Below are 230221 nucleotides of genomic sequence, written 5' to 3' on the forward strand. Positions count from 1 at the left end.
CAGGCACGGGCCGAAGCCGCCACCGGTGCATCGGCGGCGGCCGTCGACGACGATTCGTGCGCGTCGCAATGACGACGGCCCCGCTCGATGGCTCGATGCGGGGCCGTTGTTCACGTTGTTCAGGGTGTCGCCGCGCCCGGTGGTTCGGGCGGCGTGCTGCCGAATCGCCGGGGGAAATCTGAGCGACGGCCCGGGCCGCGATGGCGGGCGACCGCTCGATTTTCCGCGATCTACCCCATAACTTCGCTCAATAAGCCGACATCTCGGCGCAAGGATCGTACTTCGACGGCGAGCAGACGACCGAATACTTCGCGCTTTCGCGCATCAGCGCTTCGCCTTCGTGCAGTGCGATCTTGATTTCAGGATGACGCTCGTACGCGAGGAATGCCGAGCAGACGACTGCGGACAGCACGACGAGCGAGAACACGAATTTTTCGAGGGAATGGAAACGTTCGGGCATGGTTCGACCTTTCTTCTGGCCGCCGATTATATCTCGAATTAAGGGTTTTCCCTATATCCAGACCCGAATACGGATGATGGGTGCGACGAAGGGACGCGTGCCCGTAGCGCCCTTCGTCCCGTCATTGCCGCGCGGTCGCCGCGCTCGCGGAACTCCCTGGCCACGCCTTGCCGATCCGGTCGATCAGCGACTTGGCGGCGCCCGTCGCGATCGCCGCATCGACGCCCGAGGTTTGCCACGAACCGTCGGCGGCCTGCACGAACGTCAGGTTCGCGCGCGACGGCGCGTAATCGGTATTGCGCCACGTGACCACGACGTCGCAGGCATACGTGCGTTCGCCGGCCTTTCTGCAGTCGCCGTCGGGCTTCGCCGAGATCACGTCGGCCGACACCGGCAGCGGCTGGCCGAACAGCGCATTGAGGCCGCCGTGGTTTTCCGCTTCGAGCGCGCGGCGCACCGCGGCGTCGACGTCGGCGGCGCTCGGGCCATCGCGGAGCAGGTGGCAGGCGGCCAGCAGCGTGGCGCCGCAGCCGAGCATCAGGAGCGTGGGAAACTTCATCGGGGTCCGTGAGTCGAGGTCCGTCGGGGGCATGCGGCGCCGCGCGCGAGCGCATCGCCGAGCCGGTACGCCGCGTAGTCTGCAACGTCCGCGCATCGGGCACGGTGTCGATTTGTAACCAATTGCGCCGGTCGGGATGCCGACCGGCGTCGACGACAACGGCGGTCGCGCCCGGCGTCGGCACGATGGCCGCGATGGTCGGCCTGCGGCACGAGTTGTGACGACGCGGCGTTCGGGCGCCCGATCGCGCACGAACGCGCGCGCCGCGGGCACGGTCTGCACGGATCGCGGCGATCGGCTACAGTGGGCCTCTTTTCGGCGCGCCCCGCCCGCCTCTCGATGCGTTCGTCGCGTCCATGTCGCCGCGGCAAGGATGCGCGGCGGCCGGCCGGAGCGCGATTCTCAACGTTGACGAGCGAAACGCCATGCCCGATCTGTCCGCCTTCCCGATCACGAAAAAATGGCCGGCCCGGCACCCGGACCGCCTCCAGCTGTACTCGCTGCCCACGCCGAACGGCGTCAAGGTGTCGATCATGCTCGAGGAAACCGACCTGCCGTACGAGCCGCATCTCGTGCGCTTCGACACGAACGACCAGTTGTCGCCCGAGTTCCTGTCGCTGAACCCGAACAACAAGATTCCGGCGATCATCGATCCGAACGGCCCCGACGGCCGGCCGCTGGCGCTGTTCGAGTCCGGCGCGATCCTGCTCTATCTCGCCGACAAGACCGGCCAGCTGATCCCGAAGGACGCAGCGGGCCGCTACGAGACGATCCAGTGGGTGATGTTCCAGATGGGCGGCATCGGGCCGATGTTCGGCCAGGTCGGCTTCTTCCACAAATTCGCCGGCCGCGACTACGACGACAAGCGTCCGCGCGACCGTTACGTCGCCGAGTCCAAGCGCCTGCTCGGCGTACTCGACGCGCATCTCGCGAACCGCACGTGGATGATGGGCGATACGTACACGATCGCCGACATCGCGATCTTCCCGTGGGTGCGGAACCTGGTCGGTTTCTACGAGGCGGGCGACCTGGTCGGCTTCGGCGAATTCCGCCACGTCGCGCGCGCGCTCGACGCATTCGTCGCGCGGCCGGCCGTCGCGCGCGGGCTCAATATCCCGGCACGCGACTGACGCGCGGCACGGGCCGGCGCCGGCGGGAACCGCTGGCTGCCGGCTATTGCGCCTGCTGCCGCGTGCGGCGGGTGTTTGCGTGGCGGTTCGTGCATGGGTCGCGGTCGGTCATACACCTGCATACCTGCGCATCCGAGCACCTGCCGCCGCGTCGTATTCGGCCCCCGCTTTCCGACCGCTATTGCCCGTCGGACCCCGAATTTCCCTCCCCGAGTCCCGCCAGCAGCTTTTCCAGCAACGCCGCCAGCTGCGCCTGCTCCGCGTCCGACAACGCGGCGAGCATCGCGCGCTGGTTGTCGACGTGCGCGCCCACCGCTTCGTCGATCAGCGCACGGCCGGCGTCGGTCAGCGCGACGAGCGTGCCGCGGCCGTCGGCCGGATTCGGCCGGCGTTCGACCCAGCCGGCCTTCTGCAGGCGATCGATGCGCGCGGTCATGCCGCCCGACGACATCATCAACGCGTCGTACAGCGCCGTCGGCGTCAGCGCGAACGGCGCGCCGCTGCGCCGCAGCGTCGCCAGCACGTCGAATTCGCCCGGCAGAAGGCCGTAGCGCGCAAACAGCGGATTCAGCCCGTCGCGCGCGATCACGAGCGCGGCTTCCTGCAGCCGCCCCATCACCAGCATCGACGTTGCATCCAGATCCGGACGCTCGGCGCGCCATTGCGCGAGCGCATGCGCGGCTCGATCCATTAACCCTCCTCGGCTCGGCGGTTATCTTGACGTCGAGATAAATTGCCATTTATCTTGATGTCGAGACACTTTACCTGAAAACGCATCGCGCGCCGACGCACGCGCAGTGCACCACGCTCGAGGGCCGTTCGATGAATCGTTTCACTTCCCCCGGATGGCGGCTGGCCGCCATCGTCCTGGTCGGGCTGAACCTGCGCCCGGCGCTGGCCGCGATCGGCCCGTTGCTCGACATGATCCAGCGGGCGACCGGCATCGCCGACGGCGCGGCGAGCCTGTTGACCACGATCCCGATCCTGCTGATGGGCGCGGGCGCGCTCGGCGCGCGGTCGTTGCAGCGGGCCGTGGGCTGCGCGGCCGGCGTGTGGCTCGGCGTCGTGCTGATCGCGCTCGCATGCGCGTCGCGCATCGGCGCGCAGCACGCGTGGCTGCTGCTGGCGAGCGCGGGTTGCGCGGGGCTCGGCATCGCGATGGTGCAGGCGTTGCTGCCCGCGTTCGTGAAGACGCATTTCCCGACCCGGATCGGCGGCGCGATGGGCATCTATTCGACGTCGATCATGGGAGGCGCGGTGCTGGCGAGCGTGGTGGCGCCGCTCGCCGCCGCGCGCTGGGATTGGCCGATGGCGCTCGCGGGCTGGGCGCTGCCGGCCGCGGTTGCCGCGCTCGTTTGGCCGCTCGCCAGCCGTGGCGGCGACGTTCGCGGCGCCGCCACGGGTTTGCCGCACGCCGCGCAGTTGCAGCCGTCGCGCTCGCCGCGCGCGTGGCGGCTCGCGCTGTTCTTCGGGATCGCGACGGGCGCGTATACGCTCGTGCTCGCGTGGCTGCCGCCGTACTACATGCGGCTCGGCTGGTCGCCGACGGCAGCCGGCAGTCTGCTCGGCGGCGTGACGCTTGCGGAAGTCGTCGCGGGGCTCGCGGTGTCGGCGACGATCGATCGGTTGCCCGATCGGCGTCCGGCGCTGTACGCGGCGATCGCGGCGCTGCTCGCGGGGCTGCTCGTGATGCTCGCCGCGCCGCTCACGCTGGCGCTGCCGGCCGCGCTGCTGCTCGGCGCGGGCATCGGCGCGCTGTTTCCGCTGTCGCTGATCGTGACCGTCGACCATGCGCCGACGCCGGCCGACGCGGCAGCGCTGACCGGCTTCGTGCAGGGGATCGGCTATCTGATCGCCGCGCTGTTTCCGTTCGCGGCCGGCGTCGTGCGCGAGCATCTGGCCGATCTGTCGCCCGCGTGGGTCGCGATGGCGTGCCTTTGCGTCGTGCTGTTCGCGCTCGCGGCCGGTTTTGCGCCGCAGGTCGCGCGGCGCGTCGCGCGTGCGTGATGCGCGTCAGGCGCTCGCTTGCCGCGCCGTTCCTGCACCGCGGCGGCGCCACTGTGATGCAGCGCGGCGTGCGAAGCTCAATTGAGCGGTTCGCAAAACGACACCCGGTCGCGCAATTCGCGGCCGGCGGCTACCGGGTCCTGCCCGGCCGGCAACGTGACCGACACCGACGTGCGCTGGGTCGCACTCCGCGGCTTGAGCCCTGGCCAATGCGTCTCCTTCCAGGTCGCGATCCAGTCGAGCTCGCCGCGCCGCGCACCGGGCACGAAGCGCAGCCGCAGCGTCCCGTCGAAGTCCTCGCTGCAATGCGGCGCATGCTTGTACTCGCGCTCCGAGAAACACGCACGAATCGTCTTACTGCAGCTGAACGGCAGCGTCGCGATCCGTGGCTGGCTCGCATGCGCGCCGTTCGGCAGCAACTCGACGAAGTCCGCGTCTTGCCAGCTACCGCCGCCGCCCGAATACATCTCGGACCAACCGGCGAGCACCGCGACCGCGACGCGATCGCCGCCGAGCGGATACAGCGCCGGATAGATATCGAGCGGCGGCGCGGTGCCGTCGCCGAGTTCGCGCTCGGCCGGCGCGTAATCGGAGAAATCCCAGCGCTGCAGCACCTTCCAGCCTGCCGCGTAGGCGAGCTTCAGCAATTGCGGGCCCGGCAGGATCGCGTAGTAGTCGGCCGGCCCGTCGCCTTTGATGCGATACAGCGACGGCTTCGCATCGGCATCGGCGTCGCACTTCGCCGAAACGAGCGCGCATAGGTTGCGCTGCCAGTCACGATCGGGCGCCGCGGTTTTCGCGACTTCGACGAACGGCACCGCACGGGCTTCGTCCGACGGCGCAGCGGCAAGCACGGGCGCGGCGGCGATTACGGTGACGAGCGCGGCTGCAAGCTCGGTCGCAAAACGTACGACGCGCGGCCGGATTCGGATGCTCATGTCAGGTTGTCCCGTGGCCGGCCGGTCGCGACGCCCGCCCCGCGCGTTGCCGCGCGGCGGCTCACCGCGTGCTCGCATAGAGCGTCGAGTCGGCGAATCCGTGCGCGTCGAGCACGCGGCCGATCAGGATCAGCGCGGTGCGCTCGATGGCCGTGCGGTCGACCTTCGCGACGATGTCGGCCAGCGTGCCGGTCACGCGCTCCTCGTCGGGCCAGCTCGCGCGATAGATCACCGCGACCGGGCAATCGGGCCCGTAGTGCGGCAGCACTTCGTCGACGATGCGCGCGAGGTGACGCACGCCCAGATGGATCGCGAGCGTCGCGCGATGCGCGGCGAGCGCGCCGAGCGCTTCGCCTTCCGGCATCGTCGTCTTGCCCGCGAAGCGCGTGAGGATCACCGTCTGCGCGACGCCGGGCAGCGTCAGCTCGACGCCGAGCGTCGCCGCGCACGCGGCCGTGGCCGTCACGCCCGGCACGATTTGATACGGGATCCCGAGCGCGTCGAGCCGGCGGATCTGCTCGCCGATCGCGCCGTACAACGACGGATCGCCCGAATGCACGCGCGCGACGTCCTGCCCTTTCGCATGCGCGTCGGCGAGCAATGCGACGATCGCGTCGAGATCGAGGTCGGCGGTATTGACGACCTGCTCCGCGCGATGGCCGTCGAGCACGGCGGGCGGCACGAGCGAGCCTGCGTACAGGATCACCGGGCACGTGCGCACGAGGCGCTGGCCCTTCACCGTGATCAGCTCCGGGTCGCCGGGGCCCGCGCCGATGAAATACACCGTCATCGAAAATTCTCCGTCAATTCATTGAGTGGCCGCGCGCGGCCGGATCGAGTGCGTCGAGCAGCGCGGCGGCCGAGTCGAAGGTGCGATCGGCGGCGGGCAGCGGCGGACGTTCGAGCATCACGACGGGCAGCCGGCGCTCGCGGGCGACGTCGAGCTTCGCCTCGGTCGCGGCGCCGCCGCTGTTCTTGCTGACGACGACGTCGATCCCGGCGAGCGCGAACAGCGCGCGTTCGCCTTCGAGCGTGTACGGCCCGCGCGCGGCGACGATCTGCGCGCGCGCATTGCCCGGATGCGGATCGAGACAGCGCACCACCCAGAACTGGTGCGGCGGGATCGCGTCGAGGTGCGCGAGCGGCTCGCGGCCGAGCGTGAACAGCGGCCGCCGAAACGGCGCGAGCGCCGCCTCGATGCCGGCCCAGTCGCCGACCATGCGCCAGTCGTCGCCCGGCTGGGGCGTCCACGGTGCGCGGCGCAGCGCCCACAGCGGCACGTGCGCGTCGCGCGCGGCGGCGGCCGCGTTCGCGCTGATTTGCGCGGCATACGGATGCGTCGCGTCGATCACGAGCCCGATGCCGGCATCGCGCAGATACGCGGCGAGCCCGGCCGCGCCGCCGAAGCCGCCGACCCGCACCGCGCAGCGCAGATCGTCGGGCACCTTGCCGAGGCCCGCGAGGCTGTACACGTGTCGCGGGCCGAGGGCGCGCGCGATCTTCAACGCGTCGCCGGTGCCGCCGAGCAGCAGGATGCGCGCGCTCATCGCGCACTCCCGACGAAGCGCCCTTGCCGGTCGATCGCGAACATCTCGACCGCGACCGAGGCTGGCACGATGTCGCGCGCGACGCGCAGCGCATGTGCGCAGACGATGTCGCCGAGCGGCACGCCGTCGGCGAGCGCGAGCTTCAGCGCTTCCTGGCTCGTGTTGGCCGCGCGCATCGCGGCCTGCAGCGCGTCGCTCGCGCCGGCGTCGGCCGCCCACTGCGCGAGCAGCGGCAGGTCGATGCTCGAATGGCGGCTGTGCAGGTCGAGATGGCCGGCCGCGAGCTTGCTGAGCTTGCCGAAACCGCCGCACATCGACACGCGCGCGAGCGGCGCCCGGCGCAGATGCTTGAGCACCGCGCCCGCGAAATCGCCCATCTCGATCAGCGCGATGTCGGGCAGCCCGTAGTGCGCGCGCATCGCGTCCTCGCTCGCGTTGCCGGTGCACGCGGCGATGTGCGCGATGCCGTTCGCGCGCGCGACGTCGATGCCCTGATGGATCGATGCGATGTACGCCGCACAGGAGAACGGCCGCACGATGCCGGTCGTGCCGAGGATCGACAGGCCGCCGACGATGCCGAGCCGCGGGTTCATCGTCTTCAGTGCGAGCGCCTCGCCGCCCTCGACGCCGATCGTCACGTCGAATCCGCCCGTATAGCCGTGCTCGGCCGCGAGCGCGTCGAGGTGCGTCGTCATCATCTGGCGCGGCACCGGGTTGATCGCCGGCTCGCCGATCGGCAGCGTGAGCCCCGCGCGCGTCACCGTGCCGACGCCCGGCCCCGCATGGAAGCGCACGCCCGGCGCGGCCGACAGCGCGACGCGCGCAAACACCAGCGCGCCGTGCGTGACGTCGGGATCGTCGCCGGCGTCCTTGATCGTGCCGGCTTCGGCGCCGGCCGCCGTGGTCCGGCAGAATTCGAGCCGCATCATCACGCGCTGGCCCTTCGGCAACACGATCTCGACCGCATCGTCGGCACGGCCGCCGAGCAGCAGGCGCGCGGCCGCGAGCGACGTCGCGGTGGCGCAGCTGCCGGTCGTGTAGCCGAACCGCAGCGGCGCCGGCTGTTCGGGCGTTTCGTCGCGCATCATGCAGCGCCCGCGTCGGGCTTGCGCACGTCGTACAGCGTGACCGGCAGCGGCTGCCGCCACGTGTCGAAGCGGCCGAGCGGCTCGGCATGCGCGAGCGACACGCGCATGAGCGAGCCGCCGTGTGCGTCGCGCCACGCGGCGAGCGCGAGCTCGCCCTGCAGCGTCACCGCGTTCGCGACGAGCCGCCCGCCCGGCTTCAGCGCGGCCCAGCACGCGTCGAGCACGCCGGCCCCAGTCGCGCCGCCGCCGATGAAGATCGCGTCGGGCGGCGCCAGCCCCATGAGCGCAGCGGGCGCGCGCCCGGCGACGAGTTGCAGGCCCGGCACGCCGAGCGCGTCGCGGTTGTGTTCGATGTAACGCTGCCGTTCCGCGTGCGACTCGATCGCGATGGCGTGACACGACGGATGCGCCCGCATCCATTCGATGCCGATCGAGCCGCTGCCCGCGCCCACGTCCCACAGCAGCTCGCCCGGCGCGGGCGCGAGACGCCCGAGCGTCAGCGCGCGCATGTCGCGCTTGGTGAGCTGGCCGTCGTGCCGGTATGCGTCGTCGGGCAGGCCCGGCGTGAGCGCGCGGCGCGGCGCATCGGCGCCGGCCACGCAGTCGAGCGCGACGAGATTGAGCGCCGCGGTTTCGTCGATCCGCCAGTCGTGCGCGAGGCCGTCGATGCGCCGCTCCAGCGGGCCGCCGAGGTGCTCGAACACGCTGATGCGGGTCGGCCCGAAGCCGCGCGCCGTCAGTTCGGCGGCGACCGTGGCCGGTGTGCGGCCGTCCGCGCTCAACACGAACAGGCGCCGGCCCGGCAGCAGGTGGCGCGCGAGTGTCGCGAGCGGCCGGCCGACGAGCGACACGGCGCCGACGTCCTGCAACGCCCAGCCGAGGCGCGCGGCCGCAAGCGACAGCGACGACGGCGCGGGCAGCACGCGCCATTCGTCGGCGCCCAGCTCACGCGCGAGCGTCGCGCCGACGCCGAACAGCATCGGGTCGCCGCTCGCGAGCACGCAGACGGGCGCGCCGCGCGTCGCGAGCAGGCCCGACAGATCGAACGGCGACGGCCACGCTTCGCGGGCGGCCGTCAGCCGCGCCGGCAGCATGTCGAGGTGCCGCCGCGCGCCGATGATCCGCGTCGCGTCGAGCAGCGCGCGCCGCGCGCTGCGCCCGAGCCCCGCGTAGCCGTCGTCGCCGATGCCCACTACCGTCAGCCACGCCGTCATCCATCCTTCCCCATCGTCCGGTTCCATCGAGTCGCCGCGCGCGGCGCACACGCGCGCGCCGGTGCGGCGATCCGCATTGCGAAAGACGGCATGGTAGCGTGTTCCACCGCGCGTTTCCATCCGCCGGCCGCGGCGCCGCGCAGCGTTTTCGCGTCGGCTCATGCCGCCGTTCGGCGGTCGCGAAGCGGCGGTGAAATCGGGTATCCTACGGCCGTTCGTTCGCCGGTGCCCTTCGGGGCCGAAGAGGGAACACAGGGCGCGCCGCGCCGCTGTGGCTGCCCCCGCAACTGTAGACAGCGAGCCGCGCTCCGCCACATGCCACTGGTTTCACCGGGAAGGCCGGGAGCCGGCGCCGACCTGTCAGCCAGGAGACCTGCCGGCCAGAAAGTGCGTGCGTGCCAGTCGGCGTCGGGCGGGGTGTACCGATGCGTTGGCCGCGGCGCCACACTGCCCGCTATCCCGTTGAGTTCCGCCCCCGATTCGAATCCTGCGTTGCCCGTCGTGCGCCCGTCGGCGTGCCCGGGGCTCATGCGCGTCGTCGCGGCCGCAGACGGCGGCCTGTGCCGGATCAAGCTGCCCGGCGGCCGGCTCGCGGCCGCGCAGGCACGCGCGATCGCCGACGCCGCGCGAAGGTACGGCTCCGGCCTGATCGACGCGACCAACCGCGCGAACCTGCAACTGCGCGGCATTCGCGACGGCGCGGCCGCGCCGCTCGCCGGCGCCCTGCTCGACGCGGGCCTCGGCCCGAACTCGGCCGCGTACTCCGGTGCGCGCTCCGGCGCGGATGCGGTCGGTGCAAGCGACGCCGACGACGCCCGCGCCGCGCTCGCCGCGAGCGACGACGTGCGCAACCTGCTGCTGAGCCCGCTCGCCGGGCTCGATCGCGCCGCGCTCGTCGACAGCCGCGCGCTCGCGCGCCCGCTGCTCGACATGCTGACGCACGAGCCGCGCCGCGGTGAGCTGTCGCCGAAATTCTCGATCCAGCTGGACGGCGGCGAAGCGGTCGCGGCGCTCGATCATCCGCACGACATCTGGCTCGCCGCATGGCGGCGCGACGACGGCGCGCCGCGCATCGCCGCGGGCCTCGCCGGCTGTCCGCCGGTCGCGCCCGGCGACCGGCCCGCATCGTTCGACGTCGCGCCGCACCAGGCCGTCGAACTGGTGCGCGCGTTGCTGCTCGCGTTCCTCGATCTGGCACCGGCCGGCGTCACGCGCATGCGGGTGCTGCTCGCCGACGGCGGCGAACGCGCGCTGGTCGCGCGCGCGCAGCACTACGCGCCGTTCCCGCTCGCGGCCGATCCGGCGCTCGCCGGCTGGCGGCGTCCACCGGCCGACGCCGCGCTGCGCTTCGGCGCACGGCCGACGCGCGACGCCGATCGCTGCAGCGCCGGCGCGCAGTTCGTGCTCGGCCGGCTCGATGCCGCGCTGCTGGAGCGGCTCGCCGCGCTGGCCGACGCCGACGGCGACGGCACGCTGTCGATGACGCCGTGGCAAGGCGTCTTCGTGCACGGCGTGCGCGTCGCCCGCGCGCACGCCGTGCTGGCCACGCTCGCGGCGCTGGGCCTCGTCTGCACACCGCTCGACCCGCTCGCGACGCTGGTCGCGTGCACCGGCAGCGCGGGCTGCGCGAAGGCGCGCGCGGATACCAAACGTGATGCGCTCGCGCTCGCCGCACGCGTCGGCCGGCCGCTCGACGTGCATCTGAGCGGCTGCGAGCGCCATTGCGCGCTGCCGCATCCCGCGGCCTACACGCTGATCGCGGTGGCGCCCGCACGCTACGACCTTTACCGGCGCGATACGACCGTGGGCCCCGGCGCCCCGCTCGCGCGCCATCTGACGATTGACCAGGCCGCGGCCCGACTGACGGGCGCGCGGCACAGCCAGGACACCACCGATGCTTGACTACATTCGCGACGGGCAGGAGATCTACCGCCAGTCGTTCGCGACGATCCGCGCCGAGGCCGATCTGACGCGGATTCCGCCCGATCTCGAGAAACTCGCGGTGCGCGTGATCCACGCGTGCGGGATGATCGACATCGTGTACGACCTGCGTTTTTCCGCGGGCGCGGGCCACGCGGGCCGCAGCGCGCTCGCGGCCGGCGCGCCGATCCTGTGCGACGCGAAAATGGTCGCCGAAGGCATCACGCGCGCGCGGCTGCCGGCCGGCAATCGCGTGATCTGCACGCTCGGCGAGCCGGAAGTGCCCGCGCTCGCACGCGAGCTCGGCAACACGCGCTCGGCCGCGGCGCTCGAATTGTGGCGCCCGCATCTGGCCGGCAGCGTGGTCGTGATCGGCAACGCGCCGACCGCGCTGTTTCATCTGCTCGACATGCTCGACGCCGGCGCGCCGCGCCCGGCGCTGATCCTCGGCTTTCCGGTCGGCTTCATCGGCGCGGCCGAATCGAAGGCGCTGCTCGACGCCGACAGCCGCGGCGTGCCGTACGTCGCGCTGCTCGGCCGGCGCGGCGGCAGCGCGATGGCCGCGGCCGCCGTCAACGCGCTGGCCACGGAGGCCGAATGACGGCCGCGCGCGGACGGCTGTTCGGCGTCGGCGTCGGCCCCGGCGACCCGGAACTGATGACCATCAAGGCGTTGCGGGTGCTGCAGGCCGCGCCGGTGGTCGCGTATTTCGTCGCGAAGGGCAAGAAAGGCAACGCGTACGGGATCGTCGAAGCCCACCTGCTCGACACGCAGACGCAGCTGCCGCTCGTCTATCCGGTGACGACCGAGGCGTTGCCGCCGCCGCTCTGCTACGAGACCGTGATCGCCGACTTCTACGACACGGCCGCCGCGATCGTCGCGTCGCATCTCGACGCGGGGCGCGACGTCGCGGTGATCTGCGAAGGCGATCCGTTCTTCTACGGGTCGTACATGTACCTGCACGATCGCCTCGCGCCGCGCTACGACACCGAAGTGATTCCCGGCGTGTGCGCGATGCTCGGCGGCACGGCCGTGCTCGGCCAGCCGCTCGTGTATCGCAACCAGAGCCTGTCGGTGCTGTCCGGCGTGCTGCCCGAGCACGAACTGCGCACGCGGCTCGCGCAGGCCGACGCGGCCGTCGTGATGAAGCTCGGCCGCAACTTCGACAAGGTGCGGCGCGTGCTCGACGAACTCGGCCTCGCGAAGCGTGCGCTGTACGTCGAGCGCGCGACGATGGCCACGCAGCGGATCGTGCCGCTCGACGACGTCGATCCGATGGCGTCGCCGTATTTCTCGCTGCTCGTCGTGCCGGGGGAAAAATGGCAAGGATGACGACTCCGCCCGCGATCGTGATCCTCGGCGCGGGCGCGCTCGACACCGCGCGGCGCATCCAGGCGCGTTATCCGGGCGCGCGCGTGCACGGGCTCGCGTCGCGCGTCGACGCGGACGTGCCGTTCGACGAGCTCGGCGCGCAGCTGCGCGAACTCTATGCGCGCGGCGCGCCGATCGTCGCGCTGTGCGCGGCGGGCATCGTGATCCGCTGCATCGCGCCCGCGCTCGCCGACAAGGGCGTCGAGCCACCGGTGCTCGCGGTCGCGGAAGACGGATCGGCCGTCGTGCCGTTGCTCGGCGGGCTGACCGGCGTCAACGCGATCGCACGCGAAATCGCGGACGCCCTCGGCGTCGCGCCGGCGATCACGACGAGCGGCGAGTTGCGCTTCGGCGCGTGCGTGCTCAATCCGCCGGACGGCTACGCGCTCGCCGATCTGCAGCAAGGCAAGCGCTTCGTGTCCGACCTGCTCGCCGGGGCCGCCACGCGCATCGACGGCGCGGCGCCGTGGCTCGACGACGTCGCGCTGCCGCGCGACGCCGCCGCCGCGCATGCGATCCGCGTGACGGCGGATGCGTGGCGCGGCGCACGCGACGAACTGGTGATTCATCCGCGCAGCGTGGTGGTCGGCGTCGATGCGCAGGGCGCGCGGGCCGACGCTGCGGTGTCGTGCGGCGAGCAAGCCGATCCGTTGCTCGCGCAGCGCATCGGCGCGTTGCTCGATGCGCACGGCCTCGCGCGGCAGGCGCTGGCGGCACTCGTCGCGCCCGCGACGTTGCTCGGCGATGCGCGGCTCGACGCGGCGGCGCACGCACTCGGCGTGCCGCTGCGTTTCGCCGATGTCGAAGCCAGTATCGATGCCGATGCCGCCGCGCTGCTCGGCCGCACCTTGCGCGTCGCTCACACGCTGCGCGGCGCGTCCGGCGGCCTCGCGTGCGCCGTGGCGGCGCAGCCGGTCGATCCCGCCACGCTCGGTCGCGCGCGCGGCCGGCTGACGGTCCTCGGGCTCGGCCCGGGCGACGCCGCCTGGCTCACGCCGGCCGCGCGCGCGGCGCTGGCGGACGCCACCGACATCCTCGGCTACACGACCTACGTGACGATGGCCGGGCCGTTCCGGGTGGACCAGCGCGTGCACGGCACCGACAATCGCGAGGAAATGCAGCGCGCGCGCCATGCGTTCGAACTGGCGGCCGAGGGCCGGCGCGTCGCGGTCGTGTCGTCGGGCGACCCCGGCGTGTTCGCGATGGCCGCGGCCGTGCTCGAAGCGCTCGACGAAGCACGCGACCCGCAATGGGCGGCCGTCGAGCTGCGCATCGAACCCGGCGTGTCGGCGTCGCTCGCGACCGCCGCGCAGGCCGGCGCGCCGCTCGGCCACGACTTCTGCGCGATCTCGCTGTCGGACAACCTGAAGCCGTGGGAGGTGATCGAGACGCGCCTGCGGCACGCGGCGCAAGCCGATCTGGTGATGGCGTTCTACAACCCGATCTCGCGTGCGCGGCCGTGGCAGCTCGATCGCGCGCTCGACGCGGTGCGCGCGCATCGCGCCGCCGATACGGTCGTCGTGCTCGGGCGCGACATCGGCCGGCCCGGCGCGACGCTCGTGACGACGACGCTCGGCGCGCTGCGCAGCGATCAGGTGGACATGCGCACGATGGTGATCGTCGGCTCGTCGACGACCCGGCGATTCGCGATCGGCGACGGACGCGAGTGGGTGTATACGCCGCGCTGGTATCGCTGAGCGCTGCGTCGGTTGCGGCGATCGCGGCGATCGCCGCGCATCGCGGGCCCCCGGCCCGCGCGCTCAGCCCTGCGGGATCGTGTCCGGGCGCACGTACGCGAGCATGTGCGGCACGTAGTCGGCCTTGCCGAGATCGACGCCGTGATGGCGCAGGATCGCGTACGCCGCAACTGCATGAAAGTAGAACTGCGGCAGCGCCCAGTCGCGCGCGTACTGCTCGCCCGTCATGTCGAACGCGGTGCCGTTCGGCAGTTGCAGCGAGATCGGCCGTGTCGCGCCGCCATCGAGCGCGTCGGGCGCGAGCTCGCCGAGAAACGCGATCGTGCCGGCGACGATGCCCTGCGCATCGCTCAGCGTGCCCGGTTGCGCGTCCGCCTGCCAGCCGGCTTCGCGCAACGCGAGCAGCGCGTCGGGCAGCGCTTCGCCGCGCAGCCGGTACACCGGCTCCATCGCCTGAAAGCACGAGAAGCGCACCTGCGCGGCGAGCGGATACATGTCGGGCGCGAGCTTCAGCGTCAGCAGCGCATCGCCCGCGTCGCCCGCGGCCCGCCGCTGCGCGAGCGCCTTGTCGAGCCACGCGGATTGCGCGCGCAGCATCTGGGTGAAGGTGGGAACGAGCAGTTGGGTCAGTGACATCCAGGTCCTCCTATCGGTCGTTCATGCCGCGACCTCGGCGTCGCGGCGAATCGGTCGCCTGCTGCGGCCGCCGCTTCGGCACGCGCGACGTCACGGCTTGCCGTGGCGCGCGACGAAGCGGTCGAGCTGCGACGCGAAGGCGTTCGCATCGCGCGCGCTGAACGGCGCGGGGCCGCCCGTATCGATGCCCGCGCTGCGCAGCTGTTCCATCATCGCGCGCGTCGACAGGCGCTCGTCGATGTTCTCGCGGCTGAACCAGTTGCCGCGCGGGTCGAGCGGATGCGCGCCCTTGTCGAGCAAGGCGGCGGCGAGCGGAATGTCGGCCGTCACGACCAGATCGCCCGGCTGCGCGAGCTCGACGATGCGCGCGTCGGCCTCGTCGAAACCGGCCGGCACCTGCAGCGCCTTGATATGCGGCGACGGCGGCGTGCGCAGGAACTGGTTCGCGACCAGCGTCACGCAGATCCCGGTGCGGCGCGCGACGCGAAACAGCATGTCCTTGATGACGGCGGGACACGCGTCGGCGTCGACGAAGATTTGCATGGCTGGCGTTCCGGTGAGCTGAAACGGCGATCATAGCGCAGCGCCGCCGCTCGGCAGCACTCACCGCAGGCGCGCTCAGCCGCCCGCCTGCGCATGCAGCGTCGCCGCGGCCAGCCACTGCGCGCCCCACGCGTCGGCGAGCCGTCTGCCCTGCCCGATCGCGACCGCCGCGCGATCGAAGTCGACGAACACGACATGATCGGCGGCAGCCGGTCGCGGCGGCGTTTCGCGCGTGCGCCCGTCGGACAGCACCCACAGCCAGCGTTGCTTGCCGGGGGCGCGGCGCGCGTCGCGGGCCAGCAGTTGCGACGCGGCCGCGATGCCGTCCGCGAGCGGCGTGCCGCCGCCGCCGTCCACCGGCTCGAGCCAGCGCGCATTCCACCAGCGCGGCACGGCCGGCCCGAAGCGCCGCGCGACGCCGTTGCCGCCGAAGCAGATCAGCGCGGTTTCCATGCGGCGGCGCGCCGCGTCGTCGAAGTACGCGACGATCAGCCCTTTCGCGAGCGCGAGGCGCTCGTGCGACAGCATCGACGCCGAGCAGTCGAGCACGAAGCAATGCAGCGCAAGCGGCGTGCCCGCCCGTTTGCGGAACCGCAGATGCGCGGCATGCAGCGGCTCGCCACGCTTCGCGGCGAGCGTCGCCGGCCAGGCGAGCGCCGTGCCGGCAGGGGCCGCGCCGGGCACGCGCGCGGCGGCGCCCGGCTGCCATCGAGGACCGCGAACGACGTTCGCGGCGGCGGCGTCTCGATGGCTCAGCGTTTTTTTAGCGGCAGCGGCACCACGCCCTTCACGTCGTGCAATCCGGCCGGCTCGGGCGGCAGATAGCCCCAGTCGCCATCGGGCGACGGCGCAGCGCCGCCCGCCGCGTGCGCGCCCCCGCGCTCGTCGCGCCGCGAATGCGGGTCCGGCGGCGCACGGCCGTCGCGTGCGCCGTCGTCGCGCGACGGCGATGCATCCGGCGCGCGCGGCGCATCCGCATGACGCCGGTGGCGCAGCACCGCGTCGGCCACGCGTTCGACGTGCGACACCGTCACCGCGGCGGCCTGTTCGAGCGCCGCGAGTGCGCGCGCGGCGCGCAGCATCACGAGGTCCGCGCGCAGCCCGTCGACGGCCGCGTCGATGCACAGCGCGCTCACGCGCGCGTGCACCGCGTCGTCGAAATCCAGCGCGGCGAGCCGTTGCCGCGCCGCGCGAATGCGCTCGCCGAGCGCGCGCTGCGCATCCGCGTGGTGCGCCCGGAACGCGTCGGGGTCGCCGTCGAACGCGAGCCGCGCCTTCACGATCTGCGCGCGCTGCGCGGCGTCGAAACAGTTCTCGAGCTCGACCATCAGCCCGAAGCGATCGAGCAGCTGCGGGCGCAGCTCGCCTTCCTCGGGATTCATCGTGCCGACCAGCACGAAGCGCGCGTCGTGCGCGTGCGACACGCCATCGCGCTCGACCACGTTCACGCCGCTCGCGGCGACGTCGAGCAGCGTATCGACGAGCCCGTCGGCCAGCAGGTTGACCTCGTCGACGTACAGCACGCCGCGATGCGCGCGCGCGAGCAGGCCGGGCCGAAAGCGCACGCCGTTCTCGGCGAGCGCGTGCGCGAGATCGAGCGTGCCGGTCACCTGCTCGTCGCTGGCCGACAGCGGCAGCGTGACGAATTCGCCTTCCGGCAGCAATTCCGCGAGCGCGCGTGCGGCGGTCGACTTCGCGGTGCCGCGCGGCCCGCTGACGAGCACGCCGCCGAGCGCCGGGTCGATCGCCGCGAGCAGCAGCGCCTGCTGCAGCGGCTCTTGCGCGACCAGCGCCGCGAACGGGAACACCGCGCGCGTGCGCTGCATGGTCGGATCGGTCATGGTTGCCTGCCTTCCTGAAGTTGTTCGCTGTCGAGCCAGACCGCTTCGATCCGCTCGCGATAATCGCCCGGCTGCTGCCACAGCCCGCGCTGCATCGCTTCGACGAAGCGTTCGCAGATCCCGTGCAGCGCGTGCGGGTTGTGCCGCTGGAGGAACGCGCGGGTGTCGTCGTCGAACAGGTACGCGTCGGCGACGAGCGCGTACTGGTGGTCCGACAGCACGCGCGCGGTCGCGTCATAGCCGTACAGATAGTCGACGGTCGCGGCCATCTCGGCCGCGCCCTTGTAGCCGTGGCGCTTCACGCCGTCGAGCCACTTCGGATTGACCACGCGCGAGCGGATCACGCGCGCGATTTCCTCGCGCAGCGTGCGCATCGTCGGCGCGGCCGGGTTCGCGTGGTCGCCGTGGTAGACGCTCGGCTGCTGCCCGGACAGGTGCCGCACGGCCGCCGTCATCCCGCCCTGGAACTGGTAGTAGTCGTTCGAATCGAGGATGTCGTGCTCGCGGCTGTCCTGGTTCTGCACGACCGCGTCGATCGTCGCGAGACGCTCGCCGAACACGTCGGACGCGGCGTCCCCCGCGCTGTTCTGAGCGTACGCATGGCCGCCCCAGCGGCGATACGCGTCGGCGAGATCGGCGTCGCTCTGCCAGCCGCGCCGGTCGATCAGGTCCTGCAGCCCGGCGCCGTAGCTGCCCGGCCGCGCGCCGAACACGCGCCAGCCGGCGCGGCGCCGCGCTTCGTCCGGCGCGACGCCGCGCGCGATCCAGCTCGCCCGCTCGCGCTCGATGCGCGCCCGCACGGGGTTCAGCGCTTCCGGCTCGTCGAGCGCGGCCACCGCCTGCACGGCCGCATCGAACAGATGCATCAGGTTCGGGAACGCGTCGCGGAAGAAGCCCGACACGCGCAGCGTCACGTCGATGCGCGGCCGGTCGAAGATCTCGATCGGCAGGATCTCGAAATCGGTCACGCGATGGCTGCCGTGCGCCCACTTCGGCCGCACGCCGAGCAGCGCGAACGCCTGCGCGATGTCGTCGCCGCCGGTGCGCATCGTCGCGGTGCCCCATACCGACAGCCCGACCGCGCGCGGATAGTCGCCGTGGTCCTGCAGATGACGCTCGATCAGCTGCTGCGCGGATTTCAGGCCGAGCGACCAGGCGGCCTGCGTCGGCACCGCGCGCGTGTCGACCGAATAGAAGTTGCGGCCGGTGGGCAGCACGTCGGGACGGCCGCGCGACGGCGAACCGCTCGGCCCCGGCGGCACGAAGCGGCCGTCGAGCCCGCGCAGCAGCTGGCGCAGTTCCTCGCCGCCGCACGCGTCGAGCGCGGGCAGCAGCGTCGCGCGCACGCGTTCGAGCACCGCGCGCGCGTGCGGCCAGTCGCCGGGCGGCGCTGTGGCGGTGCCGGCGCCGGCGTCGCCGTCGGCCGGCGCAGCGCCTTCGCCCGCGCACACGTCGTCGAGCCACTGCTGCGCGAGCCGTTCCAGCCGCTCGCGCGTATCGCCCGCATGGCGCCACGGCGCCGCGTCGAGCGCCTGCAGCACGGCCGGGCGCGGGCCGGTCCACGGCGCGGCCCAGTCGGCCGCGAGCGGATCGAAAGCGTCGCCGAGCGACAGATCGCGCGCGAGCGCGCCGATCAACCCGGCGCGTTCGCCGCGGCCGTCGCCGACCGGAAAGCGCGCGAGCGCGAGCAAGGTGTCGCGCCGCTGGCGAGCGGCCGGCGACACGCCGAACACGTGCAGCCCGTCGCGGATCTGCGCTTCCTTCAATTCGCACAGCCACGCGTCGACGCGCGTGAGCAGCGCATCCTCGTCGCCCGCATCGCGCGGCGGCGACACGCTCAACTCGTCGTGCAGCCGATGCTCGGCGATCGTCGCGAGGATCGTCTTGCGCAGCAGCTTCGCGCGCCGCGCGTCGACCATCAGCGCTTCGTAGTATTCGTCGACCTGCCGTTCGAGGTCCTGCAGCGGCCCGTAGTTTTCCGCGCGCGTGAGCGGCGGCATCAGGTGATCGACGATCACGGCCTGCGCGCGGCGCTTCGCCTGACTGCCCTCGCCCGGATCGTTGACGATGAACGGATACAGGTGCGGCAGCGGCCCGAGCGTCAGGTCGGGCCAGCATGCGTCGGACAGCGCGACGCTCTTGCCCGGCAGCCATTCGAGGTTGCCGTGCTTGCCGAGATGGATGACCGCGTCGATGCGGAACGCATCGCGCAGCCAGAAGTAGAACGCGAGGTACGCATGCGGCGGCACGAGCTCCGCATCGTGGTAGCTCGCATAGTCGTTGTCGTCGCGCGAGCGCGACGGCTGGATGCCGACGAACACGTTGCCCGCGCGCCAGCCGGCGATCGTGAAGCGCCCGTGGCGCAGCGTCGGGTCCGCTTCCGGCTCGCCCCAGCGCGCGTTCAGCGCGTCGCGCACCGCCGCCGGCAGCCGCGCGAACTGCGCCCGGTAGTCGGCCAGCGCGAAGCTCTGGAACGCCGGGCGCAGCGCGTGCACGGCCGGCTCGTTGGTCACGCCCGCGGTGAGCCGCGCGATCAGCGCATCGCCGTCGGCCGGCAGGTCGGCCACCGTGTAGCCGGCGTCGCGCAGCGCCGCGAGCACGCGCAGCGCGGACGCCGGCGTATCGAGCCCGACGCCGTTGCCGATGCGGCCTTCGCTTTGCGGATAGTTCGCGAGGATCAGCGCGATGCGCTTGTCGGCGTTGTCGAGCGTGCGCAGCCGGCACCAGCCGCGCGCGAGCGCCGCGACGAACGCGATCCGCTCCGCGTCCGGCTGGTAGCGCACGACGTCGACCTGGGTGTGCGGGCAGCGATACGCGAGCCCCTTGAAGCTGACCGCGCGCGTGACGATGCGCCCGTCCACTTCCGGCAGCGCGATGTGCATCGCGATGTCGCGCGCATGCAGCCCCTGGTTGTCGGCGAGCCACGCATCGCGGTTGCCGCCCGACAGGATCACCTGCAGCACCGGCGCGTCGCCGGCCAGCACGTCGGGCTCGGGCGCGTCGATCGCGCCGGCCGCGAACGCGGTGGTGTTCAGCACGAGCGCGACGCGATGCGCGTCGCACAGGCGCGTGATGACCTCGCGGCTCAGCGCGTCCTTCAGCGACGTCACGGCGATCGGCAGCGGGTTGAGGCCTTCGCGCACCAGTGCGTCGGCCAGCGCGTCGAACACCGCCGTGTTCGCGGCCTGCCAGTGCGCGCGATAGAACAGGATCGCGACCACCGGCGCGCCGGGCGTCCAGCGCGCGCGCCAGTCGTCGACGCTCGCCGGGTCGCGCGCCGGGTGGTACAGCGCGGCGGCCGGCAGCGGACGCGGCGGCGCCGGCTCCGCACCGAAGCCGAGCGTATGGAACGCGATGCTGCGCAGCAGCGCGTCGGCGTTGTGCAAGCCGCCTTCGCGCAGATAGCGCCACCACAGCCGGCACAGCGCCGGCGCGACCGTGCTCTTCGCGACGAGGTTCGGATCTTCCTGCAGGTCGCCCGAGAACATCGCGAGCTGCTGCCCGCGCTTCGACGCGAGCGACACGGCCTGTTCGATCCCGTACGGCCAGTACGCCTCGCCGCCCAGATGATCGATCACGACCGTTTTCGCATGACGCAGCACGTCGTCGACGTAGAAATCGACCGACGCCGGCTGGCGCAGGAACGTGACGTTCGCGAGCCGCACGCTTGGGAAACCGGCCGGCAGCGTCGGCACGACGCCGGCCAGCAGCGACAGCGTCGTGTCGGCCGAACTGAGGATCACGATGTCGGCCGGCTGCTGGTCGATCCGGACGACGCCCTGCGTATCGTCGACGAAGCCGCCCGGCGTGGTGCGCAGCAGGTGCATCGCGTTACGCCTGCTGCAGTTCGGCCGCGCAGGCGGCATCGAACGCGCGCTGCAGCGCGGCCGCGTCGAGCGACTCGCCGATCAGCACGAAGCGGCTCGCGCGCGGCTCGCCGTCCTGCCAGCGCCGGTCGAAATAACTGTCGAAGCGGCGCCCGACGCCCTGGATCACGAGACGCATCGGCGCGTCCGGCAGCGCCGCGAAGCCTTTCGCGCGGTAGATCGTGTGGGCTTCGACCACGCGCTGGAGCGCGGCGATCGTCGCTTCGCGCGTGCCGGCGTCGCCCGCCACCACCACCGAATCGAAATCGTCGTGATGGTGATCGTGATCGCCGTCGTCGGCCGAGCCGTGATGGTCGTGGCGCAGATGGATGGTGTCCTCCGACGCCGCTTCGAGCCCGACCAGCAGCGACAGATCGAGCTCGCCGCGCGTCGCGCGCACGATCTTCACCTGCGGCGGGATCTCGTCGCGGATCGCGGCCTCGATGTCGGCGAACTGCGCGTCGGCGACGAGGTCGGCCTTGTTCACGATCACCAGATCGGCCGACGACAGCTGGTCGGCGAACAGCTCGTGCAGCGGCGATTCGTGGTCGAGGTTCGGATCGGCGCGGCGCTGCGCGTCGACGGCCTGCGGATTCTCGGCGAACTGGCCGCTGGCTGCGGCCGGCCCGTCGACGACGGTCACCACCGCGTCGACCGTGAAGCTGTTGCGGATGGTCGGCCAGTTGAACGCCTGCACGAGCGGCTTCGGCAGCGCGAGCCCGGACGTCTCGATCAGCACGTGGTCGATGTCGGCGCGGCGCTCGACGAGCGCCTCCATCACCGGATAGAACTCCTCCTGCACGGTGCAGCACAGGCAGCCGTTCGCGAGCTCGTACAGCTGGCCGGCCGCTTCGCCGGGCGTGCCGGCTGGGTCGTCGCAGCCGATGCCGCAGCCCTTGAGGATTTCGCCGTCGATGCCGAGCTCGCCGAACTCGTTGACGATCACCGCGATGCGGCGGCCCGCGGCGTGCTGCAGGATGTGGCGCATCAGCGTGGTCTTGCCGCTGCCGAGAAAGCCCGTGACGATCGTGACGGGCAGCTTGCGTAGGGTCATGGTGAGTCCTGTATCGGAAAGAGAGTCAGGCGGACAGCGTCACGTCGATTTCGTCGTAGCGTTTGAGGCGGTAGATCGCGGCCGACACGACCCAGCACGCGACGAACAGGCCGATCACGACGTAGCCGAGCATCCCGAAGTGCGAGGCGACGAGCGTCGCGAAGTCCCACACCGGGCCTTGCAGCGCGAGCTTGTCGGCGAGCAGCGCGAGCACCTCGATGCCGCCGATCAGCGCGGCGACCAGCACCGACACGAACGTGATCGTCATGTTGTAGTAGATCTTGCGGATCGGCCGCACGTAGGCCCAGCGGTACGCGCCCATCATCAGGATGCCGTCGGTGGTGTCGACGAGCGTCATGCCGGCGGTGAACAGCACCGGCAGCGCCATCACCGACCAGAACGACAGGCCGCCCTGCACCTGCGTGGCCGAAATGCCGAACAGCGCGATCTCGGTCGCCGTATCGAAGCCGAAGCCGAACAGGAAGCCGACCGGATACAGATGCCAGCTGCGCGACACGATCCGGAACAACGGCCGGAACAGCCGGGCCAGCACGCCGCGCTGGTTCATCAGCAGGTCGAGATCGGCATCGACGATCGCGTCGCCGCGGCGCGCCGCGCGAAAGGTCCGGTACACCGAAATCAGGATCAGCAGGTTCGCGGCCGCGAGCACCAGCAGGAAGAAGGCCGACACGCTGGTGCTGATCACGCCGCCCCAGGTCTTCATGCTCTCGAAGCGCGCGAGCGACGCGGCCGTCAGCGCGACGGCCACCGACATCACGATCACCACCGTCGAATGGCCGAGCGAGAAGAACAGGCCCGCGCCGAGCGGGCTGCGGCCTTCCTGCATCAGCTTGCGCGTGACGTTGTCGATCGCGGCGATATGGTCGGCGTCGACTGCGTGGCGCAGCCCGAACACGTACGCGAGCAGCGCGGTGCCGAGCAGCACGGGCTGGTCGCGAAACGCGACGAACGCCCAGATCCACGCGCCGACGTTGAACGCGACGAGAAGCGAATAGATCGCGGCGATTTTGCCGCGCAACCCGGACGGGCTGTCGTTGAACAGGCGGAAGAACGAGTCGAGCATGATGCTCCCTTGCGAACGGTCGACATGATGAATGCCAACACGGCTGCCGCCTGCCCTGCCCGCGCGGCCCGCCGCTCGCCGCGCCCGGCCGCGCGCACGCGTGCGACGCTCCGATCGATGACGGAAGTGGAAAACGCTCGGGCGTCGGGCGTGCTGCGGCCGTGGACGATGCGCCGCCTCCCCGCGGCGCTGAACCCCACGTTCTGGCCGGTATCCGGGCTGACGAACACGCCGCTTCGCCTTCCCGGATGCGCGGCATCCAGTGGCGGTCGTCCGCATGCGCTGGGCATGCGGCGAAGCGGCGCTGCAACGCGCTGGGCGCGTGCGTTCGCTTACCGTTGCGGGGGCAGCACAGGTTGGCTCGTCTGCGGTGCAGGCAGGCTCCCTGTTTCCCGTTTAACTGCGCGCGCCGGAGCAGCGCGCGCGAGCACCAAAACGCGTGCGAGTGTAGGCGGCGGTGCCGGCAGCGTCAAGGCAAAACCGGCCATCGCGGGGCCGCCGCCGGGCGCCGCGACCGCACACGGCGGCCCGCCGCGCGCGGCCGCGGGGGCAGGCATGGCCGGTTCGCGCGGGCCGGGCGCTGTGCTATCGTATGCGCCGCGTTCGGTGCTCGCGTGCGCATTGCGCGCATGCAGTTAAACGGGAAACAGGAGGCGGAGCTTCGCCTGGCCTGTGCTGTCCCCGCAACGGTACGCCGCCCGCGCGCCGCGGTTGCTCCGCGCGCGCCCAGGCCGCCCTCGATGCCACTGCCCCAGCGGGCGGGAAGGCTGCGGCCCGGCAAGCGGCCAGCCCGGATACCGGCCGACGCAAGGGGCGAGCGCGCTGCTCGCCGAACGCCCGGTCCGCGAGGGACGGACCGGAGCGCCGTCTGCCCGCGCCCACGCGCTTCGCCCGATCCGCCCATGCACTGCCTGTCTGCCGGCCCCCGTGCCGCTCGCCGTTTCGTTTCCCCTGCCATGCCGCGGTGCGTGCCGTGGCGCGCCCGATGAGCCGCGCGTGGCTCGTCGGCGCGGGCCCCGGTGACGCCGATCTGCTGACGCTGAAGGCCGTGCGTGCGATCGCCGCGGCCGACGTGCTGCTCGTCGACGATCTCGTGAACCCGGACGTCCTGCGCCATGCGCGCGCGGATGCCCGCATCGAGCACGTCGGCAAGCGCGGCGGCCATGCGTCGACGCCGCAGCACGAGATCGTCGCGGCGATGCTCGCGCATCTGCGCGCGGGCCGCAGCGTCGCGCGCCTCAAGGGCGGCGATCCGTTCGTGTTTGGCCGCGGCGGCGAGGAGCTGCTCGCGCTCGGCGCGGCCGGCTTCCCGGTCGAGGTCGTGAACGGCATCACGGCCGGCATCGCGGCGCCGGCCGCGCTCGGGATTCCGGTCACGCATCGCGGCGACGCGCAGGGCGTGATCTTCGTCACCGGTCACGGCGCGGGCGCCGACGAACCCGACTGGCGCGCGCTGGCCGCGACGCGGATGACGCTCGTCATCTACATGGGGATTCGCCGGCTCGCCGCGATCGTCGCCGCGCTTGGCGCGGGCGGGCTGCCCGGCGACACGCCGTGCGCGGCCATCGAGAACGCGACGCGCGACGCGCAGCGGCACGTGCTCGCGACGCTCGAGACGGTCGTCGAACGCGTGAACGCGGCCGGCATCGGCTCGCCGGCGATCGTCGTGATCGGGCGCGTGGCCGCGCTCGCCGCCGATCCGGCGGTGCGCGCCGCACTCGGCAGCGGCGCATGATGCGCGTCGCGCTCGGCGTCGGCTTTCGCGCGCACGTGACGGCCGCGCAGCTCGACGCGGCGATCCGCGCGGCGCTCGCGCGCCATCCGGGCGCGGAGCCGGCCGTCGTCGCGACGCTCGCCGACAAGGCGCGCGCGCGGCCGCTGCGCACGCTGTGCGCGCGACGCGGCTGGCCGCTCGTCGGGTTCGACGCGGCCGCGCTCAAGAGTTGCACGGCGCCGCCGTTGAGCGCCCCGTCGCCCGCCGCGCTCGCGCGCTTCGGCGTGGCGGGCGTCGCCGAGCCGTGCGCGCGCCTCGCCGCGCCCGACGGCCGGCTGCTCGGCCCCAAATTGATCCGGGACGGCGTGACGGTCGCGCTCGCCGGCCCGCTCTGAACCGTTTGTTTCGCTTTCCACAGGACGACTCCCGATGAAGACCGATGCCGAATCCCATCAGCGGATGACCGAGCGCCGCCGCGCCGGCCACGAGAAGAAGCAGGCCGCGGCCACCCGCGAAAAGGGTCTGCTGATCGTCAACACCGGCAACGGCAAGGGCAAGAGCACGGCCGCGTTCGGCATGGCCGTGCGCGTGCTCGGCCATGGCATGCGGCTCGGCGTCGTGCAGTTCATCAAGGGCGCGCTGCATACGTCCGAGCGCGATTTCCTCGGCGCGGTCGCGCAGTGCGACTTCGTGACGATGGGCGACGGCTATACGTGGAACACGCAGAACCGCGACGCCGACATCGCGACCGCACGCAAGGGCTGGGACGCGGCGCGCCGGATGATCGAAAGCGGCGAGTACCGGATGGTGATCCTCGACGAGCTGAACACCGTGCTCAAGTACGAGTACCTGCCGCTCGACGAAGTGCTCGCGACGCTCACCGGCCGGCCGGAAGCCGTGCACGTCGTCGTGACCGGGCGGCACGCGCCCGACGCGCTGATCGATGCGGCCGACCTCGTCACCGAAATGCGGCTCGTCAAGCATCCGTACAAGGAGCAAGGCGTGAAGGCGCAGCCCGGCGTGGAGTTCTGACCGATGCGTGCGTGTCCCGCGCTGTTCGTCAGCGCACCGGCGTCCGGCCAGGGCAAGACGTCGGTGACGGCCGGCCTCGCGCGGCTGCACCGGCGGCTCGGCCGGCGCGTGCGCGTGTTCAAGACCGGGCCGGATTTCCTCGATCCGATGCTGCTCGAACGCGCGAGCGGCGCGCCCGTGTACGCACTCGATCTCGGGATGGTCGGCGAGGCCGGCTGTCGCGCGCTGCTCGCCGACGCGGCGCGCGACGCGGACCTGATCCTGATCGAAGGCGTGATGGGCCTGTTCGACGGCACGCCGAGCAGCGCGGACCTGGCCGCTGCGTTCGGCGTGCCGGTCGTCGCGGTGATTTCGGCGAAGGCGATGGCGCAGACGTTCGCCGCGATCGCGTTCGGGCTCGCGCGGTTCCGGCCGGGCGTGCCGTTTTACGGCGTGCTGGCGAATCGCGTCGGCTCGCCGCGGCATGCGCAACTGCTGCGGCAGGCGCTACCGGACGACCTGCGCTGGCTCGGGCACGTGCCGGCCGACGCGGCGATCGCGTTGCCCGAACGGCATCTCGGCCTGCACCAGCCGGCCGACATCGACGATCTCGACGCGCGGCTCGAGCGCGCCGCCGACGCGCTCGCGCAGACCGCGCTCGCCGAATTGCCGCCGGCCGTCGCGTTCGCAGCGCCCGAAGTGGCACCCGAAGCAGCCGCGCTGCCGCGCTCGCTGGCCGGCACGCGGATCGCGGTCGCGCGCGACGCGGCGTTCTCGTTCATCTACCCGGCCAATCTCGCGCTGCTCGACGCGCTCGGCGCGCAAGTGCGGTTCTTTTCGCCGCTGGCCGACGAACCGGTGCCCGACGCGTGCGACGCGCTGTTCCTGCCGGGCGGCTATCCGGAGCTGCACGCGGCGACGCTCGCCGCGAATGCGGTGAGCGCGCGCACGATCCGCGCGCACGCGGCGGCCGGGCGGCCGATCGTCGCGGAATGCGGCGGGATGCTGTACCTGTGCGAGTCGCTGACCGACGCGCAGGGCGCGACGACGCCGATGGTCGGGCTGCTGCCGGGCCATGCGACGATGCAGCGCCGCTTCGCCGCGCTCGGCATGCAGACGCTCGCGACGCGCTGGGGCCCGATGCGCGGCCATACGTTCCATTACTCGCGGCTCGATACGCCGCTCGCGGCGGCGGCGACGGCGGCACGCTGCGACGGCGCGAGCGGCAGCGGCGAAGCCGTGTATCGCGCGGGGCCGGTCGTCGCGACCTACATGCACATGTACTGGCCGTCGAACCCGGATGCGGCCGCGGCGTTGTTTCGCGGCGAGGCGTTCGATCAGGTTGAGCAGGCCGATCGAGCGAGCGGAGAGACGCCGGAAGTCGTGCCGGAATAGCGGGCTGCGTCGCGAGACCTCGCCTTCCCCGCCAGCGTCCCGTCACACCAGAAACGCCTCGGCCAGCTTGACCCAGTACGACGCGCCGATCGGCAGCGCCGCGTCGTTGAAGTCGTATCCGGGGTTGTGCACCATGCAGCCGCCTTCCCCGTCGCCGTTGCCGATGATCAGGTAGCAGCCCGGCCGCTGCTCGAGCAGGAATGCGAAATCCTCGCTGCCGGTGAGCGGCACCATCCCGTCGATCAGGTTCGCTGCGCCGGCCCATGCATGCGCGACGTCGCGTGCGAACGCGGTCATCCGCGCATCGTTGACGAGCACCGGGTAGCGGCGCTGGTAATCGATCGTCGCGGTCGCGCCGAACACGGCCGCCTGCGCATGAACGACTTCCTTGATGCGCGTCTCCAACAGATCGCGCACGTCGGGCTTCAACGCGCGCACCGACAGGCGCATCTGCGCATGCTCGGGAATCACGTTCGGCGCGTCGCCCGCGTGGATCGCGCCGACCGTGACGATCGCCATGTCGAGCGGCGACACGTTGCGTGACACGATGGTCTGCAGCGCGATCACGATCTGCGCGCACACGACGACCGGGTCGATCGCCTTGTGCGGCACCGCGCCGTGGCCGCCGCGGCCGTGGACGTCGACGATCACGGTGTCCGACGACGCCATGAACGGCCCGGCCAGGAAGCCGAGCTTGCCGGTCGGGAAGCCCGGCATGTTGTGCATCGCGAAGATCGCATCGCACGGGAATTGCTCGAACAGCCCGTCGTCGAGCATTTTCTTCGCGCCGCCGAGCCCTTCCTCGGCCGGCTGGAAGATCAGGTTCAGCGTGCCGGAAAACCGCCGCTCGCGCGCCAGATGCTTCGCGGCGGCGAGCAGCATCGCCGTGTGACCGTCGTGGCCGCATGCGTGCATCTTGCCGGGGATCGTGCTCCGATACGGCAGGCCGGTCGACTCGTGGATCGGCAGCGCGTCCATGTCGGCGCGCAGGCCGAGGCGCTGCGTGCCGTCGCCCACCTTCAGCTGCGCGACGACGCCCGTGCCGCCGAGCCCGCGCCGGACCGTATAGCCCCACCCTTGCAACTGCTCGGCGACGAGATCGCTGGTCGCGAATTCCTCGAAGCCGAGTTCAGGATGCGCATGGATGCGGTGTCGAATGTCGATCATTTTGTCGGCGAGGCCTGCGGGGATCACGCTGTGGGTCATGGGGGCGGCTCCTGGGTCGGGTTCGGAAGGGTCAGTCAAGGATAGTCCGGCTCACGGCAACCGAATAGCGAGTAAGTGGTCGCGGCGGCAACCTGGAGTTGCCGGTTGAGTTGGGGTGCCGAGCATGGCGGCAGCGCGTTTGCGAGGCCGTACCGGCGCGGGGAGCGGGAGGCGTGGTGCCCGCGGCTGTGTGTCAGTCTCCGGCATGTAGAGGCGCGGCGAGCACGGTTGGGCGTTGCTTCGATATCTATCGATATCAAGGACTTCCGGGGCATTTGTTCACTTTTCAACCGCCGTACATCTTTTGTGTACGCCAGGGTTCAAGTGAACGCACAACCCGGCGTGGTTACGCTGCTACCCGGCGAATTCGGCGGCGACGCCGACGGACATCTCGACGCCTTCCGCGGCGCGTTTCTCGCGGAACCGGCGACGCCGCCGGCATGACACGCGGCACGGGCTCCGCGCCCATGCCGCGCAGCACCTCAACGCCCCGACATCATTGCTGAACGACGCGCATCGACTTCGGTCGCGAAAAATCGAGGTCTTCGCCGTTCCAGGCTTTCGCCTTCTTCAACTCCCAGTTCTGCGTCAAGCCGGTGAAGGTCGCGACGCGGTTGAACGCGAGGTCGTCCGTATCCGACAGCATCACCGCGATCCCCGCGGCCGCTTCAACCTGGACTTCGTTTGCATAAATCCAGGACGGCAGCGCACGCCCCGACCGCTGCCCCGCCGGCAGGCAATACTTCGCGCCCGACGTCAGGCTGACGATACAGCCGAGCGGCGTCGTATCGCGCACGACGCGCATCGAATGCGGCCTTGAAAAATCGAGCACCTGTCCGTTGACGGCCTTCACCTGCTTGAGACCGCCGTTCTCGACCGTGCCGACGAACGTCGCGATCCGGTTGTAGGACAGGTTGTCCCAATCCGACAGCATCACCGCGGTGCCCAGTGCGGCATCGACGAACACGTCGTGCGCATAGATCCACGACGGCAATGCATAACCGGAGCGCTGCCCCACCGGCAGGCAATATCTCGCGGCGGTCTGCAGGCTGACGATGCAGCCCGCCGGCTGCTCGGCCGACAGGAAGCGCGCTTCCGGATAGACCGACTTGATCCAGTCCACGTACTTCGATACGCGCGCGCCGGTCGAATAGTTGTCGCCGCCGCCATTGGTCGTCGCGATGATGACCGGCTTGCCATCGCGAATCTGCCACCAGGCCGACCCGCTATCGCCCGACGCAGTGCGCGTCCAGAACGGGGACGGCCCGGCAGAGCGATAGCTCGCGCCGATTCCGTAGCCGAGCTCGAAGATGCTGTCGATCCGGCTGCGCCCGTACAGCCGTCGCTCGCCGTTCGCCGGCCAGTACGAACCGCTGCCCTTCGCGCCGACGCCCCAGCTTCCATAGCCGACGAAAATGACGTCGCGGTCTTTCTCGTGAGGATCGTCGTTCAGGATCGGCCGCTCGACCGGCTTGCCGAGCACGTCCGCTATCGGGTGGAGCGTCGGCAGCTTCAGGATCGCGATATCGGTCGACGCGCCGCCCATTCCCGCCGGCTTGTTGATCCGCTGCGGCGGCACGTACGCCGTGCCCCGGCCCGATGCGACTACGCGGCGATCGAGCGTCGTGAAGCGCTTGGTTACGGCTGTCTCGGTGCCTTGATAGCCGGCGCAATGCGCGGCAGTCAGCACGTAGGTCCATCCCCCGTTGTCGCCAAGCCATGTCGCGGTGCAGCCACCGACCTCTCCGACGGCGAGCCACGGCGTCTCATAACTGAACGCGCGCAGTTGGTCGTTGTGCGTCTTGATGCTGTTCGCCAGGTCTGCGCTATCGCCGCCGTAATACTTGAAGGTCGCTTCGTCGATCCGCAAAGCGTGCGCCGCCGAAGACGCCACCAATGCCGCCAGGCCTGCGCTCACGATTATCTTTTTCACGTTTTCTCTCCGATGGATTTATTGCCCGGAAAATGCAGATTTATTCATATTGCTTCGATCGCGACAGGTTGCGGCCGGGCGCCAGCCATATCGCCGACCAGAGCGTATCGCGATGAGAGAAAAGGTTCGGTTATAACTGGGCAGGCCGTTGGATCGAGGCGACGAATTCGCAAATTCGAACTCGTCCCATTGACCGAATTTATACAAATCGCGGCATCTAAAATGGAGATGCGATTAATTATTTCGCGTTTCTCATATTGTTTGTTCGCAAAACCATAGCTGGCTGAGTCAGCGATTTTCCAGATAGAACTTTCGCATTCCGGCGAAACACGGGAATCACCGCAGTCGGCATCGAACGAATTGCCGGCATGCCGACGCGCGTGCGCACAGACGCCCTATTCCGGCGATGTCCGCGCGAGCTTCCACATTCGCCGGCAACCTCGCGACACCCGTGCGCTCGCGCCGCTGTCGCGCCGCCCCGATCACGGCAACCGGAACGTATCGAAGAACGTATCGCGCTCCATCACGGTCAACGCCGCGCGCTTGTGCGGAAAGTCGAACTCCTTCAGCGTCCGGAACCCGAGCCGGTGCATGTATGCGATATGCCGCACGTGATCGACGCGCGGCTCGCCGACGAGCCGTTGCGTGCGCGGCTCGTCGACGAACATGTAGTGCAGCACGCCGCTCCACCACGCATGCAGCTTGCCCGCGCTCTGGAAGCGCGAGTCGCCGATCAGCAGATGCAGCCCGCGATCGTAGTCGTGCGCGTCGTAGAACGGCGCAAGGCGGTCCTCCTTCGCCCAGTAGAACTCGAAATAGCCGAACGGCGTGTCGTCGAAATAGCCGATCATCGGGTGCATGTGCGGATCGGCGAGCCGTTCCGCGAGATAGGCCGCGTGCTCGTCGAGCGTGCCGCGCTGGTCCCAGAAATGCGCGACGCGATCAAGGTTCATCCAGTCGCTGAACAGGCGCGCGTGCGTCGCGACGTCGACGGTGCGCAGGCTGAACGTCATGCCGACCTGCGGCATGTAGCGCGCGTAGATCTCGCCGGCCGGCGACGGCGGCCGCACCGGATGCCGGTGGCCGTTGGTGATCGCGTAGCGCAGCGGCATCCCGCCCGACGCCGGCGCCTTCAGCCACGGCTGGGGGTTCTGCCAGAACGTCGCGCGCGACGCGGTGAGCCGCAGCCGCTCGCCCGCGCGCTGCGCGTCGTCGATCACGCCTTCGCGCACCGCGCGCGCGACGTACGCGGCGACGGCGGCCGGGTCAGCCGCGCCGAGCGGCACCGAGACGGTGGCCGCGTCGTGCTGCGTGTCGGTGTTGAACAGCGCGACGAATTCCGCGAGCAGCGCGGCCGGCGCATCGTCGGGGCGCCACGCGTGCAGCATGCGTTCGGCGACGGGCGTCGCCTGCGGCGCGCCGTCGAGCGCGGCGGCCACGTCGCCTTCGACGCTATCGCGCGGGTCGGCCGGTTTCGTCAGCGTGTGTGCCATCACAGTGCTCCCGCGTCGTGGCGATCGGCGACGATGTGCAGCCCGCGCTCGAGTGCCGGAAACAGGCTGCGCTGGAAGTTGTTCCAGCGCAGTTCGAGGATCGTGTCGTCCGGCGCGATCGGCGTGTCGAGCACGTCGCAGATCACCTCGCCGGAATCGATGCCGTTGTCGACGTAGTGGAACGACGCGCCCGTCATCGTCACGGGCGTGACGCGCGAGGTCGCGCCGCTCGCCCAGTCGACCCGCTCGCCGCGCGCGCCGTGCAGCGCGTCGAGCGTCGCCCACGCGCCGCGCCGCTGGTACGGCGACCCGTCGGCCGTGATGCCCGGATGGATGTTCGCGATGCGCCGGTGAAAGCGCGCGCCGGGACGCACGAGCTCGTCGAGTATCACGAGCAGCCCGTCGAGCACGACGACGTCGGCGTCGAGTTCGAGCAGGCGCTCGAGCAGGCGGCGCTCGAACGCCTGCTTGCCCGCCGCGCGCTCGCGCGCATCGCGCGGCAGCCGCCGGTACGTTGACGCGATCGTGCAGAACAGTTCGTCGACCGGCCGACCCTGCACGGTGAGCCCCTCCGGCAGGATCCACGGGCGGCCCGGCGTGCGCGCGAAGCCGTAGTCGGCGAGCTTCGCTTGGTCGGCCGGCGAGCCTGCGTCGTCGTCGACGATCACGGCCTGCAGCGTATAGCGCTCGCCGAGCGGCGAAGCGTTGAGCCGCTCGACGAGGAATTCGAGCGGCGCCTTCATGTAGCGCGTGCCGCCGCGGTACGCGACCGGCTGGCCGGCGCGATCGGCCGCGCCGTTGCGCAGCGACTGGATGTAGACGAGATTCTTCTTTCGCATGGAGGCGTCGGGAAAAAGCGGACGACGGCGCCGCGGCGCACGCGCCGGCTCGAAGGCCGGGCTGCACGCCGCGGCGCGCGCCGTCACCAGTTGTATTTCGCGGTGGCGATCACGGTGCGATCGGTGCCGAAGATGCAGACGCTGGTCGACTGGCAACCGCTGATGTAGTGGCGGTTGAACAGGTTCGTGCCGTTCACGGCGAAGCGCCAGTTGCGCGTGTCGTAATGCACGCCCGCGTCGTACAGCGTGTAGCTCGCGACGGTCAGCGAGTTGTCGGCCGCGCCGGCCGCCGCGCTCTGGTAACGCACGCCGCCGCCCAGGCCGAAGCCCGCGAGCGGCCCCGTGTGCCAGGTCCAGTCGGCCCACAGCGACGCCATCTGGCGCGGCCGCGGGATGTCGACCGGCCAGTTGTTCAGCGACGCGTCGTTGGCCTGCACGTTCTTCACGTCCTGATAGACGTACGACGCGATCAGCGACAGGTTGCGCGTGAGCTTGCCGGTCGCGTTCAGCTCGATGCCGCGCGAGCGCACTTCGCCGGTCTGGATCGACGTCGTGCCGGCCGGGTCGAGGTTGGTCGGCGTCGGCGTCAACACGTTGGTCTGGTTGATCTGGTAGATCGCCGCGCTCAGCATCAGGTTCTTGCCGGGCGGCTGCCAGCGCAGCCCGGCCTCGATCTGCTTGCCGCGGGTCGGCTGCGGCAGGCCGCCGCCGTACAGGTTCACGCCGATCAGCGGGTTGAACGAGGTCGCGTAGCTGACGTACGGCGACAGCCCGTAGTCGCCCTGGTACGTGAGGCCCACGCGGCCGGTGAATGCGGTGACGTCGGCCTTCGACTGCGTGCCGCCCGCGCGGTCGTCCATCCGCTGATTGACCCAGTCCTCGCGGCCGCCGAGCGTCAGCGTCCAGCGGTTCCACTTGATCTGGTCCTGCGCGTACAGACCGAACGTGTTCATCGTCGTGTACGTGTTGGTGCGGTACGTCGTGTTCGGCGGCGAAAACACCGACAGCGTGACCGGCGTGTAGACCGGGTTGTAGAGGTTCAGCGTCGGCGCGGCGGCCAGCCATTCGCTGTCGGTCGCGGTCTGCCGGTTGTACTGGAAGCCGAGCAGCAGCGTGTGCTCGAACGGCCCGGTGCCGAAGCGGCCCTGCAGGTTGTTGTCGATGTCGAAGCGGCTGTAGTTGGTCTGGAACACGCCGGCCCAGCGGTTGATGTCGGTGAGGCTGCCGTCCGCGAAGCCCGCGCCGAACACCGAGCCGTTGTCGAGCGACAGGTGCATCCAGCGCACGTTCTGGCGGAACGTCCACATCGAATTCAGGTTGCGCTCGAACTGATAGCCGAGCGACCACTGCTTCTTGCGGTAGTAGTTGAAGTTCGGGTCGCCGCCGTAGACGTCCTTGTCGAGCTGCCCGTTCGGGTTCGGCAACACGGTGCCCTGCGCGGGCAGGAAGTTCGACGAGATGTCGCCCCAGTCCTGCAGGTAGGTGGCCGACAGCGTCAGCGACGTGTCGGCGTCCGGGCGCCAGCGGAACGACGGCGCGAGCGCGACGCGCTGGTCGTTGTTCGGCCCCGTCAACGCGTTGCCGTCGCGCGCGACGCCGACGAAGCGGTACGCATACTTGCCGTCCGCATCGAGCTTGTCGCCGACGTCGATCATGAACTGCTTGCGCGCATAGTTGCCGAACTGCACGCCGGCTTCGCGCACGCGCTCGCCGTCGGCCGTCTTGGTCTGCACGTCGATGATCGCGCCGGGGTCGCCCGCGCCGTACAGCACCGACGTCGGCCCGCGCAGCACGGTGATGCTGTCGATCATGTACGGATCGACGCGCCAGCTCGACAGGTTCAGCGTGTTCGGCACCTGCAGCCCGTTCACGAACGCGGTCGGCGTGAAGCCGCGCAGCGCCGCGTACCAGTCGGAGCGGTTGTCCGAGCCGTACGACGAGAAGCCCGGCACGTAGCGCAGCGCGGCGTTCACGTCGGTCGCGCCGGTCATCTCGATCTGCTGCGCGGTGACGACGTTGATCGTCTGCGGGATCTCGTCGAGCGCCGTGTCGGTCTTGGTGCCGGTGCGGCTGCGCTTCGCGACGAGCCCGACCGTGCCGTCGCCGGCCGCGCTCGCTTTGACGGTGATCGCCGGCAGCGTGCCGGCGGCGCTTCCGGCCGCGGTGCCTACCGCCGTGCCTACCGCGGTGCCTACCGCCGTGCCCTTCGGCGCAGCGACCGGCGTAGCGGCCGATCCACCGTCCTGCACGCCGTTCTGCGCGCCTGCAGCGGCTGGCGTCTGCGCGAACGCGTGCCCCGCCGCCATCCCGAACGCGACGCTCGCTGCCGCTGCGATCGCACGCAAACGCGTGCCTGTTGCCCACTCCATGTTGCTCTGCTCCCGTTTATTCATGCGGTCATCGACCGCACCTTTGTCAAAGAGCGCAAGCCATCCGGCCCGCGCTCGCCCCGTCTTGATGTCGTTGTTCGTGTCGCGGCAGGCCCGCGTCGTCGTCGCGGGCGAGCGACGCCGCCTCCTCGAGCGACCTGCAGATCTCGTCCGCGCGGCGCGCCAGCACCGACAGCAGCGTGTCCGACAGCCCGTGGCTGTCCTCGCAGCAGCCTTGCAGGTAGATGCGCGGCGTGAAGTGCTCGGGCGTCGCGAGCCGGTAGTCGCGCGCGACCTCGCCGCGCGCGAGCGCATCGCCGAGATACGGCGCAAGCCCGTCGAGCAGCGCCGTATGCGTGTCGCGCCGGTAGCCGGTCGCGAGCACGAGCGCATCGAAGCGCTCGACGCGCGTGCTGCCGTTCATCCGGTCGCGCAGCGTCAGCTCGATGCGGCCGTCGGCGCCGCGCAGCGCGGCCTCGATCGCGCGGTTCGCCAGCAGCGCATGGCGTGGCGTGCCGTCGATGCGCTGCAGGTACAGCATTTCGTAGATCTGCTCGATCAGCGGCCGGTCGACCACCGCGTAGTTGGTGTCGCGATAGCGTTCGAGCAGCGCGCGTCGTGCGTCGTGCGGCTGCGCATAGACGACGTCGGTGAACTCGGGGCTGAAGATCTCGTTGACGAACGGGCTGTCGTCGGCCGGCTTCAATGCGCCCGCGCGCATCACGAGGCTCGCGTCGACGTGCGGGAAACGGCGCGCGAGATCGACGAACACCTCGGCCGCGCTCTGCCCCGCGCCGATCACCGCGACGCGGCGGCGCGCGCCGTCCGGCGCCGCGACGAGGCGCTCGATGTCGGCGAGATACGACGACGAATGGATCACGCGATCGCGGCCGAGCGCGGCGAACGCCTCGGGCACCGCCGGCGTGCCGCCGACGCCGACCGACAGCGCGCGCGTGACGCGCTGGCGCTCGCGGCCGGCCGCGTCGCACGACAGCACGCGCAGCGCGTCGACGCGCGCGCCGTCGCCGTGCACGGGCTCGATCGCGGTGACGGTCTCGCCGTAGTGCACGTGCCGGCCGAACGCGTCGGCGACCCAGCTGAGGTAGTCGTGGAATTCGACGCGGGTCGGATAGAAGTTCTTCAGGTTCACGAATTCGTTGAGCCGGCCGCGTTCGAACAAGTAGTTGATGAACGTGTAGCGGCTCGTCGGATCGCGCATCGTGACGAGATCCTTCAGAAACGAGATCTGCATCCGGCAGTCGTCGAGCAGCATGCCGCGGTGCCAGCCGAACGCGGGCTGGCGCTCGACGAAGCACTGCGCGAGCGGGCGCGCGCCGTCGCCGCGTTCCGCGATACGCACCGCCAGCGCGAGGTTAGACGGCCCGAAGCCGACGCCGATCAGGTCGAATACGGTTTCTCTCTGCATGTCTCTCAGCTCCCTTGTCGGTAGAACCGGCCCGTCGACGATGACGGCCGGCGAACAACGTGTTGCGCCGCGCGCGCGGGCACGGCGGCTGCACGACGCGGATGTCGGCGCGTCTCGCGCACGGCGCGGCGGCCGGGCGGAAACGCGACGCGACGGGTATCGAATCGCGCGAAGCGGTTCGCACGCACTTCAGCCGGCATCGCGCGCCTCCTGCGCCGTTTCGGCCGTCGCGTCGAGCCGCGCGCCGAGCGCGGCGAGCGTCGGTGCGGCGAACACGTCGGCGACCGTCAGCGCGTGACCGGCGCCGCACGCCGCATCGACGAAACGCACGACGTCGAACGAGGTCGCGCCGGCGGCGAACAGCTCGGCATCGGGCGGCGGCGCGGCGCACGCAAACGTGTCGGACCACAGCGCGGCCAGTGCGGCGATGGCGTGGCGCGCTTGCGGCGCCGTGTCGACCACGCGCGCACGCGCGGCCGTCGACGCCGCGAACCGCGCGTCCGGCACACCGAGCCGCGCTTCGGGCGCGACGGCGAAACGCGCGAGCTCGTCGTGATAGACGTCGACGAGCGCAGCGACGAACGCAGCGTCGAGCAGTTCGTCCGCATACGAGAACGCGGCGCTCACGCGGCCGTCCGGATGCTCGACGACGTCCAGCTCGAGCGTGAACACCACGCGATGGCGCACGTCGTCGAATTCGGTGAGCGTCAGGCCGGCCCAGTCGCGCGTCGCGGCGCCGCTCGGCCGCAGGTAGTTGAACATCACCTGGAACAGCGGATTGGCCTCGGCGGCGCGCGGCGCGTGCAGCGCGGCGACGACGTCAGCGAACGGCACGTCCGCATGCGCATACGCGGCGAGCGCGGTGTCGCGCAGCTGCGCGAGCACGTCGGCGCGGCTCGCCGTCGCGTCGAGCCGCGTGCGCACGACCACCGCGTTGATGAACAGGCCGAGCGCATCGTGCGCCGCGTCGCCCGCCAGCTCGCGCGTCGACGCGAGCACGCCGACCGGCTGGTCGGCCGCGCCCGTCACGCGGAACAGCGCGGTGTTGAGCGCCGCGTGCAGCAGCATCGGCAACGTCGCACGCGCGGCCGTTGCGGCGTCGCGCGCCGCCCGGATCGTCGTCGGGTCGAATTCGATCGCGATGCGCGCGGCCCGCCATTGCGGAACGGCCGGCGCATCCGCACGCTGCGGCAGCACGCGCGGCGGCAGATCGGCGAGCGCGTCGCGCCAGTACGCGACGCGCGCTGCCGCGCACGGCGGCGGGAGCACGAGCGACGTGCGCGGCAGCGGCGTCGTGGCGGGTGCCGATGCCGATGCGGTTGCGCCGCGCACGTGTTCGACATAGCGCGCCCGCACGGCGTCGAGCCACAACTCGATCGATTCGCCATCCGACACGATGTGATGGATCACCACCGACAGCACATGATCGTGCGTGCCGAGCCGCACGACGCGCGCGCGCCACAGCGGCGCATCGGCTTCGAGGTCGAACGGCGTGAGCGCGTCGGCGGCCGTCAGCTGCGCCGCGCGCTCGAGCGCGTCGGGCTGCGTAGCGACGTCGACGAGCGGTAACGTGACCGGCGTAACCGGTGCGACGCGCTGGCCCGGCAGCATGCCGGCGCGCGCGACGAGCCGCGTGCGCAGCGCGGGATGCGCGGCGGCAGCCGCCGCAAACGCCGCGCGCAACGCGTCGACGTCGAGCGGCCCGCGCACGCGCAGCGCGAGCGGAATGTTGTAGGCGGCGTTGTCCGGCTGCGCGCGCCACAGGAACCACAGCGCGAGCTGCGCGGGCGACAGCGGCCACACGCCGTCGGCGTCGGGCTTCACCGCGGCGGCGGCGTGCGACGCGCTGCGGGCGTGCGCCGCACGCGGCGCATCGGCGAGCTGCGCCGCATATTGCGCGAGCACCGGCGCCTCGAACAGCGCGCGCACCGGCACGTCGCGGCCGAGCCGTTCGGCCACGCGCGTCGCCACGCGCACCGCGGCGAGCGAATGGCCGCCAAGCTCGAAGAAGTGGTCGCCGCGGCCGACGCGCTCGACGTTCAGCACGTCGCGCCAGATCGCCGCGAGCGCGGCTTCGTCGCCATCATGCGGCGCCTCGTATGCGCGCTCGACGCGCACCGGCGCGGGCAGCCGCGCGCGATCGACCTTGCTGTTCGCGTTGCGCGGCAGCGCGTCCAGCACGATCAGTTGCGCGGGCACCATGTAGTCGGGCAGCGTGCGGCGCAGATGCGCATCGAGCGTCGCCGCGTCGACGGGCTGTGTATCCGCCCGTGCATCGGCGCTCAACTCGACGTAGGCGACGAGCTGCGCATGCGCGCCCTGCCCGTGCACGACCGCGCACGCTTCGCGCACCGCATCGTGCGCGGCCAGTTGCGCCTCGATTTCGCCGAGCTCGATGCGCAGCCCGCGCAGCTTCACCTGATGATCGACGCGGCCGATGAAGTCGAACACGCCGTCCGCGCGACGCCGCACCAGATCTCCGGTGCGATACAGCCGCGCGCCGGGCGCGCCGTACGGATCGGGCACGAAGCGCTCGGCCGTCAACGCCGGACGATCGAGATAGCCGCGCGCGACGCCGATCCCCTCGCCGCCCAGATACAGCTCGCCGATCACGCCGACCGGCAGCGGCCGCAACCGTGCGTCGAGCACGTGCGCGGTGCGCGCGCCGACCAGCGTGCCGATCGGCAGATAGGCCGCATCGCCGAGCTTCGCGAGATCGTCGCCGGGCGCGAACATCCACAGCGTCGGCGTGATCACGGTTTCGGTCGGGCCGTAGCCGTTCACCACGCGCACGTTCGGCATCGCGCGGCGCAGCATCGTGAATGCTTCGCGCGACGTCGCCTCGCCGCCGACGGTCAACGAGCGCAGCGTCGGCGGCGCGCCGTGCGCGAGCGTCCATTCGGCGAGCTGCGCGGCGCAGCCCGGCGGCACGTAGGTCATCGTCACGCCGTCGCGCGCCATCATCGCGCAGGTCTGCGCGGGCGGCCACAGCACGTCGGCGGTGATCGACACCACGGCGCCCGACAGGTATTGCGAAAACCAGCCTTCGTGCGCGCCGTCGAAGTTGACCGACTGGAACAGCAGGAACACGTCGCTTTCGCGCACGCCGTAGCGTTCGGCGATCGCGACGCAATGGCGCGCGAACGCCGCGTGATCGACGATCACGCCCTTCGGCGTGCCGGTCGAGCCCGACGTATAGATCACGTAGGCCGCATGACCGGGCAGCACGTCGGGCAGTTCGACGTGCTGGGCTTCGTCGAGCGCATCGACTTCATCCGCATGCCAGATGCGCAACCCGGACAGCGCGGGCAGCGACGCGGCGCTCGCGCGGTCGGTCAGCACGTGCGCGATGCCCGCGTCGCCGACGATCTGCGCGAGCCGTTCGCGCGGGTGCGCGGGATCGAGCGGCACGAACGCCGCGCCCGACTTCAGCACCGCGATGAGCGCGACCAGCAGATCGACCGAGCGCTGCAGCGCGACGCCCACGCGCATCTCGGGCCGCACGCCGGCCGCGACCAGGTTGCGCGCGATGCGCGCGGCGCGCGCGTCGACCTCGCCGCGCGTCAGCGCGCGCTCGATATCGGCGACGCCGCGTGCGTCGGGCCGCTTGCGCGCATGCGCGGCGATGCGCGCGTGCACCGGCACGAACGGCTCGGCGTCGGCCGCGCCGGCCGGCGCATTCCATGCGAACAGTTGCGCGAGCTCGTCGGCCGGCAGCCAGTCGAGCTCGCCGATCGGCGCGGCAGGCTGCGCGAGCGCGGCGTCGAGCAGCGTGACGAAGCGCGCGGCGAGCCGCGCGATCGCGGCGGCGTCGAACAGGTCCAGCGCATAGATGAACGCGGCGTCGAAGGCGCCGTCGGGCGTCGCTTCGACGGCGAGCGTCAGGTCGAATTTCGCGGACGGCGTGCCGGACGGCAGCCATGCGGCCGACGCCGCGCCGAGCGCGGGCGGCGCGCGGCGCTCGCCGTAGGCGGCCATCACCTGGAACAGCGGATGATGGCTCGCGCTGCGCGGCACGCCGAGCGCGTCGACGACCTGCTCGAACGGCACGTCCTGATGCATCTGCGCATCGACGAGCGCGCGCTGCGTGCGCGCGACCAGCGACGCGAAATCGCCGTGCGCCGGCACGTCGACGTCGATCGCGAGCGTGTTGACGAAGAAGCCGATCAGGCCGGCCGTCTCCGCGCGTTCGCGGTTCGCGGCCGGCACGCCGATGCAGATCCGCGCGTCGCCGGTCGCCCGCGCGAGCAGCGCGTCGAGCGCCGCGAGCAGCACCGCGAACGGCGTCGCGCCCGCGTCGGCCGCGAACGCCCGCAGCCGCGCACCGATGCGCGCATCGAGCGAAAACCCGTGACGTGCGCCGCGCGCGCTGCGGCGCGCCGGCCGCGCGGCCGCACCGGGCAGCGTGAGCACGCCGCGTTGCGGATCGAGCCGCGCGCGCCAGAACGCGAGCTGGCGCTCGCGCTCGCCGGCATCGAGCCAGCGGCGCTGCCACAGCGCATAGTCCGCGTACTGGATCGGCAGCGGCGCGAGCGACACCGCTTCGCCCGACGCGTAGGCACGGTAGAACGCCGCCAGCTCGAACAGCAGCACGTCCGACGACCAGCCGTCGGACACGATGTGGTGAACCGTCAACGCGAGCCAGTGATGCGTCGCATCGAAGCGGATCAGATGCACGCGCACGAGCGGCGGCGTGCCGAGGTCGAACGGCTCGGCTTCGTCGGCCGTCGCGATGCGCTCGGCCTGCGCGCGCCGCTGCGCGGCCGGCAGCGCCTCGAGATCGGTGTCGCGCCACGGGCAGCGCAGCGGCGCGTGGATCGTCTGCGCGACGCCGTCTTGCGTTTCGTCGAAAGTGGTGCGCAGCGCTTCGTGGCGCGCGATCAGCGCATCGCAGGCGAGCCGCAGCGCATGCGCATCCAGCGGCCCGTCGAGCGCGAGCCGCTCGGTGATGTGATACGCGTGCGGCGCATCGATCAGCCGCGCGTGCAGCCACAGCCGCGTCTGCGCGAACGATGCCGGGACGCGATCGTCGCGCGGCGTGCGCGGCGGGATCGGCAGCCTGCGGAAATCGATCCCCGCGGCGCCGAGCTTGTCGATGAACACCGCGCGCTGCGCGTCGGGCAATTGCGCGAAGCGCGCAGCGAGTGCGAGCCAGTCGGGTTGAGCGTTCGTCATCCGTCGTCCTTAGCGGGTTTCCAGTTCGCCGAGCAGCGCGTCGATCGCGCTCGCGGCGTCGGTGTCGCGATGGGCCGCGCACGCCGCGTCGATCGCCGCCGCGCAGCGGGCCAGCGTGCGTGCGTCGAACAGCGTGCGCAGCGGCAGCGCGAGGCCCCAGTGCAAGTTGGCCTGCGCATGCGCCTGCGTCGCGAGCAGCGAATGGCCGCCGAGCTGGAAGAAATCGTCGTCGCGGCCGATCGCGTCGACGTGCAGCACGCGCTGCCAGATCGCCGCGAGCGCGCGCTCGGTGTCGGTCGCGAGCGCGACGGCCACCGCCGCCTCGCGCTGCGGCGCCGGCAACGCATGGCGGTCGCACTTGCCGTTCGGCGTGACCGGCAGCGCATCGAGCTCGATCAGCTGCGACGGCACCATGTACGCCGGCAATTGCGCGCACAGCGCGTCGAGCAGCGCCGCACGGTCGAGCGGCCCCGCGTCGCCGCGCGCGACGTAGCCGATCAGCTGCTCGTCGCGCACGATCACGACCGCGTCGTGCACGCCGGGCGCCGCGCGCAGCAGCACCTCGATTTCGCCGGGCTCGATGCGCTGGCCGCGCAGCTTCACCTGCGTATCGACGCGCCCGAGATAATCGAGCGCGCCGTCCGGGCGGCGGCGCGCGAGGTCGCCGGTGCGGTACATGCGCGCGCCCAGCACGAACGGATCGGGGACGAAGCGCTCCGCGGTCAGGCCCGGGCGGCCGAGATAGCCGCGCGCGAGGCCCGCGCCGGCCAGATACAGCTCGCCGGTCGCGCCGGCCGGCAGCGGCTGCCACGCCGCATCGAGCACGTGCAGCTGCAGGTTCGCGATCGGATGGCCGATCGGCACCGCGGGCGCGCGCGCGTCGTCGGCGCGGCAGGTCCAGTGCGACACGTCGATCGCGGCTTCCGTCGGCCCGTACAGGTTCACGAGCGTGGCGTCCGGCAGCAGCCGCGCGACCTTCGCGACCAGCTCCGGCGCGAGCGCCTCGCCGCTCGCGACGATCAGGCGCACGCTGTCGCATTGCGCGGCGGCGCCGAAATCGTCGAGATACGCGGCGAACGCGGCCAGCATCGACGGCACGAAATGCAGCACCGTCACGCCGTGCGCGTGGATCGCGGCCGCCAGCCGCGCCGGATCGCGGTGCTCGCCCGGCGCCGCGATCGCGAGCGTCGCGCCGGTCGCGAGCGGCCACACGAACTCCCACACCGAGACGTCGAAACCGAACGGCGTCTTGTGCAGCACGACGTCGTCGCGCGTGAGCCGGTACGCGTCCTGCATCCACGCGATGCGGTTCGCCAGCGCGCCGTGCGTGTTGCCGGCGCCCTTCGGCTTGCCGGTCGAGCCGGATGTGTAGATCAGGTAGGCGAGCTGCGCGTCGTCGACGACGGCGGGCGCATCGGCATCGTGCGCATCGTCCATTCCGTCGGCGAGCAGCTCGGCGACCGTGAGCAGTTGGGCCGCCGCACCGTTGCCGAGCGCCGCTTCGACCTGGGCGCGCAGCTGCGGCTGCGTGATGACGACCGCGGGCCGCGCGTCGCGCAGCAGGTATGCGATGCGCTCGGCCGGATAGTCGGGGTCGACCGGCAGGTAGGCGGCGCCGGCCTTCAGCACACCGACCAGCGCCATGACCATGTCGAACGAGCGCTCGACGCACAGCGCGACCGCCGTATCGCGCCGCACGCCGCGCCGGCGCAGCGCGGCGGCCACGCGCGACGTGCGCAGGTCCAACTCGCGGTAGCTCATGCGCTGCACGCCGTCGACCGGATGCGCGTATTCGAGCGCGATCGCATCGGGCGTCGCGCGCGCGGCCGCCGAGAACTGCAGATGCAGCGGCTGCCGCTGTGCGTCGGGCCAGCTGCGCGCGGTCTGCTGCGCGCGCGCGAGCGCGGTGGATGCCGCGTCGTCGGCGATCGACAGCGTGCCGAGCAGCGCATCCGGCGTGCGGGCCAGCGCGTCGAGCGCGCACGCGAACGCGCGGTGCCAGGCGTCGACGTCGGCGGCGTCGAGGCGTGCGGCGTCATAGCCGTAGTCGATCGTCAGCTCGGCGCCGCTTTCGATCACGAGCGTCAACGCGAAATCGGTCGCTTCGATGCTGCGCACGTCGCTCAAGCGCAGCGCGCGCGGATCGGCGTCGTCGCCCGCAGCGTCGACCGGATAGTTCTCGAACACGACGAGGGTGTCGAACAGTGCGCCGCCGGCGCCGCGCGCCCAGCGCTGGATGTCCGCGAGCGGCGTATGCGCATGCTCGGCCGCTGCCGCGTTGTCGCGCTGCAATGCGCGCAGCCAGTCCGCCGCGCGCTGCTGCGGCGCGGGCGCGGTGATCACCGGCAGCGTGTTGATGAACAGGCCGAGCACGGCGTCGACGTCCGGCAGCGCATCGGGGCGGCCGGCGACGGTCGCGCCGAACGCGACGGCCGGCTGATGCGTCATGCGCTGCAGCGCGAGCGCCCACGCGCCCTGCACCAGCGTGTTGACGGTCAGCTGCAGCGCACGCGCCGCTTGCGTGACGCGCGCCGTCGCGTCGGCGGCGATCGTCGCGCGCCGCGTCGTCATCCGCGCCGCCGCGCGGTCGGCCGTGCGCGCGGCGATCAGCGTCGGCGCATCGAGGCGCGCGAGCCGCCCGGTCCAGAAGCGCTCGTCCGCGCCGCGCTCGCGGGTGCCGAGCCACGCGATGAAGTCGCGATAGCGCAGCGCCGGGCGGCCCTCGAACGGCGACACCGCGTCGGGATCGCGGTAGTCGCGCAGTACCTCGGCAAGCAGGCGCGCGGTGCTCCAGCCGTCGAGCAGCACGTGATGACGCGTCCACACCACGCGCCACGCGTCGTCCGTCACGCGGATCAGCGTGACGCGCATCAGCGGCGGCTGGCGCCAGTCGAAGCCGCGCGCGCGGTCGGCGGCCATCCATGCGTCGAAATCCGCGTCGAGCGTCGCGCCGCGCGCGCGCCAGTCGAGCTGTTCGATCGGCATCCGCGCATCGCGATGCACGCATTGCAGCGGCGCGGCCTCGTCGGGTATCACGCTGGTGCGCAGGATGTCGTGGCGCGCGAGCGCCGCATCGAACGCGGCCGCGAAGCGCTCGGCGTCGAGCGCGGTCGCGCGCGCGACGAGCTGGTTCACGTAGCTCGCATGACCGGGCGCGTACAGCGCATGGAACAGCATGCCCTGCTGCATCGGCGACAGCGGATACACGTCGTCGATCGTGCGCCAGTCGAGCGCGGCGCGCTCGATCGCGGCCTGCGTGAGGCCGGCCGCCTGCGCGAGCGGGAAGTCGCCCGGCGTCGCACCGCCGCCGCGCCGAGCGACCCGCGACGCGCACGCGTCGACGAGCTCGCGCAGCGCGCGCGCAAAGCGTTCGGCGAGCGCATCGACGGTCGCGCGCTCGAACTGCGGCGCGCCGTACACCCAGTGCAGCTTCAGCGTGCGCGCGCCGTCGCGGTCGGTGTCGAGGTACGCGTGAATCGCCAGCGTATTGCCGAGCGGCCCGTGCGGGTCGCGTTCGATGCCGGCGCCGCCGAAGCGCGGCACCAGCAGCGCGTCGCGCGGCGCGTCGAACTGGCCGAGATAGTTGAACGTGACGCGCGGGCGCGGCACCGCCGCCAGCGCCGCGCGCGTCGCCGCGTCGCCGTAGTGCGCGAGCACGCCGAAGCCGAGCCCCTTGTGCGGCACCGCGCGCAGCGTATCCTTGACCGCGCACAGCGTCGCGCACGCGTCGGCCTCGACCGGTAGCGTGACCGGATAGTGGCTCGTCAGCCAGCCGATCGTGCGGCTCGCGTCGGCGTCGTCGAACAGCGCCTCGCGGCCGTGCCCTTCGAGCTCGATGCGGCACGCCGCGGCGCGGCCCGCGCCGGTCAGCGCGCTGGCGAGCGCCGCCGCCAGCAGCTCGATCGTCTGCGTGCGATAGGCCGCGTGCGCATCGGTGAGCGCGGCGCGCGTCAGCGCGGCGTCGATCGTCTGCACGACGACGGCCGCATCGGCGTTGGTCGCCGGCGCATCGGGACGATCGGGCGCGAACGCGTCGCCGTGCGCCATGCCGGCCCAGTACGCGACTTCGGCGGCGAACGGCGCGTCCGGCCCGAGCGCGGCACGCGCGAGCCGCGCGGCCCATGCATCGGCGCGCAGCCCCGGCGGCGACAGTCGCGCCGGCATGCGTTCGCAGGCGGCGCAATAGGCGGCGTCCAGATCGTCGATCAGGATGCGCCACGACACGCCGTCGACGATCGCGTGGTGAATCGCCAGATACAGCCGCGTCTCGCCGTCCGGCAGCCGCGCCGCGCACGCGCAGGCGAGCGGGCCGCGGCCGAGGTCGAGCCGGCGCTGCAATGCGTCGAAGCGCGCGAGCGCATCGGCTTCGTCGCGCGCGGCGACCTCGGCGAACGGCAACGCGTCGTACGGCTGCGCGGCGTCGTGCGCGCGCCAGCTGCCGTCGGCGCCGCGCGTGAAGCGCTGGCGGAACGCAGCGTGATGGGCGAGCACCGCGGCAAACGCGCGCGCGAACGCATCGGCGTCGAATGGGCCGCGCACGTCGAACGCGACCGACTGGTTCCAGTGGCCCGGATGCGGCACGTCGAGCGCGAAGAAGCGTTGCTGCGCGGGCGTCAGCAGCCCGGGGGCCGACGCGGACGCGGCGGCCTGGACCGGCACCGGCGTTGCGGCCGGCGTGACGCCGACCGCCTCGGTCTTCGCGACGCGCGCGAGCCCGGCGATGGTCGGCGCATCGAACAGCTGCTTCGGCGTGAAGCGCACGCCGAGCTTGCGCGCGCGGGCGATGACCTGCAACACGAGGATCGAGTCGCCGCCGAGTTCGAAGAAGTTGTCGTCGCGCGCGACCTGCGGCGCCTTCAGCACCGCTTGCCACACCTGCGCGAGCGCCGTTTCGACCGGCCCCTGCGGCGCGTCGCCACCGGCCGCGGCCACCGGCGCCGCGGCGAGCGCGCGCAGCGCCACGCGATCGATCTTGCCGTTCGCGGTGACGGGCAGACGCGCGAGCGCGACGATCTGCGCGGGCACCATGTAATCGGGCAGCGTCGCGCCGAGCGTCGCGCGCACCGCGGCCTCGTCGAACGCGGCGCCGTCGCGCAGCACGACGAAGCTCGCGAGCCGCATGCGGCCGTCGTGCTCGATCGCCAGCGTTTCCGCCTGCGCGATCGGGCCGGCCGCGCGCAGCGCCGCGCTCACCTCGCCCGGTTCGACGCGATAGCCGCGAATCTTCACCTGATCGTCGATCCGGCCGACGAACGCGAGCCGACCGTCCGCGCGCAGGCGCACGCGGTCGCCGGTGCGATACAGGCGCGCACCGGGCGTGAACGGATCGGGCACGAAGCGCTCGGCCGTCTGCGCCGGCCGGTTCAGATAGCCGCGCGCAACGCCGGGGCCGCCCAGATACAGCTCGCCGGTCGCGCCGGGCGGCACGCACGCGCCGAACGCATCGAGCACCAGCGCGCGCACATTCGGCAGCGGGGTGCCGAGCGGCACGCCGCTCGCCACGTCGCGCGCGTCGGCGGCGATCGACACGGTGTCGCATGCGATCGCGCCGACGGTCGCCTCGGTCGGCCCGTAATGATTGATCACGCGGCATGCCGGCGCGAGCGCGGACACGCGCGCGACCAGCGCCCACGTGAGCATTTCGCCGCCGGTCACGAGCGCGTGGCGCGGCAGCACGTCGGCCGGCACGCGCGCGTCGAGCAGCGCCTGCAGATGGCTCGGCACGATCTTCAGCACGCCGACGTCGCGGCCGCGCATTTCCTGCGCGAACAGGTCCGGATCGAACGCGCAGGCGGCCGGCAGCAGATGCAGCGTGCGGCCCGCGCACAGCGCGCCGAACAACGTCGTGTGGCCGAGGTCGGCGGCGACGGTCGAGACCATCGCGAACGACGCGTCCGGTGCGAACGCGAGCTCGTCGAGCATGCCCTGCACGTAGTCGGCGAGCGCGCCGTGCGTGACGACGACGCCCTTCGGCGTGCCGGTCGAGCCCGACGTATAGATCAGATAAGCGCCCTGTTCCGGGTGCGGCGCGACACGCACGCCGCCCGCGTGCGCGAGCTGCGCATCCTGGGCGAGCGCATCGACGTCGAGCGGCTGCGCGGCCGTGTCGTGCGGCCATGCGGCGGCGGCGGCGGCAGTAGCGGCATCGGCGACGAGCGCCCAGCGCGCGCCGCAGTCGGCGGCCGCGGCGACGATGCGCGCGGCAGGCTGCGCCGGATCGAGCAGCACGGCCAGCGCGCCGGCCTTCAGCGCGCCGAGCAGCGCCGCGACGAAGCGAGCCGAGCGTTCGATGCAGACGATCACCGGCGCTTCGGCGCGCACGCCGCGCAGCGCGAGCGCATGGGCGATGCGGTTCGACGCGTCGTCGAGTTCGGCGAAGGTCAGCGACGCCGATGCATCGGCGAGCGCGACGCGATGCGGATACGCGGCCGCCTGCCGCGCGAACGCGGCGACCACATCGGCATGCTCGACGCGCAGCGCACGGCCGTCGCGCGGCTGGCGCGACGCGGGCGCCGCATCGCACGGCAGCTCGGCCGTGACGGTCTGCGGGTCGTGCGCGGCGCACGCGACGAGCGCGGCATAGCTGTCGAGCCACGCGCGCGCGGTGTCTGCGTCGATGCAGTCGGTCGCATAGGCGGCGACGAGCGCGATGCCGCTCGCGTCGTCGGTGAAGTCGAGCGCGAAGTCGAAGCGCGCGGCGAGATCCGGCCCCGGCGTCGCGACGGCGGTCGCGCCCGGCAATACGCTGTCGTGCCGCGCGTCGAACTGCTGGGCGAACTTCACGCGCAGCCATTCGTCGCCGCGCCGCACCGGCGGCTTCACCGCATCGACGACGCGCTCGAACGGCACGTCCTGGTGCGCGACCGCGTCGAGCGCGGCCGCGCGCGTCGCCTCGACGAGCGCGCGGAACGGCTGCGTCGGCGCGACCCGCACGCGCAGCGCGACGGTGTTCAGGAACAGGCCGAGCAAGCGGCGCGTTTCCTCGCGCTGACGATGCGCGACCGGCACCGCGACGACCACGTCGGTCTCGCCCGTCAGGCGCGCGAGCCATGCGTCGAACGCGGCCAGCAGCACGGTGAACACGGTGGCCTGCGCATCGCGCGCGAGCCGGCGCAGGTCGGCCGCGACCGCGTCAGGCAGGCGCACGGACACGCGCGCGCCGTGCTGCGTGCGCGTCGCGGGCGGCTGGCGGTCGGTCGGCAACGCGAGCGGGCCCGGCACGTCGCGCAGCGCCGCGCGCCAGTACGCGAGCTGGCGCTCGCCTTCGCCGCCGGCCAGCATGTCGCGCTGCCAGTCCGCGTAGTCCGCATACTGGATCGGCAGCGCCGGCAACGACGGCTCGCGGCGCTGCGCGTACGCGCAATACGCGGCCGCCAGCTCGTCGAACGCGCAGCGCGAGCTCCAGCCGTCGGTGATCGCGTGATGCGCGGTCAGCAACAGGCGGTGACGCGCGTCGTCGAGCACGACCAGCGTCGCGCGCAGCAGCGGCCCGCGCGACAGATCGAACGGCGCGCCCGCATCGCGTTCGGCCACGCGCGCGGCCTGCGCATCGCGGGCGGCGGGCGGCAGCTCGCGCAGGTCCACCGTCGCGATCGGCACCGGCAGCGCGGCATGGATGCGCTGCATCACGATGCCGTCGCCGTCGTCGACGAGCGTGGTGCGCCATGCGTCGTGCCGGCCGATCACATGATCGAGCGCGCGTTGCAGCGCCTCACGGTCGAGCGCGCCGTCGATGGTCCAGTGTGCGGCGATGTGATAGGCGGCGCCCGCGTCGCGCGTCTGTGCGAGCACCCAGAAGCGCTGCTGCGCGAGCGACGCCGCGCGATCGACGTACGGCGCAGCCGATGAATCTGCATCGGCATCGGCGCGCGCGCCGCGCACGGCAATCGCGGCGAGCGGCGCGCCGGTTTCGCGTTCCGCGCGATCGACCTGGGCGGCAAGCTCGGCCAGCAGCGGATCGGCGAACAGCGCGTCGAGCCGCAGGTTCACGCGCCATTGCGTGCGGATCGCGGCCTGCAGCTGCATCGCGGCGAGCGAATCCGCGCCGAGCGCGAAAAAGCGCGCGTCGCGCGACGGCGGCGCATCGAGGCCGAGCAGCGTCTGCCAGCACGCGGCGAGATGCGCCTCGGTGGCCGTGCGCGCCGGCTCGCCGGCGGGCTGGTCCGCGCGCTGCGCGGCGGCGATCCGTTCGCGCAGCGCGGCGCGATCGAGCTTGCCGTTCAGCGTGTACGGCAGCGCGTCGCAGCGCACGAACCGGTGCGGCTGCCACGCGGCCGGCAGCTGGGCGCCGACGTGCGCTTTCAATGCGGCATCGTCCGCATCGTCCGCGGCAGCGCGCAACGCGACGCATGCGATCAGCCGCGTCGACCCGTTGACGGCTTCGGCGATCACGGCTGCATCGGCGACTGCCGCGTGCGTGCGCAGACACGCGGCGATCTCCGCCGGCTCCACGCGCACGCCGCGCACCTGCACCTGATCGTCGACGCGGCCGAGATAGTCGAACGCGCCGTCGGCGCGCCGGCGCGCGAGGTCGCCGGTGCGATAGACGCGCGCGCCCGGCGCGCCGTGCGCGTCGGGCACGAAGCGCTCGGCCGTCAGCGCCGCGCGGCCGTGATAGCCGCGCGCGATGCATGCGCCGCCGAGCAGTAGCTCGCCGGCGCGGCCGGGCTCGCCATTAGCGTAGGCATCGGCGTCGCCATCCGCGTCGTCGATGCGCGCGATGCGCGGGCCGATCGCACGGCCGATCGGCAGCGCCGCGTAGGCATCGTCGGCGTCCAGCGCGGGCGTTTCACCGGGCTCGACCGGCCACAGCATCGGCGAGATCACGGCCTCGGTCGGGCCGTAGCCGTTGACGAGGCGCACGGACGGGAACGTGCGGCGCACGGTGTCGAACGCCTGCTGCGGCAGCGCTTCGCCGCCGAACGCGAGCACGCGCAACGCCGGCGGCACGCCGTCGCGCGCGGCGACGCTCGCGAACTCGCGCAGGTACGCGGGCGGAAACGCGGCCACGCTGACCGATTCGCGCACCATCAGCGCATGCGCGGCGTCCGGCGCGAACGGCTGTGCCGGTGCGATCGTCACGCTGGCGCCGACCGCGAGCGGCGCGAGCCAGCATTCGTGCGCCGCATCGAAATTCACCGACGCGAAATGCAGCAGCCGGTCGTCGGCTTCGATCGGCAGCGCGCCGGCCAGCGCGTCGCAATGCGCGGCGAGCGGCCCGTGCTCGACGACGACCGCCTTCGGCGTGCCGGTCGAGCCCGACGTGTAGATCATGTAGGCGGCCGCGCGCGGATGCACGGGCGCATCTTCCTCGTCGAACGCGGATGCGTCGGCGGCTGAGCCTGCCGCCGATGCGACGTCGAACGTGTGTTCGAACGGCGCGCCGAGCGCCGCGCGCCCGGCCGCATCGACGACGCCGTGACGCAGTTGCGCATCGCGCACGATCCAGTCCAGCCGCGCGGCCGGATGGCGCGGATCGAGCGGCACGAACACGCCGCCCGCCTTCAGCACGGCCAGCAGCGCGACGAACAGCTCGCACGAGCGCTCGACGCAGACGCCGACGCGCACCTCCGCGCCGACCCCGGCCGCGCGCAGCCGGCGCGCAAGCAGCGAGGCCTGAGCGTCGAGCGCGCGCCGCGACAGGCGCAGCTCGTTCTGGAAAGGCGCGGCAAGCGCGGGTGCGTCGGGCGCGAGGCGCGCCAGGTCGCGGATTCGGTGGTGCAGCGCAGTCGGGAAACTCGTCATGTGCGTGAAGTCCTTCGGTCCGGCCGCTTCGGCCAAGTCTCGGGGCCGCTTCGGGCGGCTTCACTGGTGTGACGAACGGCGCGGCCGATTTTTTACCGTTTTGCGCATGACGGCCGCGCGCAGGCCGCGCGTGGCGAGTTCGCACGCGCTGCTAAATGCCTGCGCTGCTAAATATTTGCGGCGCCCGTTCGTCTATCAGGGAGAGACGCCGCGACCGCGCGGTTGCCGCAGCGCTGCCGTTCGCGCCGGCTCTGCCGGTTGCGCGCGTTTCACCAGTTGTTCTCGCCTGCCCTTCATTAACCGACGTTGCCGATGACAGCCGCCCACGAGCCCTCTTCCCCGCCGTCCCTCGACGCCTCCCCCGGCCGCCCCGCCGCGCGCCTGATCCTCGCGCTGCTGCGCGAAAGCCGCGCCTCGCTCGCGCTCGCGCTCGCCGCCTGCGTGCTCAACGGCGTCGCGAGCGTGCTGCTCGTCGCGGCGTTGAACCGCGCGCTCGCGCAGCCGGGCGCGGCCGATGCGGCGCTCGCGTGGCGCTTCGCGCTGTGCGCGGTGATCGCGCTCGTCACGCGGATCGTGTCGGGCACGCTGTTCGCCCGGCTGTCGCAGGACACGATGGCGCGGCTGCGCGTGCATCTCGCGCGGCGCGTCGGCGCGGCCGAGCTGCGCGACATCGAGCGGATCGGCGCGGCGCCCGTGCAGTCGGTGCTCACCGACGACGCGACCAACGTGTCGATGCTGTTCTTCGCGTTGCCGAACCTGGTGATGCACGGCTCGATCGTGTTCGGCTGCCTCGGCTATCTGGCGTGGCTGTCGTGGCCCGTGTGCGTGCTCGCGCTCGCCGCGATCGTCGCCGGCTCGCTCGGCTATCACACCGGCGATCGCCGCGCGATCGCGTCGCTCGAGGCGGCCGGCCGCGCGCAGGACCGGCTGTTCGGCCATCTCGGCTCGCTGTTCTCCGGCGCGAAGGAGCTGAAGCTGCACGATGCGCGCGCGCGCCAGTTCGTCGACGGCCAGCTCGGCACGGCGATCGGCGAGGTGCGCGACCATCGCCGTCGCGCGTTCAGCGCGTATGCGGTCGGCGTCGGCTGGATCATCTTCCTGTTCTACGTGTTCCTCGGCGCCGCCGCGTTCTGGCCGCAGCTCGGCGTGCACGCCGACGCGTCCACGGCCGCCGGCTACGTCGTCGTGTTCCTGTTCATGCTGGTGCCGCTCGACGGGCTGTTGAACAACCTGCCGACCGTCAATGCCGCGCGCGTGTCGCTCGCGCGCATCGAAGCCGTGATGGCCGAATTCGGCGCGCTGCGCACGGTGCCGCCCGCCAGCGACGCGCCCGACGTGCCGCCGGCCGGCGCCGTCACGCTGCGCGGCGTCACGCACGCGTATTTCCACGAACGCGACGAGCGGATGTTCCGGATCGGCCCGATCGACCTGACGATCCGGCCCGGCGAGCTGGTGTTCATCGTCGGCGGCAACGGCAGCGGCAAGACCACGCTCGCGAAGGTGCTGACCGGCCTCTACGAACCCGAGGAAGGCACGATCGAGGTCGACGGCCGGCCGATCGGCTGGCGCGAGCGCGCCGCGTACCGGCAGCGCTTCAGCGCGGTGTTCAACGACTTCCATCTGTTCGACGCGCTGCTCGGCATCGTCGATCCGGACGACCCGGCGCGCGCGCAGGCCGATGCGCGCGCGAACGCGCTGATCGCGAAGCTCGCGCTCGATCACAAGGTGAAGGTCGTCGACGGCGCGTTCTCGAATCGCGCGCTGTCGACCGGGCAGCGCAAGCGGCTCGCGCTCGTCGTCGCGTATCTGGAGGACCGGCCGTTCTACCTGTTCGACGAATGGGCGGCCGACCAGGACCCGTCGTTCAAGGCCGTGTTCTACGAGCAATTGCTGCCCGAGCTGCGCGCGCGCGGCAAGGCCGTGATCGTCATCACGCACGACGACCGCTATTTCGATCTCGCCGACCGGCTGCTGAAGCTCGACAACGGGCAGATCGTCAGCGATACGGCGCCCGCGCGAGCGCGTGACGGGGAGAACGCGCTGAGTGCGTGATCGTCGGGGCACGCCGGCCTGCATCGTCGTGTTGGTCGCGCCGGCGGTCTCGATGATCGACGGCGAGCGGGCAGCGATTGCGTCGATGGGCTTGCGGGCGCAGCGCGATCGCGGCGACCGGCTGCTGCTGCGGGCAAGATGTGGCCGGATGTGCGTCGCGGTTGCTGTGTACTGGCGTTGGGTTCGATTCGCTGTTGGGCGCATGCGTTGCACGGAGACGTTGCGCAGGCTATGCCGTGCATGGCGGAAGGCGCTGTGTCGCTCGGCAACCGAACCAGCGCGGGTTCGCCCCGCTGTTACGAGCGCGCCCGCCATCGGAAAGTCTTTCGAGCGCGCGTAGGTGGTAGCGTGCATCACGGACGACCCGGTGCCGCCCGTCCCCGAAACGCGAAACGTGCGGCCCGCTTACCGACCCACTCACGTGAACGCGCCGGGACGAACGCACAACGAACCCTCGCACACCATGCCCTTCTGAACCGCGCTACCCGGCTGTCCGACGTGAATTACCGCCGCACGCGTCAGCGCACGGCCGGCAGTTTCAGCATCGTGTCGGTCATCACGTCGGCGAGCTTGAGCGCCGACATCGGGCCGCCGAAGCCCCATATGTTGCGTTCGACGAGCGCGATCCGGTGCTCGCGCAGCGCGGGCACGAACCGCCACACCGGCGAATCGAGCTTCGCCGCAAGCGGTACGTCCGGCCCGCTCGCGGTGACGAACAGCACGGCGAGATCGCGTTGTTTCAGCAGATCGGCAGACGTCACGTACAGCGTGCCCTCGCGCGTCGGCGTGTTCGGCCACGGCGCAAGCCCCATCGCACGCGCGAGGCCCGCCGACGTGCTGTTGCCCGTATAGGCCCAGTAACGGTCCGGCAGCCCGAGATCCTGCAGCAGCGCGATGCGCTCGCCACCGCGCCCGGCCGCGGCAACCCGCGCCGCGTTGCGGGCAATACCTGTGTCGAGTTGCGCTTCGACCGCTTGCGCGCGCGCGCCGCGGCCCGTGACCGCGCCGATCGTGCGGAAGATCTCGCGCATCCAGTCGAGTTGCGTGATCGGTAAACTGCGTGGCACGCCACGCTCCGACACGTTCGGGCTGAACTGGAACAGGATCGTCGGCGCGATCCGGTCGAGCGCGTCGAAGATCGGCGCATGCCGAAAGCCGACGCCGAGGATCAGATCGGGCTGCACGGCGGCGATCGCTTCGAGCCCGGGCTCCTGCCGCGAGCCGACGTCGGTCACGTGGGCGAGCCGGTCGCTGGCGTAGCCGAGCCAGCCCGGATAGAACGCCGTATCGGCCATGCCGACCGGCACGATGTCCAGCGCGATCGCGCTTTCCGCGAACATGAAGTCGAGCGCGACCACGCGCTGCGCGCGCAGCGGCATCGTCGCGCTCGCCTGCGACACGACCGGGTTGCCGGCGAGCGAGCGGCCGGCCTGCAAGGCCGTGGCCGTAGCCATACCCGCGCCACGCCCGGCCGCGCGTGCATCGCTCGCGAGCGCATCGCGCGGCGCCGCGCACGCGGCGGCGGCGAGCGCAGCCAGCATCCCGAGCGAACGACGGCGGCCGGCGTGCATCAGCGGCTCAGGTCCTGCTCGGCCAGCGCCGCATCGTCCATCGTCAAGAGCAGCGGGCAGCTTGCACACAGTCGGGTCTCTCCAGGAATTTCATAGCGCAGACAGCACACGCGGCGCGCGCGAAACGGCGTCGGCAGCAGCGCCGAGCGCGGCACGGCGTCGCGCACGGGCATGCGCAGCGGATTCGGTTCGCCGCCCACGCACGACGCGCCGAACAGCCAGCACGCATCGCGCACGGGATCGGCGACGCACGGCAGCGTCCGGTACATGCCGAACAGATGATCGAGCAGGTTGCCCGCGTTGCTCCACAGCACGCGCGGCGTGACGCGCCCGATCTCGGCGAGCAGCTCGATCACCGCATGCAGATGCGCGCGCAGCCCGGCGTAACGCGGCGCGGGCGCGTCGCACGGCGCGCCGAGCGCATCGGGCGCGAAGTACAGCGCGCCCGGCATCCCGTCGTCGAGCGCGACGAAGGTGCGGCGCGGCGCCATGTCGAGCGGCCGGCCGAGCGTCAGCGCGGCGACCACGGCCGCGGGCGCCGCGCGCCCGAAGTAGTACTTGCTCCATTGCGAGATCAGCGCACGCGCATGCCGCGCGGGGTCGCCGCCGTAGTGACGGACCATCGCGTCGAGCAGCGCGTCGCGATGATCGGCCAGCGCCTCGACCGGCACGACGACCCGGCCCGGTGCGTGCGTCTCGTGCGGGCGGCCGAGCCACACGACGTCGAGATGCGCGCCGAGCGCTTCGGGCGCGAACGCGGAAAACCGCGTGGCGCCGGTGTCGGCGGTGCAGCCGGGCGCCGCCGTCATCGCGCCGCGCGCCGCGCGCGGCGCCCCTCGACGATCAGCAGCCCGAGCAGATACGGCGCGCCGATCAGGGCGGTCAGCACGCCGGCCGGCACTTCGCGCGGCGCGACGAGCGTGCGCGCCGCGAGATCGGCCGCGCCGAGCAGCACGGCGCCGCAGGCGGCCGCGACGTACAGCCGCGTGCGATGCCGGCGCACGCCGAGCATCGTCGCGACGTGCGGCGCCATCAGGCCGACGAAGCCGACCGGTCCCACCGCCGCGACGGCCGCGCCCGCGGCGAGCGTCGCGATGGTCAGCGCGAGCGGGCGCAGCGCGGCGACCGGCAGGCCGAGCGCGGCCGCCTGATCGTCGCCGAGCGCGAGCATGTCGAGCGGCCGCGCGAGCCACGCGAACACCGGCACCGCGAGCGCACACCACGGCAGCAGCATCGCGACCTCGCCCCAGCTGCGGCCGTAGGTGCCGCCGACCAGCCACACGACGAAGCGCGCGGGCTGCACGCTTTCCTGCGTGATCAGCCACTGCGCGAGCGTGGTCCACAGTGCGCCGATCGCGATGCCGGTCAGCGCGACCGCGAGCGGTGCATAGCGATGCCGATGATTCAGCGCGAGCGTGATCGCGAGCGACAGCGCCCCGCCCGTCAACGCCGCCGCGGCGAGCGTCAGCTGCCCGGCGAGCGGCCACGTCGACAACGCGAACAGCGTGACGAGCCCCGCGCCCTGCGTGACGCCGAGCACTTCGGGGCCGGCGAGCGGATTGCGCACGACGCTCTGCATCGCGACGCCGCTCGCGGCCAGCAGCGCGCCCGCGAACAGCGCGCACAGCAGGCGCGGCATGCGCAGGTCGATCAGCATGCGTGCGACCGGATCGTGGCCCGCGAGCGCGGCCCACCAGCGCGCGGGCGTCACCCATTCGGGGCCGGCCGACACGCCGGCGAACACGATCGCCACGACGACTGCGGCGGCGGCCGCGAACAGCGCGCCGCGCAGCGGCCAGCCGAGCCGCTCGAACCGTTCCAGCCGGCCGACCAGCCGCGTCGCGCCGCCGCCGGCCGCGCGCTCGGGCTGCGCATGCAGCACACCCGACCACGCGGCGCCGCGCCGGATCATCGCGAGCATCAGCGGCGTGCCGACCAGCGCGATCGCGACGCCGGTCGACAGGGTCGCGTCGAGCCCGGCGGCGAGCACCGCGCTGTCGGTGCCGAGCACCAGCGCGCCGCCGGCGAGCGCCGACAGCGGCACGAGCACGCCGAGCCGCGCCGCGCGCGCGCCGCGCACCTGACGCAGCAGGTTCGGCGCGACGAGCCCGACGTACGACAGCGGGCCGGCGATGCTGACGGCCACGCTCGTGAACGCGACGGCGACGACCGTCGCGGCGAGCCGCGTCGCGTCGACGCGCACGCCGGCCGCGGCCGCCGCGTCGTCGCCGAGCGCGAGCGGGTTCAGCGGCCGGATCACGAACGGCAGTGCGACGAGCGGCGCGACGAGCCAGCGAACGGCCAACGCGAGGCCGCTCGCGCCCGGCTGATACAGGCTGCCGTTCGCCCACAGCGCGGCGCCGGCAATGTTCTGCTCGAAGAATGCGAGCACGAGCGTCGACAGCGCGGCGAACAGCAGCATGCAGACGCTGCCCGCGAGCACCAGCCGCAGCGGCGTCGCGCGCCAGCCGCCGGCCGCGGCGATCGCGCACGCGGCGGCGAGCAGCCCGCACGCGAACAGCAGCGGCACCGACGCGACGCCGGCCAGCGCCGGCACCAGCATCGCGGCGAGCAGGCCGAGCTGTGCGCCGCCCGTCACGCCGAGCAGATCGGGCGACGCGAGCGGATTGCGCGTGAGCGACTGAAACAGCGCGCCGGCGATGCCGAGGCTGCCGCCCGCGACGACGGCCGCCGCGACGCGCGGCAGGTTCAGCTCGAACAGGAACACGTGCGCGAGCAACGCGTCGTCGCTGCCGGGCGCCGCGCTCCACCATGCGCGCAGGTCGGGCGCGACGCGCAGCACCGCGAGCGCGCCGATCAGCGCGAGCAGCGCAAGCGCGAGCGCCGCGGCGCGGCCGCCGGACGCCGCGTCAGGCGCGCACGCACCGCGCCGCTTGCGTATTGCCAGCGTGGTCATGCGGCGAGGTCCGGATCGGCCGCGCGATCGAACGCGTGCGTCGCGCCGGAGACCGAAGGTCCGTACGCCGGCACGCACATCGGCGCGCCGGTTTGCGGATGCGCGAGCTTCAGCATGTCGACGCCGAATGCCGCGCGCAGCCGCTCGGGCTCCAGCATCGCATCCGGCGAGCCGTGCGCGACGACGCGGCCGGCGCGCATCAGCACGATGTCGTCGCTGTACGCGGCCGCCTGGTTCAGGTCGTGCAGCACCCACACGATCGTCAGCCCGCGCGCGCGGTTCAGCGCGCGCAGCGCGTCGAGGATGTCGAGCTGGTGATGGATGTCGAGATAGGTCGTCGGCTCGTCGAGCAGCACGATCGGCGCCTGTTGCGCGAGCGCCATCGCGATCCACGCACGCTGCCGCTCGCCGCCCGACAACGCGCCGACGTCGCGCCCGGCGTCGCCCGCGAGGCCGCTCGTGTCGAGCGCCTCGTCGATCACCGCGTGATCGGCGCGCGACAGGCCGCGCAGGAAGCCGCCGTACGCATAGCGTCCGTACGCGACCAGCTCGCGCACCGTCAGCCCCGACGGGATCTGGTTGAACTGCGCGAGCATCGTCAGCTCGCGCGCGAGCGCGCGGCGGCGAAACGACGCGAGCGGCCTGCCGTTCACGTCGACGTGGCCCGCACGCGCGGGCTGCAGGCCCGCGAGCGTGCGCAGCAGCGTGCTCTTGCCGCAGCCGTTCGGGCCGCACAGCGCGGTCACGCGGCCGGCCGCGATCGACAGGTCGAGCCCGTCGATCACGACCTGGTCGCGATAGCCCACCGTCAGTCCGCGCGCGGCGAGCGCGGCGGCACTACGCGTCATCGGTCCTCCGTGCGGCTGCCGGCGCGGCGCGGTAGCTCTGCGCCATCGCGACCACCACCTTGCGCGGCCCCTCGAACGGGTCGCGCGCATGCGCGCTCAGCATGTTGTCGAGCATCAGCACGTCGCCGGTGCGCCACGGGAACACGATGCGCTGGCGCTCGAGCACGCCGCGGATCTGCGCGAGCGCGTCGGCCTCGAGCGGCGTGCCGTCGCCGTAGTAGACGTTGCGCGGCACGTTGTCGAGGCCGACCGCATCGACGAGCGCGTCCTGCATGTCGTCGTCGAGCGCGGACAGGTGAAACAGGTTCGCCTGGTTGAACCACACGCGCTCGCCGGTGCGCGGATGGCGCGCGACGGCCTGGCAACGCTCGCGCGTGCGCAGCAGCAGTTCGCCGTCGTCGCCGGTGCGCCAGGCGCATTCGATTCCGCGCGCCGCGCACATGCGCTCGACCGCGGCCGGATCGTCGGTGCCGAACGACTGCTGCCACGGCAGGTCGAGCCCCTGGCCGAAGTTGCGCACGTACAGCAGCTCGCGCTGCTCGAAACGTGCGACCAGCGCCGGGTCGAGCGCGCGATACACGGCGCGGCTGTCAGCGATCGGCGTCGCACCGCCCTGCTGCGCCGCGAGCGCACAGTGAAACCAGATCCGCAACGGCCACTCGCGCGTGTACGACTGCTCGTTGTGCAGCGGGATCGCGCGGTGCGGCGGGTATTCGGTCGACGTGTACACCGCGCCTTCGACCTGGCTGCGCGGCGTCGACGCATATTCGTAACCGATCAGCGGATCGCCGAACGATGCCGCGAAGCGCTGGAACGCGTCGATCGACGGCACGCGAAAGCCCGTGAACAGCACACCGCCCGCCCGTTCGAGCGTGTCGGCCGCGATCGCATGCGCGAGCGGCGCGAGCGCGTCGATCGACATCCCGTCGGCGCTGCGCGGCGACACGACGGTGGGCAGTCCCGGCTCGATACGCAGATCGTCGAGCGTCGGCAACGAAAGCAGGGTCATGCAACGTCCTCTTCAGGTAGCGCGCCGCCAGCGGCGCGGCGCGTCACGACGCGCGGGAAGCGGGCTCGCCGTCCATCGCGCGGCGCAGGCTCGCCGGGCGCATGTCGGTCCACACGGCGTCGATGTGCGCGAGGCAGTCGGCCTTCGGGCCGCGCACGCCGACCTCGCGCCAGCCGGCCGGCACCGCCCGGAACGTCGGCCAGATCGAATACTGTTCTTCGTCGTTGATGACGACCGTGTAGACGAGGTCGTCGGTGTCCGCGGAAGGCGTCGTGGCTTGCGTCATGATCGAGAAAAACGGGAGACGGTTGAGGGATGCGAAGCGGCGGAATGTCGATTCAGCCGCTCCTGTATTGAAGACGTTTGGCCGGCGCGATTTTTTACCGGCGCCGCGCGCGGCCGCCGAGAAACACCGGACATTCGACGCCGCGATGGCACGCATCGAGACATTCGGCGCAGTGCCGCTCGGCGTCGCGCACCATGAAGTGCACGAGCGTCTGCGACACGTTCAGCGCGCGCGCCGCGGTCTGCAGCGTCTCCTCGCGCAGCCGCACCATCTCGAACGCCGCGCGGCTGCGCGCGGGCAGATCGTCGAGCGCGGCGCACACGCGGCGCAGCGCGTCGCGCGTCATCAGCGCGGCCTCGGGCGTCGGCTCCGGCGACGGCACGTCGAAGCCGTCGTCCTCGTCCGTGTGATGGATGCTCTCGAAACTCTGCCGGCGCAGCGCGTCGATCGACGCATTGCGCACCATCCGCGTCACGTACGCGACCGGCTGGCGCACCGCGTCCTGGTTCGGAAACTCGACGAGCTTGACGAACACGTCGTGCACGACGTCCTCGGCGCGGCTCGCGCAGCCGACGAAGCCGCGCGCGACGTTCACCAGCATCGCGCGATGCGCGACCAGCACGTCGAGCAGCGCGCCGTGCGCGTGCGGCGCGCCGCGGCCCGCGCGCACGGCCGCGCGCGGCGCAAGATCGGGACAACTGCCGAGGAACGCATTCGCCGTTGCCGCCGCCGGCCGTTCGAGCACTTGCGCCATTGCCATCGATCCGCTCCATCAGTTTCGAGATGGGGCAATTTAACGTAAACGCAAATCATTCTCAATCCGATTAACGGAAAGCCCTTCGATTTTGTCGGGATTTGTCTGATCAAAGTGCGGCGGGGGCCGGCCGGTGCTGCGTCGTGCCGCCGGCCGGCGGGCGGATCACGCGGCGGCGTGGGCGCCTTCGGCCGGCGTCCAGCCGCCGCCGAGCGCGCGATACAGCGCGATCGCGTTCGCGAGGCGCAGCTCCTTGAGCCGGATCAGCGCCTGGCCCGACTCGTAGGTGCTGCGCTGCGCGTCGAGCAGCTCGAGGTAGGTCGCGACGCCGGCCGCATAGCGACGCTCGGCGAGTTTCAGCCGGGCGCCGTCGGCCGCGTAGACGTCCTGCTGCGCCGCGAGCTGGCGATCGATCCAGCCGCGTGCGGCGAACGCGTCGGCCACTTCGCGGAACGCCGTCTGCACGGTCTTCTCGTATTCGGCGACGGCGATGTACTTGCGCGCGTCGGCCACGTCGAGATTGGCGCGATTGCGCCCGCCCGCGAAGATCGGCAGCGTGATGCGCGGCGCAAACGACCAGACGCTGGTACCCGCCGCGAACAGGCTCGAGAACGCGTCGCTGACCGAGCCGTAGTCGGTCGTCAGCGCAATGCGCGGGAAGAATGCCGCGCGCGCCGCGCCGATCTGCGCGTTCGCGGCCTGCAGACGCGACTCGGCCTGACGGACGTCGGGCCGCCGCTCGAGCAACGCGCTCGGCGCGCCGGGCGCGACCGGCGCGATGGTGAGCGCGTCGAGCGTCGCGCCGTCGGCCGGCGCCTCGCGCGCGAAATCGCCGGCGAGCAGCTGCAGCGCGCGCACCGCTTGCGCATGCTCGCGCTGCAGCGCGGCCTGCGACGCACGCGCGGACGCCACCAGCATCTCGGCCGAGCGCAGCTCGATCGCATCGCTCGTGCCGGCCGCGTAGCGGCGCCGCGTGAGCGCGGCGATGCGTTCGCGCGCGTCGAGCGTGCGCTGCGCCAGCGCCAGTTGCTCCTGCAACGATCGTTGCGCGACATACGCGCCGGCGACTTCGGCGATCACGCCGATGCGCACCGTGCGCTGCGCATACGCCGTCGCGAAATAGTCGGCGAGCGCGGCGTCCGACAGGCTGCGCACGCGGCCGAACAGGTCCAGCTCGTAGGCGCTGATGCCGACGCCCGCCCGATACAGCCCGCTCACCGCGCTCTGGCGCACCACCGGGTCGTACTGGCGGGTGCGGTCGTAGGCGAGGTTCGCATCGAGCGACGGCAGCTGGTCCGCGCGCTGCACGCCGTACAGCGCGCGCGCTTCGTCGAGCCGGCCGGCCGCGATCCGCAGGTCGCGATTGTTCGCGAGCGCAGCGTCGATCCACGCCTGCAGCGTGGGGTCGGTGAAGTACGCGCGCCAGTCGTCGAGCAGCGCGGCATCGACCGATGCCGATGCCGATGCAGCGGGCGTGCCACCCTCCCCGCCCTGCCCGCCGTCCGGCGCTGCGTAGCTGGCCGGCAGGGGCGCGGCCGGCCGTTCGTAGTGCGGCGCGAGCGAGCAGCCCGCGAGTGCGAGCGCCGCGGCCAGCGCGAGCGGAACGCGGCCCGCCATGCGGCGATTGAGCGCGACCATCAATGCGAACCCTCCATCGTCGTCGGCTGCGACGCGCCGCGCCGGCGCGGGCCGACGTCGAACACGCGGCCGACCATCACGAAAAACAGCGGCACGAGAAACACCGCGAGCACCGTGGCCGTGATCACGCCGCCGAGCACGCCGGTGCCGATCGCCATTTGCGCGCCGGACGCCGCGCCCGACGCGAACGCGAGCGGCAGCACGCCGACGCCGAACGCGAGCGACGTCATCACGATCGGCCGCAGCCGCAGGCGGGCGGCCTCGCGCGCGGCGTCGATCAGCGGCATGCGCTGCGCGACCAGATCCTTCGCGACTTCGACGATCAGGATCGCGTTCTTCGCCGACAAGCCGATCGTCGCGATCAGCCCGACCTTGAAGTAGATGTCGTTCGGCATCGCGCGCAACGTGACGCCGAGCACCGCGCCGATCACGCCGAGCGGAACGACCAGCATCACCGCGAACGGAATCGACCAGCTCTCGTACAGCGCCGCGAGCGCGAGGAACACCACCAGCACCGACAGCGCGAACAGCATCGGCGCCTGCGCGCCCGACAGCCGCTCCTCGAACGACTGTCCCGACCACGCGTGGCCGATTCCCGCCGGCAGCGTCGCGGCGAGCCGCTCGAGCGCGGCCATCGCTTCGCCGCTGCTGTGTCCCGGCGCGGCCGAGCCGTTGATCGTGAACGACGGGAAGCCGTTGTAGCGCGTGAGCTGGGGCGGCCCGAGCGTCCAGTGCAGCGTCGTGAACGCCGCGAGCGGCACCATCTCGCCGCGCGCGTTGCGCACGCGCAGCTTCTTCACGTCGTCGGGATCGACGCGATGCCGGCCGTCGGCCTGCACGATCACGCGGCGCACCTGCGTGCCGTGCATGAAGTCGCCGATGTAGTCGGAGCCGAACATCACCGCGAGCGTCGTGTTGATCTCGTCCATCGACACGCCGAGCGCCGACGCCTTCGCGCGGTCGATGTCGAGCTTCAGTTGCGGCGCGTCCTGCATGCCGGCGAACATCACGTCGGTCAGCGCAGGGTCGCGGCCGGCCGCCGCGAGCAACTGCTCGCGCGCGGCGCTGAACGCCGCGTAGTCGAGCCCGCCGCGGTTCTGCAGGCGGAAGTCGAAGCCGCTCGTCGAGCCGAGATCGGGCAAGGCCGGCGCGTTCATCGCGAACACCGTCGTGTTCGGCGTGCCCGCGAAGCGCGCGTTGATGCGCGCGACGATCGCCTGCACGTGATCGCGCGCGGCCTTGCGCGCGCGCCAGTCCTTCAGCGACACGAAGATCATCCCGCCGTTCGGCCCTTCGCCGTACAGGTTGAAGCCACCGAGCGCGAACGTGTACGCGGCCGGCTCCTCGCGGCGCAGGTACGCGTCGACCTCGCGCACGCTGCGCATCGTCTCGGCGAGCGGCGTGCCCTGCGGCCGGATCACCATCACCATGAAGTTGCCCTGATCCTCGTCGGGCAGGAACGCGCTCGGCAGTTGCGTGAGCATCAGCACCGCGGCCGCGGTCAGCGCGCCGTACACGACGAGCCAGCGCAGCGGCCTGGCGAGCATCGTGCCGACGCGCGTCGCATAGCGCTGCGTCGCGCGCGCGACGAAGCGGTTGAACGCGCCGAAGAAGCCGCGCTTGTCGTGATGGCCGCCGTCCACCGGCTTGAGCAGCGTCGCGCACAGCGCGGGCGTCAGCGACAGCGCGAGAAACGCCGAGAAGGCGATCGACACCGCGAGCGCGAGCGCGAACTGCCTGTAGATGTTGCCCACCGCGCCGCCGAAGAACGCCATCGGCACGAACACCGAGGTCAGCACCACCGTGATGCCGACGATCGCGCCGCTGATCTGCTGCATCGCCTTGACGGTCGCTTCGTACGGCTCGAGCCGCTCCTCGACCATCAGCCGCTCGACGTTCTCGACGACGACGATCGCATCGTCGACGAGGATGCCGATCGCGAGCACCATCCCGAACATCGTCAGCACGTTGATCGAGAAGCCGAGCGCCTGCATCACGCCGAACGTGCCCGCGAGCGCGACCGGCACGACGAGCGTCGGGATCAGCGTCGCGCGCAGGTTCTGCATGAACAGGAACATCACGAGGAACACCAGCACGCCGGCCTCGATCAGCGTCGTGACGACCTTGTTCATCGACACGCGCACGAACGACGACGTCTCGTACGGGATCTGGTACTTCACGCCCGGCGGGAAGTACGCGGACAGCTCGTCCATCGCCGCGCGCACGCGCCGCTCGGTCGCGACCGCGTTCGAGCCGGGCGCGAGCTTGATCCCCATGCCGGTCGCGACCTTGCCGTTCACGTACGACGGATAGTTGTAGTCGTTGCCGCCGAACTCGACGCGCGCGACGTCGCGCAGATAGAGCGCGGAGCCGTCCGGCTGCGTGCGCAGCGCGATCGCGCCGAAATCGGCTGGCGTCTTCAGCGGCGCGTCGGCGAACACCGTCGCGGCGATCGGCGCGCTGTCCGGCACCGCGCTGCGGCCGATGTCGCCGATCGTCACGCGCGCGTTGTGCGCACGCACGGCCGACGCGATGTCCGACGCGGTGACGCCATGTCCGGCCAGCTTGTCCGGGTCCGGCCAGATCCGCATCGCGTATTCGGCGCCCCAGAACTGCACGCGGCCGACGCCGTCGACGCGGCGCAGCGCCTGCACGACGTTCGCCGACGCGTATTCGCCGAGCTGCACGTCGGTCATGCGGCCGTCGTCCGACGTCAGCGACACGACCAGCTGGATGTTGTCCGCTGCCTTCTCGACCTGGATGCCGGCGCGCCGCACCGGTTCGGGCAGCCGCGCGTCGACCGTCTTCAGCCGGTTCTGCACTTCGACGGCCGCGAGATCGGCGTTCACGCCCTGCTTGAAGGTCAGATAGAGCGATGCGCTCCCGGCGCTGCTGCTCGCCGACGTGTACAACAGCCCCGGCGCGCCGTTCATCTCGCGCTCGATCAGCGCGGTCACCGATTCCTCGACGACCTGCGCGGACGCGCCCGGGTAAGACGCATAGATGCTGACGACGGGCGGCGCGATGTCGGGATACTGCGCGACCGGCAGCGCACGAATCGCGAAGCCGCCGCCGAGCAGGATGAACAGCGCGATCACCCATGCGAACACGGGGCGATCGATGAAGAAACGTGCCATGGTGTATGAACCGGTCAGGTTTGGCGGGCGGGCCCGGCCGCTGCGGCCTTCGCCGGCGGTGCCTGCTCGACGGGCTTCACGACGGTGTCGGGCGCGAACTGCGCGGCGTCGTCGACGATCACGCGCTCGCCGCCCGCGAGGCCGCGCGTGATGCGCCAGTCGCGGCCGCTCATCCGGTCGGCGACGACTTCGACGTCGCGCACCTTGCCGTTCGGCCCGACCACGCGCACCGACGTGCGCTCGGCCGTGCGCAGCAACGCATCGCGCGGCACCAGGATCGCGCGCTGATCGACGGCCGCGTCGAGCGAGATCCGCACGTACGCGCCCGGCAGCAGCTCGCGCTCCGGGTTCGGAAACAGCGCGCGCATCGCGACCGTGTCGGTGGTCGGATCGACCGCGAGATCGCTGAACAGCAGCCTGCCCTTGAGCGGATACGCGCTGCCGTCGGCGCGCACCAGCGTGACCGTGACGTCGTGCTGCGCGATGCCGGTCGCCCGCCCGCTCTTCACCGCGCGGCGCAGCGCCTCGACGTCGGCCGCCGGCTGCGAGAAATTCACGTAGATCGGGTCGAGCTGCTCGACGGTCGTGAGCGGCGTCGCCTGATCCTGGCCGACGAGCGCGCCTTCGGTCACGAGCGCGCGCCGCGCGCGGCCGGCGATCGGCGCAGTGACCGTCGCGTAGTCGAGCTGAAGCTGTGCGCGGGCGAGCTCGGCCTTCGCGGACACGACCTCGGCCCTCGCCTGCGTATCGGCGGCGACGGCCTCGGTGAGGTCGCGCTCGCTGACCGCGCGGTCGCGCACCAGGTCGTCGTAGCGGCGGCGTTTGTCGGTGGCGGCGAGCGCGGCGGCCTGCGCCTTCGCGAGCGCGCCCTGCGCGGCATCGCGCGCCGCCATCAGCGGCGCGGAATCGATGCGGAACAGCACCGCGCCCTGCTTCACTTCCTGCCCTTCGTCGTACGTGCGCGCGGTCACGATCCCCGCGACCCGCGCGCGCACTTCCGCCTGCCGATACGCGTCGAGCCGCCCGGGCAATTCGACCGTCATCGGCACCGCGGTCGGGCGCACCGTCACGACGGTCGCGCTTCGCACGGCCGGCGGCGCGGTATCCGGCCCGCCCTTGCCACATCCGCCCGCGACCAGCATGGCCGCAAGCGCGAGCATCGCGAGCGCGCCGCGCCGCGTGCCGAAACCCGTGTTGTTCATCTGTGACCTCGGATCGTTCGCCGCCGATAGAAAATGCGGCAGCTCAGGGTGGCCGATTATAATCAGTCACGACTGATTAAATATGCACGTTGTCGAACGATTGGCCTACTGTCTCAATAAAACGACAGCGAACTGTAAGGAAATTCACGCCATGGCCCGCAAGACCCGGGAAGAATCGCTCGCCATCAAGCACCGGATTCTCGACGCCGCCGAGCTCGTGCTGCTCGAACAGGGCGTCGCGCAGACCGCGATGGCCGACCTCGCCGAAGCGGCCGGGATGTCGCGCGGCGCCGTATACGGGCATTACCGCAACAAGATGGAAGTCTGTCTGGCGCTGTGCGACCGCGCGTTCGCGCGCACGTCGGAAGGCTTCGAGGCCGCGGACGGCCTGCCCGCGTTCGCGACGCTGCGGCGCGCCGCGTCGCACTATCTGCGGCAATGCGGCGAGCCGGGCTCGATGCAGCGCGTGCTGGTGATTCTCTATACGAAGTGCGAACAGAGCGAAGAAAACGGCGCGCTGCTGCGCCGGCGCACGCTGCTCGAGCTGCAGATCCTGCGGATCACGAAAGCGCTGCTGCGCCGCGCGATCGCGGGCGGCGAGCTGGCCGCCGATCTCGACGTGCATCTGGCGGCCGTCTATCTGGTGTCGTTGCTCGAAGGCGTGTTCGCGTCGATGATCTGGACCGACCGCCTGCGCGGCACCCGCTGGAACGACGCCGAAGCCATGCTCGACGCCGGTTTCGACGCCGTCGAGTCATCCGGGGCGCTGCGCGTGCGCACGCAAAAATTGCCTGCCGCGCGGAAAGCCGCGCAATAAATGCTGAATTAACCCCAATTTCCGCACTGCGAAACGAATGGGCCGACCCTCTTTAAAATTTTCAACGTTTCGCGGAACATCGGTAGACTGACGCGGTCATCATTGCTTAGCGTCTTCGTGATAATCGGGTTCGACCCGGCCGTTCACGCCGCCGTTCGAAGCGGGCGCGCCCGCAAGTTGGGTCGAACGGCAACGACACGGGCCCCACGCGGGGCCTGTTTTGTTGCACGCCCGTCGCCCGCCCCGCGCCTGCGCGGCGCCTTTCGCGCGACGGCTCCTGCCCACACCTCTTTGAACCGCTTTCCTGGATGTGGACACCTTTGGTCAAGCCTGCTGCAACCCCTGATGCCTTCGCGCCCGGCCGTGCGCAGCGCCTCGTGCGCGCGCTGGTGCCGGCCGCCGTGCTCGGCGCCCTCGCCGCGTTCGGTCTCGCCGCCGCATTGCCGGCGGTTTCGCAACTGCCCGGCGCCGTCGATTCGGGCACGGCCGTGCTGCCGCAGCGCGTGCTGTCCGACACGCCGTTTCCCACCGCCCAGCATTTCGTGACGAGCGAGCTGGCACACACGATCGGCGAGCGCCACGCGTTCGCCGAGCGCAGCGCGCAGCCCGGCCTGTTCGCGTCGCTCAGCGCGCACCGCAACGACATGCTCGGCTATCCGAACCTGTTCCAGTACGCCGAGCCCGACCGGAGCCACGGGATGCGCGCGGGCGACATCGAGCTCACGCTGTCCGACACGCTCGATCGGCTCGACGTGCCGCCCGAGGTGCGCATCCAGCTCGGCGATCTCGTCACCGGCAAGGTGGCGATGCGTGCGAGTGCGCAGCGCGGCGACTACTACCGGATCGCGTACGACACCAACAACGGCACGCCGCACCTCACCGCGGTCGAGCTGCGCGTCGCGGGCCGCAAGTTCGGCGCGATCTGGTTCCACGCGCCGGGCGCCGAGCATGGCGCGTACTACACGCTCGACGGCGCGCCGCTCGAAGCCGCCGCGTTCACGATGCCGGTCAAGTGGACGCGCATCAGTTCGTTCTTCGGCGAACGCGTGCATCCGCTGTCGCAGGCGATGGCGTTCCACACCGGCGTCGATCTCGCGGCGCCGACCGGCACGCCGGTCGATGCAGCGGCCGATGGCGTCGTGTCGTTCGTGGGCACCGATCCGGGCGGCTACGGCCATTACGTGATCGTCGATCACGCCGACGGCTATTCGACCTACTACGCGCATTTGTCTGCGTACGCGCGCGGGCTGAAGGTCGGCGAGACGGTGAAGCAGGGTCAGCGCATCGGCTCGGTCGGGATGACCGGCGCGGCGACCGGCCCGCACCTGCACTTCGAGGTGCGCATCGCGAACGACCCGGTCGATCCGCTCGTCACGCTCGCCAGCGCGCAAACCGAGCTGTCCGACATGCAACGCACCGCGTTCCGTCAGGAAGCCGCGCAGTGGCGGTTCCGCCTCGCGTCGATCGGCACGACGCCGTTTGCGTTCGCGCAAGGCGACGGCCCGCTGTGGGGCGACTTCGCGGTCGGGCCGTCGACGCTGCGTTCGGTGTTCGATACGCATTACGGCGCGTCGTAACGTTCGGTCGGGTGTGTGGCCGGGGCGGTGACGTGCGTGGGTAACCGCAGGATCGCGATATCGGTCGACGCCGCGCCACTCCCGGCGTTTGGTTGATCCGCTGTGGCGAAACGTAGCCGGTGCCCGCGCTGCGCAGCACCGACGCGCGCCGCCGCGTGGCGTCATCGAACCTCATACCGCAAGCAAGCGCGCATCACGCACCGCACGCGGCACACCCGTCATCGCGCGGGTTCGGTCCGGTCGGGCGTCGTGCGTGCGATCTGCTGCGCACGCTCGCGGCGCGACAGCAGCCAGCGCGCTGCGCCGTCGAGCGACGTGCACAGCACGAGGTACAGCACCGCGACGAACAGGAAGATCGGCGCCGGATACACCATCAACCGGTTGTTCACCTGCGTCGCGACGAACGACAGTTCCGGCACGCCGACGATGTACGCGAGCGACGTGTCCTTCACGAGCGCAACCCACTGGTTCACGAACGACGGCGTCATGATCCGGATCGCCTGTGGCAGCAGCACGTGGCGCACCGTCTGCCAGCGCGTGAGCCCGAGCGACAAGCCCGCTTGACGCTGCCCCTCGCCCGCCGCGACGATGCCCGCGTGCACCGCGTGCGCGAGATAGGCGCCGCCGATCAGCGCGAGCGCGCAGACGACGGTCGCGAGCCCCGGCACGTCCATGTGCAGCAGCATCGGCATCAGGAAGTACGTCCAGAAGATCAGCATCAGCACCGGAATCGCGCGGAAAAAACCGATGAACGCGAGCAGCAGGACGCGCAGCGGCCCGCGCGCGAGCGCCATCCCCACACCGAGCGCGACGCCGAGCAGCGCGGACGCGACGGCCGATGCCATCGCCAGCACGAGCGACAACGCGGCGCCGCCGAGCGGGCCGTCCGGGAAGGCGCCGACGAGCAGATACGGCAGGTTGTCGAGCAACAGCGAAAGGTCCATCGTCACCGCCCTGCGCCGAGCCGGTCGCGCCATTGCGTGGCCGCGTACGCGGCGGCCTCGATCGCGGCCACCGCGGCGACATACAGCACGGTCGCGATGCCGAATGCGGCGAAGGTTTTGAACGTCTCCGTCTCGACCTGCCGCGACGCATAGGACAGCTCGGCGACCCCGATCGCCATCGCGAGCGACGAATTCTTGACGAGATTCATGTACTGGCCGAACAGCGGCGGCAGCGCAATACGCACGGCTTGCGGCAGCACCACGTAGCGCAGCGACTGCATCGGCGTGAGGCCGAGCGCCGCAGCGGCATCGTGCTGCGCACGCCGCACGCCGCGCAGGCCGGCTTCGCATTCCTCGGCGACGAACGCGGCCGTGTAGGCGCTCAGCCCGACCCAGCCCGCGACGAATTCGAACGACGGCCAGGCGAGCGTGAGCGGGCCGATGTCGAGCCGGTGGCGCGCATTCAGCCACGCGATCCACGTATCGGGCAGCAGCGACGCGACGCCGAAATACCAGAACAGCAGCTGCACGAGCAGCGGCGTATTGCGCAACGCCACGACATAGCCGGCCGCGAGCATGCGCGGCGCCGCCCCGCGCGCGTGACGCATCACGGCGAGCAGCAAGCCGCCGACGCTCGCCGCGAGCGCCGACGCAGCCGCCAGGCCGAGCGTGACCAGAAAGCCCTGCCACAGCCAGGACAGATATTTGGGAGCCAACCCGAACATGAGATGGTGCGATCGCGGCGGGCGCGATCGGGTAAGTGACACGGGAAACGCCGCGATCCGTCGCACCGCGACGGGCGCCGGGCAACGTGCGGCGGGCGATCTCGACGCGCGGCGCGAACGACTCAGGTGCGATCGCCGATGCGGAAGATGCGCGTGAGCGGCGTCCTGGTCGTCGGGCCAAACCACGCGTCGTAGATCTGCGCGGCGCGACCGTTCGCCTCGAGCCCCTTCAGCGTGTCGTTCACGAAACCGAGCAGGCGCGCTTCGCCCTTCGGCACACCGACGCCCATGTAGTCGTTCGAGATCGTGAACGCGGGGATCTCGTAGTTCTGCTTGTCGGGCACGTTCGCGAGCAGGCCGATCAGCTTCGGGCCGTCCTGCGTGATCGCCTGCACGTTGCCCGCGCGCAGCGCCGCGAATGCGAACGGCGTGTCGTCGTACGCGACGATCGTCGCGCCGGGGAACTTGTCGCGCAGCGTGATTTCGTTGGTCGTGCCCTTGTCCGCGCCGACGCGCAAGCCATTCAGCTGGTCGGCCGATTTCAGCACGCCCTTCTTCGCGAGAAACTGCTGGCCCGACGAGAAGTACGGAATGCTGAAGTCGACCTGCTTCGCGCGCTCGTCGGTGATCGTGAAGTTCGCGAGCACCAGGTCGACCTTGCCCGAGGTCAGGAACGGAATGCGGTTGGCCGGATTGGTCGGCTGCAGTTGCAGCTTCACGCCGAGCTTGTCGGCGAGCGCCTTCGCGTAGTCGACGTCGAGGCCGACGATGTGGTGGCTTTTCGCATCGACGAAGCCGAACGGCGGGTTGCTGTCGAACGTCGCGACGCGCAGCACGCCGGCTTTTTTGATGTCGTCGAGGCGGTCTGCATGCGCGAGCGTGCCCGCCGTGACGAGCGCGGCTCCGACGAGCCAGGTAGCGAGAGTGTGGAATTTCATGAGCGCAGCCTGCATTGTTATGAGGGCCGCCGCGGATCGCGCGGCGGCCCGGTTCGAGGAACATCGCAACGCGGTGTATCGTCGCGAAGCCGCTAACGTATCAGCGCATGCGGCGGATTCGAACCAACAAATGATGCTTTGCTCTGCGGGTTTCGTGATGACGCGCGAGCGCGGTCATTCGTCGCCGGCATCCCCGCCATCCCCGCCATCCCCGCTGCCGTCGGCCGACGCCGCGCACAGGAACTCGCCGTCGCCGCCGTCCTGCAGATAATCGAGCGAGCGGTCCATGGAGAGGAACGACAGCGTACCCGCTGCCCCGAGCGCGAACAGCGTGCGGCGGTCAGGCGCGAAGATCGCCTGCCCGGCGCCGCCCGCCACCGGAAACTCGCCCACGGTGCGACGCGTCGCCGTCTTGATCACGCGCAGCGGCTTGCCGTCGAAGCCGGCGACGGCGATCAGCGAGCCGTCGCCGCTGCCGTCGAAGCTGTGCATCGACGTGTCGCACACCGGATAAGCGCTGCGTACGGCAAGCGTCGACGCGTCCCGCCATTGCGCCGACGACGCGTTGTAGAACCACACGCCGGCACCGTTCGCGCCCGGCTTCGCTTCGATGAAATCCGCATCGACCGGATAGGTTTGCACCGGCGCATTCGTCGCCGTGTCGAAGGCGACGATGGCACTCTTCTCGAACGCATACGCATACAGCCGCTTGCCGTCGGGCGACAGCCACATCGACAGCGCGCGGCCGAACTCGACGCCCGACGCATCGTGATCGCCGAGCCGCAGCGTCGCCACGACCTGCGGCCAGTGCACGAGGCTGACGACCGAAATCGTGTCGTCGACGCTGTTCAGCACGTACAGCCTGTCGTTCGATGCGGACGCCACGATCGCGCGCGGGAACCGGCCGAGCGTCACGCCGTCGACGATCGCGCCGCTGTTCAGGTCGATGCGCACGAGCCCGTTCTCGCGCATCGACGCGACGTACGCATAGCGTTCGTCGGGGCTCACATAGACGCCGCTCGCGCCGCGGCCGCGGCACATGTTGCCGGGGCAGCCGTCGAGCCCGGTCGCGAACGGTTCGCCCGCGATCGTGCGCACGACCGCCTGGCGCTGCGCATCGACCACGACGAGCGTGTTGCGGTCGATGTCGGTCACGTACAGCCGCTTGCCCGACGCGCCCAGCACCATCGCATACGGCCACTTGCCGACCGGCACGACGGTGCCTGCGGCGCGCTCGGCCGACACGGGCGCGGGCCGATGCTGCTCGTCGTCGCGGATCTGCGCGGCGATCGCGGCCGCCTGCTGTTGCGCCTGCCGCTTCGCGGCGTCGTGCGCGAGCGCGCGATCGGTCGCGACGCGCCAGCTTTGCAGCTCGTCGCTGCCCGCGCGCTGCGCCGCCATCACCATCGCGGCGCTGCCGAGCACCGCGACCACGAGCGGCACGGCGACGCGCGCCGCACGCGTGCCGCCATACATCAGCCAGCCGGCGACGAAGCCGACGATCACGCCGCCGAGATGCGCGGCCTGGTCGATGCCGGAAATCACGAAGCCCGAGCCGAGGTTGAGCACGATGACCTGCGCGACCGCGGCGAGATTGATCGGCACCTGCGCGTCGGCTCCGGCCTCGCGCCGGCGTCGCAGCACCAGCGCCGCGGCGGCGCCGGCCAGCCCCATCAGCGCGCCCGACGCGCCGACGCTCACCACCGGCTGGATGCCGCTCGTCTGCAGCACGACGCCGAAGGCGAAACTGCTGCCGCCGACTTCGTGATAGCCGTGCCACAGCGCGCTGAGCAGCGAGCCGCCGAGCGCGGACAACAGATACGCGACGCCGAACCGCAGCGTCCCGCCCACGCGTTCGAGCACCGTGCCGAGCACGATCAGCATGTACATGTTGAGTGCGACGTGCATCCAGCTGCCGTGCAGGAATGCGCTGGTCAGCAGCCGCCACGGCTGCCCGGTGAGCGTGTACGGCGCGAAGTTCGCGCCCCAGTCGAGCAGCAGCGGATTCGACAGCTCGCCGTACGAGGCGGCGCGCCACATCAGCACGAATATCGCGATATTGACGACGGCCAGCACGATCGTCAGCCACGGCCTGGATGTTGGTTGTTCTCTCATGGGATCTTGGTATGGGTTGTCGCGCGTGAGCCGCGCGCGCGCCATTATATTTGGTGTCCCTGACACTGCCGGCCGCGTGACGGAGCGGGAACAAAAAGACGCCCGCTGCAGGCAGCGGGCGCGAATCCCAGTCAAGGAGGTGTCACACGAACTACGCGCCCAGCATAAGCGCTGGCGCCGAGCGCGGACAACGAAGCGATTTCGATAACGATATCGCGCGATGCGCGATGCGCTTACGCGCGGCGACCAGCGACGCGAACCGGCCATGAACAAAAAACGGCGCGCCACGTACATCGCGGCGCGCCGTTCCGTGGCGTCATGCCGGCCGCACCGGCGGCCGCGCCGTTGCACCGATCACGGCTCGTGACGCAGATAGCCCTCCTTGCTCGGGTCGCGCATGCGCCACGACACGATCAGCGAGATCGCGCACAGCGCGGTCACGTACCAGTAGAAGGTCTCCTCGCTGCCGATCGACTTGAACCACAGCGCGACGTATTCGGCCGAGCCGCCGAAGATCGCGTTCGCGACCGCATACGACAGGCCGACGCCCATCGCGCGCACTTCCGGCGGGAACATCTCGGCCTTGATCAGGCCGCTGATCGACGTGTAGAAGCTGACGATCGCGAGCGCGACCGTGATCAGCACGAACGCGGCCGTCGGGCTCGACACCGTCTTGAGCGCGTGCATCAGCGGCACCGTGCCGAGCACCGACAGCGTGCCGAACAGGATCATCGACGTGCGCCGGCCGATCCGGTCGGACAGCGCGCCGAACACCGGCTGCATCAGCATGTAGACGAGCAGCGCGACGGTCATCACGTTGCTGGCCGTCTTCGCGTGCATGCCGGCCGTGTTCACCAGATACTTCTGCATGTACGTGGTGAACGTGTAGAAGATCAGCGAGCCGCCGGCCGTGAAGCCGACCACCGTGAAGAACGCGCCCTTGTGCTGCCACACGCCGCGAATCGTGCCCGCGTCCTTCTTGTCGCGCGACGCGCTGGTCGACGTCTCGTCGAGCGACTTGCGCAGATACAGCGAGATCAGCGCCGCCGCCGCGCCGCACACGAACGGAATGCGCCAGCCCCACGCCTTCAGCTCGTCGCCCGACAGCGCCTGCTGCAGGATCACGAGCACCAGCAGCGCGCACAGCTGGCCGCCGATCAGCGTCACGTACTGGAACGACGCGAAGAAACCGCGCCGCCCTTGCAGCGCGACCTCGCTCATGTAGGTCGCGCTCGTGCCGTACTCGCCACCGACCGACAGCCCCTGAAACAGCCGCGCGACCAGCAGCAGCGCGGGCGCGAGCGCGCCGATCTGCGCGTAGGTCGGCAGCACCGCGATCACCAGCGAGCCGCCGCACATCATCAGCACCGAGATCATCATCGCCGCGCGGCGGCCGTGACGGTCGGCGATGCGGCCGAACAGCCAGCCGCCGATCGGACGCATCAGGAAGCCGGCCGCGAACACGCCTGCCGTGTTCAGCAACTGGGTGGTCGTGTTGCCGCTGGGGAAGAACGCCGGCGCGAAATACAGCGCGCAGAACGAGTAGATGTAGAAGTCGAACCACTCGACGAGGTTGCCCGACGAGGCGCCGACGATGGCGAACACGCGCCGCCGGGTGTCTTGCGCGGACAGCGCAGCTTGGTCGCTCTGGACGTCCATGGGTTGGTCTGTTTCCTTTTAGTGCTTTGCTGGGGCGAGACGGCCGCAACCGCCGCGTGGGGGGTCGCACGTGGCACCGGTTCCGGCGCACGGCGCTACGGGAGTTTAGCCAAATGTAAAGTAGCAGTCTCTCCGGGTTCATCCCGATGTAGAAAAATCTTCTCCTGCCGAGCGTTCGTCATATGAAAACGCCAGCCGCAAGGCTGGCGTCGGATGCAAACCATTCGCTCGACCGGTCAGATACGCGTCAAACACGCACCTCAGGCGGCACGTATCGGCATTCGTAGCGCTTGCGCACGGTGCCTGCCTCGTCGACGCTTTCCAGGTACACGTCGAACTGCCAGAGGCGCGCCATGTGCTTGAGCACCTCGTCGCTGTCGTTCGACAGATGCCGGTTGTCGGTCATGAAGTGGCGCAGCGTGAGGCTGCGGTCGCCGCGCGTGTTGACGGCCCACACCTGGATGTTCGGTTCGCGGTGATGGATGTCGTACTGCCGCGACAGCGCCTGGCGCACGTACTGGTAGCCGGATTCGTCGTGGATCGCCGACACTTCGAGCGAATCGCGCATGTCGTCGTCGAGCACCGAGAACAGCCGCATCTCGCGGATCAGGTTCGGCGACAGATACTGCGCGATGAAGCTCTCGTCCTTGAAATTGCGCATCGCGTAGTGCATCGCCGGCAACCACGGCGTGCCCGCGATTTCCGGAAACCACTTGTAGTCCTCTTCCGTCGGCGCTTCGCAGATGCGGCGGATGTCGCTCATCATCGAGAAGCCGAGCGCATACGGGTTGATCCCGCTGTAGTACGGCTTCGTGACCGGCGGCTGATAGACGACGTTGCTGTGCGAATGCAGGAACTCCATCATGAAGCCGTCTTCAAGCTTGCCCTGGTTGTACAGCGTGTTCAGCAGCGTGTAATGCCAGAACGTGGCCCAGCCTTCGTTCATCACCTGCGTCTGCCGCTGCGGGTAGAAGTACTGGCCGATCTTGCGCACGATGCGGATCACCTCACGCTCCCACGGCTCGAGCAGCGGCGCGTTCTTTTCCGCGAAATACAGCAGGTTCTCCTGCGGCTCCGGCGGATAGCGGCCTTCCTGCTCCTCGGCCAGTTCGGGCTTCTTGCCCGGCAGCGTGCGCCACAGCTCGTTGACCTGCGACTGCAGATACGCCTCGCGCTCGCGCCGCAGCGCCGCTTCCTTCGACAGCGACGGCTTCTGCGGCCGCTTGTAGCGGTCGACGCCGTAGTTCATCAGCGCGTGACACGAATCGAGCAGCTCCTCGACGCGATCGAGGCCATAGCGCTCCTCGCATTCGGCGACGTAGTTCTTCGCGTACACGAGATAGTCGATGATCGCGTGCGCGTCGGTCCACAGCCGGAACAGGTAGTTGCCCTTGAAGAACGAGTTGTGGCCGTAGGCCGCATGCGCGATCACCAGCGCCTGCATCGTCATCGTGTTCTCTTCCATCAGATACGCGATGCAAGGGTTCGAGTTGATGACGATCTCGTAGGCGAGGCCCATCTGGCCGCGCCGATAGCTCTTCTCGGTGGCGAGGAAATGCTTGCCGAACGACCAGTGTCGGTAGTTGACGGGCATCCCGACCGACGCATACGCGTCCATCATCTGCTCGGCGCTGATCAGTTCGAGCTGGATCGGATAGATGTCGAGCTCGTACTGCTCGGCGACCTGCGCGATGTGCGTGTCGTATTCCTCGAGCAGCTCGAACGTCCAGTCGGACGGGCACGGCAGCGGCTTGCGTTCGGCAACGTTCATACGCGCTTCCTTCTGCCCGGCAGCGGGCAAGTCGGCGGCCGGCGCAGCGGGCCCGGCCTGGCCGCTTTGCTGCGATGCGGCGGGGCCGGCCGTGTCGTCGCCGGAAGGGCGCGGCGCATAGCCGCGCGATTCGTTGTGCAGATGGCGCGTTGTCATGACATTTCCACCTGCTTTTCGAACAACTCGCGAAATACCGGGTAGATGTCGGCAGCCGATTCGACTTTCTTCATCGCGAGATGCGGTTGCGACAGCGCCAGTTGCGCATACTCCAGCCACAGATTCTGCTCTTCCGGAGCGACCTGGATGTAGGCGAAATAACGCGTCTTGGTGAGGATATCCTCTTCGAGGATTTTGCGACACTTCGGCGAATCGTCGGTCCAGTTGTCGCCGTCCGACGCCTGCGCGCCGTAGATGTTCCACTCGGTCGGCGAGTAGCGCTCGTCCATTACCTTGCGCATCAGCTCGAGCGCGCTCGACACCACGGTGCCGCCGCTTTCCGTCGAATGGAAGAAGGTGTCCTCGTCGACTTCCTCGGCGCGCGTGTGGTGACGAATGAACACGACCTCGATGCGTTCGTAGTTGCGCTTCAGGAACAGGTACAACAGGATGAAGAAGCGCTTCGCGAGATCCTTGCGCTGTTCGTCCATCGAGCCCGACACGTCCATCAGGCAGAACATCACGGCCTGGCTCGACGGCTGCGGCTGCTTGACGCGATTCACGTAGCGCAGGTCGAACGGATCGATGAACGGAATCCGCCAGATGCGCCCTTTCAGATGATGGATCTCGGCTTCGAGCGTCGCGATTTCCGCACGGCGATCTTCCGGATCGTTCTTCAGCGCCTCGAGCTGCGCTTCGAGCTCGCGCAGCTCGTTCACGAGCGGCGAACCGAGCGCGATGCGCCGGCCGAGCGCGCTTCTGAGCGAGCGCACGACGTCGATGTTGTTCGGCGTGCCTTCCGCCGCCCAGCCCGCGCGCACGTTCTTCCAGCTCGGCACCGTGAGCAGGTGCGTCTTCACGAGGCGCGGCAGTTCGAGATCGTCGAAGAAGTACTGCATGAATTCGTCGCGCGACAACTCGAACACGAAGTCGTCCTGCCCTTCGCCGTCGTTGCTCGCCTGACTGCCGCCGCCGCCCGAGCCGCCCTGCGGGCGCGGAATCTTGTCGCCGCGCACGTAGTCCTCGTTGCCGGGGTGCACGTATTCACGACGGCCGCCCGGCCCGTGCCGGAAGGTCGGCTCCGCGATGTCCTTGCGCGGAATCGTGATGCTTTGCGTGCTCTGGATATCCTTGATGCTACGATCGCGCACCGCGTCCGACACGGCACGACGAATGTAGTTCTTGACGCGACGCAGAAAGCGTTCGCGGTTGGCGATGCTCTTGTTCTTGCCGGCCAGCCTGCGGTCGATGATTTGATGAAGCACTCCCGGTCTCCCGCTCGAAAGTCGATATGCCGGGACGCTCGCCGCACATGCCGTCTGCCGTCATGCGGGCGGCGCCTCTGAAGGTGCCCGCGCGGACCCTCCGCACGGGCACGGTACCGCGCGCGTCATGACGACTTGCGCACGCGCAGGTACCAGTCGCAAAGCAGCCTCACCTGCTTCGGCGTATAGCCCTTCGCGACCATCCGGTTCACAAAGTCCTCATGCTTGCGTTGCTCCTCCGCCGAGCCCTTCGCGTTGAACGAAATGACCGGCAACAGTTCCTCGGTATTCGAGAACATCTTCTTCTCGATCACGACCCGCAACTTCTCGTAGCTCGTCCACACCGGGTTCTTGCCGGCGTTCGCGGCCCGCGCGCGCAACACGAAGTTCACGATCTCGTTGCGGAAATCCTTCGGGTTGCTGATGCCGGCCGGCTTCTCGATCTTCTCCAGTTCGGCGTTCAGCGCGGCGCGGTCGAAGCTCTCGCCCGTGTCGTGATCGCGGAACTCCTGATCCTGGATCCAGAAATCCGCATACGTGACGTAGCGGTCGAAGATGTTCTGCCCGTATTCCGAATACGATTCGAGGTACGCCGTCTGGATTTCCTTGCCGATGAACTCCGCATAACGCGACGCCAACACGTCCTTCACGAACGACAGATACTTCTGCTCCGTTTCCGGTGGGAACTGCTCGCGTTCGATCTGCTGTTCGAGCACGTACATCAGATGCACCGGGTTCGCGGCGACTTCGCTCGTGTCGAAGTTGAACACGCGCGACAGGATCTTGAACGCGAAGCGCGTCGATACGCCCGTCATCCCTTCGTCCACGCCCGCGTAGTCGCGATACTCCTGGTACGACTTCGCCTTGGGATCGGTGTCCTTCAGGTTCTCGCCGTCGTACACCTGCATCTTCGAAAAGAGGCTCGAATTCTCCGGCTCGTGCAGCCGCGACAGCACCGCGAACTGCGACATCATCTTCAGCGTGCCGGGCGCGCACACTGCTTCGGCCAGCGACGAATTGCGGATCAGCTTCTCGTAGATCTTGATCTCTTCCGACACGCGCAGGCAATACGGCACCTTCACGACGAAGATCCGGTCGAGCAGCGCCTCGTTGTTGCGGTTGTTGCGGAACGCCTTCCACTCCGACTCGTTCGAGTGCGCGAGAATCACGCCGTCGAACGGAATCGCGCCGAAACCTTCGGTGCCCTTGAAGTTGCCTTCCTGCGTCGCGGTGAGCAGCGGGTGCAGCACCTTGATCGGCGCCTTGAACATTTCGACGAATTCGAGCAGCCCCTGGTTCGCCAGGCACAGGCCGCCCGAGTAGCTGTACGCATCGGCGTCGTCCTGCGCGTACTGCTCGAGCTTGCGGATGTCGACCTTGCCGACGAGCGACGAGATGTCCTGATTGTTCTCGTCGCCGGGCTCCGTCTTCGCGATGCCGATCTGCCGCAGGATCGACGGGTAGCGACGCACCACGCGGAACTGACGGATGTCGCCGTTGTATTCGTGCAGGCGCTTCACGGCCCACGGGCTGAGGATGCTCTTCAGATAGCGGCGCGGAATGCCGTATTGCTCTTCGAGGATCGGGCCGTCTTCGTCGTAGTCGAACAGCCCGAGCGGCGATTCGTTGACGGGCGAGCCCTTCAGCGAATAGAACGGCACGCGTTCCATCAACTGCTTGAGACGCTCGGCGATCGACGACTTGCCGCCGCCGACCGGCCCGAGCAGGTAGAGGATCTGCTTCTTCTCTTCAAGCCCTTGCGCAGCGTGGCGGAAGTACGCAACCACCTGCTCGATCACTTCCTCCATTCCGTAAAACTCACGGAAGGCGGGATAGACCTTGATAACCTTGTTCGCGAAGATCCGCGACAGGCGCGGGTCGTTGCGGGTATCGATTTGCTCGGGTTCCCCGATTGCAGCCAGCATGCGTTCGCCTGCCGTGGCGTACGCTGACGGATCGTTCTTGCAGAGCGCGAGGTACTCCTCCAGCGAGAATTCTTCCTCTCGCGTTTTTTCGAAGCGGTTCGCGAAGCTGCTGTAAATATCCATGCTACCTCCCTCGCGTGAGTCGTAAGACTTGCCTGCCTTCCTATGACTGCGCAGAAGCAAGCGCGTTCGAATTCATCCTAAACCCTTTCTTATTTTTTTTCACGACATCTTCGTATGAAGTTCGTCATTCTCGACAACACCGGTTGGACAATGCATTTCGTCGCTTTACAATCGATCTCCCGAGCCGCATAAACTGCATCCGCCGCGTCTCGCCGAGCAGCGGAACGTCTCGTGCGTCGGATGGCTTCTCCGTCGTCGTCGCGCCGTTCACACTCCCCTTCACGCCCCCTTCTTCATAGACGTTCGAGCAGACGTTTGCGACGACACGTCGCGCCCACCGTTACAAATTTTTTTCGCATCGTCAGGAGATACCCGTAGCGCGGATGCACATCGCGCGTCGACGCGTGAATGTTCACGGACGGTGTCACATTCGACCGGCCGCACGAACGACGACGCCCGCATGCGCGGGCGTCCGTGTGACTTCGTCAAATGGGGATTGATGCAGACGGCAGGCGCGCGCATGCGCGTATCAGAACGTCTCCCAATCGTCGGCGCCGGCCGTTGTCGCAGCCGGTGACGGCGCGCTCGCTGCGGCCGCCGGCTTGCGCGCCGGTGCCGTGCGCTTCGGTGCGGCGTCACGCTCGTTGCGCGTGGCAGGCGCGGCGGTCGGCCCAGCGGGCACGGAAGGTGCGGCTGCCGCGGCCGGCTGCGCAGCGGGCGCAGGCTTCGCGCGCGGCGCCTGACGCGTGGCGCCGGCTGCGACCGACGGTCGCGCCGCGTCGTCGTCGAGCCGGAACACCGCTGCCGTTTCGCGCAGGCGCGCCGCCTGTTCGTCGAGCGATTGCGCGGCGGCCGCCGCTTCCTCGACGAGCGCCGCGTTCTGTTGCGTGACTTCGTCCATCTGCGCGACCGCGCGAGCAACTTGATCGATGCCGCTGCTCTGCTCTTCGGACGCCGCGGCGATCTCGCCCATGATGTCCGTCACGCGCTGCACCGCGGCGATCACGTCGTGCATCGTGCGGCCGGCTTCGTCGACCAGTTGCGAGCCCGTGTGGATACGCTCCACCGACGCGTCGATCAGCGCCTTGATCTCCTTGGCCGCGCTCGACGAGCGCTGCGCGAGGCTGCGCACCTCGCCCGCGACGACCGCAAAGCCGCGCCCTTCCTCGCCGGCGCGCGCCGCTTCGACGGCCGCGTTCAGCGCCAGGATGTTGGTTTGAAACGCGATGCCTTCGATGATCGCGATGATGTCCGCGATCTTCGCCGAGCTGTCGTTGATTTCGCCCATCGTGCCGACCACCTGGCCGACCACCGTATTGCCCTTGTTGGCGATCTCCGATGCGTTCGCAGCCAGCGCGCTCGCCTGCCGTGCATTGTCCGCGTTCTGTTTCACGGTGCCGGTCAGCTGCTCCATGCTCGATGCAGTTTCCTGCAGCGCGGACGCCTGCTCCTCCGTACGCGACGACAGGTCGATGTTGCCGGCGGCAATTTCCCGCGCGGCCGTCGCGATCGACTCGCTGCCGCCGCGCACCGTGCGCACGGTGTCGACGAGCCCGCGCTGCATCTTCGCGAGACCGTTCAGCAGTTGCCCCATTTCGTCACGCCGCTGCACGACGATCGCACGGCGCAGGTCGCCTGCGGCGATCGCGTCGAAATGACCGAGCGCCTCCGCGAGCGGGCGGCCGATCGCGCGGGTCAGCGTCAGCCACGACAGCACCGCGGCGACGAAGCCGGCGAGCAGCGCGACGACGGACACTACGCGCAACGTTTCGTACACCGATTCCGCGTGATCGAAGCCGCGCTGAGCGTCGGAGAACTGAAAATTGCGCAACGCCTCGCTCGCGGTCGTGAGGTCGTTGTACTTCACCTGGAGTTGCTTGGCGCCTTCGCCGAGCCGGTCACGGTCGCCGGCCGTGACGAGCGCGCCGAACGCGTCGCAGTTGCGCTGCAGCGCCTGTCGCTTTGCGGCGACGTCCTGCGCGATGCGGTCTTCCTCCGGGCCGCGCGGCAGATCGAGGTACTTCTTCCACCACGCGTCGGACTGCGCGCGCATCTCGCGGCTGCGCTCGACCGCCGTGGCCGAATCGGGCGTGCCCACCAGCAGCGCGGCGCGATCGAGCGCCAGCCGCTCGCGCGCCGCGTAGGTGTCCGCGACGGCCACGTCGACCGCGCTCGGCATCTGGTTCGTGAACAGCTCGCGCATCGAGTCGTTCGCCGTGCTCATCCCGTAGAGGCCGAGCACCCCGATCACCGCCAGCAGCACCGCGAGAAACGCCATCGTCAAGCCGATGCGCGCCCGTATCGTCAGGTTTGCGATCACCATCATTGTTCCTGTCTTGCGTCGTCATGGACGGGCCTGGCCCGTTTCGAAACACTGTTTCGCTCCGATACATTTACGACCATTCGACGCACAACTTGATGGTATTGCTATCAATTTTCTCAGCAATCCTGTCATTCATTACGTATGAATGAATGAAGGGGACGCAACACGGCAGCGTGTCGCGCGACGCGCGCGCGCTGCAATCGACGGCGACGGGTGTTGGAGGATGACCGGCCGCCGGCTCGTGCCGGCGGCGGAAGCCGCGCGATCCGGCGTTATCAGGCCAGTTCGGCGAGGGTGGGAATCGAAGGCTGCGCGCCCGCGCGCGTGACCGAGACGGCCGCGGCGCGCTGCGCAAAACGGATCGAGGCGTCGACGCCGTCGCCGGCCGCGAGCCGGGCCGCGAAGCCGCCGATGAAGGTGTCGCCGGCGGCGGTCGTGTCGAGCGCCTGCACGACGGGCGCCGGATAGTGGCGCGCCGCGCCGTCGGCGCTGAGCGCCAGCACGCCGCGCGCGCCGAGCGTGATCAGCACGTTGCGTGCGCCGGCCGCCTGCAGCGCGCGCGCGGCAGCTTCCGCGTCGGCCGGATCGCGCACCGGCAGGCCGGTCAGCGCGGCGGCCTCGACCTCGTTCGGAATCAGATAGTCGACCAGCGGCAGCCAGCCGTCGGGCAGCGGCGCGACGGCCGGCGCCGGGTTCAGCACCACCGTGCGCCCGAGGCGCCGCCCGGCCGACAGCGCCGCGAATACCGCGTCCGGCGGCGTCTCGAGCTGGCAGATCAGCACGTCGGCCGCGGCGATCGCGGCCTCGTGCTGCGCGACCGTTGCGGGCGTGACTTCGCCGTTGCCGCCCGCGACGATCACGATCGTGTTCTGGCTCGCATCGTCGACGACGATCAGCGCGACGCCCGTCGATGCGGACGCGCTCGTCGCGACCCGCGAGCAATCGATGCCTTCCGCCTCGAGGCCCGCGCGCAGCGCTGCGCCGTGCGCGTCCGCGCCGACACAGCCGATCATCGCGACCTGCGCGCCCAGGCGCGCGGCGGCGACGGCCTGGTTGCCGCCCTTGCCGCCCGCTGCCTGCGCATACGCGCGGCCGGCCAGCGTTTCGCCCGGCAACGGCAGCCGCGGCGCACGTACGACGAGATCCATGTTGAGGCTGCCGACCACCGTCACGCGGCCTGCACCGGCGTTGGGCGCCGTCATGCGCGCGTACCGGGCATGGCCGGCTCCCGATAGACCGACGTCGATTCGCGCAGCACGAGCCGCGGCGACACGACGCGGCGGCGGCTCGGCGCGGCCGTCGAGCCGCCGCCGATCCGCTCGATCAGCGTCTGCGCGGCCATTTCGCCGAGCGCCCGCACCGACTGCCCGACCGTCGACAGCGCCGGATAGGTGTAGCGGGAAAACTCGATGTCGTCGAAGCCGATGATCGAGCATTCGTCCGGCACGCGGATGCCGCGCTCGGCCGCCGCGCGCAGCGCGCCGACGCCCATCAGGTCGTTGCCGGCGAAAATCGCGCTCGGCTGCACCGTCTCGAACAGCCGCGCCGCCGCGTGATAGCCGCCGAGGCACGAAAAATCGCTTTCGGCGATCGCGCCCGGCACGATGTCGATGCCGCGCTCGGCCATCGCGCGGATGAAGCCGTGCACGCGCATCGCGCTGACGGCCGTGTCGGTCGGGCCGGTGATGCAGCCGATCTTCGCGTGGCCGAGCTCGAGCAGATGCCGCGTGGCCAGATACGCGCCGCGCTCGTGGTCGATCTGCACGAGGTCGGCTGGCAGCCCCTCGATGTTGCGATCGACGACGACGAGCGGCGCTTGCGAATCGGCGAGCGTCTGCGCGAGCACGGCGTCCTCGCCGGCCGATGCGACGATCAGCCCGTCGATGCGCTTTTCCTGCAGCACGCGCAGGTAGTTGCGCTGCTTCACCGGATCGTCGTCCGAGTTGCAGAAGAACACGCAATAGCCGTTCGCCGCGCATTGATCCTCGATGCCGCGTGCAAGCTCCGCGAAATACGGATTCGTGCTGTTCGGCACGACGAGGCCGATGGTCGCCGTCGCGCGCGCCTTCAGCGAGCGCGCTACGGCCGACGGCACGTAGTTCAGCTCGCGAATCGCGCCTTCGACCTTCGCGCGCACATCCGCGGACACCGGCCGCGAATTGTTCACTACGTGCGAGACGGTCGTAAACGACACGCCCGCCATGGCCGCTACATCCTTGATCGTCGCCATATCCCGTTTCTCTTTGGTCTGCGTTCCATGTTGTTCTACCGTGCGCGCGAGCGCCGGCTGCGATACGTGTCGAGCACGACGGCCACCACGATCACCGCCCCCGTGATGATCCGTTTGGTGGGCTCGTTCGCGCCGATCTGCGCAAGCCCCGCCGCCAGCACGGAGATGATCAAAACGCCGAAGAACGTGCTGATCACCGAGCCGCGCCCGCCCATCAGGCTCGTGCCGCCGATCACGACGGCCGCGATCACCTGCAGCTCGAGGCCCACGCCCGCGTTCGGGTCCGCCGCTTCGAGCCGCGAAATCTGGAACAGCGACGCGAGCCCGGCAAGCGCGCCCATCAATGCGAATACGAGGATTTTATACGGCCGCGGGTTAACCCCTGCCAGCCGCACGGCTTCTTCGTTCGTGCCGATTCCGACCAGATAGCGTCCGAACACGGTGCGTGTCAGCACGAACTGCGCGGCGATCATCACCGCGACCGCGATCAGGAACGCCGGCGAAATGCCGAGCGCGATCGGGTTCGACAGGAAATCGAATGCGTCGCCAATATACGCGGTGCGCGAATTCGTCAGCTGGTACGCGAGCCCGCGCGCGCCTTCCAGCACGCCGAGCGACACGATGAACGACGGAATCCGCCAGCCGACCGTCACCGCGCCCGTCAGCGAGCCGGTCACGGTGGCGACCGCGATGCCGCTCAGCGCGGCGGGCAACGGCGCCCACTGCCATTTCAGCGCGGCCACGCTGACCATCGACGCGGCCAGCGCCAGGACGGAGCCGACCGACAGGTCGATGCCGGCGATGATCAGCACGAACGTCATGCCGACCGACATCACGACGAGATCGGGGATCTGGTTCGCGATCGTGCTGAACGTGTCGTAGGTCAGGAAGTGCGAGCTCAGCGCCGAAAACAGCGCGACCATCGCGACGAGCGCACCGGCGAGCCCGAGGTAGTTCGAGACGCCGAGCCGTGTGCCGGACAGCGTGCGCGCGCGGCGCCCGGTCAGGTCCTGCTGTGCGCCTGCGTCGCTCGGAGATACGGGAGGCTGGGTCATGAGTGTGGTCCTGTGGTCGAAACCGCGGAAGCCGCGCGCGGCGCCGCTCCCGCATCCGGATGCTGCGTGCCGTCCGGCAACGCGTCGCGGCCGAAGCCGGCGAACGCGGCGGCCAGCAGCGCATCCTGAGTCCAGTTGCCGCGTTCGAACACGGCGGTCATGCGGCCGGCCGACATCACGCCGATCCGGTCGCAGATCAGCATCAGCTCGCGCAGGTCGCTCGATACGACCACCAGCGCGCGGCCGTCGCGCGCCAGCGCGCCCATCAGCGTGTAGATCTCGAACTTCGCGCCGACGTCGATGCCGCGCGTCGGCTCGTCGAACAGCAGCACGCCCATGTCACGTGCGAGCCAGCGGCCGATCACGACCTTCTGCTGGTTGCCGCCCGACAGTTCGCCGACTGGCTGCGCCGCGCCGTGCGTGCGGATCCGCAACGCGTCGATCTGCTGCTCGGCGAGCGCCGTTTCGCGCGCCGTATCGACGACGCCGCCGCGCGCGAGCCGATCGAGCTGGCCGAGCGACACGTTGGAGGCGACCGATTGCGTGAGCAGCAGCCCTTCGCCCTTGCGGTCCTCGGTGATCAGCGCGATGCCGTGCGCGACCGCGTCGACCGGCGACTGGATGCGCACCGGCTGCGGCGGTTCGCCGACCGCGATCATGCCCGTATCGGGCGTGTCCGCGCCGTAGATCAGCCGCAGCAATTCGGTGCGCCCCGCGCCGATCAGCCCGGAGATGCCGAAGATGTCGCCGGCGCGCACTTCGAGCGACACGTCCTGCACGGCCGTGCCGCGCGTCATGCCCGACACGACGAGGCGCGGCGCGCCGATCCGGCGCGCGCCGAGATCGATGTGCTCGCCGAGCTCGCGGCCAACCATCAGCGTGACGAGCCCGTCGGCGCTGATCGCGGCCATGTCGCCGACGTGCACGAGCCGGCCATCGCGCAGCACCGCGACCCGCTCGGCAACGCGCGCGAGCTCCTCGAGCCGGTGCGAGATATAGACGATCGCGACGCCGCGCGCCTTCAAGCGGTCGATCTGCTCGAACAGCAGTTCGACCTCGCGCGCGGTCAGCATCGCGGTCGGCTCGTCGAGGATCAGCACGCGACAGTCGCCGATCAGGTTGCGCGCGATCTCGACCATCTGTTGATGGCCGATGCCGAGCGCGCCGACCGGCGTATCGGGATCGATCGCGTCGAGCCCGACCTGCGCCATCGCGGCCCGCGCATCGGCGCGCAGCCGCGCGCGGTCGATGATGCCGAAGCGCCGCGGCAGCCGGTTCAGAAACAGGTTCTCGGCGACCGTCAGCGTCGGCAGCAGGTTCAGCTCCTGCATCACCATGCGCACGCCGAGCGCCTCGGCCTGCGTGCGGCTGGCCGGCGCATACGCGTCGCCGCCGAGCTGCATCGTGCCGGTCGTCGGCTCGACCAGCCCGCCGATGATCTTCGACAGCGTGCTCTTGCCCGCGCCGTTCTCGCCGGTCAGCGCGAGCGCCTGGCCCGCCGCGAGCGTCAGCGTGACGTCGGCGAGCACCGGTTCGGCGTAGGTCTTGCCCACGCCGGATACGGCGAGCACGGGGACGACTGGACGGGAAGGTTGGAAGGTCGGTTCCATCGCGATCCTGGTTGCGGCCGCGCGCCCGCGGCGTGCGGTTATGACGCTCACAAGTGCATGGGTATGCCGTGGCCGTGATCGCGCTCACTCCAGATAACGGCCGCCGCCCGGAATTCTTGAGGGACGGCGGCCGTCATCGGTGCGGCGTCACGTGGTCACTCGGTCACTTGGTGACGAGGTCGACCGGCGTCTCGACCACGCCGGACAGCTCAGACTGCTTGCGATGCTCGGCGATGGCCTTCAGCGCCGTGTCGATGCCGAACACCGCCTGCTTCGCCGCGTACTGGTCGGCGGTCGCGAGCACGCGGCCGTCCTTCAGCATCGGCTTGATCGCGTTGATGTTGTCGTAGCCGACCACCAGCACCTTGCCCTGCTTGCCCGCCGCCCGCACCGCCGACACGGCGCCGATCGCCATGTTGTCGTTGCCGCACAGGAGCGCGCGCAGGTTCGGGTATTCGTTGAGCATCGCGGACGCGACCGCGTTGCCCTTGTCGATCTCCCATTCGCCCGACTGCACCGACACGACCTTCATGCCGCCCGCCTTCATCGCATCCTGGAAGCCGGCCGTGCGCTGCTGCGCGTTGGTGGTCGTCGACACGCCTTCGACGATGCCGACCTGGTCGCCCGCCTTGAGCCTCTTCGCGAGGTAGTCGCCGACCTTGCGCGCGCCCTTGCGGTTGTCGGGGCCGACGAACGGCACGTTCAGGTTCTTCGACTTCAGCACGTCGGGATCGAGCCGGTTGTCGATGTTCACGACGACGATGCCCGCGTCGACCGCCTTCTTCACCACCGGCACGAGCGCCTTCGAATCGGCCGGCGCGAGCACGATCGCGTCGACCTTCGACACGATCATCTGCTCGACGATGCGGATCTGGTTGGCGGTGTCGGTCTCGTCCTTGATGCCGTTCGTGATCAGGTCGAACTGGCCGGCGTTGTGCTTCTGGTATTCCTTCGCGCCGTTTTCCATCGTCAGGAAGAACTCGTTGGCGAGCGACTTCATCACCAGCGCGACCTTCGGCTTGGCCGCAGACTGCGCATACGCGGCCGGGGTGGCGGCGACCGCGACGGCGGCGAGCGCGGCGGTCAGGAAGCGACGGCGAAACAGGACCTTCATACTCATCTCCTGGCGATCGGCCCGGCGGGCCGGATTGTTTTGTTTGGCTGTTGTTTTAATGCAAGCAAACGTTTGCGCTACATGAACCGGACATTGGCCATCGATGCTGCTTGTCGGTATCACGAAATGGAAACGGGGCAGACGGCCGACTGCCTGGCGCGCGCTGTCGTCGACGCGCCACCGCCGGCGGGAAGCCGGCGGAGTGACGGCTATGCTGTACCGTTTCGGTTCGGCGCGCAACCCGGGCGATCGCTATTTAAGGGTTTGTTCTGAGCGGGCTGGGGTGCGTTACGCCGCGATGGCTGGTTATGCTGCGGCGGTACGTTGCGGCAGGACTTGCCGGCGCGGTGTTTCCAGATGTGGCGGATGCGCCCCCTCCAGCCGAGGCGATGCGCTTCAGACCGTCGCGTGAATCGCGGCAGCGCACCGTCAGCCGCGCCCGGCCGGCCGGACCACGCGATGCCGCGTCGTCGCGCGGCCGTAGGGAGCGACAGGCAGGCGAGCGCCTGCCGCCCTTCACTTCGCCGCCAGTTACACCGCCTCGCGCAACTGCGCCGCGATCTCGGCTTCGTTCAACTGCGGCGCGAACATCTCGATCAGGCGGTACGCATAGGCGCGCAGGAACGCGCCTTTGCGCAGCCCGACGCGGGTCGTGCTCGCCTCGAACAGGTGCTGCGTGTCGAGCGCGACGAGCCCCGTGTCGCGCTGCGGATCGAACGCCATCGCCGCGACCACGCCGATCCCCATCCCGAGCTCGACGTAAGTCTTGATGACGTCAGCATCGATCGCGGTCAGCACGACGTCGGGCACCGCGCCGGCCTGCGCGAACGCCTGGTCGATGTGCGAGCGGCCGGTGAAATCCTGGTCGTAGGTGATGATCGGATATTCGGCGATCTCGTCGAGCGTCAGATGCTCGCGTCCGACGAGCGGATGCCCTTTGGGCACGACGACCGTGTGGTGCCACGAATAGCACGGGAACGTGACGATGTCCGGATAGCGGTCGAGCGCCTCGGTCGAGATGCCGAGATCGGCTTCGCCGTTCAGGATCATCTGCGCGATCTGCTGCGGGCTACCCTGGCGCAGCGCGAGATGCACCTTCGGGAACACTTCGGTGAACTGGCGGATCACCTTCGGCAGCGCGTAGCGCGCCTGCGTGTGCGTCGTCGCGACGACGAGGTGGCCGCTGTCCTGATCGGCGAACTGGCGCGCGACGCGCCGCAGGTTCTCGGCGTCGAGCAGCATCCGCTCGATCAGCTGGTGCACGGCCTTGCCCGGCTCGGTGAGGCCGGTGAGCCGCTTGCCGCGCCGGATGAAGATGTCGACGCCCAGCTCGTCCTCGAGATCCTTGATCTGCTTCGACACGCCCGACTGCGACGTGTACAGCACGTTCGCGACTTCGGTCAGGTTCATGTTCTGGCGCACGGCCTCGCGCACGAAGCGCAATTGCTGAAAATTCATGGGTATGCCTCTTGGGCTGTCGTTGTTCGAAGATCGATCGGGAGCGGTATCCGCCCTCTTCTCATGACCGGGTTCGGGCGTCAGTGTGCGGGAAAGACCCGCAGCGCGCGCGGCACGGCCGTCGCGCCGTCGCCGACCTGCAGCGCGAGCGCACGCCACGCGTCGCGATCGAGCTCGGCTTCCAGCGCCCCGCCCGTGCGCGCCTCCAGCTCGACGCGCACCGAGCCGCCGAGCGGAATCACGCGGCGCACGTCCACCGCGATGCCGTCGCGATGGCCGCCGCCCACCGGCCACAGCTGCAGGTCGTGCGGCCGCACGTAGGCGTGTGCGGGGCCCGCGAAATCGGCGTCGACCGCGATCGACGCCGCCGCGCCATCGGCGACGAAACCGCGCGCGGCGACCGTGCCCGGCAGCCGGTTCGCCGCGCCGAGGAATTCGTAGACGAACGCGCTTTGCGGATGGTCGTAGACGTCCTGCGGGCTGCCGACCTGCTCGACGTGACCGCGGTTCAGCACGACGATGCGATCGGCCACCTCGAGCGCCTCCTCCTGGTCGTGCGTGACGAAGATCGTCGAGATGTGCAGGTCGTCGTGCAGGCGCCGCAGCCAGCTGCGCAGTTCCTTGCGCACCTTCGCGTCGAGCGCGCCGAACGGCTCGTCGAGCAGCAGCACCTTCGGCTCCACCGCGAGCGCGCGAGCCAGCGCGATGCGCTGGCGCTGGCCGCCCGACAGTTCGGACGGATAGCGCTGCGCGAGCCAGTCGAGCTGCACGAGCTTCAGCAGCTCGTGCACCTTGTCGCGAATCACCGTTTCCGACGGGCGTTCGCGGCGCGGCTTCACGCGCAGGCCGAAGGCAACGTTCTCGAACACGGTCATGTGGCGGAACAGCGCGTAATGCTGGAACACGAAGCCGACCTGGCGATCGCGCGCGCCGACCGACGCGACGTCGAGGCCCTGCAGCAGGACCTGGCCGGCGTCCGCGTGCTCGAGGCCCGCGATCACGCGCAGCAGCGTGGTCTTGCCGCAGCCGGACGGCCCGAGCAGCGCGACGAGCTCGCCCGGCGGGAAATCGAGCGACACGTTGTCGAGCGCGGTGAAATCGCCGAAGCGCTTCTGAAGATGACGGACGGTGATACCCATTCTGTTTGCCTCTTTACGATTTCGACGAAACGGCCGCGACGGGGCCGGCATGAGCGGGAACGTCGTCGCGTGCCCCGGCCAGTTCGGCGGCGAGGTGACGCTCGGCGAGCAGCTTCAGCGCGAGCGTGACGAGCGCGAGCAGCGCAAGCACCGACGCCACCGCGAACGCCGCCGCGAAGTTGTATTCGTTGTACAGGATCTCGACGTGCAGCGGCATCGTGTCGGTCACGCCGCGGATGTGGCCGGACACGACCGACACCGCGCCGAACTCGCCCATCGCGCGCGCATTGCAGAGGATCACGCCGTACAGCAGACCCCACTTCACGTTCGGCAACGTCACGCGCCGGAAGATCTGCCAGCCCGACGCGCCGAGCACGCGCGCGGCTTCCTCCTCGTCGCTGCCCTGCGCCTGCATCAGCGGGATCAGCTCGCGCGCGACGAACGGGAAGGTGACGAAGATCGTCGCGAGCACGATGCCCGGCACCGCGAAGATGATCTGCACGTCGTGGTCCTGCAGCCACGGCCCGAGCCAGCCCTGCGCACCGAACAACAGCACGTAGACGAGCCCGGAGATCACCGGCGACACGGAGAACGGCAGGTCGATCAGCGTGGTCAGCAACGCCTTGCCGCGGAACTCGAACTTCGCGATCGCCCACGACGCGCACACGCCGAACACGAGATTGAGCGGTACCGCGATCACGGCGACCGTCAGCGTCAGCCTGATCGCCGACCACGCGTCCGGATCTGCGAGCGATTCGAGATAGAAGCCGACGCCCTTGCGCAGCGCCTCGAAGAACACCGCAGCGAGCGGCACGACGAGGAAGAACGCGAGGAACGCGAGCGCGACGCCGATCAGCAGCCAGCGCACGGCGCGCGGCTCGGTCACGGGATCGAGCCGCGTCGCCGCGCGGGCGTGCGCGGCGGCATGGTTGTTCGACACGATGCTGGACTGGCGGCTCATTGCGCACCTCCCGCGGCGCTCGCGGCCACCGCGACGGGCGCGCTCGCGCCCCGGCTCGTGCGGCGCTGCAGATACCACTGCAGCGTGTTGATCAGCAGCAGCATCAGGAACGACACGACCAGCATCACGACCGCCAGCGCGGTCGCGCCCGCGTAGTCGTACTGCTCGAGCTTCGTGATGATCAGCAGCGACGTGATCTCGGACTTCATCGGCACGTTGCCGGCGATGAAGATCACCGACCCGTACTCGCCGAGCGCGCGCGCGAACGCGAGCGCGAAGCCGGTGAGCAGCGCGGGCAGCACGGCCGGCAGCACGACGCGGCGGAACGTGAGCCAGCGCGACGCGCCGAGGCATGCGGCGGCCTCCTCCTGCTCGCGCTCGAAATCCTCGAGCACGGGCTGCACGGTGCGCACGACGAACGGCAGCCCGATGAACGTCAACGCGACCAGCACGCCGGCCGGCGTGAACGCGATCTTGATGCCGAGCGGCGCGAGATACTGGCCGACCCAGCCGTTAGTCGCGTAGACGGCCGCGAGCGAGATGCCCGCGACGGACGTCGGCAGCGCGAACGGCAGGTCGACGATCGCATCGACGACGCGCTTGAACGGGAACGTGTAGCGCACCAGCACCCACGCGACGAGAAAGCCGAACACGGCGTTGATCAACGCGCCGCCGAGTGCGGCCGAAAACGTCAGCCGGTACGACGCGAGCACGCGCGGCGACGTGACGGCCGCGACGAACTGGTCCCACGACAAGGTCGCGGTCTTGAGAAATGTGGCGGCGAGCGGAATCAGCACCACGAGGCTCAAATACGCCACCGTGATGCCGAGCGTCACGCCGAAACCGGGCAGCGCGCTCGGCTTGCGAAAGATGTACGTCGTCATCGGATGCTCTTGCTGGGTCGATGCTGCTCATGGGCCCGACGCATATGCCGGCGCTCGGAATCGCGCGCCGGCCCGTCGGGTATGCGGCGCGCTGTCGTGGCGCGCCGCTGTCGTTATCGTATGCTGCGTGTCGTTACTGCGTGGCGTTATTGCGGCTTGTAGATCGAATCGAACACGCCGCCGTCCGCGAAATGCGTCTTCTGCGCATTCGTCCAGCCGCCGAACGTGTCGTCCACCGTGTACAGCTTGAGCTTCGGGAACTGCTTCGTCAGCTCCGCCGGCACGTTCTTCGAGCGCGGCCGGTAGTAGTTGCGCGCGGCGATCTCCTGGCCCTGCGGGCTGTACAGGAAATTCAGGTAGGCCTCGGCCAGCTTGCGCGTGCCCTTCTTGTCGACCACCTTGTCGACCACCGCGACGGGCGGCTCGGCGAGGATGCTCACCGACGGCACCACGATCTCGAACTTGTCGGTGCCGAATTCCTTGATCGACAGGAACGCCTCGTTCTCCCACGCGATCAGCACGTCGCCAATGCCGCGCTGCACGAAGCTCGTCGTCGCGCCGCGCGCGCCGGAGTCGAGCACGCCTGCATTCTTGTAGAGCTTCGTCACGAACTCCTTCGCGCTCTGCTCGCTGCCGCCCGGCTTGTGCACCGCGTACGCCCACGCGGCCAGATAGTTCCAGCGCGCGCCGCCCGAGGTCTTCGGGTTCGGCGTGACGATCGAAATGCCGGGCCTGGTCAGATCGTCCCAGTCCTTGATGCCCTTCGGGTTGCCCTTGCGCACCAGGAACACGATCGTCGACGTGTACGGCGATGCGTTGTCCGGCAGGCGCTTCTGCCAGTCCTTCGCGACGAGCCCCTTGTTCGCGAGCGCATCGATGTCGTATGCCAGCGCGAGCGTGACCACGTCGGCCTGCAGCCCGTCGAGCACCGAGCGCGCCTGCGCGCCCGAGCCGCCGTGCGACTGCTTGAAGTTGACCGTCTCGCCCGTCTTCGCCTTCCATTCCTTGCCGAACGCCTGGTTGTAGTCCTGGTACAGCTCGCGCGTCGGGTCGTAGGACACGTTCAGGAACGTCGTGTCGGCCCATGCGTGCGAGGCGACGCCGAGCGCCGCCGCCGCGCCCAACGCCAGTGTTGCGATCAGGCGCCCCGCTGCGCCGCCCAGCCCCGTATTGCGCTTCGCCATCATTGGTTCTCCAGTGTCGTCGGTGTTGCGATGTCGGGCCAGTCTAACGAACGGGTTACATTATTAAAAATAATCGTTCTTCATTTTTTAATACTCAAAAGTGCTAACGCAGACTGGGCGGACGGTTGCGGCGGATGAACCGGCGTCGGGACGTCGCAAAACGACGGCGGAACCGGCGCGATCGCATCGAACCTCAAGTAACACTTGAAATTCGCGAAGTACTGTATAAAAATACAGCTCACTGTCTATCCATACAGTTGAGCCATGACCAAACTCACCGCACGTCAGCAGCAAGTGTTCGACTTGATCCGCCGCGCGATCGAGCGCTCGGGTTTCCCGCCCACGCGCGCCGAGATCGCCGCCGAACTGGGCTTCAGCTCGCCGAATGCAGCCGAGGAGCACCTGCGCGCGCTGGCGCGCAAGGGCGTGATCGAGCTGGCGGCAGGCGCCTCGCGCGGCATCCGCCTGCTCGGCATCGACGACATGCCGCACCAGTTCACGTTGCCGCACGCCGGGCTGATGCAGTTGTCGCTGCCGCTCGTCGGCCGCGTCGCTGCCGGTAGCCCGATCCTTGCGCAGGAACACATCTCGCAGCATTACGCGTGCGATCCGGCGCTCTTCACGAGCAAGCCCGACTATCTGTTGAAGGTGCGCGGCCTGTCGATGCGCGACGCCGGCATTCTCGACGGCGACCTCCTCGCGGTGCAAAAGCGCACCGAAGCGAAGGACGGCCAGATCATCGTCGCGCGGCTGGGCGACGACGTCACCGTCAAGCGCCTGATGCGCCGTCCCGGCGGCATCGAGCTGATCGCGGAGAACCCGGATTACGAAAACATCTTCGTCAAAGCCGGCAGCGCGGAATTTGCGCTGGAAGGCATCGCCGTCGGGCTGATCCGCTCGGGCGAACTCTGACAATCGGTCTCGCTGAGGAGAACACCATGGAACGCCTGTCCCGTCTGCTGCCTTTCCGTCAATTCGGCCGCCTGCGTCACCTGCGCGGCCGCACGCCCTGCGCGCCGCTGTCCGCTGCGGCGCCCGCAGTGAGCGAAGAAGTCGCAGTCGAACGGCAGGCGTCGCTGCTGCCGTCGGCGCTGCCCGCATTCGCGCGGGTCTCGCTGAATGCCGGCCTGAATCATGCGGAACCGGCGCGCCGCGCACCGGTGCGCGTCTATCACGGCCGCTCGCGCCTGATCATGGTGGGGACGATCGACGCCGTCTGCCGGATGATCGACCGTTGCATCGCCGAGGAACGATCGGCAGCGCACCACGGTCTCTGAGGGCGGAACCCATCCGTACCGGAGGCATCGTGACTGGATCTGCGGGCCGCGTCCGGCGGCTCAAGCCGCTACTGATCGCCGTGCTGATCGTCGCCGTACTGGCGGCGATCGGTTACGCATATGCGTCGCCATACGTGGCACTCGGCCGGCTCAAATCGGCAATCGATGCGCGCGATGCGCAGGCGGTCAGCGAGTACGTCGATTTTCCGTCGCTGCGCATCAGTCTGAAGCAGCAGGTCACGGAAGAATTGATGCGCCGGATCGACGCGGTGAAGAAGAACAATCCGTTCGCGGTGCTGGGCGCGTTGATCGGGTCTGCGTTGATCGGCCCGCTGGTCGACGCGTACGCGACGCCGGAAGGTGTTGCAGCGTTGATGAGCGGCATCCCGCCGCGCGGTAGTCCCGGCGAACGGCCTCCCGAATGGGCCGGCTCGCCGTCGAGGTCGCCGTCAGGCACCGCGCCAGCCAGCGCGCCGGCTGTGCCACCGTCGAGCGCCGGCAGTCCAGCGAGCGTGCCGGCAGCCGCCAGCGGCGCCACCTCGGTCCCGGTGCCAGCTCCCGCCCCAGCCGGCGCGAGCGATCCCGGTCGGACACAGCAAACGAGCGCGGGCTACCGCAATATCGACGAGTTCGTCGTGACGTACCAGCGCAGCGCCGACGGCACACGCTACGCGGCGATTTTCCACCGCTTCGGCCTGTTTACGTGGAAGCTCGCGGCAATCGACCTGCACGGCTGAGCGCGCGTTGCCGGTAGGCGGTGCCGCGGATGCGGCACACGGCACGCGCTCATCGCGAAGCCAGCGAGCTGGTCATGCGGCAAACGCGTGCATCCTCGTGCCATTAGCCCACTATTTACCGCTCGCGATAGCCGCCTCGCGCTCGCGTGCGATTTCGGCCTTCTGCTCCTGGGCCGACGAACATGCGACGAGGATGCTGCAGTTCACGCGATCGAGCAGTAGCGTGTTGCCGGCCCCCATCCACCATCTAGACAATCCGCTACGACAGCGATGGCCGACGACGACGAGGTCGGCGCCGATCTCGGTTGCGAGGTTCGCGATTTCGTCGATCGGGTAGCCGAACGCAAAATGACCTTCGGCCTGCACGCCGCGCTCGCGCAGCCAGTTCACCCCTTCCTGCAGGATCTCGCGCGCGGTTTCTTCGAAGCGGCCGCACGCGACATCGGTCAGCAGTCCCGCGCTCTGCGCGATGCTCGAGCGCATGTCGACGACCGACAGCAAATGCGTTTCCGCCTTCAGGTCGAGCGCGAGATTCGCGCCGCACCGCAGTGCCTTGCGTCCCTCGAGCGTGCCGTCGTAGCAAAGCAGAATCTTGTTGTAGCTAGCCATGAAACCTCCCGGTCGCGACTACGTGCGCTATGCAATCATCATGGTGCGCCGCAATCCAACGCGCAAGGGATGGAAAACGCTGATTCGCCGCACCACGCGCGTCGGCAATGATGCAGCGCACGATTCGTGTGCGCCTTCGACGCAAACCGCAGGCCCGCGCTGAAGCGGCGCGGTCGATGCACTAGAATGGGTCGTCCATGCCGTCAGCGCGGGCACGCGAGCCATGTCCGTGTGACCGGCGACAGTCCGAGCCGTTCGCATGCGGCGCGTGGCATCCGCCGAGCCGGCCGGCGCGGCGGCGCCCGTTCACAACGACACCCTGCCCATGTCCGTTGCACCGATCGATTTCCGGAACGTCGAAAAACGCTATGGCGACCGACTCGTCGTCAACGACCTGTCCTTCCACGTCGAGGCCGGCGAATGCTACGGGCTGCTCGGCCCGAACGGCGCCGGCAAGACCACCACACTGAAAATGCTGCTCGGCCTCGTCTATCCGGACGCGGGCGCCATTTCGCTCTGCGGCGAGCCGGTCCCGTCGCGCGCCCGCCATGCGCGCCGGCGCGTCGGCGTCGTGCCGCAATTCGACAATCTCGATCCGGACTTCACGGTCCGCGAGAACCTGCTCGTGTTCAGCCGCTATTTCGGGATCTCCGCGCCGGCCGCGCGCGCACTCGTGCCGCCGCTGCTCGAATTCGCGAAGCTGGAGAACAAGGCGGACGCGCGCGTCGGCGAGTTGTCGGGCGGCATGAAGCGGCGCCTGACGCTCGCGCGGGCGCTCGTGAACGATCCCGACGTGCTGGTGCTCGACGAGCCGACGACCGGCCTCGATCCGCAGGCGCGGCACCTGATGTGGGAGCGCTTGCGCTCGCTGCTCGCGCGCGGCAAGACGATCCTGATCACGACGCACTTCATGGAAGAAGCCGAGCGCCTGTGCGATCGGCTGTGCGTGATCGAGGAAGGCCGCAAGATCGCCGAAGGCGCGCCGCACACGCTGATCGAGTCGGAGATCGGGTGCGACGTGATCGAGATCTACGGGCCGGATCCGGTCGCGCTGCGCGACGAGGTGGCGTCGTTCGCCGAGCGCACCGAGATCAGCGGCGAAACGCTGTTCTGCTACGTGAGCGACCCCGAACCGCTCGCCGCGCGACTCAAAGGCCGTGCGGGATTGCGCTATCTGCACCGTCCGGCCAATCTGGAAGACGTGTTCCTGCGGCTCACGGGCCGCGAAATGCAGGACTGACCGACCATGGACGTTCGCAACTATTCCGCCTCCGCATCGTCCGCCCCGCCGCGCGAAACGCGCTTCGCGATCGCGCTGCCCGCGAATGCGACCAACTGGATCGCGGTGTGGCGGCGCAATTATCTGGTGTGGCGAAAGCTCGCGCTCGCGTCGCTGTTCGGCAATCTCGCCGATCCGATGATCTACCTGTTCGGGCTGGGATTCGGGCTGGGGCTGATGCTCGGGCACGTCGACGGCGTGTCGTATATCGCGTTCCTCGCGGCCGGCACGGTCGGTTCGAGCGTGATGATGTCCGCGAGCTTCGAGTCGATGTATTCGGGCTTCTCGCGCATGCACGTGCAGCGCACGTGGGAAGCGATCATGCACACGCCGCTCGCGCTCGGCGACATCGTGCTCGGGGAGATCGTCTGGGGCGCGAGCAAGGCGCTGTTGTCGGGCGCCGCGATCATGCTGGTCGCCGGCCTGCTCGGCTATGCGCGGTTTCCGTCGATGCTCGCGGCGCTGCCGGTGATCGCGCTCGCCGGCCTCGCGTTCGCGAGCACCGCGATGATCGTCACCGCGCTCGCGCCGTCCTACGACTTCTTCATGTTCTACCAGACGCTCGTGCTGACGCCGATGCTGCTGCTGTCCGGCGTGTTCTTCCCGATCACGCAGTTGCCGCCGCTCGCGCAGCACGCCGCGCATCTGCTGCCGCTCGCGAACGCGGTCGAACTGATCCGGCCCGCGATGCTCGGCCGGCCGGCAACCGACGTCGGGCTGCACGTCGCGGTGCTCGCCGCCTATGCGCTCAGCGGCTTCGTGGTGTCGGCGTGGCTGTTCCGGCGGCGGATGATGCGCTGACGCGCACGCGCATACCGCGCCGGCCGGTGTGCCGAGCCGACGACGACGTCACTCGTCGTCGTCGCTCCACGGAATTTCGACGTCGGTCAGGAACGCGACGGTCGCCAGCGGGCCGCCTTCCTGACGACCGAGCTTGCCGTCCGCGCGATGCCACTCGACGCGGAACTGCGTGCCGGGATCGTCGGCGATCAGATAGACCGCGCGCAATTCCTCCGCGTCGGCCTCGGCTACCGGACCGTCGAACGACACCAGCATCTTTTGCGGCCACAGCCCGTTGACCGGGTCGTAGATGCGATCGCCGTGCGGAATCTCGATGCTCGCTTCGACGCCGATCGTGGCGGACGCTTCGATGATCATCGTGCCGAGCGCGTTCAGCACGGCCGTGGCGCGTGCGGAATTGGCCTGGCGGATCGCGAGATCGCCGCGCGTCAGCGCCTTTTCGAGTCGAGGATGAATCTTCGGTTGGGTCATGCGTTTTCCTGTTTGCTTCTTGTAAAGGGCACCGCACGCGTGTAGCGGCGGCGCCGGGTGAATACGAGGCGCGGGCGGCGCGCCGGCCGGCCGGTCACCGGGCACGCGCACACGGCCGGCTCGCTGGTCCGCATGGGCGGCTGTCGCGCGCGGCTACTGCGGTGACAGCGGCGGCAGCAGCGAGCATCCGCCAATACGGCGCCGGCCGCCGGTCAGAACCCGAACGCGATCGCGAGCAGCCCGCTCACGACCCCGAACACGACGACGAGCACCGAGACGATCGCCAGCATGTACGGCTTGAAAGAGCGCGCGAGCATCGCGAGCGACGGCACGCTGATCGGCGGCAGCGTCATCAGCAGCGCGGCGGCCGGGCCGACGCCCATGCCGAGCGACAGCATCGCCTGGATGATCGGCACCTCGCCGGCGGTCGGGATCACGAACAGCGTACCGGCGACCGCGAACGCGACGATCCAGCCGAGATGGTTGCCGATGTCCGGACCGATGTGCGGGAACAGCCACGCGCGCGCCGCGCCGAGCAGCAGCACGAGCACGATGTATTCGGGCACGAGCCGCACGGCCATGCGCGCGAGCAGCTTCACCCAGCGGACGAACGGATTGCCCGCGGCGGCCTGCTCGGCCGCCAGCGCGGCGAGCTGCGCGTCGTCGATGCTGCGATCCTCGGGGCGCGCGATGCGGTTCAGCAGATAGCCGATCCCGAACACCATCGCGACGCCGAGCACGAGACGCAGCGCGCTCCATTGCCAGCCGAGCACGAAGCCCATGAACACCAGCGCGGCCGGATTGAGCACCGTGTTGCCGAGCCAGAACGCGACCGCACCGCCCGGCGATGCATGCCGCGCGCGCAGGCCCGCGACGACCGGCGCCGCGCAGCAGGTGCACATCATGCCCGGCAGCGACAGCAGGCCGCCCGCGGCGACGCTGCCGAAGCCGCTGCGACCGAGCACGCGCGCGACCCAGTGCGCGGGCAACAGCGCCTGCACGGCCGAACCGAGCAGCAGGCCCAGCACCATCGCCTGCCAGATCGCCTTGCCGTACGCCCATGCGTAGTCGAGCGCCGCCTTCAGCGACGGTTCGGGCGCGCTCGCCGACGTGCCCATCAGGATCGAGTTGCCGATCGAGTGATGCTCGGCGGCGACGAACGCCTTGTTGTAGTACGGGAACCATTTCACGTAGAACAGGCCCGCGACTGCGATCAGCAGGAAGGTCATCCAGCCGAGCGCCGGACTGGGTTGGGAGCGTGTGGTCGTCATCGTGTGGGAGTCGTTGCGTTGTTGTGGGTATTGGTATTGGTGTCGGCACGCGCCGCCGCATCGCCCGCGGGCGATGCCGGCAGGCCGGCCTGCGCGAGCGCATCGAGCAGCGCGCGCGCCTGATCGCGCGCGTCGGCTGCGTTCGGCCGGAACGTGAAAGTCAGCACGCGGTTCGGTCTGTCGTACGACGAACGATAGGTGCGCGCATAGGCAGGATCGTAATGCCGGTCGATCAGCGCGCGGAACAGGTCGGCGCGCGCATCGGCGTCGATCAGCGCGCTCCAGTGCGCGACTTCTTCGCGGCTGTGCAGCCCGATCAGCCGCGCGAGTTGCGCCTTGAACGCGTCGCGGTCGTCGAACAGATGCGCATAGTCGTCGAGCAGGAACGCGATGCGCTCGTCGTGCGCGGCCTCGACCTGCACCCACGGCCCCGCACGGAACGCATCGAGCAAGGCGAGCGGCAGTTGCACCAGCCCGATCTTGCGGCTTTCGGACTCGACGAACACCGGCCACGCGGGGTCGAAACGTTCGAGCGTCCCGACCAGCCCCGAGTCGAACGCCTTCTGCGTCGGCTGCGGCACGCCCGGCAGCGCGCCGAGCAGCGAGCCGCGATGACGGGCGAGCGCCTCGAGATCGAGCGTCTGCGCCCCTTCTGCGCGCAGCGCGTTCAGCAGCCGCGTCTTGCCGCAACCCGTATGACCGACGAGCGTGATATAGCGAAACTGCGCGGGCAGCGTATCGAGCGTCGCGCACACCGAGCGCCGGTATGCCTTGTAGCCGCCGTCGAGCTGGCGCGCCTGCCAGCCGATCAGGTTGAACCAGGCCGTCATCGAACCCGAGCGCTTGCCGCCGCGCCAGCAATAGATCAGCGGCCGCCAGTTGCGCGGACGGTCGGCGAAGGTGGTATCGAGATGCCGCGCGATGTTGCGCGCGACCATCGCCGCGCCGACCCGCGTCGCTTCGTACGGCGACACCTGACGGTACATCGTGCCGACGATCACGCGCTCCTCGTTACTGAGTACGGGCGCGTTCAGCGCGCCGGGGATGTGGTCCTCGGCGAACTCGAGCGGCGTGCGCACGTCGATGATCTCGTCGAACTCGCCGGCGCGATCGAGGGTGACAATCAGGTTCTTCAATTTGGCGTCGAACAGGGGCGATGCGGCTCGGCGAGCCGCACGGGCACGGAAGGCGGATTCGCAATTATCTCACGGCCGGGCGTCGCCGGCGGCGCGCGGTCGGCGTGGCGCTCATCGCGTCGAGCAGGTGATCGCGAAAAGCGCGCACGGGCGCCACAACGAGAAACCGGCGCGGCGCGCCTTGAAGGCGGCGAGCGCGCCGGGCAGGAACTCGCTCGAGAATCCCTCCGGGCACACAGTCTTCAACACGCTGCCATACAGCACTTCCAGCGCGCCGATTTCCTTCATCGCGTGCTCGACCTCCAACAGGCAGCCGTGCGAAGTGCAGCAGCCGCTCGCCGCCCGGCAACCAGCTCGCGCCTGGACTGTACCTGATGGGCTGGCGCCGTTCGGTCTTGCCGCACAGCCGAGCGCGCGCATCCGGCTCGGGATGCGCTGACCACGCTGCGCCATGAAGCGACCTCGCAGCATCGATAGCGATGCCGCGCGTTGATCGAGGCCGCTTACGGCGCCGGGTTCGGCTGCAATTCGTGCAGCGCGTCGATTTCGGCGAGGATCTCGTCGGACAGCTTCACGTCGATGCTGCCGATGTTCTCCTTCAGCTGCTCGAGCGACGTCGCGCCGATCAGGTTGCTGCGCACGAACGGTCGGCTGTTGACGAACGCGAGCGCGAGCTGCGCGGGCGACAACCGGTGGCGCTGCGCGAGTGCGACGTAGCGCGAGGTCGCGGCAACGGTGTGCGGCTTGCTGTAACGCTGAAAGCGCTCGAACAGCGTGATGCGCGCACCGGCCGGCCGCGCGCCGTTCTCGTATTTGCCCGACAGCCAGCCGAACGCGAGCGGCGAATACGCGAGCAGACCGACGCCGTCACGATGGGCGAACTCCGACAGGCCATTCTCGAACGTGCGGTTCAGCAGGCTGTACGGATTCTGGATGCTCGCGATGCGCGGCAACCCGAGCCGCTCGGCCGCGCGCAGGAACTGCGCGACGCCCCACGGCGTTTCGTTCGATACGCCGATCGCGCGGACCTTGCCGGCCTTCACGAACCCCGCGAGCACGCCGAGCGTTTCCTCGATCGGCACCGTGTAGGCATCGTCGATCCACGGATACGCGCTACGGCCGAACGTCGTCGTGCTGCGATCGGGCCAGTGCAGCTGGTACAGGTCGACATAGTCGGTCTGCAGACGCTTCAGGCTGCCATCGAGCGCCTCGGTCAGATTCTTGCGGTCGAACTGATTGCCTTCGCCGCGAATGTGACGCGGGTTGTGCGGCTGTCGCGCCGGGCCGGCGATTTTCGTCGCGAGCACGATGCGTGCGCGCTGCGCACGATGTTGCGCGAGCCAGGTGCCGATGTACTGCTCGGTGCGGCCCTGCGTGTCGGCCTTCGGCGGCACCGGGTACATCTCCGCGGTATCGATCAGCGTCACGCCCTGCGCGAGCGCGTAATCGATCTGCTCGTGCGCGTCGCGCTCCGAATTCTGCTCGCCCCAAGTCATCGTGCCCAGGCCGATCAGGCTGACCTCGATGCCGGAATCGCCGAGTGTGCGGTATTCCATGGTGCTCCCGTCGCGTCAGTGGAAAGCAGGAACGCTATCACATCGGCGCGCGCCGTTCAGATGGGCCGTGCGTACGCTTACGGACCGCCTGCTGCCCCGGGCGCCGCACGTTGCCGCAGGCGATCCCGGTACCCGCACCCGCCACGTCGTCCGTTGCATCCACATCCGGGCGTGGCCGCGCCGCCCTGTCTGCGTTACACTCACGGCCCGCTGTCTCAAAATCATTCGCTGTCCACGATGTTGTCGCGCCAACGCCTCGCCGCCGCCTGTCTCGCCGCTTCCCTGCTCGCCACTCCGTTCGCCGCGTTCGGCAAGACGCACAACGAATCGCTGCTTCAGCAGGCGATCGATTTCGTCACGCAGCTGCTGCCCGCCCCCACCCATGCAGCGCCCGCCACGCAGGTCGTCGAATCGGCGTTCTCGCCCGATGGCGGCGCCGAGGCGCTGGTGCTGAAGGCGATCGGCGCAGCACGCACTTCCATCCGCGTGGCCGCCTATTCGTTCACGTCGCCGCCGATCACGCGCGCGCTGCTCGCCGCGAAGCGGCGCGGCGTCAACGTCGCGGTGGTCGTGGACGACAAGGGCAACCGCGCGAAAAGCAGCCAGCAGGCATTGAACCTGCTCGTCAACGCGGGCATCCCGACACGCACGATCGATGTGTACGCGATCCACCACGACAAGTACCTCGTGATCGACGCCGAGCATGTCGAGACGGGCTCGTTCAATTACAGCGCGTCGGCCGCCAGCCGTAATTCGGAGAACGTCGTCGTGGTGTGGAACAACCCGCAGCTCGCGTCGCGCTACCTCGCGCATTGGCAGAGCCGCTTCGACCAGGGCACGCCGTATCGCTCATCGTATTGACGCGCCGCACCGGCGCGATCGCCGTGGCCGTTCACGCACGCCGCAGTCGGCAAGCACCGCGACGTCGTCCATGATCCGCGTGGACGGCGCGCGCATCAACCTGGCCGAATGGCCAGCCCCGCACGCACGACGCTAGCGCAGCCGGTACGAACGAGCGACGTCAGTGGATCTCGGCAGAAGAGTGTCCACCGCTCTGCGCCGTCGCGACACATCGCCCGGGATGCGCGTGCGCGTCGCTCGCGGAAGGCTTGGGCACGTCGCGCGCACCGCCCGGCAGCGCGCCGACGATACAGCCCGCACTGAAGGCCAGCGTGTTCTGGACCATCGGATAGAGCAGATACAGCGCAAACGCGAGATACCCTACATACAGGAAACGGACCATGGGGCGATAGCGGAACGATTGATCTCGCCCCTGTTTACGGCCTCGCAGCGGGCGGCTTGAGCGCCCAGCCCGTTCTGGCGGCGCGATGGAGAATGCGCGATACTGATTCACAGTCGCTCGTCGGCGCGCCTTCGGCAGCAACCGCCGCCCGCCTGCTACGTCGTGTCCGCGCGAGGCGACATTCGTTCGATGACCGGCTGCCCATGCCGGCACCCGAGACAAAGACCCATGCAGATTGCTTCCAAACCGGCCGACGAGACGGCCCGGCTCGCCACACTCCATTCATTGTCGATTCTCGACACGCCGCCCGAAGAACGCTTCGACCGCATCACGCGCCTCGCGCGCCGGCTGTTCGACGTGCCGATCGCTGTCGTGAGCCTCGTCGATGAGGACCGCCAGTGGTTCAAGAGTCATCCGGGGCTCGACGCCACGCAGACTTCGCGCGACGTGTCGTTCTGCGCGCATGCGCTGCTCGCGGACGACACGATGGTCGTCAAGGACGCGCTCAACGACGATCGTTTCCACGACAACCCGCTCGTCACCGGCCAGCCCGGCATTCGCTTCTACGCAGGCCGTCCGCTTGCCGCGCCGAACGGCGCGCCGGTCGGCACGCTGTGCCTGATCGATACGCGGCCGCGTGAGCTGTGCGCCGACGAGCTCGCGCTGCTCGGCGATCTCGCCCACATGACCGAACGCGAAATCGCGGCGCTCCATCTCGCGACCACCGACGAGCTGACGCAACTGACAAACCGGCGCGGCTTCGAGATTCTCGCGCGTCAGGTGCTCGGCCTGTGCGAGCGCACGGGCCGGCAAGCGGCACTGCTGTTCTTCGACCTGAACGGTTTCAAGGCGATCAACGATCGCTGCGGCCATGCGGAAGGCGACCGTGCACTGAAGGCGTTCGCGCAGACGCTCACCGGCACGCTGCGCGACAGCGACGTGATCGCCCGGCTCGGCGGCGACGAGTTCGTCGTGCTGTTGAGCGCGATCGACCCGGCCGACGTCGGCGAGCCGATCGAACGCGTGAAGCAGGCGCTCGAGCGGCGCAACGCGGACGACGCGCGCGGTTACGCGATCCGCTTCAGCGTCGGCCACGTCGCTTACGATCCCGCCCGTCATCGCACGGTGGCCGACCTGCTCGATTCGGCCGACCGGCGCATGTACGAGGACAAGCGGCGCGGCAAGGCCACCGGCGGCTGAGCGCCGGCACGCCGCTGCCGATGCCGATGCCGATGCCGCGGCGGCGCGCGGCCGGGGCTGCGGCGTTCAGCCCGCTGCGTCGGCCCCGCGGGGCCTGCCTGCTGCGGTCAGCTGCCGCAAGGCGGCGCGCTGGCCATTGCCTCGGCGATCTGCGCGGGCGTCAGATCGCGCTGGTGGGTCGCGATCGACCAGCGATGACCGAACGGATCCTCGACCTGACCGTAGCGATCGCCCCAGAACATGTCGGCCGCCGGAACCCGGAGGGTCGCGCCGGCCGCGACGGCCTGCTCGATGGCCGCATCCACGTTCGGCACGAACAGATGCAGACTGACCGGCGTGCCCTTCAGCGCCTTCGGCCCGACCGCGCCGTGCTCGGGCATTTCATCCACGAGCATCAGCGCCGAATCGCCGATCGCGAGACACGCGTGCGCGAGCCGGCCGTCGGGCAGCATCAGGCGGAACCGTTCGGTGGCGTTGAACGCGCGCGTGTAGAACTCGATCGCGGCAGTTGCGCCGGCGCAGATCAGGTGCGGCGTCAGCGTGCGCATCCCTTCCGGAATCGGTTTGACGGACGTGGCCATGGGTGTCGCTCCTTCAGTGAGTTGTCGTATCGGAAACGGGACGGACGCGCGATGCATCCGCCGCCGATGACACGACGAACGGGCTCGACTGAAATCGACATCGGTTCGGAAATTTTTTTGCGTCGTGCCGGACCGGCACCAACGTACGCGGGCAGCGAGCGCGGTGCGGCGCCAACGGCGCGCTGGAGACCGGCGGCATCGCGTTTGCCGCCGCGGCGGGATGGGTCGTCGTGCGCCACGGCACGGCGCAGCGCGGGCGCGCGCCGCAGTTGCCGTCAGATTTGCGGAAGGTCGCGCAGCGTGCGCGACTCGTTCGTCGCGTCGATGTCGAGCTCGATCCCTTCGGATGCGTCGCGGTACAGCACGCGTTTCAACCTCGGCCCGACGGCCGTTGCGTCCGCTTCGTCGAACACGGCCAACACGTCGGCGCCGGCGGCGAGCGCGCGGGCGACCTCCGCGACCGTCGCCTCGCTGGGCGCTGCGGCCCACGAGCGGTCCGTTGGGTTGACGGCCGCCCAGCGCACGTGTGTCACCCGCGCGCTGCGCACATCGATTCGGACACCATTCACCGCGAACATCGACATCGACCTCTCCTTCGAAACGGTTGCGACCGGCCGCGCGCGCGGCTTCGGCCGACGCGATTTTCGATGATACATTGAGACGCTTTGCAACCGTCAACAGACCATCGTGCACCGGAGAAACACATGACCGACGCCTGGGGAACCTTCCCGGCCAGAATGGGCGACCATCAGGCTTTCATCAGCTTCAATCACGCGTTCGCGGAAATCGCCGAGACCGACCCGCGCACGTCGCTGCTCAGCGTGCGCGTCGCGCTCGCGCATCCGACGCCCGACGGCCTGCCCGGCAGCGACGAATTCGCCGAACTCACGCGCGTCGAGACGCTGCTGGACGCCGCGGTGACTGGGCGCAACGGCGTGCAGGTCGGCCGCATCACCGTCGACAACAACCAGGATTTCCTGTTTTACGTGTCGTTCGACGAAGACACCGCGGCCGGGATCGTCGACGCGCTGGCCGACCAGACGGCCTACGCACTTCAATACGCATACCACGAGGATCCGGACAAGGAGACCTACTGGCGCACGCTCTACCCGACCGACGACGACTGGCAATTGATGCGCGACATGCGCGGGCTCGACGCCCTGCTGCAAAAAGGCGACGTCGGCGACGTGAGCCGGCGCGTGGCGCACTGGGCCTACTTCCCCGATCCGAGCGACGCGCACCAGTTCGCCGACTGGGCCGAATCGAAGGGCTATCTGGTCGAATCGGTCGCGCCGACCGAGGACGGCAAATCGGCCGTGCGCTTCGCGCACGAAGGGACGATGGCGCTGGCCGACATCACGCGCCATACGCTCGAGATCAACCGCGAGGTGCGCGCGCTCGGCGGCAACTACGACGGTTGGGAAACGAGCGTCGAACAGGCGGGTTGAGCGGGCCGGCCTGCAAAAAGTCCCCGCTCCTGCACGAGCGAGCGGGGAAACGTTGACCGGGCCGGGGAGAACGGTCAACCCGTCGGATTGTGATCGTGGCGCGCGCAACCGTCTGTGCGACAACTCACCCTTGCAACCGGCAAGCGCCAGTGTCGATCGCGCTCGTCGACAACGACGCTTGCACCCTTCGTCGGCGAATTCCGTTGTTTCCCTCCGCGCGGCACGCGCCGCGTCCGCGATGTGCCGGCGCGTCCGGATGCGCGCTGCACCGCGTGAATCTTGTGTGAATTTCGCTCGTGGGAATAAATTCCGGACGCACGGTGCCGTTATTCTCGGAATGATCGCGAACGCGTCGACGAGCGCGGCGCGGCGGCGATCGCGCGTTAGCTGCTCGTGTGACCTCTGTCGCCGCATTCCGCTGCGGACGGAGGCCGCCGCACTGCGACGGTCGAGCCACAGAAATCACCGCAATACGATGCAAACCATGACACTCGCTCAGGCACAACACGACGGCGTCGACGTCTGGATCGTTCCGTTGCCCGGACACGCCGCCTACGCCTATACGCACCTCAAGCGGGTATTCGGATCCGACGACTCGCGACATCGCGTCGTGACCATCGACCTGCGTCGGCTGCTCGCGTGCGCGGACCGCGACACGACCGATTACGTGCTGCCGTCCGTTCAGGACTGGCCGCCCGGCAAGGCGGCCGGCATTCGCGAATTTCTCGACCCGGACAAGGCGCGGATTCCGGACATGCCGTTCATCACGTTCCGCGAGACGAGGCCGCGGACGCTGCTCGGCATCCCGGGCCTGTCGAAGACCGGCGTTGCGTCGTTCCGGAACGGGCAGCATCGCGCGCGCTATCTGGCGCACGCGGGCGCGACGCGCGTGCCGGTGGAGGTGCATGAGACGGAAGCGGATTTGCTCGCGCGCTATTGCGGTATGTGACGTTCGATCGGGTCGGTAGTGGCGGCCGGTTCGATCTCGACGTCCTGGAGCACGGCACGACGACGTTGTGCCGTTGGCCTCAGTCGGTCGTGACCGATCTGCGCGGGACCGACAGACTGATGCCGAAGCCCCGCGACGGTAAAGGCTCCGCGACGCTCGTGCCGCCAAGCCGTCGCACGCGATCGCGAATGCCGGCGAGCCCCGACGAGTGAACCGCAGCCGGCGGGCGCTCGGTTGACGGGGCCGGCTCGCCGTCGTCCTCGATCGACAGGTCGCATTGCGATTCCGTGCAACGGAATGCGATCCGGACTTCGGTCGGATTCCATGCGTGCCGCGCAATGTTCGTGAGCGCCTCCTGGACGATGCGGAACAACGCCGTCGACGCGGCGTCCGTGAATCTCACATCGCAACGCTCTGTGTGGAACAGCACCCGCAAGCCGGAGCGTTGCCGAAAGTCGTCCACCAGCCACTCGAGCGCGGGAAGCAGGCCGAGATCGTCCAGGATCGCCGGCCGCAAGCCGGCCGACAAGCGCCGCACCGACAGGATCGCGCGGTCGAGCGCGGCGCGCATGCTGTCGGCGAGCTGGGCCGCTTGGGCACTCGGCGTCGCGTCATCCTGCGTCACGAGCCTGTTCAGGCCCATCTTCAGCGCCGTCAGTTGTTGGCCGAGGTCGTCGTGCAGTTCTCGCGAGATCCGCTTCTTTTCTTCCTCGCGGGCCGTCTCGATACGCGACGCGAGTTCGCTTGCGTACTCCAGTTGCTTCAGGCGATTACGCTCGGTCATGTCGCGCGTGACTTTCGCGAAGCCCAGCAATTTGCCGGCCGGACCGTAGACCGCCGTAATCACGACGTTGGCCCAGAAACGCGATCCGTCTTTGTGCAGCCGCCAGCCCTCGTCCTCCACCCGGCCCTGTGCGGCCGCGGTCGCCAGTTCCCTCTCCGGCTTGCGCGCCGCGATGTCTTCCGCCGGATAGAAACGCGACACGTGGTGGCCGATGATCTCCGCCGGTTCGAAACCTTTGAGCCGCTTCGCACCGGCGTTCCAGCTGGTGATGTGACCGTCCGGGTCGAGCATGAAAACGGCATCCTCGACCGCGTCCATCAGCAAACGCAAGCGCTCTTCGCTCTGACGCAGTCTCTCTTCATTGCTGCGGCGCTCGGTCAGGTCGCGCGTGACTTTCGCGAAGCCGACCAGCATGCCCTCGCGGTCTCGCAGCGGCGTAATGACGACGTTGGCCCAGAACCTCGAACCATCGCGGCGTATGCGCCACCCTTCGTCCTCCCAGCGTCCGAGCGTGACGGCGCGAGCGAGTTCTTCCGCCGGATAGCCGCGCTGTTGCGCGTCGGATGGGTAAAAGACCGAGAAGTGCTGGCCGATGATCTCGTCGGCGCGATAGCCTTTGATACGCTCCGCGCCGGCGTTCCAGCTGGCGACATGCCCGGTCGGGTCCAGCAGAAAAATCGCATAGTCGCGGATTGCGTCGACCAGCGAGCGGTAGCGCTCCTCCGCTGAAACCATGGCGATCGCCTCGCTCGGGTGCCCGCCGTTCGGTCCGTTTTCGGCATATTCCAAGGCGCTCGTCCCTCCATAAACCTCGTGTCGGATATCGACAGAATAAACCGCGGTGGAATTGGCGGTGATATTGCGGCGGCTAATTCATGCTGAAAATGGGGGCGCCAAAAGTGATCGTGCTGCTTCCCCGTTTGTGTCCATCAGAAAAAAACGCTGATTTGACACCTTCAGCCACCGACTGATCCAAGTCAACACCGGCATACTGATTTAGCATCAAATTAGTTAACAAAACAAATAACCTTGAACCAGACCGTAGGTACCGGGCTCGGCTATGCGATGGGCCGCTTGCGATGCCCGCGGCCGACTGACATGATCGACTCGCAAGCGCACCTTAGGCGCATGTGCGTGCAGCGAAATCTGCTAGTCGCAATGGAAATACTAAATCAAACAAGAAACGAGGAAGACCATGAAACATATTGGCCCTGTGCTGCTTGTCGTTGCAGCTCTCGCGGGATGTAATTCGAAGCAGGACAACACTCATTCGGCAACCACAACGGCGGCACCTGCCGCGGCCAGTGACACTGCCCCGGCCTCTCAGGTTTCTCCGACGCAAACGACCACCACTGCCCCGCCCGCGCCTCGGCATAATTACGCCATCAATCAGGACGGGACTTATGGTTACGAGCCGGGCCTAAGCGAAGATGATATTCGTGCCGGAAAGACGGCCAAGCCTTTGGTCATGATGCGATACGTCGGCCTTCGCGACGGCACGTACATCCTGCTGTTGATCGACGAAGATAATCCGAATTTCTCGACGCGCGTCGCGTGTCAAGCGCCCTGTGAATTCGCAAAATCGCAGACTATGGCCGGAGATATGGTGGTAAAGACGGAAACCATACGTGTTGCGCCGGGATCCCTGTTGAATGGAATGGTGGAAGATGCCGTAGCCGGGCAACTGATTCCGTTCGGCCAGAGAGCGCCAAGTCAGACCGTGAGCCAGGCTCCGGTCGGTGCAGCATCGTCATCGCAAGTGCCGCAACCACCGACCACGACCACACCCGCCACCGACGCTCAGCATGACTCTGCCAACGGCCCCGTCCAGCAAACGAGCTTCGACTGCAGCAAGGCGAAGTCGATTCCAGAGTTTCTGATTTGTCACGATCCGGATTTGGCGGCAGCTGACCGCGATCTCGCCGACACGTACCGTCAGGCCAAGGAGGCCGCGGTAGACAAAACGGCGTTCAATAATAGAACGAGGCGGCAATGGAACTTTCGAGAAAAAAATTGCCGCGATAAAGACTGCCTGATGTCCTGGTATGCATATCAGAAGCGCGTGCTATCCAAGATTGCCCAGACCGGTGACGCGGCCGTTCAAGACAACTAGGACGGCGACCGCCGCGGGTCAAACTCCGCTCGATGAGGGGCGCTGTCTGGCTTCGCCGCGGGTCCCAGGCCCGGTTCGGTTCGTTTGCGTCGGCTGACGCGCGCGGCTTCAACGGCGTGACGAGAAGCGACTGCTCGGCCGCGAGCCGTTTCCGGCAGCGCACCGCTGCCGCGCGACGGACTCGGCACTGGGAGCCGGCGCACGTATTCGTGACCCGGCAAAGGCGGACCCGGTGCGTTGCGGGATCGGCATGCGTCCGGCGACGACCGCCCGCCCCTGCGACTTCACATAGCTCGTAAAGCGTTACCGCGCGCAATTCCCAATTCGGGAATGCCAAAACAAAAACGGCACTGTCCTGAAGGACAGTGCCGTTTTCAACAACTTGATACCGCTAGGAATTCTTTGGGGTGGCTGATGGGACTCGAACCCACGACAACAGGAATCACAATCCTGGACTCTACCAACTGAGCTACAGCCACCACTGATACTGCTTTGCGTCTTCGCTGTTTCGTTTCGTGTTCAGCAGCGAAGAACAAGATTATACGAACACTTTTCCATCTTGCAAAGCATTTTTTTCAAAATTTTCGATAGCGTCGTTCAGATGCGTGCGCGCCTCGTCGAACACGCTCAGATCGCCGCGCGCGAGCTTCTTGTTGTCCGACAGCACGCGCCGCCAGCCACGTGCGCCCGCGACACCGCGATACAGCCCGAGCGCGTGCCGGACGATCGCGCCGAGATAGGTGCCGCGCTTCAACTCCGCCGCGCAATATTCGATCAGCTTCGCCTCGGCCTCTTCGCGCGTCGGCGCCGGCGCAGTCGATCCGCAAAAGCGCGCATCGACGCCCGCGAGCACGTACGGGTTGTGATACGCCTCGCGGCCGAGCATCACGCCGTCAACGTGCTCGAGATGCTCCGCCACCTCGTCGAGCGTCTTGATCCCGCCGTTGATCACGATCTCCAGCGCCGGGAAATCGCGCTTCAGCCGATACGCATAGTCGTACTTGAGCGGCGGGATCTCGCGGTTCTCCTTCGGCGACAGCCCTTTCAGGATCGCATTGCGGGCATGCACGATGAACGTGTCGCAGCCTGCCTGCGCAACCGTGCCGACGAAGTCGCGCACAAATGCATAGTCCTCCACTGCGTCGACCCCGATCCGGTGCTTGACCGTCACGGGCACCGACACCGCATCGCGCATCGCCTTCACGCAGTCGGCGACGAGTTGCGGCTCGTTCATCAGGCACGCACCGAATGCGCCGCGCTGCACGCGCTCGGACGGGCACCCGCAATTCAGGTTGATCTCGTCGTAGCCCCACTGCTCGCCGAGCTTCGCGGCGCGGGCGAGATCGTCCGGTTCGCTGCCGCCGAGTTGCAGCGCGACCGGCGATTCGTTCGGCGTGAACGCGAGATGCCGCTGCGCGTCGCCGAACAGCAGCGCGCCCGTCGTGATCATTTCCGTATACAGCCACGTGTCGCGCGTCAGCGTGCGATGGAACGAGCGGCAATGACGATCGGTCCAGTCGAGCATGGGCGCCACGGAAACGCGGCGGGGAGGAAGCGTAGACGGTGCGGACATGGAATTCGGGGCAGCAAGCAGCGCGAGAGGCAACCCGTGATTTTACCGCAACGCGGGCCGCACGGCCGCGCCGGCCACCGTAACGAGGCTACGCGGCCGCGCCGCCGCCCAGTTCGACGTCCACCGCGCGCCGCGCCTCGTCGAGCACGCGCTCGATCACACGTCGTTCGGTCAGCAGCATCCCGTCGACTTTCACGAGCCGCCAGTCGATCCGCACGACGGCGTCCTGCAGCACGCGGTAGTGCGCGTGCTCGCCGTCCCACACCTGCTCGGTCTTCACCTCGATCTCATAGCCTCGGTACGGCTCGCTGAAATCGCCGAGATCGCTGCCCGTCGGTTCCATCGCTGGCTCCGTCGCGCCACGGCGCCTGGCCGCCGCGGCGGCCGGCGACGCGCGCTCAATCGTATTCGTTGGACAAAACGGATCGGCCGTCGGCGGTCAGATCGACGCGCCCGGCTGCCGCCTGGTAGATCAGCCCTTCGTTCAGCAACGCATACACCACGTCGTCAAACGCGGCGGGCACCGGCCGGCTGTCGCCGAACTGGTCGATCCACTTCAGCGCCTCGATGGCTTCGGGAGAAAGGATGGGGGTCATGCGTTGGCCTCCGGCATCGATGTCGCTCCATCCTAGCACTTCGTCCGGACGGCGAATACCGAGGCAAACGCGGGCTGAACCCGCCGCCCACCGCCGCGCGGACGGGCAACCGCCCCACCCGCACGCCGGCACGGCAAACCGGCTCAGAGGCGCGCGATCGACACCTCGGTCGACTTGACGAGCGCAACGACTTCCGCGCCGACCTTCAGTTCGAGTTCGTCGACCGAGCGCGTGGTGATCACCGACGTGACGATGCCGAACGGCGTCTCGACGTCGACTTCCGACACCACCGGCCCGCGGATGATCTCCTTCACCTTGCCTTTGAACTGGTTACGTACGTTGATTGCAGTGATGCTCATCGGGTAATCGCTCCGAATGGAAAGTCCAGGGACGGGCGGCCTCAGCCGCCCGCGTTTAAACGGCCCAGCGAATCTGCGCGGCCGGTCGTACGTAATCGTCGTCGCGTGCCGCGTGCGGATCGGCACCGCCCGGCCCGCCGGCGAGCACGCGTTGCAGCACGCGGTCCTCGAGCGCCGCGAACGCCGCCGACGCGCGCGCACGCGGCCGCTCGAGCGGCACGGGCTGATCGAGCGCGACGCGCCCCTGCTCGATCAGCAGGATCCGGTCGCCGAGCGCGACGGCTTCCTGCACGTCGTGCGTGACGAGCAGCGCGGTGAACCGGTGCTCGCGCCACAAGCGCTCGATCAGCGCATGCATTTCGATGCGGGTGAGCGCGTCGAGCGCGCCGAGCGGCTCGTCGAGCAGCAGCAACTGCGGCCGGTGCACGAGCGCACGGGCCAGCGCGACGCGTTGCCGCTGGCCGCCCGACAGCTGGGCCGGCCAGTCGTTCGCGCGCTCCAGCAGTCCGACTTCGTCGAGCACCGCACGCGCCCGCTCGCGCGCCTCTCGGCCGCGGCCGAGGCCAAGCATCACGTTCTGCAGCACGGTCTTCCACGGCAGCAGGCGCGCGTCCTGGTACATGATCCGCGTGTCGAGCGCGCCGCCGCCGTCGCCGTGCGTCGCGAGCGTGCCGCTGCTCGGCGCGTCGAGCCCCGCGACGAGACGCAGCAGCGTCGATTTCCCGCAGCCGCTGCGACCGACGATCGCCACGAAGCTGCCGCGCGCGATGCCGAGTTCGACGTCATCGAGCACGGTGCGCGCACCGAACCGCTTGCTGACGCCCGACAGCGTCACCGCATCGTCCCGTGACGGATTGCCCGCGCGGCGCGGCGCGATCGGGACCACCGATGCGCGGCCGTCCCGCTCGGCGAGCGCCGCGTCGCGCGCGTCATCGTCGGTCACGCGCGCGTGTGCCAGCTCGGCCTCGAGGTCTGCGCCGGCGAGCGCGCCGTAGGCCGCCGCCGAAGTCGTCGCATTCATGCCTTTGCTCCGGGTTGATAAGCGGGGTGCCAGCGCAGCGTCACGCGCTCGATCCATTTCGCGAGCACGTCGGCCAGCTTGCCGAGCACCGCGTACAGCAGGATGCCGACCACCACCACATCGGTTTGCAGGAATTCGCGCGCGTTCATCGTCATGTAGCCGATGCCCGATTGCGCGGAGATCGTTTCCGCGACGATCAGCATCACCCACATCAGCCCGAGCGCGAAGCGCACGCCCACGAGGATCGACGGCAATGCGCCGGGCAGGATCACGTCGCGATACAGCGCGAAGCCGCGCACGCCGTAGCTCTTCGCCATCTCGATCAGGTTCGCGTCGACCGAGCGGATCCCGTGATACGTGTTGATGTAGATCGGGAAGAACACGCCGAGCGCGACGAGGAACAGCTTCGCCTTCTCGTCGATGCCGAACCACAGGATCACGAGCGGAATCATCGCGAGCGCCGGGATGTTGCGGATCATCTGGATCGTCGAATCGAGCGCGACCTCCGCCGCCTTCGACAGACCGGTCGCGAGGCCGAGCGCCAGGCCGACGCCGCCGCCGATCGCGAAGCCGAACAGCGCGCGCCACGTGCTGACCTTGACGTTCGCCCACATTTCGCCCGACGTCACGAGCGACCATGCGGCGCGCACCACCGCCACCGGTTCGGGCAGCACGCGGGTCGACAGCCAGCCGGCGCGCGCGCCGATCTCCCACCCGGCCAACAGCGCGAGCGGCACGAGCCACGGCGCGACGCCGCACCACACGCGGGCGGCGACGGCGGCGGTCACGGAGGTTTTCGTTGTCATCGCCAGCCTCCTTCGTTCAACTTTGGCTCGCCTTCGGCAGATAGTTGTTGCCGACGATCTCGCCGAACGGCCCCGACAGCGGACCGGACGCCCGCTTCGCGCCGCTGCTCTTGATCAGCGGGAACACGAGTTCCGCGAAACGGTACGACTCCTCGAGATGCGGATAGCCGGACAGGATGAACGTCTCGATGCCGAGATCCGCGTATTCGCGCATGCGTTCCGCGACCTGCTGCGGATTGCCGACGAGCGCCGTTCCCGCGCCGCCGCGCACGAGGCCGACGCCGGCCCACAGGTTCGGATACACCTCGAGCGTGTCGCGGCCGCCGCGCTTGCCGCCGTGCAGCGCAGCCATCCGGCGTTGCCCTTCCGAATCCATGTTCGCGAACACCTGCTGCGCGCGGGCGATCGTCTCGTCGTCGAGACGGCTGATCAGGCGCTCCGCGTCGCGCCACGCTTCGTCCTCGGTCTCGCGCACGATCACGTGCAGGCGGATGCCGAACTTGATCTTGCGGCCGCGCGCGTCGGCGCGGGCGCGGATGTCGGCGATCTTCTTCGCGACGGCCTCGGGTGGTTCGCCCCAGGTGAGATAGGTGTCGATGTGGTCGGCTGCGATCGCATGCGCGGCCGGCGACGAGCCACCGAACCACAGCGGCGGATGCGGCCGTTGCACGGGCGGATACAGCGCCTTGCCGCCCTTCGACTGCAGATGCTTGCCGATATAGTCGAAGCCGCCGTTGTCGTGGGACGCGGTGAGCAGCCCACGCCAGATGTTCAGGAAGTCGTCGGTGATTTCGTAGCGCGTGTCGTGATCGGCGAACAGGCCGTCGCCTTCGAGCTCGGCGGAGTCGCCGCCCGTCACGACGTTGATCAGCAGCCGGCCGCCCGACAGCCGGTCGAACGTCGCGGCCATCCGCGCCGACAGCCCCGGCGACGCGATGCCGGGACGGATCGCGACGAGGAACTTCAGACGCTGCGTCGCCGGGATCAGGCTCGACGCGACGACCCACGCATCCTCGCAGGAACGGCCCGTGGGCAGCAGCACGCCTTCGTAGCCGAGCGTATCGGCGGCGACGGCGATCTGCTTGAAATAGTCGTAGTCCGCTGCGCGCGCGCCTTCGGTCGTGCCGAGGTATCGGCTGTCGCCGTGCGTGGGAATAAACCAGAAAACGTTCATCTGCTGCTCCTGCTTGACTGTTCGTGCCGGAATTCGGACAAAAGGCGCCCCTGCATGCATCGCGATTACGCGGCGCATGCATGGTGTGCATTCAAATCGGGATGGCTCGCCGGCCTGATCGTGCCGCTCGCGAGAGCGCCACTGCACGGCTGATTCCGGGAAATCAGTCTATGGATCGCTACAGGGCTTAGGAACGATTTTTTTGAGCTTAGGTTTTCCGCTTTCGTGATTAGCACGACGCTGCAGCGAATATCGCGTCGACCGGCCCCTATAATGACGGATCTCTCCGAACAACTTCGCGCGCCCGGCTTGCGTCGTGCACGCCTGCAATGCACTCATCGATGCAGAAACTGATCCTGCCGTTCCTGTCCGGCTTCCTGGCCGCCCTGTTCTTCCGCGAAGCGACGCTCGCGCTGCTGCATACGGCCGATCTGATCGCCGCCGCCGGCTTCTCGACGCAACCGTTCGCGCCGCTCGGTATTCCTGAATTCGTCGCGAACGCGCTGATCAGCGCGTGCTGTGCGGTGCCGATGGCGTGGCTGCTGCGCGTGTCGCCGGATCGCGAAGCACCGTGGGTCGGCGCACTGGTATTCGGCGGCATCGTGTTGACCGCGGCGCGCGTGTTCGCGATCGATCCGCTGCGCGGCATCTGGCCGTCGGGCAACATGATGCCCGTGCTCGCAGCCGGTTTCGCGACCAACGCGGTGTGGGGATTCGGCGCGCTCGTGTTCATGCGCGCGTTCATGTCGGACGACGCCGGCGACGAGTAAGCGCGCCCGTCCGCAGCGCGGACGGCGTTGCGGCCGAACCGCTATCCGCAAAGCAAAGAGGCCGCGTGCATCTGCACGCGGCCTCTTTTGTTTTTGAAGCGATCCCGTGACGCTCGCGATCAGTCCTCGAGGTCGCGCAGCGGATGGGTGTCGGCGGTCCACGGGCTGTCGAACATCGCGACGACGTCCGCGCGATCGAGCGCGTCGATCGACTTGAAGCGCCACGCCGGCTGGTGGTCCTTGTCGACGATCAAGGCCCTGACGCCTTCGATCACGTCGCCGTGCGCGAACGTGGAGCGCGTGAGGTCGAGGTCGCGCCGTAGGCAATCGGCCATCGTCGCATCGCGCGCGCGCTCGACGACCTCGAGCGACACGGCCATCGACAGCGGCGACAACTGGCTGCGCATCGCATCGGCGGCCTGCGCGACCCATCCGTCGACGGCCGCGCCGTCGCGCGCCGCGTCGAGCGACGCGAGGATCGCGCCGAGGTCGGGCTGCGCGAAATGGCGGTCGATGCCGGCGCGCGCGGCGGCGAGCGCCGACGTATCGGGCGTCGGCACGACGCGGTGCGCGGCGGCCGCGTCGATCACGCATTGCACTGCGTGCGCGCCGCTGTCGAGGCGCGCGCTGCGCAGCGTATCGAGCAGCGCAGGCAGCGCCGCATCGGGCAGATAGACGTCGGCGAGCTGCGCGTACAACGCGCCGGCCGCATCGAGCGTCGCGCCCGTCACCGCGAGGTAGCGGCCGATCGCGCCGGGCGTGCGCGCGAGAAACCAGCTCATGCCGACGTCCGGGAACAGGCCGATGCGCGTCTCGGGCATCGCCATCCCGGTCGAATCGGTCACGACCCGCAGGCCGCCGGTATGGCGCGCGGCCTGCGAGATGCCCATGCCGCCGCCCATCACGACGCCGTGCATCAGCGCGATATACGGTTTCGGATACGTGAAGATCGTATGGTTGAGCGTGTATTCGTCGATGAAGAACGTGTCGATCGCATCGCGCTCGCCGCGTTGCCATGCGTCGTGGAAGAAGCGCACGTCGCCGCCCGCGCAAAATGCGCGCGGATGCGGGCTGTGCACGACGACGGCGACCACGTCGGGATCGGCGCGCCACGCGTCGAGCGCCTGCTGCATCAGACGGATCATCCCGACCGACAGCGCATTGAGCGCCTTCGGGCGGTTCAGTTCGAGATAGCCGATGCGGTTCGCGACGTACGTGCGCACATCGGGCTGAGGCGTGTCCGCGCCAGCGGGCCCGGAACGGGAAGTGGAATCGGTCATGTGAGTCATCCGGCGTATCGCGGGCGCACGCTCAGTGCGCCTGCATCTTCGAGAACAGGTTCAGTACCACGACGCCCGAGACGATCAGCCCGAGGCCGATCACCGCCGGTACGTCGGGCACCTGGCGATACAGCAGCATCGCGACGAGCGTGATCAGCACGATGCCGGCGCCGGACCACACCGCGTAGATGATGCCGACGGGCATCGTGCGCAACGTGAGCGACAGGCAGTAGAACGCGATCCCGTAGCCGGCGACGACCAGCGCCGACGGCCAGAAGCGCGTGAAGCCGTCGGCCGCGCGCAGCGCGGATGTGCCGACCACTTCCGCGACGATCGCGATCGCGAGCCATGCGTAACCGGGCAGTTGCATCGGTCAGCTCCTTTCGAGTGCCAGCACCGCATAGTCGTGTCCGAGTTCGGCGCACAGCGCTTCGACGACGAACTCGTGATCCGCGCGCTGCGGCAACCCCGATGCGGTGATCGAGCCGATCACGCCGGCCCCGGCGACGGTCAGCGGAAACGAGCCGCCGTGCGGCGAATATTCGGAGATCGGCAGCCCGTGCTTGTCCGCGAGCGTTGCGCCGGCCTGCTGCATGCGCAGGCCGATCGCATACGAACTGCGGCGAAAATGCGCGACCACGGCGCGCTTGCGGCGCACCCAGTCCGCGTTGTCGGGCGTCGCGCCCGCAAGCGCCGCAAAGAACAGCGGCTGACCGAAGGTCGCGATGTCGATCGCGATCGCATGGCCGCGTGCCGTCGCGAGCGCATGCATGCGGTTGCCGAGCGACCATGCGCGCGCGGGGTCGAATTGGGGAAACACGAGCGCCTGTTCCTGCGCGCCGATCGATTGCAGATCGTGAGCGATGTCCATGAATCCGTCGAGGCAGTAGTGAGGGTTGCAACGGCGACGATGCGAGATGCGCACAGCCGCGCTGCGGCATGAATGACACGAGCAAACCGAGCGATTCTAGCGCACGCGCCCGAACCTCCGCCCTGCGCGGCCCGCGATGGGCCGTGCAGCACGATTGTCAGAAAGTGCTTGCATGCATTTCGGGAAGTCCATATAATTCAATTCTTCGACGGACGCGGGGTGGAGCAGTCTGGCAGCTCGTCGGGCTCATAACCCGAAGGTCGTAGGTTCAAATCCTACCCCCGCAACCAACGTCCCGATTGATGCAAAAAGCCCGGCTCTGCGCCGGGCTTTTTGTTTTTCCGCGTCCGGTTTCTTGCATTGCTCGTCGCGCGCCGCGCACACGCGCCGGCGTTCGAGAATGCGCGGCCCCGGTGATACACTCGCATCACCTCGTCCCTTCCACTCGACATGAAATTCTGCTCCGTCTGCGGCCACGAAGTCATCGCGCGCATTCCTCAGGGTGACAACCGCGAGCGCTTCGTTTGCGATCACTGCGGCACGATCCATTACCAGAATCCGCGCAACGTGGTCGGCACGGTGCCGGTCTGGGGCGATCAGGTGCTGCTGTGCCGCCGCGCGATCGAACCGCGCTACGGGTTCTGGACGCTGCCCGCGGGCTTCATGGAAATGGGCGAGACGACGGCCGAGGCCGCCGCACGCGAAACGCTCGAGGAAGCCGGCGCGCGCGTCGAGATACAGAACCTGTTCACGCTGCTCAACGTGCCGCACGTGCATCAGGTCCACCTGTTCTATCTGGCGCGGCTCATCGATCCCGACTACGAGGCCGGCGAGGAAAGCCTCGAAGTGAAGCTGTTCGACGAAGCCGACATCCCGTGGGACGAGATCGCGTTCCCGACCGTCAGCCAGACGCTGCGTTTCTTCTTCGCCGATCGCGCCGCCGGCGACTACGGCGTGCATACCGGCGATATCTTCCGCTCGCTGCGCACCGGCTGAGCCCGCGCCCCATGGTCCCCTGGCTCGACCCGGACGATCCGTTTCCGCCCGTCGAACGCGCGCTCGGGCCCGCGACCGGCGCGCCGGGGCTGCTCGCCGCGAGCGCCGACCTGCTGCCGTCGCGGCTGATCGACGCTTACCTGCGCGGCATCTTCCCGTGGTACTCGGACGGCCAGCCGGTGCTGTGGTGGAGCCCCGATCCGCGGATGATTCTCGCGCCGGCGGAATTCAAGGTGTCGCCGTCGCTGCGCAAGACGCTCAAGCGCGTGCTGCGCGACGCCGCATGGGAAGTGCGCGTCGATCACGATTTTGCCGGCGTGATGCGCGCCTGCGCGCAGGCGCCGCGCCGCGGTCAGCGCGGCACGTGGATCACCGCGGAGATCATCGACGCGTACACGTCGCTCCACCGCTCGGGCAACGCGCACAGCATCGAGACGTGGCACGACGGCCGGCGGGTGGGCGGCCTCTACGGCGTCGCGTTCGGACGGATGTTCTTCGGCGAATCGATGTACGCGGATGCCACCGACGCATCGAAAATCGCGCTGGCGACGCTGGTCGCGCACCTTCGCGACCAGGGGCTGGAAATGATAGACTGCCAGCAGAATACGTCGCATCTAGCGTCGCTCGGCGGCCGCGAGATCGCACGCAAGGCCTTTGTCGCTCACGTGCGCCGCGCGGTGGCCGAACCGCCGATTCCGTGGCAGTTCGACAAGCGCGCGCTCGCCGCGCTGACGGGCCCCGCCGGAGCGGCGGCCCCTCGTGGGATCGAGCGCTAGCGCGGCACTCCTTCCCTGCATCGAGAGCTGCCCATGACTCACCCGACTGAGCTGCCGCTTTCACCGCTTTCGGCGTTGCAATTCTATGCAACGGCGCCTTATCCGTGCAGCTATCTGGACGGTCGCATCGCGCGCTCGCAAGTCGCGACGCCGAGCCACCTGATCAACTCCGACATCTATACCGAACTCGTGAAGGCCGGCTTTCGCCGCTCGGGCGTGTTCACCTATCGGCCGTACTGCGACGGCTGTCGCGCGTGCGTGCCGGTGCGCGTGCCGGTGCGCGCGTTCACGCCGTCGCGCACGCAGCGCCGGATGTGGAAGCGCCACCGCGCACTGGTGGCGACGGTCTCGCCGCTGCACTACGACGAAGAGCACTACGCGCTCTACATGCGCTACCAGTCGGCGCGTCATGCGGGCGGCGGCATGGACCGCGACAGCCGCGACCAGTACGAGCAGTTCCTGCTGCAAAGCCGGATCAACTCGCGGCTCGTCGAATTCCGCGACCTCGACGCGTCGGGCGGCGAGCCCGGCAAGCTGCGCATGGTCAGCATGATCGACATCCTCGGCGACGGGCTGTCGTCGGTCTACACGTTCTTCGAGCCGGACGACGCGCACACGAGCTACGGCACCTACAACATCCTGTGGCAGATCGAGCAGGCGCGAAGCCTCGGGCTGCCGTACGTGTATCTCGGCTACTGGATCCGCGAAAGCCCGAAGATGGCGTACAAGGCGAACTTCCATCCGCTCGAAGGCTTGCTCGACGGACGCTGGAAGACGCTCGATCCGGCCCGCGTCGACCTGCCGCCCGTCGACGCCGCGCTCGCCCGCGCGCCGCTGCCGGGCGGGCATTCCGGCGCAGGCTGAGGACGGCGCGCGCTCGCGCGCCTTCACTCTCCCCTTTGCCCGCGCACCGCGCCGCGCCGCCGCGCAACGGAGACGCCTACGAAGCGAAGCGCGCCCTTGCCGCGCAACTCCCGGTAAAATAGCGGGTTGTCATCCATTTCGGCCGTCCGCCCAATTCCCGTGTTCAGTTCCCTCTACCCGCTGGCCCGCGCATCCCTGTTCAAGATGGATGCGGAAGACGCTCATCACCTCACGCTGCGCGCGCTCGGCGCGGCCGGCCGCACGGGCCTCGCGTGCGCGCTGTCGGCCCGCGTGCCCGATGCGCCGCGCACCGTGATGGGGCTCACGTTCCGCAACCCGGTCGGCCTCGCGGCGGGCCTCGACAAGGACGGCGCGGCCATCGACGGCCTCGCCGCGCTCGGCTTCGGCTTCATCGAGGTCGGCACGGTCACGCCGCGGCCGCAGCCGGGCAATCCGCGCCCGCGCATGTTCCGGCTGCCGCAGGCCGACGCGCTGATCAACCGGATGGGCTTCAACAACCACGGCGTCGACCAGTTCGTGAAGAACGTCCAGGCGGCCCGCTATCGCGGCGTGCTGGGTCTGAACATCGGCAAGAACGCCGACACGCCGATCGAGCGCGCGGCCGACGACTACCTGTACTGCCTCGAACGCGTGTATCCGTTCGCGAGCTACGTGACGATCAACATCTCGTCGCCGAACACGAAGAACCTGCGCCAGCTGCAAGGCGCCGGCGAGCTCGACGCGCTGCTCGCCGCGCTGAAGGACAAGCAGCAGCGGCTGGCCGACCTGCACGGCAAGCTGGTGCCGCTCGCGCTGAAGATCGCCCCCGATCTCGACGACGAGCAGGTCAAGGAAATCGCCGACACGCTGCTGCGCCACAAGATCGAAGCGGTCATCGCCACCAACACGACGCTGTCGCGCGCAGCCGTGCAAGGGCTGCCGCACGCGGACGAAGCCGGCGGGCTGTCGGGCCGGCCGGTCTTCGACGCCTCGAACGAAGTGATCCGCAAGCTGCACGCCGAACTCGGCAGCGCGGTGCCGATCATCGGCGTCGGCGGCATCTTCTCCGGCGACGACGCCCGCACGAAGCTCGCCGCCGGCGCGTCGCTGGTCCAGCTGTATACCGGCTTCATCTATCGCGGCCCGGCGCTCGTCGCCGAATGCGTGAAGGCAATCGCCGCCGAGCGCGCCGCGTAATATAGCCATAATCAAACGATATTTAGTAGCCGATTGCATTCTTGCTATGATCGGCGTCACTGTCCGAATCACGCCCGCTGGGGCAAGGAAGCTCACACGATGAAAATTTCGCTGCTGAAGAAGCTGCTGGTCGCCGGCCTGGTCGGCACGTCGTTCGCTGCTGCCACCGCGCACGCGGCCGACCTCCTCGACGAGGTCAAGCAACGCGGCACGCTGCGCGTCGGCCTCGAAGGCACGTTCCCCCCGTTCAACTCGAAGAGCCCGCAGGGCGAGCTCGTCGGCTTCGACGTCGACATCGCGAAGGCCGTCGCCGCGAAGCTCGGCGTGAAGGCCGAGTTCGTGACGACCGAATGGAGCGGGATCATCGCGGGCCTGCAGGCTGGCAAGTTCGACGTGATCGCCAACCAGGTTGGCATCACCGACAAGCGCAAGGAAACGCTCGACTTCTCGCCGGCATATACGTACTCGTCCGCGCAGCTGATCCAGCGCAAGGACGACACGCGCCAGTTCAAGTCGCTCGAGGATCTGAAGGGCAAGAAGCTCGGCGTCGCGCTCGGCACGAACTACATGGACATGGCGAAGTCGGTGCCCGGCATCGACGTGAAGACGTACCCGGGCGCGCCCGAGTATCTGCGCGACCTGGCGGCCGGCCGTCTCGACGCGGCGCTGAACGACCGTCTGATGCTCGCGTATCTGACGAAGAACTCGCAGCTGCCGCTGCGCCCGGGCGCGAACGTCGGCTCGGCGAACCCGTCGGGCATCCCGTTCAAGAAGGGCAACCCGAAGTTCCAGAAGGCGATCGACGACGCGATGACGCAACTCGAAGCCGACGGCACGTTCACGAAGATCTCGGACAAGTGGTTCGGCATCGACGTGACGAAGCCCGTCAAGTAAGCACGCCTCTGTTTCCCGCCTGACGGCGGGCTGGAATGGGCGGCATCCGAAACGATGCCGCCCTTTGTTTTATTCGTCCGGTTTATGATTGCGCTTTCGCGCACGCACTCGATTCGCCATCCATGTCGACAACGTCCCTGCTCGTCCAATCGCTGCCGGTGCTCGCCCAGGGCGCCGTGCTGACCGTCAAGTTCGCCGTGCTGTCGATGGTGTTCGGCCTGCTCGGCGCGGTCGTGCTCGCGATGATGGGCATCCGGCAAAGCGAAGCGCTCGAAGGCTTCGAACGGATCTGGGTCAACGCGCTCGCATGGCTCGCTCGCGGCTACGTGAGCCTGATGCGCGGCACGCCGCTGCTCGTGCAGATCTTCGTCATCTATTACGGGCTGCCGAGCCTCGGCATCTCGCTCGATCCGACGCCGGCCGGCGTCATCGCGCTGTCGGCGAACGTCGCGGCGTACATGTCGGAAAGCATGCGCGGCGCCATCAACGGGATCGCGCGCGGCCAGTGGCTGGCCGCCTACAGCCTCGGGCTGTCGTGGTCGCAGACGCTGCGCTACGTGATCGGTCCGCAGGCGCTGCGCATCGCGGTGCCGAGCCTGTCGAACAGCCTGATCAGCCTGATCAAGGACACGTCGCTCGTGTCGGTGATCACCGTCACCGAACTCCTGCGCAGCGCGCAGGAAGTGATCGCGGCGACCTATCAGCCGCTGCCGTTGTATCTGGCCGCCGCGGCCGTGTACTGGGTGCTGTGCCAGATCCTCGAATGGGTCCAGCGCTGGTACGAGAAGCGCCTGTCGCTGCCCGGCCGGCACTGAACGCCGCGCTGCGCTTCGCGGCCGGCGCGGCCAGCCTGCTCTCTCCCTACTCGCCCGAATAGCGCACGCCGAGCGCCGCGCGTGCCGCATCGGTCATCGCGATCATCTGCCGCGAATGGTCGTGCGTCATGATCGGGCTCTCGAGCGCGCCCGCGCGCAGCAATTCGCAGAAATGCGCGGTTTCGTAATTGAGGCCGCCGCCTTCGACCGGCGCATCGAGTTCGACGGTACGGCCGTCCGCGTAGCGGATCGTCGCGCGCGCCGGGTTCCACCACTTCTCGTGAATCGTCACGTGCCCGCCGGCCGCCGCCAGCAACGCGTCGCCGCGCCCCATCACGTCCAGCCCGCAAAAGAGCTGCGCGATGCCGCCGTTCGCGTGGCGGCTGTTCAGGCTCGCGAATACGTCGACACCGGTCGCACCGACGCGGCCGAGCGTCTGCACGTCGCGCACCGCGCCGAGCCAGTCGACCGCGAGAAACGCTTCGTAGATGCCGATGTCCAGCAACGCGCCGCCTGCGCGGTCGAGCCGATAGACGGAATGCTCGGCCGGCACCGTCGATGACGCGCAGCCCGCGCGCACGAGCCGGATCTCGCCGATCGGATCGTCATCGAGATGCGCGCGCAATCGTCGGTACAACGGAAAGAACGGCGGCTTCATCGCCTCCATGAAAAGCCGCCCCGCCACGCGTGCCGCGTCGAGCACGGCATCGAGCTGCGCTGCGTTCAGCGTCGCGGGTTTTTCGCACAGCACGGCCTTGCCGGCCGCGAGCGCGGCCTGCGCGTACTGCGCATGGCTGTCGTGGAGTGTCGCGATGTAGACGGCGTCGATATCGCTTGCCAGCAGTGCATCGAGGCTCGCGGCCGGCGTGCCGCCGCAGCTGTTGCAGAACGCGATGGCGGCGTCGGCGCGGCGCGCCCACACACCGCTGAGTACGGCGCCGGGCACGTGCGAGAGGCTTTGCGCGAAACGGTGGGCGATGCTGCCTGCGCCGACGATGCCGAAGCGCACCGGGCGGTCGTTCAAGTCGTTCATCGGAATCTTCCGTGGCGGTCGTATGACGGTGGCCGGCGCACTGCCGGCCGGCCGTCATGATACGCGCACCGGCTCGCCGATGAACGACCCGTGCAGCGTCACGCCCGCACCGGCACGTCGACGGAGAAGTCGCGCGAGATCTCGTCGGCGCTGAAGTCGATCAGCGCGAGCGAGGCGGACTCGGCCTCGCGCGGATCGCGTCGTTCGATCGCGTCGACGACGCGCGCATGGGCCTTCACCGCGATGTCGTGCGCACCTTCCTTCTGCACGACGCGCGGATTCACGAGCCGCACCGCGCCTCGCACGATCGCCGCCATCTGCTGGAAGAACTGGTTGCCGCTCGCCTGGACGATGCGCGTATGCAGCAGCTCGTCCGCGGTGTCGTAGTTCGGGTCGCCCGGCTGCAGCACCTTGAACGCCTCGAATGCCTCGCGAATCCCGGCGATGTCGACCGCCGTCGCGCGCACGGCCGCCTGGGCGGTGGCGCGCGGCTCGATCAGCATGCGGAATTCGATCACGTCGCGCATGAACTGCGGGTCGGGCTTCGCACGAAACCGCCAGCTCACGACGTCTTCATCGATCATCCGCCAATCGCGCATCGGCCGAACCCGCGTGCCGACTTTGGGACGCACGTCGAGCATGTCGCGCGCCAGCAACATCGACAATGCTTCGCGCATGACCGTGCGGCTGACGTCGAACTCTTTCGACAACACATCCTGCGGCGGCAAAATGCCGCCGTACTTGTCCTCGACGATACCCGCGACAAGTCCATCCATCACTTTAGCGACCAGTGACCGGTCTTTGCCCTGCTCCATGACACCTCCCCGTGCGTCTATTTGCGAATAACTGCTCCGCAGTTCCGCCGGCCCTGGTTACGACTGTTCTTATGATCTATAAGTTGATGAGTTCGGAGATATTTCGCTATCTGGTAAACACCTGACAGGGTTATCCCTCTTTTATATGGAGTGATTTATAAGGCCTCAAAAAAAGCCCGGGAAGCGCTCTGCGCTTGCCGGGCGGGCCATTGAACAATATTTAAACATGCAGTCCGTTACGACTCGTGACGCAACTACGGACTGCTTCTCATTCAGAAAAGATTAAGCGGGATAAATAATCGTTTCAACGCCGTTTTCCGTGCCGAGCAGGCACAGGTTCGCGCCGCGCTCGGCAAACAGACCGACCGTCACGACGCCCGGCCACGCGTTGACCTTCGCCTCGAATGCGCGCGGCTCCGCGATCTGCAGCCCTTTGACGTCGATGATCTCGTTGCCGTTGTCGGTGATGTACGGCGCGCCGTCCTTCGTCACGCGCAGCACCGGCACCCCGCCGAGCGCGGCGACGCGCCGGCCGATCGCCGTGCGCGCCATCGGCACGACTTCGATCGGCAGCGGGAAGGCGCCGAGCACCGGCACGCGCTTGCTGCCGTCGGCGATGCAGACGAACGTATCGGCCACCGACGCGACGATCTTCTCGCGCGTCAGCGCACCGCCGCCGCCCTTGATCATCGCGCCGCTCGCGTCGATCTCGTCGGCGCCGTCGACGTACACCTGCAGCGCGTCGATCTCGTTCAGATCGAACACCTTGATGCCGTGCGATTTGAGCCGCTCGGTCGTCGCGACGGAGCTCGATACGGCGCCGCGATAGCGCGACTTGACGGCCGCGAGCGCATCGATGAAGCAGTTGGCGGTCGAGCCGGTGCCGACGCCGATCACCGCGCCTTCGGGCACGTTCTGGATCACATAATCGGCGGCCGCCTGGCCGACCAGGCGTTTGAGTTCGTCTTGAGTCATGGTGGAAATGCTGCGAGATGGCGAAAAGGCGCCAGTTTACCGGACTCGGACCACGGCCCACGCTTTTTCGGCACGGGAGGTGCCGGCGATCAAGGTGCGCCGGGCGCCGTCGCGTCGCCGCCAGCCGGCGTGCCGGGGAAATACTTGTCGAGCAGCGCCTGCGCGATCGCGTCGGTGCCGGCATCCGGATTGCCGTCATAGTCGGACGGCCGGAAGTGCATCTGAAACGCCGCGAACACGCGCCGCGAGCGCTCATCGAGCACGCCATCGGTCGGGACGTCGTAACCGTAGCGCGCGAGCTTCAACTGCAGCTCGCGCACGTCGACGAGTGCATGCGGATCGCGCGTACCGAGCCGCGCGGCGACGGTCGCATCGTCGGGCCACGCGCCGACGCCGGCCTGCGCGAGCGCATGCCACGGAAAGAGCGGGCCCGGATCGATCTTGCGCTGCGGCGCGATGTCGCTGTGGCCGACCACACGCGTCGGCGGGATGCCGTAGCGCGCGACGATGTCCTTCGAGAGCCGGATCAGCGCATCGACCTGCTCCGGCGTGTACGGTTGCCAGCTGCGGTGCTGCGGATCGAGCGGCCCGCGGTTCACGTTCTCGATGCCGATCGACACCGCATTGAGCTCGGTCGTGCCCTGCCATGCGCTGACGCCCGCATGCCACGCGCGTTTCGATTCCGGAACGAGCTGGTACACGACGGGCTCACCGCGTTCGATGCGCGGTTGCGGCGGCACCACGTAGTGCACGCTGACCGAGTCGCCCGTCAGCGTGCGCAACGCTCGCACTTCGTCGCTTTCGGTGTAATGCATCACGAGGAAGCGGATGCGCGAATCGGCGCCGCGCGCGTGCAGGCTCGTGTCCGCGTAGTAACTGCCGCGCTCGACGAGCGACGGCGTCGCGCAACCGGCCAGCATGCCGGCGATCGCGCACGACGCACCGATGCGCAACAGGAACCTGGTTCGCAGTGCGTCGAGCACGCGCCGCGCGCGATCGCGGCACGCGTGGTTCGGGTGAAGCGGCTTGCCCATACGCAACGCCCGGCGCGTCAGCCCTTCATGCGCCGCTGCCGTACCGCTTCGTACAGGCATACGCCGCTCGCGACCGACACGTTCAGGCTTTCGACACTGCCGGCCATCGGGATGCTCATCACGTCGTCGCACGTGTCGCGCGTGAGCCGGCGCATGCCTTCGCCTTCCGCGCCCATCACGATCGCCACGGGGCCGTCGAGCTTCGTGTCGTACAGCGTGCCCGACGCTTCGTCGGCGGTGCCGATGATCCACACGCCCGCGTCCTTCAGCTCGCGCAGCGCGCGGGCGAGGTTGGTGACGGTGATGTACGGCACGGTGTCGGCCGCGCCGCTCGCGACCTTCGCGGCCGTCGCGTTCAGGCCGACGGCGCGGTCACGCGGCGCGATCACCGCATGGGCGCCCGCCGCGTCGGCGACGCGCAGGCACGCGCCGAGGTTGTGCGGATCGGTGACGCCGTCGAGCACCAGCAGCAGCGCCGGGCCCTGGATGCCGTCGAGCAGCTCGGACAGGTTCTGCGCGAGCGGAACGTCCTCGACGCGCGCGACGACGCCTTGATGGCGCTCGGTATGCGCGAGCCCCCACAGACGCGTTTCGTCGGCCGCGATCAGCCGCACGCCCGCTTCCTTCGCGGCGTGCAGGAACTCCTGCATGCGGCGATCGCGGCGCGTCTGGTCGTACAACACCTCCGCAACCGTCGACGCATCGTGCCGCATACGTGCGGTCACCGCATGGAAACCGTAAAGAACCTTCAGACGTGACATGACTGGAACAACCTTCGATCAAACGTGCGGCCGCGCAACGCGCGCGGCCGCGACCATGGAAAAGGAAAGCGCCGCGTGGCCGGCCGGCGGCCGGTGCAACGCGGCGTCTGTCGATACGGCGAGGGCGGCGCCGGCGCCGCCCCGTACGCTCAATACTTCTTGCGTGGGTGCGCCTTCTTGGCGGGCGTCTTCGCCGCCGCACCGCCCTTCTTCTTTGCGGCGCGCGCGGCACGTGCCTCCTTCACCGCGGCAGTCGGCGCGCTCGCCGCCTGCTTGCGGCGCGGCGCGGCTTCGTCCGCGGCCGGCAGCATGCGCAAGCGCGGGCCGCCGCGATCGCTGCCGTTGGCATTGGCGTTGCCATTGCCGCCCGCAGCGGGCGCCTGCGGCGCCGGACGCGGCGCCTTCACCGGCGTGTCGCGCACGAGGCGGAAGTCGATCTTGCGCGCGTCGAGATCGACGCGGCTCACCTGCACGCGCACGCGATCCGACAAGCGATAGCGGATGCCCGTGCGCTCGCCGCGCAGTTCGTTCTTGATCTCGTCGTACTGGAAATAGTCCGAGCCGAGCTCCGTGACGTGCACGAGCCCTTCGATGAACAGCGTGTCGAGCTGCACGAAGATGCCGAACGACGTGACGCCGTTCACCATCCCGCCGTACTCCTCGCCGAGCTTGTCGCGCATGAAGTAGCACTTGAGCCACGCTTCGACGTCGCGCGATGCTTCGTCGGCGCGTCGCTCGTTCGCCGAGCAGTGCAGGCCGAGCTCTTCCCAGATCGCCGTGTTCGGGCGCGAGCGGCCGCGCGTTTCGTCGTCGGCCTGCTGCATTGCGCGCGCGCGGGGCGACAGCGCGGTGTTCAGCTCGAAGCCTTCCGGCGCCTTCGGCGTGTACTTCTTGCCCGACAGGATCGCGTAGATCGCGCGGTGCGTGAGCAGATCGGGATAGCGGCGAATCGGGCTCGTGAAGTGCGCGTACGCCTCGTAGGCGAGACCGAAGTGGCCGATGTTGTCCGGGCTGTACACGGCCTGCTGCATCGAGCGCAGCAGCATCGGCTGCAGCATCTGCGCGTCGGGCCGGTCGCGGATCTGCGCCATCAGCGCCGCATAGTCGCTCGCGTGCGGCTTCTCGCCGCCGCCGAGCGTCAGGCCCATGCCGCGCAGGAACGCGCGCAGGTTCTCGAGCTTCTCGGGCGTCGGGCCCGCATGGACGCGGTACAGGCCCGCATGCTTGTTGCGCTTCAGGAAATCGGCCGCGCAGACGTTCGCGGCCAGCATGCATTCCTCGATCAGTTTGTGCGCGTCGTTGCGCTGGCGCGGCACGATCTGCTCGATCTTGCCCTGCGAATTGCAGACGATGTACGTCTCGGTCGTGTCGAAGTCGATCGCGCCGCGCTTCTGACGCGCGGCGAACAGCGCCTTGTACACGCCGTACAGATCCTGCAGGTGCGGCAGGAGATCCGCGCGGCGCGCGGCTTCCGGCCCCTTCGTGTTCGACAGCACGGCAGCGACTTCGGTGTACGTGAGCCGCGCGGCCGAGTGGATGACGGCCGGATAGAACTGGTACGCCTTGATCTCGCCGCGCGCGGTGATCACCATGTCGCACGCGAGCACGCAGCGGTCGACCTGCGGATTCAGCGAGCACAGGCCGTTCGACAGCTTCTCCGGCAGCATCGGAATCACGCGGCGCGGGAAGTACACCGACGTGCTGCGCTCCAGCGCGTCGGCGTCGAGGCCGTTGCCGGGCTGCACGTAGTGCGAAACGTCGGCAATCGCGACGATCAGCCGGAAGCCGTCGCCGCGGCCGACCTTGGTGGGCTCGCAGTAGACGGCATCGTCGAAGTCGCGGGCGTCCTCGCCGTCGATCGTCACGAGCGGCACGTCGCGCAAATCGACGCGGAAGCGCAGATCGGCCGGCCGTACCTTGTCCGGCAGCGCGGCGGCTTCGTCGAGCGCCGGCTGGCTGAATTCGTGCGGCACGCCGTACTTGCGCACCGCGATCTCGATTTCCATGCCCGGATCGTCGATGTCGCCGAGCACTTCGACGACGCGGCCGAGCGGCTGCGAATGGCGGCTCGGGAAGTCGGTCAGCTCGACGACGACCACCTGCCCGACCTTCGCCTTCTTCACGTTCTGCGTGATCAGGATGTCGTGACCGATGCGCTTGTCTTCCGGTGCGACGATCAGCGCGCCGTTCTCGTTGAGCAGCCGGCCGATCACGCGCTTGTTCGCGCGCTCGGTCACTTCGACGACGTGACCTTCCGGGCGGCCACGGCGATCGTAGCCGACGATGCGCGCGAGCACGCGATCGTTGTGCATCACCTTCTGCATTTCGCCGTTGGGCAGGAACAGGTCGTCCTGACCGTCGTCGCGGATCACGAAGCCGTAGCCGTCGCGATGCCCCTGCACGCGGCCGGCGACGAAGTTCGATGGGTGGGTGAGCTGATAGTGCCCGCGCTTGTCGAGGCGGATCTGGCCGTCGCGTTCCATCGCGGCGACACGCCGGAAGAACCCCTCGCGCTCCTGGCGCTTGATCGACAGCGCCTCGGCGATGTCGTTGGCGGCCAGCGGCGCGTCGCTCGTGCGCAGCACGCCCAGAATTTCTTCACGGCTCGGAATGGGGTACGGGTATTTGCTCAAGGGCTTGTCGATGGTTGTTCTCGTTGCGTTGACTGATGGTGCACGGCATCAACATAGAAGTGTCCGTCAGACAGTTCTATAGTGACGGCGGCGAGTCATTCTATCACCCGCCCGTGTCGCGAAATGACCCGAATGCCGCATGCATGCGCCGCCGCGCGCCGTTCACGGTGCATCGCAAAAAAGTGTTGACACGAATAATTGGGGCGCTATAATTTCGCTTCTTTGCAGCAAGCAGCTACTGCAAACGTGCCCAGGTGGCGGAATTGGTAGACGCACTAGGTTCAGGTCCTAGCGGTGGCAACATCGTGGAGGTTCGAGTCCTCTCCTGGGCACCATCTGTTTTCGAAAAGGTCGGCTTCTAGCCGGCCTTTTTTATTTTCCGCGCGCGGTTCGATGAGATCGCCAGGTGCACTCGTTCAGCGGCGTGATGCGCGGCAACCTCACCCTGCACCATCGTGAAATCGCATCCGGAAAATATTATCGTTCGCAGCCTCAAATTCTGTTGACAGATCTCCCAGACACGCTAGAATAGCGGTCTTCGCATCGCAACAAGCGAAACGTGCCCAGGTGGCGGAATTGGTAGACGCACTAGGTTCAGGTCCTAGCGGTGGCAACATCGTGGAGGTTCGAGTCCTCTCCTGGGCACCATCTGTTTTCGAAAAGGTCGGCTTCTAGCCGGCCTTTTTTATTTTCCGCGCGCGATTCGATGGGCTCGCCAAGTGCACGGGCTGGGGGAAGCCACGCGCATGCGGCGCGATTCATCCAGCGGCGTGATGCGCGGCAACTTCACCCTGCACCGCCGTGAAATTTCATCCGAAAAATATTATCGTTCGCGACCTCAAATTCTGTTGACAGATCTCTCAGACACGCTAGAATAGCGGTCTTCGCATCGCAGCAAGCGAAACGTGCCCAGGTGGCGGAATTGGTAGACGCACTAGGTTCAGGTCCTAGCGGTGGCAACATCGTGGAGGTTCGAGTCCTCTCCTGGGCACCATCTGTTTTCGAAAAGGTCGGCTTCTAGCCGGCCTTTTTTCATTTCTGCTCCCTGAACCACGATTCCCGATCGCGCCGACACGACGCGACCAGCCGCCCGGCATGCGTCGCATCCGCGCGGTAACGCGCCGGCAACCGCCCTCTCCCGCATGCCCCCACTCTCGTCACCAAGAAAAACCGGGATTTCCCTAGGCTGACATGACGCCGTCCACGCGGTTAAATAAATCAACATGATTTATTTAATGCGCCGACACCGGTGCGACATGGAAGGAGACGCGATGAGAAGCCCGCACATCGGTCAGGGCAGCAACTCGGCCAACGTGCGCCGTTACAACGAGCGCCTGTTGCTGAAGACGCTGCGCCGCGCGGGCAGCGCGTCGAAAGCCGATCTCGCCCGACTCGCGAACATGACCGGCACGGCCGTCGGCAGCATCATCGCGTCGCTCGCCGATGCGAAGCTGATCGAATTCGCCGGGCGCACCGAAGGCCAGCGCGGCCAGCCGGCGTCGCTGATCCGTCTCGATCCGCGCGGCGCGTTCGGCATCGGCGTCCATCTCGACCGCATGCGCATCGAGACGGCGCTCGTCAATTTCGCCGGCGACGTACTCGGCCGCCGTTCGCACGACACCCTGCTGCCGCCGCCCGCCGAAGTCATCGAGATCGTGCGCCACGACATCGACGCGATGCAGGCTCTGCTGCCCGCGCACGAACGCGCGCGGCTCGCGGGCGTCGGCGTCGCCCAGCCGTACAACCTCGGCGCGTGGATGCGCGAGCTCGGCCTGGCGCCCGACACGTTCCGCGCGTGGGAAGACGTCGACTTCGCCAGCGACCTCGGGCGCACGGTGTCGCTGCCCGTGTTCGGCGAGAACGACGGCAACGCGGCCGCCATCGCCGAACTGTTCTACGGGTACGGCCGCCAGTGCGACGACTTCGTCTATCTGTTCATCGGCCCGGCGATCGGCGGCGGCATCGCGATCGACGGCGACTGCCTGCGCGGCGTGACGGGCAATGCCGGCGACATCGCCGTGATCCCCGTGCTGCCGAGCCGGCTCGCCTCCGCGCCGCCGCCACGCGGGCCGTGGGACATCCTGCTCGCGCGCGCGTCGCTGCATGCGCTGGTGCGCCATCTGCGCCATCACGGCGAGACGGTCGAAAGCCGCGCCGACCTCGAGGCGTGCATCGCCCGCGGCCTGCCGGCGGTGACCGAATGGATCGACGACTGCGTCGATGCGCTCGCACCGGCACTGCGTGCGGTGCTGTGCGTCGTCGATGCGCCGGTGGTCGTGCTCGACGCCGATACCGACGCGGGCCTGCTCGACGCGTTGACCAGCCGCCTGCGCGCTGCGCTCGTCGCCACCGCTCCGGAAGCGCGCGGCACGCCGACGCTCGTGCGCGGCACGTTCGGCGCCGACGCCGGCGCGATCGGCGCCGCGACGCTGCCGATGTACTTCAACTTCTCCCCGCGGGCCGGCATCCTCAGGGGCGCCCGCATCGAATCGCAGGAGGTCAACCATGTCGCGATCTGAGTCGCCGCGGCCGCTGCTCGAAATGCGCGGAATCAGCAAGACGTTCCCGGCCGTGCGCGCGCTCGACAATGTCAGCCTGACCGTCTATCCGGGCGAGATCCACTCGCTGATGGGCGAGAACGGCGCGGGCAAGTCGACGCTGATGAAAATCCTCTCGGGCGCGTATCGTGCCGACGCCGGCGGCGAAATCCTGATCGACGGCCAGCGCATCGACGTCGACGGCCCGCTCGCCGCGCGCGATGCCGGCGTCGCGGTGATCTATCAGGAGCTGTGCCTCGCGCCGAACCTCACCGTCGCGGAGAACATCTACGTCGGGCGCGAGCTGCGCCGCGGCAACCGGCGCTGGGGCACCATCGACCGCGCGGCGATGGCGCGCGGCTGCCAGGACGTGCTGGCGCGCCTCGGCGCGCCGTTCGGGCCGGACACGCTGGTCGGCACGCTGTCGATCGCCGAGCAGCAACTCGTCGAGATCGCGCGCGCCGTGCATACCCGCGCGCGCATTCTGGTGATGGACGAACCGACGACGCCGCTGTCGTCGCGCGAAACGGAACATCTGTTCGGCCTGATCCGCCAGCTGCGCGAGGAAGGCCTCGCGATCATCTACATCAGCCACCGAATGGCCGAGATCTACGAGCTGTCCGACCGCGTGTCGGTGCTGCGCGACGGCACCTACGTCGGCACGCTCGAGCGCGCGGCGCTGTCGGCCGACCGGCTCGTCGCGATGATGGTGGGCCGCGACATCTCCGGCTTCTACAAGAAGGAACACGCGCCGTACGACCCCGGCCACCTGCTGCTGTCGGTGCGCGACATCGCCGACGACGAGCGCGTGCGCGGCTGCAGCCTCGACCTGCACGCGGGCGAAGTGCTCGGCATCGCCGGGCTGGTCGGCGCGGGCCGCACCGAACTCGCGCGGCTGATCTTCGGCGCGGAGCCGCGCACGCGCGGCGAGGTGAAGCTCGGCGAGCGCACGTTCGGCGCACATTCGCCGCGCGATGCGATCGACGCCGGCCTCGTCTATCTGACCGAAGACCGCAAGCGCCAGGGCCTGTTCCTCGACATGAGCGTGCGCGACAACATCAACATCTCGGTGTGCAACCGCGACGCGCGGCTCGGCACGCTCGATCTCGCGCGCGGCGCCGAGCGCGCGCGCGACGCGATCGCGTCGCTGTCGATCCGCGTGCCGCACGCGAACGTGAACGTCGGCGCGCTGTCGGGCGGCAATCAGCAGAAGGTGCTGCTGTCGCGACTGCTCGAGACCAAGCCGCGCGTGCTGATCCTCGACGAACCGACGCGCGGCGTCGACATCGGCGCCAAGTCCGAGATCTACCGGATCATCAACGAACTGGCCCGCGCGGGCATCGGCGTGATCGTGATCTCGAGCGAGCTGCCGGAGATCATCGGCGTCGCCGACCGCGTGCTCGTGATGCGCGAAGGCGAAATCGCCGGCGAACTCGGCGGCCACACGCACACGCCGATCACGCAGGAAGCGATCATCGCGCTCGCGACCGGCTCGCAGGCCGAACTCGCCGACGCGCACTGACCGCGGCCCTCACTCACTCCTTCATCCAAGGTACCGACATGATCAACCAGCCCAAGCAACGGAACCTCGCTTCCGCGGCGGCCCAACCGGTCGCCACCCGCACGCCGCTGTTGCGCGGCGCCGATCATCGCGCACGCATGCAGTCGCTGCTGCGCACGGCAGGGATGCTGCCCGTGCTGCTGGTGCTGTGCATCGGCTTCGGCTTCCTGACCGACGGCTTCTTCACGCTGCAGAACCTGTCGATCGTCACGCAGCAGGCGTCGATCAACATCGTGCTGGCCGCCGGCATGACGTTCGTGATCCTGACGGGCGGCATCGACCTGTCGGTCGGCTCGGTGCTCGCCGCGTCGGCGGTCGCCGCGCTGCTCGCGTCGACGATCCCCGGCTGGGGCTGGCTCGGCGTGCCGATCGCGCTCGCCGTCGGCCTCGCGTTCGGCGCGATCAACGGCGGCCTGATCTCGTTCCTGCGCCTGCCGCCGTTCATCGTCACGCTCGGCGCGATGACGGCCGTGCGCGGCGTCGCGCGCCTGATCGGCAACGACACGACCATCTTCAACCCGCAACTGCCGTTCGCGTTCATCGGCAACGGCACGCTCCTCGGCGTGCCCTGGCTCGTCGTGATCGCCTGCGCGGTGATCGCGCTGTCGTGGTTCATCCTGCGCCGCACCGTGCTCGGGATGCGGATCTACTCGGTCGGCGGCAACCCGGAAGCCGCGCGGCTGTCGGGCATCAACGTGCGCGCGATCCAGCTGTTCGTCTATGCGGCGTCGGGGCTGCTCGCCGGGCTCGGCGCGGTGATGTCGGCCGCCCGGCTCTACGCGGCCAACGGCCTGCAGCTCGGCCAGTCGTACGAGCTCGACGCGATCGCCGCGGTGATCCTCGGCGGCACGAGCTTCGTCGGCGGCGTCGGTTCGATCGTCGGCACGCTGATCGGCGCGCTGATCATCGCGGTGCTGACCAACGGCCTCGTGCTGCTGGGCGTATCGGACATCTGGCAGTACATCATCAAGGGGCTCGTGATCATCGGCGCCGTCGCGCTCGACCGCTATCGCCAGCGCGACTCGGCCCGCACCTGAGCCGCCCTTCCCGTTCAACCATCGGGGCGCAGGCAGGTCCTCCTGCGCCCAACCGCCAACGGACCTTCGGAGACACAACGACATGTTCAAGCACCAAGCCGCCCTGACCGCCGTCGCCTGCGCGCTCGCATTCGGCACCGCCGCCGCCCACGCGGCCGACAAGCCGCTGAAATCGATCGGCGTCACGGTCGGATCGCTCGGCAACCCGTACTTCGTCACGATCGTCAAGGGCGCCGAAGCGCGCGCGAAGCAGATCAATCCGAACGCGAAAGTCACCGCGGTGTCGGCCGACTACGATCTGAACAAGCAGTTCACGCAGATCGACAACTTCATCTCCGCGCACGTCGACATGATCCTACTGAACGCGACCGATCCGAAGGCGATCGAGCCGGCGGTGAAGAAGGCGCAGGCAGCCGGCATCACGGTGGTCGCCGTCGACGTCGCGGCCGCCGGCGCGAACGCGACCGTGCAGACCAACAACGTGAAGGCCGGCGAACTCGCGTGCGACTACCTCGCGAAGAAGCTCAACGGCAAGGGCAACGTGATCATCGAGAACGGCCCGCAGGTGTCGGCCGTGATCGACCGCGTGAACGGCTGCAAGGCCGTGCTCGCGAAGAACTCGGGCATCAAGCTGCTGTCGAGCGACCAGGACGGCAAGGGCTCGCGCGAAGGCGGGATGAACGCGATGCAAGGCTACCTGACGCGCTTTCCGAAGCTCGACGGCGTGTTCACGATCAACGATCCGCAGGCGATCGGCAGCGATCTCGCGGCGAAGCAACTGAACCGCCCGAACATCGTGATCACGTCGGTCGACGGCGCGCCCGACATCGAGGTCGCACTGAAGTCGAACACGCTCGTGCAGGCGTCGTCGAGCCAGGACCCGTGGGCGATGGCGCAACAGGCGGTGAACGTCGGCTACGGCATCATGAACGGTCAGAAGCCGGCCAACCCGATGATCCTGATCGAGCCGACGCTCGTCACGCGCGACAACGTGAAAGGCTACAAGGGCTGGACCAGCCCGCGCTGATCGCGGCGTACGTGCTCGCGTGCGGTGTCGGACGGGGCGTGTGGGCTGAGGGCGGATGCGGGTGGTCGCGGGGCACGAGTCGCACTGGCCGCATTCATTGGCGGCCCCGCGCCGTGGATCGCACGAGCGGCACGGGTGGCACGAGCGGCACGGGTGGCACGAGCGGCGCTGGCGGCACGGATTGCATTAGCCGCCGCCCGTCACGCCGCATGCAGCGCGACCGCCCGCCGCGCTTCGCGTCGACGCCGCCGGCGCGAGCGTCCCGCTTGCCCGTTACATATCCCGCTCAACGCACCACCCGCCCCCATCACCCGCCACTCGCCCCGTCGCGACCGCGCGCCTGCAGCAATTGCAGGCTCTCATCCACGCTCAGTTCCGACATCGCGTCGTCGCGCAGCGTATCGTCGGCCGCCCGGCGCAGCGCATTGAGCGCATGCGCCTTGAGCCGCACGATCGCGAGCCGCAGCCCGCGCGCCGCACACTCGGCCGCGAACGTGCGCAACGACTCGATCGTCGTGCCGTCCACGTCGGGCGTTTCCTCGAGGCTCAGCATCACGGTGTGCGCATCGGGTGCGTCCTTCATCAGCGCGCGCACGCGGTTGAGCATCCGGTCCGCGTTCGCGAAGAACAGCTGCGCCTCGGGCCGCACGATCAGCACGCCGGGCACCGGCTTCGCATCGGCATGATTCGCGACGTCGACGAAATCGTGCCCGTCGCGCAGCCGGCCGAGCACGCTGACGTTCGGCTCCGACAGCTTGCGCAGCGTCAGCAGCAGGTTCACGCCGATCGCCACGAGCAGCCCGTGCAGCACGCCGAGCACGAGCACGGCCAGCAGCGCCGCGATCACGACGAGCCGGTCGCGGTGCCATACCCAATACGGCCGGAATATCGACGGATGCAGCGAGTGGCTGACCGCGAAGATCACGATCGCCGCGAGCACGGGCTCCGGCGTGCGCGCGAGCTGCGGCAGCAGAAGCCCCACGATCAGCGCGACCACCGCCGCGGCCCACAGCCCCGCGAAGCGGGACTGCGCGCCGGCGGCCTCGTTCGCGGCCGTCGCCGAATAGCCGGCGCCGACCGGCATCCCGTGCAGCAGCCCCGAGACGAGGTTCGCGCAGCCGATCGCGACCAGGTCGCGATTCGCGGACACGCTGTCGCCGTGCTTCAGCGCGAAGTTGCGAATCGATCCGTACGACTCCGCGTACAGGATCAGCATCAGCGCGAATGCGAGCTCGACCGTCTGCATCCACGCATTGCGGTCGAGCCGCGGCAGCCCGAATTCGATATGCCGGAAATCGATGTGTCCGACCACCGCGATCCCGTAGCGCTGCCAGTCGACCAGATAGCCGGCGACGATCGACAGCACGATCACGACGAGCGTCGCCGGCACGCGCGAGCGGCGCCCGAGCGCAAACAGCAGCGCGAGCGCGGCCGCGCCGAGCGCGACGCTTGCGAGGTTCGCCTGCGGCGCGCCCCTGACGAGTTCGAGCACGACGTGCGGCGCATCGCCGTGCCGCACGGAAACCGCGAGGATCTTCGGCAGTTGCTTGATGACGATCGTCAGCGCGAGCCCGAACGTGAACCCGCGCAGAACCGGCCGAGCGACGAAATCGGACATGCCGCCGAGCCGCGCCGCGCCCGACAGGATGAACAGCACGCCGGTCACCGTCACGAGTGCGGCCGCCAGCGCGAGTTGAGCGGCCAGCGCGAGCCCCGACTCGCTCAGCACGGTCGCGGCGAGCACGGCGGCCGACGACGACGTCGACGACACGATCGCAAAGCGGCTGCTGCCGGTCAGCGCATAGATGACGAGCCCCGACAGCAGCGCGATGAGGCCTGCCTGCGGCGGCAGGTTCGCAAGGCCGGCATATGCGACGGCCTCGGGGATCAGCAGACCGGCGATCGACAGGCCGGCCAGCGCGTCGAGGCCAACGCGCCGCGGCGGCGAAGGCGCGGCCGCATCGAGTGCGGCGAAATGCTCGGCGCGCTGCGGGCCGGCTTCCGGGCGAGTCTGGGTGGTCGTCATCGAGCCTTCTTCATCGAACGTCGGATCGCCTGCGCCGGTCACGGCTTGACCGCGATCACGCCGGACCAGCCCGGCAGATAGCGCGCGTCCTGATCGTGGGCGCGGCGCAGCGACAGGTCGAGCGCCTTGTCGAAATTCTTGCGGATCTGGTCGAGGCTCACGTGCTGGCGCAGGTAGTCGGCCCACAGGAATTCGCTGAACGGCGTCGCGTCCTTCGCGTAGCCGCCCGCGGTGCGCAGCTCGCCCGCGAGGCTGCGATACGGGTCGTCCTCGAGCCCGGTCAGCGCCTGCGGCAGATGCGCGTATTCGCGCCGCGCACCGTCCGGGCCGAACGGATGCACCCACTGGTTGTGCTCCATGATCCGCCAGAAAATCGTGTCGTCGAGCCACGACAGATCCTTCAGCAGCATGGCGTTCACGCGAGTCTCGCCCTCCTCGATCAATGCGAGGCCGAGATGGTGATGATCGGTGATGTAATGCAGGCCGCCCGGGCCGAGCACCGCGGGAAACCAGTGCGATTCGATCGCGGCCTGGCGCGCGCGCTTGCCGAGCGTCTTCCAGTGCTTGCGCTTCGCCTTCACTTCGCGATAGCCGACCGTCATCTGCGTCGGACGCAGCGCGTCGAGCCGGACGGGAATCAGATGAACGTCGTTGCCGAGTGCCATGGTCGTACCCCATGTTGCGAATGTCGGCAACGATACTCCTGATCGGGCAAGCCGTTAATACGTCGCGACCTCGATACGCGTACGCTTGACGATCTCTGACAACCGGCGGCGCTAGGTGCGCAGGTCGTCGCGCTCCAGACGATGCCGCACGTAAGGCATGCCGTCATCGACGACGCCCACGCGGCGCATCCCGAGCTTGCGCGCGACGTTCAGCGAACCGGTGTTGGCCGCCGCGATGTCGGCGATCACACGCGGCAGCCGCACGGTGTCGAATGCGTGCCGCACGACAGCCGCCGCGGCCTCGCTCGCGATGCCGCACCCCCACGCAGTGTGCACGAGGCGCCAGCCGATTTCGACGTCGCGCGCGCCGCCCGCGTAGTCGGGAATCAGCAGCACCCAGCCGATGAACCGGTCGGGCGCGGCCTTCTCGAAGATCGACCAGTAGCCGAGGCCGGCCGGATAGTCGCGCGTGATCCGGTGCGTGACGAAGCGGCGATGCTCGGCGGGGTCGTGCCACGGGCCGGCGATGTACCGCGTCACTTCCGGATCGCGATCCATCTCGATGCACGCGTCGAGATCGGCGAGCACGCGCGGGCGCAGCCACAAGCGCTCGGTCTGCAGCACCGGCAACGCGGGATCGGGGGATTCGGCCATCTGGATTCCTGCTTCGGGGACGATGCGCATCGCGCGTGACGTGATCGATACAAAAAGCCTGCCGCAATGATACAGACGGCTGACGCGTCGCTCGGCCAGCATCGCCTCCGTTGCACGCAATGGATCATTTCATAGGGATTATTCCCGATTCGCCCGTATCGCGCGGCGCGACGGCCTACACTCGATCCATGCCCGCCGCACTGCGCGCCTGCCGGCCGGCAACCGTACGAGCCGGCAGGCAGGCAAGCCAACGAGGAGAACCCACGACATGAGCTGGACTCGCGAGCAACGCAACGTCACGATCGCCGCCTACCTCGGCTGGACGCTCGACGCGTTCGATTTCTTCCTGATGGTGTTCGTGCTGAAGGACATCGCGGCCGAATTCGCAACGACGATCCCCGCCGTCGCGTTCGCGCTCACGCTCACGCTCGCGATGCGCCCGCTCGGCGCGCTGATCTTCGGCCGCCTCGCCGATCGCTTCGGCCGCCGCCCGACGCTGATGGTGAACATCGCGTGTTATTCGCTGCTCGAGCTGGCGTCGGGTTTCGCGCCGAGCCTGACCGCGCTGCTGGCATTGCGCGCGCTGTTCGGCGTCGCGATGGGCGGCGAATGGGGCGTCGGCTCGGCGCTGACGATGGAAACCGTGCCGACGCATGCGCGCGGCATCGTGTCGGGCCTGCTGCAGGCCGGCTACCCGAGCGGCTATCTGCTCGCTTCGGTCGTGTTCGGGCTGTTCTACCAGTACATCGGCTGGCGCGGCATGTTCATGGTCGGCGTGCTGCCTGCGCTGCTCGTGCTGTACGTGCGCGCGCACGTACCGGAGTCGCCCGCGTGGAAGCAGATGGAGAAACGGACGCGGCCGAGCCTCGCCGCCACGTTTCGGCACAACTGGAAGCTCGCGATCTACGCGATCGTCCTGATGACCGCATTCAACTTCTTCTCGCACGGCACGCAGGACCTGTATCCGACGTTTCTGCGCGAACAGCATCACTTCGATCCGCATACCGTGTCGTGGATCACGATCGTGCTGAACCTCGGCGCGATCGTCGGCGGCCTGTCGTTCGGCGCGATCTCGGAGCGGATCGGCCGCCGCCGCGCGATCTTCATCGCGGCGCTGATCGCACTGCCCGTGCTGCCGCTGTGGGCATTCTCGAGCGGCCCGCTCGCACTGGCGGCCGGCGCGTTCCTAATGCAGATATCGGTACAGGGCGCGTGGGGCGTGATCCCCGTGCATCTGAACGAAATCTCCCCCGACGAGATCCGCGCGACCTTCCCCGGTTTCGTCTACCAGCTCGGCAATCTGCTCGCGTCCGGCAACGCGACGATGCAGGCGTCGCTCGCCGTGTCGCACGGCAACGACTATGCGTTTGCGCTCGCGCTCGTGGCCGGCATCGTGGCCGTCGCGATCGCCGTGCTGATCGTGTTCAGCCGCGAGCGGCGCGGCATCGACATGACGCAATCGGTCAATACACGTACCGGCGCCGGCTGAACCCGCACGTTGCCGCGCCGCACCATCGGATGCGCCGCGCGGGGCGTGGCTTGCGTCCGACGTATCCCGCATCTGCACATCGAACTAGAGGAATTTGCCGAGACTCCGCACTTGCCCGGCCTGCCTCCGTCTTTTTATCTTAATAAAAACAGCCGTTTGAATCAGACGAACGAATCAGCTGTTCGCGGCCGGGCGACCGGCATTGGGAGGCGGGACATGGCAGTAACTCAGGAGGGGCGGCCGTCGACGGGACGGCCGTCGGGGACGCGACCGTCCGGCACTCGGCAGAGCGGCGGCACGAAGGTGCGCATCCTCGATGCAGCCGAGGATCTGTTCATCGAGCACGGCTTCGAAGCGATGTCGATGCGGCAGATCACGTCGCGTGCGGCGGTGAACCTTGCCGCGGTCAATTACCACTTCGGCAGCAAGGAAGCGCTGATCCACGCGATGCTGTCGCGTCGGCTCGACCAGTTGAACCAGGAACGGCTCGGCATCCTCGACCGCTTCGATGCGCAACTGGGCACCCACATCACCTGCGAGCACGTGCTCGGCGCGATGTTCATTCCCGCGCTGAAGGCGTCGCGCGATCCCGAGCGCGGCGGCCCTGCGTTCCTGCGGCTGATCGGCCGCGCATACACCGACCCGTCGCCGTTCGTCCGCAACTTCCTGACCGCGCACTATGCGAGCGTCGCCGGTCGTTTCTTCGATGCGTTCCAGCGCGCGCTGCCGCACCTGCCGCGCACGGAACTCGGCTGGCGGCTTCATTTTGCGATCGGCGCATTGTCCGGCGCGCTCGCCGGCGCCGAAACCGAAAGCCTGATCGACGAATTCTCGCAACGCCGCACGATGAACGACGTGCAGATGATCGCGCGGCTGTCGTCGCTGATCGTCGCCGCGCTGAAGGCGCCGATGCCCGACAGCGCGCAGCTGGCGATCTTCGCGGCCGTGCTCGACGATGCCGGCGCGAGCGAGGCGCTCGGGATGCCGTCGGCGGCGGCTGCCGTCGATACGGCGGCAGCGCATTCGGCGGGTTGAACGCGGCGCGTTGTGCAGATCCAGCGTTTCATGACTCGTTTGATCGAGGCCGGTGGGGGTACGTCGCCGGTTGGGATCGGATTTTTGTGGCGAAAACCGATGGGGTTTTCGCCGGATGAGGATAGTGCGGGCGGTGACGCGCTGGGGTGCGTCGACCGCGAAGCATGGGGCGAGAGTAGGCGCTGAAGCGCCAACTCTCGCCGACACCGGAGACACACATCATGTCAGCACCCGCAGCAACCGCAACGGCGCAGCTCCCGCCCGACACCGACGGCATCTGGTACAAGTCGTACCCGCGCGGCGTGCCGCACGAAATCGACGTCGCGCAATACACGTCGCTCGTGCAATTCTTCGACGAATGCACGACGCGTTTCGCCGAGCGAGTCGCGTACGTGAGCGCCGGCGCATCGATGACCTACCGCACGCTCGCGCAGAAAGTCGATGCGTTCGCGTCGTATCTGCAAAGCATCGGCGTGAAGCCGGGCGACCGCGTCGCGATCATGCTGCCGAACACGTTCCAGTATCCGGTCGCACTGTTCGGCACGCTGAAAGCCGGCGCGATCGTCGTCAACGTCAATCCGCTCTACACCGCCCGCGAACTCGCGCACCAGCTCAAGGACAGCGGCGCCCAAACCATCGTCGTGTTCGAAAACTTCGCGCGCACGCTGCAGGACGCGCTGCCCGACACCCAGGTGAAGAACATCGTCGTCACCGCGCTCGGCGACCTCCTCGCCGACGGTCTGAACGCCAAAGGACACCTGATCAACTTCGTGCTGAAGCACGTGAAGAAGCTCGTGCCGCCCTACAACCTGCCGCAGGCGGTGCGGCTGCGCTCGGCCCTCGCGCTCGGCGCGCGCACCAAACCCCAGCCGGCGCGCGTCACCCGCGACGACCTCGCGTTCCTGCAATACACCGGCGGCACCACCGGCGTCGCGAAAGGCGCGATGCTCACGCACGGCAACCTGATCGCGAACCTGCTGCAAGCGAAGGCATGGATCGCCGATCAAGTGTCGGGCGACGTCGAAACCGTCCTCACGCCGCTGCCGCTTTACCACATCTATTCGCTGACGGTGAACGCGTTCATCTTCATGGGGCTCGGCGGGCGCAACATCCTGATCGCGAACCCGCGCGACATGACGATGGTGATGAAGATCATCCGCAACGAAACCTTCACCGGCATCACCGGCATCAACACGCTGTACAACGCGTTCCTCGACAACGAAGAATTCCGCAAGCGCGACTTCTCCAAGCTCAAGCTCGCGATGGCTGGCGGGATGGCGATGCAACGCGCGGTCGCGGAACGCTTCGAGGAAGTCACGGGCAGGCCGGTCGTCGAAGGCTACGGGCTCACCGAATGCTCGCCGATCGTCACGATGAACCCGGTCGACCTCAGCGACATGGCCGCGTTCAGCGGCTCCGTCGGCCTGCCCGCGCCGTCGACCCAGGTGCGCTTTCGCCGCGAGGACGGCACCTGGGCCGGCATCGGCGAGCCCGGCGAGCTGTGCGTGCGCGGCCCGCAGGTGATGCGCGGCTACTGGCAACGCCCCGACGAAACCGCCAAGGTGCTCGACGCCGACGGCTGGCTCGGCACCGGCGACATCGGCGTGATGGACGAGCACGGCTTCATCCGTCTGATCGATCGCAAGAAGGACATGATTCTCGTATCCGGCTTCAACGTGTACCCGAACGAGATCGAGGAAGTGCTGGTCATGCATCCGGGCATCAGCGAGGCTGCGGCGATCGGCATTCCGGACGAGGTGCACGGCGAGCGGATCAAGGTGTTCGTCGTGCGGCGCGACCCCGCGCTCACCGTCGACGACGTGCTCGCGCATTGCCGCAAGAACCTCACCGGCTACAAGATGCCGAAGTCGGTCGAATTCCGCGACGCGCTGCCGCAGACCAACGTCGGCAAGATCCTGCGCCGCGCGCTGCGCGACGAGGAGCTCGCGAAACTCGACGCCGCGAAACAACGCTGAACGATGGCTCGCCCCCGGAGACGCCGCCGATGAACCCACGAACGATGCGCCGCGCCGCGCATGCGGCCGCCGCCGTCGCATGCATGCTGACGCTGGCACCGCCGCACGCGCAGGAAACGGCCGCCGCTGCCGCCAGCGCGCCCACGGCCACAGCCACGACGCTGCCGGCCGAGCTCGACAAGGTCACGCACGAACCGGCTGCGCAGCAGGCGCGCTGGCTGCGCGCGGCCGCGCAGCGCGGCACGCTCGCGCAACTCGACGACGCGACGCTCACCGCGCTGTTCAACGCGCTCGATCCGCTCGCGGTGCCGCTCTATGTCGGTCATGGCCCGAACGGCTATCCGTCGTACCAGTTCACGATGGCGCGGCAGGAACGCATCAACGGCAAGTGGCCCGACACGCCCGACCGCATGCTCGTGAAGACGACGCGCGAGCCGCTGCGCGTGTACGCGAAATGGCTGCCGGGCGGCGCGCATGCGGGACAGGAAACGATCTACGACACGACGCTGCGCAAGGACGAGATGTACGGCCATCTCGGCGGGCTGCTCGGCAAGATTCCGCTGTGGACGGCGCTCGACGGCGCGCTGGCGCGCGCCCAGTCGAATCACCAGGTGAAGGATCTCGGCACCGAGTTCATCGCGAACCTGTACCTGAGCGAAGCAAGGAAATACCAGGAGGCCGGCGTCCAGCGGCCGACCCACGTCGAAGCGAAAACCATCGGCGGCGTACGCGTGGTCGCCCTCACCTACGAAACGCCGACCGGCCGCCCGCAGTTCTATGCGAAGAAGGAAGTGCTCGGCCTCGATCTGCACGCGCCCTACTTCCGGACCGTCGAGTCGTACGACAACGACGGCAGGATCTTCGAGCGGATCGTCATCGAGACGATCGCGCCGGCGACGCTCGACGCGTCCGCGTTCGATCCGAAGAACCCGGACTACGCGTTCTGAGCGTCACGCGTGCTGCGCCGCGCGCCGTGCTCAATCGTCGTCATCGTCGTGGTGCTTGCGCCAGTGCTTGTAATAGTGCTTGCGCCACTTCCGGTAACCGTCGTCGTCATCGTCGCCATAGTAGCCGTACCCGTAGCCCGGATAGGCGACGACCGCCGGCTGAGGCGCCACATAGACCGGCGCCGGCTCGACATAGACCGGCGCGACCGGCACGCCGATCCCGACGGACAGGTCGACGTGCCCCGCCATTGCGCTGCCGGACGCGACCAATGCCGCGCCGCCGATCCACACCGCCAAGCCCCTCTTGTTCATGTTTCGTTCCATGTTCCGCCGGCCTGCCCGGCATTCGCCGCGACTGTAATCCGGACGCACACGGCGAGGTGCTACGCCGCTGCGAGAGTCGTAACGCGACGTAACGGAACGGCAACTGGCCGTTCGGCCGAATCGCGAAAATGCCGCGGAGCGTCTATAGTGGGTTACGGTTCGACACAATCGCGATCACGCGCGGGCGGAACGAACAGGGTAGAATCCCGCTAAATACTTGGTGAGCGATCACGCCACACACACGCACAACACATCTCTGACGCAGGCTCCTGCCGCACCTCAATGGCCAATCCCGCAGAATCCCATCCGCAAAACGACTTCATCAATTCGGCACGCAAGGAACGTAAGCGTGTTGAAATCTATCTCGTCAACGGCATTCGTCTGACGGGTTGCATCGAGTCGTTCGATCAGTACCTGGTGATGCTGCGCACCCCTGTGGGTCTGCAAGGCATCTACAAGCGCGCGATTTCGACGATCCAGCTCGACACGGGCGGCTCGCGTCCCGGCGGCGGTCCGCGTGGCCCGCGTCCCGGCGGCCGGCCGGGCGGCCGTGAAGGCGGCGGCCACAGCCCGTACGGCTCGCACGGCGGCTCGCGCGAGTCGCGCGGCGACGGCGGCTACGGCTCGCGTGAACCGCGCGAAGGATACGGCTCGCGTGAGCCGCGGGAAGGCTACGGCGCACCGCGCGAACCGCGCGAAGGTTATGGCGCACCGCGCGAAAGCTACGGCGCGCCGCGCGATACCAGCGACGCACCGGGCAGCAGCGCGCCGTCCGATTCACGTGGCGGCACCGGGCCGGTGATCGTCACCCGGCGCCGGCGAATCGTGCCGGACGGCCAGTAAAACAAAAGGGCAAGCCAAACGGCTTGCCCTTTTTGCTGGTAGGCCGGCGCGGCATGTCGCCGCACCGCGCACCCCATGACCGCTCAGTGTGCCGTCGACGGCAAGCCCGCATTGGCCTCACGCTGCAGCGCGCGCACCTGCTTCTGCAACGCGCGCAACTGACCCTGAAGCTGCGCCTGCTGCGTCTGCAGCGCCGCCGTTTCGTCGCGTACGTTCTTCTGGTGATCGGCGACCGCGGCCTGCTGCTCGTGCGCGATCGACAGGTCGGCTTGCAGGCGACGTGCGCGGTCCTGCGTGGCCTGAATCTGCCGGTCGGTTTGCGCCTTCTGCGCTTCCAGCTTCGCCGCCCGCAACTCGTTGACGGCCAGCCGCGCCGCCTGATGCGAGAAGTCGCGGTAGATCGCTTCGGCGCGCGCGTCGTCGTGCGTCTTGATCACACGCCAGAACGCCTTCTGCTGAAACAGCGCCACGAAATACGCACCGTCCTTCACGTTGAACAACAGGCTCGCGCCGTAGCTGCCGTTATAGTTCGTGCGCATTTCCGTCAATGCATGCGCCTGCATCTGCCGCTGCAGCTCGTCGACCGTGCTTTGCCCGGTCGTCTCGCCCGCCTGCGGCTGCACCGACTGAACCTGCGGATCGAGCGCCGGAATCGCCGCTACCGGCGCCGACGCCTGCTGCACCGCCGATGCCGCATCGGCTGCCAATCCCTGCGCGTACACGCCCTGCATGCCTCCCATCATGGCGAACAGCACGCATGCCCGCCCCAACCCCGTAATGTGGCTCATGAATTTTTATTCCCGCCCGTGTCGTTGTAATTGAGCGCGATTTTATCTCATTAATTAATCGCTTTCGCGAGTCTCGGGCTCTTCGTCGAAGATCTGGTACTTGCGCATCTTTTCCCACAGCACCTTGCGGCTGATGCCGAGTTGCTGCGCGGTGTCCTGGCGTCGCCAGCCGTTGGCGTCCAGTGCGGCGATCACGCGGCTGCGTTCGTTCATGTCCCACTTGCTGCGATCGACGAACACTTCCGCCGCGCTCTCCGCCGGCACCGGCTGCGCCGAATTGCGCGCGTGCGCGATCAGCCGCTGCAGCCGCGCGGCATCCCAGCCGCCCGTCTGCCGCACCGTCACGCCGACGCGCTCGGCCAGATTGCGCAATTCCCGCACGTTGCCCGGGAAATAGCTGTCCGCGACCGCGTCGGCGAGCCAGTAAGGCAGGTCCGACAGCTCGGCGAGGCGCGCCTCGCCAACCACGTCGGCGACGAACGACTTGAACAACGCGATCTTGTCGACCGCGCCGCGCTCCTCCAGCGACGGAATGCTCAGCTCGATCACCGCGAGCCGATAGTACAGATCCGCGCGAAACAGCCCGTCCTTCACGAGTTGCGGCAGCTTCTTGTTGCTGGCCGCGACGAGGCGGAAATCGACCTTGACCGGCGTCGTCGCACCGACCCGCAGCACCGCGCCGTCCTCGAGCACGCGCAGCAGCTTGACCTGCTGATACAACGGCAGATCGCCGACTTCGTCGAGGAACAGCGTGCCGCCCGCCGCCTGCTCGAAGTAGCCTTTATGCGCAACAACCGCACCCGTGAACGAGCCCTTCGCATGGCCGAAGAACAGCGATTCGAACAGGCCGTCGGGGATCGCGCCGCAGTTCACCGGCACGAATTCGCCGTGCCGGTAACGCGAATGCTTCTCGTGCAGCAACTGGGCGATGCGCTCCTTGCCGACGCCGGTTTCGCCGTGCAGCAGCACGTTGGTGTCGCAGTCGGCGAAGGTATCGACTTCGTGCAGCAGCGCCTGCATCGACTCCGAGTGCGCGACGAGTTCGGACGGCTGCAGCGTTTCGGCCGCGTGCGCGCGCAATTGCGTGACGAGCTTGCCGACCATCCCGCGCAGTTCGGCACAGGTGAAGTCGAGCGGCAGGATGTGCGAATAGTCGGGCGGATACTGCGACGCATCGTGATCGCGCGCCGCACCGACCCACACGACGGGCATGCCGATGTTGGCCTGCCAGTCGCGCAGGAACGCCGCACCGGTTTCGATCATCGTCACGCTGATGATCGCGAGCGACGGCCGCAGTGCGGCGCGCTCGGGCGAGATCTCCGCGTTGTCGGCACGGATCACCTCGACGTCGAAGCTCGCCATGCAGCGGGCAACGCGGTCGACGATGTCCGCCTTGCCTTCCCAGACGTACAGGTCGAGTTCTGCGATTGCGGGCGTGTTTCTCATGATTCAGTACGGCTACGGTTATGGACGAAAGATGCGGCATCGCAGGTCGGTCGCAGGCGACGGCCGGCTGCGCGGGCCGCCCTCCCGCTGCGCACGAACGCTGCGGGCTTCATTGCACGAGCATCGGATTGCCGCATTTGATCGAGTCCGGTGTATTTGTGACATAGGCGTTCCCGAGACTCAGGCCCAGCAGGCCGGTGACCGAAGTCAGCAGCGAGTCGACGGGTTGCAGGAGCATCGGAACGAGCGTACTGCCCAACGCCGACAGCAGCGGCCCCAGCACGACGTTGAGTATCGGAGTCGTTACGTCGCCCAGTAATTTCAGCAGGCCGCCGTTGGCCGTCAACTGCACCGACAGACCGCTGTTGAGCGCGCTCTGAACCGTGGGGGACAAAAGCTGGTCGGTGCCGGCGCTCAGCGTGTACGGCGACGATGGCGTGCCGGGATACGTGAACACCAGCGGCGTCGGACTTTGATTCGCGACGGGGATCGTCAACTGTCCCGGCGTGAGATTGATGTTGACCGAAATCTCGGTCAGGTCGAGCGCGCCCAGCGTCAGCACATCGACCAACGTCGTCAGCCCGGAGATCAATCCGCCTAGATTGAGCAGGTTCAGCAGGCTCTGCAGATTGACCGATACCAGCGTGATCGGCGTCGCACTGCCGCTCGCCGTATATCCGCTCGGCGCCTTCAGGTTGATCGGGGTGTTCGCCGAGCCGCCGAGATAGACGGCAAGTAACCCGGTCTGCACGTTTACCGTCGCGCTCTTCGTGCCGTTCGCGGAGCAGGTGACGGATGCGAGCCCGGCCGTCGCCGGAGCGACATAAGCGGTAACGGGCAGTTGAACGGCTGCCAGCGGCGTCGCCTTGCCTGACGGACATGTGCCCCCCGGAAAGACGAGCGAACCGTTCGAACACGTCGACAGCAGCGAAATCGACATATTCAGGAACACGTTGCCCTGCGCGGTCGACGTATTGGTCACGCAGTCCGACGTCCCGCAATTGGATGGCCCGGGCGGGCCGCTCGCCGTGGACGGCGGCATTCCGGTCAGCGCCACCGAACCCGTCACCGTCGCATTCAGCAGCGGTGCCAGTGCGGTCGGCGTCTGGACCATGATGCTCGGAATGGATAAGGCGTTCGTGCCGTTCGCGACCTGAAGTGCGGTCGACAGCAAACCGAACGCGTTGACGCTCGCATCGACCGCGGAGCTTCCCGTTGCGGTGGCAACCGACACCAACTGATTCAGTGCGATCGTGGGGCCGCCGCATGCGCCCGCGCTGCACAGTCCGGCCGTGATTGCATTCAGCACGTTCAGCTTGACGCTGGCGACGTTCTGCTGCGTCGCCGCCTGAATCATCGCATTCGCAAGCTGCCCCAGCGTCACCGTGCCGTTGAGCACCGACGTGCTGGAGCCGACCGGCAGATTGGCGAGAATGCCGGCGAGCTTCAGGTTGACCTGCGCCAACCCCTGATAATCGACCGCGTTGAGCGTCAACGCATTCGGCGACCCCGTCAGCAATTGAAGCAACTGGTTCGCGAGGCCGCCGTTCAACGACGCAAGCGACGAGGACAGCGTGAAGGTGTCCGTCGGCGTGCTCTTCGCGATCGCCGAAGCGCTGATCGTCGTTCCACTGCGGAAAAATCCGATGACCGGCTCGGAGACGGTCACGCATACGGCATTGGCCGACTGGCCGTTTGCAGTTCCCGCCTGCAGCCCGCCGCATTGCCCGGCGGTCGGATCCCCGGCAGTCGGTGTAAACAGCGCGCTGCCGCTACTCGACTGAGGCGCTGTCCAGACACCGCACGTCACGGACAGCGTCGCGTTCGACGGCACCGCATTCGCAGTGGGGTTCGCGACTTGCTGGGCGGCGGTCTTTGCCGCCGTGCACGTCGAGTCGGCGCTCGCCTTCATGACGGACGACAGCGCGGCCAGGTCTGCGGCCGCCTGCATATGGCGTCGTTCCGAATAAAACCGGCCGATATCGATGCCGCTCAACACGATGACGGCCACCGACAGCCAGATCGCCGCCATGATCGCAATGGAGCCGCGCTGGCGGCGCTGCGCGAGCCAGCCGGAGCCGCGGCGCCGTGCCATTCGTGATTGATCTGCGCGCATCGCCACTCGCTTACTGCGCACCCTGCCCGCTGCCCGACATCCCGCCGGACGCGCCGAGTTGCGTGCTCATCGACTCGGGAATCTTGTTCTTGAATGAATCGAGATAGCGCTGGTAGACCAGCGACGCAACGTCGCCGAGCAACGGTTGCGTCGGCGCTGCAGCGCGGTTCTGCGCCTGCAGCGTCAGCCAGTCCCGTGTCGAACGTCCGACGACGGATGCATCGGGCGCCGCATCCTGCTGCTGTGCGTGTGCGCCGACCGGACCGAGCGTGATGCACGCGATCGCAGCCAACGCCGCATGCCGGCCGGACCACATGTTTCGATGACGATTGTTGTTCATGTCGTTCCCCGCCTGTCTGTTCATTGTGCAAACCGTTGCAACAGCGGCACGGTCTGGTCATAGCCGACATTGTTTGCCATCGGCGTGATGGGGGCAGTCGCGGCGCGGCGCGACACCACCGGCGGCGTCGCAACCGCGCGCTGCTGCGCGCGTGCGGCAGCTGCGATTTTCGCCGCATCGCTGCTGATGTCCTTGCGGATCCCGGCCGGCATACGCTGCTGATTCATCAGCCGTTGCGCGTCCTGCGTGCGGCCGGCGGCAAGCAGATACAACGCGAGGTTGCTGACGATCTTCGGATTGCGCTGATCGAGTTCCGCCGCCTTCATCAATGGGACCCGCGCGCCGACCACGTCCCCGTTGCGCAATTTCGCGTATGCGAGATCGGACAACAACGACGCGTCGGTCGGCGCCAGGTCGGCAGCCTGCGTGAGCGCCTCTACCGCGCGACCGAAATCTCCGGCCGCTCCGGCGATCAGCCCGAGGCCCCGATAACCGCGGGCGGCCAGCGGCGTCTTCAACAATTGCGCGTATGCCGCCGCGCTGGCAGCCGGCTGGTCGGTCATGCGCAACGCATCTGCGCGCAGCAGAATCGTGTCCGGCGATACGCCGTAGGTCTTGTCGTACGCGTCGATATGCGCGAGCGACGCGTAATACAGACCTTGTGTCTGCATCCGCTGGATCAGGCCGAGATACATGCCCGGCGTATCGGGCACCGCTTGCTTCTGGTCCGCGGCCTGGATCAACGCCGCACGTTCGGTCTGCGCGCCGACACCGTACCCGCTCTCCTTGGTCGCGCACGCAACGAGCATCAACGCCATCGTCGCCATGCCGGCCTGCTTTGCCATCCTGCCGATCCGCTTCATCGTCCTTCCTTTCGTCCGTCAATGATGCACGGCCAGCGCGCGCATCACGGCCAACAATCCCGGCCCGGCCGTCACGATCAGCAACGCAGGCAACAACGTCACCACCATCACGCCGGTCATCTTCACGGTCAACCGCCCGATGCGATCCCGCAGCATTGCGCGGCGCGTCTCGCGCAATCGATCGCCGAACTGCTTGAGCGGCTCCTGCACCGCACCGCCATGCTTGTCGACCTGCACCATCAGCCGCGCGATCGCGCGCAGGTCCTCGTTGTCGAATCCGCTCGACAACCGCTGCATCGACTGGTCGCGCGTGCGGCCGGCAGCAAACTGGCGCTGCGCGATCCCCACTTCCGACGACAGCACCGGCATCATCCCGCGGAAATCGTTCGTGACCACCTGCAGGCTCTGGTCCAGTGACAACCCGACGCCCTGCAGTAGTCGCAACATGTCGACGAACAGCGGCAGTTCGTCGATCACGCTCTGGCGTCGCGCGGCCGCACGACGCTGTACGTAGAGTTTCGGCAGCATGAAACCGACGGAAAAAGCGGCAAACATGCCGATCGTCCAGTACCCGCCTTTCATTCTGCCGCTCGCCAGTATTGCGAACAGCAGCGGCACCGTGATCCCGCAAACGAGCCGCGCGCTCAGGAACAACCCGCGTGTGCGCGCGTCGACATACCCGCATTGCTCGAGCAACCGACGGTCCTCTTCGGCGACGATGTGCTTGCCGAAACCGGTATCGAGCAAGCGCATTCCTGCCGCCGCCAAGCGCGACAACATGCGCTCGATACGCTCGCGGCCGCGTGCTACCTGTTGCGTGCCCGCGCCGTCGTCCGGCGCGGTGCGCGTCCTCGCGGCCTCCAACGCCGCCATGCGCCGCTCGAGCGCATCTGCAAGCGCACGCTCCGCGCGTGAGGCCGCACTCGCACGCAGCAATGCCGCCATGCCGAGCAACAGCACGCCGAGTGCGCCAAGCGCGAGCGCTATTGATCCGATTTGAGCTGCCGTCATCGCGTCACCTGAGCCTAGCCATTCGGTACAACCACAGACTGCCGGCCACCTGCGCCAGAAATGCGAGCATCAGAAGCGTGCGACCGCTCGGATCGTTCCACATGCCCTCCAGGTATCTCGGATTGGTCATCACGACAAAGCTGCCGATCGCGATGGGCAACATCACCAGCACGAACGCCGACAACCGCGTCTCCGCCGACATCGCCGTCAGCTCGCGCTCCGCCTGCTCGAGATCGCGCATGAACACGGCCATCCGCTCGAGCATCACGTCCGCGCGTCCGCCGTATTTCACCGACAGCCGCAGCACCGAACCGAGCAGCTCGAATTCCTTCGTGCGGTACACCTTCGCGACATGCAGCATCGCGCGATCGATCTCGACGCCCGAGCGCAGCATCCTCGACACGTGATCGAGACAGCCGCGCAGCGGTTCCTCGCTCGTCAGCAGCGCCGCCTGGAACGCCGCGGGCACGCTGTTGCCGAGCGTCACCAGCCGCACGATGCCGTCGAGGAACGACGGAATCTGCCGGACGATCTTCAGCCGTCGCCGCTGGATGCGCGATGCCAGCCAGACGCCGAACATCGCGCCGCCGCACACGAGCGCCGCCAGACCGGCGAGCACGCCGGCGCGATGGGTCGCGAGCCCGGCGATCGCCAGCAGCACGGCCAGCGCACCGATCGCCTTGCCGCGAGCGCCTTCGATGCCCGCGCGGTTGACGAGATTGGCGAGGTACTCGGCGGCCGACGCATACCACTGCACCCAGAAGGCCTCGGCCATCGCGCCGCGCGCGACACCGGACGGCGACGCGGTGCGCGCGCCGGCAGATGCCGCCGCCGGCTGCGCCGGCGCGCGCGCGCCCGGTTCGAGCCGGCTGTCGATGAAGCGCTTCGCGTCCGTTCGCACGCGCCGGGTTTCTGCATGTCGCCACAGCATCAATGCCGATGCCACGCACAGCATCGCGACCGCGAGCACCCAGACCATCGCGCTATACATTGAAGCCCCCGCCCCGACCGAATCCGCCACCGCCGAACCCGCCGCCGAATCCACCGCCCGCCGCGCCGCCCGACAGCGTCTGACGGAAACGCGCGAGCTTCGGCGAATGCGGATGGATGCCGAGCGACTCCCAGTGATCGACTTCCTCGCCCTCCGGCGTCACACGCGCCTCGTAGCGATACAGCTCCTGCGTCGCGATGATGTTGTCGGACAGCCCGGTCACCTCGGTGATCGACAGAATCCGGCGACGCCCGTTCGACAGCCGCCCGATCTGCACGATGAAGTCGATCGCGTTCGCGATCTGCCGCCGCAGGCTCGACTCGGTGCCCTGGAAACCGGCGAAGCCCGCAAGCATCTCGAGACGGTACAGGCACTCGCGCGGCGAACTCGCATGCACGGTGCCCATCGAGCCGTCGTGGCCGGTGTTCATCGCCTGCAGCATTTCGAGCACTTCGCCGCCGCGCACTTCGCCGACGATGATCCGGTCCGGACGCATCCGCAGCGTATTGCGCAGCAGGTCGCGAATCGTCACCACGCCGGAGCCGTCGAATCCGCCCGGCCGGCTCTCGAGCCGCACGACGTGCGGATGGTTCAGCGACAGCTCGGCCGTATCCTCGATCGTCACGACGCGCTCGGGCTCGGGAATATGAAACGCGAGCGCATTGAGCAACGACGTCTTGCCCGAGCTCGTGCCGCCCGACACGAGCACGTTGCAGCGCGCTTCGACGGCCGCCTCGAGCAGCGCGCCGATTTCTTCGTTGTACGTGCCGTTGCCGAGCAGGTCCGACGGCTTCAGCGGATCCTTGCGGAACTTCCGGATCGACACGATCGGGCCGTCGATCGACAGCGGCTCGATCACGACGTTCACGCGTCCGCCGTCCGGCAGCCGCGCATCGACCATCGGGTTCGACTCATCGAGCCGGCGGCCGATCGGCGCGAGGATGCGCCGCACGATGCGCAGCAGATGCGCGTTGTCGGTGAAGCGCACCGGCAGCTTGGCGAGCATGCCGTGACGCGACACGTACACGTCGTTGTAGCCGTTGATCAGGATGTCCTCGACGGCCGGGTCCGCGAGCAGGTCCTCGATCGGCCCGAAGCCCGCCAGCTCCTTCGTCAGCGCCTCGGCGATCGCGCGCACTTCGTTCTCGTTGAGCGGAATGCGGCGCAGGCGCACGAAGCTGTCGATCTCCAGATCGACGAACTGGTTGATCGCCTGGCGCGACCAGCGGCCGAACTCGGCGCCCAGCTCCTCGATGCGCGTGAGCAAGTGCTCGTGCGCGGCATTCTTGATGTCGTGGAATTGCTGGGTCTGGGAGAACGGCGCTGCGCCGTCGGCAAATTGGATGTCGTGTGCCATCGGTTACGACCGCTTGGACGAAGGTTGAATGAAGCGCTTGAGCGCGGACAGGCGCGGCGCGGCACGCGATGCGCCGGCCGTGCCGGAGATGCCCGGCAACCGCACGGCGAGGGATTCGAGGGCGCGCACGTACGGATCGCGCTCCGCCGCATCGACGATCAGCCGCCCCTGGTTCGCGGCATGGCCGATCGCGACGCGCCGCGCGGGCAACGTGCCCACCAGCGACAGCCCGAGACGCTCGGCGATCTGCGCGGGCATCAGGTCCAGCGCGGGGTCGTACTGGTTGACCACCAGCTTGACGCGATCGGTGTCGATCCCCGCGTCACGCAAGCCGGTGAGCAGATCGGCCGCGGACACGATCGACGCGACGCCCTGATCGCAGACGAGCCACGCTTCGTCGGCCGACGCGGCGATCTGCGTGACGAAGTCGCGATTGGAGAAGCCGCCGAGATCGACGACCTGCTGATCGAAGAACGCGCGAAACCGGTTCAGCAAGCCGACGCAAGCCGCATACGACACGTCGCGCAGGCCGCCGAGGTCGGGCGGCAGCGTGGTCAGCGCCACGCCGCTCTGGTGCCGCGTCAGCGCGGTGTTCACGAACGTGCGGTCGATGCGGCGCAGGTTCTGCACGGCGTCGATGAAATGGAACTCGCAGCGCGTGTTCAGGAACAGCGCGCCGTCCCCGGCCGGCAGTCCCAGATCGACCAGCGCGGTCTGACGGCCGGCCGGCGTGCTGCCGCCGTGTTGGTCTTTCGCGCCCGGTCCGAGCGCGTGCTTCTGCAACCACACGGCGAGATTCGCGGCGAGCGTGCTGACGCCCATGCCCGCGCGCGCGCCGAGCAACGCGACGACCTTGCCGTGGCGACTCGCCGGCTCGCCGACGTTGGACAGCAGGCCGCGCGTCGTGCGCAGCGCCTCCTCGGCAGGCGCCGACACGTCGATGAAGTCGCGCACGCCCGCGCGCAGCGCGGCGAGCGTGCTCTCCGGCTGGGCCAGCGAACCGAGCGCGACGATCGGCAAGCCCGGATGCGCGGCGCGGATCGCGGCGACGGCAATGCTCGCCGCGTCGCTGCTTGCGGAGAAGTCGACGAACACGAGCGCCGGGTTGAGGCCGGTGATGCGCTGCGCGAGCACGCCGGGCTCGAGCGATGCGGCTTCGACCGCACCGGCCGACACGAGCGTGTCGGCGAGCCAGCGCACGTGTGCTTCCTTCTGCGATGCGCAAACGAAGTAGTCCGTCACGGCGGGTTCACATAGTGATTCGATTCGTGCATTCATGTCGCACACTCCCGATTGCGCAATGCGCCGCGCGGGGACCCGGCGCGTCGTGCTTCGTGCTCATTTCGAAAACCCCGGCGCCGCGTCCGGCGACGCCGCACCGCCGAGATACGACCGCCATACCGGCCCGTCATGCTGCTCGGCCAATTCGCCGGGCGTCGCGGGCAGCACCGCGCCCTTCGCGATCGGCGCGACGAGATGCGGCGTCACGATGATCAGCAGTTCCTTGTCGTTCTGCTGGTAATTCAGGTTCTTGAAGAACGTGCCGATGATCGGCAGGTCGCCCAGCAGCGGCACCTTGCTGACGTTCGACATCGTCTGACGGTCGATCAGGCCGCCGATCACGAAGCTCTCGCCGTCGCCGAGCTCGACCGTCGTGTCGGCGCGGCGCGTCGTGATGCCCGGCACCGCGACGCCGCTGATCGTCACGCTGTTCACGAAATCGAGCTGGCTCGATTCCGGCGCGACCTTCAGCGCGATCCGGTTCGGGCTCAGCACGGTCGGCGTCAGCGACAGCCCGACGCCGTATTGCTTCCACTGGATCGCGGTCGAGCCGAGCCCCTGCGGCGACGGCACCGGAATCTCGCCGCCGGCGAGAAAGCTGGCGCTCTGGCCGGACAGCGCGACGAGCGTCGGTTCCGCGAGCACGCGCGCGAGGTTGTTCGCTTCGAGGAGCGACAGGTCGGCGAAGATGCCGTGCCCGGCCGCGTTCACGACCAGATTGAAGGCGGACGCAACGGGTGCGCCGAGCGTCGGGATATAGGCCGCCGTACCGGGACCGGACCCGCCGTTGTACGACTGCACGCCGCCCGGCGAGAACGAGCCGAACGAAAAGCCGTTGCTCTGTTTGAAGAAGTTGAAGCCGACCTGCTTGAGCACCGACCGGCTGAATTCGACGACGCGCACGTCCACTTGCACCACGTTCTTGCCGGCCAGCGTCGAACGATCGATCACCGCGCCCTTCGGGCTCATGTTCTTCGCGACGGCCACCGCGCGTTCGTGCGCATCGAGCGAGCCGGCCGTGCCGCGCAGCACCGACGTGCCGCCATAGGCCTTCACCTGCGGCGTCGACGCGTCGAGCACGGCCTGCGCGGCCGCATCGACGACTTCGACGTTCCAGACCGTCGGCTCGTCGTGGCCGCGCTCCCAGACCATCACGTTGGTGGTGCCGGGCGCCTTCGCGGTCAGCAGCACGGAGCCGGCACGGCTGCCTTTCATGATCAGCACGTCGGCGATCGCCGGATCGCCGACGGCGACCCGCTGCAGCGCGCGGCCGGCGGCGATCTGCCGCTGCGCGCCGACCGCGAGCTCGATCGTCCCGCTCGCGCTTGCCATGGATGCGAAGGTCAGGGCCCACAAAGCCATCGCGAATGCAGTCAGGGTGTTTTTCATGGATTGTTGTACCGTGGCACGGCCATTACATGTCGTCGCTGATATCGATAGGAATCGATGCTCTTCAATACGCAACCGTTTCCGAGCGGCCGCCGCGGATCACTTCGATGCTGCCGCCGCTGCCCGTCGCCCCCGCGGCGGACCGCACGGCCGGCGGAAGGTGCGACGGCAGCGGCGGGACATTGACATTGGCCGCCGCGGCATTGCGCTGGGTGCCCGACAGCTGTTGCAGCGAGACGCCGGCAGCGGCCAGCGCCGACGGCGACAGCTTGTTGTCGGTGCGTACCGCGACGGTCTGCATCGCGAGCTCGTCGTCGCGCGGGTTGCGCAGCGCGAGCGTCAGCCGGCCGGTGGCCTCGCCAAGCGTCAACGCGTCGACCTGGGCGGTCGGCACCGCGAGTACGGCGATGCGGGCGTTGCTCGGCTGGCCGTTGCTGCCGTTCGTGGTGCTGCCGCTGTCGCGCTCCGGCGTCGCGTCGCCGAACGACAGCACGCGTACCTTCGACATCAGCAGGCGCGCCTGCGTCTGGGACACCTCGCCGTCGAACATCGCGCCGCCGCCTTCGCGCTTCAGATTCAGGAACACGTCGACGAAGTTGCCGGGGCGCAGCCGGTTGCCGACGGCATTGGTCTCGTCGACGCGCACCGCGATCGCGCGCTCGCCAGGCTGGATGTCTTCGGCGAGGCCGGAAACCAGCGCGTCGGGCGTGATCGGCGCGGATGCGGGGATGTCGCGGGCGGGGACACGGCCGACCACGGTGGCGGGATCGACCACCGCTCCTGTCGGTACCGATGCAATCGCCTGCAGTTTCACCGCGTCGGCGGCGATCGGCTGGCCCGCCGGCAGCGTGCGCGTCGCGATCACGACGGGTGCGGGATTGGCGGCGACCGCCGGTTGCGCGGGCACCGAATGAGACGCACTGCGTCCGAGCATCCACGCGTAGAAGCCGAGCAGAACGGCGATCGCGATCAGCAGCCCCGCGATGATCTTCGTTACGTTATTGGCCATGTTGTCGTTTGGGGTGCCGGTATTGGGGCTGTGTCGATTATTTTGGTCAGGAACATCGTGCGTCGCGAAGCCGCCGCTTCACGACGCGGTCTTCATTGAAGCAGCGACTGCGAAATCTGGACTACTGCCGTACTGGTCAACGGCTGAGTGACAATGGTTCCGAGAAACGGCATGGTGGTCACCCACGCTCGAGGCGAATAACTCACCGTGACCGACAGGCAATACAGCGTCGCGTCGTACTTGCATGCCGGTGCCTGCACCGTGACGCTGGGCGCGCTGATATTCAGCCAGCCCACGACGGTCTGCGCGGCAGACTGCGCTTTCGACGTGCGGGTCGCGAGGTCCGGCGCGTAGTTCAGCGCCGCGCGTGCGCCTTCGCTCGCCGCGAACGTCAGGCTCTGCTGAATCACGAAAATCATGCCGAAGCAGATGATCGCGTAGCAGATCACGAAAAAAAGCGGAAAGATGATCGCGAATTCGACGGCGGTCGCCCCGCGCTGCCGCCGATATCGCGCCGGACGCCCCTGCCGCTTCATCGCACGCCTCCCGCCGTAGCGACACAGACGAGCCACAGCGCCGCGGGAATCGCGAGGCACGCCCCATAGGGCGTCGCGCGATACCGGCCCAGCGCCAGCGTTGGCGCACTGCGGCCGCGCAACGCGCGAAGCGGCGTGCGAGTCAACAACAGGACCGCAAGCGCATGCAGGCAAGCGACCAGGCTCGCCGCGATCCATAGCCACAATAGTCCGTGCACGCCGCACCACGCACCGAGCGCGGCGAACACTTTGACGTCCGCCGCGCCCATCACGCGCGCAACGAAAAATGGCAAAAGGCACGCCATCCCGACGAGCATGCCGAGTAATGCGTGCAGCGGCGCGATGCCGAACGGACTGGCGCCGCACAACGCGCTTGCGAATGCGGCAGCCACGCCGCCGAAGACGAGCGAATTCGGAATTCGTCGGTAGCGGATATCACTGGCCGCGACGAGTATCGCCCAGGCCAGAAAAACCCCGATTGAAATGAAATATGCCATCGCGCCACGACCGATCGCGGATATGGATCAGACGGCTCGCACCAGCGAGCCGTCTGACATCGCGCCTAAAAACGACGATTGGGAATACTCAGCTGCCCAATTTGCATGCGGATGCAACGGTAGCGCTCGCGCTGCCAAGCGACGAGACGCACGATCCGATCGATGTAAACATCGTGTTGAGATTGCCACCCAGCGACGACACGCCGGCGATGATGGCGACCGCGACTAGACCCGCGATCAATCCATATTCGATCGCGGTAACCCCGGTTTCTTCCTTGAGGAAGCGCTTGATGAGTGCTTTCATTTTATTCCTCGTGCCTGTATGTACGTTCTTTGGCCTGTTATACGTTGTACATCCCCGCATATCCGGCCGTTGCCCCGCGTGATTCGTTACTCCTGCCGTAACGACAAGCGGGTGCGCTTTCTTTATAGGTCACCCCGAAGGGCGCATACGACGATTTGATGCAAGTTAACATTCGCGATAGTGATCCTCCTCGAACGTCGTGTACCAGTCTGTACATTTACTTACACCCGACCGGGATTCTATATCCGATCCTATTTATGTTCCAACCTCTTTTAAGAGCCGGCCGAAAAACTTTCCGCCGCAGGACCATTTGTACGGGGTTTCGGTACGACTTACACATAGGATTTACGATAGGTTAGATGTGCACATCTAGTCCACCAGTAAAACAATTCGCGCACACGTGGCACCTGCCCCACATCCACGTTACGCCGCGCGCGTAACACCAAAGACGGGACGTTACGTTACGAAACGCGCGAAATCGTTTGCGTCAATCCGGCTTTAAACAGTTTCAACAATCTTTCAATTACCGCCAATGCCTTTTGCGACAAGGAATTGGCGCGTTTTAAGCGGTTCATCGACTTCGTCGCCATTGAAATGGCACGACAGTTGCAGAGTAATCCTCGCGTCACCCAACACAACATCAGCTTCAATGCGAGGACGAAATGGACATTCAGGTTATCCCTCATGGCACGCTCCGGACGACTATGATCGCGGCCACCGTGGCAGCCATGCTTTCCCTTTCCGCGTGCGGCGGTTCCGGTTCGATCAGCAAGGGCATCAGCGGCGGGTCGAGCTCGGGCGGCGGCGATTCGATCTCCACCTCGGGCGGCGGCACCTCGGGCGGCACGTCGGGTTCGACCAGCGGCAGCACGTCGGGTAGCACCAGCGGCTCGACGAGCGGTTCGACCAGTGGCTCCACCAGCGGCTCCACGAGTGGAACGACCAGCGGCACGTCGAGCGGAACGAGCGGAACGTCGGGTGTGTCGTCGAACCCGGTGGGAACTGTCCTCGCAAGCAGCGGCAATATCGTCACCGGAGTCGGTTCGACGGTATCGGGTCTCGGCACCGTGATCGCCGGTCAGTCGCTGCCCGGTGTGAACCCCGGCACGACGCAGGCGGCCGGCGGCATCGTGCAGAGCGTCGGCGGCGCGGTCACGGCACTCGGCAACGGCCTCGGCAGCGGGCTCGGCCAGCTCGGCGCAACCGCCAACCCGGTGGGTGTCACCGTCGCCAGCACGGGCAACGTGGTCAACCAGCTCGGCGGCGCAGTGACGCAGACGGGCAACCTGGTCACCAGCCTCGGCAGCGGCCCGCTGGCGCCGCTCGCACCGGTCACCGGCGCCGTCGGCGGCCTCGTGACGACGGTCGGCAACGCGGTCTCGGGCGGCGGCGCGACGCTGTCGAACGTGCTGTCGACCGGGCCGGTCCAGCAGCTCACGCAAACGGTCAGTTCTGCCATCACTCCGATCACGACGATGGTCGGTCAGACGACGCAGACGATCGGCACGGCGACCGGGCTCGGCGCGCCTGTCAACACGCTGCTCGGCACGATCGGCAACGGCCTGAACCAGGGCGGCGCGCTGATCGCATCGACGGGCGGCAATCCGATCACGACCGGCCTCGGCAACACCGTGTCGTCGGCGGGCAATACCGTGAAGTCCGTGGGCGGCCTGCTGGCCGGCAGCTCCGGCGGCGCGACCAATCCGCTCGCGCCGCTCACGGGCCTCGTCTCGACCGTCACCGGCACGCTCGGCGGTGCAACGGGCGGCGGCAGCGGCCCGCTCGCGCCGGTCACCGGCCTCGTCTCCACCGTCACCGGCGCACTCGGCGGCGCTGCGGGCGGCGGCAGCGGCCCGCTCGCGCCGGTCACCGGCCTCGTCTCCACCGTCACCGGCGCGCTCGGCGGCGCAACGGGCGGCAGCGGCGGCCCGCTCGCACCGGTCACCGGCCTCGTCTCCACCGTCACCGGCGCACTCGGCGGCGCTGCGGGCGGCGGCAGCGGCCCGCTCGCGCCGGTCACCGGTCTCGTCTCCACCGTCACCGGTGCGCTCGGCGGCGCTGCGGGCGGCGGCAGCGGCCCGCTCGCGCCGGTCACCGGCCTCGTCTCCACCGTCACCGGCGCACTCGGCGGCGCGACGGGCGGTGCTGCCGGCAGCGGCCCGCTGGCCCCGGTGACGGGCGCGCTGTCCACGGTCACCAGCGCAGCCGGCGCGCCCGCACTGAGCGGCGCCACGGGCACCGTCACGAACGCGGGCTCGGGTTCGAACCTGCTCGCGCCCGTCACGTCGCTGATCGGCGGCCTGCTCGGCGGCACGCACGGCAAGTAATCCGGCATCCATTCATCGACAAGACAGCGAGGAGTCCAATCATGTCCCAACAACGTTCCTTCACGACGGCCGCCCTGCGCCCGTGGCGCGCTCCCCTCACCGCGTTCGCGGCAGCGTGCGTGCTCGCCGCTTGCGGCGGCGGCGGCGTCAGCTCGCCGCCGACGAGCAGCACCAGCGGCACGAGCGGTACCAGCGGCACCGGCAGCAGCGGGACGAGCGGCACCAGCGGCACGACGACGGGCACCAAGGGCGTGGTCAGCACGGTCGGCCAGACCGCGACGGATCTCGGCAGCACGGTCGGCAACGTCAGCCTGCCGGGCCTCGGCGACGGCGTGACGAAGGGCGTCGGCAGCACGCTGTCGAGCACCGGCACGATCATCGGCGCCGCCGCCGACGCGTTGAGCAACGGCCTCGGACAGACCGGCACGACGAGCAATCCGGTCGGCACGACCGTCGCGGGCCTCGGCAACGTGGTCGGCGCGACGAGCAATACCGTGTCCGGCCTGAGCTCGACCGTCAAGGCGCTCGGCACCGGCCCGCTCGCGCCGCTCGCACCGGTCACGTCGCCGGTCGGCACGGTACTCGACACGGTCGCCAACGGCCTGTCCGCGGCCGGCACGACGATCGGCTCGACGCTGTCGTCGGGCGCCGTGCAGCAGGTCACGCAGCCGCTCAGCTCGGCGATCACGCCGCTCGTCATCACGGCCGGCCAGGTCACGCAACAGGTCGGCACGACGACGGGCCTCGGTCAACCGGTGTCGGGCCTGCTCGGCCAGATCGGCGGCGCGATCAGCTCGGCCGGCACGCAGGTCGCGGGCACGTCGAAGCAGCCGCTCGTCGGCGACGTCGGCCAGCTCGTCACCGCGGTGGGCAATACCGTGACCAACGCGGGCGGTCTCGTGAACCCGAACGGCCCGAACGGTGCGGCACCGATCCCCGGCCTGATCACGAGCCTCGTCGGCGGCTCGACGGCAACGGTCCAGAGCGGCTCGTCGTCGGGTTCGGGTGCAACGAACCCGCTCGGCGGCCTGCTGTCCGGTCTCGGCTCGACGCCGCTCGGTTCGCTCACCGGCGCGGTCGGCGGCGCGACGGGCGGCTCGGGCAGCAGCCCGCTCGCACCGCTCACCAATCTCGTGTCGACGGTCACGGGCACGCTCGGCGGAGCAACGGGCGGCGCAAGCGGGGCAAACCCGCTCGCGCCGGTCACGGGCTTGCTGAATACTGTCACCGGCGCGGTCGGCGGCGCAACGGGATCGGGGGGATCGTCGAGTCCGCTCGCGCCGGTCACGTCGCTCGTCGGCGGCGTGTCGGGCTCGGCGTCGTCGGGCAGCTCGACCGGCCTGCTCGCGCCGGTAACGGGCCTGCTCGGCACGCTGGGCAGCGTCGGCAAGTAAGGAGGACGGCCGCGCCCGTGCAGCCGGTGCACGACGCGCGGCCGTACCAACACGACCGGCAACGCGGCACGCGGCGCGCGACATTCCGGTGTCGCGCGCACGCAAACAAAGAAGATGAAAAGCAAGGCCTACGAGGAAGAACAATGAAATCCAGACTCGACAGTTGGATGCTGCTGCTCGCCATCGCAGCGGCCGGCGGCGCACACGCGCAGACGCGCGCGGCAGGCAACCCGCTCGACTCCCTTCCGCAGATCAACACACCGAAACAAGGTCCGAACGTCACCGTGCAGGTCGCGCCGCAGGCGCCGCAACTCCAGGAGCTGCTGTCGCGACATCTGACGCCTTCCACGTTCCAGGTCGAGGGCGTGAAGTCGGTGCCGTTCGACGAAATCTCGCGACGCTTCACGCCGCTCGTCGGCAAGGACATCACGATCGGCCAGCTGATCGAGACCGCCAACGGCGTGACCAAGCTGTACCAGGAGCGCGGCTACGCGCTGTCGTTCGCGTTCGTTCCCGCGCAGACGTTCGAGAACGGCGTCGTGCGCATCACCGTCGTCGAAGGCTATGTATCCGACGTGAAGGTAACCGGCAAGCCCGGCGCGATGGAGTCGAAGATTCGCGCGATTGCCGCGCACATCACGGCCGACCGACCGCTGCGCCGCGCGACCTTCGAACGCTACGTGAACACGTTCGGCCTCCTGCCCGGCGTATCGGTGAAGGCCAACGTGCCGCCCCCGCAGACGACCGACGGCGCAACGACGCTCGAGCTCGCCGTCGATCGCAAGGCCTTCAACGTCAGCACCGGGATCGATTTCAATCACCCGGGCGTCCAGGGGCTCATCACGGCGACGGAGAACGGTCTCACGTCGTTCGGCGAGCAGCTGAGCATTTCGGCGCTGGTGCCGCCCGGACGCGACAAGCAGACCTACGTCGCGTTCAGCGGCGCGGTGCCGGTCGGCAGCAGCGGCCTCGTCACGCGGCTGGATGCCAGCACCTACCGCGGCAAGCCGACCGACAACCCCGGCCTGCCGTCCACCGTCGAGCGCACCGTGAAGAACGAGAAGCTCGGTCTTTCGGCTTCCTATCCACTGCTGCTGAACAACCAGCGCAGCCTGCTCGGCACGGTGTCGGGCTACGCGTCGCACAACGAAGACCGCTACCAGAACACGATCACCGGCAACAGCATCGACACGCGCTCGCAAGTGCGCGTGCTGCAGATGCAGCTCGACTACACGAGCGTGTCCGCGAAACAGGTGCAGAAGCTGAGCGTCAACGTCGCGAAGGGCTTCAATATCCTCGGTGCGTCGAAGTCGCAGAACACGACGATCGGCGGGAACACGACATCGGCCGACAGCCCGATCTCGCTCACGTTCGTGCGCACCGGCGCGACCTTCACGCAGACCAACGAATGGCCGTTCAAGATCGGCACGTCGGTGTCGCTGACGGGCCAGTACAGCCCCGATTCGCTGCCGACGTCGGAACAGATCTCGTTCGGCTCGACGCGCTATGCGCTCGGCTACCAGCCCGGCGAAACGTCGGGCGACTCGGGCTGGGGAGCGTCGCTGGAGGTCAATCGCGCGTTCACGCCGGGCTGGACCTACATGAAGTCGATCACGCCGTACATCGCGTACGACATGGCGCGCGTGTACCTGCACACCGGCACGCCGTCGCCGAGCCGGCTGTCGTCGGTCGGCATCGGCGTGCGCTTCACGGACAACCGCTATTACAGTCTCGACCTGAACATCGCGAAGCCCGTCGGCGATGCGCCGGTCGAAAGCGCATCGCGCAGCCCGCGCGTGAACGCGGCGTTTTCGTATCAGCTCAATTGATTGCGCAGCGCACGGCCCGCATGTGGCGGGCCGTTTAGATTAGAGTGCCGTCTATCAAACGCGGCACGCTGTTTCACGTATTCTGACGTGGCTCGCAACATGCCACCGCCCTATGCAGGCGGTCGTGCGAGCGAATCGAACACGACACGAAACAAGGAGGAAGACAATGGTTCAACTGACCCGCCCGTTGCGCGCACTGGCCGTCGCCGGCGCACTGCTCGCTTGCGCTGCCCCCACCTTCGCTCAGGCCGACAGCCCCGTCGGCATGTGGCAGACGATCGACGACAGCACGCACGCGCCGAAGGCCCTCGTGCAGATCGCCGAAGATGGCGACGGCTCGCTGTCGGGCAAGGTCGTCAAGGGCCTCGGCGCGAACGACACGCCCGATCGCCGCTGCACCGCATGCACGGACGAACGCAAGGATCAGCTCATCAAGGGCATGACGATCATCAAGGCGATGAAGAAGGACGGCGACCACTGGGACGGCGGCAACATCCTCGATCCGGAAAACGGCAAGGTCTACAAGTGCAAGATGTCGCTGGAAGACGGCGGCCAGAAGCTGGTCGTGCGCGGCTACATCGGCGTATCGCTGCTCGGCCGCTCGCAGACCTGGGTGCGCGCGCAGTAATGCAGCGCGCGTCGATGCGCGCGATGCAATGAAAAATCGGCCTGCGACAACGTCGTCAGGCCGATTTTTTATGCGCGCACGATAGTGAAATCGCACGACGTCACGTCGCGAGCTCCATCGTGTCGGCGGCTGCACGCTTGCCATGTGCAACGTAGGCCGGCACGGCGGCATCGGGCACCGCTACCGCATCCGGTTGGCAGTGCTTGCGCATCCGCGCGGACAGCGCATTGCACAGGTTCACGCCCGCCTCGCCGTACAGCACGCTCATCACCTGCATCAACGTGCCCGTGTCGTGCCAGGCCTTGAAGCGGCGATGGCAGGTCTGATACGAAGGGTAGCGACGCGGCATCGCGGACCATGTCGCGCCGCTGTAGATCACCCACAGCACGCCGTTCAGCACGGCGCGTGTGTTGGCCAGTGGCCGACCGCGCAATTCGGTGCGCGGCTTCATTTCAGGCAGAAGCGGCACGATGGAGCGCCACTCCTGGTCGGTCAGATCGCGATACGGTGTCATGGACATCTCCAGCCTCAGGAACCATGACACACGATATCGCCCGACCTTTTCGGCGACTATAAGACAAATCCGAAAATACCGTCAAATTGAGGCAATTTGACCGGAATTGACGATTGAAGCGCATGACTTGCGGCAGCCGCGCTCAGGTCAGCGAAGTATCGACGATGCGACGCGGCGCTTCGAGGTACTCCTTCGATTGCATTTCGACGATCCGCGATACCGTGCGGGCGAACTCGTTCGCCATCGGCCCTTCGACGTACAACTGCTCGGCCGGCACCGCGGCCGACATCAGCAGCTTGACCTTGTGGTCGTACAGCACGTCGATCAGCCACGTGAAGCGCCGCGCCTCGGACGCCATCCGCGGCGACATCTGCGGCACCTCGGACAACACGATCGCGTGGAAGCGGCTGGCCAGCTCGAGATAGTCGTTCTGCGAGCGCGGGCCGCCGCACAGCGTCGCGAAATCGAACCACACGACGCCGTCCGCCTTGCGCAACGCCTTCAGCTCGCGCTTCTCGATATGCAGGATCGGGCTCTCGTCGGGCACCGCGGCGAGCTTCGCGAACGCACGGCGCAGCTCGCGATCGGCGTCGGCGCCGAGCGGCGTGTGATACATCTGCACCTGCGCGAGCGTGCGCTGCCGATAGTCGACGCCCGCGTCGACGTTCAGCACGTCGAGCTTCTGCTTGATCAGCGCGATCGCCGGCAGCATGCGGTCGCGATGCAGGCCGTCGGGATAGAGATCGTCGGGATCGTAGTTGGACGTCATCACGAACTGCACGCCGTTGTCGAACAGCCGGTCGAGCAGCCGGTACAGGATCATCGCGTCGGCGATGTCCGACACGTGGAATTCGTCGAAGCAGATCAGCCGGTAGCGTTTCGCGATACGTCGCGCGAGCTCGTCGAGCGGATCGGCCTGCCCTTTCAGCTCCTCGAGCTCGCGATGGACTTCCCGCATGAATTCGTGGAAATGCAGGCGCGTCTTGCGCTGCACCGGCACCACCGCGTAGAAGCTGTCCATCAGGAAGCTCTTGCCGCGCCCGACGCCGCCCCACATGTAGACGCCGCGCGGCAGATCGGGACGATTGATCAGCTTCTTGAACGCATTCGAGCGGCGCCCCTTGTACTCGACCCATTCGTCGAAACAGCGCTGCAGACGATCGACGGCCGCGCGCTGGGCGGGATCGGACTGATAGCCGCGCGTACTCAGTTCGCGCGTGTAGTATTCGTTGACGTTCATCGGGCAAACCGGAAAAGACGAAGGCGAGCGGGAAATTCCCGCCCGCCTTCGTCATGAGACGGCTGCGCCGGCCGGGCGCCGGCCGGCGCTATACCGCGCTCAGCTGTTCAGCGAGCGCTTGTCGACCGCGAGCGCCGCTTCGCGCATCACTTCCGACATCGACGGGTGCGGATGGCAGATGCGGGCGATGTCTTCCGACGCCGCCTTGAATTCCATCGCCACCACGGCTTCCGCGATCAGGTCCGACGCATTCGCGCCGATCACGTGCACGCCGAGCAGTTCGTCGGTCTTCGCGTCCGCGATCATCTTCACGAAACCGTCCGGTGCGTTCATGCCGAGCGCACGGCCGTTGATCGAGAACGGGAACTTGCCCGACTTGATCTCGCGGCCTTCCGCCTTCAGCTGCTGCTCCGTCTTGCCGACCCATGCGATTTCCGGGTACGTGTAGATCACCCACGGAATGCAGTTGTAGTCGATGTGCGGCTTCTGGCCGTCGATCACTTCCGCGACCAGCACGCCTTCGTCTTCCGCCTTGTGCGCGAGCATCGGGCCGCGCACCACGTCGCCGATCGCATACACGTTCGGCACCGCCGTGCGGCAGTGGTCGTCCACGTCGATGAAGCCGCGCTCGTTCGCCTTCAGGCCGATTGCCTCGAGGCCGAGGTTGTCGGTGTTCGGCACACGGCCGACCGACACGATCAGGCGGTCGGCGTCGAGCGTCTGCGCGTTGCCGTCCTTGTCCGTGTAGGCGATCGACACGCCGTTCTCGGTCGTCTTCACGTCGCCGATCTTCACGCCGAGATGAATGTCGAGGCCCTGCTTCTTGAACAGCTTCGCCGCTTCCTTCGCGAGCGCTTCGTCGGCTGCGCCGAGGAACGCCGGCAGCGCTTCGAGCACCGTCACGTCGGCGCCCAGACGACGCCACACCGAGCCGAGTTCGAGGCCGATCACGCCCGCGCCGATCACGGCGAGCTTCTTCGGCACCGAGTCGAAGCGCAGCGCGCCTTCGTTGTCCGACACGATCTTGTTGTCGACCGGGATGTTCGGCAGATGACGCGCCTTCGAGCCCGTCGCGATGATCACGTTCTTCGCGGTGACGACTTCGGCTTCGCCTTCGCCGCTCACTTCGATCTGCACGCCGGCGTCCGTCTTGCCGGTGAACTTGCCATGGCCCTTGAGCCAGGTGATCTTGTTCTTCTTGAACAGGAACTCGATCCCGCTCGTCATCTTCTCGACGATCGCGTCCTTGCGGCCGAGCATCTTCGCGACGTCGATCTTCACGCCATCGACCGTGATGCCGTGGTCGGCCAGATGGTGCGACGTGTTTTCGAACTCCTCCGACGACGCGAGCAGCGCCTTCGACGGAATGCAGCCGACGTTCAGGCAGGTGCCGCCGAGCTTCAGCGCGCCGGCCGGGTTCTTCCACTTCTCGATACAGGCAACGGTCTTGCCGAGCTGCGCGGCGCGAATCGCGGCGATGTAGCCGCCGGGGCCGGCGCCGATCACGACGACGTCAAATTCCTTGGACATGTCAATCCTTTCTACTTGTACGTCCGCACGCGCGCGCGAAGGCGCGCGCGTGCGGAACGGGTCAGTGCGGTGAGACTCGGCTTACAGGTCGAGCAGCAGACGTGCCGGATCTTCGAGCGCATCCTTCATCGCGACGAGCGACAGCACGGCTTCGCGGCCGTCGATGATGCGGTGGTCGTACGACAGCGCGAGGTAGTTGATCGGACGGATCACGATCTGGCCGTTCTCGACGACCGGACGTTCCTTCGTCGCGTGCACGCCGAGGATCGCCGACTGCGGCGGGTTGATGATCGGCGTCGACAGCATCGAGCCGAACACGCCGCCGTTCGAGATCGAGAACGTACCGCCCGTCATTTCCTCGATCGACAGCTTGCCGTCCTTCGCCTTCTGGCCGAATTCGGCGATCTTCTTCTCGATCTCGGCGAGGCTCAGCTGATCCGCGTTGCGCAGGATCGGCACGACCAGGCCGCGCGGCGAACCGACCGCGATACCGATGTCGAAGTAGCCGTGGTAGACGATGTCGTTACCGTCGATCGACGCGTTCACCAGCGGGAACTTCTTCAGCGCGTGCACGGCCGCCTTCACGAAGAACGACATGAAGCCGAGCTTCACGCCATGTTCCTTCTCGAACTTGTCCTTGTACTTCGCGCGCAGGTCCATGACCGGCTGCATGTTGACTTCGTTGAACGTCGTCAGGATCGCGTTCGTTTGCTGCGACTCGAGCAGACGCTCGGCGATACGCGCGCGCAGGCGCGACATCGGCACGCGCTGTTCCGGACGGTCGTTCAGCCAGGTCGTGGCCGATGCCGGGACCTTCACTTCCGGCAGCGACGGCTTCGCAGCGGCGGTCTTCGCCGGTGCGGCGGCCGGTGCAGCCTTCGGTGCGCTGCCTGCGGCGAGCGCGTCGCCCTTCGTGACGCGGCCGTCGCGGCCCGAGCCTGCGACGTCGCCCGTCGACAGACCCTTCTCGGCCAGCAGCTTCGCTGCGGCCGGCGATGCGGCGGCCGAGCTCGATGCCGTTGCGGCAGCCGGCTGTGCGGCCGGTGCTGCTGCGGCCGGCGCTGCCGCCGGCTGCACTTCCGCGGCGCCCGCTGCGGCTTGCGCAGCACCTGCCTTCGCTTCGGTGTCGATCGTCGCGATCACTTGATCGGCGACCACGGTGTCACCGTCGTTCTGCAGCACTTGCGCGAGCACGCCCGCGGCCGGTGCCGGCACTTCGAGCACGACCTTGTCGGTCTCGAGTTCGATCAGGATTTCGTCCTGCGCGACTGCTTCGCCCGGCTTCTTCTTCCACTGCAGCATGGTGGCTTCCGAAACCGACTCCGAAAGCTGGGGGACTTTGACTTCTACGATAGCCATGTGATTTTCCTGGATGCTTAATCTGGGTAATGACGAGGTTCGTGCGACTCGCTCGGCCACCAGGGCGCGCGACGCGCCACGCGGGCCAAACGAGACGGGAAAGCGCCGCGCGCCTTCCCGTTTCGCTTACGTCGATTATTTCGCGATCGATGTGCTCTTCAGGCGGCCGAATGCCCCTTCGATGAGGGCCTTCTGCTGCTCGTAGTGCTTCGCGTAGTAGCCAACTGCCGGCGAGGCCGAAGCCGGGCGGCCGCTGTATGCCAGCTTCTGCCCTTCCTTCATGCCTTCCTTCAGGTGGTGCTCGACGTAGAACCAGGGGCCCTGGTTCTGCGGCTCGTCCTGCACCCAGACCACTTCAGTCGCGTGCTCGTACTTCTTCATTTCCGCTTCGAACTGCTTGTGCGCGAACGGATACAGCTGCTCGATACGGATGATCGCGACGTCGTTCGCCTTCGCTTCGCGACGGTGCGCGACGAGGTCGTAGTACACGCGGCCCGAGCATGCCAGCACACGCTTGACCTTCTTCGGGTCGATGCCGCCGTCGGTTTCGCCCAGCACCGGCTGGAACGAGCCCTTCGCGAGCTCGGACAGATCCGACACCGCTTCCTTGTGGCGCAGCAGCGACTTCGGCGTAGCGATGATCAGCGGCTTGCGGAACAGGCGGATCATCTGGCGACGCAGCAGGTGGAAGATCTGCGCCGGGGTGGTCGGCTGAACGACCTGCATGTTGTGATCCGCGCACAGTTGCAGGAAACGCTCGATACGGGTCGACGAGTGTTCCGGACCCTGGCCTTCGTAGCCGTGCGGCAGCAGCATCGTCAGGCCCGACACGCGGCCCCACTTCACTTCGCCCGACGAGATGAACTGGTCGATCACAACCTGCGCGCCGTTGACGAAGTCGCCGAACTGCGCTTCCCACAGCACGAGCGTGTTCGGCTCGGCGGTCGAGTAACCGTATTCGAAGCCCAGCACCGCCTCTTCCGACAGCACCGAGTCGATCACCGTGAACTTCGCCTGGCCGTCGGCGATGTTCTGCAGCGGCACGTACGTGCCGTCGTTCCAGCGCTCGCGGTTCTGGTCGTGCAGCACCGCGTGACGGTGCGTGAACGTGCCGCGGCCCGAGTCCTGGCCGGTCAGGCGCACTGCATAGCCCGATGCGACGAGCGACGCGAATGCGAGGTGTTCGCCCATGCCCCAGTCGAGCGGCTGGTCGCCGCGCGCCATGTTGCGGCGGTCGTTGATCACGCGCTCGACGAGCGGGTGAACCTTGAAGTTTTCCGGGACCGTGGTGATGCGTTCGCCCAGGCGCTTCAGTTCGGCGAGCGGCACGGCCGTATCGGCTGCGTCCGTCCACTTGCGGTTCAGGAACGGCACCCAGTCGACCGCGTACTTGCTCTTGTAGTTCGACAGGACCGGATCGACGGTGTGGTGACCGTCGTCCATCGCCTTGCGGTACGCCTTCACGTAGCCGTCGGCATCTTCCGCGGTGATCACGCCCTGCTGAACCAGCTTCTCGGCGTACAGCGCACGGGTGCCCGGGTGCTGCGCGATCTTCTTGTACATCAGCGGCTGCGTGACCGCCGGCGTGTCCTGTTCGTTGTGACCCAGCTTGCGGAAGCACACGATGTCGATCACGACATCCTTGTGGAACTGCATCCGGTAGTCGATCGCGATCTGGATCGCGAGCACGACGGCTTCAGGATCGTCGCCGTTCACGTGCAGCACCGGCGCTTCGATCATCTTGACCACGTCGGTACAGTACAGCGTCGAGCGCGCGTCGCGCGGGTCGGACGTCGTGAAGCCGATCTGGTTGTTGATGACGATGTGCAGCGTGCCGTGCGTGCCGTAACCGCGCGTTTGCGCGAGGTTCAGCGTTTCCATCACGACGCCCTGGCCCGCGAATGCCGCGTCGCCGTGGATCTGCACCGGCAGCACCTGCAGGCCGTCGTCGTCGCCGCGACGGTCCATCCGCGCCTTCGCCGAACCTTCGACCACCGGGTTCACGATTTCGAGGTGCGACGGGTTGAATGCGAGCGACAGGTGGACCGGGCCGCCTTCCGTCGACACGTCCGACGAGAAGCCCTTGTGGTACTTCACGTCGCCGGCCGGCAGGTCGTCGACGTGCTTGCCTTCGAATTCGGCGAACAAGTCGGCCGGCATCTTGCCCAGCGTGTTGACCAGCACGTTCAGACGGCCGCGGTGGGCCATGCCGATGATGATTTCCTGCACGCCGCTCTTGCCCGCGTGCTGGACCACTTCGTCCATCGCCGCAATGAAGCTCTCGCCGCCTTCGAGCGAGAAGCGCTTCTGGCCGACGTACTTGGTGTGCAGGTAGCGCTCGAGGCCTTCGGCGGCCGTCAGGCGATTCAGGATGTGCTTCTTCTTGTCGGCCGAGAACGCCGGCGTCGCGCGCGTCGATTCGAGGCGCTCCTGCCACCAGCGCTTCTGCTCCGGATCGCTGATGTACATGTACTCGGCGCCGATCGTGCCGCAGTACGTGTCACGCAGGCCCTTGACGATGTCGCGCAGCGAAGCCTGGTCGAAACCGAAGTACAGGTTGCTTGCGCTGTACGTCTGGTCGAGGTCGCCTTCGGAGAAGTCGTAGAAAGCAGGTTCGAGCTCGGGGATGGCGGGACGTTCGCGACGCTTCAGCGGATCCAGATTGGCCCATTGCGAGCCGAGGAAGCGATAGGCGCTGATCAGGGACTGGACATGAACCTGCTTGCGCGCGGTGGCCAGATTGCTGCCGCTTTCGCGCGGGATGAAGGCATTGGCCTTCGCACGCTCGGCGAACGATTCGACGATCGGGTAGTGAGCGACGTCGTTGGCATTCGAACCGTCCGTTGCCGGCACGTTCTGCAGCGCGTCGAAATACTCTCGCCAGTTTTCCGGCACCGACGCCGGATTGTTGAGATATGCATCGTACAGTTCTTCAACGTACGAAGCATTGCCGCCGAACAGATAGGAGTTCAGCTGAAACTGCTTCATTACATCTGACATTTTACGCTCACCTTTCTTCGAGCTTCTCGAGAAATAGCGGGTTGCTCAACCTTCCGCGACACGGCCTGACCGTTTAGCGGATTGCGAATCAAGTCTTGCTTGGAAGGACCTAAACTTGCGTGCGCGCAGCATATCACAGAACCGATACCGGAGTTCGCGCCGAAATGTGCCCGAAAGCACCGCGTGGCGGGGTTTTGCCGGATTGGCACGAGGCGCAGAAACAGTGTTTTGCCGGCTATTCGGTTGCACGTCGAGCGAATGCAAAAAAGGCCGCCCGAAGGCAGCCTTTTTCGTCATGCACGGGAACGCACGATGCTCAGTCGACCGCGCCTTCACGGCTTGCGCGACGACGCTCGTGTTCCTTCAGGAAGCGCTTGCGCAGACGGATCGATTGCGGCGTGACTTCGACGAGTTCGTCGTCGTCGATGAATTCGACCGCATATTCGAGCGACATCTGGACCGGCGGCACGAGGCGCACGGCTTCGTCGGTGCCCGACGCACGCACGTTGGTCAGTTGCTTGCCCTTGATCGGGTTCACGACCAGGTCGTTGTCGCGGCTGTGAATGCCGATGATCATGCCCTCATACAGCGCGTCGCCCGGCTTCACGAACATGCGGCCGCGATCCTGCAGCTTCCACAGCGCGTACGCCACCGCGGCGCCATCGTCCTGCGAGATCAGCACGCCGTTGCGACGCTCGAACACCGAGCCTTCCTTGACCGGTGCGTACGAGTCGAAGATGTGGCTCATCAGGCCCGTGCCGCGCGTGAGCGTCAGGAATTCGCTCTGGAAGCCGATCAGGCCGCGCGCCGAGATGCGGTATTCCAGACGCGTACGGCCGCGGCCGTCCGACGCCATGTCGAGCATCTCGCCCTTGCGGCGGCCGAGCTCTTCCATCACGCCGCCCTGGTGCTCGTCTTCGACGTCGACCGTCAGCAGCTCGTACGGCTCGTGCTTCACGCCGTCGATTTCCTGCATCACGACGCGCGGACGCGACACCGCGAGCTCATAGCCTTCGCGGCGCATGTTCTCGACGAGGATCGTCAGGTGCAGTTCGCCGCGGCCCGACACTTCGAACACGGTTTCGTCGCCGGTGTCCTTCACGCGCAGCGCGACGTTGTGGTTCAGTTCCTTCATCAGGCGGTCGCGGATCTGGCGGCTCGTCACGAACTTGCCTTCGCGGCCTGCCAGCGGCGACGAGTTGACGAGGAAGTTCATCGTCAGCGTCGGTTCGTCGACGGTGATCATCGGCAGCGCTTCGGGCGTGTCGACCGCGCAGATCGTCGCGCCGATGCCGACGTCTTCAATGCCGTTGATCAGCACGATGTCGCCGGCTTCGGCCGACTCGACCTGCACGCGCTCGAGCCCCTTGAACGACAGCACCTGGTTGATCTTGCGGTTCAGCACCTCGCCTTCCGGACCGAAGCGCATCACGACCGGCTGACCCGGCTTGATGCGACCACGCGTGATGCGGCCCACGCCGATGCGGCCGACGTACGTCGAATAGTCGAGCGACGTGATCTGCAGCTGCAGCGGCGCTTCCGGATCGGCCGGGCGAACCGGCACGTGCGCGAGGATCGCCTCGAACAGCGGGCGCATGTCGCCTTCGCGGGTCGCCGGATCGAGCGACGCGTAGCCGTTCAGGCCCGATGCGTAGACGATCGGGAAGTCCAGCTGCTCTTCGGTGGCACCGAGCTTGTCGAACAGGTCGAAGGTCTGGTTGATCACCCAGTCGATCCGCGCGCCCGGACGATCGATCTTGTTGATCACGACGATCGGCTTCAGACCGAGCGCGAGCGCCTTCTTCGTGACGAAGCGCGTCTGCGGCATCGGGCCTTCGACCGCGTCGACCAGCAGCAGCACCGAGTCGACCATCGACAGCACGCGCTCCACCTCGCCGCCGAAGTCCGCGTGCCCCGGCGTGTCGACGATGTTGATGTGCGTGCCTTCGTATTCGACCGCGCAGTTCTTCGCGAGGATGGTGATCCCGCGCTCTTTTTCGATGTCGTTCGAGTCCATCACCCGCTCGGCAATCTGCTGGTTCTCGCGGAAGGTGCCGGACTGGCGAAGCAGTTGGTCGACGAGCGTAGTCTTGCCGTGGTCGACGTGAGCGATGATGGCGATGTTGCGAAGGGCGCGGGTCATAGAAACCTGAAATCGTTGAACGCGCAAACGCGCACGCTCGTCAGTCACCGGGACACGTGCGCGCGCGTTGCAGCTTGGAAACCGCAAATTATAGCACGTCGGAATGTCGAAAGCCGGACCGTCCGTTGCATCGCAGCAAGCAACGCCGCTTCGGCCGCCCCGCCGACGCGTCCCGCCCACCCGCCGGCGGCGCCCACCCGCGACAAAAACCCCGCCGCCGACAAGGTGATTCGCCCACCTTCAGCGCGGCGTTGCCTGTTCGATTAACATTTGCCGCGGCAAGCAAATTGCCCCTATACTGCTGCCTAGTCAACTATTGCAGCTTCAGGGTTTTATGTCCGATTCTCCTTCTCAATCGCCCGTTTCGCCGCTGTCCTCGTACCAGATCAACGACAGCGTCGGTTATCTGATGTCGCGCGTGAAGTCCGTGATGACCAACCTCGTCACGCAGCGCACGCAGGAAGAGCTCGGCATCACCGGCACGCAGGCGAGCATGCTGTTCATGATCGCGGTCGGCAAATGTTCGACGGCCGCGGAGCTGGCGCGCGAGTATGGGATCGACGCCAGCGCGGTCACGCGGCTGCTCGATCGCGTCGAGAAGCGCGGGCTGCTGTCCCGCGTGCGCAGCATCGAGGACCGCCGCGTCGTGCGCCTCGAGCTGACGGACGAAGGGCGTGCGCTCGCCGAGCGGTTGCCGCCCGTGTTCCGCAGCGTGCTCGACGAGCTGCTCGAGGGCTTCACGCCGGAAGAAGTCGGATTTTTGAAGAGCATGCTGCGCCGCATTCTCAGCAATTATTGCGAGAACGCGGGCAATAGCATCACGTAATAGTTGCCATAACAATTACTTTTGACAGATTAATGTAAGGAAATCCTTGCAGTGTCCATCATTCATTCCGAGTCAGGGAACAGCGCGATGAAATCCTCCACGTTGTCCGTGCGCGCCGGGTCGTGCCGCACCGCCGTCGCCGCCGCAGTTGCCGCGCTGGCGCTGGCGGGCTGCGCAAACTATATCGGCATCAAGAGCGACAAGCAGATCGCGCCCGCGTCGCAATTCGAATCGGCGCAAAGCCTGCCAGCCCAGGGCGGCCAGTGGCCGACGCTCGACTGGGCCAGCCAGTTCGGCGATCCGCAGCTGCCGAAGCTGATCGACGAGGCGCTCCAGGGCAATCCATCGATCGCGCAGGCGCAGGCGCGGATCGCGAAGGCGTCGTCGTATATCGAATCGTCGCGCTCGAACCTGATGCCGAAGGCCGAAGCGAGCTACTCGTGGACGCGCGAGCTCTATTCTTCCAATGCGCTATTCCCGCCCCCATACGGCGGCCAGTGGTACAGCGAGAACAATGTGCTCGCGAGCGCGTCGTGGGATCTCGACCTGTGGGGCAAGAATCGCGAGCGGCTGCACACCGCCGTGTCGCAGGAAAAGGCCGCCGAAGCGGACATGCAGCAGGCGCGCATCACGCTCGCGTCGTCGGTCGCCCGCACCTATAACTCGCTCGCGCAACTGTATGCGCTGCGCGACATCGCGCAGCGCGAGATCACCAACCGTCAGACGGTCGGCAAGATCACCGACGGTCGCGTGTCGGCCGGCCTCGACACGAATGTCGAGCGTCAGACCGCCCGCGGCAACATCGCGACGACGCAGGCGTCGCTGTCCGACCTCGACGGCCAGATCACGACCGTGCGCTACCAGCTCGCCGCGCTGCTCGGCAAGGGGCCGGACCGCGGGCTGCAGATCGCCGCGCCGGTGATGAACCCGTCCGGCGCGGTCGCCCTGCCCGGCAACCTGCCGGCCGACCTCGTGGCGCGCCGCCCCGACATCGTCGCCGCGCGCTGGCAGGTGGAAGCCGCGATGCACGACGTGAAGGAGGCGAAGGCCGAGTTCTTCCCCGACGTGAACCTCGCGGCCGGCTTCGGCTTCGACGCGTTCGGCTGGGGCAAATTCCTGAACTTCGCGAGCCGCCAGGCGCAGTTCGGCCCGGCCATCCACCTGCCGATCTTCGATGCCGGCGCATTGCGTGCGCAGCTCAAGGGCCGCTATGCGGACTTCGACCTGTCGGTCGCGAACTACAACCAGACGCTGATCGGCGCGCTGAACGACGTGGCGACGCAGGTCGCGTCGATCCGCGCGGTCGACCGCCAGATGGACGACGCGCAGCGTGCGCTCGATGCATCGACGCGCGCCTACGACCTGGCCGTGATCCGCTACAAGGCCGGCCTGTCGCCGCAGCTGCAGGTGCTCACCGCCGACAGCAACCGCCTCGCATCGGAACAGACGGTCACGAACCTGAAGATGCGCCGGCGCGACATGCAGCTCGCGCTGATCAAGGCGCTCGGCGGCGGCTTCGACGCAACCGGCTCGCGGCTCGCGGCGCCCGACGCAGAACAACAGAAAACGCAAACAAAGCAGGCCGCCAACTGATCCGGCGCCACCACTACGCAGACACTCGAAATAACGGACGGAGAAAATCGCCATGAGCGACCCTCAACAAAACGCGGCCGGCGCCCAGCCGCAGAACAACGGCAAGCGCAAACGGATGATGACGCTGCTGATCGCGGTGATCGTGATCGCGGCCATCGCATACGGTCTGTACTACTTCCTCGTCGCGCGTTTCCATGAGGAAACCGACGACGCATACGTGAACGGCAACGTCGTGCAGATCACGCCGCAGGTCACCGGGACGGTGATCGCCGTGAAGGCCGACGACACGCAGACGATCAAGGCCGGCGACCCGCTCGTCGTGCTCGATCCGGCCGATTCGCAGATCGCGCTTCAGCAGGCCGAGGCCAATCTCGCGCAGACGGTGCGTCAGGTGCGCGGCCTGTTCGTCAACGACGATCAGTACCGTGCGCAAGTCGCGCTGCGCCAGTCCGACCTGTCGAAGGCGCAGGACGACCTGCGCCGCCGGCTGGCCGTCGCGCAGACGGGCGCCGTGTCGCAGGAAGAAATCTCGCATGCGCGCGACGCGGTACGCGCCGCGCAGGCATCGGTCGACGCCGCGCAGCAGGAACTCGCGTCGAACCGCGCGCTGACCGCCAACACGACGATCGCGTCGCATCCGAACGTGATGGCCGCGGCCGCGAAGGTTCGCGACGCCTACCTCGCCAACGCGCGCAACGTGCTGCCCGCGCCGGTCACCGGCTATGTCGCGAAGCGCTCGGTGCAGGTCGGCCAGCGCGTGTCGCCGGGCACGCCGCTGATGTCGGTCGTGCCGCTGAACGCGGTGTGGGTCGATGCCAACTTCAAGGAAGTGCAGCTCAGGCACATGCGCATCGGCCAGCCGGTCGAGCTGACGGCCGACATCTACGGCTCGTCGGCGGTCTATCACGGCAAGGTCGTCGGCTTCTCGGCCGGCACGGGCTCGGCGTTCTCGCTGCTGCCGGCGCAGAACGCGACCGGCAACTGGATCAAGGTCGTGCAACGCCTGCCGGTGCGTATCGAGATCGATCCGAAGGACCTCGACAAGCATCCGCTGCGCATCGGGCTGTCGATGCAGGTCGACGTCGACATCAAGGACGAGCGCGGCGATCAGCTCGCCAACGCACACAACACCGTCTACGAGACCGACGTATTCGCGAAGTACGGCGACGAAGCCGACGCGGAAATCGCCCGCATCATCGCCGCGAACGCCGGCGGCAACGCGCCGGCATCGGCCGCGGCTGCGGCGAAGACGGGCACCGCCGCGAAGATGATGTAACGGCTTCGACACCGGACAACTACCGACATGGCACAGGCTCCAGTCTCCTACCCGCCGCTGCAGGGCGGGCAACTCGTGCTCGGAACGATCGCGGTGTCGCTCGCCGTGTTCATGAACGTGCTCGACACGTCGATCGCGAACGTTGCGATCCCGACCATCTCGGGCGACCTCGGCGTGTCGTCCGACCAGGGCACGTGGGTCATCACGTCGTTCGCGGTCGCGAACGCGATCTCCGTGCCGCTGACGGGCTGGTTGACCGACCGCTTCGGACAGGTGCGCCTGTTCCTCGCGTCGATCATCCTATTCGTCATTTCGTCGTGGATGTGCGGGCTCGCGCCGACCCTGCCGTTCCTGCTCGCGTCGCGCGTGCTGCAGGGCGCGGTCGCCGGGCCGATGATTCCGCTGTCGCAATCGCTGTTGCTGTCGAGCTATCCGCGCGCGAAAGCGCCGATGGCGCTCGCGCTCTGGTCGATGACGACGCTGATCGCGCCGGTCGCGGGGCCGATTCTCGGCGGCTGGATCTCGGACAACTACTCGTGGCCGTGGATCTTCTACGTGAACATCCCGGTCGGCATCGCCGCTGCGCTCGCCACGTGGTCGATCTATCGCACGCGCGAATCGACGGTGCGCCGCGCGCCGATCGACGGCGTCGGCCTCGCGCTGCTGGTGCTGTGGGTCGGCTCGCTGCAGATCATGCTCGACAAGGGCAAGGATCTCGACTGGTTCGCGTCGACGACGATCGTCGCGCTCGCACTGATCGCCGTCGTCTCGTTCGCGTTCTTCGTGATCTGGGAGCTGACCGCCGAACATCCGGTCGTCGACCTGTCGCTGTTCCGCATCCGCAATTTCACGGGCGGCACGATCGCGCTCGCCGTCGGCTACGGTCTCTACTTCGGCAACCTCGTGCTGTTGCCGCTGTGGCTGCAGACGCAGATCGGCTACACCGCCACCGATGCGGGCCTCGTGATGGCGCCCGTCGGCTTGTTCGCGATCCTGTTGTCGCCGCTGACCGGCAAGTTCCTGCCGCGCACCGATCCGCGCTATATCGCAACGGCCGCGTTCCTGACGTTCGCGCTGTGCTTCTGGATGCGCTCGCGCTACACGACCGACGTCGACGAGTGGTCGCTGACGCTGCCGACGCTCGTGCAGGGCATCGCGATGGCCGGCTTCTTCATCCCGCTGGTGTCGATCACGCTGTCCGGCCTGCCCGGCCACCGCATTCCCGCGGCATCGGGCCTGTCGAACTTCGTGCGGATCATGTGCGGCGGCATCGGCACGTCGATCTTCCAGACCGCGTGGGATCACCGCAACAACTTCCACCACGCGCAACTGGTCGAGCAGACCAACGTGTACAACCCGACGTTCAATCAGGCCGTCACGCAGATGGGCAAGCTCGGGCTGACGCCGGACCAGGCGCACGGCCTCATCAACAACATGGCCACGCAGCAGGCGGCCCAGCTCGGCGTGAACGATCTGTTCTACATCTCGGCGGCGATCTTCGTGCTGCTGATCGGACTGATCTGGATCACCAAGCCCGAACGCGCGGGCGGCGGCGATGCGGGTGCGGCGGCGTCGGCGGCGCACTGAGCGGCACGCGCGAACGCATGCAATGCAAAAGCCCGGCAACAGCCGGGCTTTTTTCGTTCCGACGCCGCGCTTGCGCGCGGCCGGTCAGGCGGCCGTCACGACGAGACGCTCGGGTGCGAGCACGCCGCTCGCCTTGCGTGCGACGCCCAGCAGCCGCTGCGCGTCGTACACGCGCACGCGCGCGCCTTCGGCCGCATCGATCGGATCGAGCGCCGACAGCGGCAGGCGCTGCCCGTGCAGGAACCGCTTCGCGCTGGCGTCGTCGAGACGCACCAGCGGGAACGTCGACAGCAGCGCGTCGACCGGCTGAAGCCACGCGTCGCGCGCCGCTTCGGCAGCGTCCGACAGTGCGTCGAGCGTCACCGCGTGCTCGAGCGTCAACGCGCCGACCCCGGTACGGCGCAGCATCGTCAGATGCGCGCCGCAACCGAGCGCTTCGCCGATGTCCTCGGCGAGCGTACGCACGTAGGTGCCCTTGCTGCAGGTCACGCGGAACGTCACGTCCGGCAGCGCGCAATCGAGCAGGTCGAGCGCATGGATCGTCACGTTGCGGCCTTCGCGCTCGACGGTCTGTCCGGCCCGCGCATATTCATACAGCGGCTTGCCGTCGCGCTTGAGCGCCGAGTACATCGGCGGCACCTGCACGATGTCGCCGGTGAAGCGCGCGAGCGCCGCCGCCACTGCCGCGCGATCGCATGCGACCGCGCGCGTCTCGAGCACGTCGCCTTCCGCGTCGCCGGTGGTCGTGCGCACGCCGAGACGCATCGTCGCTTCGTAGGTCTTGTCCGCTTCCAGCAGGTCCTGCGAAAACTTCGTCGCCTCACCGAAGCACAGCGGCAACAGCCCCGAGGCGAGCGGATCCAGCGTGCCGGTATGACCGGCCTTCTTCGCGAGCAACAGGCGCTTCGCGCGTATCAGTGCGTCGTTGCTCGACAGGCCGACCGGCTTGTCGAGCAGAAGCACGCCGTCGAGCGCGCGCCGCGGCACGCGCGGACGTTGGGGAGCTGCAGTCGTCATAGGCGCGTGCGCTCAATCGTCCTGCGCGGGCGCGCCGGCTTCGTCGTCGTCCTTCGCGCGCGTCGAGTTGGCTTCCTTGATCAGCCGCGACATCTCGACGGCCTTCTCGATCGTCTGGTCGTAATGGAAATGCAGCGTCGGCACCGTATGAATGTGCAGGCGCTTGAACAACAGGTTGTGCAGATGGCCCGACGCGTGGTTCAGCGCTTCCTGCGTCTTCTCGGGATCGCCGGTGAGCGCCGTGAAGTAGACCTTCGCGTGCGCGTAGTCCGGCGTGAGTTCCACGCTCTGGATGGTCACGATGCCGATGCGCGGATCCTTGACCTCGCGCATGATGAGCTCGGACAGATCGCGCTGAATCTGGTCGGCGATCTGTACGTTGCGATTGGGGGAAGTACGTTTCCTGGACATGATCGATCCGTGATCCGTTTATCAGGATGAAGCGGCGCACCGTTGGCGCGCCGCCATGAAAATGGGCGGGACAGGCCCAAGCCTGCCCCGCCCACGAGCCGATACGCGACGATTACAGCGTACGGGCGACTTCGGTCACTTCGAAGACTTCGAACTGGTCGCCTTCGACGATGTCGTTGAAGTTCTTCACCGACATACCGCACTCGAAGCCTTGCTTGACTTCCTTCACGTCGTCCTTGAAGCGCTTCAGCGATTCGAGTTCGCCCGTGAAGATCACGACGTTGTTGCGCAGCACGCGCACCGACGACGAGCGCTTGACGATACCGTCGGTGACCATACAGCCGGCGACCGTACCGATCTTCGGCACCTTGAACACCTGGCGCACCTCGACCATGCCGGTGATGACTTCGCGCTTCTCCGGTGCCAGCATGCCCGACATCGCCGCCTTCACCTCATCCACTGCGTCATAGATGATGTTGTAGTAGCGGATGTCGATGCCGTTCGCTTCGGCCAGCTTGCGCGCCTGTGCATCCGCACGCGTGTTGAAGCCGATGATGACCGCCTTCGATGCCGTCGCGAGGTTGACGTCGTTTTCGCTGATGCCGCCCACCGCGCTGTGCACGATCTGCACACGCACTTCGTCGGTCGACAGCTTGAGCAGCGACTGCACGAGTGCTTCCTGCGAGCCCTGCACGTCGGCCTTGATGATGAGCGGCAGGTTCTGCACTTCGCCTTCGCCCATCTGCTCGAGCATGCTTTCCAGCTTCGCGGCCTGCTGCTTCGCCAGCTTGACGTCGCGGAACTTGCCCTGGCGGAACAACGCAATTTCGCGCGCCTTGCGCTCGTCCGGCAGCACGATCACTTCCTCGCCTGCGCCCGGCACTTCCGACAGACCCTGAATTTCGACCGGGATCGACGGGCCGGCTTCCTTCGTCGGCTTGCCGTTCTCGTCGAGCATCGCACGCACGCGGCCGTAAGCCGAGCCTGCCAGCACGATGTCACCGCGGTTCAGCGTACCCGACTGCACCAGGATCGTCGCGACCGGGCCCTTGCCCTTGTCCAACTTCGCTTCGATCACGATACCCTTGGCCGGCGCCTCGACCGGTGCCTTCAGTTCCAGCACTTCGGCCTGCAGCAGCACGTTCTCGAGGAGATCGTCGATGCCTGCGCCCGTCTTCGCCGACACCGGCACGAACGGCGAATCGCCGCCGTACTCTTCCGGCACGACGCCTTCCGCGACCAGCTCCTGCTTGACGCGATCCGGGTTCGCTTCCGGCTTGTCGATCTTGTTGATCGCCACGACGATCGGCACACCGCCCGCCTTCGCGTGAGCGATGGCTTCCTTCGTCTGCGGCATCACGCCGTCGTCGGCCGCCACCACCAGCACCACGATGTCGGTCGCCTTCGCGCCGCGTGCACGCATGGCCGTGAAGGCCTCGTGACCCGGCGTGTCGAGGAACGTGATGACGCCGCGCGGCGTTTCGACGTGGTATGCGCCGATGTGCTGCGTAATGCCGCCCGCTTCGCCTGCGGCAACCTTCGCGCGGCGGATGTGGTCGAGCAGCGAGGTCTTGCCGTGGTCGACGTGACCCATCACCGTGACGACCGGCGGACGCGGCAGCTGCTCGGCGTCCGAACTCGTTTCGCCTTCGACCAGCAGCGCTTCCGGATCGTCCAGCTTGGCCGCGACCGCACGGTGGCCCAGTTCCTCGACGACAATCATCGCCGTTTCCTGGTCGAGCACCTGGTTGATCGTGACCATCTGGCCCATCTTCATCATCACCTTGATGACTTCCGAGGCCTTGATCGACATCTTGTGCGCGAGATCGGCAACCGAAATGGTTTCCGGCACGTGTACTTCACGCACGATCGGTTCGGTCGGTGCCTGGAACGTCGATGCGCTGTCCTGGTGACGGCCGCGCCCCTTCGGGCCGCCGCGCCAGCCGCGGTCGACGCCGCCGCTCGAATCGCCGCGCGTCTTGATGCCGCGACGCTTCGCTGCGTCGTCCTGCCAGCCGCCCTTGCCGCCGCCCGGCTTCTTGTTGCGGTCGCCCGCGCCTGCTGCCGGCGCCTGCGTCGTGGCCGGCGTCGCACCGGCCGGCTTCTTCACGGCCGGACGTGCCTGCACGCCTGCGCCTGCCGGCTTCGCCGGCTTGTGCAGCGTGCCCTTCGCCTCGGCGGGCTTCGGTGCCTCGACCGGCTTCGGCGGCTCGACGGCCTTCACGACTGCCTTGCGCGGCGTGTTCATCATTTCGCGAATCGCGCGCGCTTCGGCTTCGGCCGCCTCGCGACGCTTGCGAATCTCTTCCTGCTCGGCGCGCGCCTTGTCCGCCGCCTCTCGGGCTGCGTCCTCGGCCTTCTTCGCCGCTTCGCGCTGCGCTGCACGCTCGGCAGCCGCGCGTGCTTCTTCCTGCGCGGACTGCGCGCCCGGCGCTTCCTGCTTCGCTTCGGCGGCTTGCTGCGCGGCAGCCTGCTGCGCCGCTGCGGCTTCCGCCGCCGCACGCTTGGCCGCTGCCTCTTCTTCGGCACGACGGCGCTCGGCTTCGGCCGCTTCCTCGCGGGCGCGGCGCTCGGCTTCTTCACGCTCGAGGCGCTCTTGACGCTCGCGCAGCTCCTGCGCCTGCTGCTCGAGCAGCTCGGCTTCGCGGCGCGCTTCTTCCTCGCGACGCTTCAGTTCTGCATCGTCGTCCGCTTCGGCGACTTGCGCCTGACCCTGTTCCGCACCTTCGGCGACGTCGTCGCGCTTGACGAACGTACGCTTCTTGCGGACCTCGACCTGAATGGTGCGAGCCTTGCCCGTCGCGTCAGACTGCTTGATCTCCGACGTATGCTTGCGGGTCAGCGTGATCTTGCGCTTGTCGCCGTCGGTTGCGCCGTGCGACTTGCGCAAATGATCGAGCAGACGCGCCTTGTCCGTCTCGGACAGCGCATCGTCTTCACTCGCTTTCTGGACGCCCGCTGCCTGCAGCTGTTCGAGCAGCACACCAGCAGGCATTTTCAGTTCCGCGGCAAATTGGGCTACGTTGTTACTCGCCATTCATTCCTCTTAGTGCAAGGACCGATTCCTTGCGGTTAGCATCGGGTCAGGCCATACGGCCGCCATCAAATCAGTGCGCCATGGTCATTTCTCACTGGAACCAATGTTCACGTGCTTTCATGATCAACGCCTTAGCGGCATCCTCTTCCACTCCGGTCATGTCGACCAGTTCATCCACAGCAAGCTCGGCGAGATCGTCGCGCGTCTGCACGCCGTGTTCGGCCAGCTTCGTGAGCAACTCCGGCGTGATGCCGTCGAGGCTCTTCAGATCCAGCGCAGCGTTCTCAACCTTTTCTTCGTTCGCGATCGCCATCGTCAGCAGCGCGTCGCGTGCGCGGTTGCGCAGTTCGTGCACGGTGTCCTCGTCGAACGCCTCGATTTCGAGCATTTCGTTGAGCGGCACGTAGGCGATCTCTTCGAGGCTCGTGAAGCCCTCGTCGATCAGGATGTCGGCGACTTCTTCATCGACGTCGAGACGCGCCATGAACAATGCACGCAGCCGTTCGCGTTCTTCGCCCTGCTTCAGGGCGGATTCGTCCGGCGTCATGATGTTGATTTGCCAGCCGGTCAGTTCGCTGGCAAGGCGAACGTTCTGACCGCTGCGGCCGATCGCGACGGCCAGCTCGTTCTCGTCGACGACGACGTCCATCGAGTGCTTTTCTTCATCGACGACGATCGACTGGACGGCTGCCGGCGCGAGCGCGCCGATCACGAACTGGGCGGGATCCTCCGACCATAGCACGATGTCGATGTTTTCGCCACCGAGCTCGTTGCGCACGGCCTGCACGCGCGAGCCGCGGATGCCGACGCAGGTGCCGATCGGATCGATGCGCTTGTCGTATGCGATCACGCCGATCTTCGCGCGCACGCCCGGATCGCGCGCGGCCGCCTTGATCTCGAGCAGGCCCTGCTCGATTTCCGGCACTTCCATCTCGAACAGCTTCATCAGGAACTCGGGCGCGGTACGCGACAGTTCGATCTGCGGGCCGCGCGCGGTGCGGTCGACCTTCGCGATGTACGCACGCACGCGGTCGCCCACGCGCAGGTTTTCCTTCGGGATCAACTGGTCGCGGCGCAGCAGCGCTTCGACGCGGCCCGATTCGACGATGAAGTTGCCCTTGTCGAGGCGCTTGACCGTACCGGTCATGATCTTTTCGCCGCGCTCGAGGTAGTCGTTCAGGATCTGCTCGCGCTCGGCGTCGCGCACCTTCTGCAGGATCACCTGCTTGGCAGCCTGCGCGCCGATCCGGCCGAACTCGATCGACGGCACCGGTTCCTCGATGAATTCGCCGACTTCGACGTCGGGCTTCTGCTCACGTGCTTCGAACAGCAGGATCTCGCGATCCGGCTCCTGCAAGCCTGCCTCGTCGGGCACGACGAGCCAGCGACGGAAGGTTTCGTGCTCGCCGCTTTCGCGATCGATATGGACGCGGATTTCGGCGCCTTCGTCGAACAGCTTCTTGGAAGCGGAAGCGAGCGCGGCCTCGAGGGCGCCCAGCACCACATCCTTGTCGACGTTTTTCTCGCGCGCCAGCGCATCCACCAGCATCAACACTTCGCGACTCATTATTTGCGGCTCCTAAAGTCAACTTGCGGAATCAGGCGGGCTTTGTCGATATCGGCCAGCGTGAAATCCAGCATGGCGGCCTCGCCCTTATTCCTCTCAAATTCCAAACCGATCGTTTCGCCATTCGGCGCGTGCAGAATGCCCCGGTACGTCTTGCGCCCGTCCAGCGGCTTTTTCAAGGTCACGGAAACTTCGCTGCCGGCGAAGCGCTCGAAGTCGGCCAGTTTCTTCAACGGGCGGTCGAGCCCCGGGGACGAGACTTCGAGCCGTTCGTAATCGATGTTTTCGACCGTCAAGACGTGCTGGAGCTGACGCGTCACCTTTTCGCAATCGTCGAGCGAAATGCCGGCAGGCTGATCGATATAGATGCAAAGCATGCCGCGCCCGGTGCGCTCGAGATCCACGAGCTCATAGCCGAGCCCGGTGACCGTGGTTTCTATCAGTTCCGTCAGTTGCACAGTGTCCTCTCAGGTGTTCGCGCCCGCCGCTCGCGATTCACCCGCGGGCGCGCGCCTTAGCCGGCGCAGGAAGCGCTACCCGAGATGCCTAACCGTTTCAGCAAAAAAAAATGGGCGGAACGCCCATCTTCTCTTACTGGTGGTCGCACCTGAGCCGCACATTGAATCCGTACGCCCAGCGACTCCGCGATTATAGCGTTTTTTAGCGCAATCGCCAAGCCAGCCGGTTAAAGCAGCGTTCAGCCCGCCTTTACCGGCCAAAAATGCGAAGCCGGACTGTCCGACCACGCGGCACAATCCGGCAACACGACATATATACAGTCGAAAACAGCGGGCGAGATACCGGCCGAATCGGCGTGCGCCGATTTCGCCGGCACATCGGCGGCGTCATGCCGCCATCGCGCCGCCGTCGTTTGCGCGAACGGTCAGCGACCGCGCGAGCGATTGCGCTGCGGACGCTGGCCGCCGCGCGCACCGCCGTTGCCGGCGCCGTCGGCACGATTGCCGTTCGCGGTGCGCGGGCCGCCCTTGCCGGCGCCTCGCTTGCCACCCGCGCCTTCACGCTTCGGACCGGCGCCATACGACGCACGATTGCCGTCGACATCGCGACCGCCCGAGCGATTGCCATAGCCCGACGGCGCAACCGGCAGGCTGCCGTAGCCGCTCAGGCCAGGCAGGCCGGGCGCGCCGCGCCGGCCGCCGCCGCGACGCGGCTGATCGAGCTGACCATGCGTCGTCAGCACCGGCTCGCGGCTGATGAAGCCCATCGACGTCTGCATCGGATCGGGTTGGCGGCGCTCCTGCTGGCCGCCGGCGCGCTTGCCCTTTTCTTCGGACGGCGCCTTCAGGCCGACGGTCGCCATCAGCTTGCGCACCTGCGCCTCGTCGAGCTCTTCCCAACGACCGCGCTTGAGCCCGCGCGGCAGCGGAATCGGGCCGTGACGCGTGCGGATCAGGCGGCTCACCATCAGGCCGGCCGCCTCGAACATCCGCCGCACTTCGCGGTTGCGGCCCTCGGCCAGTGCGACGTGATACCAGTGGTTCGTGCCTTCGCCGCCGCCATCGCGGATGCGCAGGAAGTTCGCCGGACCGTCGTCGAGCTCGACACCGTGCAGCAGCTTCTGACGCATCCCCTCGGACAGCTCGCCGACCACGCGCACCGCGTATTCACGCTCGACGCTGTAGCGCGGATGCATGAAACGGTTCGCGAGATCGCCCGACGTCGTCAGCATCAACAGACCTTCGGTGTTGAAGTCGAGACGGCCGACCGCCAGCCATTTCGCCGTCTTCATCGGCGGCAGGCGATCGAACACCGACGGACGACCTTCCGGGTCGGCGTGACTGACGATTTCGCCGGTCGGCTTGTGGTACAGCAGCACGCGCGGCGGCTTGTTGGGCAGCTTGCGCTTGACCGGCTTGCCGTTGATGCGGACCTGGTCGGTCGGCATGATGCGCTGGCCGATGTGCGCGGGCTCACCGTTCACCGACACGCGGCCGGCGACGATCAGCTCTTCCATTTCGCGGCGCGAACCCATGCCGGCTTCCGCCAGCACCTTGTGGAGCTTCGGCGCATCGTCGTCCGGCGACAGCACGCGCTTATTCGCCGGCTGGGCGCGGCCGCGGCGCAGCATCGGCGCACGCACGCCGCTGCCGCCCGCGGCGTTGTCCGCGTCGAACGCCGGCGACGTCACGTAGGCGAACAGATCGTCCTGCGATGCCGCTTCGGTGCCGGCATTCGCGACGGCGCCGTCGGTTTTGGCCGCGCCGCCGCGCCGCCCCTGACCGCCCTGCGCGGCCTTGGCCGCACCTTCGCGCTTGCCGGCCGGCTTGCGGCCGCCCTTGGCCGCTGCGTCCTTGCGCGGCGCACGCGCGGGTTGCGCGTCGGCAGCGTCGGCCGGCGGCGCATCCGCGGCTTCGCCGCCTTGCGGTTCGCCATCAGCGCCCTTCGATTTGGCAGCAGCGCGCCGGCGCGCGATCAGGCTGCGCGGGCCGCGCCGCAGGCCGCGACGGGGACGTTCGTCACCACCCGCGGCGCCAGCGTCCTGCTCCGGCGCATCGTCGGCACGCGCGGCCTGCACGGCAGGCGCGGACGATTCAATATCGTGGATATCTGTCAAAACAACCTCAAAATGTCAGGTCTCGCGCCCGGCCCGGGCGCGGCAAGAAGTCGGCCGCGATCAGGCGCGGCGCTGTTCGGGTTCTGCTTCGTCGTCGGGCAGCGCGTCGGCGCCGCGGGGCGCGCTCGCACTGCGTACGGCATCGGCCAGGCTGTCGGACGTATCGTCCAGCATCTCGCCGTCCGCGGGACGGGAGCGCGAGGCATCGGCCTGGCCAGCCTCGCCCGGCATGTCGCCGGCCGCTTCCGCTCCGTCTCCGGCAGCCGCATCGGCGGCCGGCTTGCGGTCTTCCTCGTTCCATTGCTCGTGCAGCGACTCGGGCTGCACGCCGGCCGGCGCTGCTTCGGCGCCGCCCTGCTCCGCCTGGGCGCGATCAGCTTGCAGCGTATCGCGATTCGGCGTTTCCTGCGTCGACGCTGCGCCCGTGGCAGCGTCGACCGGCAATTCGGTCGGTGCGTCATGCGGCTCGTCGGCCGCCGGTTCGACGGCCTCCGGCTCCGCTTCCGCAACCGCCGCATCGCCGTCGAAATCCATCGCCTGTTGGGCAAGCAGCGCGGCCTCGATGTTCGCCGCGGGCTCCTCGAGCGCCGGCAGATCGTCGAGCGCCTTCAGGCCGAGGTCGTCGAGGAACTGCTTGGTCGTCGCGTACAGCGCCGGGCGGCCCGGCACGTCGCGATGGCCGATCACCTCTATCCAGCCGCGATCCTCGAGCTGCTTCACCACCTGCGTATTGACCGTGACGCCGCGAATCTCTTCGATGTCGCCGCGCGTGACCGGCTGCCGATACGCGATGATCGCGAGCGTTTCGAGCACCGCGCGCGAATATTTCGGCGGCTTCTCGGGATGCAGGCGATCCAGAAAATGGCGCATCGCCGGCTTACTCTGGAAGCGCCATCCGGTTGCCAGCGCCACCAGTTCGACGCCTCGGCCGGACCAATCCTGTTTCAGATCTTCGAGCAACGTGCGGACCGTGTCAGCCGACACGCCGTCGGCAAAGAGCTTACGCAAATCGCCGAGCTTCAGCGGCTCCTGCGCACAGATCAAAGCAGTCTCGAGGACGATCTTCGCCTCTTGGGTATTCATGCAGCTAGGCCAGACCCTGTGGTCAAACGAACCGGATCAACGAACAGACGAAAGGAACGGAAGACGCGCTCGCCCGATTCTGATCGGTCATATTGATGGGAGCACGAACCGGGGGCGGCGAACCAACTTCAAGCCAGGCCCAAACCGGACGGAACAGCACGGCTCAACGGCGGAACCGCGTGACTGAGCGCCATATTACGCAAAATTGCCCGGTGCGTAAAGATAAGCCGATCGCACTACTCCGCCTCATACCACGCTGCTCCATTCCGGCTGCGGTGCGGGTCGGCCATGCGGCACAGTGTCGGCGTCGGCGCGTGGCGTGCACGCAAGCGGTGCTCGAAAATCGGCGTCGAAACACACGACCCACGCCGTAGACGCACATGCGCACAACCCACGCCTAGTCCAGATCCTCCGCCCTCGACGGCATCTGGCGCACCAGCTCCCAGATCGCCTGCGCGGCGGGCGACAGCGACCGGTCACGGCGGCGCACCAGTTCCACGGTGCGCTCGGTGCGCGGCGTGAGCGGCCGCGCGAGCAGCGTCGATCCGGCGGGCAGCGGCAACGACAGCCACGGCTGCACGCTCACGCCGACGCCGGCTTCGACGAGCCCGAACACGGTCGCCGAATGACCGAGTTCCTGCACGACCGTCGCATTGACGCGGTGAGCGGTCAGCGCGGCGTCGATCAGCGGCCGGCTTCCGGACGCGTGGTCGAGCAGCACGAGGCGCTCACCCTCGAGCGCCGCCCACGGCACCGAGTTGCGCGCCGCGAGCGGATGATCGGCGCGCGCTACGAGGCAGAACGAATCGGTCATCAACGGTTCGCAGACGAGATCGCCGGCAGCGAGCGGGCCGATGACCACGCCGAAATCGACTTCGCTCGATTTCACCTTGCGCAGCACGTCGCTCTGCACGTCGTCGCGCAGCCCCAGCGTGACGAACGGAAACTGGCGCTCGCACGCCGCCACGACGCGCGGCATCAGTCGGCAGGCAATCGTCGGGCTCGCGGCGACGATCACGCGCCCGCGCCGTTGTTCGCCGATGTCGCGAATTTCACGCAACGTATCGTCGAGATCGTCGATCAGGCGCGACACGCTCGCGATCAGATTGGCGCCGACGTCGGTCAGCTGCACGTCGCGCGTGGTCCGGTCGATCAGTTTTAGCCCGAGCTCGGCCTCGAGCTCACGCACGCACCGGCTGACCGCGGACTGCGTGAGCCCGATCTCGTCGCCCGCGCGGCTGAAGCTGCTGAGCCGCGCGACTTCGATGAATACGCGAAGCTGCCGCAGCGTTACGTTCATCTCCACCCCTCATCAATCGTCGCCATCGATGCGCGATTCTAATGCCTGCCGAGCGACGACACGCCGATCGAGCGCCTATCGGCCATGTTTCGCTGCGGTGCAATATCACCGCAAACGCACGTGACGCGGGCGACTTGCACAAGATTGGTGATTGTCCCGATTTGCTGGCGGGTTATTTTGGCGTCTTATACGCCCCTAGCTGACTTAGCCGTCAGCCCGCTGCCAAGCGGCTCTCGAGGGTATCGCCCCAGACATGGCACGCTTCATGCGTGAGATGGCGTACAGGGCGCAGGTTTCGTCGGGCGGAAGGCAGAAACGCCGCTGCCGACCGACCGGACGCCCCCACCTGGCACTCGACGCTCGAGTGCTTGAAGAGTGCGCGGCGCAGGGCAGCGCACCGGAGTTAGCTTCGCTGAGGTGAGGACATGATGCTGTTCGACGATTTGAGAGATAACGAATGGGCGCTGGTCGAGGGTCTGTTTTGCTCGGAGCCGGCTCGGAGCGAACGACGCGGCCGTCCCCGCGTGGAGGCCCGTTCGGTGGTCAACGCCGTGCTCTGGGTACTGTCGACCGGCGAAGGCTGGTCGAAGCTGCCCGGCCGCTACCCGTCGCCGCCGACCTGCCGCCGTCGTTTCGACGAATGGCAGGCTGATGGTACGCTCGCCGAAATCGTCAAGCGACTCGGCACGAACGGCCGTCAGATCTCGCTGCGCGGCCGGATCGGCGCAACTGCGGCAAAGCCGCCCGCACCGCCCAGCCGCGACCGCCTGCGCGGCGCGTTCTGGACCAACCCGGAATCGTGGCGCGCACCCGTGAAGATGGCGTAACGCATCCGTGATCGGGCGGCTTCGGCCGCCCGGTTCGTTTTGGCGCCGCGGCGTCGTGCACGCGACGGTCGTCCCGTCGGCGTCGTTGTCGCGTAGCGATACATCTATTTACTAATATTTACAGCAAGCCTGCACTCCCGCGCTTACCTTAGCGAAATATCAACAAGCCGCACCGACGGCTTGAAGGGAGCCCGCCATGAAACCAATGTCACTGCTCGTTGCATGGGGCATTGTGATTTCGCTGGCGCTGACCGCCCCCGCACGCGCTGACGATCGCGCGAAACCGCCTCACCGCCAGCAGGATCACCGCCCCCCCCTTCGCCAGCAACCACCGCCGGCATCGTTCAATCGGCAGACGGTGCCGCGTGGCGATTTGCGCGGCGACATTGCAAGCAATGCACGCGCGCGCATCGGCCCGCAGTTGTCTGAGCCGCGGCGTCATCCGTAGTCTGCAGTCCGATATTGGTACGTCGCATCGCAACGGTTCCCTAAAGAAAATCCCTCGCTTGGGGAACTGGCCGCCAGCCGACGAGTCACATGGTTGCCATGAGCACAGCGTGGCAACAGCAAAAGTATCCGGTACGCCCGTATCCTCGCGATACGGGCTTTTTTTTGACATCGCCCGCGAGCGGACGGGCGAGGAAGGGAGTGCGCTGCTAGAGGCGGCTTTCGAGGATCGACATGGCGCCCGCATCGCTCAATACGTAGTCGTCCATACGACGATCGACCCAGGAGAGCAATTTCTCGTCGCGCTCGAGGCGCGCACATTCGGCTCGACCGCTGTCGGTGAGTACCGCGATGTCGACCGGGGCGTGAAAGCCGGGTGCAGGAGCGACGGTTTTCTGCCTGACCGTGTCCATCAGCCCCAGCGACCGGAGATACTCGAACACGCCCGGGCGGCGCGCCCACGGTACCTGGCGGTACTGCACTCGTCTCAATGCGTCGAGCACCGCTTCGTTGGAATACGTGGCCATCTCGATTCTTTCTTAAAGTGCAGCGACAATGCGAAGCGGCACGTCGGGCAAAATCACCACCCGCGGATACCGCCACCGGTTCTGGGGGCCGAGATTCGGCGTCGCGTCAAGGCTGGATCGTCACTGATCCATAAAAAGACACCATACCCCAATCAAATTGATTCTGTTCGATTCATTTGCACTTCTCTTCATCTGTTTCATGCTCTGTCGCAAGCAGCGGCGGCACATCGCCATCGCCGGCGCCGCAGTGTTCTGGCTGCTCGCCACCGGATGGCTCGCCGCCCCGCTGATCGCATGGAGCGAAGCTGGCGTCGCACCCGTCGAGCACCCCGACATGCACGGGCGAACGACGTTGATCGTGCTCGGCACCGGGACGCGCCGCAGCGACAACGGCCTGCGACCGCCACCCGATGGCGAAGCGCGAATCCGCAAAACCGCTGCGCTCTATCGCGTCTGTCGCGAACAGACGATCCGCTGCACCGTCGTAATGTCGGGCGGCGACCCGCAGCGTCACGGCGACACCGAGGCTGCCGTCTATGGCCGCCTGTTGCTCGCACAGGGCGTTGCACCGGCTGACCTCATTCTCGAACCCGACAGCCGCACGACCTACGAAAACGCCAAGTTCACTGCGTCTATACTACGCTCACAACATGACGACTCGCGCATTCTCGTCACGTCGTCGTACCAAATGCGGCGCGCGCTACTCGATTTCCGTCACTTCGGCATCGATCCGCAGCCGGTGTACGCGAACCGCCGACTCGCGCAATGCGGCTTGCTGCCCCGTTGGCGCAATCTGGCGGCGGCGAACCAGGCGGTGCACGAACTGATCGGTATCGCCCAGTTCTACGTATATCGGCAACTCGGCTGGTTTTGAAGGCGTTGCGACCCGTGACCGACCGCCACTACACTGCGCCGAACGGCATGCGCATGACGAATTTAGCGAAGTGTTGCGCGACTTCAACGAGGGGTTGCGCCGCGCGGCGATCCGGTTCACATTGATCCGTCACTTTTGTTACACTCGTCACGCACTCGTTTGCGGTCGCCAGAAAACGGCAACATTCGGGTTCATCACCACTTTAGCGGAGGTAAAGCAATGAAGAAGACGTCCCTGGCTATTCTGGTCGCGATGTCGGCGCTGACTGGCGCAGCGTATGCGCAAGAGAGCACGCAAATCCAGACGATCACCGATCCCGCAAAAATCGCCGAAATCGAGCAACGCGCGCAGGCGCTGCAACAGCAGCAAGCGGCCGAAGCGGCTCAGCCGATGATGCACGAAGAGCATCACGGCAAGAAGGCTGCCCACCACAAGGCAGCGAAGAAGGCCGCCAAGAAGGCCGCCCCGGCAGACGCTGCCAGCCAGTAAGTTCGACGGCACCGCACAAGCGAAAAGCCGAATCCGGGCAACCGGGTTCGGCTTTTTTGGTTGTGCCGCCCGCGCGCTGTGCTAAAGTCGCGCACCGAAATTTTCCACTCGTACGCACCGCCGGTGCGGAGGACAGCATGAGCAACATTCAACTCGACATCGAGTGGACCGAAGCAGCCACTCGCCAGATCAAGCAACTGATGCCGCGCGGTTCGGCCGATGCCTTCCTCGCGCTGCCGCCGATCGAATGTCTGCCGATGGAAGGCGACGTGCTTTTCCTCGGTCCGCAAGGCAAGCAGCAACCGTTCATCGTCGCAGAACGCCAGTATCACCACGACGGCGATGCCGACTGGACGATCATCCTGATTCTCGACGTTCCCAGCGCGTCGCACTGATCGCGCGCTGTCGCGGGTGGCACTCGCGCCGCCACGCCATCGCCGCGCAATTGCGCGAAAACGGCGAGCACGGTCCGCTGCCGCTCGAGCCGCAGCGCAGCGGCCTCCACCGTCACTTCTGCTGCCAAAAAAATTGCCCGCGCTTCAGACGAAGCGCGGGCAAAACCGTCGCCCTACGAGGATAGGCGACGGGGCCATCGAGATCCGCGCGCTGCGCAGATCATCATCGAATGCGCCAGCGCTCGTTGCACCGGCATATGCGGACATCGACACCGTTGGTCGGGCGCTCGCGACGCACGCCCGGCATCTGACGCCATCCTCCCTGCCCTAACGATTCCAACTTATAAAGCAGGTTGCATGCCAAGCGCGATTTGTCGCGCACACCATTGATTTTTAACGGAATTCCGGAGCATATGGGAACGATGTGGGCCATCGTGTCGCCGTAACGCGAGGATGTTACGTAACATCCCAACAGGCATCGGTCATGGCACGCATGCAGGCTTGCGGCGCGCGAACATAAAAAAAGCCCGCCGAGCGGCGGGCTTTACGAGACGGGATCTCGCGACGATCAGCGCAGCTGGTTCACGAGCAGCGCCATGATCTGCCGCGCCGGCGACGACGTATCGATCGCACCGGAATCGTCGACCACGGCTACTCGCGTCTGGTCGGGCGTGAGCGCCTTCACGTTCACGCGATACTGCTTCGCCTGCTTTTCCTTCTTGCCGTGGAACAGCTGGCTCCAGAAGCCCTGCTCGGCCGCGCTCAGATCCTTCGGATCGACGTACCGGACGAAATAGAGGCCCTTCGTGCGGTCGCGATCGTCGACCGTGAAGTTCGCGCGATCCAGCGCCAGGCCGACATGCAGCCACGACCGATCGTACGGCTCGCCGAGCGTGACTTCGGACGGCACCGTGCTCGTCTCGACGTCGTTCGCCTGCGATGAAGTGCGCGCGACGTTCTGCGCAGCGATCGCCGCAGCCGCGGCCTTCGCTGCGTCGGTATCGGCCTTCTTGTCCTTCACGACGACCGTGTTGTCCTTGATGTTGGCGATCGGCGGCTCGCCGTTCTTCGCCCGCTGCTCGTTCTGAGCGAGCACCGCCATCAGGCGCTTCAGGTATTCGGCCTCGAGCGCGGGATCGTTCGGCTTCGCTTCCCACTTGCTCGAATCGTTGTTCGCGCCGGTGATCGCCTCGCGCATGCCCTTCTGGCTGATGAACACATAGGTGCCGCCGTTCGGCGCGGTATCGAGGCGCGTGCGGTACTTGTTGCGCTCGGCCGTCACGTAGGAATTGCCCATCGCCTTCGAGATCACGCTGCGGATCAGGCCGTCGTTGATCTGCGGGTGGGTTTCGTTCCAGTCGGTTTCCATCACGCCCTTGTCGCGCTGATCGACGACCAGCAGGAAACCTTGCTCCTGCCAGAAGCGGCGCACCTGCGGCCAGATCTCGGCAGGCTTTCTGCCGTCGATCACGAGCCAGCTCTCGGTGCCGTCGCGCTGGATGTGCATGCCGCTGACGGCCGGTGCGACGGTGTCCGTCGGCGGTGCTGCCTGCTGCACCTGGTTGAGCGCGGACAGGGAAGTCGCGCCGCCCTGGGGCGGCAGCGAACGCTGATCGGCCGTCTCGTCGAGCATGTTGGGCGGCACTGCGAGCGACGCTTCCTTCGATTTCGAATCGCTCTTGTAGTCCACTTTCGTGGGCGACGACGTACCGCAACCGGCGACGAGCGCGCCGGCAGCGAGCACTGCAGCGAACCGCATGGTAAGACGAAGATCAGTCATGTTCGGGGAATCCTCTTCCGCTAAATCACGGCGCTTTCCGTGGATCAACCTTGCATTTTACCGGGGCTGCGCCGGGCTGTGCAAAAAAGCGACCGACAAGAAAAAACCCGCGTCGGCTTGAACTGACGCGGGTTCTTATCTGGCTGGGGCGAGAGGATTTGAACTTCCGACCACCCGGCCCCCATGCAGGCCCCAAGTCATTCCCACCGCATCCCCGCCGATCCACTATTGAACACTTCTTTGATTTTAAACGACTAATTGACCACTCCGAGCTCAATTGGGGCCGCTAGAATGCACAACGGACCTCCGAAATCGTGCGGGCAAATGTGGGGGCAAAAATTTGTTCCTCGCGAAGAAAGCGACGACGGGACTCACGAGGAGAGAACGGCAACACCGACACCAGCCGCCGACCGACGACGTCTTGCCGACGGACAGGGAATCTTCGGCATCGTCCGCGCCGGTTTGAACGGGATCTCCGTGCGGTTTTCACTGCGCGACCGATCGACCGGGGCAATTCGAGAGATCCGGGAAGCGCGCGATAAGGCGCGAGCCCACATCGGTTCAGGCGAAGACCCGCTGAAGCGAAGACGAATCGGTAGACCTAAAAAGGAAGCCCACATTGAGGCCAATGCCGTTGCCTTGGAGCAGAGACTGGCGCTCCGCGCCGCGCCGGACGCGCACTCGAGTCGTACAGCGACCCGGCCGGCTTTGCCATGACCATCCGCCACTGGCGGTTCGAGCACAACGATGCGCGAGGGCAATCTACCCTTTCGGCAAGGGCGCGCTGACGCTTGTCGACACCGCGTTCACCGGTAACTGCGCGATCTATGATGACGCGGCGCTCGCCCTCGGGGGCTTAATGGCAACGCGCGAGCGTTCTTCCCCCGTCCGCAACGAGGCCGCGCGCGACGGCGCTGCAGCTTACCGCGGACTACGGTTCGCTCGTGTCGTTCGACGCGACGCGGTTCCAGTCCAACGGGGCGCGCGACAAGCGGCCCCCGTCTACATGATCAGCCCTGCATCGCAGATGCGAGCGACCAGCGTCACGGTGATGAAGAGCCTGTTCCGGGGCAGCAAGGCTCGCGCCGGCGCGAGCATCTACACCCTCGACGTGGGTACCTCGCGGTCGCGGACAAGGAGTACCCGTCCGGCTCGCTTTACCGGCCGAAAAGCTGAAGCAGGCCGTCGGGCCTTTTCGTATCGCGAGTTGGAATTCGTTTCATTCGATACGGTGCGCGTGGCAATGATAAGCGCCTGATCTATCAGGCGCTCGACCGAGAGCCCGCATGTGGCGACAGCGATGGGCCGATGGCACAACGGGGCGGTCAGGCGGCTTGCGTACGCATCGCCGTCAGGCATTGGACGCTCCGATTTTCATGAAAACACTGAAGGGGGATTCAATGAGACGGAAATATTTTCACCAGAAACTGACGCGCCTGAATTGCAAGATTAAAGGTATTGGACGGGCGGCGTTACCGGTTTTATTGTCGAGCGCGATAACCGGATGTGGTGGTGACGACAATGTCACATCGCAGGTTTTCTCGTGTGCCACCGACGTCTATCCATCGAATACCGGGGCTACCACGCCAGCCCCCATTCTGGCATCCCCTCAAGTCTGGAGCTTTGTTAGCGCGCCAAATCTGCACCCGATGAAAGTGAATGTTAACTACTCCGATCCCGCGCAACTGGCCGAGGGATTGATTTTCAATTCACCTTATACGGGCTCGAATACCGCAATGTATGGGCAGAATGGCGCGTTAATTGCCGACAATGCCGGAAACCCGGTGTGGTTTAACGCATTGAATAGCGTAAGCCTGATGAATTTTGATTTTCGCGTCCAGCAATACTTTGGCATGCCGGTCTTGACTTTCTGGCAAGGCACCGTTGCTACGCCGCCCGCCTACACCAACTTGCCGTCCGGCGCAGCAGAGCCGGGAGCATGTTATTACATCGTCAATAACCGTTACCAGACAATAAAAACCGTTTCCGCACGCAATGGCTTTGTTGCCGATAATCATGAATTTCTGATTACGCCGAGCAATACTGGACTATTCCTGGCAACCAAGGTGGTTCCCATGGATTTGACGCCATATGGCGGACCGAAAAACGGGGCAATCCACGATTTTTCCATTCAGGAAGTAGATCTGACCACAAATGAGTTGGTCTTTTTTTGGGACGCGAAGGACCACATCGCGTTGGAAAGCTCGCATCTCCCGGCCTCGACTGCCACCGCCACCAGTAATGTCTGGGACCCTTACCACCTGAATTCATTGGATCTTGTGGCAAACAATAACAACGATATCGTGTTCTCGGCCCGCAGCACCTGGACGGTTTATCGCCTGCACAAGCCCACGGGTGAATTTGTCTGGAAGCTGGCTGGAGACGGAAGCGGAGATTTCAAGATTCCCGCGGGTAATGCGCAATTTTCATGGCAACATGATGCCCGCTATATCTCCGATAATGTAATCAGCATGTTTGATGATGCTTGCGATGATTGTTATGCATCAATTCCGCCAGGAACCGCACCTTCACATGGCCTGGTGCTGAATCTCGATTTCAACAACATGGTCGCAACGGCACAGACGTCGTACTACCACAATCCAAACCTCTTCTCCTCCGCGCAAGGAAACACGCAATGGCTAGGAAATGGCAATAAATTTATCGGCTGGGGGAACGGGTATTACACTGAATTTGCGCAGCCCGGCAACACTGAATTAATGCCTGCGACCAGCACACTGTATGACGTAAAAATGGCTGGCGACAATATCTCGTACCGGACGTATCGGCAGGCGTGGGTGGCTACGCCATATTATCCGCCAAGCGTAACGGTCGCATCTGGTAACAGCGGCCCGGCCGTATATGCTTCGTGGAACGGTTCAACGGAAACGAGATCTTGGCAAGTATACGCCGGTGCTGCCGCGAATAATTTGAGACTCATAGCCAGCAGCGCGAAAACCGGTTTTGAGACGAAAATTCCCTTGACCGGGAATAGCTATGCTTATGTTCAAGTCAAGGCGATCGACAACGCTGGCGCAATTATCGGGGTCTCTGATATTAAAAATATATTCAAATAAAGCGGTTATTGGAAATCCCGGTCCTCAATAAGTGGATCCCCGGCAGAATCTGGCAACGACGCCGCAAGACGCAGTAAGCGGCGACTCCTGCCGCGGTCGGCATGGACGCGATGTCAGCATCGGTGTGATCGCAGTGAGCACCGCACTGGTGGCCGGCGCGCGGTCAGTGAGGCAGCCGTTCTAGGCTGTGCCGCGGCCCGCTGCGGCACAGCGAACTGAACGACAGCAGATTCGGGACGTCGGTCCACACCTCCGCCAGAGAATCTGCCGGATCGACGAGTCGAGTACGTGTGAGCTGCTCTGTAGCACGACATGACGCTCACCGAACCGCTTGCGTCGACACCGAGCGATGGCCGCAGACCCAGAGAACGAAACGGCACGGATGCTTCGCGCCCGCGGACAATTCCCCGCGGCTCCCCCGAAAGCCATCCGTCTTGCGAAGCAAACCTTGGGGCAAAAAATCCGCCCCAAATGGAAAAGGCCTTACAAGCATTGCTTGTAAGGCCTTGATTCCTGGTCGGGGCGAGAGGATTTGAACCTCCGACCACCTGCACCCCATGCAGGTACGCTACCAGGCTGCGCTACGCCCCGAAAGAATGAAATTATAACAGACAGTTCTTCGGTTTTGAACGGGTCGCATGCATTTTGTGAAGTCCGCACGAAATTTCCTGCCACACGATCCGCCTCACGCGTCGCGCTTGCGCGCGATACACACCACCGTGAGTCCTGCGAGCCGGTTGAATGGAAACATCGGCAACTCCGCCCGGCAGATCAGCTTGAGCAGACCGTTGACGACCGGATGATGGCGGCGTAATTGCGACGCGGGTTCGCGTGCGCGCCGCTGCATGCGCTCGCTCAACCGTAACGCGGCCGCAAGCGGAAATGTCAGGCCGAAATAGTACGCGCTGCGCTCGACGTCGAGCCCGGCGCGACGAGCGACGTCCTCGAGACCCTCGAGCGTATACCGGCGCTTGTGCTCGAGAAAATCGTCATGCGCGCTCCAGAGGAACTGGAACGCGGGAACGGTGATCAGGAAGCGGCTGCCGCCCGGCGCGCCGGCCACGTAGTGCGCCAGCAGCCCGACATCGTCGTCGACGTGCTCGAGGACATCCATCAGCAACACGAGATCGGCGTCGCACCGATCGACGGCTCGCCGGAAGTGAACGGGCTTGCCCGCGGCCTCGCCGTCTGAATCGTCGGCGTAGCTGGTGTCGACGCACCACGCCTCCGTGGCCCGCGTGCGTTCGAGCAAGTGCCTGGAAAAGAATCCGGAGCCCGCGCCGACGTCGAGGATCCGCTTCGCGTCGCGCGTGCCGAGGAAGCGGCGGATCGCCGCTGCCTTCGACGCGTAGTACCAGTGATCGCCAACATCGGCTCCCAATACGTCGAGTTCCTTCAAATCCATGACGCCCCCCGTGTCGGCCACCATGCTTTGATTTCTACGGCTCCTGATCGCGATCTTACCGCGCCGCGCCGGCCGAACGCGCGCCAATGTGACGCGGACCACCGGTCGCCCACAGGTCGGGCCGAAAACCAAACGGCCGTTTGACCGCACCGCCCCACCGGCCCGAATCCATTGCGCCGTCGCGCATCGTGCACTGCGGCATACGCCGTCGCTGTTTGGTTACGCCGCTCTAGCGCGCTATGACACACTGCTCAGCATCGACGGACGCGCGTTGCACTGACGGCGCGCCCTCGTCGATCACGACAAGACATGGAGACAGACGATGCGGAATGCGGTCCGGCGCGGCCATCGCTCGCCTTTGGCAATTTTCGACTGGAGGTCCGGCTCGCGGCACGCGGCCGGTCGCGCGTTGCACGGTGCGTCCCGTGCGCTCGGCGGCGCGATGCTGGCCGTCGCATTGGTCTGTGCCGGATGCGCGGAACCGGCCGCGCAGCGCGACGGCAATGCGTCGGCCGCCTCGACGCGAATCGAGCGCAGCAAGGCCGAGCGCCTCGCCCGCGAGCAGCAGATCGCGCGAACCGTGCCTTCGCTCGCATCGCTCAGCCTCACGCAACCGCGCCCGTTCACGCTGCGCGACTCCGGCCAGAGCGGCGCGATGACGTTCCTGCGCGACGTCGATTTCCGGATCGTCAACGACCTCGGCTTCTTCGTGCACCAGCTGTCCGCCACGCTCGTCCCGACGCAAGCGGGCGCGCCGATCGTGTTCGACGATCCGACCAGCTTCGAGATCGACGTTCACGAAGGCACGGTTACGCTCGACAACGCGAAGCTGACCGCCCTCTTCGACACCTACATCTTCGGTTACCGCAACGCGCCGCTGCGCAAGCTCGCGGTATCGGCCGGCGACGGCGTGATCCATCTGCAAGGCGAGATGCAGCGCGACGGCTGGGTGCCGTTCTCGCTGACCGGCACGCTCTCGATCCGCGACGGCAGCCAGCTCGTGTTCCACCCGACCGGCGTGCGCGTGTCGGGCCTCAACGCGCAGCCGGTGATGCGCGCGGCGAACGTGAAGATGGCCGACCTGCTGAAGATCGAGACACCGATCGCACACCTGGCCGGCGACGATCTCGTGATGTCGGTCGACAAGCTGATGCCGCCGCCGCGGCTGAAAATCACGATCACCGCGCTGCGCGTGACGCCGGCCGGCCTCGATCTGACGCTCGACGACGGCTCGCATGCCGGCTTCGCGCTGCCGCCGAATGCGTCGCAACAGGCGATGTACATCCGCGGCGGCGACGTGAAGTTCATGCGCTCGATGCCGATGAACGCGGACATCCTGATCGGCCCCGTCGATTCGACGACGCGTGATCGCAATTTCGTGTTCGACCTGTATCACTATCGCGATCAGGTGTCGGCCGGTTACTTCAACTTCGACGAAAGCGGTGCAATGACGATCCGGATGCCGTCCTATGCCGGGCCGGCCGGCAGCGCGGCGCTCGGTAGTGCGGCCGCGCGGCTGAACGACCGCTTCCTGGCCGCGCAGCAAAGCGCGCTGCGCGACGCGCGCGAACACTGGGAAGCGTCCGCGCTGGCCGCGAACGCACCGCCGGCCGGCATGCGCAAGGTCGCGATGCGGCGCACCTCGACCACCCCGTTCAACGAACGCCACGTATCGAACCGCAACCCGACGATCCATCTGCACAACGTCGACTTCAACCTGTCCGGGGACATCGGTTTCCACGTCGAGGATCTCGACGTCCAGCTCGTTGCGAAACGGGCCGGCGATCCGGTCGATCTCGACGATCCGAATCAGTACGACATCCGCATTCTCGGCGGAACGGTCGTCGAGTCGTGGAAGGCGATGTCCGCGCTCTTCAACAACTATCTGCTCGACTACTCGCCGCGCTCGCTGAACGACCTGCAACTGAGCGCGCAAGGCCAGGACCTGCGCGTGCGCGGCGGCATCAAGCTGTGGAATCACGTGCCCGGCGTATGGCTGCCCACCGACATGACCGGCTCGCTGGCGGTGCTGGACGACCGGCACCTCACATTCAAGCCGACGCAGGTGTCGGTGGTCGGCATCCCGCAGGCGAAGCTGCTGCGCGCGCTCGGCATCGAGCTGGCGTCGCTGACGCCGCTGCGCCGCCGCGGCGCGGAGCTGCGCGGCGATACGCTCGTGCTGGACCAGTACACCGTGTTCCCGCCGCCGCTGCTCGACGGCAAGCTCGCCAAGGCGACGGTCGAATCCGACGGTCTGCGCCTGACGTTCCGGCGCGTCGCCGACGCGCCGCTGCCGAAGCGGCCGCAGATCGACGCACGCAGCTACATGTGGATGGAAGGCGGCGACATGAAGATGTTCAACGTGCTCGAACTGAACGTGCGCGCGTTGATCCGCAATTCCGCCGCATCCGGCCCGATGCGTTTCGACCTGTACGATTACCGCAGCCAGGTCGCGCAAGGATCGGTGCGGATGCTGCCGGACGGCACGCTGGTGGTCGACATGGGCAAGCCGAATCCGCTCGCCGCGCGCTGACACGCACGGGCGGCGGCCATGAAAAATGCCCGGCGGCGCAGCGCCAACCGGGCATTTCGGGTACCGACCAGTCTGCGGTCAGTCGTGTTTCAGTCCGCCGATCACGTCGAGGAGCGCCTGCCGCAATGCGGCCACGTCGACCGCCGCACCGGGCTCACCCGCAGCCTGTACGTCGGCGACGCGCTCGTCGGCCGCGGGCGCTGCGCCGGCGCCGCGTTCGCCGCCCGGCGAATCGAGGCGATTGCGCGCGCCGTTGATCGTGAACCCCTGTTCGTAGAGCAGCTCGCGAATCCGCCGGATCAGCAGCACTTCGTGATGCTGGTAATACCGGCGGTTGCCACGTCGCTTCACCGGCCGCAACTGCGTGAACTCCTGTTCCCAGTAGCGCAGCACATGCGGCTTGACCCCGCACAGCTCGCTGACTTCGCCGATCGTGAAGTAGCGCTTCGCGGGAATCGGAGGCAGGACGACTTTCTCAACCGTGTTGGTCATCGTCGGTTAACCGTCGGTAAAGGACGCGCGGCGGCCGCGCGGGGACATCGGCGCGCGGGCGTTACTCCGCGCCGTTTTCGACCAGCGCCTTCAGCTTCTGGCTCGCGTGGAACGTGACCACGCGACGGGCCGCGATCGGAATCGCCTCGCCCGTTTTCGGGTTGCGCCCCGGACGCTGCGGCTTGTCGCGCAGCTGGAAATTTCCGAAGCCCGACAGCTTGACGCTTTCGCCGTTCTCCAGCGCGTCGCGAATCACTTCGAAAAACGCCTCGACCATGTCCTTCGCTTCACGCTTGTTCAGCCCGACGCTGTCGAACAGCAGCTCCGCCAGCTCCGCTTTCGTCAGCGTGGGCGTCTCGGCGGACACCGGCGCGGACGCGTCGCGGTTCATGGCGCTGCGTTGCGCCGTCAGGAGGGCTTCGAATTCACTCGAGGTCATGTCGTTCATATCTGCGATACAGCGCGTTAAATCAAAACTTGCGATGGGGAAAAACCACCCGCGAACGGGTGGCCCCTCTCCTTAGCCGCGCAGGCGGGCGCCCACGCGAGCCATCCGCTCGACCAGCGTGTGGATCGCCTGATCGACGACCTCGTCCTGCAGCGTGCCGGCCGCGTCCTGCAGCGTCACGCGGAAGGCCAGGCTTTTCTCATGCGCCGCAAGACCACCGGAAGTGTTTGATTTTGCACGAAATTCGTCGAAGAGTACAACCTTCTGAACGAATCGGCACGCGTCCTCGGCCAGCGCCTTCTTCATTTCGTCGAAAAGCGCCTGAACCTCGACCGCCTGATCGACGACGACGGCGATGTCGCGCCGCACCGGCGGGAACTTCGACACGTCGGTCGGCGCCGGCAACGCACGCGCCATCAGCGCCTCCGTATCGATCTCGAACATCACCGGCGCGTGCGGCAGCTCGTATTTCTGCATCAGGCGCGGATGCAGCTCGCCGATCCAGCCCACCGCGCAACCGTCGATTTCGATGCGTGCGCTGCGTCCCGGATGCAGGGCCGGATGCTCGGCCTTCACGAAGCGCGCGACGGCGGGCGCGAGCAACGCCTCGAGATCGCCCTTCACGTCGAAGAAGTCGACCGCGCGCGTCGCGACGCCCCACTGTTCGTCGAGCGCCGGGCCGTAAGCGAGCGCACCGACGCGCTTCGGCTGCGAATAGCCTTCGACGGTCAGCTCGCCGGCCTTCGCCGACGGGTCGGTCAGGAACACGCGGCCCGCCTCGAACACCCGCACGCGATCGGCGCGACGATTCAGGTTGTGGCGCAGCACCGAGATCAGGCTGCCGAACAGCGTCGTGCGCATCACCGACAGCTGGCTCGCGATCGGATTCAGCAAGCGGATCGGATTGTCGTTGCCGGCGAAATCGTGCTCCCACTCGGCATCGACGAAGCTGAAGTTCACCGTTTCCGCGTAGTCGCGCGCGGCGAGCGCATGACGGATGTCGTGGATCGAGCGCTGCGTCTCGTTGGTCGCGCGCATCTCGCTCGTCGCGACCGGCGGACGCGCCGGGATTTTCTCGAAGCCGTAGATGCGCGCCACTTCCTCGATCAGGTCTTCCTCGATCTCGATGTCGAAGCGGTGCGACGGCGGCGTGACGAGGAACGCATCGTCGTCACGTTCGAACGGCAGGCCGAGGCGCGTGAAGATGTTGGCGATCTCGTCGGCGTCGATCTTCACGCCGATGATCCGGTTCGCGCGCGACACGCGCATCTTCACCGGCGCGCGCTGCGGCAGGTTCACGGCCTGATCGTCGACCGGGCCGGCCTTGCCGCCGCAGATCTCGAGAATCAGCTGCGTGATGCGCTCGACGTGCTCGACGGTCGTCGCGTAGTCGACGCCGCGTTCGAAGCGATGCGCGGCATCGGTCGAGAAGTTGTACTTGCGCGCGCGGCCGCGGATGCTGTCGGGCCACCAGAACGCGGCTTCCAGATAGATGTTGGTCGTATCGAGCGTGACGGCCGTGCTGTCGCCGCCCATGATGCCCGCGAGGCTTTCGACCTGACGGTCGTCGGCGATCACGCCGACCGTTTCGTCGAGCTCGACCGTGTTGCCGTTCAGCAGCTTCAGCGATTCGCCGCGCTTGCCCCAGCGCACTTCGATGCCGCCGTGAATCTTGTCCAGATCGAACACGTGCGACGGGCGGCCGAGTTCGAACATCACGTAGTTCGAGATGTCGACGAGTGCCGACACGCTGCGCTGGCCCGCGCGCTCGAGGCGCTCGACCATCCATTGCGGCGTCTTCGCGCGCGCGTTCACGCCGCGGATCACGCGGCCGGAGAAACGGCCGCACAGATCGGGCGCGGCGATGCGCACCGGCAGCGTTTCGTCGAGTTCGACGTGCGCCGGCTTGATGTCGATCGGCGTCAGCGGCGCGCCGGTGATCGCGGCCGTCTCGCGCGCGATACCGAACACCGACAGGCAATCGGCCTTGTTCGGCGTCAGCTTGATTTCGAAGATCGTGTCGTCGAGGTTCAGCGTGTCGCGGATGTCCTGGCCGACCGGCGTGTCTTCCGGCAGGATCAGCAGGCCGCTGTGGTCCTCGGACAGCTTCAGCTCGCGCGCCGAGCACAGCATCCCCTGGCTCTCGACGCCGCGCAGCTTCGACAGCTTGATCGCGAACGGCTTGCCGCCCTCTTCGGCCGGCGGCAGCTCGGCGCCGACCAGCGCGACCGGCACCTTGATGCCGGGCGCGACGTTGGGCGCGCCGCAGACGATGTTCAGCGTCGCGCCGGTGCCGGCGTCGACCTGGCAGACATTGAGCTTGTCCGCATCCGGATGCTTGACGACTTCGAGCACGCGGCCGACGACGATCTTCGACGTCGGCGGCGCAGCCTTGCTCAGCGACTCGACTTCGAGCCCCGCCATCGTCAGCGCGTGCGACAGCTCGTCGGTCGTCAGCTGCGGGTCGACAAAGGTTCTCAACCAGGATTCAGGGAATTGCATGGATGTCTACGTTCGAAACAGGTTAGATCGACGCCCGGGCCCCGGTGGAACGTCCGGCGGGGCGAGCGCGGGCACATGTCGGCACGGCGCGTGCGTCAGGCGAACTGGCGCAGGAAACGCAGATCGTTCTCGAAGAACAGCCGGAGATCCTGCACGCCGTAGCGCAGCATCGTCAGGCGCTCGAGGCCGCTGCCGAACGCAAAGCCGATATAGCGCTCGGGATCGAGCCCCATGTTGCGGATCACGGTCGGATGCACCTGCCCCGAGCCGGAGATCTCGAGCCATTTGCCGGCGTTCTTGCCGTGCTCGAACATCATGTCGATCTCGGCCGACGGTTCCGTGAACGGGAAATACGACGGGCGGAAGCGCACGAGGATGTCGTCGCGCTCGAAGAATTTCTTCAGGAAATCGGTATAGACGCCCTTGAGGTCGGCGAAGCTGATGTTCTCGTCGATCCACAGCCCCTCGACCTGATTGAACATCGGCGAGTGGGTCGCATCGCTGTCGACGCGATACGTGCGGCCCGGTGCGATCACCTTGATCGGCGGGCGGTTCATGCGCGCATATCGCACCTGCATCGGGCTCGTGTGCGTGCGCAGCAGCAACTGGCGGCCGTCGGCGTCCTTGCCTTCGACGTAGAAGGTGTCCTGCATCGAACGCGCCGGATGGTTCTCCGGGCTGTTCAGCGACGTGAAGTTGTACCAGTCGGTCTCGATCTCGGGACCGTCGGCCACGTCGAAGCCGATCGAGCGGAAAATCTGTTCGACGCGCTCCCACGTGCGCATCACCGGATGCAGGCTGCCTGTACCGGCGCCGCGGCCCGGCAGCGTGACGTCGATCGCCTCGGCGGCGAGTCGCTGGTTCAACAGCGCATCGGCGAGCGCCTGGCGACGCGCGGTCAGCGCGGCTTCAACCTGCTGCTTCGCGACGTTGATGCGGGCGCCTTCGGTCTTGCGTGCTTCGGGATCGAGCTTGCCGAGGCCCTTGAGCAACTCGGTCAGCGCACCCGACTTGCCGAGAAATCGGGCTTTCTCGTTTTCGAGCGTGGTGATGTCGGCAGCCTGTTCGAAGGACTGCTGCGCGTCGGCGACAATCTGGTCCAGATCCATAGATCCCATCATTTCCAACGTCATTCGGTCTCGGCGAGCAAATCTGCCCGCCAAACAAAAAAGGGGCTCGGAAGAGCCCCGTTTTCGCTGCAGCGGCCGAAACTACCGGAACATCGCTGCAACTAACCACGCAGTGCTAATTTCGCAATTAGGCTGCAACGGCGGCTTTCACCTGCTTGACGATCGCAGCAAAAGCAGCCTTGTCGAACACCGCCATGTCGGCCAGCACCTTACGGTCGAGTTCGATCGACGCCTTCTTCAGGCCGTTGATGAACACGCTGTAGGTCATGTCGTGCTGGCGAACTGCCGCGTTGATACGCGTGATCCACAGTGCGCGGAACACACGCTTCTTGTTGCGGCGATCGCGGTACGCGTACTGGCCAGCGCGCATCACCGCCTGCTTGGCGATGCGGTAGACGTTATTGCGACGGCCGCGATAACCCTTGGCCAGGTTGATGATCTTCTTGTGACGGGCCCGTGCGGTTACCCCACGTTTGACTCGAGGCATGTTTCGCTCCTTAGAGTATCAGTTGAGGGGTTACGCGAACGGCAGCATCGCGCGGACGGAGTTCAGATCGGAATCATGAACTGCCGTTGCGCCGCGCAGGTGACGCTTGTTCTTCGTGGTTTTCTTGGTCAGGATGTGGCGCTTGAAGGCTTGACCGCGCTTGACGGTACCGCCCGGACGCACCACGAAGCGCTTTGCAGCACTCTTCTTGGTCTTCATCTTAGGCATGACGAATAACTCCAGTTTATTTGATGGCGATGGGTGTGCGGTTGGCTTGCGCCCTCGACCCGCCCTTCGAAACCCAGTCCACTTGTGTACGGCGAACCGCTCGCGCAGCCGCCGTCATCGTTGGCGCGCCGCCCTGACCGGGCCACGCGCCGAACCACTTGCCGAACCTGCGCGACCAGCGCGCGGGCTCGTTACTTCTTTTTCTTCGGGGAGAGCACCATGATCATCTGGCGCCCTTCCATCTTCGGCATCTGCTCGACCTGACCGACTTCCTCGAGATCCGTGCGCAGACGCTCCAGCATCCGCATACCGATCTCCTGGTGAGCCATTTCACGGCCGCGGAAACGCAACGTGATCTTCGTCTTGTCGCCCTCTTCGAGGAAGCGCAGAAGGTTGCGAAGCTTGACGTTGTAGTCACCGTCATCGGTACCCGGGCGGAATTTGACTTCCTTCACCTGGATGACCTTCTGCTTCAGCTTCGCTTCGTGCTGCTTCTTGGACTCCTGATACTTGAACTTGCCGTAATCCATCAGGCGGCAGACCGGCGGAACCGCTTGCGGCGCGATTTCCACGAGGTCAACGTCCAGCTCTTCCGATTTACGGAAAGCATCAGCGAGTTTCACGATACCGAGCGGTTCGTTCTCGATCCCGACCAGACGCACTTCCGGCGCAGTGATTTCACCGTTGATGCGATGCGACGACTTATCAGTAGCGATGTTACGTTTCCTCTAAAAATTAAAAAAACGAGCCGCGCTGCCAGGGCGGTTACTTGAACGAGCGCAGGTCTTCCTGCAGACGCTCAACGAAGGCTTCGACCGGCATAACGCCAAGATCGACGCCGCCACGGGCACGCACGGCTACCGTTTGCGCATCACGCTCCTTATCGCCCACGACGAGGAGATAAGGCACCTTTTCCAGCGTGTGCTCGCGTATTTTATAGCTAATCTTCTCGTTGCGCAAATCTGCCGCCACCCTAACCCCTTGTTTTTGCAACGTTTGGGCCAGAGATTGCGCATATTCGGCCTGACTTTCGGCGATATTGAGCACAATTGCCTGGAACGGCGCGAGCCAGACCGGCATCGCGCCGGCGTGGTGCTCGATCAGAATGCCCAGGAAACGCTCCATCGAACCGACGATCGCACGGTGCAGCATCACCGGCCGGCGGCGGCTGTTGTCTTCCGCAACGTACTCGGCGCCGAGGCGCTCCGGCAGCACCATGTCGAGCTGCAGCGTGCCGCATTGCCAAGAACGGCCGAGCGCATCCTTGATGTGGTACTCGATCTTCGGGCCGTAGAACGCGCCCTCGCCCGGCAACTCTTGCCACGTCAGGCCGCACGCGGTCAGCGCATCGCGCAGCCCCTGCTCGGCGCGATCCCAGGTTTCATCGGTGCCCGCGCGCTGCCCGGGGCGCAGCGACAGCTTGATGTCGATGTGCTCGAAGCCAAAGTCCTTGTACACGCTCATCGCCAGCGTGTTGAACGCGATCGACTCCGCGATGAACTGATCTTCGGTACAGAAGATGTGCGCATCGTCCTGCACGAAGCCGCGCACGCGCATCAGCCCGTGCAGCGCGCCCGACGCCTCGTTGCGATGGCACGAACCGAATTCGGCATAACGCAGCGGCAGGTCGCGGTACGAGCGCAGCCCATGCTTGAACACCTGCACATGCCCCGGACAGTTCATCGGCTTGATCGCGTAGTCGCGCTTCTCCGACTCCGTCGTGAACATGTTCTCGCGGTAGTTCTGCCAGTGGCCCGACGCTTCCCACAGCGAGCGGTCCATGATCATCGGCGTCTTGATCTCGAGATAGCCGGCATCGTTCACTCGGCGACGCATGTACTGCTCGACCTGCTGCCACAGCGCCCAGCCCTTCGGATGCCAGAACACCATGCCCGGCGACTCTTCCTGCATGTGGAACAGATCCAGCTGCTTGCCGAGCTTGCGGTGGTCGCGCTTTTCCGCCTCCTCGAGCATGTGCAGGTACTGATCCTGGTCTTCCTTCTTCGTCCAGGCCGTGCCGTAGATGCGCTGCAGCTGCTCGTTCTTGGAATCGCCGCGCCAGTACGCGCCGGCGACCTTCATCAGCTTGAAGACCTTCAGCTTCCCGGTCGACGGCACGTGCGGGCCACGACAGAGATCGGTGAAGCCGCCGTGCGAGTAGAGCTTGATTTCGTCGCTTTGCGGGATCGATTCGATGATCTCGGCCTTGTACTTCTCGCCGATGCTGCGGAAATAGCCGGCCGCCTCGTCGCGCGACACCACGCGGCGCGTCACCGGCTCATCCTTCTTCGCGAGCTCCTGCATGCGCTTTTCGATCTTTTCGAGATCTTCGGGCGTAAACGGACGGTTATACGCGAAGTCGTAATAGAAGCCGTTGTCGATGACCGGCCCGATCGTCACCTGCGCTTCCGGATACAGCTCCTTCACCGCGTACGCGAGCAAGTGGGCGGTCGAGTGACGGATGATGTCGAGACCGTCGGCATCCTTGTCGGTGACGATCGCGAGCGATGCATCGCGATCGATGACCGTGGACGTGTCGACGAGCTCGCCGTCGAGCTTGCCACCAAGCGCAGCCTTCGCAAGGCCGGGACCGATCGAGGCCGCAACCTCGGCAACTGTCACCGGATGCTCGTATTGTCGAACTGAGCCGTCAGGCAAGCGTATCGAAACCATGGCAATCTCCGTGATGCCGACAGTGGGCGGCAAACCAGGCACGCAACCTCAAAGTCACGCGCGGAATTTCGCGACAAAAAAAATGCGGCCCCGCTTTCGAGGGGCCGCATTCGATACTTCACTCAGACTGAAAGGGCGAAAACGTTCCTCGACTAGCGTCGCTCCGAAAAGGTTTCGGTCAACGTTCGCGGTGTCATAACCGTATTCGCCTTGTTCGCGTTGAGTTATTTACTGCATCGAACACCCGAAAAACCGGACATTCTCAATTCGTTGGTAGGCTCGATTGGACTCGAACCAACGACCCCCACCATGTCAAGGTGGTGCTCTAACCAGCTGAGCTACGAGCCTAGTGAAGCTAAGATTATATGGGGCGAGCGTTTCCTTGGCAAGCTATTTATGCGGTTGCAGCAAAATGACGGGGCGCGATCATGTGCTGCCGCGTCATGCCTTGCGTCCGGCCCGCACGACGCCCTGCACTTCGCCGAGCAGCGTGCATGCGCGCTGCACCTGCGCGGCATTCGACACCTCGACCGTGAACTGCATGAACGCCGTGTTGCGGCGGCTCTGCGTCTTCACGCCGACCACGTTCATCTTCTCGCGCGCAAAGACTTCCGAAATGTCACGCAGCAGCCCTTGCCGGTCGCTCGCCTCGATCATCAGATCGACCGGATAGACGGACGCGCCGCGCCCGCCCAGCACGTCCGCAGACCACGTCGTCTGCAGCACGCGCTCGGGCGCGCGCTCGGCCATCCGCACGAAGGTCGGGCAGTCGCTGCGGTGAATCGACATCCCCTTGCCGCGCGTCACGAAGCCGCTGATCGGGTCGGGCGGCGCCGGGCGGCAGCAGCGCGCCAGCTGGGTCAGCAGCGCATCGACGCCGACCACCAGCACGCCGGTCGATGCACCGTGCGCGACGCTCGCGCCGCTGCTGCGCTTCTCGAAGTCGGCGGGCGCCTCGGGCGCGTGCTCGGGCGGCGGCGCATCGGACAGCGCCTGCTCGATGTTGCGCAGGCTGAATTCTTCCTTGCCGACGACCGAAAACAGATCGTCGGGCGACTTGAAGCCGAGCTTCGCGGCGAGATTGTCGAGGTTGACCGACGTCTTGCCCTCGCGCTGCAGCGTCTTTTCGACGAGCGCGCGCCCGTGCGCGATGTTTTCTTCCTGCTCGATCGAGTTGAACCACGCGCGCACCTTCTGCCGTGCGCGCGAGCTCTTCAGGTAGCCGAGCTGCGGGTTCAGCCAGTCGCGCGACGGCCCGCCCTCCTTCACCGCGACGATCTCGACCGTCTGGCCGTTCGCGAGCGACGTGTTGAGCGGCACCATCGCGCCGTCGACACGCGCGCCGCGGCAGCGATGGCCCAGCTCGCTGTGCAGGTGATAGGCGAAGTCGACCGGCGTCGCGCCCTGCGGCAGCGCGATCACGCGCGCCTGCGGCGTCAGCACGTAGATGTGGTCGTCGTCGAGCGAGGTCTCGCGCAGCTGCGCCCACGCCTGATCGCCGGACACTTCGCCGCCGTCCTCGACGTCGTCCTTCCACGCGAGCAGCTGGCGCAGCCACGCGATCTTCTCGTCGTACTTGTCGCTCGCCGAGAACTGGCCGCCGTAGCCGCGCACGCCGGCTTCCTTGTAGCGCCAGTGCGCGGCGACGCCGTACTCGGCGAAGCGATGCATTTCCTGCGTGCGGATCTGCACTTCGAACGCACGGCCGTCGTCGCCGATCACGACCGTGTGCAGCGACTTGTAGCCGTTCGGCTTCGGCCGCGAGATGTAGTCGTCGAACTCCTTCGGCACCGGCTGCCACAGGTGATGGACGATGCCGAGCACCGTGTAGCAATCCTTGATGTCGGGCACGATCACGCGGAACGCGCGCACGTCGTACAGCTCGGAGAAATCAAGCTCCTTGCCGCGCATCTTGCGCCAGATGCTGTAGATGTGCTTCGGCCGGCCGCTCACGTCGGCCGGGATATGCGCCTGCGCGAGCTCGTGCTGCAGCCGCTCGATCGCCTGTGCGACGTACGCCTCGCGCTCGATGCGCTTCTCGTCGAGCAGCTTCGCGATGCGCTTGTAGGTGACCGGATCCTCGAAGCGGAACGCGAGATCCTCGAGCTCCCACTTCAGTTGCCAGATGCCGAGACGGTTCGCGAGTGGCGCGTAGATCTCGAGCGTCTCGCGCGCCACGTCGGGCGGCGGATCGGCCTTCGCGGCCGCGTAGTAGCGCAGCGACTGCAGCCGCGACGCCAGGCGAATCAGCACCACGCGGATGTCCTGCGCGAACGCGAGCAGCATCTTGCGCAGCGCCTCGATCTGCGTGCGCCGCTGTTGCGCGGCGTCGCGCCCGGCGTCGGGCATCGCGTTCTGCGCCGCGCGCAGGCTGACGGTGCCGAGCCGCAGCAGCTTGCGCACATCGGCGACGAGCCGCGCGACCTCTTCGCCGAAGCGCTCGGTCAGCTCGCGTTCGGGGTCGCTCAGATGCGGCGTCAGCACGAACAGCGCGGCCGCCTGCATCGCGTGCGGATCGACGTTCAGCGTGCGCATGATCGACGCGGTGCCGGCCGAGTGATCGGCAAGCAGCTCGCCCGTCGACAGGCGCGCGGCGCCGGCCCGCTCGCGCACGAACGCGAGCACGTCGTCGAACGACGGCGCCGCGACGGAAGAAGCGGAAGCGGATTCGGTCATCGCACGGCCCGGGATATTGCGGTCATCGTGATGCTTCGCTCAGCTCCGCTGGGCGGCGACGACGACGATCTCGACGAGCACCGCCGGATCGGCGAGCTTCGCTTCGACGGTCGCGCGCGGCGGCGTATTGCCCGCCGCGACCCACGCGTCCCACTCGGCGTTCATGCCGTCGAAGTTCGCGAGATCGGAGATGTAGATCTGCACCGACAGCAGATGCGCCTTGTCGCTGTTCGCTTCGGCGAGCAGGCGGTCGATGTGGCCGAGCACTTCGCGCGTCTGGCCGCGGATGTCCTGCGTGGTGTCTTCGGCGATCTGGCCGGCCAGGTACACGGTACCGTTGTGGATCGCGGTTTCGGAGAGACGGGCGCCGACGTGGTGACGAATGACTGCCATGAAATGTTCCGGTCGTGTGAATGGGTGAACAAGTGACGACGACGCGGCCCGCGCGCCGCCGAACCGCATATTATGACGCGTTTACGCGGCGCCTTCGACGAAAAACCGGCGGGCAAGCGCGATCTGCTCCGCGCTGACGAACGCCGGCGCATGGCCCGCGCCCGGAATCTCGACCTGCGTCACGTGCCGGCCGCGCCGCACCATCTCGGCTACCGTGTCGCGCGACAGCAGGTCCGACGTTTCGCCCCGCACGACGAGCAGCGACGCATCGGTCGCTTCGATCGCGTGCCACAACGCCGCTTCGCCGGCCGCGGCCAGCTCGGGCGTGGTCGCCTTGAACGGCTCGGCGATGCGCGGGTCGTAGCGCATCGTCCAGCCGCCGTCCGGCAGCTCGCACAGCAGCGGCTCGTTGATCTCGCGCCATTCGTCGGCAGTCAGCGCGCCGAACGGCAGCGACAGCGACGTCAGGTAGTCGACGCCTTCCTGGCACGTGGCGAAGCGCGGCTGCACGCCGAGGTATTCGCCGATGCGCACGAGCGAGTCGGGCTCGATGCGCGGCCCGACGTCGTTGACGATCATGCTGCGCAGCGGCGCACCGGGCAGCCCCGCGAGCGCGATGCCGATCAGCCCGCCCATCGACGTGCCGAACCAGTCGACCGACTCGACGTCGAGCCGCGCGATGAGCGTCACCATGTCCGCCACGTACTGCGGGATCGTGTAGAACCGCGGGTCGGCCAGCCGGTCCGAGCGGCCGCGCCCGACCACGTCGGGGCACACGACGCGATAGGTATCGGACAGCGCGGCCGCGAGGCGATCGAAGTCGCGCCCGGAACGGGTCAGGCCGTGCACGCAGACCAGCACGCGCGCATTGGCGGGATCTCCCCATTCCGTATACGCGACGTGGTGCAGGCCGACCGCGCTCGCACACTGCACGCGACGCTGGCGGGGAACCGGTGGATTCGCTGAAATGATGGGCATCGTGGGCATCCTGTCGAGCGCGGGCGGCGCGTGCCGGCCGGTGCGAACGATTGTAAACCGCTTCGCCGCGGCGGCGCGTCGCGCAAGCCGCGACCCTCGCGCGCATCGCTCGCCTCGGCTCCGCTCACGCGCCGCGCTGCCACGCGTCGCGCAACTGCTCGCGCAGGAACTCGACGAAGGCGCGCACGCGCAACGGCACGTGCCGGCCGCCCGGATAGACCGCATGCAGCGGCGCGGCGGGCGCCGCGAACGCCGGCAGCACACGCACGAGCGTGCCGGCGTCGAGATCGGCGTCGACGTCCCAGATCGACTTCAGCGCGATGCCCGCGCCTTCGAGCGCGAACGACCGGGCCGCCCCGCCGTCGTTGGTGAGCAGCGCGGCCGTGACGTCGACGGCCACGCTGCCGTTGGCGCCGTCGAACCGCCATTCGGTGCGCGGCTGATCGCCGAGCACGATGCATCGGTGTGCCCGCAGGTCGGCCGGATGGGCCGGCAGCCCGTGCGTCGCGACGTAGCTCGGCGCCGCGCACAGCACGCGGTGATTCGGCGCCAGCTCGCGCGCGATCATCGTCGAATCGGCCAGGCTGCCGATCCGGACGGCCACGTCGATGTCCTGCGCGAGCAGGTCGACGATCGTGTCGGTGAGCATCAGCTGCACGGTCAACGCCGGATGCTGCCGCTGGAACGCCGCGACCAGCGGCACGATCCGCACGCGGCCGAGCTCGCCGGGCGCCGTCACGCGCAGCATGCCGTTGACCGTGCCGCGCCGGTCGCTCATCAGCGTTTCCGCCCGCTCGATTTCGGCCAGGATGCGCAGCACCTGGGCGTGAAACTGCGCGCCGTCGTCGGTCAGCGTCTGCTGGCGCGTGGTCCGGTGCAACAGCCGCACACCGAGCCGCGACTCCAGATGCGCGAGCCGCTTGCTGACCACCGACAGCGACAGGTCCAGCTCGCGCGCCGCCGCCGACAGGCTGCCGGCCGACACGATGCGCGCGAAGGTCTCGAGCGCGGGGAGATCGTCGATCAGCATCGGCGCCCTCGTTTCGCCGCAACCTTTCCTTTTTTCAAATAATCCATTCGTGCCACGCCCGTATTTGCATGAAGAACGGAAACCTACCATACCTGTTCCGCGTCGTCGCACGACGCTGCACACAGGACCCAATCACCATGCCAATCCGTCTTTCTTCCGTCGCGCGGCCGCTCGCACGCGCGCTCGCCGCGGCCGCGTGCGTCGCGGCGCTGGCGCCTGCCGCCGCCCATGCGGCGAGCCTCGTCGAGCCGCACGGCCTGATCGTCGCCGCCGATGTGCCGGCCGCGCAGGCACGCGCGCAGATCCTCGCCGCGCGCCGCTACGGCACGTTCTGGGATACCGGCGACGCGGCCCTCGCGCAGGCCGCGCTCGCCGCCGATTTCACCGACCGCACGTTGCCGGCCGGCCGCGAACAGGGCATCGCCGGGCCGCTCGCCGCGTCCAGAACGATGCGCACTGCGATCCCGGACCTGCATTGCGACATCGAACAGATGATCGTGGCCGGCGACCGGGTCGTCGTGCACCTGCACTTTCGCGGCCATTTCTCCGGCACCTTCAACGGAACGGCCGGGAGCGGACAGGCCATCGACTTCATCGCGACCGACATCTACCGGGTCGATCACGGCCGGATCGCGGAGAACTGGCATATCGAGGACAACCTGACGCTGATGCGTCAGCTCGGGCTGGTCGACTAACGGAGCAGGAGCACACGATGACGCACGAACCATCGAATCAGGCGCAACCTTCGCCGCGCCGCACCTTTCTCGCCCAGGCTGGCGCCGGGCTCGTGGCCGGCGTCGCGGCCGCCACGGGCGCGTCCAGCGCGGCCGCGGCCGCAACGCCACAGGGCCCGCGGCCGGCCGCGGCCGATGCGCCGGCCGGCACCTTCTGGCCGGACGGCATCCGGCTCGTGATCTCGATCTCGATGCAGTTCGAGGCCGGTGGACAACCGCCCAAGGGCGCGGACAGCCCGTTCCCGCCGGTCGAGTTCCCGCCGTCGGTGCCGGCCGACCTCGCGTCGGCGACGTGGTTCGCGTACGGCTACCGCGAAGGCATTCCGCGCCTGCTCGACCTGTGGGACCGGCACGGCGTGAAAGTCACGTCGCACATGATCGGTGAAGCCGCACGCCGCCATCCCGAGCTGGCGCGCGAGATCGTGTCGCGCGGCCACGAGGCGGCCGCGCACGGTCCGACCTGGCGCTCGCAGTTCGCGATGAGCCGCGACGAAGAGCGCCGCTTCCTCGTCGAGGCTCGCGACATGGTCGAAGCGGTCACGGGCCAGCGCCCGGTCGGCTACAACTGCAACTGGCTGCGGCGCGGCCCGCATACGCTGCCGCTGCTGCAGGAGCTCGGCTACCTGTATCACATCGACGACGTCAGCCGCGACGAGCCTTTCATCGAGACGGTCGGCGGCCGCGACTTCGCGGTCGTGCCGTACACGCTGCGCAACAACGACATCCTGCTGATCGAAGGCCGCAATTATTCGCCGACGAAGTTCGTCGAGCAGATCAAGCTCGATTTCGACCAGCTGTACGCGGAAGCCGGACAGCGACGGCGCCTGATGTCGATCAGCGCGCACGACCGGATCAGCGGCACGCCGCAGATGGTCCGCGCATGGGACACGTTCCTCGATTACGCGCGCTCGCATCCGGGCGTCGCGTTCATGCGCAAGGACGACATCGCGCGCTTCGCGCTGCGCAGCCCGGCAACGTTGCGCGAAACCGAAACGATCTGACCGGATCGCCCTCTCCCCTCACTTCGGAAGGACCAGCATGAACGATTCACTCAGCGGCAAGAAAGTCCTTGTCGTCGGCGGCAGTTCCGGCATCGGCGCCGCGGCCGCGCATGCATTCGCGCAACGCGGCGCGGTCGTGACGATCGCCTCGCGCCACCCCGAGCGGGCCGGCGCGGCGGCCGCGCCAGGCGCTGCGGTGCGCGGCGAAGCGCTCGACATCACCGATACGGCAGCCGTCGACGCGTTCTGCGCGCGCACCGGGCGCTTCGACCATGTCGTGATCTCGGCCGCGCAAACGGCGACGGGCCCGGTGCGCACGTTGGCGCTCGCCGATGCGCAGGCCGCGATGGACAGCAAGTTCTGGGGCGCCTATCGCGTCGCCCGTTCGATCGACATCGCGCCCGGCGGCTCGCTGACGTTCGTGTCGGGGTTCCTGAGCGTGCGGCCGAGCGCGTCGTCGGTGCTGCAAGGCGCGATCAATGCGGCGCTCGAGGCGCTAGCCCGCGGGCTGGCGCTCGAGCTGGCACCGGTGCGCGTGAACACGGTGTCGCCGGGCCTGATCGCGACGCCGCTGTGGAACAAGCTCGCGCCCGACGCACGCGACGCGATGTACGCAGGCGCCGCGCAACGCCTGCCCGCACGCCGCGTGGGCCAGGCCGAGGACGTCGCGAACGCGATCGTCTACCTCGCGACGACGCCGTTTGCGACCGGCTCGACGGTGCTGGTCGACGGCGGCGGCGCGATCGCGTGATCGGCTGACCGCCCGATCGATGCCTCGATGGCAAGACGCCCCGCGTTCCGTGGCGGAACGCGGGGCGTCGATGGCCGACGGAGTCAGACCTTGCTTATGCGACCGCGCTCACGTCGAGCGGCGCGCCCGTCTTGGCCTGGATTTCGTCGACGCCGACACCGTCGGCGAGCTCGAGCACCTTCAGGCCGTTCGGCGTCACTTCGATCACGCCGAGATCGGTTATGATCAGGTCGACCACGCCGACACCCGTCAGCGGCAGGTTGCATTCCTCGAGGATCTTGTGCTGGTCGCCCTTCGCGACGTGCTCCATCAGCACGACGACGCGCTTCACGCCCGCGACGAGATCCATCGCGCCGCCCATCCCCTTGATCATCTTGCCGGGGATCATCCAGTTCGCGAGATCGCCGTTCTTGCTGACCTGCATCGCGCCGAGGATCGCGAGGTTGATGTGGCCGCCGCGAATCATCGCGAACGAATCGGCCGACGAGAAGATCGACGAGCCGGGCAGCGTCGTGACGGTCTGCTTGCCGGCGTTGATCAGATCGGCATCGACTTCTTCGTCGGTCGGCGACGGGCCGATGCCGAGCAGGCCGTTCTCCGACTGCAGCCACACTTCGACGCCGGCCGGCACGTGGTTCGCGACGAGCGTCGGCAGACCGATGCCGAGGTTCACGTAGAAGCCGTCCTGCAGTTCCTTCGCCGCGCGCGCGGCCATCTGGTCACGATTCCAGGCCATGTCAGTCTCCTTTCGCGCGTACGACGCGTTGTTCGATGCGTTTTTCGGGCGTCGCGTTCAGCACGATCCGCTGCACGAAGATGCCGGGCGTATGGACCTGGTCGGGATCGAGCGCGCCGTTCTCGACGATCTCCTCGACCTCGGCCACGGTGATCTTGCCGGCCATCGCGCACATCGGGTTGAAGTTGCGCGCGGTGCGGCGATAGATCAGGTTGCCCGACTTGTCGGCCTTCCATGCCTTGACGAGCGCGACGTCGGCGGTCAGCGACGGCTCCAGCACATAGTGGCGATCGCCGAACTGGCGCGTTTCCTTGCCCTCGGCGATCACGGTGCCGTAGCCGGTGTTCGTGAAAAATGCCGGAATGCCGGCGCCGCCGGCGCGCAGCTTCTCGGCGAGCGTGCCCTGCGGCGTGAATTCGAGCTCGAGCTCGCCGGCCAGGTACTGGCGCTCGAACTCCTTGTTCTCGCCGACGTACGACGAGATCATCTTCTTGATCTGGCGCGTTTCGAGCAGCAGGCCGAGGCCGAAACCGTCGACGCCCGCGTTGTTGCTGATGCAGGTGATGCCCTTGACGCCGGAGTCGCGCAGCGCCGCGATCAGCGCCTCGGGGATCCCGCACAGGCCGAAGCCGCCGACCGCGAACGTCTGTCCGTCGCGGACGATCCCTTCCAGCGCGGCAGCCGCGCTGGGATAGACTTTGTTCATCTGTATGTCCCTTCCTCTATGGAAACCAGCAAAACCGGTTCACGCGCCGACTGGCCCGCAAGCCCGCCGCACTCATTCTATGCATGCACGGCGTGGCCTGCGCGAGGCGCGCTGTTTTTATGTCGCGACGAAGCGCCACGAGATGCCGGCAAGGGTACGATGCGGCGCGGATGCGGCACAATACGCAAAACTACATAAGCATTTGCCTCCGCTGCCCCGCGCCATGCCCGCACTCGATTACCAGACTGCCTTTCACCTCGCGCCGCTCGGCCTCGTGATGTCGCGCGACCGCGTGATCGAGGACTGCAACGACGCACTCGCGGCGATCTTCCGCTGCGCGCGGACCGATCTGATCGGCAAGTCCTACGAAGTACTGTATCCGTCGCCGGACGAGTTTCAGCGCATCGGCGAGCGCATTTCGCGCGTGATGGTCGCGAACGGCACGTACGGCGACGACAGAATCATGAAGCGCGCGGACGGCGAGCTGTTCTGGTGCCACGTGACTGGCCGCGCGCTCGATCGCACCGCGCCGCTCGCCGTGGGCGTATGGACCTTCGAAGACCTGAGCGCGACGCGCCGCGTGGCGGTCGAGCTGACGCCGCGCGAGCGGGAGATCGCAGCCCAGCTCGCGACCGGCAAGACCAGCAAGCAGATCGGACGCGTGCTCGACATCAGTTCGCGCACCGTCGACATCTACCGTGCGCGGCTGATGCGCAAGTACGGCACCAGCAATACGCCGGAGCTGCTGCAACGCCTGCTCGGCCAGTAGCCGCTGCACGCAAACGCAATCGGCCGCGCGAGGCGGCCGATTCCGGCAGGCACGGGTATGGCTGCACACCCGCATCGGCGCCGCGGCGCCGGCTTCGACGTTCAGTCGACCTTGGCGGCGAGCGCGCGCTCGATCGTGTCGCGCAGCAGCTGCGGCAGCGGCACCGACTTGCCGAGCGCATAGTCGACCCACACGCAGCGCGCGTTGCCGCGCGCATACACATGCTGCGGATCGTCCGCACGCGAGAGCTCGAAGCCGGTGTCGAAGCTGCTGCGGCCCGGTTTGGCGGCCGACATCCGCGCGATCACGTCGCCCGGATAGTGCAGTTGCTTCAGGAATTCCATCGACGCCGTGACGACCACGGGCCCCTGTCCCTCGCCATTGCCGCCCGCGATGCCGAGTTGCTCGAACCACGAGATCCGCGCCTGTTCCATGTAACGGAAGTAGACCGTGTTGTTCACGTGGCCGAACGCGTCCATGTCGCCCCAGCGGATCGGCATCGACATTTCAAATACGCGGGAATATTCGCTCATTGCACTCTTCTTCGTTACTGGATGGCGTCCGCTCACGCGAGGCCGAAGCCGTCGTCGGCGGAGATGATCGAACCGTTGATGAACTGCGACTCGTCGGCCGCCAGCAGCAGCAACAGCCCGTCGAGATCCTGCGGCTTGCCGACGCGCCGGCGCGGCAGCATCGACTGCAGCTTCTGGCCTTGTTCGGTTTCCCACAGGTAGTGATTGATTTCGGTGTCGATATAGCCCGGGCAGATCGCGTTCACGTTGATCCCGTGACGCCCCCATTCGAGCGCCATCGCCCGCGTCATCTGCACGACGGCCGCCTTGCTCATCGCGTACAGCCCGATCTGCGGAAACACGCGCAGCCCGGCCACCGATGCGATGTTGATGATCCGGTACGGCGGCTTGCCGTTGCCGTTCGCGCGCATCATCATGCGCTTCGCGACTTCCTGCGCGACGAAGAATGCACCGCGCGTGTTGGTGTCGAACACGAACTCGAAATCGGCCGGCGTCACGTCGACGAGCTTCTGCATCGTCGATACACCCGAATTGTTCACGAGGATGTCGATCGTGCCGGCTTCCGTCTCGGCGTGCGCAACGGCTGCCTTGATACTCTGCACGTCGGTCACGTCGAGCGACACGACATGCGCGGCGCCGCCCTCCGCCTCGATCTCGGCGCGCAGTTCCTTCAGGCGCTCGACCCGGCGGCTCGCCAGCACGACCTTCGCGCCGGCCTGCGACAGCACCTGCGCGAAGCGTTGCCCGAGGCCGCTCGATGCGCCGGTAACCAGCGCGACCTTGCCTTCCAGATTGATCGATCGACCCATTGCACATCCCCTTTCGATGTCGTTTGCCGCGGCGGATGCCCGCTCGAGCAGCATAACCCTAGCACAGAAAATAGAACGATCGTGCTAATCTAGCGCCGCGCTGTTGCGGCAAGCGTTTCGTTTCGCAGACAATACGCTCCCGAATAAAAGCATTCTAACGGTTAGAGGAACGCCAATGACCCCCGCAAGCCTCATCGAGCAATACGGCCCGCGCGAATCGATGGAATACGACGTCGTGATCGTCGGCGGCGGCCCCGCCGGGCTGTCGGCGGCGATCCGGCTCAAGCAGCTGGCCGCCGAGAAAGGCGCCGAGATCGGCGTGTGCGTGCTCGAGAAGGGTTCCGAGATCGGCGCGCACATCCTGTCGGGCGCGGTGATGGACCCGCGCGCGATCACCGAGCTGTTCCCCGACTGGAAGGAACGCGGCGCACCGCTCACCGTCGAGGTGACCGAGGACCGCTTCCTGTTCCTGTCCGAGCAGAGCGCGGTCACGACGCCGAACTGGGCGTTGCCCGACAACTTCAAGAATCACGGCAACTACGTGATCTCGCTGGGCAACGTCACGCGCTGGCTCGGCACGCAGGCCGAAGCGCTCGGCGTCGAGATCTTCCCCGGCTTCCCGGCCGCGGAGATCCTCTACAACGACGACGGCTCGGTGAAGGGCGTCGCCACCGGCAACATGGGCGTGGGCAAGGACGGCGAGCCGACCGAGAACTTCCAGCTCGGCATGGAACTGCACGCGAAGTACACGCTGTTCGCCGAAGGCTGCCGCGGTCATCTGGGCCGCCAGCTGATCTCGAAGTTCAAGCTCGACGCGAACGCCGATCCGCAGGCGTATGGGATCGGCATCAAGGAGCTGTGGGAAATCGATCCGGCGAAACACAAGCCGGGCCTCGTGATCCACACGGCCGGCTGGCCGCTGAAGTCGGATACCTACGGCGGTTCGTTCCTGTACCACATGGACAACAACCAGGTCGTGGTCGGCTTCGTGGTTGGGCTTGGCTACACGAACCCGTACCTGTCGCCGTTCGAGGAGTTCCAGCGCTACAAGACGCATCCGTCGATCCGCGCATTCCTCGAAGGCGGCAAGCGCGTGTCGTACGGTGCACGCGCGATCACCGCGGGCGGGCTGCTGTCGCTGCCGAAGACGGTGTTCCCGGGCGGCGCGCTGATCGGCGACGATGCGGGCTTCCTGAACGCATCGCGCATCAAGGGCAGCCACGCGGCGATCAAGACCGGCATGCTGGCCGCCGACGCGGCGTTCGATGCGGTGCAGGCCGGCCGCCAGTCGGACGAGCTGCACGCCTACCCGGACGCGTTCCAGCAGTCGTGGCTGTACACCGAGCTGTACCGCGCGCGCAACTTCAAGCAGTGGATGGCGAAGGGGCTGTATCTCGGCACGCTGATGGTCGGGCTCGAGCAGAAGGTGATGGGCGGCAACGTGCCATGGACGCTGCACCACAAGCATGCGGACCACGAGATGCTGAAGCCCGCGTCGCAATGCACGCCGATCGAGTATCCGAAGCCGGACGGCAAGCTGACGTTCGACCGGCTGTCGTCGGTGTTCATCTCGAACACGAACCACGAGGAGAACCAGCCGGCGCACTTGACGCTGAAGGACGCGAGCGTGCCGGTGAACGTGAACCTGCGCACCTACGCAGGGCCGGAGGGACGGTTCTGCCCGGCGGCGGTATACGAGTTCGTGAAGAACGACGACGGCAGCGACCGCCTCGTGATCAACGCGCAGAACTGCGTGCACTGCAAGACCTGCGACATCAAGGACCCGACGCAGAACATCGTGTGGGTCACGCCGGAAGGCGGCGGCGGGCCGAATTATCCGAACATGTAAGCTGCCGGAAGACGCCGCATCGCGCGGCGTTTTTTTTCGTCGGTACGACGTCCGCGGGTCGCGAGCGCGCGCGGGGGCGATGCCTCGCGCGCGCACTGCTGCCCGCCCGTCAGAGCGCTGCGATTCTCCGACGGAAATGCTCGGTCCCCGCGACGATCTTGTCGAGCACCGCGTCGAGCGCCCAGAACCGCTCGCGTACGTCGTAATCGATTACGCGGCAGCGAATCGACTCGAAGGTGCCGATCCGCTGGTGATAGATTTTCGCGAGCGCCGGATAACCCAGCGCTTCGGACACCGCCGACACCACCAGGAACGTCGCCAATTCTTCGGCGAGCGCCGGATCCGAATCGCCCTGCGTGCGCAGCCACTGATACAGATCGGGATGGAAGTTGGTGAACACGCCGTTGAAGCCGGCGGATCCCGCCTTCATCGCATCCCATGCGATTGCGGCGTTCGCGTTCAGCACCTTCAGCGGCGACCCGGCGGCGAGCGCCACGCGCCGCTTCACCGTTTCCAGGTCGCAGCTCACGTCCTTGAGCATCACGAAGCGGCCGGTATCGATGCACGCACGCAGCTCGTCATCGGAGAGCAACCGTCGATAAGGCGCCGGACATTCGTACAGGCCGAGCGGCAGATCCGACGGCAGCCGGGCGAGCAGCGCGTGAAGATGGTCCAGAAACGCGGCGCTGCCCTTGCGCTGCGGATCGAGATGGTTCGTCACGAGCACGACGCCCCGCGCACCCGATTCGGCCGCCGCGCACAGCTCGGCGACCTGCGAATCGAGATCGTCGCTGATATGGCCGGACGCGACGACGGGCACGCGCCCGGCCACGCGATCGACGACGAAACGCGCGAGTTCCGCCCGTTCGGCCAGACTCAGGAATTGCATCTCGCTCGACTGCGCGACCGCGAACAGCGCATCCGAGCCGTGCGCCAGATACCACTCGATGAGTCGCTCGAGCCCGGCATAGTCGATCGCGCCAGCATCGTCGAACGGTGTCAGCATCACCGGCACGATCCCCTCGATGGCCGCAGTCGACTGCTGATGGTGTTGCATCTCTTTCTCCTTGCTTCAGTAAATACGCGGTGTGGCCGCGACGCTCAGGCCGGCAGCGGTCCGGGCGCGGCGCTGGCCGCCTGCTCGGGAATCGGCTTGCGCACCAGCAGCAGGTAAGCCATCGCACCGGCGAACGCGATCGCCGCGGCCGTCAGCAGCGCCGGCACGAACGACCACTTCTGCGCGATGACGCCCGTCAGGATCGGCGCGAGTGCACCGCCGATGAAACCGCCAAAATTCTGGATCGCGCCGAGCGAT

At 67.9% G+C, this 230221-nt stretch carries 190 protein-coding genes, 7 tRNA genes, 2 pseudogenes and 3 riboswitches (2 of these 202 only partly in view); of the genes and pseudogenes, 64 read left to right on the forward strand and 135 right to left on the reverse strand.

The genetic code is table 11. The features are described from left to right. Positions 1-72 carry the 3' end of a hypothetical protein gene (locus tag MBR110_RS09710; protein WP_059734195.1) on the forward strand. The gene continues 1077 nt to the left of window position 1, outside the view, so only the last 72 of its 1149 coding nucleotides appear in the window; its start codon lies beyond the left edge, outside the window; it ends in the stop codon at positions 70-72. A gap of 175 nt (positions 73-247) precedes the next feature. On the opposite strand, the gene MBR110_RS09715 is transcribed toward MBR110_RS09710, so the two are convergent. Together MBR110_RS09715 and MBR110_RS09720 are read right to left on the reverse strand one after the other, a co-directional pair. Further along, positions 248-460, reverse strand: coding sequence for a hypothetical protein (locus tag MBR110_RS09715; RefSeq protein WP_011884867.1), 213 nt, complete (start codon positions 458-460; stop codon positions 248-250). 121 nt (positions 461-581) lie between these two features. Then, positions 582-1019, reverse strand: coding sequence for a hypothetical protein (locus MBR110_RS09720; protein ID WP_034193134.1), 438 nt, complete (start codon positions 1017-1019; stop codon positions 582-584). Positions 1020-1444: 425 nt separating this feature from the next. Here MBR110_RS09720 and MBR110_RS09725 point away from each other — a divergent pair, with 425 nt between their 5' ends. Next, complete coding sequence (locus tag MBR110_RS09725) at positions 1445-2149, forward strand: glutathione S-transferase N-terminal domain-containing protein (RefSeq protein WP_014723040.1); 705 nt, start codon at positions 1445-1447, stop codon at positions 2147-2149. A gap of 178 nt (positions 2150-2327) precedes the next feature. Here MBR110_RS09725 and MBR110_RS09730 read toward each other — a convergent pair whose 3' ends face one another. Further along, positions 2328-2840 (reverse strand): MarR family winged helix-turn-helix transcriptional regulator, encoded by a 513-nt coding sequence (locus MBR110_RS09730; protein WP_059562691.1) that lies wholly within the window; start codon positions 2838-2840, stop codon positions 2328-2330. Positions 2841-2971: 131 nt separating this feature from the next. On the opposite strand from MBR110_RS09730, the gene MBR110_RS09735 reads away from it, so the two are divergent. After that, the gene (locus MBR110_RS09735; RefSeq protein ID WP_045579108.1) at positions 2972-4156 is read left to right on the forward strand and encodes an MFS transporter; all 1185 of its coding nucleotides are present in this window, start codon (positions 2972-2974) and stop codon (positions 4154-4156) included. Positions 4157-4233: 77 nt separating this feature from the next. On the opposite strand, the gene MBR110_RS09740 is transcribed toward MBR110_RS09735, so the two are convergent. The 5 genes from MBR110_RS09740 to MBR110_RS09760 all read right to left on the reverse strand — a co-directional run bounded on the left by MBR110_RS09740 (position 4234) and on the right by MBR110_RS09760 (position 8943). Then, positions 4234-5094, reverse strand: coding sequence for a hypothetical protein (locus MBR110_RS09740; protein ID WP_059562694.1), 861 nt, complete (start codon positions 5092-5094; stop codon positions 4234-4236). A gap of 61 nt (positions 5095-5155) precedes the next feature. Beyond that, entirely contained in the window at positions 5156-5884 is a 729-nt protein-coding gene (gene cobM / locus MBR110_RS09745) for a precorrin-4 C(11)-methyltransferase (protein WP_011884853.1), read from the reverse strand. Between the two features lie 13 nt (positions 5885-5897). Beyond that, a complete protein-coding gene (locus MBR110_RS09750; RefSeq protein WP_045579111.1) occupies positions 5898-6641 on the reverse strand; it encodes a cobalt-precorrin-6A reductase in 744 nt (247 codons plus the stop codon). Further along, entirely contained in the window at positions 6638-7726 is a 1089-nt protein-coding gene (locus MBR110_RS09755) for a cobalt-precorrin-5B (C(1))-methyltransferase (protein WP_011884849.1), read from the reverse strand. The genes MBR110_RS09750 and MBR110_RS09755 overlap by 4 nt, the downstream gene beginning before the upstream one ends. Continuing rightward, positions 7726-8943: a bifunctional cobalt-precorrin-7 (C(5))-methyltransferase/cobalt-precorrin-6B (C(15))-methyltransferase gene (locus MBR110_RS09760; RefSeq protein WP_059562751.1), complete on the reverse strand. Its 1218-nt coding sequence runs from the start codon at positions 8941-8943 to the stop codon at positions 7726-7728. Before MBR110_RS09760 ends, MBR110_RS09755 begins: the two co-directional genes overlap by 1 nt. Before the next feature lie 206 nt (positions 8944-9149). Beyond that, a riboswitch (cobalamin riboswitch) is annotated at positions 9150-9338 on the forward strand. A gap of 106 nt (positions 9339-9444) precedes the next feature. On the opposite strand from MBR110_RS09760, the gene cobG reads away from it, so the two are divergent. From cobG to cobJ, 4 genes are read left to right on the forward strand one after another with little or no spacing between them, the layout of a single operon-like run. Further along, on the forward strand, positions 9445-10845 hold the full coding sequence (gene cobG / locus MBR110_RS09765; protein ID WP_081054206.1) for a precorrin-3B synthase: 1401 nt from the start codon (positions 9445-9447) through the stop codon (positions 10843-10845). Then, positions 10838-11464: a precorrin-8X methylmutase gene (locus tag MBR110_RS09770; protein ID WP_014723034.1), complete on the forward strand. Its 627-nt coding sequence runs from the start codon at positions 10838-10840 to the stop codon at positions 11462-11464. Before cobG ends, MBR110_RS09770 begins: the two co-directional genes overlap by 8 nt. Next, positions 11461-12195, forward strand: a complete 735-nt coding sequence (locus MBR110_RS09775) for a precorrin-2 C(20)-methyltransferase (protein ID WP_011884842.1) — start codon at positions 11461-11463, stop codon at positions 12193-12195. The genes MBR110_RS09770 and MBR110_RS09775 overlap by 4 nt, the downstream gene beginning before the upstream one ends. Continuing rightward, on the forward strand, positions 12192-13931 hold the full coding sequence (gene cobJ / locus MBR110_RS09780; protein WP_181709045.1) for a precorrin-3B C(17)-methyltransferase: 1740 nt from the start codon (positions 12192-12194) through the stop codon (positions 13929-13931). The genes MBR110_RS09775 and cobJ overlap by 4 nt, the downstream gene beginning before the upstream one ends. Before the next feature lie 63 nt (positions 13932-13994). Here cobJ and MBR110_RS09785 read toward each other — a convergent pair whose 3' ends face one another. From MBR110_RS09785 to MBR110_RS09815, 7 genes are all read right to left on the reverse strand, one after another. Continuing rightward, positions 13995-14567, reverse strand: coding sequence for a DUF1993 domain-containing protein (locus tag MBR110_RS09785; protein WP_034193128.1), 573 nt, complete (start codon positions 14565-14567; stop codon positions 13995-13997). A 90-nt stretch (positions 14568-14657) separates the two neighbouring features. Then, the gene (locus MBR110_RS09790; protein WP_011884836.1) at positions 14658-15110 is read right to left on the reverse strand and encodes a YaiI/YqxD family protein; all 453 of its coding nucleotides are present in this window, start codon (positions 15108-15110) and stop codon (positions 14658-14660) included. A gap of 75 nt (positions 15111-15185) precedes the next feature. After that, on the reverse strand, positions 15186-15794 hold the full coding sequence (locus MBR110_RS09795; protein WP_059461745.1) for a vWA domain-containing protein: 609 nt from the start codon (positions 15792-15794) through the stop codon (positions 15186-15188). A gap of 68 nt (positions 15795-15862) precedes the next feature. Continuing rightward, positions 15863-16951, reverse strand: a complete 1089-nt coding sequence (locus tag MBR110_RS09800) for an ATP-binding protein (RefSeq protein ID WP_011884832.1) — start codon at positions 16949-16951, stop codon at positions 15863-15865. Next, entirely contained in the window at positions 16948-20778 is a 3831-nt protein-coding gene (cobN, locus tag MBR110_RS09805) for a cobaltochelatase subunit CobN (protein ID WP_181709046.1), read from the reverse strand. The genes MBR110_RS09800 and cobN overlap by 4 nt, the downstream gene beginning before the upstream one ends. A 4-nt stretch (positions 20779-20782) precedes the next feature. After that, positions 20783-21871, reverse strand: coding sequence for a cobalamin biosynthesis protein CobW (gene cobW / locus MBR110_RS09810; protein ID WP_059622548.1), 1089 nt, complete (start codon positions 21869-21871; stop codon positions 20783-20785). Positions 21872-21896: 25 nt separating this feature from the next. Continuing rightward, a complete protein-coding gene (locus MBR110_RS09815; protein ID WP_175657808.1) occupies positions 21897-22955 on the reverse strand; it encodes a HoxN/HupN/NixA family nickel/cobalt transporter in 1059 nt (352 codons plus the stop codon). Positions 22956-23143: 188 nt separating this feature from the next. After that, positions 23144-23405: riboswitch (cobalamin riboswitch) on the reverse strand. Between the two features lie 136 nt (positions 23406-23541). Next, a riboswitch (cobalamin riboswitch) is annotated at positions 23542-23775 on the forward strand. Positions 23776-23940: 165 nt separating this feature from the next. Here MBR110_RS09815 and cobA point away from each other — a divergent pair. Genes cobA through MBR110_RS09835 form a run of 4 tightly spaced genes read left to right on the forward strand, consistent with a single transcriptional unit; the run spans position 23941 to position 27075 of the window. Then, a complete protein-coding gene (cobA, locus tag MBR110_RS09820; RefSeq protein ID WP_011884825.1) occupies positions 23941-24690 on the forward strand; it encodes a uroporphyrinogen-III C-methyltransferase in 750 nt (249 codons plus the stop codon). Continuing rightward, the gene (locus tag MBR110_RS09825) at positions 24687-25064 is read left to right on the forward strand and encodes a cobalamin biosynthesis protein (RefSeq protein WP_011884823.1); all 378 of its coding nucleotides are present in this window, start codon (positions 24687-24689) and stop codon (positions 25062-25064) included. The genes cobA and MBR110_RS09825 overlap by 4 nt, the downstream gene beginning before the upstream one ends. 34 nt (positions 25065-25098) lie before the next feature. Continuing rightward, complete coding sequence (gene cobO, locus MBR110_RS09830) at positions 25099-25701, forward strand: cob(I)yrinic acid a,c-diamide adenosyltransferase (protein WP_011884821.1); 603 nt, start codon at positions 25099-25101, stop codon at positions 25699-25701. 3 nt (positions 25702-25704) lie between these two features. Beyond that, positions 25705-27075, forward strand: a complete 1371-nt coding sequence (locus MBR110_RS09835; protein ID WP_014723022.1) for a cobyrinate a,c-diamide synthase — start codon at positions 25705-25707, stop codon at positions 27073-27075. Between the two features lie 42 nt (positions 27076-27117). On the opposite strand, the gene MBR110_RS09840 is transcribed toward MBR110_RS09835, so the two are convergent. From MBR110_RS09840 to MBR110_RS09875, 8 genes are all read right to left on the reverse strand, one after another. Then, on the reverse strand, positions 27118-28281 hold the full coding sequence (locus tag MBR110_RS09840) for a M20 aminoacylase family protein (RefSeq protein WP_181709047.1): 1164 nt from the start codon (positions 28279-28281) through the stop codon (positions 27118-27120). Between the two features lie 496 nt (positions 28282-28777). Next, positions 28778-30214 (reverse strand): trypsin-like serine protease, encoded by a 1437-nt coding sequence (locus MBR110_RS32505; protein ID WP_014723019.1) that lies wholly within the window; start codon positions 30212-30214, stop codon positions 28778-28780. 482 nt (positions 30215-30696) lie between these two features. Continuing rightward, a complete protein-coding gene (locus tag MBR110_RS09850; protein ID WP_046427052.1) occupies positions 30697-31707 on the reverse strand; it encodes a GNAT family N-acetyltransferase in 1011 nt (336 codons plus the stop codon). Then, on the reverse strand, positions 31707-32546 hold the full coding sequence (locus MBR110_RS09855) for a formyltransferase family protein (protein WP_014723017.1): 840 nt from the start codon (positions 32544-32546) through the stop codon (positions 31707-31709). The genes MBR110_RS09850 and MBR110_RS09855 overlap by 1 nt, the downstream gene beginning before the upstream one ends. Before the next feature lie 83 nt (positions 32547-32629). Further along, positions 32630-34915, reverse strand: a complete 2286-nt coding sequence (locus MBR110_RS09860) for a TonB-dependent siderophore receptor (RefSeq protein ID WP_045579121.1) — start codon at positions 34913-34915, stop codon at positions 32630-32632. Positions 34916-34961: 46 nt separating this feature from the next. Further along, positions 34962-36341 (reverse strand): lysine N(6)-hydroxylase/L-ornithine N(5)-oxygenase family protein, encoded by a 1380-nt coding sequence (locus tag MBR110_RS09865; protein WP_176317314.1) that lies wholly within the window; start codon positions 36339-36341, stop codon positions 34962-34964. A gap of 189 nt (positions 36342-36530) precedes the next feature. After that, positions 36531-41516, reverse strand: a complete 4986-nt coding sequence (locus tag MBR110_RS09870) for a non-ribosomal peptide synthetase (protein ID WP_181709048.1) — start codon at positions 41514-41516, stop codon at positions 36531-36533. A 9-nt stretch (positions 41517-41525) separates the two neighbouring features. Next, positions 41526-51260: a non-ribosomal peptide synthetase gene (locus MBR110_RS09875; protein WP_181709049.1), complete on the reverse strand. Its 9735-nt coding sequence runs from the start codon at positions 51258-51260 to the stop codon at positions 41526-41528. A gap of 312 nt (positions 51261-51572) precedes the next feature. Here MBR110_RS09875 and MBR110_RS09880 point away from each other — a divergent pair, with 312 nt between their 5' ends. Continuing rightward, positions 51573-53312, forward strand: coding sequence for a cyclic peptide export ABC transporter (locus tag MBR110_RS09880; protein WP_059562714.1), 1740 nt, complete (start codon positions 51573-51575; stop codon positions 53310-53312). Positions 53313-53830: 518 nt separating this feature from the next. Here the strand turns inward: MBR110_RS09880 and MBR110_RS09885 are convergent. The 10 genes from MBR110_RS09885 to MBR110_RS09930 form a co-directional block, all read right to left on the reverse strand. Beyond that, positions 53831-54883, reverse strand: a complete 1053-nt coding sequence (locus MBR110_RS09885; RefSeq protein ID WP_408913000.1) for an ABC transporter substrate-binding protein — start codon at positions 54881-54883, stop codon at positions 53831-53833. Further along, positions 54883-55692 (reverse strand): siderophore-iron reductase FhuF, encoded by an 810-nt coding sequence (fhuF, locus tag MBR110_RS09890; RefSeq protein WP_045579126.1) that lies wholly within the window; start codon positions 55690-55692, stop codon positions 54883-54885. The genes MBR110_RS09885 and fhuF overlap by 1 nt, the downstream gene beginning before the upstream one ends. Beyond that, positions 55689-57800 (reverse strand): Fe(3+)-hydroxamate ABC transporter permease FhuB, encoded by a 2112-nt coding sequence (fhuB, locus tag MBR110_RS09895; RefSeq protein ID WP_181709050.1) that lies wholly within the window; start codon positions 57798-57800, stop codon positions 55689-55691. Before fhuB ends, fhuF begins: the two co-directional genes overlap by 4 nt. After that, complete coding sequence (locus MBR110_RS09900) at positions 57797-58648, reverse strand: ABC transporter ATP-binding protein (protein ID WP_181709051.1); 852 nt, start codon at positions 58646-58648, stop codon at positions 57797-57799. Before MBR110_RS09900 ends, fhuB begins: the two co-directional genes overlap by 4 nt. Then, on the reverse strand, positions 58638-59657 hold the full coding sequence (locus MBR110_RS09905) for a TauD/TfdA family dioxygenase (RefSeq protein WP_059990133.1): 1020 nt from the start codon (positions 59655-59657) through the stop codon (positions 58638-58640). The genes MBR110_RS09900 and MBR110_RS09905 overlap by 11 nt, the downstream gene beginning before the upstream one ends. A 43-nt stretch (positions 59658-59700) precedes the next feature. Continuing rightward, entirely contained in the window at positions 59701-59943 is a 243-nt protein-coding gene (locus MBR110_RS09910; protein WP_011884790.1) for an MbtH family protein, read from the reverse strand. Positions 59944-60037: 94 nt separating this feature from the next. Then, positions 60038-60703 carry an RNA polymerase factor sigma-70 gene (locus MBR110_RS09915; RefSeq protein ID WP_011884789.1) on the reverse strand — a complete coding sequence of 222 codons (666 nt, stop codon included), beginning with the start codon at positions 60701-60703 and terminating at the stop codon, positions 60038-60040. Positions 60704-60862: 159 nt separating this feature from the next. Next, positions 60863-62335: an efflux transporter outer membrane subunit gene (locus tag MBR110_RS09920; RefSeq protein WP_181709052.1), complete on the reverse strand. Its 1473-nt coding sequence runs from the start codon at positions 62333-62335 to the stop codon at positions 60863-60865. Further along, the gene (locus tag MBR110_RS09925; RefSeq protein WP_059734175.1) at positions 62335-65472 is read right to left on the reverse strand and encodes a multidrug efflux RND transporter permease subunit; all 3138 of its coding nucleotides are present in this window, start codon (positions 65470-65472) and stop codon (positions 62335-62337) included. The genes MBR110_RS09920 and MBR110_RS09925 overlap by 1 nt, the downstream gene beginning before the upstream one ends. Before the next feature lie 14 nt (positions 65473-65486). Further along, positions 65487-66674: a MexX/AxyX family multidrug efflux RND transporter periplasmic adaptor subunit gene (locus MBR110_RS09930; protein ID WP_014723004.1), complete on the reverse strand. Its 1188-nt coding sequence runs from the start codon at positions 66672-66674 to the stop codon at positions 65487-65489. A gap of 151 nt (positions 66675-66825) precedes the next feature. On the opposite strand from MBR110_RS09930, the gene MBR110_RS09935 reads away from it, so the two are divergent. Together MBR110_RS09935 and MBR110_RS09940 are read left to right on the forward strand one after the other, a co-directional pair. After that, entirely contained in the window at positions 66826-67491 is a 666-nt protein-coding gene (locus MBR110_RS09935; RefSeq protein ID WP_011884784.1) for a TetR family transcriptional regulator, read from the forward strand. Between the two features lie 308 nt (positions 67492-67799). Beyond that, positions 67800-69068 carry a M23 family metallopeptidase gene (locus tag MBR110_RS09940; RefSeq protein WP_011884775.1) on the forward strand — a complete coding sequence of 423 codons (1269 nt, stop codon included), beginning with the start codon at positions 67800-67802 and terminating at the stop codon, positions 69066-69068. Between the two features lie 218 nt (positions 69069-69286). On the opposite strand, the gene MBR110_RS09945 is transcribed toward MBR110_RS09940, so the two are convergent. The 19 genes from MBR110_RS09945 to MBR110_RS10035 all read right to left on the reverse strand — a co-directional run bounded on the left by MBR110_RS09945 (position 69287) and on the right by MBR110_RS10035 (position 94647). Then, a complete protein-coding gene (locus MBR110_RS09945) occupies positions 69287-70012 on the reverse strand; it encodes an amino acid ABC transporter permease (RefSeq protein WP_011884774.1) in 726 nt (241 codons plus the stop codon). A gap of 2 nt (positions 70013-70014) precedes the next feature. Continuing rightward, the gene (locus tag MBR110_RS09950) at positions 70015-70737 is read right to left on the reverse strand and encodes an amino acid ABC transporter permease (RefSeq protein ID WP_014723001.1); all 723 of its coding nucleotides are present in this window, start codon (positions 70735-70737) and stop codon (positions 70015-70017) included. A gap of 122 nt (positions 70738-70859) precedes the next feature. Then, positions 70860-71675 (reverse strand): ABC transporter substrate-binding protein, encoded by an 816-nt coding sequence (locus tag MBR110_RS09955; protein ID WP_034193107.1) that lies wholly within the window; start codon positions 71673-71675, stop codon positions 70860-70862. A gap of 174 nt (positions 71676-71849) precedes the next feature. Beyond that, positions 71850-73790 (reverse strand): rhomboid family intramembrane serine protease, encoded by a 1941-nt coding sequence (locus MBR110_RS09960; protein ID WP_181709053.1) that lies wholly within the window; start codon positions 73788-73790, stop codon positions 71850-71852. A gap of 354 nt (positions 73791-74144) precedes the next feature. Next, a complete protein-coding gene (locus MBR110_RS09965) occupies positions 74145-75449 on the reverse strand; it encodes an MFS family transporter (RefSeq protein WP_011884766.1) in 1305 nt (434 codons plus the stop codon). Positions 75450-75696: 247 nt separating this feature from the next. Then, positions 75697-77376, reverse strand: coding sequence for a SpoVR family protein (locus MBR110_RS09970; RefSeq protein ID WP_034193105.1), 1680 nt, complete (start codon positions 77374-77376; stop codon positions 75697-75699). After that, positions 77373-78641 carry a YeaH/YhbH family protein gene (locus MBR110_RS09975; protein WP_011884761.1) on the reverse strand — a complete coding sequence of 423 codons (1269 nt, stop codon included), beginning with the start codon at positions 78639-78641 and terminating at the stop codon, positions 77373-77375. The genes MBR110_RS09970 and MBR110_RS09975 overlap by 4 nt, the downstream gene beginning before the upstream one ends. A gap of 125 nt (positions 78642-78766) precedes the next feature. Continuing rightward, positions 78767-80689 (reverse strand): PrkA family serine protein kinase, encoded by a 1923-nt coding sequence (locus MBR110_RS09980; protein WP_011884759.1) that lies wholly within the window; start codon positions 80687-80689, stop codon positions 78767-78769. A gap of 529 nt (positions 80690-81218) precedes the next feature. Continuing rightward, positions 81219-83012, reverse strand: coding sequence for a methyl-accepting chemotaxis protein (locus MBR110_RS09985; RefSeq protein WP_059895715.1), 1794 nt, complete (start codon positions 83010-83012; stop codon positions 81219-81221). Positions 83013-83287: 275 nt separating this feature from the next. Then, positions 83288-84214 carry a ribokinase gene (gene rbsK, locus MBR110_RS09990; protein WP_034193103.1) on the reverse strand — a complete coding sequence of 309 codons (927 nt, stop codon included), beginning with the start codon at positions 84212-84214 and terminating at the stop codon, positions 83288-83290. Further along, on the reverse strand, positions 84211-85242 hold the full coding sequence (locus MBR110_RS09995) for a LacI family DNA-binding transcriptional regulator (RefSeq protein WP_046427082.1): 1032 nt from the start codon (positions 85240-85242) through the stop codon (positions 84211-84213). Before MBR110_RS09995 ends, rbsK begins: the two co-directional genes overlap by 4 nt. A gap of 35 nt (positions 85243-85277) precedes the next feature. Further along, positions 85278-86297: an ABC transporter permease gene (locus tag MBR110_RS10000; protein ID WP_011884751.1), complete on the reverse strand. Its 1020-nt coding sequence runs from the start codon at positions 86295-86297 to the stop codon at positions 85278-85280. Beyond that, entirely contained in the window at positions 86294-87907 is a 1614-nt protein-coding gene (locus tag MBR110_RS10005; RefSeq protein ID WP_181709054.1) for a sugar ABC transporter ATP-binding protein, read from the reverse strand. The genes MBR110_RS10000 and MBR110_RS10005 overlap by 4 nt, the downstream gene beginning before the upstream one ends. Before the next feature lie 163 nt (positions 87908-88070). Beyond that, entirely contained in the window at positions 88071-89021 is a 951-nt protein-coding gene (locus tag MBR110_RS10010; RefSeq protein WP_014722991.1) for a sugar ABC transporter substrate-binding protein, read from the reverse strand. Positions 89022-89552: 531 nt separating this feature from the next. Further along, a complete protein-coding gene (locus MBR110_RS10015) occupies positions 89553-90479 on the reverse strand; it encodes a CysB family HTH-type transcriptional regulator (protein WP_011884743.1) in 927 nt (308 codons plus the stop codon). Positions 90480-90559: 80 nt separating this feature from the next. Next, complete coding sequence (locus MBR110_RS10020) at positions 90560-91618, reverse strand: sulfate/molybdate ABC transporter ATP-binding protein (protein WP_014722990.1); 1059 nt, start codon at positions 91616-91618, stop codon at positions 90560-90562. A gap of 13 nt (positions 91619-91631) precedes the next feature. Then, positions 91632-92579 carry a sulfate ABC transporter permease subunit CysW gene (gene cysW, locus MBR110_RS10025; protein ID WP_014722989.1) on the reverse strand — a complete coding sequence of 316 codons (948 nt, stop codon included), beginning with the start codon at positions 92577-92579 and terminating at the stop codon, positions 91632-91634. Beyond that, positions 92576-93463: a sulfate ABC transporter permease subunit CysT gene (gene cysT / locus MBR110_RS10030; protein WP_014722988.1), complete on the reverse strand. Its 888-nt coding sequence runs from the start codon at positions 93461-93463 to the stop codon at positions 92576-92578. Before cysT ends, cysW begins: the two co-directional genes overlap by 4 nt. A gap of 146 nt (positions 93464-93609) precedes the next feature. Beyond that, positions 93610-94647: a sulfate ABC transporter substrate-binding protein gene (locus MBR110_RS10035; protein ID WP_034193191.1), complete on the reverse strand. Its 1038-nt coding sequence runs from the start codon at positions 94645-94647 to the stop codon at positions 93610-93612. 264 nt (positions 94648-94911) lie between these two features. Here MBR110_RS10035 and lexA point away from each other — a divergent pair, with 264 nt between their 5' ends. From lexA to MBR110_RS10050, 3 genes are read left to right on the forward strand one after another with little or no spacing between them, the layout of a single operon-like run. After that, positions 94912-95559, forward strand: a complete 648-nt coding sequence (gene lexA, locus MBR110_RS10040; RefSeq protein WP_011884733.1) for a transcriptional repressor LexA — start codon at positions 94912-94914, stop codon at positions 95557-95559. 26 nt (positions 95560-95585) lie between these two features. Then, positions 95586-95924 (forward strand): hypothetical protein, encoded by a 339-nt coding sequence (locus MBR110_RS10045; RefSeq protein WP_011884731.1) that lies wholly within the window; start codon positions 95586-95588, stop codon positions 95922-95924. A gap of 29 nt (positions 95925-95953) precedes the next feature. After that, positions 95954-96661, forward strand: a complete 708-nt coding sequence (locus MBR110_RS10050) for a DUF2939 domain-containing protein (RefSeq protein WP_045579133.1) — start codon at positions 95954-95956, stop codon at positions 96659-96661. A 111-nt stretch (positions 96662-96772) separates the two neighbouring features. Here the strand turns inward: MBR110_RS10050 and MBR110_RS10055 are convergent, their stop codons facing one another. After that, positions 96773-97270, reverse strand: coding sequence for a universal stress protein (locus tag MBR110_RS10055; RefSeq protein ID WP_059734170.1), 498 nt, complete (start codon positions 97268-97270; stop codon positions 96773-96775). A gap of 325 nt (positions 97271-97595) precedes the next feature. Between MBR110_RS10055 and nodI the strand changes: the two genes are divergently transcribed. Continuing rightward, a complete protein-coding gene (nodI, locus tag MBR110_RS10060; protein ID WP_046427138.1) occupies positions 97596-98510 on the forward strand; it encodes a nodulation factor ABC transporter ATP-binding protein NodI in 915 nt (304 codons plus the stop codon). A 6-nt stretch (positions 98511-98516) separates the two neighbouring features. Further along, positions 98517-99350, forward strand: coding sequence for an ABC transporter permease (locus tag MBR110_RS10065; protein WP_046427088.1), 834 nt, complete (start codon positions 98517-98519; stop codon positions 99348-99350). Between the two features lie 48 nt (positions 99351-99398). Here MBR110_RS10065 and MBR110_RS10070 read toward each other — a convergent pair whose 3' ends face one another. From MBR110_RS10070 to MBR110_RS10090, 5 genes and pseudogenes are all read right to left on the reverse strand, one after another. Further along, a complete protein-coding gene (locus tag MBR110_RS10070) occupies positions 99399-99821 on the reverse strand; it encodes a hypothetical protein (RefSeq protein WP_011884724.1) in 423 nt (140 codons plus the stop codon). A 212-nt stretch (positions 99822-100033) separates the two neighbouring features. Then, entirely contained in the window at positions 100034-101092 is a 1059-nt protein-coding gene (locus tag MBR110_RS10075; protein WP_011884723.1) for a permease, read from the reverse strand. Continuing rightward, positions 101089-102228, reverse strand: coding sequence for a tRNA 2-selenouridine(34) synthase MnmH (mnmH, locus tag MBR110_RS10080; RefSeq protein ID WP_059562734.1), 1140 nt, complete (start codon positions 102226-102228; stop codon positions 101089-101091). Before mnmH ends, MBR110_RS10075 begins: the two co-directional genes overlap by 4 nt. A 153-nt stretch (positions 102229-102381) precedes the next feature. Further along, positions 102382-102571 (reverse strand): annotated as a pseudogene (locus tag MBR110_RS10085) (LysR family transcriptional regulator); the annotation flags it as partial. A gap of 160 nt (positions 102572-102731) precedes the next feature. Then, positions 102732-103784 carry an NADP(H)-dependent aldo-keto reductase gene (locus MBR110_RS10090; RefSeq protein ID WP_059734168.1) on the reverse strand — a complete coding sequence of 351 codons (1053 nt, stop codon included), beginning with the start codon at positions 103782-103784 and terminating at the stop codon, positions 102732-102734. 237 nt (positions 103785-104021) lie between these two features. On the opposite strand from MBR110_RS10090, the gene MBR110_RS10095 reads away from it, so the two are divergent. Then, positions 104022-104645 carry a phospholipase D family nuclease gene (locus tag MBR110_RS10095; RefSeq protein WP_011884717.1) on the forward strand — a complete coding sequence of 208 codons (624 nt, stop codon included), beginning with the start codon at positions 104022-104024 and terminating at the stop codon, positions 104643-104645. A gap of 160 nt (positions 104646-104805) precedes the next feature. On the opposite strand, the gene MBR110_RS10100 is transcribed toward MBR110_RS10095, so the two are convergent. Then, positions 104806-105027, reverse strand: coding sequence for a hypothetical protein (locus tag MBR110_RS10100; RefSeq protein WP_059694678.1), 222 nt, complete (start codon positions 105025-105027; stop codon positions 104806-104808). 228 nt (positions 105028-105255) lie between these two features. On the opposite strand from MBR110_RS10100, the gene MBR110_RS10105 reads away from it, so the two are divergent. Further along, positions 105256-106227: a GGDEF domain-containing protein gene (locus tag MBR110_RS10105; RefSeq protein ID WP_011884713.1), complete on the forward strand. Its 972-nt coding sequence runs from the start codon at positions 105256-105258 to the stop codon at positions 106225-106227. Between the two features lie 107 nt (positions 106228-106334). Here MBR110_RS10105 and MBR110_RS10110 read toward each other — a convergent pair whose 3' ends face one another. Next, complete coding sequence (locus MBR110_RS10110; RefSeq protein ID WP_181709055.1) at positions 106335-106808, reverse strand: VOC family protein; 474 nt, start codon at positions 106806-106808, stop codon at positions 106335-106337. 275 nt (positions 106809-107083) lie between these two features. Then, a complete protein-coding gene (locus MBR110_RS10115) occupies positions 107084-107392 on the reverse strand; it encodes a hypothetical protein (protein WP_011884709.1) in 309 nt (102 codons plus the stop codon). A gap of 120 nt (positions 107393-107512) precedes the next feature. Between MBR110_RS10115 and MBR110_RS10120 the strand changes: the two genes are divergently transcribed. Further along, a complete protein-coding gene (locus tag MBR110_RS10120; RefSeq protein ID WP_014722976.1) occupies positions 107513-108256 on the forward strand; it encodes a DUF695 domain-containing protein in 744 nt (247 codons plus the stop codon). A 484-nt stretch (positions 108257-108740) separates the two neighbouring features. Further along, a complete protein-coding gene (locus tag MBR110_RS10125; protein WP_046427102.1) occupies positions 108741-109205 on the forward strand; it encodes a plasmid fertility inhibition factor family protein in 465 nt (154 codons plus the stop codon). Positions 109206-109284: 79 nt separating this feature from the next. Here the strand turns inward: MBR110_RS10125 and MBR110_RS10130 are convergent, their stop codons facing one another. Further along, on the reverse strand, positions 109285-110724 hold the full coding sequence (locus MBR110_RS10130) for a PAS domain-containing sensor histidine kinase (RefSeq protein WP_059734224.1): 1440 nt from the start codon (positions 110722-110724) through the stop codon (positions 109285-109287). A 649-nt stretch (positions 110725-111373) separates the two neighbouring features. Here MBR110_RS10130 and MBR110_RS10135 point away from each other — a divergent pair. Further along, entirely contained in the window at positions 111374-112102 is a 729-nt protein-coding gene (locus tag MBR110_RS10135) for a lysozyme inhibitor LprI family protein (protein WP_034193188.1), read from the forward strand. A gap of 403 nt (positions 112103-112505) precedes the next feature. Here the strand turns inward: MBR110_RS10135 and MBR110_RS10140 are convergent. The 8 genes from MBR110_RS10140 to ssuD all read right to left on the reverse strand — a co-directional run bounded on the left by MBR110_RS10140 (position 112506) and on the right by ssuD (position 117631). Continuing rightward, positions 112506-112581 (reverse strand) — tRNA-His (locus MBR110_RS10140). Between the two features lie 59 nt (positions 112582-112640). Continuing rightward, positions 112641-113627 (reverse strand): tRNA dihydrouridine(20/20a) synthase DusA, encoded by a 987-nt coding sequence (gene dusA, locus MBR110_RS10145; RefSeq protein WP_059734165.1) that lies wholly within the window; start codon positions 113625-113627, stop codon positions 112641-112643. A 136-nt stretch (positions 113628-113763) separates the two neighbouring features. After that, on the reverse strand, positions 113764-114018 hold the full coding sequence (locus MBR110_RS10150; RefSeq protein ID WP_011884697.1) for a hypothetical protein: 255 nt from the start codon (positions 114016-114018) through the stop codon (positions 113764-113766). A 55-nt stretch (positions 114019-114073) separates the two neighbouring features. Next, positions 114074-114271, reverse strand: a complete 198-nt coding sequence (locus MBR110_RS10155; RefSeq protein WP_011884695.1) for a hypothetical protein — start codon at positions 114269-114271, stop codon at positions 114074-114076. Between the two features lie 143 nt (positions 114272-114414). Continuing rightward, positions 114415-114630, reverse strand: a complete 216-nt coding sequence (locus MBR110_RS10160) for a TOBE domain-containing protein (RefSeq protein WP_006400187.1) — start codon at positions 114628-114630, stop codon at positions 114415-114417. Positions 114631-114685: 55 nt separating this feature from the next. After that, positions 114686-115651 (reverse strand): ATP-binding cassette domain-containing protein, encoded by a 966-nt coding sequence (locus tag MBR110_RS10165; RefSeq protein ID WP_045579138.1) that lies wholly within the window; start codon positions 115649-115651, stop codon positions 114686-114688. Then, positions 115648-116457 (reverse strand): aliphatic sulfonate ABC transporter permease SsuC, encoded by an 810-nt coding sequence (ssuC, locus tag MBR110_RS10170; RefSeq protein WP_059739965.1) that lies wholly within the window; start codon positions 116455-116457, stop codon positions 115648-115650. Before ssuC ends, MBR110_RS10165 begins: the two co-directional genes overlap by 4 nt. Before the next feature lie 16 nt (positions 116458-116473). Further along, entirely contained in the window at positions 116474-117631 is a 1158-nt protein-coding gene (gene ssuD, locus MBR110_RS10175; RefSeq protein ID WP_011884686.1) for an FMNH2-dependent alkanesulfonate monooxygenase, read from the reverse strand. Positions 117632-117972: 341 nt separating this feature from the next. Here ssuD and MBR110_RS10180 point away from each other — a divergent pair, with 341 nt between their 5' ends. Then, positions 117973-118401 carry a hypothetical protein gene (locus MBR110_RS10180; protein ID WP_059734222.1) on the forward strand — a complete coding sequence of 143 codons (429 nt, stop codon included), beginning with the start codon at positions 117973-117975 and terminating at the stop codon, positions 118399-118401. Between the two features lie 119 nt (positions 118402-118520). Here MBR110_RS10180 and MBR110_RS10185 read toward each other — a convergent pair whose 3' ends face one another. Genes MBR110_RS10185 through MBR110_RS10195 form a run of 3 tightly spaced genes read right to left on the reverse strand, consistent with a single transcriptional unit; the run spans position 118521 to position 120552 of the window. Continuing rightward, a complete protein-coding gene (locus tag MBR110_RS10185) occupies positions 118521-119681 on the reverse strand; it encodes an enoyl-CoA hydratase/isomerase family protein (RefSeq protein WP_059734163.1) in 1161 nt (386 codons plus the stop codon). 31 nt (positions 119682-119712) lie between these two features. Further along, positions 119713-120045 carry a DMT family transporter gene (locus tag MBR110_RS10190; RefSeq protein WP_371464602.1) on the reverse strand — a complete coding sequence of 111 codons (333 nt, stop codon included), beginning with the start codon at positions 120043-120045 and terminating at the stop codon, positions 119713-119715. A gap of 9 nt (positions 120046-120054) precedes the next feature. Further along, positions 120055-120552 (reverse strand): heme-degrading domain-containing protein, encoded by a 498-nt coding sequence (locus MBR110_RS10195; protein ID WP_059734162.1) that lies wholly within the window; start codon positions 120550-120552, stop codon positions 120055-120057. 213 nt (positions 120553-120765) lie between these two features. On the opposite strand from MBR110_RS10195, the gene MBR110_RS10200 reads away from it, so the two are divergent. From MBR110_RS10200 to MBR110_RS10230, 7 genes are all read left to right on the forward strand, one after another. Beyond that, a tRNA-Met gene (locus MBR110_RS10200) sits at positions 120766-120842 on the forward strand. A 160-nt stretch (positions 120843-121002) separates the two neighbouring features. Then, positions 121003-121548, forward strand: coding sequence for an NUDIX hydrolase (locus MBR110_RS10205; RefSeq protein WP_011884676.1), 546 nt, complete (start codon positions 121003-121005; stop codon positions 121546-121548). 11 nt (positions 121549-121559) lie between these two features. After that, positions 121560-122324, forward strand: coding sequence for a leucyl/phenylalanyl-tRNA--protein transferase (aat, locus tag MBR110_RS10210; protein ID WP_014722964.1), 765 nt, complete (start codon positions 121560-121562; stop codon positions 122322-122324). 33 nt (positions 122325-122357) lie between these two features. Next, positions 122358-123188, forward strand: coding sequence for an arginyltransferase (locus MBR110_RS10215; protein ID WP_011884672.1), 831 nt, complete (start codon positions 122358-122360; stop codon positions 123186-123188). A 159-nt stretch (positions 123189-123347) separates the two neighbouring features. Next, positions 123348-124385: a quinone-dependent dihydroorotate dehydrogenase gene (locus tag MBR110_RS10220; protein WP_034193041.1), complete on the forward strand. Its 1038-nt coding sequence runs from the start codon at positions 123348-123350 to the stop codon at positions 124383-124385. A 99-nt stretch (positions 124386-124484) separates the two neighbouring features. Continuing rightward, a complete protein-coding gene (locus MBR110_RS10225) occupies positions 124485-125279 on the forward strand; it encodes a cystine ABC transporter substrate-binding protein (RefSeq protein WP_011884668.1) in 795 nt (264 codons plus the stop codon). A 122-nt stretch (positions 125280-125401) separates the two neighbouring features. Beyond that, positions 125402-126094 carry an amino acid ABC transporter permease gene (locus MBR110_RS10230; protein ID WP_041493821.1) on the forward strand — a complete coding sequence of 231 codons (693 nt, stop codon included), beginning with the start codon at positions 125402-125404 and terminating at the stop codon, positions 126092-126094. 46 nt (positions 126095-126140) lie between these two features. Here the strand turns inward: MBR110_RS10230 and MBR110_RS10235 are convergent, their stop codons facing one another. From MBR110_RS10235 to rnr, 6 genes are all read right to left on the reverse strand, one after another. Beyond that, positions 126141-127127, reverse strand: coding sequence for a Gfo/Idh/MocA family protein (locus MBR110_RS10235; RefSeq protein WP_181709056.1), 987 nt, complete (start codon positions 127125-127127; stop codon positions 126141-126143). A gap of 98 nt (positions 127128-127225) precedes the next feature. Beyond that, complete coding sequence (locus tag MBR110_RS10240; RefSeq protein WP_059602085.1) at positions 127226-127942, reverse strand: FadR/GntR family transcriptional regulator; 717 nt, start codon at positions 127940-127942, stop codon at positions 127226-127228. Positions 127943-128224: 282 nt separating this feature from the next. After that, positions 128225-128917, reverse strand: coding sequence for a ribose-5-phosphate isomerase RpiA (rpiA, locus tag MBR110_RS10245; RefSeq protein WP_011884660.1), 693 nt, complete (start codon positions 128915-128917; stop codon positions 128225-128227). A gap of 89 nt (positions 128918-129006) precedes the next feature. Beyond that, on the reverse strand, positions 129007-129837 hold the full coding sequence (locus tag MBR110_RS10250) for an N-acetylmuramoyl-L-alanine amidase (protein WP_050991221.1): 831 nt from the start codon (positions 129835-129837) through the stop codon (positions 129007-129009). A 131-nt stretch (positions 129838-129968) separates the two neighbouring features. Continuing rightward, positions 129969-130712, reverse strand: a complete 744-nt coding sequence (gene rlmB, locus MBR110_RS10255; RefSeq protein WP_041493820.1) for a 23S rRNA (guanosine(2251)-2'-O)-methyltransferase RlmB — start codon at positions 130710-130712, stop codon at positions 129969-129971. Positions 130713-130861: 149 nt separating this feature from the next. Beyond that, positions 130862-133345, reverse strand: a complete 2484-nt coding sequence (gene rnr / locus MBR110_RS10260) for a ribonuclease R (protein WP_011884656.1) — start codon at positions 133343-133345, stop codon at positions 130862-130864. 248 nt (positions 133346-133593) lie between these two features. Between rnr and MBR110_RS10265 the strand changes: the two genes are divergently transcribed. From MBR110_RS10265 to MBR110_RS10295, 7 genes are all read left to right on the forward strand, one after another. Continuing rightward, a tRNA-Leu gene (locus MBR110_RS10265) sits at positions 133594-133680 on the forward strand. A gap of 226 nt (positions 133681-133906) precedes the next feature. After that, positions 133907-133993: transfer RNA gene (locus MBR110_RS10270), tRNA-Leu, on the forward strand. Positions 133994-134252: 259 nt separating this feature from the next. Then, positions 134253-134339 (forward strand) — tRNA-Leu (locus MBR110_RS10275). Positions 134340-134616: 277 nt separating this feature from the next. Then, positions 134617-135864, forward strand: a complete 1248-nt coding sequence (locus tag MBR110_RS10280; protein ID WP_059461924.1) for an ROK family protein — start codon at positions 134617-134619, stop codon at positions 135862-135864. Further along, positions 135851-137404: a sugar ABC transporter ATP-binding protein gene (locus MBR110_RS10285; RefSeq protein WP_181709057.1), complete on the forward strand. Its 1554-nt coding sequence runs from the start codon at positions 135851-135853 to the stop codon at positions 137402-137404. The genes MBR110_RS10280 and MBR110_RS10285 overlap by 14 nt, the downstream gene beginning before the upstream one ends. Positions 137405-137442: 38 nt before the next feature. After that, positions 137443-138480: an ABC transporter permease subunit gene (locus MBR110_RS10290; RefSeq protein ID WP_059454401.1), complete on the forward strand. Its 1038-nt coding sequence runs from the start codon at positions 137443-137445 to the stop codon at positions 138478-138480. Between the two features lie 82 nt (positions 138481-138562). Next, the gene (locus tag MBR110_RS10295; protein ID WP_059735450.1) at positions 138563-139507 is read left to right on the forward strand and encodes an ABC transporter substrate-binding protein; all 945 of its coding nucleotides are present in this window, start codon (positions 138563-138565) and stop codon (positions 139505-139507) included. 307 nt (positions 139508-139814) lie between these two features. On the opposite strand, the gene MBR110_RS10300 is transcribed toward MBR110_RS10295, so the two are convergent. The 3 genes from MBR110_RS10300 to MBR110_RS10310 form a co-directional block, all read right to left on the reverse strand. Beyond that, positions 139815-141533, reverse strand: coding sequence for a SulP family inorganic anion transporter (locus MBR110_RS10300; RefSeq protein ID WP_011884651.1), 1719 nt, complete (start codon positions 141531-141533; stop codon positions 139815-139817). A gap of 38 nt (positions 141534-141571) precedes the next feature. Beyond that, on the reverse strand, positions 141572-142198 hold the full coding sequence (locus MBR110_RS10305) for a ParB-like protein (RefSeq protein WP_011884649.1): 627 nt from the start codon (positions 142196-142198) through the stop codon (positions 141572-141574). Positions 142199-142309: 111 nt separating this feature from the next. Further along, entirely contained in the window at positions 142310-142852 is a 543-nt protein-coding gene (locus MBR110_RS10310) for a GNAT family N-acetyltransferase (protein ID WP_181709058.1), read from the reverse strand. A 268-nt stretch (positions 142853-143120) separates the two neighbouring features. Here MBR110_RS10310 and MBR110_RS10315 point away from each other — a divergent pair, with 268 nt between their 5' ends. The 4 genes from MBR110_RS10315 to MBR110_RS10330 all read left to right on the forward strand — a co-directional run bounded on the left by MBR110_RS10315 (position 143121) and on the right by MBR110_RS10330 (position 148299). Further along, on the forward strand, positions 143121-144341 hold the full coding sequence (locus MBR110_RS10315) for an MFS transporter (RefSeq protein WP_181709059.1): 1221 nt from the start codon (positions 143121-143123) through the stop codon (positions 144339-144341). Between the two features lie 216 nt (positions 144342-144557). After that, a complete protein-coding gene (locus MBR110_RS10320; protein WP_011884645.1) occupies positions 144558-145376 on the forward strand; it encodes a TetR/AcrR family transcriptional regulator in 819 nt (272 codons plus the stop codon). Positions 145377-145597: 221 nt separating this feature from the next. Further along, positions 145598-147352, forward strand: coding sequence for an AMP-binding protein (locus MBR110_RS10325; RefSeq protein ID WP_045579143.1), 1755 nt, complete (start codon positions 145598-145600; stop codon positions 147350-147352). Between the two features lie 29 nt (positions 147353-147381). Further along, positions 147382-148299, forward strand: a complete 918-nt coding sequence (locus MBR110_RS10330) for a DUF1571 domain-containing protein (RefSeq protein ID WP_045579144.1) — start codon at positions 147382-147384, stop codon at positions 148297-148299. 30 nt (positions 148300-148329) lie between these two features. Here the strand turns inward: MBR110_RS10330 and MBR110_RS10335 are convergent, their stop codons facing one another. Beyond that, positions 148330-148611 carry a PXPV repeat protein gene (locus MBR110_RS10335; protein ID WP_041493957.1) on the reverse strand — a complete coding sequence of 94 codons (282 nt, stop codon included), beginning with the start codon at positions 148609-148611 and terminating at the stop codon, positions 148330-148332. A 294-nt stretch (positions 148612-148905) separates the two neighbouring features. Here MBR110_RS10335 and hfq point away from each other — a divergent pair, with 294 nt between their 5' ends. Further along, complete coding sequence (hfq, locus tag MBR110_RS10340) at positions 148906-149466, forward strand: RNA chaperone Hfq (protein ID WP_034195564.1); 561 nt, start codon at positions 148906-148908, stop codon at positions 149464-149466. Between the two features lie 83 nt (positions 149467-149549). On the opposite strand, the gene MBR110_RS10345 is transcribed toward hfq, so the two are convergent. The 15 genes from MBR110_RS10345 to MBR110_RS10415 form a co-directional block, all read right to left on the reverse strand. Next, entirely contained in the window at positions 149550-150254 is a 705-nt protein-coding gene (locus tag MBR110_RS10345) for a DUF2968 domain-containing protein (protein ID WP_011884635.1), read from the reverse strand. Positions 150255-150308: 54 nt separating this feature from the next. Then, positions 150309-151700 (reverse strand): sigma 54-interacting transcriptional regulator, encoded by a 1392-nt coding sequence (locus MBR110_RS10350; RefSeq protein ID WP_011884633.1) that lies wholly within the window; start codon positions 151698-151700, stop codon positions 150309-150311. Between the two features lie 109 nt (positions 151701-151809). After that, positions 151810-153816, reverse strand: a complete 2007-nt coding sequence (locus tag MBR110_RS10355) for a pilus assembly protein TadG-related protein (RefSeq protein WP_226092033.1) — start codon at positions 153814-153816, stop codon at positions 151810-151812. A 10-nt stretch (positions 153817-153826) separates the two neighbouring features. Further along, positions 153827-154156 carry a DUF3613 domain-containing protein gene (locus MBR110_RS10360; protein WP_011884628.1) on the reverse strand — a complete coding sequence of 110 codons (330 nt, stop codon included), beginning with the start codon at positions 154154-154156 and terminating at the stop codon, positions 153827-153829. A 20-nt stretch (positions 154157-154176) separates the two neighbouring features. After that, positions 154177-155019 carry a tetratricopeptide repeat protein gene (locus tag MBR110_RS10365; RefSeq protein ID WP_059463903.1) on the reverse strand — a complete coding sequence of 281 codons (843 nt, stop codon included), beginning with the start codon at positions 155017-155019 and terminating at the stop codon, positions 154177-154179. An 18-nt stretch (positions 155020-155037) separates the two neighbouring features. Continuing rightward, complete coding sequence (locus MBR110_RS10370) at positions 155038-156030, reverse strand: type II secretion system F family protein (protein ID WP_011884625.1); 993 nt, start codon at positions 156028-156030, stop codon at positions 155038-155040. 4 nt (positions 156031-156034) lie between these two features. Further along, a complete protein-coding gene (locus tag MBR110_RS10375; RefSeq protein ID WP_046422288.1) occupies positions 156035-157021 on the reverse strand; it encodes a type II secretion system F family protein in 987 nt (328 codons plus the stop codon). Continuing rightward, positions 157014-158378 carry a CpaF family protein gene (locus tag MBR110_RS10380; protein ID WP_034195570.1) on the reverse strand — a complete coding sequence of 455 codons (1365 nt, stop codon included), beginning with the start codon at positions 158376-158378 and terminating at the stop codon, positions 157014-157016. Before MBR110_RS10380 ends, MBR110_RS10375 begins: the two co-directional genes overlap by 8 nt. 3 nt (positions 158379-158381) lie before the next feature. Next, the gene (locus MBR110_RS10385; protein WP_011884619.1) at positions 158382-159656 is read right to left on the reverse strand and encodes a fimbrial protein; all 1275 of its coding nucleotides are present in this window, start codon (positions 159654-159656) and stop codon (positions 158382-158384) included. Between the two features lie 60 nt (positions 159657-159716). After that, positions 159717-161048 (reverse strand): type II and III secretion system protein family protein, encoded by a 1332-nt coding sequence (locus tag MBR110_RS10390; RefSeq protein WP_011884617.1) that lies wholly within the window; start codon positions 161046-161048, stop codon positions 159717-159719. 64 nt (positions 161049-161112) lie between these two features. After that, positions 161113-162057, reverse strand: coding sequence for a Flp pilus assembly protein CpaB (cpaB, locus tag MBR110_RS10395; protein ID WP_014722943.1), 945 nt, complete (start codon positions 162055-162057; stop codon positions 161113-161115). A 92-nt stretch (positions 162058-162149) separates the two neighbouring features. Further along, positions 162150-162593, reverse strand: a complete 444-nt coding sequence (locus tag MBR110_RS10400) for a TadE/TadG family type IV pilus assembly protein (RefSeq protein WP_011884614.1) — start codon at positions 162591-162593, stop codon at positions 162150-162152. Next, the gene (locus MBR110_RS10405; RefSeq protein WP_011884613.1) at positions 162590-163090 is read right to left on the reverse strand and encodes an A24 family peptidase; all 501 of its coding nucleotides are present in this window, start codon (positions 163088-163090) and stop codon (positions 162590-162592) included. Before MBR110_RS10405 ends, MBR110_RS10400 begins: the two co-directional genes overlap by 4 nt. Positions 163091-163178: 88 nt before the next feature. Then, positions 163179-163394, reverse strand: a complete 216-nt coding sequence (locus MBR110_RS10410) for a Flp family type IVb pilin (protein ID WP_043291014.1) — start codon at positions 163392-163394, stop codon at positions 163179-163181. Between the two features lie 461 nt (positions 163395-163855). Beyond that, positions 163856-164080, reverse strand: coding sequence for a hypothetical protein (locus MBR110_RS10415; protein ID WP_164715974.1), 225 nt, complete (start codon positions 164078-164080; stop codon positions 163856-163858). Between MBR110_RS10415 and MBR110_RS10420 the strand changes: the two genes are divergently transcribed. The 4 genes from MBR110_RS10420 (at position 164057) to MBR110_RS10435 (ending at position 169572) form a co-directional block, all read left to right on the forward strand. Further along, complete coding sequence (locus MBR110_RS10420) at positions 164057-165721, forward strand: collagen-like triple helix repeat-containing protein (protein WP_059568635.1); 1665 nt, start codon at positions 164057-164059, stop codon at positions 165719-165721. The two genes, MBR110_RS10415 and MBR110_RS10420, sit on opposite strands and share 24 nt — an antisense overlap. Before the next feature lie 41 nt (positions 165722-165762). Next, positions 165763-167115: a collagen-like triple helix repeat-containing protein gene (locus tag MBR110_RS10425; protein WP_059568636.1), complete on the forward strand. Its 1353-nt coding sequence runs from the start codon at positions 165763-165765 to the stop codon at positions 167113-167115. A 143-nt stretch (positions 167116-167258) separates the two neighbouring features. Beyond that, a complete protein-coding gene (locus tag MBR110_RS10430; protein ID WP_011884609.1) occupies positions 167259-168944 on the forward strand; it encodes a ShlB/FhaC/HecB family hemolysin secretion/activation protein in 1686 nt (561 codons plus the stop codon). A gap of 166 nt (positions 168945-169110) precedes the next feature. Further along, a complete protein-coding gene (locus MBR110_RS10435; protein WP_011884608.1) occupies positions 169111-169572 on the forward strand; it encodes a DUF2147 domain-containing protein in 462 nt (153 codons plus the stop codon). Positions 169573-169672: 100 nt separating this feature from the next. Here the strand turns inward: MBR110_RS10435 and MBR110_RS10440 are convergent, their stop codons facing one another. From MBR110_RS10440 to typA, 6 genes are all read right to left on the reverse strand, one after another. Beyond that, a complete protein-coding gene (locus tag MBR110_RS10440) occupies positions 169673-170086 on the reverse strand; it encodes a transposase (protein WP_014722934.1) in 414 nt (137 codons plus the stop codon). A 142-nt stretch (positions 170087-170228) separates the two neighbouring features. Next, positions 170229-171326, reverse strand: a complete 1098-nt coding sequence (gene zapE, locus MBR110_RS10445; protein WP_011884606.1) for a cell division protein ZapE — start codon at positions 171324-171326, stop codon at positions 170229-170231. Between the two features lie 99 nt (positions 171327-171425). Further along, on the reverse strand, positions 171426-172856 hold the full coding sequence (gene lpdA, locus MBR110_RS10450; protein WP_011884605.1) for a dihydrolipoyl dehydrogenase: 1431 nt from the start codon (positions 172854-172856) through the stop codon (positions 171426-171428). 81 nt (positions 172857-172937) lie between these two features. Further along, positions 172938-174215, reverse strand: coding sequence for a 2-oxoglutarate dehydrogenase complex dihydrolipoyllysine-residue succinyltransferase (odhB, locus tag MBR110_RS10455; protein WP_011884604.1), 1278 nt, complete (start codon positions 174213-174215; stop codon positions 172938-172940). Positions 174216-174350: 135 nt separating this feature from the next. Continuing rightward, positions 174351-177215 (reverse strand): 2-oxoglutarate dehydrogenase E1 component, encoded by a 2865-nt coding sequence (locus tag MBR110_RS10460; RefSeq protein ID WP_014722930.1) that lies wholly within the window; start codon positions 177213-177215, stop codon positions 174351-174353. A 316-nt stretch (positions 177216-177531) separates the two neighbouring features. Beyond that, positions 177532-179358, reverse strand: coding sequence for a translational GTPase TypA (typA, locus tag MBR110_RS10465; protein WP_011884600.1), 1827 nt, complete (start codon positions 179356-179358; stop codon positions 177532-177534). A 334-nt stretch (positions 179359-179692) separates the two neighbouring features. On the opposite strand from typA, the gene MBR110_RS10470 reads away from it, so the two are divergent. The 4 genes from MBR110_RS10470 (at position 179693) to MBR110_RS10485 (ending at position 184640) form a co-directional block, all read left to right on the forward strand. Then, positions 179693-180184, forward strand: a complete 492-nt coding sequence (locus MBR110_RS10470; RefSeq protein WP_014722928.1) for a MarR family winged helix-turn-helix transcriptional regulator — start codon at positions 179693-179695, stop codon at positions 180182-180184. 87 nt (positions 180185-180271) lie between these two features. Further along, positions 180272-181777 carry an efflux transporter outer membrane subunit gene (locus MBR110_RS10475; RefSeq protein ID WP_059463907.1) on the forward strand — a complete coding sequence of 502 codons (1506 nt, stop codon included), beginning with the start codon at positions 180272-180274 and terminating at the stop codon, positions 181775-181777. A gap of 52 nt (positions 181778-181829) precedes the next feature. Further along, positions 181830-183053: an HlyD family secretion protein gene (locus tag MBR110_RS10480; RefSeq protein ID WP_011884593.1), complete on the forward strand. Its 1224-nt coding sequence runs from the start codon at positions 181830-181832 to the stop codon at positions 183051-183053. 27 nt (positions 183054-183080) lie between these two features. Next, positions 183081-184640: a DHA2 family efflux MFS transporter permease subunit gene (locus tag MBR110_RS10485; protein WP_011884592.1), complete on the forward strand. Its 1560-nt coding sequence runs from the start codon at positions 183081-183083 to the stop codon at positions 184638-184640. A gap of 84 nt (positions 184641-184724) precedes the next feature. On the opposite strand, the gene truB is transcribed toward MBR110_RS10485, so the two are convergent. The 8 genes from truB to MBR110_RS10525 all read right to left on the reverse strand — a co-directional run bounded on the left by truB (position 184725) and on the right by MBR110_RS10525 (position 195630). Continuing rightward, positions 184725-185657, reverse strand: coding sequence for a tRNA pseudouridine(55) synthase TruB (gene truB / locus MBR110_RS10490; RefSeq protein ID WP_014722924.1), 933 nt, complete (start codon positions 185655-185657; stop codon positions 184725-184727). Positions 185658-185669: 12 nt separating this feature from the next. Then, positions 185670-186068: a 30S ribosome-binding factor RbfA gene (gene rbfA / locus MBR110_RS10495; RefSeq protein WP_011884590.1), complete on the reverse strand. Its 399-nt coding sequence runs from the start codon at positions 186066-186068 to the stop codon at positions 185670-185672. A gap of 112 nt (positions 186069-186180) precedes the next feature. After that, positions 186181-189105 (reverse strand): translation initiation factor IF-2, encoded by a 2925-nt coding sequence (infB, locus tag MBR110_RS10500; protein ID WP_014722923.1) that lies wholly within the window; start codon positions 189103-189105, stop codon positions 186181-186183. A 91-nt stretch (positions 189106-189196) separates the two neighbouring features. Next, entirely contained in the window at positions 189197-190672 is a 1476-nt protein-coding gene (nusA, locus tag MBR110_RS10505; RefSeq protein WP_011884586.1) for a transcription termination factor NusA, read from the reverse strand. Then, positions 190672-191130: a ribosome maturation factor RimP gene (rimP, locus tag MBR110_RS10510; RefSeq protein WP_011884583.1), complete on the reverse strand. Its 459-nt coding sequence runs from the start codon at positions 191128-191130 to the stop codon at positions 190672-190674. The genes nusA and rimP overlap by 1 nt, the downstream gene beginning before the upstream one ends. Before the next feature lie 425 nt (positions 191131-191555). Continuing rightward, complete coding sequence (gene rluB, locus MBR110_RS10515) at positions 191556-193247, reverse strand: 23S rRNA pseudouridine(2605) synthase RluB (RefSeq protein WP_034195583.1); 1692 nt, start codon at positions 193245-193247, stop codon at positions 191556-191558. A 60-nt stretch (positions 193248-193307) separates the two neighbouring features. After that, a complete protein-coding gene (scpB, locus tag MBR110_RS10520) occupies positions 193308-194330 on the reverse strand; it encodes an SMC-Scp complex subunit ScpB (RefSeq protein WP_034195584.1) in 1023 nt (340 codons plus the stop codon). 397 nt (positions 194331-194727) lie between these two features. Beyond that, positions 194728-195630 carry a LysR family transcriptional regulator gene (locus tag MBR110_RS10525; RefSeq protein WP_034195585.1) on the reverse strand — a complete coding sequence of 301 codons (903 nt, stop codon included), beginning with the start codon at positions 195628-195630 and terminating at the stop codon, positions 194728-194730. A gap of 428 nt (positions 195631-196058) precedes the next feature. Between MBR110_RS10525 and MBR110_RS10530 the strand changes: the two are divergent. Together MBR110_RS10530 and MBR110_RS32100 are read left to right on the forward strand one after the other, a co-directional pair. Beyond that, positions 196059-196454 (forward strand): annotated as a pseudogene (locus tag MBR110_RS10530) (transposase); the annotation flags it as partial. Positions 196455-196653: 199 nt separating this feature from the next. Beyond that, positions 196654-196905: a hypothetical protein gene (locus MBR110_RS32100; RefSeq protein WP_081058981.1), complete on the forward strand. Its 252-nt coding sequence runs from the start codon at positions 196654-196656 to the stop codon at positions 196903-196905. Positions 196906-197113: 208 nt separating this feature from the next. Here the strand turns inward: MBR110_RS32100 and MBR110_RS10535 are convergent, their stop codons facing one another. Then, complete coding sequence (locus MBR110_RS10535; protein ID WP_011884575.1) at positions 197114-197431, reverse strand: hypothetical protein; 318 nt, start codon at positions 197429-197431, stop codon at positions 197114-197116. A gap of 157 nt (positions 197432-197588) precedes the next feature. Between MBR110_RS10535 and MBR110_RS10540 the strand changes: the two genes are divergently transcribed. The 3 genes from MBR110_RS10540 to MBR110_RS10550 all read left to right on the forward strand — a co-directional run bounded on the left by MBR110_RS10540 (position 197589) and on the right by MBR110_RS10550 (position 199189). Beyond that, complete coding sequence (locus tag MBR110_RS10540; RefSeq protein WP_034195586.1) at positions 197589-198305, forward strand: YdcF family protein; 717 nt, start codon at positions 197589-197591, stop codon at positions 198303-198305. A gap of 219 nt (positions 198306-198524) precedes the next feature. After that, complete coding sequence (locus tag MBR110_RS10545) at positions 198525-198794, forward strand: hypothetical protein (protein WP_011884573.1); 270 nt, start codon at positions 198525-198527, stop codon at positions 198792-198794. A 137-nt stretch (positions 198795-198931) separates the two neighbouring features. Next, the gene (locus MBR110_RS10550; protein WP_011884572.1) at positions 198932-199189 is read left to right on the forward strand and encodes a hypothetical protein; all 258 of its coding nucleotides are present in this window, start codon (positions 198932-198934) and stop codon (positions 199187-199189) included. 568 nt (positions 199190-199757) lie between these two features. Here MBR110_RS10550 and bamC read toward each other — a convergent pair. Beyond that, positions 199758-200969 (reverse strand): outer membrane protein assembly factor BamC, encoded by a 1212-nt coding sequence (bamC, locus tag MBR110_RS10555; RefSeq protein ID WP_034195588.1) that lies wholly within the window; start codon positions 200967-200969, stop codon positions 199758-199760. Positions 200970-202345: 1376 nt separating this feature from the next. Between bamC and MBR110_RS10560 the strand changes: the two genes are divergently transcribed. Further along, entirely contained in the window at positions 202346-204043 is a 1698-nt protein-coding gene (locus tag MBR110_RS10560) for an arylsulfotransferase family protein (protein WP_230948579.1), read from the forward strand. A 514-nt stretch (positions 204044-204557) separates the two neighbouring features. Here MBR110_RS10560 and MBR110_RS10565 read toward each other — a convergent pair. Then, positions 204558-204634 (reverse strand) — tRNA-Pro (locus tag MBR110_RS10565). Positions 204635-204728: 94 nt separating this feature from the next. Next, positions 204729-205448: a class I SAM-dependent methyltransferase gene (locus MBR110_RS10570; protein WP_014722912.1), complete on the reverse strand. Its 720-nt coding sequence runs from the start codon at positions 205446-205448 to the stop codon at positions 204729-204731. Between the two features lie 322 nt (positions 205449-205770). Here MBR110_RS10570 and MBR110_RS10575 point away from each other — a divergent pair, with 322 nt between their 5' ends. Further along, on the forward strand, positions 205771-207981 hold the full coding sequence (locus tag MBR110_RS10575; RefSeq protein WP_059889019.1) for a hypothetical protein: 2211 nt from the start codon (positions 205771-205773) through the stop codon (positions 207979-207981). Positions 207982-208059: 78 nt separating this feature from the next. Here MBR110_RS10575 and MBR110_RS10580 read toward each other — a convergent pair whose 3' ends face one another. The 13 genes from MBR110_RS10580 to MBR110_RS10640 all read right to left on the reverse strand — a co-directional run bounded on the left by MBR110_RS10580 (position 208060) and on the right by MBR110_RS10640 (position 221018). Beyond that, positions 208060-208473 (reverse strand): MerR family transcriptional regulator, encoded by a 414-nt coding sequence (locus tag MBR110_RS10580; RefSeq protein ID WP_059454435.1) that lies wholly within the window; start codon positions 208471-208473, stop codon positions 208060-208062. A gap of 61 nt (positions 208474-208534) precedes the next feature. Further along, entirely contained in the window at positions 208535-208921 is a 387-nt protein-coding gene (locus MBR110_RS10585; RefSeq protein ID WP_011884557.1) for an integration host factor subunit alpha, read from the reverse strand. 72 nt (positions 208922-208993) lie between these two features. Further along, complete coding sequence (gene pheT / locus MBR110_RS10590) at positions 208994-211423, reverse strand: phenylalanine--tRNA ligase subunit beta (RefSeq protein WP_011884555.1); 2430 nt, start codon at positions 211421-211423, stop codon at positions 208994-208996. 95 nt (positions 211424-211518) lie between these two features. Further along, positions 211519-212532 (reverse strand): phenylalanine--tRNA ligase subunit alpha, encoded by a 1014-nt coding sequence (pheS, locus tag MBR110_RS10595; RefSeq protein WP_059461919.1) that lies wholly within the window; start codon positions 212530-212532, stop codon positions 211519-211521. A 148-nt stretch (positions 212533-212680) separates the two neighbouring features. Beyond that, entirely contained in the window at positions 212681-213040 is a 360-nt protein-coding gene (gene rplT, locus MBR110_RS10600; protein ID WP_004192938.1) for a 50S ribosomal protein L20, read from the reverse strand. Between the two features lie 30 nt (positions 213041-213070). After that, positions 213071-213268, reverse strand: coding sequence for a 50S ribosomal protein L35 (gene rpmI / locus MBR110_RS10605; RefSeq protein WP_004191477.1), 198 nt, complete (start codon positions 213266-213268; stop codon positions 213071-213073). A gap of 191 nt (positions 213269-213459) precedes the next feature. After that, a complete protein-coding gene (gene infC / locus MBR110_RS10610) occupies positions 213460-213984 on the reverse strand; it encodes a translation initiation factor IF-3 (RefSeq protein WP_072465527.1) in 525 nt (174 codons plus the stop codon). A gap of 49 nt (positions 213985-214033) precedes the next feature. Then, positions 214034-215941 (reverse strand): threonine--tRNA ligase, encoded by a 1908-nt coding sequence (thrS, locus tag MBR110_RS10615; protein ID WP_059735467.1) that lies wholly within the window; start codon positions 215939-215941, stop codon positions 214034-214036. A 271-nt stretch (positions 215942-216212) separates the two neighbouring features. After that, positions 216213-216289, reverse strand: a tRNA-Val gene (locus MBR110_RS10620). 93 nt (positions 216290-216382) lie between these two features. Then, entirely contained in the window at positions 216383-218617 is a 2235-nt protein-coding gene (locus tag MBR110_RS10625; protein WP_011884547.1) for a RelA/SpoT family protein, read from the reverse strand. 39 nt (positions 218618-218656) lie between these two features. After that, positions 218657-219010 carry a RidA family protein gene (locus MBR110_RS10630; protein WP_011884545.1) on the reverse strand — a complete coding sequence of 118 codons (354 nt, stop codon included), beginning with the start codon at positions 219008-219010 and terminating at the stop codon, positions 218657-218659. An 81-nt stretch (positions 219011-219091) separates the two neighbouring features. Next, entirely contained in the window at positions 219092-219988 is an 897-nt protein-coding gene (locus tag MBR110_RS10635; protein ID WP_181709060.1) for an alpha/beta fold hydrolase, read from the reverse strand. A 124-nt stretch (positions 219989-220112) separates the two neighbouring features. Next, positions 220113-221018, reverse strand: coding sequence for a LysR family transcriptional regulator (locus MBR110_RS10640; RefSeq protein ID WP_045579210.1), 906 nt, complete (start codon positions 221016-221018; stop codon positions 220113-220115). A 137-nt stretch (positions 221019-221155) separates the two neighbouring features. Between MBR110_RS10640 and MBR110_RS10645 the strand changes: the two genes are divergently transcribed. Genes MBR110_RS10645 through MBR110_RS10655 form a run of 3 tightly spaced genes read left to right on the forward strand, consistent with a single transcriptional unit; the run spans position 221156 to position 223504 of the window. After that, positions 221156-221713 (forward strand): ester cyclase, encoded by a 558-nt coding sequence (locus tag MBR110_RS10645; protein ID WP_011884539.1) that lies wholly within the window; start codon positions 221156-221158, stop codon positions 221711-221713. 17 nt (positions 221714-221730) lie between these two features. Beyond that, complete coding sequence (locus tag MBR110_RS10650; RefSeq protein WP_046422223.1) at positions 221731-222753, forward strand: polysaccharide deacetylase family protein; 1023 nt, start codon at positions 221731-221733, stop codon at positions 222751-222753. A 37-nt stretch (positions 222754-222790) separates the two neighbouring features. Further along, a complete protein-coding gene (locus tag MBR110_RS10655; protein WP_059461923.1) occupies positions 222791-223504 on the forward strand; it encodes an SDR family oxidoreductase in 714 nt (237 codons plus the stop codon). A 94-nt stretch (positions 223505-223598) separates the two neighbouring features. Here MBR110_RS10655 and MBR110_RS10660 read toward each other — a convergent pair whose 3' ends face one another. Together MBR110_RS10660 and MBR110_RS10665 are read right to left on the reverse strand one after the other, a co-directional pair. After that, complete coding sequence (locus MBR110_RS10660; protein ID WP_011884536.1) at positions 223599-224240, reverse strand: CoA transferase subunit B; 642 nt, start codon at positions 224238-224240, stop codon at positions 223599-223601. 1 nt (position 224241) lies between these two features. Continuing rightward, positions 224242-224946, reverse strand: coding sequence for a CoA transferase subunit A (locus MBR110_RS10665; protein ID WP_011884535.1), 705 nt, complete (start codon positions 224944-224946; stop codon positions 224242-224244). A 223-nt stretch (positions 224947-225169) separates the two neighbouring features. Between MBR110_RS10665 and MBR110_RS10670 the strand changes: the two genes are divergently transcribed. Beyond that, positions 225170-225715: a PAS and helix-turn-helix domain-containing protein gene (locus MBR110_RS10670; RefSeq protein WP_011884534.1), complete on the forward strand. Its 546-nt coding sequence runs from the start codon at positions 225170-225172 to the stop codon at positions 225713-225715. A 101-nt stretch (positions 225716-225816) separates the two neighbouring features. Here the strand turns inward: MBR110_RS10670 and MBR110_RS10675 are convergent, their stop codons facing one another. Beyond that, positions 225817-226248: an acyl-CoA thioesterase gene (locus MBR110_RS10675; protein WP_014722899.1), complete on the reverse strand. Its 432-nt coding sequence runs from the start codon at positions 226246-226248 to the stop codon at positions 225817-225819. A 32-nt stretch (positions 226249-226280) separates the two neighbouring features. Continuing rightward, the gene (locus MBR110_RS10680) at positions 226281-227057 is read right to left on the reverse strand and encodes an SDR family oxidoreductase (RefSeq protein WP_011884532.1); all 777 of its coding nucleotides are present in this window, start codon (positions 227055-227057) and stop codon (positions 226281-226283) included. A 175-nt stretch (positions 227058-227232) separates the two neighbouring features. Between MBR110_RS10680 and MBR110_RS10685 the strand changes: the two genes are divergently transcribed. Then, positions 227233-228906 (forward strand): electron transfer flavoprotein-ubiquinone oxidoreductase, encoded by a 1674-nt coding sequence (locus MBR110_RS10685; RefSeq protein ID WP_181709061.1) that lies wholly within the window; start codon positions 227233-227235, stop codon positions 228904-228906. A gap of 109 nt (positions 228907-229015) precedes the next feature. Here the strand turns inward: MBR110_RS10685 and MBR110_RS10690 are convergent, their stop codons facing one another. Continuing rightward, positions 229016-229963 (reverse strand): dihydrodipicolinate synthase family protein, encoded by a 948-nt coding sequence (locus MBR110_RS10690; protein WP_176315331.1) that lies wholly within the window; start codon positions 229961-229963, stop codon positions 229016-229018. 44 nt (positions 229964-230007) lie between these two features. Beyond that, positions 230008-230221 carry the 3' end of an MFS transporter gene (locus MBR110_RS10695; protein ID WP_034193325.1) on the reverse strand. The gene runs 1106 nt beyond the window's last position, so 214 of the gene's 1320 nt are visible here — the last part of the coding sequence; its start codon lies off the right edge, out of view; it ends in the stop codon at positions 230008-230010.

Origin of the sequence: Burkholderia sp. MBR-1 (assembly GCF_013822785.1) — a bacterium.
Classification (GTDB): Bacteria; Pseudomonadota; Gammaproteobacteria; order Burkholderiales; family Burkholderiaceae; genus Burkholderia; species Burkholderia vietnamiensis.

What these genes read in the sequence shown, in the direction of transcription:
- MBR110_RS09715 (WP_011884867.1), bottom strand. Translation starts at nt 460, where the DNA reads ATGCCCGAACGTTTCCATTCCCTCGAAAAATTCGTGTTCTCGCTCGTC.
- MBR110_RS09720 (WP_034193134.1), bottom strand. Translation starts at nt 1,019, where the DNA reads ATGAAGTTTCCCACGCTCCTGATGCTCGGCTGCGGCGCCACGCTGCTG.
- MBR110_RS09725 (WP_014723040.1), top strand. Translation starts at nt 1,445, where the DNA reads ATGCCCGATCTGTCCGCCTTCCCGATCACGAAAAAATGGCCGGCCCGG.
- MBR110_RS09730 (WP_059562691.1), bottom strand. Translation starts at nt 2,840, where the DNA reads ATGGATCGAGCCGCGCATGCGCTCGCGCAATGGCGCGCCGAGCGTCCG.
- MBR110_RS09735 (WP_045579108.1), top strand. Translation starts at nt 2,972, where the DNA reads ATGAATCGTTTCACTTCCCCCGGATGGCGGCTGGCCGCCATCGTCCTG.
- MBR110_RS09740 (WP_059562694.1), bottom strand. Translation starts at nt 5,094, where the DNA reads ATGAGCATCCGAATCCGGCCGCGCGTCGTACGTTTTGCGACCGAGCTT.
- cobM (WP_011884853.1), bottom strand. Translation starts at nt 5,884, where the DNA reads ATGACGGTGTATTTCATCGGCGCGGGCCCCGGCGACCCGGAGCTGATC.
- MBR110_RS09750 (WP_045579111.1), bottom strand. Translation starts at nt 6,641, where the DNA reads ATGAGCGCGCGCATCCTGCTGCTCGGCGGCACCGGCGACGCGTTGAAG.
- MBR110_RS09755 (WP_011884849.1), bottom strand. Translation starts at nt 7,726, where the DNA reads ATGCGCGACGAAACGCCCGAACAGCCGGCGCCGCTGCGGTTCGGCTAC.
- MBR110_RS09760 (WP_059562751.1), bottom strand. Translation starts at nt 8,943, where the DNA reads ATGACGGCGTGGCTGACGGTAGTGGGCATCGGCGACGACGGCTACGCG.
- MBR110_RS09770 (WP_014723034.1), top strand. Translation starts at nt 10,838, where the DNA reads ATGCTTGACTACATTCGCGACGGGCAGGAGATCTACCGCCAGTCGTTC.
- MBR110_RS09775 (WP_011884842.1), top strand. Translation starts at nt 11,461, where the DNA reads ATGACGGCCGCGCGCGGACGGCTGTTCGGCGTCGGCGTCGGCCCCGGC.
- cobJ (WP_181709045.1), top strand. Translation starts at nt 12,192, where the DNA reads ATGACGACTCCGCCCGCGATCGTGATCCTCGGCGCGGGCGCGCTCGAC.
- MBR110_RS09785 (WP_034193128.1), bottom strand. Translation starts at nt 14,567, where the DNA reads ATGTCACTGACCCAACTGCTCGTTCCCACCTTCACCCAGATGCTGCGC.
- MBR110_RS09790 (WP_011884836.1), bottom strand. Translation starts at nt 15,110, where the DNA reads ATGCAAATCTTCGTCGACGCCGACGCGTGTCCCGCCGTCATCAAGGAC.
- MBR110_RS09800 (WP_011884832.1), bottom strand. Translation starts at nt 16,951, where the DNA reads ATGACCGATCCGACCATGCAGCGCACGCGCGCGGTGTTCCCGTTCGCG.
- cobN (WP_181709046.1), bottom strand. Translation starts at nt 20,778, where the DNA reads ATGCACCTGCTGCGCACCACGCCGGGCGGCTTCGTCGACGATACGCAG.
- cobW (WP_059622548.1), bottom strand. Translation starts at nt 21,871, where the DNA reads ATGACCCTACGCAAGCTGCCCGTCACGATCGTCACGGGCTTTCTCGGC.
- MBR110_RS09815 (WP_175657808.1), bottom strand. Translation starts at nt 22,955, where the DNA reads ATGCTCGACTCGTTCTTCCGCCTGTTCAACGACAGCCCGTCCGGGTTG.
- cobA (WP_011884825.1), top strand. Translation starts at nt 23,941, where the DNA reads ATGAGCCGCGCGTGGCTCGTCGGCGCGGGCCCCGGTGACGCCGATCTG.
- MBR110_RS09825 (WP_011884823.1), top strand. Translation starts at nt 24,687, where the DNA reads ATGATGCGCGTCGCGCTCGGCGTCGGCTTTCGCGCGCACGTGACGGCC.
- cobO (WP_011884821.1), top strand. Translation starts at nt 25,099, where the DNA reads ATGAAGACCGATGCCGAATCCCATCAGCGGATGACCGAGCGCCGCCGC.
- MBR110_RS09835 (WP_014723022.1), top strand. Translation starts at nt 25,705, where the DNA reads ATGCGTGCGTGTCCCGCGCTGTTCGTCAGCGCACCGGCGTCCGGCCAG.
- MBR110_RS09840 (WP_181709047.1), bottom strand. Translation starts at nt 28,281, where the DNA reads ATGACCCACAGCGTGATCCCCGCAGGCCTCGCCGACAAAATGATCGAC.
- MBR110_RS09850 (WP_046427052.1), bottom strand. Translation starts at nt 31,707, where the DNA reads ATGGCACACACGCTGACGAAACCGGCCGACCCGCGCGATAGCGTCGAA.
- MBR110_RS09855 (WP_014723017.1), bottom strand. Translation starts at nt 32,546, where the DNA reads ATGCGAAAGAAGAATCTCGTCTACATCCAGTCGCTGCGCAACGGCGCG.
- MBR110_RS09860 (WP_045579121.1), bottom strand. Translation starts at nt 34,915, where the DNA reads ATGGAGTGGGCAACAGGCACGCGTTTGCGTGCGATCGCAGCGGCAGCG.
- MBR110_RS09865 (WP_176317314.1), bottom strand. Translation starts at nt 36,341, where the DNA reads ATGCAGAGAGAAACCGTATTCGACCTGATCGGCGTCGGCTTCGGGCCG.
- MBR110_RS09870 (WP_181709048.1), bottom strand. Translation starts at nt 41,516, where the DNA reads ATGACGAACGCTCAACCCGACTGGCTCGCACTCGCTGCGCGCTTCGCG.
- MBR110_RS09875 (WP_181709049.1), bottom strand. Translation starts at nt 51,260, where the DNA reads ATGACGAGTTTCCCGACTGCGCTGCACCACCGAATCCGCGACCTGGCG.
- MBR110_RS09880 (WP_059562714.1), top strand. Translation starts at nt 51,573, where the DNA reads ATGACAGCCGCCCACGAGCCCTCTTCCCCGCCGTCCCTCGACGCCTCC.
- MBR110_RS09885 (WP_408913000.1), bottom strand. Translation starts at nt 54,883, where the DNA reads ATGCACGCCGGCCGCCGTCGTTCGCTCGGGATGCTGGCTGCGCTCGCC.
- fhuF (WP_045579126.1), bottom strand. Translation starts at nt 55,692, where the DNA reads ATGACGGCGGCGCCCGGCTGCACCGCCGACACCGGCGCCACGCGGTTT.
- fhuB (WP_181709050.1), bottom strand. Translation starts at nt 57,800, where the DNA reads ATGACCACGCTGGCAATACGCAAGCGGCGCGGTGCGTGCGCGCCTGAC.
- MBR110_RS09900 (WP_181709051.1), bottom strand. Translation starts at nt 58,648, where the DNA reads ATGACGCGTAGTGCCGCCGCGCTCGCCGCGCGCGGACTGACGGTGGGC.
- MBR110_RS09905 (WP_059990133.1), bottom strand. Translation starts at nt 59,657, where the DNA reads ATGACCCTGCTTTCGTTGCCGACGCTCGACGATCTGCGTATCGAGCCG.
- MBR110_RS09910 (WP_011884790.1), bottom strand. Translation starts at nt 59,943, where the DNA reads ATGACGCAAGCCACGACGCCTTCCGCGGACACCGACGACCTCGTCTAC.
- MBR110_RS09915 (WP_011884789.1), bottom strand. Translation starts at nt 60,703, where the DNA reads ATGGCAATGGCGCAAGTGCTCGAACGGCCGGCGGCGGCAACGGCGAAT.
- MBR110_RS09920 (WP_181709052.1), bottom strand. Translation starts at nt 62,335, where the DNA reads ATGGTCGCGCTCAATCGCCGCATGGCGGGCCGCGTTCCGCTCGCGCTG.
- MBR110_RS09925 (WP_059734175.1), bottom strand. Translation starts at nt 65,472, where the DNA reads ATGGCACGTTTCTTCATCGATCGCCCCGTGTTCGCATGGGTGATCGCG.
- MBR110_RS09930 (WP_014723004.1), bottom strand. Translation starts at nt 66,674, where the DNA reads ATGAACAACACGGGTTTCGGCACGCGGCGCGGCGCGCTCGCGATGCTC.
- MBR110_RS09935 (WP_011884784.1), top strand. Translation starts at nt 66,826, where the DNA reads ATGGCCCGCAAGACCCGGGAAGAATCGCTCGCCATCAAGCACCGGATT.
- MBR110_RS09940 (WP_011884775.1), top strand. Translation starts at nt 67,800, where the DNA reads ATGTGGACACCTTTGGTCAAGCCTGCTGCAACCCCTGATGCCTTCGCG.
- MBR110_RS09945 (WP_011884774.1), bottom strand. Translation starts at nt 70,012, where the DNA reads ATGGACCTTTCGCTGTTGCTCGACAACCTGCCGTATCTGCTCGTCGGC.
- MBR110_RS09950 (WP_014723001.1), bottom strand. Translation starts at nt 70,737, where the DNA reads ATGTTCGGGTTGGCTCCCAAATATCTGTCCTGGCTGTGGCAGGGCTTT.
- MBR110_RS09955 (WP_034193107.1), bottom strand. Translation starts at nt 71,675, where the DNA reads ATGAAATTCCACACTCTCGCTACCTGGCTCGTCGGAGCCGCGCTCGTC.
- MBR110_RS09960 (WP_181709053.1), bottom strand. Translation starts at nt 73,790, where the DNA reads ATGAGAGAACAACCAACATCCAGGCCGTGGCTGACGATCGTGCTGGCC.
- MBR110_RS09965 (WP_011884766.1), bottom strand. Translation starts at nt 75,449, where the DNA reads ATGGACGTCCAGAGCGACCAAGCTGCGCTGTCCGCGCAAGACACCCGG.
- MBR110_RS09970 (WP_034193105.1), bottom strand. Translation starts at nt 77,376, where the DNA reads ATGACAACGCGCCATCTGCACAACGAATCGCGCGGCTATGCGCCGCGC.
- MBR110_RS09980 (WP_011884759.1), bottom strand. Translation starts at nt 80,689, where the DNA reads ATGGATATTTACAGCAGCTTCGCGAACCGCTTCGAAAAAACGCGAGAG.
- MBR110_RS09985 (WP_059895715.1), bottom strand. Translation starts at nt 83,012, where the DNA reads ATGGTGATCGCAAACCTGACGATACGGGCGCGCATCGGCTTGACGATG.
- rbsK (WP_034193103.1), bottom strand. Translation starts at nt 84,214, where the DNA reads ATGACGGCGCCCAACGCCGGTGCAGGCCGCGTGACGGTGGTCGGCAGC.
- MBR110_RS09995 (WP_046427082.1), bottom strand. Translation starts at nt 85,242, where the DNA reads ATGGCGACGATCAAGGATGTAGCGGCCATGGCGGGCGTGTCGTTTACG.
- MBR110_RS10000 (WP_011884751.1), bottom strand. Translation starts at nt 86,297, where the DNA reads ATGACCCAGCCTCCCGTATCTCCGAGCGACGCAGGCGCACAGCAGGAC.
- MBR110_RS10005 (WP_181709054.1), bottom strand. Translation starts at nt 87,907, where the DNA reads ATGGAACCGACCTTCCAACCTTCCCGTCCAGTCGTCCCCGTGCTCGCC.
- MBR110_RS10010 (WP_014722991.1), bottom strand. Translation starts at nt 89,021, where the DNA reads ATGAAGGTCCTGTTTCGCCGTCGCTTCCTGACCGCCGCGCTCGCCGCC.
- MBR110_RS10015 (WP_011884743.1), bottom strand. Translation starts at nt 90,479, where the DNA reads ATGAATTTTCAGCAATTGCGCTTCGTGCGCGAGGCCGTGCGCCAGAAC.
- MBR110_RS10020 (WP_014722990.1), bottom strand. Translation starts at nt 91,618, where the DNA reads ATGGGTATCACCGTCCGTCATCTTCAGAAGCGCTTCGGCGATTTCACC.
- cysW (WP_014722989.1), bottom strand. Translation starts at nt 92,579, where the DNA reads ATGAGCCGCCAGTCCAGCATCGTGTCGAACAACCATGCCGCCGCGCAC.
- cysT (WP_014722988.1), bottom strand. Translation starts at nt 93,463, where the DNA reads ATGACGACGTACATCTTTCGCAAGCCGAGCGCGCTGCCCGGTTTCGGC.
- MBR110_RS10035 (WP_034193191.1), bottom strand. Translation starts at nt 94,647, where the DNA reads ATGGCGAAGCGCAATACGGGGCTGGGCGGCGCAGCGGGGCGCCTGATC.
- lexA (WP_011884733.1), top strand. Translation starts at nt 94,912, where the DNA reads ATGACCAAACTCACCGCACGTCAGCAGCAAGTGTTCGACTTGATCCGC.
- MBR110_RS10045 (WP_011884731.1), top strand. Translation starts at nt 95,586, where the DNA reads ATGGAACGCCTGTCCCGTCTGCTGCCTTTCCGTCAATTCGGCCGCCTG.
- MBR110_RS10055 (WP_059734170.1), bottom strand. Translation starts at nt 97,270, where the DNA reads ATGGCTAGCTACAACAAGATTCTGCTTTGCTACGACGGCACGCTCGAG.
- nodI (WP_046427138.1), top strand. Translation starts at nt 97,596, where the DNA reads ATGTCCGTTGCACCGATCGATTTCCGGAACGTCGAAAAACGCTATGGC.
- MBR110_RS10065 (WP_046427088.1), top strand. Translation starts at nt 98,517, where the DNA reads ATGGACGTTCGCAACTATTCCGCCTCCGCATCGTCCGCCCCGCCGCGC.
- MBR110_RS10070 (WP_011884724.1), bottom strand. Translation starts at nt 99,821, where the DNA reads ATGACCCAACCGAAGATTCATCCTCGACTCGAAAAGGCGCTGACGCGC.
- MBR110_RS10075 (WP_011884723.1), bottom strand. Translation starts at nt 101,092, where the DNA reads ATGACGACCACACGCTCCCAACCCAGTCCGGCGCTCGGCTGGATGACC.
- MBR110_RS10090 (WP_059734168.1), bottom strand. Translation starts at nt 103,784, where the DNA reads ATGGAATACCGCACACTCGGCGATTCCGGCATCGAGGTCAGCCTGATC.
- MBR110_RS10095 (WP_011884717.1), top strand. Translation starts at nt 104,022, where the DNA reads ATGTTGTCGCGCCAACGCCTCGCCGCCGCCTGTCTCGCCGCTTCCCTG.
- MBR110_RS10100 (WP_059694678.1), bottom strand. Translation starts at nt 105,027, where the DNA reads ATGGTCCGTTTCCTGTATGTAGGGTATCTCGCGTTTGCGCTGTATCTG.
- MBR110_RS10105 (WP_011884713.1), top strand. Translation starts at nt 105,256, where the DNA reads ATGCAGATTGCTTCCAAACCGGCCGACGAGACGGCCCGGCTCGCCACA.
- MBR110_RS10110 (WP_181709055.1), bottom strand. Translation starts at nt 106,808, where the DNA reads ATGGCCACGTCCGTCAAACCGATTCCGGAAGGGATGCGCACGCTGACG.
- MBR110_RS10115 (WP_011884709.1), bottom strand. Translation starts at nt 107,392, where the DNA reads ATGTCGATGTTCGCGGTGAATGGTGTCCGAATCGATGTGCGCAGCGCG.
- MBR110_RS10120 (WP_014722976.1), top strand. Translation starts at nt 107,513, where the DNA reads ATGACCGACGCCTGGGGAACCTTCCCGGCCAGAATGGGCGACCATCAG.
- MBR110_RS10125 (WP_046427102.1), top strand. Translation starts at nt 108,741, where the DNA reads ATGACACTCGCTCAGGCACAACACGACGGCGTCGACGTCTGGATCGTT.
- MBR110_RS10130 (WP_059734224.1), bottom strand. Translation starts at nt 110,724, where the DNA reads ATGGTTTCAGCGGAGGAGCGCTACCGCTCGCTGGTCGACGCAATCCGC.
- dusA (WP_059734165.1), bottom strand. Translation starts at nt 113,627, where the DNA reads ATGCTCGACTGGACCGATCGTCATTGCCGCTCGTTCCATCGCACGCTG.
- MBR110_RS10150 (WP_011884697.1), bottom strand. Translation starts at nt 114,018, where the DNA reads ATGGAACCGACGGGCAGCGATCTCGGCGATTTCAGCGAGCCGTACCGA.
- MBR110_RS10155 (WP_011884695.1), bottom strand. Translation starts at nt 114,271, where the DNA reads ATGACCCCCATCCTTTCTCCCGAAGCCATCGAGGCGCTGAAGTGGATC.
- MBR110_RS10160 (WP_006400187.1), bottom strand. Translation starts at nt 114,630, where the DNA reads ATGAGCATCACTGCAATCAACGTACGTAACCAGTTCAAAGGCAAGGTG.
- MBR110_RS10165 (WP_045579138.1), bottom strand. Translation starts at nt 115,651, where the DNA reads ATGAATGCGACGACTTCGGCGGCGGCCTACGGCGCGCTCGCCGGCGCA.
- ssuC (WP_059739965.1), bottom strand. Translation starts at nt 116,457, where the DNA reads ATGACAACGAAAACCTCCGTGACCGCCGCCGTCGCCGCCCGCGTGTGG.
- ssuD (WP_011884686.1), bottom strand. Translation starts at nt 117,631, where the DNA reads ATGAACGTTTTCTGGTTTATTCCCACGCACGGCGACAGCCGATACCTC.
- MBR110_RS10180 (WP_059734222.1), top strand. Translation starts at nt 117,973, where the DNA reads ATGCAGAAACTGATCCTGCCGTTCCTGTCCGGCTTCCTGGCCGCCCTG.
- MBR110_RS10185 (WP_059734163.1), bottom strand. Translation starts at nt 119,681, where the DNA reads ATGACCGATTCCACTTCCCGTTCCGGGCCCGCTGGCGCGGACACGCCT.
- MBR110_RS10195 (WP_059734162.1), bottom strand. Translation starts at nt 120,552, where the DNA reads ATGGACATCGCTCACGATCTGCAATCGATCGGCGCGCAGGAACAGGCG.
- MBR110_RS10205 (WP_011884676.1), top strand. Translation starts at nt 121,003, where the DNA reads ATGAAATTCTGCTCCGTCTGCGGCCACGAAGTCATCGCGCGCATTCCT.
- aat (WP_014722964.1), top strand. Translation starts at nt 121,560, where the DNA reads ATGGTCCCCTGGCTCGACCCGGACGATCCGTTTCCGCCCGTCGAACGC.
- MBR110_RS10215 (WP_011884672.1), top strand. Translation starts at nt 122,358, where the DNA reads ATGACTCACCCGACTGAGCTGCCGCTTTCACCGCTTTCGGCGTTGCAA.
- MBR110_RS10225 (WP_011884668.1), top strand. Translation starts at nt 124,485, where the DNA reads ATGAAAATTTCGCTGCTGAAGAAGCTGCTGGTCGCCGGCCTGGTCGGC.
- MBR110_RS10230 (WP_041493821.1), top strand. Translation starts at nt 125,402, where the DNA reads ATGTCGACAACGTCCCTGCTCGTCCAATCGCTGCCGGTGCTCGCCCAG.
- MBR110_RS10235 (WP_181709056.1), bottom strand. Translation starts at nt 127,127, where the DNA reads ATGAACGACTTGAACGACCGCCCGGTGCGCTTCGGCATCGTCGGCGCA.
- MBR110_RS10240 (WP_059602085.1), bottom strand. Translation starts at nt 127,942, where the DNA reads ATGGAGCAGGGCAAAGACCGGTCACTGGTCGCTAAAGTGATGGATGGA.
- rpiA (WP_011884660.1), bottom strand. Translation starts at nt 128,917, where the DNA reads ATGACTCAAGACGAACTCAAACGCCTGGTCGGCCAGGCGGCCGCCGAT.
- MBR110_RS10250 (WP_050991221.1), bottom strand. Translation starts at nt 129,837, where the DNA reads ATGCTGGCCGGTTGCGCGACGCCGTCGCTCGTCGAGCGCGGCAGTTAC.
- rlmB (WP_041493820.1), bottom strand. Translation starts at nt 130,712, where the DNA reads ATGTCACGTCTGAAGGTTCTTTACGGTTTCCATGCGGTGACCGCACGT.
- MBR110_RS10280 (WP_059461924.1), top strand. Translation starts at nt 134,617, where the DNA reads ATGAGAAGCCCGCACATCGGTCAGGGCAGCAACTCGGCCAACGTGCGC.
- MBR110_RS10285 (WP_181709057.1), top strand. Translation starts at nt 135,851, where the DNA reads ATGTCGCGATCTGAGTCGCCGCGGCCGCTGCTCGAAATGCGCGGAATC.
- MBR110_RS10290 (WP_059454401.1), top strand. Translation starts at nt 137,443, where the DNA reads ATGATCAACCAGCCCAAGCAACGGAACCTCGCTTCCGCGGCGGCCCAA.
- MBR110_RS10295 (WP_059735450.1), top strand. Translation starts at nt 138,563, where the DNA reads ATGTTCAAGCACCAAGCCGCCCTGACCGCCGTCGCCTGCGCGCTCGCA.
- MBR110_RS10300 (WP_011884651.1), bottom strand. Translation starts at nt 141,533, where the DNA reads ATGACGACCACCCAGACTCGCCCGGAAGCCGGCCCGCAGCGCGCCGAG.
- MBR110_RS10305 (WP_011884649.1), bottom strand. Translation starts at nt 142,198, where the DNA reads ATGGCACTCGGCAACGACGTTCATCTGATTCCCGTCCGGCTCGACGCG.
- MBR110_RS10310 (WP_181709058.1), bottom strand. Translation starts at nt 142,852, where the DNA reads ATGGCCGAATCCCCCGATCCCGCGTTGCCGGTGCTGCAGACCGAGCGC.
- MBR110_RS10315 (WP_181709059.1), top strand. Translation starts at nt 143,121, where the DNA reads ATGAGCTGGACTCGCGAGCAACGCAACGTCACGATCGCCGCCTACCTC.
- MBR110_RS10320 (WP_011884645.1), top strand. Translation starts at nt 144,558, where the DNA reads ATGGCAGTAACTCAGGAGGGGCGGCCGTCGACGGGACGGCCGTCGGGG.
- MBR110_RS10325 (WP_045579143.1), top strand. Translation starts at nt 145,598, where the DNA reads ATGTCAGCACCCGCAGCAACCGCAACGGCGCAGCTCCCGCCCGACACC.
- MBR110_RS10330 (WP_045579144.1), top strand. Translation starts at nt 147,382, where the DNA reads ATGAACCCACGAACGATGCGCCGCGCCGCGCATGCGGCCGCCGCCGTC.
- MBR110_RS10335 (WP_041493957.1), bottom strand. Translation starts at nt 148,611, where the DNA reads ATGAACAAGAGGGGCTTGGCGGTGTGGATCGGCGGCGCGGCATTGGTC.
- hfq (WP_034195564.1), top strand. Translation starts at nt 148,906, where the DNA reads ATGGCCAATCCCGCAGAATCCCATCCGCAAAACGACTTCATCAATTCG.
- MBR110_RS10345 (WP_011884635.1), bottom strand. Translation starts at nt 150,254, where the DNA reads ATGAGCCACATTACGGGGTTGGGGCGGGCATGCGTGCTGTTCGCCATG.
- MBR110_RS10350 (WP_011884633.1), bottom strand. Translation starts at nt 151,700, where the DNA reads ATGAGAAACACGCCCGCAATCGCAGAACTCGACCTGTACGTCTGGGAA.
- MBR110_RS10355 (WP_226092033.1), bottom strand. Translation starts at nt 153,816, where the DNA reads ATGCGCGCAGATCAATCACGAATGGCACGGCGCCGCGGCTCCGGCTGG.
- MBR110_RS10360 (WP_011884628.1), bottom strand. Translation starts at nt 154,156, where the DNA reads ATGAACAACAATCGTCATCGAAACATGTGGTCCGGCCGGCATGCGGCG.
- MBR110_RS10365 (WP_059463903.1), bottom strand. Translation starts at nt 155,019, where the DNA reads ATGAAGCGGATCGGCAGGATGGCAAAGCAGGCCGGCATGGCGACGATG.
- MBR110_RS10370 (WP_011884625.1), bottom strand. Translation starts at nt 156,030, where the DNA reads ATGACGGCAGCTCAAATCGGATCAATAGCGCTCGCGCTTGGCGCACTC.
- MBR110_RS10375 (WP_046422288.1), bottom strand. Translation starts at nt 157,021, where the DNA reads ATGTATAGCGCGATGGTCTGGGTGCTCGCGGTCGCGATGCTGTGCGTG.
- MBR110_RS10380 (WP_034195570.1), bottom strand. Translation starts at nt 158,378, where the DNA reads ATGGCACACGACATCCAATTTGCCGACGGCGCAGCGCCGTTCTCCCAG.
- MBR110_RS10385 (WP_011884619.1), bottom strand. Translation starts at nt 159,656, where the DNA reads ATGAATGCACGAATCGAATCACTATGTGAACCCGCCGTGACGGACTAC.
- MBR110_RS10390 (WP_011884617.1), bottom strand. Translation starts at nt 161,048, where the DNA reads ATGAAAAACACCCTGACTGCATTCGCGATGGCTTTGTGGGCCCTGACC.
- cpaB (WP_014722943.1), bottom strand. Translation starts at nt 162,057, where the DNA reads ATGGCCAATAACGTAACGAAGATCATCGCGGGGCTGCTGATCGCGATC.
- MBR110_RS10400 (WP_011884614.1), bottom strand. Translation starts at nt 162,593, where the DNA reads ATGAAGCGGCAGGGGCGTCCGGCGCGATATCGGCGGCAGCGCGGGGCG.
- MBR110_RS10405 (WP_011884613.1), bottom strand. Translation starts at nt 163,090, where the DNA reads ATGGCATATTTCATTTCAATCGGGGTTTTTCTGGCCTGGGCGATACTC.
- MBR110_RS10410 (WP_043291014.1), bottom strand. Translation starts at nt 163,394, where the DNA reads ATGAAAGCACTCATCAAGCGCTTCCTCAAGGAAGAAACCGGGGTTACC.
- MBR110_RS10420 (WP_059568635.1), top strand. Translation starts at nt 164,057, where the DNA reads ATGGACATTCAGGTTATCCCTCATGGCACGCTCCGGACGACTATGATC.
- MBR110_RS10415 (WP_164715974.1), bottom strand. Translation starts at nt 164,080, where the DNA reads ATGAGGGATAACCTGAATGTCCATTTCGTCCTCGCATTGAAGCTGATG.
- MBR110_RS10425 (WP_059568636.1), top strand. Translation starts at nt 165,763, where the DNA reads ATGTCCCAACAACGTTCCTTCACGACGGCCGCCCTGCGCCCGTGGCGC.
- MBR110_RS10430 (WP_011884609.1), top strand. Translation starts at nt 167,259, where the DNA reads ATGAAATCCAGACTCGACAGTTGGATGCTGCTGCTCGCCATCGCAGCG.
- MBR110_RS10435 (WP_011884608.1), top strand. Translation starts at nt 169,111, where the DNA reads ATGGTTCAACTGACCCGCCCGTTGCGCGCACTGGCCGTCGCCGGCGCA.
- MBR110_RS10440 (WP_014722934.1), bottom strand. Translation starts at nt 170,086, where the DNA reads ATGACACCGTATCGCGATCTGACCGACCAGGAGTGGCGCTCCATCGTG.
- zapE (WP_011884606.1), bottom strand. Translation starts at nt 171,326, where the DNA reads ATGAACGTCAACGAATACTACACGCGCGAACTGAGTACGCGCGGCTAT.
- lpdA (WP_011884605.1), bottom strand. Translation starts at nt 172,856, where the DNA reads ATGTCCAAGGAATTTGACGTCGTCGTGATCGGCGCCGGCCCCGGCGGC.
- odhB (WP_011884604.1), bottom strand. Translation starts at nt 174,215, where the DNA reads ATGGCTATCGTAGAAGTCAAAGTCCCCCAGCTTTCGGAGTCGGTTTCG.
- MBR110_RS10460 (WP_014722930.1), bottom strand. Translation starts at nt 177,215, where the DNA reads ATGTCAGATGTAATGAAGCAGTTTCAGCTGAACTCCTATCTGTTCGGC.
- typA (WP_011884600.1), bottom strand. Translation starts at nt 179,358, where the DNA reads ATGACCCGCGCCCTTCGCAACATCGCCATCATCGCTCACGTCGACCAC.
- MBR110_RS10470 (WP_014722928.1), top strand. Translation starts at nt 179,693, where the DNA reads ATGTCCGATTCTCCTTCTCAATCGCCCGTTTCGCCGCTGTCCTCGTAC.
- MBR110_RS10475 (WP_059463907.1), top strand. Translation starts at nt 180,272, where the DNA reads ATGAAATCCTCCACGTTGTCCGTGCGCGCCGGGTCGTGCCGCACCGCC.
- MBR110_RS10480 (WP_011884593.1), top strand. Translation starts at nt 181,830, where the DNA reads ATGAGCGACCCTCAACAAAACGCGGCCGGCGCCCAGCCGCAGAACAAC.
- MBR110_RS10485 (WP_011884592.1), top strand. Translation starts at nt 183,081, where the DNA reads ATGGCACAGGCTCCAGTCTCCTACCCGCCGCTGCAGGGCGGGCAACTC.
- truB (WP_014722924.1), bottom strand. Translation starts at nt 185,657, where the DNA reads ATGACGACTGCAGCTCCCCAACGTCCGCGCGTGCCGCGGCGCGCGCTC.
- rbfA (WP_011884590.1), bottom strand. Translation starts at nt 186,068, where the DNA reads ATGTCCAGGAAACGTACTTCCCCCAATCGCAACGTACAGATCGCCGAC.
- infB (WP_014722923.1), bottom strand. Translation starts at nt 189,105, where the DNA reads ATGGCGAGTAACAACGTAGCCCAATTTGCCGCGGAACTGAAAATGCCT.
- nusA (WP_011884586.1), bottom strand. Translation starts at nt 190,672, where the DNA reads ATGAGTCGCGAAGTGTTGATGCTGGTGGATGCGCTGGCGCGCGAGAAA.
- scpB (WP_034195584.1), bottom strand. Translation starts at nt 194,330, where the DNA reads ATGAATACCCAAGAGGCGAAGATCGTCCTCGAGACTGCTTTGATCTGT.
- MBR110_RS10525 (WP_034195585.1), bottom strand. Translation starts at nt 195,630, where the DNA reads ATGAACGTAACGCTGCGGCAGCTTCGCGTATTCATCGAAGTCGCGCGG.
- MBR110_RS32100 (WP_081058981.1), top strand. Translation starts at nt 196,654, where the DNA reads ATGAAACCAATGTCACTGCTCGTTGCATGGGGCATTGTGATTTCGCTG.
- MBR110_RS10535 (WP_011884575.1), bottom strand. Translation starts at nt 197,431, where the DNA reads ATGGCCACGTATTCCAACGAAGCGGTGCTCGACGCATTGAGACGAGTG.
- MBR110_RS10545 (WP_011884573.1), top strand. Translation starts at nt 198,525, where the DNA reads ATGAAGAAGACGTCCCTGGCTATTCTGGTCGCGATGTCGGCGCTGACT.
- MBR110_RS10550 (WP_011884572.1), top strand. Translation starts at nt 198,932, where the DNA reads ATGAGCAACATTCAACTCGACATCGAGTGGACCGAAGCAGCCACTCGC.
- bamC (WP_034195588.1), bottom strand. Translation starts at nt 200,969, where the DNA reads ATGACTGATCTTCGTCTTACCATGCGGTTCGCTGCAGTGCTCGCTGCC.
- MBR110_RS10560 (WP_230948579.1), top strand. Translation starts at nt 202,346, where the DNA reads ATGAAAACACTGAAGGGGGATTCAATGAGACGGAAATATTTTCACCAG.
- MBR110_RS10570 (WP_014722912.1), bottom strand. Translation starts at nt 205,448, where the DNA reads ATGGATTTGAAGGAACTCGACGTATTGGGAGCCGATGTTGGCGATCAC.
- MBR110_RS10575 (WP_059889019.1), top strand. Translation starts at nt 205,771, where the DNA reads ATGCGGAATGCGGTCCGGCGCGGCCATCGCTCGCCTTTGGCAATTTTC.
- MBR110_RS10580 (WP_059454435.1), bottom strand. Translation starts at nt 208,473, where the DNA reads ATGACCAACACGGTTGAGAAAGTCGTCCTGCCTCCGATTCCCGCGAAG.
- MBR110_RS10585 (WP_011884557.1), bottom strand. Translation starts at nt 208,921, where the DNA reads ATGAACGACATGACCTCGAGTGAATTCGAAGCCCTCCTGACGGCGCAA.
- pheT (WP_011884555.1), bottom strand. Translation starts at nt 211,423, where the DNA reads ATGCAATTCCCTGAATCCTGGTTGAGAACCTTTGTCGACCCGCAGCTG.
- pheS (WP_059461919.1), bottom strand. Translation starts at nt 212,532, where the DNA reads ATGGATCTGGACCAGATTGTCGCCGACGCGCAGCAGTCCTTCGAACAG.
- rplT (WP_004192938.1), bottom strand. Translation starts at nt 213,040, where the DNA reads ATGCCTCGAGTCAAACGTGGGGTAACCGCACGGGCCCGTCACAAGAAG.
- rpmI (WP_004191477.1), bottom strand. Translation starts at nt 213,268, where the DNA reads ATGCCTAAGATGAAGACCAAGAAGAGTGCTGCAAAGCGCTTCGTGGTG.
- thrS (WP_059735467.1), bottom strand. Translation starts at nt 215,941, where the DNA reads ATGGTTTCGATACGCTTGCCTGACGGCTCAGTTCGACAATACGAGCAT.
- MBR110_RS10625 (WP_011884547.1), bottom strand. Translation starts at nt 218,617, where the DNA reads ATGACCGAATCCGCTTCCGCTTCTTCCGTCGCGGCGCCGTCGTTCGAC.
- MBR110_RS10630 (WP_011884545.1), bottom strand. Translation starts at nt 219,010, where the DNA reads ATGGCAGTCATTCGTCACCACGTCGGCGCCCGTCTCTCCGAAACCGCG.
- MBR110_RS10635 (WP_181709060.1), bottom strand. Translation starts at nt 219,988, where the DNA reads ATGCCCATCATTTCAGCGAATCCACCGGTTCCCCGCCAGCGTCGCGTG.
- MBR110_RS10640 (WP_045579210.1), bottom strand. Translation starts at nt 221,018, where the DNA reads ATGCTGATCGACGATCTCCCCGCGCTCGAGACCTTCGCGCGCATCGTG.
- MBR110_RS10645 (WP_011884539.1), top strand. Translation starts at nt 221,156, where the DNA reads ATGCCAATCCGTCTTTCTTCCGTCGCGCGGCCGCTCGCACGCGCGCTC.
- MBR110_RS10650 (WP_046422223.1), top strand. Translation starts at nt 221,731, where the DNA reads ATGACGCACGAACCATCGAATCAGGCGCAACCTTCGCCGCGCCGCACC.
- MBR110_RS10655 (WP_059461923.1), top strand. Translation starts at nt 222,791, where the DNA reads ATGAACGATTCACTCAGCGGCAAGAAAGTCCTTGTCGTCGGCGGCAGT.
- MBR110_RS10660 (WP_011884536.1), bottom strand. Translation starts at nt 224,240, where the DNA reads ATGGCCTGGAATCGTGACCAGATGGCCGCGCGCGCGGCGAAGGAACTG.
- MBR110_RS10665 (WP_011884535.1), bottom strand. Translation starts at nt 224,946, where the DNA reads ATGAACAAAGTCTATCCCAGCGCGGCTGCCGCGCTGGAAGGGATCGTC.
- MBR110_RS10670 (WP_011884534.1), top strand. Translation starts at nt 225,170, where the DNA reads ATGCCCGCACTCGATTACCAGACTGCCTTTCACCTCGCGCCGCTCGGC.
- MBR110_RS10675 (WP_014722899.1), bottom strand. Translation starts at nt 226,248, where the DNA reads ATGAGCGAATATTCCCGCGTATTTGAAATGTCGATGCCGATCCGCTGG.
- MBR110_RS10680 (WP_011884532.1), bottom strand. Translation starts at nt 227,057, where the DNA reads ATGGGTCGATCGATCAATCTGGAAGGCAAGGTCGCGCTGGTTACCGGC.
- MBR110_RS10685 (WP_181709061.1), top strand. Translation starts at nt 227,233, where the DNA reads ATGACCCCCGCAAGCCTCATCGAGCAATACGGCCCGCGCGAATCGATG.
- MBR110_RS10690 (WP_176315331.1), bottom strand. Translation starts at nt 229,963, where the DNA reads ATGCAACACCATCAGCAGTCGACTGCGGCCATCGAGGGGATCGTGCCG.